At 60.3% G+C, this 230,686-nt stretch carries 210 protein-coding genes, 3 tRNA genes, 1 other RNA gene and 1 pseudogene (2 of these 215 running past the window's edge); 102 read left to right on the top strand and 113 right to left on the bottom strand.

The features are described 5' to 3' along the window. The 4 genes in view from FHS09_RS01665 to FHS09_RS01650 are tightly spaced (at most 17 nt apart) and all read left to right on the top strand, a layout consistent with a single transcriptional unit that may run on beyond the window. Nucleotides 1–67: the end of a GntR family transcriptional regulator gene (locus tag FHS09_RS01665; RefSeq protein ID WP_221191721.1), read on the top strand. Its footprint begins 338 nt before the window's first position; 67 of the gene's 405 nt are visible here — the last part of the coding sequence; its start codon lies beyond the left edge, outside the window; the stop codon is at nt 65–67. After that, entirely contained in the window at nt 60–971 is a 912-nt protein-coding gene (locus tag FHS09_RS01660; protein WP_183456001.1) for an ABC transporter ATP-binding protein, read from the top strand. The genes FHS09_RS01665 and FHS09_RS01660 overlap by 8 nt, the downstream gene beginning before the upstream one ends. Nucleotides 972–988: 17 nt before the next feature. Beyond that, nucleotides 989–2,857, top strand: a complete 1,869-nt coding sequence (locus tag FHS09_RS01655; protein WP_183455999.1) for a hypothetical protein — start codon at nt 989–991, stop codon at nt 2,855–2,857. Then, nucleotides 2,854–4,884 carry a S9 family peptidase gene (locus FHS09_RS01650; protein ID WP_183455997.1) on the top strand — a complete coding sequence of 677 codons (2,031 nt, stop codon included), beginning with the start codon at nt 2,854–2,856 and terminating at the stop codon, nt 4,882–4,884. The genes FHS09_RS01655 and FHS09_RS01650 overlap by 4 nt, the downstream gene beginning before the upstream one ends. 68 nt (nt 4,885–4,952) lie before the next feature. On the opposite strand, the gene truA is transcribed toward FHS09_RS01650, so the two are convergent. The 7 genes from truA to leuC all read right to left on the bottom strand — a co-directional run bounded on the left by truA (nt 4,953) and on the right by leuC (nt 14,619). Beyond that, on the bottom strand, nt 4,953–5,846 hold the full coding sequence (gene truA / locus FHS09_RS01645; RefSeq protein WP_183455995.1) for a tRNA pseudouridine(38-40) synthase TruA: 894 nt from the start codon (nt 5,844–5,846) through the stop codon (nt 4,953–4,955). Between the two features lie 133 nt (nt 5,847–5,979). Next, nucleotides 5,980–8,871 (bottom strand): motility hub landmark protein FimV, encoded by a 2,892-nt coding sequence (locus FHS09_RS01640; RefSeq protein ID WP_183455993.1) that lies wholly within the window; start codon nt 8,869–8,871, stop codon nt 5,980–5,982. Between the two features lie 196 nt (nt 8,872–9,067). Then, nucleotides 9,068–10,066 (bottom strand): Asd/ArgC dimerization domain-containing protein, encoded by a 999-nt coding sequence (locus FHS09_RS01635; RefSeq protein WP_183455991.1) that lies wholly within the window; start codon nt 10,064–10,066, stop codon nt 9,068–9,070. 122 nt (nt 10,067–10,188) lie between these two features. Beyond that, nucleotides 10,189–11,304: an aspartate-semialdehyde dehydrogenase gene (asd, locus tag FHS09_RS01630; protein ID WP_183455990.1), complete on the bottom strand. Its 1,116-nt coding sequence runs from the start codon at nt 11,302–11,304 to the stop codon at nt 10,189–10,191. 97 nt (nt 11,305–11,401) lie between these two features. Further along, nucleotides 11,402–12,475, bottom strand: a complete 1,074-nt coding sequence (leuB, locus tag FHS09_RS01625; protein ID WP_183455988.1) for a 3-isopropylmalate dehydrogenase — start codon at nt 12,473–12,475, stop codon at nt 11,402–11,404. A gap of 63 nt (nt 12,476–12,538) precedes the next feature. Next, nucleotides 12,539–13,186 carry a 3-isopropylmalate dehydratase small subunit gene (gene leuD, locus FHS09_RS01620; RefSeq protein WP_183455986.1) on the bottom strand — a complete coding sequence of 216 codons (648 nt, stop codon included), beginning with the start codon at nt 13,184–13,186 and terminating at the stop codon, nt 12,539–12,541. Continuing rightward, nucleotides 13,183–14,619 (bottom strand): 3-isopropylmalate dehydratase large subunit, encoded by a 1,437-nt coding sequence (gene leuC, locus FHS09_RS01615; RefSeq protein ID WP_183455984.1) that lies wholly within the window; start codon nt 14,617–14,619, stop codon nt 13,183–13,185. The genes leuD and leuC overlap by 4 nt, the downstream gene beginning before the upstream one ends. A gap of 287 nt (nt 14,620–14,906) precedes the next feature. On the opposite strand from leuC, the gene FHS09_RS01610 reads away from it, so the two are divergent. After that, nucleotides 14,907–15,827, top strand: coding sequence for a LysR family transcriptional regulator (locus FHS09_RS01610; protein ID WP_183455982.1), 921 nt, complete (start codon nt 14,907–14,909; stop codon nt 15,825–15,827). Between the two features lie 35 nt (nt 15,828–15,862). Then, on the top strand, nt 15,863–16,618 hold the full coding sequence (locus FHS09_RS01605) for a TIGR04219 family outer membrane beta-barrel protein (RefSeq protein WP_183455980.1): 756 nt from the start codon (nt 15,863–15,865) through the stop codon (nt 16,616–16,618). A gap of 203 nt (nt 16,619–16,821) precedes the next feature. Here FHS09_RS01605 and aroC read toward each other — a convergent pair whose 3' ends face one another. Together aroC and prmB are read right to left on the bottom strand one after the other, a co-directional pair. Further along, nucleotides 16,822–17,913, bottom strand: coding sequence for a chorismate synthase (aroC, locus tag FHS09_RS01600; RefSeq protein WP_183455977.1), 1,092 nt, complete (start codon nt 17,911–17,913; stop codon nt 16,822–16,824). A 187-nt stretch (nt 17,914–18,100) separates the two neighbouring features. Continuing rightward, nucleotides 18,101–19,018: a 50S ribosomal protein L3 N(5)-glutamine methyltransferase gene (gene prmB / locus FHS09_RS01595; RefSeq protein ID WP_183455975.1), complete on the bottom strand. Its 918-nt coding sequence runs from the start codon at nt 19,016–19,018 to the stop codon at nt 18,101–18,103. Between the two features lie 72 nt (nt 19,019–19,090). Between prmB and folE the strand changes: the two genes are divergently transcribed. Continuing rightward, nucleotides 19,091–19,630, top strand: coding sequence for a GTP cyclohydrolase I FolE (folE, locus tag FHS09_RS01590; RefSeq protein ID WP_183455974.1), 540 nt, complete (start codon nt 19,091–19,093; stop codon nt 19,628–19,630). A gap of 125 nt (nt 19,631–19,755) precedes the next feature. Further along, the gene (locus tag FHS09_RS01585) at nt 19,756–20,100 is read left to right on the top strand and encodes a 5-carboxymethyl-2-hydroxymuconate Delta-isomerase (protein ID WP_183455972.1); all 345 of its coding nucleotides are present in this window, start codon (nt 19,756–19,758) and stop codon (nt 20,098–20,100) included. A gap of 391 nt (nt 20,101–20,491) precedes the next feature. Here the strand turns inward: FHS09_RS01585 and FHS09_RS01580 are convergent, their stop codons facing one another. The 7 genes from FHS09_RS01580 to FHS09_RS01550 all read right to left on the bottom strand — a co-directional run bounded on the left by FHS09_RS01580 (nt 20,492) and on the right by FHS09_RS01550 (nt 27,821). Then, entirely contained in the window at nt 20,492–21,358 is an 867-nt protein-coding gene (locus FHS09_RS01580; protein WP_183455970.1) for an alpha/beta fold hydrolase, read from the bottom strand. A gap of 176 nt (nt 21,359–21,534) precedes the next feature. Continuing rightward, on the bottom strand, nt 21,535–21,987 hold the full coding sequence (sixA, locus tag FHS09_RS01575; protein WP_183455968.1) for a phosphohistidine phosphatase SixA: 453 nt from the start codon (nt 21,985–21,987) through the stop codon (nt 21,535–21,537). A gap of 28 nt (nt 21,988–22,015) precedes the next feature. Next, nucleotides 22,016–22,429, bottom strand: coding sequence for a DUF4389 domain-containing protein (locus FHS09_RS01570; protein ID WP_183455966.1), 414 nt, complete (start codon nt 22,427–22,429; stop codon nt 22,016–22,018). 34 nt (nt 22,430–22,463) lie between these two features. Beyond that, nucleotides 22,464–23,504, bottom strand: a complete 1,041-nt coding sequence (locus FHS09_RS01565; RefSeq protein ID WP_183455964.1) for an NAD(P)H-dependent glycerol-3-phosphate dehydrogenase — start codon at nt 23,502–23,504, stop codon at nt 22,464–22,466. Between the two features lie 205 nt (nt 23,505–23,709). Then, nucleotides 23,710–25,626 (bottom strand): molecular chaperone HtpG, encoded by a 1,917-nt coding sequence (htpG, locus tag FHS09_RS01560; RefSeq protein WP_183455962.1) that lies wholly within the window; start codon nt 25,624–25,626, stop codon nt 23,710–23,712. A gap of 107 nt (nt 25,627–25,733) precedes the next feature. Beyond that, nucleotides 25,734–26,927 carry a serine hydrolase domain-containing protein gene (locus tag FHS09_RS01555; RefSeq protein WP_183455960.1) on the bottom strand — a complete coding sequence of 398 codons (1,194 nt, stop codon included), beginning with the start codon at nt 26,925–26,927 and terminating at the stop codon, nt 25,734–25,736. A gap of 291 nt (nt 26,928–27,218) precedes the next feature. Continuing rightward, nucleotides 27,219–27,821: a peroxiredoxin gene (locus FHS09_RS01550; protein ID WP_183455958.1), complete on the bottom strand. Its 603-nt coding sequence runs from the start codon at nt 27,819–27,821 to the stop codon at nt 27,219–27,221. A 346-nt stretch (nt 27,822–28,167) separates the two neighbouring features. On the opposite strand from FHS09_RS01550, the gene FHS09_RS01545 reads away from it, so the two are divergent. The 3 genes from FHS09_RS01545 to bfr all read left to right on the top strand — a co-directional run bounded on the left by FHS09_RS01545 (nt 28,168) and on the right by bfr (nt 30,574). Continuing rightward, on the top strand, nt 28,168–28,380 hold the full coding sequence (locus FHS09_RS01545) for a bacterioferritin-associated ferredoxin (protein WP_183455956.1): 213 nt from the start codon (nt 28,168–28,170) through the stop codon (nt 28,378–28,380). Between the two features lie 111 nt (nt 28,381–28,491). After that, nucleotides 28,492–29,820 carry a DUF2254 domain-containing protein gene (locus tag FHS09_RS01540; protein ID WP_183455954.1) on the top strand — a complete coding sequence of 443 codons (1,329 nt, stop codon included), beginning with the start codon at nt 28,492–28,494 and terminating at the stop codon, nt 29,818–29,820. A 277-nt stretch (nt 29,821–30,097) separates the two neighbouring features. After that, the gene (bfr, locus tag FHS09_RS01535; RefSeq protein ID WP_183455952.1) at nt 30,098–30,574 is read left to right on the top strand and encodes a bacterioferritin; all 477 of its coding nucleotides are present in this window, start codon (nt 30,098–30,100) and stop codon (nt 30,572–30,574) included. A 124-nt stretch (nt 30,575–30,698) separates the two neighbouring features. On the opposite strand, the gene grxD is transcribed toward bfr, so the two are convergent. Both grxD and FHS09_RS01525 read right to left on the bottom strand, forming a co-directional pair. Next, nucleotides 30,699–31,031 (bottom strand): Grx4 family monothiol glutaredoxin, encoded by a 333-nt coding sequence (gene grxD, locus FHS09_RS01530; protein WP_183455950.1) that lies wholly within the window; start codon nt 31,029–31,031, stop codon nt 30,699–30,701. Between the two features lie 117 nt (nt 31,032–31,148). Beyond that, on the bottom strand, nt 31,149–32,522 hold the full coding sequence (locus FHS09_RS01525) for an MBL fold metallo-hydrolase (RefSeq protein WP_183455948.1): 1,374 nt from the start codon (nt 32,520–32,522) through the stop codon (nt 31,149–31,151). A gap of 309 nt (nt 32,523–32,831) precedes the next feature. Here FHS09_RS01525 and FHS09_RS01520 point away from each other — a divergent pair, with 309 nt between their 5' ends. From FHS09_RS01520 to FHS09_RS01490, 7 genes are all read left to right on the top strand, one after another. After that, the gene (locus FHS09_RS01520; protein ID WP_183455946.1) at nt 32,832–34,016 is read left to right on the top strand and encodes an acetylornithine/succinylornithine family transaminase; all 1,185 of its coding nucleotides are present in this window, start codon (nt 32,832–32,834) and stop codon (nt 34,014–34,016) included. Between the two features lie 19 nt (nt 34,017–34,035). Then, nucleotides 34,036–34,947: an ornithine carbamoyltransferase gene (gene argF / locus FHS09_RS01515; protein WP_183455944.1), complete on the top strand. Its 912-nt coding sequence runs from the start codon at nt 34,036–34,038 to the stop codon at nt 34,945–34,947. A 780-nt stretch (nt 34,948–35,727) separates the two neighbouring features. Continuing rightward, nucleotides 35,728–38,628, top strand: a complete 2,901-nt coding sequence (locus tag FHS09_RS01510; protein WP_183455942.1) for a ribonucleoside-diphosphate reductase subunit alpha — start codon at nt 35,728–35,730, stop codon at nt 38,626–38,628. A gap of 380 nt (nt 38,629–39,008) precedes the next feature. Further along, the gene (locus FHS09_RS01505) at nt 39,009–40,310 is read left to right on the top strand and encodes a ribonucleotide-diphosphate reductase subunit beta (protein WP_183455941.1); all 1,302 of its coding nucleotides are present in this window, start codon (nt 39,009–39,011) and stop codon (nt 40,308–40,310) included. 256 nt (nt 40,311–40,566) lie between these two features. Beyond that, nucleotides 40,567–42,348 carry an NACHT domain-containing protein gene (locus FHS09_RS01500; protein ID WP_183455939.1) on the top strand — a complete coding sequence of 594 codons (1,782 nt, stop codon included), beginning with the start codon at nt 40,567–40,569 and terminating at the stop codon, nt 42,346–42,348. Nucleotides 42,349–42,570: 222 nt separating this feature from the next. After that, nucleotides 42,571–43,062 (top strand): hypothetical protein, encoded by a 492-nt coding sequence (locus FHS09_RS01495; RefSeq protein ID WP_183455937.1) that lies wholly within the window; start codon nt 42,571–42,573, stop codon nt 43,060–43,062. After that, nucleotides 43,059–43,355 (top strand): hypothetical protein, encoded by a 297-nt coding sequence (locus tag FHS09_RS01490; RefSeq protein WP_183455935.1) that lies wholly within the window; start codon nt 43,059–43,061, stop codon nt 43,353–43,355. The genes FHS09_RS01495 and FHS09_RS01490 overlap by 4 nt, the downstream gene beginning before the upstream one ends. Before the next feature lie 187 nt (nt 43,356–43,542). Here the strand turns inward: FHS09_RS01490 and FHS09_RS01485 are convergent, their stop codons facing one another. Beyond that, nucleotides 43,543–44,226, bottom strand: coding sequence for a spermine/spermidine synthase domain-containing protein (locus FHS09_RS01485; RefSeq protein WP_183455933.1), 684 nt, complete (start codon nt 44,224–44,226; stop codon nt 43,543–43,545). Between the two features lie 169 nt (nt 44,227–44,395). Between FHS09_RS01485 and FHS09_RS01480 the strand changes: the two genes are divergently transcribed. From FHS09_RS01480 to FHS09_RS01430, 11 genes are all read left to right on the top strand, one after another. Then, complete coding sequence (locus FHS09_RS01480; RefSeq protein ID WP_183455931.1) at nt 44,396–45,151, top strand: NYN domain-containing protein; 756 nt, start codon at nt 44,396–44,398, stop codon at nt 45,149–45,151. A 7-nt stretch (nt 45,152–45,158) separates the two neighbouring features. Beyond that, the gene (locus tag FHS09_RS01475; protein WP_183455929.1) at nt 45,159–45,875 is read left to right on the top strand and encodes an alpha/beta hydrolase family protein; all 717 of its coding nucleotides are present in this window, start codon (nt 45,159–45,161) and stop codon (nt 45,873–45,875) included. A gap of 43 nt (nt 45,876–45,918) precedes the next feature. After that, complete coding sequence (locus tag FHS09_RS01470; protein WP_183455927.1) at nt 45,919–46,416, top strand: DUF429 domain-containing protein; 498 nt, start codon at nt 45,919–45,921, stop codon at nt 46,414–46,416. A 298-nt stretch (nt 46,417–46,714) separates the two neighbouring features. Further along, on the top strand, nt 46,715–46,927 hold the full coding sequence (locus tag FHS09_RS01465; RefSeq protein WP_183455925.1) for a hypothetical protein: 213 nt from the start codon (nt 46,715–46,717) through the stop codon (nt 46,925–46,927). A gap of 43 nt (nt 46,928–46,970) precedes the next feature. After that, nucleotides 46,971–47,738, top strand: coding sequence for an SIMPL domain-containing protein (locus FHS09_RS01460; RefSeq protein WP_183455923.1), 768 nt, complete (start codon nt 46,971–46,973; stop codon nt 47,736–47,738). 30 nt (nt 47,739–47,768) lie between these two features. Further along, nucleotides 47,769–48,308, top strand: coding sequence for a signal peptidase I (gene lepB, locus FHS09_RS01455; protein ID WP_183455921.1), 540 nt, complete (start codon nt 47,769–47,771; stop codon nt 48,306–48,308). Between the two features lie 120 nt (nt 48,309–48,428). After that, on the top strand, nt 48,429–49,511 hold the full coding sequence (locus FHS09_RS01450; protein WP_183455919.1) for an SGNH/GDSL hydrolase family protein: 1,083 nt from the start codon (nt 48,429–48,431) through the stop codon (nt 49,509–49,511). A gap of 690 nt (nt 49,512–50,201) precedes the next feature. Then, nucleotides 50,202–51,068: a hypothetical protein gene (locus FHS09_RS01445; RefSeq protein WP_183455917.1), complete on the top strand. Its 867-nt coding sequence runs from the start codon at nt 50,202–50,204 to the stop codon at nt 51,066–51,068. Nucleotides 51,069–51,077: 9 nt separating this feature from the next. Beyond that, on the top strand, nt 51,078–52,244 hold the full coding sequence (locus FHS09_RS01440) for a DUF4785 domain-containing protein (RefSeq protein ID WP_183455915.1): 1,167 nt from the start codon (nt 51,078–51,080) through the stop codon (nt 52,242–52,244). Nucleotides 52,245–52,601: 357 nt separating this feature from the next. Further along, nucleotides 52,602–53,255, top strand: coding sequence for a signal peptidase I (gene lepB, locus FHS09_RS01435; RefSeq protein WP_183455913.1), 654 nt, complete (start codon nt 52,602–52,604; stop codon nt 53,253–53,255). A 310-nt stretch (nt 53,256–53,565) separates the two neighbouring features. Continuing rightward, on the top strand, nt 53,566–54,147 hold the full coding sequence (locus FHS09_RS01430) for an SLATT domain-containing protein (RefSeq protein ID WP_183455910.1): 582 nt from the start codon (nt 53,566–53,568) through the stop codon (nt 54,145–54,147). Between the two features lie 63 nt (nt 54,148–54,210). Here FHS09_RS01430 and FHS09_RS01425 read toward each other — a convergent pair whose 3' ends face one another. The 4 genes from FHS09_RS01425 to FHS09_RS01410 form a co-directional block, all read right to left on the bottom strand. Then, nucleotides 54,211–54,969 (bottom strand): carbonic anhydrase family protein, encoded by a 759-nt coding sequence (locus FHS09_RS01425; protein WP_183455908.1) that lies wholly within the window; start codon nt 54,967–54,969, stop codon nt 54,211–54,213. Nucleotides 54,970–55,069: 100 nt separating this feature from the next. Then, the gene (locus tag FHS09_RS01420; protein WP_183455906.1) at nt 55,070–55,948 is read right to left on the bottom strand and encodes an aldo/keto reductase; all 879 of its coding nucleotides are present in this window, start codon (nt 55,946–55,948) and stop codon (nt 55,070–55,072) included. 239 nt (nt 55,949–56,187) lie between these two features. Further along, complete coding sequence (locus tag FHS09_RS01415; RefSeq protein WP_183455904.1) at nt 56,188–57,486, bottom strand: type II toxin-antitoxin system HipA family toxin; 1,299 nt, start codon at nt 57,484–57,486, stop codon at nt 56,188–56,190. A gap of 4 nt (nt 57,487–57,490) precedes the next feature. Next, nucleotides 57,491–57,832, bottom strand: coding sequence for a helix-turn-helix domain-containing protein (locus tag FHS09_RS01410; RefSeq protein WP_183455902.1), 342 nt, complete (start codon nt 57,830–57,832; stop codon nt 57,491–57,493). 606 nt (nt 57,833–58,438) lie between these two features. On the opposite strand from FHS09_RS01410, the gene FHS09_RS01405 reads away from it, so the two are divergent. From FHS09_RS01405 to FHS09_RS01380, 7 genes are all read left to right on the top strand, one after another. Beyond that, nucleotides 58,439–59,482 carry an XdhC family protein gene (locus FHS09_RS01405; RefSeq protein ID WP_183455900.1) on the top strand — a complete coding sequence of 348 codons (1,044 nt, stop codon included), beginning with the start codon at nt 58,439–58,441 and terminating at the stop codon, nt 59,480–59,482. A 2-nt stretch (nt 59,483–59,484) separates the two neighbouring features. Beyond that, complete coding sequence (locus tag FHS09_RS01400) at nt 59,485–60,069, top strand: nucleotidyltransferase family protein (protein ID WP_183455898.1); 585 nt, start codon at nt 59,485–59,487, stop codon at nt 60,067–60,069. A 150-nt stretch (nt 60,070–60,219) separates the two neighbouring features. Then, nucleotides 60,220–60,720 (top strand): (2Fe-2S)-binding protein, encoded by a 501-nt coding sequence (locus FHS09_RS01395; protein WP_183455895.1) that lies wholly within the window; start codon nt 60,220–60,222, stop codon nt 60,718–60,720. Further along, nucleotides 60,713–62,974: a xanthine dehydrogenase family protein molybdopterin-binding subunit gene (locus tag FHS09_RS01390; protein WP_183455893.1), complete on the top strand. Its 2,262-nt coding sequence runs from the start codon at nt 60,713–60,715 to the stop codon at nt 62,972–62,974. Before FHS09_RS01395 ends, FHS09_RS01390 begins: the two co-directional genes overlap by 8 nt. A gap of 78 nt (nt 62,975–63,052) precedes the next feature. After that, the gene (locus tag FHS09_RS01385; protein WP_183455891.1) at nt 63,053–64,624 is read left to right on the top strand and encodes a PQQ-dependent sugar dehydrogenase; all 1,572 of its coding nucleotides are present in this window, start codon (nt 63,053–63,055) and stop codon (nt 64,622–64,624) included. A 127-nt stretch (nt 64,625–64,751) separates the two neighbouring features. Further along, complete coding sequence (locus FHS09_RS22645; protein WP_246394200.1) at nt 64,752–65,288, top strand: MFS transporter; 537 nt, start codon at nt 64,752–64,754, stop codon at nt 65,286–65,288. Continuing rightward, the gene (locus FHS09_RS01380; RefSeq protein WP_246394315.1) at nt 65,173–66,090 is read left to right on the top strand and encodes an MFS transporter; all 918 of its coding nucleotides are present in this window, start codon (nt 65,173–65,175) and stop codon (nt 66,088–66,090) included. Before FHS09_RS22645 ends, FHS09_RS01380 begins: the two co-directional genes overlap by 116 nt. 33 nt (nt 66,091–66,123) lie before the next feature. Here FHS09_RS01380 and FHS09_RS01375 read toward each other — a convergent pair whose 3' ends face one another. Together FHS09_RS01375 and purL are read right to left on the bottom strand one after the other, a co-directional pair. Beyond that, nucleotides 66,124–66,447 carry a TfoX/Sxy family protein gene (locus FHS09_RS01375; RefSeq protein ID WP_183455887.1) on the bottom strand — a complete coding sequence of 108 codons (324 nt, stop codon included), beginning with the start codon at nt 66,445–66,447 and terminating at the stop codon, nt 66,124–66,126. Nucleotides 66,448–66,839: 392 nt separating this feature from the next. Then, complete coding sequence (purL, locus tag FHS09_RS01370) at nt 66,840–70,709, bottom strand: phosphoribosylformylglycinamidine synthase (protein ID WP_183455885.1); 3,870 nt, start codon at nt 70,707–70,709, stop codon at nt 66,840–66,842. Nucleotides 70,710–71,068: 359 nt separating this feature from the next. Between purL and mltF the strand changes: the two genes are divergently transcribed. Next, entirely contained in the window at nt 71,069–72,550 is a 1,482-nt protein-coding gene (gene mltF / locus FHS09_RS01365) for a membrane-bound lytic murein transglycosylase MltF (protein ID WP_183455884.1), read from the top strand. Nucleotides 72,551–72,665: 115 nt separating this feature from the next. On the opposite strand, the gene FHS09_RS01360 is transcribed toward mltF, so the two are convergent. The 15 genes from FHS09_RS01360 to sdhC all read right to left on the bottom strand — a co-directional run bounded on the left by FHS09_RS01360 (nt 72,666) and on the right by sdhC (nt 89,779). Next, entirely contained in the window at nt 72,666–73,283 is a 618-nt protein-coding gene (locus FHS09_RS01360) for a TIGR04282 family arsenosugar biosynthesis glycosyltransferase (RefSeq protein WP_183455882.1), read from the bottom strand. Then, nucleotides 73,276–73,950 (bottom strand): TIGR04283 family arsenosugar biosynthesis glycosyltransferase, encoded by a 675-nt coding sequence (locus FHS09_RS01355; RefSeq protein WP_183456114.1) that lies wholly within the window; start codon nt 73,948–73,950, stop codon nt 73,276–73,278. Before FHS09_RS01355 ends, FHS09_RS01360 begins: the two co-directional genes overlap by 8 nt. Continuing rightward, entirely contained in the window at nt 73,950–75,425 is a 1,476-nt protein-coding gene (locus FHS09_RS01350) for a dihydrolipoyl dehydrogenase family protein (protein WP_281383027.1), read from the bottom strand. Before FHS09_RS01350 ends, FHS09_RS01355 begins: the two co-directional genes overlap by 1 nt. After that, nucleotides 75,425–76,108, bottom strand: a complete 684-nt coding sequence (locus FHS09_RS23025; RefSeq protein ID WP_281383026.1) for a TVP38/TMEM64 family protein — start codon at nt 76,106–76,108, stop codon at nt 75,425–75,427. Before FHS09_RS23025 ends, FHS09_RS01350 begins: the two co-directional genes overlap by 1 nt. 83 nt (nt 76,109–76,191) lie before the next feature. Next, a complete protein-coding gene (arsS, locus tag FHS09_RS01345) occupies nt 76,192–77,139 on the bottom strand; it encodes an arsenosugar biosynthesis radical SAM (seleno)protein ArsS (RefSeq protein ID WP_183455880.1) in 948 nt (315 codons plus the stop codon). A 5-nt stretch (nt 77,140–77,144) separates the two neighbouring features. Further along, on the bottom strand, nt 77,145–78,056 hold the full coding sequence (gene mtnP / locus FHS09_RS01340) for an S-methyl-5'-thioadenosine phosphorylase (protein ID WP_183455878.1): 912 nt from the start codon (nt 78,054–78,056) through the stop codon (nt 77,145–77,147). A 272-nt stretch (nt 78,057–78,328) separates the two neighbouring features. Next, the gene (gene sucD / locus FHS09_RS01335) at nt 78,329–79,201 is read right to left on the bottom strand and encodes a succinate--CoA ligase subunit alpha (RefSeq protein WP_183455876.1); all 873 of its coding nucleotides are present in this window, start codon (nt 79,199–79,201) and stop codon (nt 78,329–78,331) included. Between the two features lie 2 nt (nt 79,202–79,203). Continuing rightward, a complete protein-coding gene (gene sucC / locus FHS09_RS01330; RefSeq protein WP_183455874.1) occupies nt 79,204–80,370 on the bottom strand; it encodes an ADP-forming succinate--CoA ligase subunit beta in 1,167 nt (388 codons plus the stop codon). Between the two features lie 128 nt (nt 80,371–80,498). Beyond that, nucleotides 80,499–81,941, bottom strand: a complete 1,443-nt coding sequence (lpdA, locus tag FHS09_RS01325; protein ID WP_183455872.1) for a dihydrolipoyl dehydrogenase — start codon at nt 81,939–81,941, stop codon at nt 80,499–80,501. Nucleotides 81,942–82,225: 284 nt separating this feature from the next. Continuing rightward, the gene (gene odhB, locus FHS09_RS01320; RefSeq protein WP_183455870.1) at nt 82,226–83,431 is read right to left on the bottom strand and encodes a 2-oxoglutarate dehydrogenase complex dihydrolipoyllysine-residue succinyltransferase; all 1,206 of its coding nucleotides are present in this window, start codon (nt 83,429–83,431) and stop codon (nt 82,226–82,228) included. A gap of 45 nt (nt 83,432–83,476) precedes the next feature. After that, nucleotides 83,477–86,305, bottom strand: coding sequence for a 2-oxoglutarate dehydrogenase E1 component (locus tag FHS09_RS01315; protein ID WP_183455868.1), 2,829 nt, complete (start codon nt 86,303–86,305; stop codon nt 83,477–83,479). 205 nt (nt 86,306–86,510) lie between these two features. Then, nucleotides 86,511–87,215, bottom strand: coding sequence for a succinate dehydrogenase iron-sulfur subunit (locus FHS09_RS01310; RefSeq protein WP_281383025.1), 705 nt, complete (start codon nt 87,213–87,215; stop codon nt 86,511–86,513). Nucleotides 87,216–87,266: 51 nt separating this feature from the next. Beyond that, nucleotides 87,267–89,039: a succinate dehydrogenase flavoprotein subunit gene (gene sdhA / locus FHS09_RS01305; protein ID WP_183455864.1), complete on the bottom strand. Its 1,773-nt coding sequence runs from the start codon at nt 89,037–89,039 to the stop codon at nt 87,267–87,269. A gap of 3 nt (nt 89,040–89,042) precedes the next feature. Beyond that, complete coding sequence (gene sdhD, locus FHS09_RS01300; protein WP_183455862.1) at nt 89,043–89,411, bottom strand: succinate dehydrogenase, hydrophobic membrane anchor protein; 369 nt, start codon at nt 89,409–89,411, stop codon at nt 89,043–89,045. Then, nucleotides 89,405–89,779: a succinate dehydrogenase, cytochrome b556 subunit gene (gene sdhC, locus FHS09_RS01295; RefSeq protein ID WP_183455860.1), complete on the bottom strand. Its 375-nt coding sequence runs from the start codon at nt 89,777–89,779 to the stop codon at nt 89,405–89,407. The genes sdhD and sdhC overlap by 7 nt, the downstream gene beginning before the upstream one ends. A gap of 537 nt (nt 89,780–90,316) precedes the next feature. On the opposite strand from sdhC, the gene gltA reads away from it, so the two are divergent. Further along, a complete protein-coding gene (gene gltA / locus FHS09_RS01290; RefSeq protein WP_183455858.1) occupies nt 90,317–91,606 on the top strand; it encodes a citrate synthase in 1,290 nt (429 codons plus the stop codon). 473 nt (nt 91,607–92,079) lie between these two features. On the opposite strand, the gene FHS09_RS01285 is transcribed toward gltA, so the two are convergent. Then, complete coding sequence (locus FHS09_RS01285; protein WP_343057370.1) at nt 92,080–92,298, bottom strand: DUF3820 family protein; 219 nt, start codon at nt 92,296–92,298, stop codon at nt 92,080–92,082. Nucleotides 92,299–92,372: 74 nt separating this feature from the next. Here FHS09_RS01285 and FHS09_RS01280 point away from each other — a divergent pair, with 74 nt between their 5' ends. Beyond that, on the top strand, nt 92,373–92,642 hold the full coding sequence (locus FHS09_RS01280) for a hypothetical protein (protein ID WP_183455854.1): 270 nt from the start codon (nt 92,373–92,375) through the stop codon (nt 92,640–92,642). A gap of 146 nt (nt 92,643–92,788) precedes the next feature. Beyond that, nucleotides 92,789–93,025 (top strand): YMGG-like glycine zipper-containing protein, encoded by a 237-nt coding sequence (locus FHS09_RS01275; RefSeq protein ID WP_183455852.1) that lies wholly within the window; start codon nt 92,789–92,791, stop codon nt 93,023–93,025. Nucleotides 93,026–93,076: 51 nt separating this feature from the next. Here the strand turns inward: FHS09_RS01275 and FHS09_RS01270 are convergent, their stop codons facing one another. Genes FHS09_RS01270 through dcd form a run of 3 tightly spaced genes read right to left on the bottom strand, consistent with a single transcriptional unit; the run spans nt 93,077 to nt 95,048 of the window. Beyond that, complete coding sequence (locus FHS09_RS01270; RefSeq protein ID WP_183455850.1) at nt 93,077–93,262, bottom strand: hypothetical protein; 186 nt, start codon at nt 93,260–93,262, stop codon at nt 93,077–93,079. A 5-nt stretch (nt 93,263–93,267) separates the two neighbouring features. After that, nucleotides 93,268–94,461 carry an aminoacetone oxidase family FAD-binding enzyme gene (locus FHS09_RS01265; protein ID WP_183455849.1) on the bottom strand — a complete coding sequence of 398 codons (1,194 nt, stop codon included), beginning with the start codon at nt 94,459–94,461 and terminating at the stop codon, nt 93,268–93,270. Nucleotides 94,462–94,478: 17 nt separating this feature from the next. Continuing rightward, a complete protein-coding gene (gene dcd / locus FHS09_RS01260) occupies nt 94,479–95,048 on the bottom strand; it encodes a dCTP deaminase (protein ID WP_183455847.1) in 570 nt (189 codons plus the stop codon). 234 nt (nt 95,049–95,282) lie between these two features. Between dcd and imuA the strand changes: the two genes are divergently transcribed. The 6 genes from imuA to FHS09_RS01230 all read left to right on the top strand — a co-directional run bounded on the left by imuA (nt 95,283) and on the right by FHS09_RS01230 (nt 102,057). After that, nucleotides 95,283–95,990, top strand: coding sequence for a translesion DNA synthesis-associated protein ImuA (imuA, locus tag FHS09_RS01255; protein ID WP_343057369.1), 708 nt, complete (start codon nt 95,283–95,285; stop codon nt 95,988–95,990). 196 nt (nt 95,991–96,186) lie between these two features. Continuing rightward, nucleotides 96,187–97,698 carry a Y-family DNA polymerase gene (locus FHS09_RS01250; protein WP_183455845.1) on the top strand — a complete coding sequence of 504 codons (1,512 nt, stop codon included), beginning with the start codon at nt 96,187–96,189 and terminating at the stop codon, nt 97,696–97,698. A 62-nt stretch (nt 97,699–97,760) separates the two neighbouring features. Beyond that, nucleotides 97,761–98,087 (top strand): type II toxin-antitoxin system RelE/ParE family toxin, encoded by a 327-nt coding sequence (locus tag FHS09_RS01245; protein ID WP_183455843.1) that lies wholly within the window; start codon nt 97,761–97,763, stop codon nt 98,085–98,087. Beyond that, nucleotides 98,080–98,358 carry a helix-turn-helix domain-containing protein gene (locus FHS09_RS01240; RefSeq protein ID WP_183455841.1) on the top strand — a complete coding sequence of 93 codons (279 nt, stop codon included), beginning with the start codon at nt 98,080–98,082 and terminating at the stop codon, nt 98,356–98,358. The genes FHS09_RS01245 and FHS09_RS01240 overlap by 8 nt, the downstream gene beginning before the upstream one ends. A 1-nt stretch (nt 98,359) precedes the next feature. Next, a complete protein-coding gene (locus FHS09_RS01235) occupies nt 98,360–98,602 on the top strand; it encodes a helix-turn-helix domain-containing protein (protein ID WP_183455839.1) in 243 nt (80 codons plus the stop codon). Nucleotides 98,603–98,820: 218 nt separating this feature from the next. Further along, nucleotides 98,821–102,057: an error-prone DNA polymerase gene (locus FHS09_RS01230; protein WP_425487755.1), complete on the top strand. Its 3,237-nt coding sequence runs from the start codon at nt 98,821–98,823 to the stop codon at nt 102,055–102,057. A 229-nt stretch (nt 102,058–102,286) separates the two neighbouring features. Here FHS09_RS01230 and FHS09_RS01225 read toward each other — a convergent pair whose 3' ends face one another. From FHS09_RS01225 to FHS09_RS01215, 3 genes are all read right to left on the bottom strand, one after another. Continuing rightward, nucleotides 102,287–103,495, bottom strand: a complete 1,209-nt coding sequence (locus FHS09_RS01225; RefSeq protein WP_221191720.1) for an ATP-binding protein — start codon at nt 103,493–103,495, stop codon at nt 102,287–102,289. A gap of 390 nt (nt 103,496–103,885) precedes the next feature. Continuing rightward, the gene (locus FHS09_RS01220) at nt 103,886–104,275 is read right to left on the bottom strand and encodes a type II toxin-antitoxin system VapC family toxin (protein ID WP_183455835.1); all 390 of its coding nucleotides are present in this window, start codon (nt 104,273–104,275) and stop codon (nt 103,886–103,888) included. Continuing rightward, complete coding sequence (locus tag FHS09_RS01215) at nt 104,275–104,484, bottom strand: AbrB/MazE/SpoVT family DNA-binding domain-containing protein (protein WP_183455833.1); 210 nt, start codon at nt 104,482–104,484, stop codon at nt 104,275–104,277. The genes FHS09_RS01220 and FHS09_RS01215 overlap by 1 nt, the downstream gene beginning before the upstream one ends. 342 nt (nt 104,485–104,826) lie before the next feature. Here FHS09_RS01215 and mntA point away from each other — a divergent pair, with 342 nt between their 5' ends. The 3 genes from mntA to FHS09_RS01200 all read left to right on the top strand — a co-directional run bounded on the left by mntA (nt 104,827) and on the right by FHS09_RS01200 (nt 107,225). Next, nucleotides 104,827–105,246: a type VII toxin-antitoxin system MntA family adenylyltransferase antitoxin gene (gene mntA, locus FHS09_RS01210; protein ID WP_183455831.1), complete on the top strand. Its 420-nt coding sequence runs from the start codon at nt 104,827–104,829 to the stop codon at nt 105,244–105,246. Beyond that, nucleotides 105,243–105,653 carry a type VII toxin-antitoxin system HepT family RNase toxin gene (gene hepT, locus FHS09_RS01205; RefSeq protein ID WP_183455829.1) on the top strand — a complete coding sequence of 137 codons (411 nt, stop codon included), beginning with the start codon at nt 105,243–105,245 and terminating at the stop codon, nt 105,651–105,653. Before mntA ends, hepT begins: the two co-directional genes overlap by 4 nt. Nucleotides 105,654–105,830: 177 nt before the next feature. After that, complete coding sequence (locus FHS09_RS01200; RefSeq protein WP_183455827.1) at nt 105,831–107,225, top strand: ATP-binding protein; 1,395 nt, start codon at nt 105,831–105,833, stop codon at nt 107,223–107,225. 273 nt (nt 107,226–107,498) lie between these two features. On the opposite strand, the gene FHS09_RS01195 is transcribed toward FHS09_RS01200, so the two are convergent. Then, nucleotides 107,499–108,476 (bottom strand): transposase, encoded by a 978-nt coding sequence (locus FHS09_RS01195; protein ID WP_425487754.1) that lies wholly within the window; start codon nt 108,474–108,476, stop codon nt 107,499–107,501. A 231-nt stretch (nt 108,477–108,707) separates the two neighbouring features. Between FHS09_RS01195 and FHS09_RS01190 the strand changes: the two genes are divergently transcribed. Both FHS09_RS01190 and FHS09_RS01185 read left to right on the top strand, forming a co-directional pair. Then, nucleotides 108,708–108,971 carry a type II toxin-antitoxin system ParD family antitoxin gene (locus tag FHS09_RS01190; protein ID WP_183455823.1) on the top strand — a complete coding sequence of 88 codons (264 nt, stop codon included), beginning with the start codon at nt 108,708–108,710 and terminating at the stop codon, nt 108,969–108,971. Beyond that, nucleotides 108,971–109,258, top strand: a complete 288-nt coding sequence (locus tag FHS09_RS01185; protein WP_183455821.1) for a type II toxin-antitoxin system RelE/ParE family toxin — start codon at nt 108,971–108,973, stop codon at nt 109,256–109,258. Before FHS09_RS01190 ends, FHS09_RS01185 begins: the two co-directional genes overlap by 1 nt. Before the next feature lie 330 nt (nt 109,259–109,588). Here FHS09_RS01185 and FHS09_RS01180 read toward each other — a convergent pair whose 3' ends face one another. Beyond that, a complete protein-coding gene (locus tag FHS09_RS01180) occupies nt 109,589–110,227 on the bottom strand; it encodes a transposase (RefSeq protein ID WP_183455820.1) in 639 nt (212 codons plus the stop codon). Nucleotides 110,228–110,566: 339 nt separating this feature from the next. Between FHS09_RS01180 and FHS09_RS01175 the strand changes: the two genes are divergently transcribed. Genes FHS09_RS01175 through FHS09_RS01155 form a run of 5 tightly spaced genes read left to right on the top strand, consistent with a single transcriptional unit; the run spans nt 110,567 to nt 116,120 of the window. Further along, entirely contained in the window at nt 110,567–111,274 is a 708-nt protein-coding gene (locus tag FHS09_RS01175; RefSeq protein ID WP_183455818.1) for a polyphosphate polymerase domain-containing protein, read from the top strand. Beyond that, a complete protein-coding gene (locus FHS09_RS01170; protein ID WP_183455816.1) occupies nt 111,275–111,970 on the top strand; it encodes a DUF4956 domain-containing protein in 696 nt (231 codons plus the stop codon). 12 nt (nt 111,971–111,982) lie between these two features. Further along, the gene (locus FHS09_RS01165; RefSeq protein WP_183455813.1) at nt 111,983–112,954 is read left to right on the top strand and encodes a hypothetical protein; all 972 of its coding nucleotides are present in this window, start codon (nt 111,983–111,985) and stop codon (nt 112,952–112,954) included. Further along, the gene (locus tag FHS09_RS01160; RefSeq protein ID WP_183455811.1) at nt 112,951–115,644 is read left to right on the top strand and encodes a CotH kinase family protein; all 2,694 of its coding nucleotides are present in this window, start codon (nt 112,951–112,953) and stop codon (nt 115,642–115,644) included. The genes FHS09_RS01165 and FHS09_RS01160 overlap by 4 nt, the downstream gene beginning before the upstream one ends. Beyond that, nucleotides 115,641–116,120 (top strand): hypothetical protein, encoded by a 480-nt coding sequence (locus tag FHS09_RS01155; RefSeq protein ID WP_183455810.1) that lies wholly within the window; start codon nt 115,641–115,643, stop codon nt 116,118–116,120. Before FHS09_RS01160 ends, FHS09_RS01155 begins: the two co-directional genes overlap by 4 nt. A 93-nt stretch (nt 116,121–116,213) precedes the next feature. Here the strand turns inward: FHS09_RS01155 and FHS09_RS01150 are convergent, their stop codons facing one another. Beyond that, nucleotides 116,214–116,612 (bottom strand): pilin, encoded by a 399-nt coding sequence (locus FHS09_RS01150; RefSeq protein WP_183455807.1) that lies wholly within the window; start codon nt 116,610–116,612, stop codon nt 116,214–116,216. Between the two features lie 594 nt (nt 116,613–117,206). On the opposite strand from FHS09_RS01150, the gene pilB reads away from it, so the two are divergent. From pilB to FHS09_RS01135, 3 genes are all read left to right on the top strand, one after another. Continuing rightward, on the top strand, nt 117,207–118,919 hold the full coding sequence (gene pilB, locus FHS09_RS01145; protein WP_183455805.1) for a type IV-A pilus assembly ATPase PilB: 1,713 nt from the start codon (nt 117,207–117,209) through the stop codon (nt 118,917–118,919). Nucleotides 118,920–119,173: 254 nt separating this feature from the next. Next, complete coding sequence (locus FHS09_RS01140) at nt 119,174–120,385, top strand: type II secretion system F family protein (protein WP_183455804.1); 1,212 nt, start codon at nt 119,174–119,176, stop codon at nt 120,383–120,385. A 6-nt stretch (nt 120,386–120,391) separates the two neighbouring features. Continuing rightward, entirely contained in the window at nt 120,392–121,276 is an 885-nt protein-coding gene (locus FHS09_RS01135; RefSeq protein ID WP_183455801.1) for a prepilin peptidase, read from the top strand. 100 nt (nt 121,277–121,376) lie between these two features. On the opposite strand, the gene FHS09_RS01130 is transcribed toward FHS09_RS01135, so the two are convergent. Next, a complete protein-coding gene (locus tag FHS09_RS01130; RefSeq protein ID WP_183455799.1) occupies nt 121,377–121,754 on the bottom strand; it encodes a type II toxin-antitoxin system VapC family toxin in 378 nt (125 codons plus the stop codon). Next, nucleotides 121,751–121,951 (bottom strand): type II toxin-antitoxin system VapB family antitoxin, encoded by a 201-nt coding sequence (locus tag FHS09_RS01125; RefSeq protein ID WP_183455797.1) that lies wholly within the window; start codon nt 121,949–121,951, stop codon nt 121,751–121,753. The genes FHS09_RS01130 and FHS09_RS01125 overlap by 4 nt, the downstream gene beginning before the upstream one ends. A 161-nt stretch (nt 121,952–122,112) precedes the next feature. Between FHS09_RS01125 and FHS09_RS01120 the strand changes: the two genes are divergently transcribed. Genes FHS09_RS01120 through yacG form a run of 4 tightly spaced genes read left to right on the top strand, consistent with a single transcriptional unit; the run spans nt 122,113 to nt 123,567 of the window. Next, complete coding sequence (locus FHS09_RS01120; RefSeq protein ID WP_183455795.1) at nt 122,113–122,502, top strand: type II toxin-antitoxin system VapC family toxin; 390 nt, start codon at nt 122,113–122,115, stop codon at nt 122,500–122,502. A gap of 6 nt (nt 122,503–122,508) precedes the next feature. Further along, a complete protein-coding gene (locus tag FHS09_RS01115; protein WP_183455793.1) occupies nt 122,509–122,727 on the top strand; it encodes a type II toxin-antitoxin system Phd/YefM family antitoxin in 219 nt (72 codons plus the stop codon). 16 nt (nt 122,728–122,743) lie between these two features. Next, a complete protein-coding gene (coaE, locus tag FHS09_RS01110; protein WP_183455791.1) occupies nt 122,744–123,346 on the top strand; it encodes a dephospho-CoA kinase in 603 nt (200 codons plus the stop codon). Between the two features lie 8 nt (nt 123,347–123,354). Continuing rightward, entirely contained in the window at nt 123,355–123,567 is a 213-nt protein-coding gene (gene yacG, locus FHS09_RS01105) for a DNA gyrase inhibitor YacG (RefSeq protein WP_183455789.1), read from the top strand. Nucleotides 123,568–123,727: 160 nt separating this feature from the next. Here yacG and FHS09_RS01100 read toward each other — a convergent pair whose 3' ends face one another. From FHS09_RS01100 to rsmI, 28 genes and pseudogenes are all read right to left on the bottom strand, one after another. After that, nucleotides 123,728–123,952, bottom strand: coding sequence for a BrnA antitoxin family protein (locus FHS09_RS01100; RefSeq protein WP_183455787.1), 225 nt, complete (start codon nt 123,950–123,952; stop codon nt 123,728–123,730). Between the two features lies 1 nt (nt 123,953). Then, a pseudogene (locus tag FHS09_RS23330) lies at nt 123,954–124,094 on the bottom strand (BrnT family toxin); the annotation flags it as partial. Beyond that, on the bottom strand, nt 124,088–124,237 hold the full coding sequence (locus FHS09_RS23325; RefSeq protein WP_221191717.1) for a BrnT family toxin: 150 nt from the start codon (nt 124,235–124,237) through the stop codon (nt 124,088–124,090). The gene FHS09_RS23325 and the pseudogene FHS09_RS23330, both read right to left, overlap by 7 nt. A 128-nt stretch (nt 124,238–124,365) precedes the next feature. Next, complete coding sequence (gene mutT / locus FHS09_RS01090; RefSeq protein WP_183455785.1) at nt 124,366–124,770, bottom strand: 8-oxo-dGTP diphosphatase MutT; 405 nt, start codon at nt 124,768–124,770, stop codon at nt 124,366–124,368. A gap of 10 nt (nt 124,771–124,780) precedes the next feature. Beyond that, on the bottom strand, nt 124,781–125,998 hold the full coding sequence (gene argJ / locus FHS09_RS01085) for a bifunctional glutamate N-acetyltransferase/amino-acid acetyltransferase ArgJ (protein WP_183455783.1): 1,218 nt from the start codon (nt 125,996–125,998) through the stop codon (nt 124,781–124,783). A 258-nt stretch (nt 125,999–126,256) separates the two neighbouring features. After that, nucleotides 126,257–129,004, bottom strand: coding sequence for a preprotein translocase subunit SecA (gene secA, locus FHS09_RS01080; protein ID WP_183455781.1), 2,748 nt, complete (start codon nt 129,002–129,004; stop codon nt 126,257–126,259). Between the two features lie 138 nt (nt 129,005–129,142). Next, nucleotides 129,143–130,078: a M23 family metallopeptidase gene (locus tag FHS09_RS01075; RefSeq protein WP_183455779.1), complete on the bottom strand. Its 936-nt coding sequence runs from the start codon at nt 130,076–130,078 to the stop codon at nt 129,143–129,145. Between the two features lie 302 nt (nt 130,079–130,380). Further along, nucleotides 130,381–131,292 (bottom strand): UDP-3-O-acyl-N-acetylglucosamine deacetylase, encoded by a 912-nt coding sequence (gene lpxC / locus FHS09_RS01070; protein ID WP_183455777.1) that lies wholly within the window; start codon nt 131,290–131,292, stop codon nt 130,381–130,383. Nucleotides 131,293–131,715: 423 nt separating this feature from the next. Further along, the gene (ftsZ, locus tag FHS09_RS01065; protein WP_183455775.1) at nt 131,716–132,912 is read right to left on the bottom strand and encodes a cell division protein FtsZ; all 1,197 of its coding nucleotides are present in this window, start codon (nt 132,910–132,912) and stop codon (nt 131,716–131,718) included. A 142-nt stretch (nt 132,913–133,054) separates the two neighbouring features. Further along, nucleotides 133,055–134,293, bottom strand: a complete 1,239-nt coding sequence (gene ftsA / locus FHS09_RS01060; protein ID WP_183455773.1) for a cell division protein FtsA — start codon at nt 134,291–134,293, stop codon at nt 133,055–133,057. Between the two features lie 85 nt (nt 134,294–134,378). Continuing rightward, nucleotides 134,379–135,206, bottom strand: a complete 828-nt coding sequence (locus FHS09_RS01055; protein ID WP_183455771.1) for a cell division protein FtsQ/DivIB — start codon at nt 135,204–135,206, stop codon at nt 134,379–134,381. Between the two features lie 235 nt (nt 135,207–135,441). Beyond that, nucleotides 135,442–136,902 (bottom strand): UDP-N-acetylmuramate--L-alanine ligase, encoded by a 1,461-nt coding sequence (gene murC, locus FHS09_RS01050; RefSeq protein WP_183455769.1) that lies wholly within the window; start codon nt 136,900–136,902, stop codon nt 135,442–135,444. A 1-nt stretch (nt 136,903) separates the two neighbouring features. Next, a complete protein-coding gene (gene murG / locus FHS09_RS01045) occupies nt 136,904–137,995 on the bottom strand; it encodes an undecaprenyldiphospho-muramoylpentapeptide beta-N-acetylglucosaminyltransferase (protein ID WP_183455767.1) in 1,092 nt (363 codons plus the stop codon). Next, nucleotides 137,995–139,203, bottom strand: coding sequence for a putative lipid II flippase FtsW (gene ftsW, locus FHS09_RS01040; protein ID WP_183456109.1), 1,209 nt, complete (start codon nt 139,201–139,203; stop codon nt 137,995–137,997). Before ftsW ends, murG begins: the two co-directional genes overlap by 1 nt. A 5-nt stretch (nt 139,204–139,208) precedes the next feature. After that, on the bottom strand, nt 139,209–140,636 hold the full coding sequence (gene murD, locus FHS09_RS01035) for a UDP-N-acetylmuramoyl-L-alanine--D-glutamate ligase (protein WP_183455765.1): 1,428 nt from the start codon (nt 140,634–140,636) through the stop codon (nt 139,209–139,211). A gap of 9 nt (nt 140,637–140,645) precedes the next feature. Next, the gene (mraY, locus tag FHS09_RS01030) at nt 140,646–141,731 is read right to left on the bottom strand and encodes a phospho-N-acetylmuramoyl-pentapeptide-transferase (protein WP_183455763.1); all 1,086 of its coding nucleotides are present in this window, start codon (nt 141,729–141,731) and stop codon (nt 140,646–140,648) included. Nucleotides 141,732–141,742: 11 nt separating this feature from the next. Further along, nucleotides 141,743–143,116: a UDP-N-acetylmuramoyl-tripeptide--D-alanyl-D-alanine ligase gene (locus FHS09_RS01025; RefSeq protein WP_183455761.1), complete on the bottom strand. Its 1,374-nt coding sequence runs from the start codon at nt 143,114–143,116 to the stop codon at nt 141,743–141,745. Then, nucleotides 143,113–144,615 carry a UDP-N-acetylmuramoyl-L-alanyl-D-glutamate--2,6-diaminopimelate ligase gene (locus tag FHS09_RS01020; protein WP_343057366.1) on the bottom strand — a complete coding sequence of 501 codons (1,503 nt, stop codon included), beginning with the start codon at nt 144,613–144,615 and terminating at the stop codon, nt 143,113–143,115. The genes FHS09_RS01025 and FHS09_RS01020 overlap by 4 nt, the downstream gene beginning before the upstream one ends. Further along, complete coding sequence (locus FHS09_RS01015) at nt 144,612–146,372, bottom strand: peptidoglycan D,D-transpeptidase FtsI family protein (protein ID WP_183455759.1); 1,761 nt, start codon at nt 146,370–146,372, stop codon at nt 144,612–144,614. The genes FHS09_RS01020 and FHS09_RS01015 overlap by 4 nt, the downstream gene beginning before the upstream one ends. A 7-nt stretch (nt 146,373–146,379) precedes the next feature. Then, nucleotides 146,380–146,661 carry a cell division protein FtsL gene (ftsL, locus tag FHS09_RS01010; protein ID WP_183455757.1) on the bottom strand — a complete coding sequence of 94 codons (282 nt, stop codon included), beginning with the start codon at nt 146,659–146,661 and terminating at the stop codon, nt 146,380–146,382. Next, nucleotides 146,658–147,599, bottom strand: a complete 942-nt coding sequence (gene rsmH / locus FHS09_RS01005) for a 16S rRNA (cytosine(1402)-N(4))-methyltransferase RsmH (RefSeq protein WP_183455755.1) — start codon at nt 147,597–147,599, stop codon at nt 146,658–146,660. The genes ftsL and rsmH overlap by 4 nt, the downstream gene beginning before the upstream one ends. Nucleotides 147,600–147,799: 200 nt before the next feature. Beyond that, nucleotides 147,800–148,243, bottom strand: a complete 444-nt coding sequence (mraZ, locus tag FHS09_RS01000; RefSeq protein WP_183455753.1) for a division/cell wall cluster transcriptional repressor MraZ — start codon at nt 148,241–148,243, stop codon at nt 147,800–147,802. A gap of 561 nt (nt 148,244–148,804) precedes the next feature. Then, on the bottom strand, nt 148,805–150,253 hold the full coding sequence (locus tag FHS09_RS00995; RefSeq protein ID WP_246394199.1) for an acetyltransferase domain-containing protein: 1,449 nt from the start codon (nt 150,251–150,253) through the stop codon (nt 148,805–148,807). After that, entirely contained in the window at nt 150,250–150,747 is a 498-nt protein-coding gene (locus FHS09_RS00990; protein WP_221191716.1) for a Plug domain-containing protein, read from the bottom strand. Before FHS09_RS00990 ends, FHS09_RS00995 begins: the two co-directional genes overlap by 4 nt. 182 nt (nt 150,748–150,929) lie before the next feature. Then, an RNA gene (gene rnpB / locus FHS09_RS00985) (RNase P RNA component class A) lies at nt 150,930–151,298 on the bottom strand. A 280-nt stretch (nt 151,299–151,578) separates the two neighbouring features. Then, nucleotides 151,579–153,603, bottom strand: a complete 2,025-nt coding sequence (locus FHS09_RS00980; RefSeq protein ID WP_221191715.1) for a CocE/NonD family hydrolase — start codon at nt 153,601–153,603, stop codon at nt 151,579–151,581. A gap of 28 nt (nt 153,604–153,631) precedes the next feature. Continuing rightward, nucleotides 153,632–154,945, bottom strand: coding sequence for an ATP-grasp domain-containing protein (locus tag FHS09_RS00975; protein WP_221191714.1), 1,314 nt, complete (start codon nt 154,943–154,945; stop codon nt 153,632–153,634). A gap of 330 nt (nt 154,946–155,275) precedes the next feature. Further along, nucleotides 155,276–156,124, bottom strand: coding sequence for a 16S rRNA (cytidine(1402)-2'-O)-methyltransferase (rsmI, locus tag FHS09_RS00970; RefSeq protein WP_183455749.1), 849 nt, complete (start codon nt 156,122–156,124; stop codon nt 155,276–155,278). A gap of 51 nt (nt 156,125–156,175) precedes the next feature. Here rsmI and FHS09_RS00965 point away from each other — a divergent pair, with 51 nt between their 5' ends. The 4 genes from FHS09_RS00965 to FHS09_RS00950 are packed head-to-tail and all read left to right on the top strand — an operon-like array spanning nt 156,176 to nt 159,678. Further along, nucleotides 156,176–158,101, top strand: coding sequence for a penicillin-binding protein activator (locus FHS09_RS00965; protein WP_183455747.1), 1,926 nt, complete (start codon nt 156,176–156,178; stop codon nt 158,099–158,101). Beyond that, the gene (locus FHS09_RS00960) at nt 158,088–158,459 is read left to right on the top strand and encodes a YraN family protein (protein WP_183455745.1); all 372 of its coding nucleotides are present in this window, start codon (nt 158,088–158,090) and stop codon (nt 158,457–158,459) included. The genes FHS09_RS00965 and FHS09_RS00960 overlap by 14 nt, the downstream gene beginning before the upstream one ends. A gap of 34 nt (nt 158,460–158,493) precedes the next feature. Continuing rightward, nucleotides 158,494–159,084 carry an SIS domain-containing protein gene (locus FHS09_RS00955; RefSeq protein ID WP_183455743.1) on the top strand — a complete coding sequence of 197 codons (591 nt, stop codon included), beginning with the start codon at nt 158,494–158,496 and terminating at the stop codon, nt 159,082–159,084. A gap of 3 nt (nt 159,085–159,087) precedes the next feature. Beyond that, a complete protein-coding gene (locus FHS09_RS00950; RefSeq protein ID WP_183455742.1) occupies nt 159,088–159,678 on the top strand; it encodes a BON domain-containing protein in 591 nt (196 codons plus the stop codon). A 280-nt stretch (nt 159,679–159,958) separates the two neighbouring features. Here FHS09_RS00950 and FHS09_RS00945 read toward each other — a convergent pair whose 3' ends face one another. Next, nucleotides 159,959–161,149, bottom strand: a complete 1,191-nt coding sequence (locus FHS09_RS00945) for an acetyl-CoA C-acyltransferase (RefSeq protein ID WP_183455740.1) — start codon at nt 161,147–161,149, stop codon at nt 159,959–159,961. Between the two features lie 224 nt (nt 161,150–161,373). Here FHS09_RS00945 and FHS09_RS00940 point away from each other — a divergent pair, with 224 nt between their 5' ends. Further along, a complete protein-coding gene (locus FHS09_RS00940; RefSeq protein WP_183455738.1) occupies nt 161,374–161,970 on the top strand; it encodes a LemA family protein in 597 nt (198 codons plus the stop codon). A gap of 44 nt (nt 161,971–162,014) precedes the next feature. After that, nucleotides 162,015–163,910: a M48 family metallopeptidase gene (locus FHS09_RS00935; RefSeq protein WP_183455736.1), complete on the top strand. Its 1,896-nt coding sequence runs from the start codon at nt 162,015–162,017 to the stop codon at nt 163,908–163,910. 41 nt (nt 163,911–163,951) lie between these two features. Here FHS09_RS00935 and FHS09_RS00930 read toward each other — a convergent pair whose 3' ends face one another. The 9 genes from FHS09_RS00930 to zapE form a co-directional block, all read right to left on the bottom strand. Beyond that, on the bottom strand, nt 163,952–164,566 hold the full coding sequence (locus FHS09_RS00930) for a YIP1 family protein (protein WP_183455734.1): 615 nt from the start codon (nt 164,564–164,566) through the stop codon (nt 163,952–163,954). A 206-nt stretch (nt 164,567–164,772) separates the two neighbouring features. Next, complete coding sequence (locus FHS09_RS00925) at nt 164,773–165,993, bottom strand: GGDEF domain-containing protein (RefSeq protein WP_183455732.1); 1,221 nt, start codon at nt 165,991–165,993, stop codon at nt 164,773–164,775. A gap of 114 nt (nt 165,994–166,107) precedes the next feature. Next, nucleotides 166,108–166,503: a ClpXP protease specificity-enhancing factor gene (locus tag FHS09_RS00920; RefSeq protein ID WP_183456101.1), complete on the bottom strand. Its 396-nt coding sequence runs from the start codon at nt 166,501–166,503 to the stop codon at nt 166,108–166,110. A 165-nt stretch (nt 166,504–166,668) separates the two neighbouring features. Continuing rightward, nucleotides 166,669–167,295: a glutathione S-transferase N-terminal domain-containing protein gene (locus FHS09_RS00915; protein ID WP_183455730.1), complete on the bottom strand. Its 627-nt coding sequence runs from the start codon at nt 167,293–167,295 to the stop codon at nt 166,669–166,671. 116 nt (nt 167,296–167,411) lie between these two features. Next, entirely contained in the window at nt 167,412–169,613 is a 2,202-nt protein-coding gene (locus tag FHS09_RS00910; protein ID WP_183455728.1) for a ubiquinol-cytochrome c reductase, read from the bottom strand. Further along, nucleotides 169,610–170,209, bottom strand: a complete 600-nt coding sequence (gene petA / locus FHS09_RS00905) for a ubiquinol-cytochrome c reductase iron-sulfur subunit (protein ID WP_183455726.1) — start codon at nt 170,207–170,209, stop codon at nt 169,610–169,612. Before petA ends, FHS09_RS00910 begins: the two co-directional genes overlap by 4 nt. A 304-nt stretch (nt 170,210–170,513) precedes the next feature. Then, nucleotides 170,514–170,906, bottom strand: a complete 393-nt coding sequence (rpsI, locus tag FHS09_RS00900) for a 30S ribosomal protein S9 (RefSeq protein WP_183455724.1) — start codon at nt 170,904–170,906, stop codon at nt 170,514–170,516. Nucleotides 170,907–170,920: 14 nt separating this feature from the next. Next, nucleotides 170,921–171,349, bottom strand: coding sequence for a 50S ribosomal protein L13 (gene rplM / locus FHS09_RS00895; protein WP_183455722.1), 429 nt, complete (start codon nt 171,347–171,349; stop codon nt 170,921–170,923). Nucleotides 171,350–171,627: 278 nt separating this feature from the next. Next, nucleotides 171,628–172,752, bottom strand: coding sequence for a cell division protein ZapE (gene zapE, locus FHS09_RS00890; RefSeq protein WP_183455720.1), 1,125 nt, complete (start codon nt 172,750–172,752; stop codon nt 171,628–171,630). 429 nt (nt 172,753–173,181) lie between these two features. On the opposite strand from zapE, the gene FHS09_RS00885 reads away from it, so the two are divergent. Further along, a complete protein-coding gene (locus FHS09_RS00885; protein WP_183455718.1) occupies nt 173,182–173,640 on the top strand; it encodes a ZapG family protein in 459 nt (152 codons plus the stop codon). Nucleotides 173,641–173,696: 56 nt separating this feature from the next. On the opposite strand, the gene sat is transcribed toward FHS09_RS00885, so the two are convergent. Then, nucleotides 173,697–174,887, bottom strand: coding sequence for a sulfate adenylyltransferase (gene sat / locus FHS09_RS00880; protein ID WP_221191712.1), 1,191 nt, complete (start codon nt 174,885–174,887; stop codon nt 173,697–173,699). A 172-nt stretch (nt 174,888–175,059) separates the two neighbouring features. Between sat and FHS09_RS00875 the strand changes: the two genes are divergently transcribed. After that, nucleotides 175,060–176,208, top strand: a complete 1,149-nt coding sequence (locus FHS09_RS00875) for a trypsin-like peptidase domain-containing protein (RefSeq protein ID WP_183455716.1) — start codon at nt 175,060–175,062, stop codon at nt 176,206–176,208. A gap of 103 nt (nt 176,209–176,311) precedes the next feature. Here the strand turns inward: FHS09_RS00875 and hisD are convergent, their stop codons facing one another. From hisD to FHS09_RS00850, 5 genes are all read right to left on the bottom strand, one after another. Next, nucleotides 176,312–177,613 (bottom strand): histidinol dehydrogenase, encoded by a 1,302-nt coding sequence (hisD, locus tag FHS09_RS00870; protein WP_183455714.1) that lies wholly within the window; start codon nt 177,611–177,613, stop codon nt 176,312–176,314. Nucleotides 177,614–177,623: 10 nt separating this feature from the next. Next, nucleotides 177,624–178,253: an ATP phosphoribosyltransferase gene (gene hisG, locus FHS09_RS00865; protein ID WP_183455712.1), complete on the bottom strand. Its 630-nt coding sequence runs from the start codon at nt 178,251–178,253 to the stop codon at nt 177,624–177,626. Between the two features lie 148 nt (nt 178,254–178,401). Continuing rightward, nucleotides 178,402–179,664, bottom strand: coding sequence for a UDP-N-acetylglucosamine 1-carboxyvinyltransferase (gene murA / locus FHS09_RS00860; protein ID WP_183455710.1), 1,263 nt, complete (start codon nt 179,662–179,664; stop codon nt 178,402–178,404). 106 nt (nt 179,665–179,770) lie between these two features. Continuing rightward, a complete protein-coding gene (locus FHS09_RS00855; protein ID WP_183455708.1) occupies nt 179,771–180,004 on the bottom strand; it encodes a BolA family protein in 234 nt (77 codons plus the stop codon). A 94-nt stretch (nt 180,005–180,098) separates the two neighbouring features. Continuing rightward, on the bottom strand, nt 180,099–180,752 hold the full coding sequence (locus FHS09_RS00850; RefSeq protein ID WP_343057364.1) for an MlaC/ttg2D family ABC transporter substrate-binding protein: 654 nt from the start codon (nt 180,750–180,752) through the stop codon (nt 180,099–180,101). Between the two features lie 245 nt (nt 180,753–180,997). On the opposite strand from FHS09_RS00850, the gene FHS09_RS00845 reads away from it, so the two are divergent. The 13 genes from FHS09_RS00845 to yjgA all read left to right on the top strand — a co-directional run bounded on the left by FHS09_RS00845 (nt 180,998) and on the right by yjgA (nt 191,691). Further along, nucleotides 180,998–181,963 carry a calcium/sodium antiporter gene (locus tag FHS09_RS00845; RefSeq protein ID WP_183455706.1) on the top strand — a complete coding sequence of 322 codons (966 nt, stop codon included), beginning with the start codon at nt 180,998–181,000 and terminating at the stop codon, nt 181,961–181,963. A 55-nt stretch (nt 181,964–182,018) separates the two neighbouring features. Next, nucleotides 182,019–182,993, top strand: a complete 975-nt coding sequence (locus FHS09_RS00840) for a KpsF/GutQ family sugar-phosphate isomerase (RefSeq protein WP_183455704.1) — start codon at nt 182,019–182,021, stop codon at nt 182,991–182,993. A 295-nt stretch (nt 182,994–183,288) separates the two neighbouring features. Continuing rightward, on the top strand, nt 183,289–183,825 hold the full coding sequence (locus tag FHS09_RS00835) for a KdsC family phosphatase (RefSeq protein ID WP_343057376.1): 537 nt from the start codon (nt 183,289–183,291) through the stop codon (nt 183,823–183,825). Beyond that, on the top strand, nt 183,825–184,391 hold the full coding sequence (gene lptC, locus FHS09_RS00830) for an LPS export ABC transporter periplasmic protein LptC (protein ID WP_183455700.1): 567 nt from the start codon (nt 183,825–183,827) through the stop codon (nt 184,389–184,391). Before FHS09_RS00835 ends, lptC begins: the two co-directional genes overlap by 1 nt. Further along, nucleotides 184,378–184,920: a lipopolysaccharide transport periplasmic protein LptA gene (gene lptA / locus FHS09_RS00825; protein ID WP_183455698.1), complete on the top strand. Its 543-nt coding sequence runs from the start codon at nt 184,378–184,380 to the stop codon at nt 184,918–184,920. The genes lptC and lptA overlap by 14 nt, the downstream gene beginning before the upstream one ends. Before the next feature lie 48 nt (nt 184,921–184,968). Continuing rightward, nucleotides 184,969–185,694, top strand: a complete 726-nt coding sequence (gene lptB / locus FHS09_RS00820; protein WP_183455696.1) for an LPS export ABC transporter ATP-binding protein — start codon at nt 184,969–184,971, stop codon at nt 185,692–185,694. 188 nt (nt 185,695–185,882) lie between these two features. Further along, nucleotides 185,883–187,328, top strand: a complete 1,446-nt coding sequence (locus FHS09_RS00815) for an RNA polymerase factor sigma-54 (protein ID WP_183455693.1) — start codon at nt 185,883–185,885, stop codon at nt 187,326–187,328. A 214-nt stretch (nt 187,329–187,542) separates the two neighbouring features. Next, complete coding sequence (gene hpf / locus FHS09_RS00810) at nt 187,543–187,854, top strand: ribosome hibernation-promoting factor, HPF/YfiA family (RefSeq protein ID WP_183455692.1); 312 nt, start codon at nt 187,543–187,545, stop codon at nt 187,852–187,854. A 3-nt stretch (nt 187,855–187,857) separates the two neighbouring features. Next, entirely contained in the window at nt 187,858–188,319 is a 462-nt protein-coding gene (gene ptsN / locus FHS09_RS00805; protein WP_183455690.1) for a PTS IIA-like nitrogen regulatory protein PtsN, read from the top strand. Between the two features lie 81 nt (nt 188,320–188,400). After that, complete coding sequence (gene rapZ, locus FHS09_RS00800; RefSeq protein WP_183455688.1) at nt 188,401–189,261, top strand: RNase adapter RapZ; 861 nt, start codon at nt 188,401–188,403, stop codon at nt 189,259–189,261. 17 nt (nt 189,262–189,278) lie between these two features. Continuing rightward, nucleotides 189,279–189,548, top strand: a complete 270-nt coding sequence (locus FHS09_RS00795) for an HPr family phosphocarrier protein (RefSeq protein ID WP_183455686.1) — start codon at nt 189,279–189,281, stop codon at nt 189,546–189,548. Nucleotides 189,549–189,729: 181 nt separating this feature from the next. Continuing rightward, nucleotides 189,730–191,097, top strand: a complete 1,368-nt coding sequence (gene mgtE / locus FHS09_RS00790; protein ID WP_183455684.1) for a magnesium transporter — start codon at nt 189,730–189,732, stop codon at nt 191,095–191,097. An 81-nt stretch (nt 191,098–191,178) separates the two neighbouring features. Continuing rightward, on the top strand, nt 191,179–191,691 hold the full coding sequence (yjgA, locus tag FHS09_RS00785; protein ID WP_183455682.1) for a ribosome biogenesis factor YjgA: 513 nt from the start codon (nt 191,179–191,181) through the stop codon (nt 191,689–191,691). Between the two features lie 31 nt (nt 191,692–191,722). Here the strand turns inward: yjgA and FHS09_RS00780 are convergent, their stop codons facing one another. The 8 genes from FHS09_RS00780 to FHS09_RS00745 form a co-directional block, all read right to left on the bottom strand. Then, nucleotides 191,723–192,409, bottom strand: coding sequence for a hypothetical protein (locus FHS09_RS00780; protein ID WP_183455680.1), 687 nt, complete (start codon nt 192,407–192,409; stop codon nt 191,723–191,725). A 196-nt stretch (nt 192,410–192,605) separates the two neighbouring features. After that, nucleotides 192,606–193,139 (bottom strand): peptide-methionine (R)-S-oxide reductase MsrB, encoded by a 534-nt coding sequence (msrB, locus tag FHS09_RS00775; protein WP_183455678.1) that lies wholly within the window; start codon nt 193,137–193,139, stop codon nt 192,606–192,608. Between the two features lie 49 nt (nt 193,140–193,188). Then, complete coding sequence (locus FHS09_RS00770; RefSeq protein WP_183455676.1) at nt 193,189–197,361, bottom strand: YhdP family protein; 4,173 nt, start codon at nt 197,359–197,361, stop codon at nt 193,189–193,191. A gap of 183 nt (nt 197,362–197,544) precedes the next feature. After that, a complete protein-coding gene (rng, locus tag FHS09_RS00765; protein ID WP_183455674.1) occupies nt 197,545–199,035 on the bottom strand; it encodes a ribonuclease G in 1,491 nt (496 codons plus the stop codon). 37 nt (nt 199,036–199,072) lie between these two features. Then, complete coding sequence (locus FHS09_RS00760; protein ID WP_183455672.1) at nt 199,073–199,708, bottom strand: Maf family nucleotide pyrophosphatase; 636 nt, start codon at nt 199,706–199,708, stop codon at nt 199,073–199,075. A gap of 137 nt (nt 199,709–199,845) precedes the next feature. Continuing rightward, complete coding sequence (gene mreD / locus FHS09_RS00755; protein WP_183455670.1) at nt 199,846–200,325, bottom strand: rod shape-determining protein MreD; 480 nt, start codon at nt 200,323–200,325, stop codon at nt 199,846–199,848. Then, nucleotides 200,312–201,154: a rod shape-determining protein MreC gene (mreC, locus tag FHS09_RS00750; RefSeq protein ID WP_183456096.1), complete on the bottom strand. Its 843-nt coding sequence runs from the start codon at nt 201,152–201,154 to the stop codon at nt 200,312–200,314. The genes mreD and mreC overlap by 14 nt, the downstream gene beginning before the upstream one ends. A gap of 116 nt (nt 201,155–201,270) precedes the next feature. Continuing rightward, nucleotides 201,271–202,305 carry a rod shape-determining protein gene (locus FHS09_RS00745; protein ID WP_091386284.1) on the bottom strand — a complete coding sequence of 345 codons (1,035 nt, stop codon included), beginning with the start codon at nt 202,303–202,305 and terminating at the stop codon, nt 201,271–201,273. 283 nt (nt 202,306–202,588) lie between these two features. Between FHS09_RS00745 and gatC the strand changes: the two genes are divergently transcribed. The 5 genes from gatC (at nt 202,589) to cysZ (ending at nt 207,178) form a co-directional block, all read left to right on the top strand. Next, the gene (gatC, locus tag FHS09_RS00740; protein ID WP_183455668.1) at nt 202,589–202,876 is read left to right on the top strand and encodes an Asp-tRNA(Asn)/Glu-tRNA(Gln) amidotransferase subunit GatC; all 288 of its coding nucleotides are present in this window, start codon (nt 202,589–202,591) and stop codon (nt 202,874–202,876) included. 29 nt (nt 202,877–202,905) lie between these two features. Beyond that, complete coding sequence (gene gatA / locus FHS09_RS00735; RefSeq protein WP_183455666.1) at nt 202,906–204,351, top strand: Asp-tRNA(Asn)/Glu-tRNA(Gln) amidotransferase subunit GatA; 1,446 nt, start codon at nt 202,906–202,908, stop codon at nt 204,349–204,351. Nucleotides 204,352–204,362: 11 nt separating this feature from the next. After that, the gene (gene gatB, locus FHS09_RS00730) at nt 204,363–205,829 is read left to right on the top strand and encodes an Asp-tRNA(Asn)/Glu-tRNA(Gln) amidotransferase subunit GatB (protein ID WP_343057363.1); all 1,467 of its coding nucleotides are present in this window, start codon (nt 204,363–204,365) and stop codon (nt 205,827–205,829) included. Between the two features lie 215 nt (nt 205,830–206,044). After that, entirely contained in the window at nt 206,045–206,344 is a 300-nt protein-coding gene (locus FHS09_RS00725; protein WP_183455662.1) for a PA4642 family protein, read from the top strand. A gap of 12 nt (nt 206,345–206,356) precedes the next feature. Then, nucleotides 206,357–207,178 (top strand): sulfate transporter CysZ, encoded by an 822-nt coding sequence (cysZ, locus tag FHS09_RS00720; RefSeq protein ID WP_183455660.1) that lies wholly within the window; start codon nt 206,357–206,359, stop codon nt 207,176–207,178. A gap of 90 nt (nt 207,179–207,268) precedes the next feature. On the opposite strand, the gene rhlB is transcribed toward cysZ, so the two are convergent. Together rhlB and FHS09_RS00710 are read right to left on the bottom strand one after the other, a co-directional pair. Next, on the bottom strand, nt 207,269–208,750 hold the full coding sequence (rhlB, locus tag FHS09_RS00715) for an ATP-dependent RNA helicase RhlB (protein WP_246394198.1): 1,482 nt from the start codon (nt 208,748–208,750) through the stop codon (nt 207,269–207,271). Between the two features lie 185 nt (nt 208,751–208,935). After that, nucleotides 208,936–209,571, bottom strand: coding sequence for an HvfX family Cu-binding RiPP maturation protein (locus FHS09_RS00710; RefSeq protein ID WP_183455659.1), 636 nt, complete (start codon nt 209,569–209,571; stop codon nt 208,936–208,938). A gap of 67 nt (nt 209,572–209,638) precedes the next feature. Here FHS09_RS00710 and FHS09_RS00705 point away from each other — a divergent pair, with 67 nt between their 5' ends. Both FHS09_RS00705 and FHS09_RS00700 read left to right on the top strand, forming a co-directional pair. After that, nucleotides 209,639–210,994 (top strand): MATE family efflux transporter, encoded by a 1,356-nt coding sequence (locus FHS09_RS00705; protein WP_183455657.1) that lies wholly within the window; start codon nt 209,639–209,641, stop codon nt 210,992–210,994. A gap of 101 nt (nt 210,995–211,095) precedes the next feature. Next, nucleotides 211,096–212,604: a succinylglutamate desuccinylase/aspartoacylase domain-containing protein gene (locus FHS09_RS00700; protein WP_183455655.1), complete on the top strand. Its 1,509-nt coding sequence runs from the start codon at nt 211,096–211,098 to the stop codon at nt 212,602–212,604. Here FHS09_RS00700 and FHS09_RS00695 read toward each other — a convergent pair. From FHS09_RS00695 to hemA, 4 genes are all read right to left on the bottom strand, one after another. Further along, complete coding sequence (locus tag FHS09_RS00695) at nt 212,601–213,479, bottom strand: cation diffusion facilitator family transporter (protein WP_183455653.1); 879 nt, start codon at nt 213,477–213,479, stop codon at nt 212,601–212,603. The two genes, FHS09_RS00700 and FHS09_RS00695, sit on opposite strands and share 4 nt — an antisense overlap. Before the next feature lie 154 nt (nt 213,480–213,633). Further along, nucleotides 213,634–214,461 (bottom strand): peptide chain release factor N(5)-glutamine methyltransferase, encoded by an 828-nt coding sequence (gene prmC, locus FHS09_RS00690; protein ID WP_183455651.1) that lies wholly within the window; start codon nt 214,459–214,461, stop codon nt 213,634–213,636. Between the two features lie 130 nt (nt 214,462–214,591). Beyond that, nucleotides 214,592–215,674: a peptide chain release factor 1 gene (gene prfA, locus FHS09_RS00685; RefSeq protein ID WP_183455649.1), complete on the bottom strand. Its 1,083-nt coding sequence runs from the start codon at nt 215,672–215,674 to the stop codon at nt 214,592–214,594. Then, nucleotides 215,671–216,951, bottom strand: a complete 1,281-nt coding sequence (hemA, locus tag FHS09_RS00680) for a glutamyl-tRNA reductase (protein ID WP_183455647.1) — start codon at nt 216,949–216,951, stop codon at nt 215,671–215,673. The genes prfA and hemA overlap by 4 nt, the downstream gene beginning before the upstream one ends. A gap of 235 nt (nt 216,952–217,186) precedes the next feature. Between hemA and FHS09_RS00675 the strand changes: the two genes are divergently transcribed. From FHS09_RS00675 to FHS09_RS00625, 11 genes are all read left to right on the top strand, one after another. Continuing rightward, nucleotides 217,187–218,968, top strand: coding sequence for a tetratricopeptide repeat protein (locus FHS09_RS00675; protein ID WP_183455645.1), 1,782 nt, complete (start codon nt 217,187–217,189; stop codon nt 218,966–218,968). After that, nucleotides 218,952–219,617, top strand: coding sequence for a lipoprotein insertase outer membrane protein LolB (lolB, locus tag FHS09_RS00670; RefSeq protein ID WP_183455643.1), 666 nt, complete (start codon nt 218,952–218,954; stop codon nt 219,615–219,617). Before FHS09_RS00675 ends, lolB begins: the two co-directional genes overlap by 17 nt. Before the next feature lie 312 nt (nt 219,618–219,929). Continuing rightward, nucleotides 219,930–220,817, top strand: a complete 888-nt coding sequence (gene ispE, locus FHS09_RS00665) for a 4-(cytidine 5'-diphospho)-2-C-methyl-D-erythritol kinase (protein ID WP_183455641.1) — start codon at nt 219,930–219,932, stop codon at nt 220,815–220,817. Next, a tRNA-Gln gene (locus FHS09_RS00660) sits at nt 220,808–220,882 on the top strand. Before ispE ends, FHS09_RS00660 begins: the two co-directional genes overlap by 10 nt. A gap of 94 nt (nt 220,883–220,976) precedes the next feature. After that, a complete protein-coding gene (locus FHS09_RS00655; protein ID WP_221191731.1) occupies nt 220,977–221,906 on the top strand; it encodes a ribose-phosphate pyrophosphokinase in 930 nt (309 codons plus the stop codon). A gap of 190 nt (nt 221,907–222,096) precedes the next feature. Continuing rightward, nucleotides 222,097–222,729, top strand: a complete 633-nt coding sequence (locus FHS09_RS00650) for a 50S ribosomal protein L25/general stress protein Ctc (protein WP_183455637.1) — start codon at nt 222,097–222,099, stop codon at nt 222,727–222,729. A gap of 11 nt (nt 222,730–222,740) precedes the next feature. Continuing rightward, nucleotides 222,741–223,343: an aminoacyl-tRNA hydrolase gene (pth, locus tag FHS09_RS00645; protein WP_183455635.1), complete on the top strand. Its 603-nt coding sequence runs from the start codon at nt 222,741–222,743 to the stop codon at nt 223,341–223,343. A 39-nt stretch (nt 223,344–223,382) separates the two neighbouring features. Next, a complete protein-coding gene (gene ychF, locus FHS09_RS00640; protein ID WP_183455633.1) occupies nt 223,383–224,474 on the top strand; it encodes a redox-regulated ATPase YchF in 1,092 nt (363 codons plus the stop codon). A 117-nt stretch (nt 224,475–224,591) separates the two neighbouring features. Further along, complete coding sequence (locus tag FHS09_RS00635) at nt 224,592–225,506, top strand: DMT family transporter (protein WP_183455631.1); 915 nt, start codon at nt 224,592–224,594, stop codon at nt 225,504–225,506. A gap of 118 nt (nt 225,507–225,624) precedes the next feature. Next, a tRNA-Met gene (locus FHS09_RS00630) sits at nt 225,625–225,701 on the top strand. A gap of 39 nt (nt 225,702–225,740) precedes the next feature. Next, nucleotides 225,741–225,815 (top strand) — tRNA-Gln (locus FHS09_RS00625). A gap of 31 nt (nt 225,816–225,846) precedes the next feature. Here FHS09_RS00625 and FHS09_RS00620 read toward each other — a convergent pair. The 3 genes from FHS09_RS00620 to FHS09_RS00610 all read right to left on the bottom strand — a co-directional run. Next, on the bottom strand, nt 225,847–226,899 hold the full coding sequence (locus tag FHS09_RS00620) for a sulfite exporter TauE/SafE family protein (RefSeq protein WP_183455629.1): 1,053 nt from the start codon (nt 226,897–226,899) through the stop codon (nt 225,847–225,849). A gap of 277 nt (nt 226,900–227,176) precedes the next feature. After that, nucleotides 227,177–227,893, bottom strand: coding sequence for a SapC family protein (locus FHS09_RS00615; RefSeq protein WP_183455627.1), 717 nt, complete (start codon nt 227,891–227,893; stop codon nt 227,177–227,179). A gap of 246 nt (nt 227,894–228,139) precedes the next feature. Continuing rightward, nucleotides 228,140–230,686 carry the 3' portion of a TonB-dependent receptor gene (locus FHS09_RS00610; RefSeq protein ID WP_183455625.1) on the bottom strand. It continues 27 nt past the right edge of the window, so the window shows 2,547 of its 2,574 coding nt (coding positions 28–2,574); the start codon falls outside the window, past its right edge; it ends in the stop codon at nt 228,140–228,142.

Genomic DNA, 230,686 nt, shown 5'->3' with positions numbered 1-230,686 from the left:
GCAGCGCCTGGAGCGCGACCTGAGGGCACTCGACATACGCAGTGCAAGGAGTGCCGGCAATGAATGATCTTGCAATAGCCACCGACAACCTCAGCAAGCACTACGGGCGCAAGCGGGCGCTGAACCGGCTGACCGTGGAAATTCCCCGCGGTGGCATTCACGCCATCGTCGGCAGCAACGGCGCCGGCAAGTCCACGCTGTTTCGCCTGCTCCTGGGGTTGGCCCAACCCAGTAGCGGCCGCTCGCAGATTCTCGGTCGTGACAGCGGGGCCCTTACCCCGGAACTGCGCGGGCGCATTGGCTTCGTCAACGAAGAGCACACCCTGCCCGACTGGATGCGCGTCGAGGCGGTCAAGGCGATGCAGCAGAGGCTCTACCCGCAGTGGCGGGAAGACATCTATCGGGAAGTGCTCGGCAACTTCGATGTCCACCCGGACCAGCGTGTGGGCGAGTTGTCCCGCGGCGAACGCGCAGGCTTCAACCTCTCCCTGGCACTGGCGCAAAGTCCCGAACTGCTGATTTTGGACGAGCCCACCCTCGGCTTGGACGTGATCGCCAAACGCGCCTTTCTGGAAGCGCTGATGTTTATCGGGGCCGAGCAAGGCGGCACGATTATTTACTGTTCGCACCAGATGGAAGAGATAGAGAGGGTCGCGGACAACCTGCTGATTATGGAGCGGGGCCAGCTGCGCTCCATGTCGCCGCCGGATGAATTCCGCGCACGGGTCGGCTACTGGATAGTGGACCTCCCCGGCAACCGCCCCGCCAACGACGAAATTCCCGGCCTACTGCAGGCCCGTCGCATCGACGATCAACACCACCTGATGGTGATAGACGCCGGCGAGCACCTGCAGCAGTTTTTGCGGGAGCGCGGCGCCAGGGTGCACAGCAGACAGGCGGTCAGCCTGGACCAGGCGATCATCGGCTACCTGGCCAAAAACCACCGGACACCGGATCGCAACGCGCGCTAACCCAGGGAGGAAATACTATGTGGGCTCTGATCAAATGCGAATGCCTGCGCTTTCGCAAATGGGCGCTGGGTATGGCGGCGCTGCACCTGCTGCTGCTCGGCAACTTGTATATCGGCGGCTCCCTGCGCGCATCCGACGTCGCCATCGCCTTCAGCGGGGCCATTCTCTACGCGCTGCTTGGGCTTATCTTCGGCCTGTTGCAGGTCGGCGGCTACCGGCGGGACAGCCAATGGGCATTTCTGGTACACCGCCCGCTGGCCCCCGCGCGCATCTGGCTGTCGCTGGTCGGTGCCGCGGCCCTGCTGGTTCTCGGTGTCATTGCCGCGCCGCTTTACCTGGTAATACTGGGTATGGATCTCGGCAGCGCCCTGACTATGGATCTGCGTTTCTACCTGCTGCCGCTGTACCTGTTCGGGTTGGTATTCGCCTGCTACCTGTGCGGCACTTTTATCCTGCTGAGTTCCTCCCGCGCCGCCCTGTTTGTGCTGGCACTGCCGACGCTGTTTATGACCCGGGAAGCGGGGCTATGGATTTTCCTGCCACAGCTGGCGGTGATCGGCCTGCTGCTGTGGCTGAACCGCTGCGCCTTCAAGCCGGACCGACAGGCCCACCCCAGATCCCTGGCCACACTGCTGCCCACGGCGCTGGCAGTACAGTGGGGTCTCTACTGCGTACTGCATGTCTCTATCTCCCTCGGCTACCAGATGGGCCTGATGGCGATCAATCAGCACCCCAACTACAATCCCGCCCCCGATACGCGAGCCGGCTTCAGATCGATGGCGAGCGCCGCGGCGGCCATGCAATACGCCTTTGCCGACAGCGCCGAGCCGATGTTGAAACGGGAACTCGGGATTGCCGAAATTCACGGGATACGCCCCGCCTGGAACCACCTGCCCTTTGCCCAGCAACTGCCTTTTGCCGACCACGGCAATATTCTGATCGACAGGGAACGCAGCATCGAGTGGCACTTCAGCCACGATCGGATGCTGTTCAAGGGCATCAACAGCCGCAGCGGCGCGGACAGCGGCTGGATGGGAATCAGTGGCGCTGTCTACCCGTCCGCGGCCGGCCTGCCGACAGCGGAATACTTTGGTGAAATTCCCCTGACCGTCGACGATACCAGCCTGGTTACGCGCCGCGCTCTCTATAGCGCCGACTTCGACAACCGGCGCCTGGCGTTGCGCCACTCTCTGCAAGGCGATGAGGAATACCGCAGCGGCCTGCTGCTGGAGGGGAAAACAGCCGCAGTGCTCAGTGATCGCGGGTTGTATTTTTTTGACGCTTACGCGGCGCGCAACGGGCAGGGATTGCTGCAGCCCGAGGCGGTGGTGCCGCTGCCGCGCGGCCTCGACAACCTCCACTGGGTCCATATCGCGGAACTGGCCGATGGATTTGCCCTGACCTTCTTCTACGGCACCTCCCGCCGCGAGGGCTGGGACCCGGCGCTGCTGGTCAGCGGCCTGCTGCCATTGGCGGAAGGAAGCTTCTGCATGGTCGCCCGCCGGGACCTGGACCCGGTTTACCCCACGTGGTTTACCTACAAGCAGTACCTTATCTCGCCCCTGTTCGCCTATCTCGGCAAAGCGACCTGGTCGGCCATCGAGCCCCACGCCGAGGACTCAGTCTCACTGCGCAGACTGCTGTCGCGACCGCTGCCCGGCGGCGTGCGCGGCGCCATGCTGATGACTGCGCTGCTGTGCGCGCTGGCTACCGCCCTGCTCTCCCGGCACACATCACTGTCCAAACGCGGTCGCGCCGGCTGGATACTGTGCAATGCCTTCACCGGACTGCCGGGCCTGCTGAGCTTCCTGTTTTTAACCGACCGGCGCCAGGCCGGGGGTACAGTGTTCAAGGCGGACGCCGCAGGCGAGGCGCAGCCGGCATGATACGCACGGGCATTGTCACCGCCGCCCTCCTCTGGGCCGCAGCCGCCGGGGCCACACGTCCGCCGCTCCCGCAATCACTGCAGGCCGCAGTGGCGAGCAGTGAATCCCAAACCCCGGCCGAACTGCTGCCGCGGGAATTCTTTCTCGCACAGCCAAAAGTCGGGCCCATTCGCCTGTCTCCGGATGAACGCAGTGCGACTTTTATCATTCGCGAGGGAGACGATTTCGCCATACGTGTGCTGGACCTGCAAAGTGGCAAACAGCGGCAGCGCTTTCGCAGCAAAACGGTCCGCGACCTGTATTGGTCCGGAGACAGCCGCCGGCTCTTCCTGGAAACTGAAGACGGGCTGGCCGCAGTGCCCGCCGACAACGGGCGGCCGCACCTGCTGATACGGCTGGACGAAGAAAAAGAAGAGAGTTTTCTCGGCGTGGACCCGAACTCCGCCGCCGCTGTGTTTGTGTCCCTGCCGGACGACGGCGGCGGCTATAACCTGTACCGCCTGAACGAAAACGGCGAGCGCACCCGCCTGCTGCACACGCGGGAGCCGGTGCGCGACCTGCTGACAGATCAATCCGGCATCCGCTTCCTGCGCCTGGCGCAGGGCGACCGGCAGGTTATCTTCGAACTGGAGGGCGATGAAAAGCACGAGGTTTTCCACTGCGACTTTCTCGACGCCTGTGCGCTGCTGGGATTGCGCGGCGACAAACTATTGCTGTTAAGCGACGGCAATGACCAGAACAGGGACCAGTACCGCCGCCTCTTGCAACTGGACAGCAATACCGGAAAAGTGACCGAACTGCACCGGGACCCGCTGGATATCGCCAGTCTCGACGCAGTGCAGATCGCCCGCGATGGGTGGACCCCGCTGATCACCAGTTACCGCAGCAACTACCGGCACAACTACGGTCTCGGCCGGGCCCAGCAGCGGGTGCGCGAGCTGAACCACGCATTGGCCGGCAGCGACCTGGTGATCGAGGCCCATAGTGCCATGGGCAACTGGCTGGTCCGCGAAGAGCGCTCCGACTACCACCACCCGCGCTACTTTTTACTGCGTGCCGGAAGCCATAAACCTGAGCGGATACTCGAAGAATTCCACAGCGAAAATACCATTGAGAATGAACGCCAGCTATCCGCAAAAATTCCCTTCACCTTCACCGCCTCGGACGGCCTTCCCATTCACGCCTACGTCACCCTGCCGCGCGGCCGCGACCTGAGCCGCACACCGATCATCGCCCGCCCCCACGGCGGCCCCTGGAACCGGGTGGATTCCGGGCCGGAGTGTTACACCCAGTTTCTCGCCAACCGCGGCTATATCGTCTACGAACCGAATTTCCGCGCCTCCACCGGCTACAGCCGCGATTTCGCCCTGGCCGGCAGGGGCGAATTCGGCAAAGGGCGGGTGCAGCAGGATATTCTCGACGGGCTCGACACGCTGCTCGCCAACGGCATCGGCGATGCGCAAAAGCAGGCCATCGTCGGCCACTCTTTCGGCGGCTTCTCCGCGTTCACCGGCCTCACTTTCACGCCCGAACGCTTCCGCGCCGGTGTGGCCTCGTCACCGTCGGTGGATCTGGTCAGTAGCCTGCGCGACTACAGCAAACATTTCGACCTGCGCGCCAACGGCCTGCGCTGGTCGCAGTCTCTCGGTGAACTGGCGGGAGACCTGGACGATCCGCACTTCGTCAAAAAAATGCGCGCGCGCATGCCCGCCACCCACGCCGGAGCCATTAAAAGCCCGCTGTTGGTGATCGCCGGCGGCCGCGACCGGCGGGTGGATCAGCGACGGGTGAAGGGATTTGTTGCGCAACTGCAGGGCGACGGGAACGACATCAGTTTTCTGCTGGATGGGAACGAAGGCCACAACTTCCGCAACCCGCTGGCGCGGGAGGCGCATTTTTACCTGACGGAGACCTTTCTCGCGCGGCATCTCGGCGGGCAACGACAGAAGGAAATTTCAGAGGAATTGCAGCGCTACCTGCGGCGCAACCTGTTGATTGCCGGCAGGAGCCTCCCGGCAAACTTGTAGGAGCGGCCGTTGGCCGCGATCGAGGGTCAGAGGAAACCCGAAAGTCCGATCGCGGCCAACGGCCGCTCCTACAGCAGTGGCGTGTCCGTACCCAGTCTGCCTAGGGGCAGGGGCACCAGCAGTGGTCCCGGTTGTGATTCGGGCAGATCGAATTCCTTCGGATATTCCACATCCACCAGATAGAGTCCGAACGGCGGCGCGGTGACGCCGCCGGCGGTGCGGTCGCGGGACTCCAGGACTTCCCTCACCCACTCCGGCTTTCTCTCGCCGCGCCCCACCGCCATCAGCACGCCGGTGATATTGCGCACCATATGGTGGAGAAAGGCGTTGGCGCTCACCTCCAATACGATCAGTTGGCCGACGCGGGCGATATCCAGGCGGGTGAGGTCGCGCACCGGGCTTTTCGCCTGGCACTGGCTGGCGCGGAAGCTGGTGAAGTCGTGCCGCCCCAACAGGTGGGCGGCACCTTTGCGCATGGCCTCGATATCCAGCGGATGCTGGGTCCAAGTCACCTCCGCCGCGGCCTGGGCCGAGCGGGTGGGCGCGCTGTGGATCAGGTAGCGGTAGCTGCGCGCGCGGGCGGAAAAGCGCGCGTGGAATTGCGCCGGCACCTCCCGCGCCCAGCGCACCCGCACTGAATCCGGCAAGTGGGTGTTGACGCCCTGCACCCAGGCGCGCTGCGGCCGCACTGCGCGGGTGTCGAAGTGAATCACCTGGTTGGTGGCGTGCACGCCGGCGTCGGTGCGGCCGGCGCACACCAGGGTCACGGGCTCGTTGGCGATGCTGGATAGGGCCTGCTCCAGGTGGGCCTGCACCGTCTCTGCGGCGGACGCCTGCTTCTGGAAGCCGTGCAGGCGCGCTCCGCAGTACTCGACGCCCAGGGCGAGGCGGCGAAGGTCCTCGGGAAGCTGTTCGCCGGGGGGGACTTCGCCGTTGGGTTTGTAGATATAGTCACGCTGCATTGCGTTTGTTCCACCTCTGATCGCGGCCAACGGCCGCTCCTACAACCGGTAGCGGGCAGCGGGTCTGAATCCCGTCTCCCAAAATAAAAAAACCCCGCAGCCAGTGCGAGGTTTTTGGGGCGGGAAGCGGGCCTTACGCCATCCGCTCCAGCATCTCCTTCGCGCGGCGCTTGTGTTCGTCGCCGCCCTCCTCCACTACCTCGGAGAGAATGTCCTTGGCGCCCTCCCTGTCACCCATGTCCAGGTAGGCCTGTGCCAGTTCCAGTTTGGTGCTGATCTCGTCGCTGCCCTCGAGCAGGTTCAGTTCGGAGTCCAGGTCGCTCTCCAGATTGAAGCTCAGGTCGCCCAGGTCCGCCGATGCGTCCTGCTCTGCGGCGGGCTCCTGGACTGCGGACTGTTTCGGCTGGGGTTGTGGCTGCGGTGGCTTTTCCTCGGCCACGGCGACGTCGGTATCGCTCTCCGCGGCCAGGGACCCATCCAGACCGGCAATATCATCCAGGTCGATGGAGTCCAGGTCCAGGCCACCGTCCAGCTCGCCGCCAAAACTCTCCAGGTCGTCCAGGGAGAGATCTCCGAGGTCGTCCTCCGAAGCAATTTCAGAGGAGGTTGAGAAATCTTCCAGCTCCGCAGCGCCGGCGTCCTCCATGGGAGAGAGATCCAGGTCGAAATCCAACCCGCCGTCGTCGCTCTCCGCAATCTGCTCGGGCTCAGCGCTGTCGGAGCCCCCATCCATGTCGCCGAGGTCCAGCTCTCCACCGGACATCAGGTCGTCCAGGTTGAATTCCTCACCCTCGGATTCGGATTCCCGCTCGTCGGTGGTATCGTCACCCAGATCGGTATCCAGCTCCAGGTCCAGGGTGAATTCCCCGTCGTCATCACCGGCGGTATCGCTGCCGCTGTCGAAGGACAGGTCCATGGTCAGGTCGTCCAGCAGCGAGCTGTCGCCCTCCCCTTCACTTTCGAAATCGGAAGAAGAAGAGCTTTCGAAACCGGAGGAGGAACTCGCGCTGGAGAAATCATCTTCAAAAGAAGCGCTGATGTCGTCCAGTTGCGTGGCCTCCAGGGATTCGCTGGAGAAATCCATCGCCGGCGCCTCGAACGGCGGCGCGCCGGCGATACTCTCGCGCAGGCGCGCGGCGCGGTCCGCTACCGGGCCGTCGCTGACGCTGAGCAATTGGCGATAGTGATCGTCGAACTTGTCGATACTCTGTTGGTGCGCGTACACCTCCAGCAGCATCAGGCGAGCCTCCACGTTGTCCGGCGCAGTTTCCAGGCCGGCCAGCAGCTTGTTCTCCGCGTCGCCGTACTGGCCCAGAGACAGGTGGATTTCCGCTTCCGAAACCGGATCGCCGGTATCCACGTCATCCAACTGGTCCAGGTCGAAATTGTCTTCGACCTGCACGTTTTCCACAGCGCTCAGGTTCTCGTCCGCCGCGCTGAGTTCCGGCGCCGTGGCCAGGGTGCGCTCGGCGGCCATCTCCGCTTCAACCTGGCGTATGGCCTCCTCTTCCTCTTTGCGGCGGCGCCAGGTGAAGAAAGCAAACAGACCGATCAACAGGGCGCCCGCAGCGATCCCTATCAGTTGGATATTGTCCATCAGCCGGTCCACCAGGGTGGGCTCCGGCTGGGTCTGCACCGTTACCATCCGGTTGCGGTTACTGCCCGCTTCCACCTCTTCCTCGGAGGTTTCCTCTTCCACCGGAGCTTCTTCCTCCCCGGTAGCGGTTTCCGCTTCAGCGAACTCCTCGGTTTCCTCCGGAGCGCCATCAACGGCCTCCTCTTCGGAGCCGGACTGTTCGGCGGCGGCCTGCACGGCCTGCATTTCTTCGTTGGAGACCTCTACCAGGCGCTCCATGGTGTCGATCTGTTCATCCAGCTCCGAGATGCGCTCCTGCAGCTCCTCGTTTTCCAGGCGCGACTTGTCCAGTTCCTCCTCGGTAACCGTCAACTCGCCGGCCAGGGCCTCGCTGTCCCCAGTGCCGCTGCCGGAACCGGACAGGACGGACTCGTTGTCCCCCGGCGCGGCCAGGCTCACCCGGCCTTCGACACTCTCGGCGGCGGGAGCATCCTCGGTCGCGGCTCGCGCGTCCAGCGGAGCCCCGGTGGCGGGTTCAGCACCCGAGCGCTGGCGCCAGGATTCGTTCTGCGAGGCCACTTCGGCAATGGCTTCGGTAAGGGTGAGCGCGCGCACGTCCTCGGCACTGGGCAGCCGCAGCACCGCCCCCCGCTTCAGCAGGTTGATATTGTCGTTGATGAATGCGTCGGGATTGAGGCGCTGGATCGCCAGCATGGTCTGCTGTACAGAAAGATCGCCACCGACGCGATTGTCGGCAGCGATTTCCCACAGGGTCTGGTTGGCGGCCACCGGGCCGTACACGCGGCTGCCGCCGTCTTCCTGAACCTGGGCGGTCTGTATCTCACGGCGCAGTTCCAGCGGCTCCTCCGCCACGGGTTGCTGCACTTCCGGCTCCACGGTCGGCGGTTGCTGCTCCCGAGGTTCGGGGGCTTGCTGCGCCTGCACCGGTTCGGTCCGGGTCTGTTCGAGGGGTTTCTGCACCGGCGCCTGGCGGCGGACCTGCTGACGCTCCCGCTCGGCGGCGCGCACCGGCTGTTGCGCGATTTCGCCGGAGAAGGCTGGCAGATCCATCAGCAGGGTGTATTCCCTCAGCAACCGGCCGCTGGGCCAGCGGGTCTCCACCAGGAAGTTCAGAAAGGGTTCGCGAATGGGAACACGGCTGGATATGCGGATCACCGGCTCGCCACCGGAATAGTCCACATCAAATTTCAGTTCGTTGAGCAGGTAGGACCTGTCCACGCCCGCCCGTTCAAAATCCTCGTGGCCGGCAAGGCGCACCTTGATTTCGTTGTCGCCGAGACCGCGTGTTTGCAGCAGTTTGATTTCTGCATCGAGAGGCTGATTGAGGGTCGAGTTCAGCTTGATCTCACCCAGCCCAAGCGCCAGAGCCGCGTTGCCACCCAGTGCGCTGACCAGACCAACCGCTAGTGCCAGCTTTCGCACACGCATATCCGATTCCCTTTATTGTTAGAATCACCGGGCATTTCCGAAATGTGCACCTTCAGAAAACCCCATCACTGTACAGTAAACGTTCAATGGAACGATTGTCGTAACGACAGACTTCCATCCCGGGGCGAATCACTCGCCATCCCCATTTAAACGAAGTTAAGAAGAAACCTTCACTATGGCGGCTAAGTATTAATTATCAGTGGTTTTTTAGCAACAAGTGAACAATCTGTGCGCAGTTCATTGCCACATCTTTACGCAGATTATCTGATGCTGTACAAAAATTAACCTGGTGTTTGCTGAGCAGACTCTGCCGCAAGCGTCCGATCAAGGTCGCCTCACCGCCCACCGCGTCCTGCGCCGAAGGCCGTTCCATCAATTGAAGACGCGCACCGTTGCGCAACAGTGCGCCCAACTTATCCAGGGCCACTTCCTCTTTCAATACAATGCGTAGGTTGGCCAGTTGCCCGTGAAACACCGATGCAGTATTGATACTGGCATCCACCGCAACCCTGTCGCCGAGCAGCCGGCGAAGATCGTGCACCAGCGCCAGTTCGCCGAGACTGTGGCCGCTGGAAAGCAGTGGTTCGCTGGCACTCAGCTGGTTGAATGCCAGGCGCTGGCCAATCTCGGGGTCCACTTCCGGCTCCTGGCCGCTGAACAGGCGCGCAGTCTGCGCGGCCATGGAATCCACCGCGGCTTTGCCCAGCGCAGACACCGGCTGGTTCAGTAATACTTCCACGGCTTGCAACTGCCCGCGCAGTGGAAACAAGGCCTCTGCCACCATCGCCGCGCCCGGCGTGGGCAGCGCCAGCAGTTTGCGCTCTGCGGAGTCGATATCCTGGGGATTCAACAATGGATGAAGCAGAGTCACACTCTCATCGCCGCGGGTGTTATCCGCGCCGTCCAGAACCCAGGCACCGGCGGCCTCCGCCGCGGCGAGCGCCGCCTGCACGGCCTCACCGCCCCTCAACAGCACCACCACCTGCTCCGGGGCAAAGGTGAATTTTTCCAGTGACTGCACTGGGATGCTGCGATTGGCAAACACCTGAGGGTCCGCCATACCCTCCTCTTCTTCTTCCAGCAAGCGAAGCTGGGCCGGCTGCACAGTCTTGCGCTCTTCGAGTATTTCCAGCAGGGGGGCAAAGGCGGCGCTGTCTACGCCGACGATTACCAGTTCGCGGGAGGCTTCCGTCATAACAACTCACTTCGGATGGCTGGCGGGGTAAAAGCGGGGCGATTATACCCGCGGAGAGAGAGGGGGGAAGCCGCCCCGACAATGCGGGGCGGTTTTTTGCGACACCGGCGGGGAATTCCGGGTCAGAGTTTGCCCAGCAAAATCAGCAGCACCCGGCGCAGCGGCTCCGCGGCACCCCAGAGCAACTGGTCGCCCACGGTAAAGGCGGACAGGTACTCGGGACCAATGTTCAGCTTGCGCAGGCGGCCCACCGGGATATCCAGTTTGCCGGTGACCGCGGTGGGGGTCAGCTGCTGAAGACTGGCCTCGCGCTCGTTGGGGACCACTTTTACCCAGTCATTGGCGGCGCCGATCAACTGCTCCACTTCAGACACGGGCACATCTTTTTTCAGCTTGACGGTAAACGCCTGGCTGTGACAGCGCATGGCGCCGATGCGCACGCAGGTGCCGTCCACCGGAATGGTGGAATCGGTGCCGAGAATCTTGTTGGCCTCCACCTGTGCTTTCCACTCCTCGCGGCTCTGGCCGTTTTCCAACTGGGTGTCGATCCAGGGCAGCAGGCTGCCGGCCAGGGGTGCGCCGAATTCCGCGGAGGGGAAATCCCCGCTGCGCATGTTTTCCGCAACCTTGCGGTCGAGTTCCAGAATGGCGCTGGCCGGATCTGCCAGTTCGCCGGCCACGCCGTCGCGGATGGCACCCATCTGCGAGATCAGCTCGCGCATATTCTTTGCACCGGCACCACTCGCGGCCTGGTAGGTCATCGCGGATACCCACTCCACCAAGCCGGCCTTGAACAGCCCACCCAGCCCCATCAGCATCAGGCTGACGGTGCAGTTGCCGCCGATAAAGTTTTTCACCCCGGCGTCGATACCGCGATCGATCACATCGCGGTTGACCGGGTCCAGCACGATAATTGCGTCGTCTTCCATGCGCAGGCTGGAGGCGGCGTCGATCCAGTAGCCCTTCCAGCCCTGTTCGCGCAACGTGGGGAAAATCTCTTTTGTATAGTCGCCACCCTGGCAACTGACGATGGCGTCCAGCTCCGCGAGGGCGTCGATATCGTAAGCGTCGCCCAGGGGCGGTAGCTCGCGGCCGATATCCGGTGCTGCACCACCCGCATTGGAAGTGGAGAAAAACACCGGCTCGGCGATATGGGCGAAATCGTTTTCCGCGCGCATGCGCTCCATCAGTACGGAGCCGACCATACCGCGCCAGCCTATAAAACCTACTTTTTGCATTGCATCTGACCTTTGAAATTCTGTCGTGAGTTTGGGGTGCTCGCGTGTAGGCGGGCCTTCGGCCCGCGTGCCGAGCTGGGGCTCGGCGCTCCCAGCACTAGAAAGCGGCCACCACTGCCGCGCCCATTTCTGCGGTGGATACCTTTTTGCAACCATCGGTGTTGATATCCGCGGTGCGCAGCCCCTCATCCAAAACTTTGCTGACAGCCGCTTCGATCGCATCGGCGGCCTTCCCTCCATTCAGCGAGTAGCGCAGCATCATCGCCGCGGACAGGATGGTCGCCAGCGGATTGGCTATTCCCTGGCCGGCGATATCCGGCGCGGATCCGTGACAGGGCTCGTAGAGGCCGAAACCGCTCTCGTTCAGGGACGCGGACGGCAGCATGCCGATGGAGCCGGTGAGCATGGCGGCGGCGTCGGAGAGAATATCCCCGAACATATTGCCGGTGACCATCACATCGAACTGCTTGGGCTCGCGCACCAGTTGCATGGCCGCGTTGTCCACCAGCATATGAGACAGCTCCACATCCGGGTACTCCGGCGCCAGGCGATCCAGCACTTCGCGCCAGAGCACGGTGACCTCCAGCACGTTGGACTTGTCCACCGAGCACAGCTTGCCGTTTCTCTTGCGCGCGGCCTCAAAGGCGGTGCGCGCGATGCGCTCGATTTCCGACTCTTTGTAGACGTAGGTGTTGAAACCCTGCTTCTCGCCGTTATCCAGGGTTCGGATACCCCGCGGCTCGCCGAAATAGATACCGCCGGTGAGTTCGCGCACGATCAGGATATCCAATCCAGATACCACTTCCGGTTTAAGGCTGGAAGCCTCAGCCAGTTGCGGGTAGAGAATCGCCGGGCGCAGGTTGGCGTAGAGGCCCAGGCCGCTGCGGATTTTCAGCAGGCCTTTTTCCGGACGGATTTTCGGCTCCACTTTGTCCCATTTGGGTCCGCCTACGGCGCCCAGCAGCACCGCATCACACTGGCGCGCCGCCTCCAGGGTGGCATCGGTGAGCGGCTCGCCGTATTCGTCGATAGCGGCGCCGCCGATCAGGCCTTCGCTGAATTCCAGGTCCAGTCCAAATTTACTGTCCGCGGCGCTCAGCACCGCCAGTGCCTGTTCGACGATTTCCGGGCCTATGCCGTCGCCGGGCAGGATCATGATTTTCTTGCTCACATCTGTCCCTTAAATTTAATCGGAGCCTTGTAGGAGCCTGCTTGCAGGCTCCTGCAAGGGCCATTACTTGACCGCGTCAAACAGCCACGGCGACTGCTCGCGGCGCTTGGCTTCATAGGCACGGATCGCATCCGCGTCTTCCAGGGTGAGGCCGATATCGTCGAGGCCGTTCAGCAGGCAGTGCCTGCGGAAGCCGTCCACCTCAAACGCGATAGTGTCCCCGTTCGGCTTCACCACCTGCTGTTTTTCCAGATCGATGGTCAGCTCATAGCCTTCCTGCGCGTACATCTCCTGGAACAGCTGATCCACAACAGCCTCTTCCAGCACGATCGGCAGCAGACCGTTCTTGAAGCAGTTGTTGAAAAAGATATCGGCAAAACTCGGCGCAATTACCGCGCGGAAGCCGTAGTCGTCCAGGGCCCAGGGGGCGTGCTCCCGGCTGGAACCGCAACCGAAATTCTTGCGCGCCAACAGCACCGAGGCGCCTTTGTAGCGCGGAAAGTTCAGCGGAAACTCCGGGTTCAGCGGCCGCTTGGAACAGTCCTGTCCCGGCTGGCCTTCATCCAGGTAGCGCAGTTCGTCAAACAGGTTGGGACCGAAGCCGGTACGCTTGATGGATTTCAAAAACTGCTTGGGAATAATCAGGTCGGTATCCACATTGGCGCGGTCCATCGGCGCCACCAGCCCCGTGTGTTGGGTAAAAGCCTTCATTGGACGGCCTCCTTTTGCATTTCGCGCACATCGACAAAGTGGCCGGCGATCGCCGCGGCCGCCGCCATGCCCGGGCTCACCAGGTGGGTGCGGCCGCCGTAACCCTGGCGCCCCTCGAAATTGCGATTGGAAGTGGAGGCGCAGTGTTCGCCCGCGCCCAGCTTGTCCGCATTCATCGCCAGGCACATGGAACAGGAGGGCTCGCGCCACTCGAAGCCGGCCTCGATAAACACCTTGTCCAGGCCCTCTTTTTCCGCCTGGGCTTTTACCGCCTGGGAACCGGGAACCACCAGTACCTGTTTGACGCTGTCGGCTTTCCTGCGGCCCTTGGCCACCGCCGCCGCTGCGCGCAGATCCTCGATACGGGAGTTGGTGCAGGAGCCGATAAACACCCGGTCCAGCTTGATATCGGTAATCTTCTGGCCCGCGTTCAGGCCCATGTATTCCAGCGCGCGCTGAATACCGGCGCGCCGGGTGGCGTCCGCCTCGGCCGCCGGATCCGGCACCAGCGCATTGACCGGTGCCACCATTTCCGGGGAAGTGCCCCAGCTCACCTGCGGTTCGATTTCTTCCGCGGCCAGCTCCACCACTGCATCGAAGACCGCATCGTCATCGGAATGCAACCGGCTCCAGGCTTCCACCGCTTTATCCCGCTGTTCACCTTTCGGTGCATAGGGCTTGCCTTTCACATAGTCGAGGGTGACCTGGTCCACAGCCACCATGCCGGCGCGGGCGCCCGCCTCGATGGCCATGTTGCACACGGTCATGCGGCCCTCCATCGACAGTTTGCGGATTGCCGAACCGCCGAACTCGATCGCATAGCCGGTGCCGCCGGCGGTACCGATCTTGCCGATGATCGCCAGCACCACGTCTTTCGCGGTGACGCCCGGGCCCAGTTCGCCGTCCACACGCACCAGCATGTTCTTCATCTTCTTCTGGATCAGGCACTGGGTGGCCATCACATGCTCCACCTCGGAGGTGCCGATACCGTGGGCCAGCGCCCCCAGCGCACCGTGGGTGGAGGTGTGGGAATCACCGCACACCACCGTCATACCCGGCAGGGTGGCGCCGGTTTCCGGGCCAATCACATGCACAATGCCCTGCCCCGGCTCGTTGATGCCGAACTGCACCACGCCGAAATCCCGGCAGTTCTCGTCCAGCGTCTGCACCTGCAGGCGGGCGATCTCATCGCGGATGCCGTCCAGGCCCGCAGCGCGCTCCGCCGCGTCCGAGGGCACGTTGTGGTCCGGGGTGGCGACCACCGAGTCGGTGCGCCACGGTTTGCGCCCGGCCAGCCGCAGGCCTTCAAACGCCTGGGGCGAGGTGACCTCGTGGATCAGGTGGCGGTCGATATAGATCAGTGCAGTGCCATCATCGCGGCTCTTTACCAGATGGTCCTGCCAGAGTTTGTCGTAGAGCGTCTGCCCGGCCATGGCCGTGTCCTCTAAATGCGGAATGATGAATGCGGAATGCTGAATTTGAGGCAAGTCTAATACCGGGCATTGAATAACATCAATTTATATTTATTATAGATTTGAGTCCTATTTGGAATACATTGAGGACTCGGGACTGCGAAGGCCCCGATGCCGGGGGCCGTTCGCGAAAAGCGCCTGCGGCTGCGGCTTATAAACAGACCGATAAGGCTGTGAAGCGAACGGCCACCGGCAGCAGGGCCGCCACCTAACCTGCTTAAGGCACCCCCAAGCAAGGGCACCAATCTATGGAAATCCAGTGGCTGAAGGCCTTCCTGGCCACCGCCGAACAGGGCTCGGTCTCCGAGGCCGCCGAGCAGTTGCATCTTACCCAACCAGCTGTCAGCAAGCGCCTGGCCGCCCTGGAACAGCAGTTGGGCACACCGCTGTTCGACCGTATCGGCCGCAAACTGCAGCTCACCGACGCCGGGCGGGCGCTGCTGCCCCGGGCGCGGCACATCCTCAACGAGGTGAGCGAGGCGGAGCGGGAACTGCGCGCCCTGGGGACCGACGTGGGCGGCAGCCTGCGTATCGCCACCAGCCACCACGTGGGCCTGCACCACCTGCCGCCGGTCCTGAAAGAATTCAGCACCCTCTACCCGGAAGTGGCGCTGGACATCAACTTCGTGGACTCGGAGCAGGCTTACGAGGCGCTGATGGCCGGCGAGTACGAACTGGCGGTGGTCACCCTGGCGCTCAAGGAATACCCCAGCCTGGAAGCCCACGTGATCTGGCCCGACCCCTGTGTGGTGGTGGCCGCGCCGGACCACCCGCTGGCCCAGATGCCGACCCTGGACCTCTCCGACCTGGCCTGCTACCCGGCGATACTGCCGGACCTGAACACCTATACCGGGCGGCTGATCAAGCGTGAATTCGACGCACAGGGACTGAAACTCACCGCCAAGCTGGCCACCAACTTCCTGGAGACCATCAAGATGATGGCCGGCGTGGGCCTCGGCTGGAGTGTGCTGCCGCGCACCCTGGTGGACGACAGCCTGGCGATACTACCAGTGGAAAAATTGCACATTGTGCGCAACCTGGGGGTTATCAGTCACCGCGCGCGCACCCTCAGCAACGCCGCCAACGCCTTGCGGCAACTGCTTTTTGCAGCAACTCACACTTCAGCGGAGGAGGTTGGCGCGAATAACCGCACGGCGGGAAAAAAATAGTACACTTCCCCGCAGCCCAATAACGGAGAGAATCCATGAGAAAAGCAACACTAGTCCAGAGTCTGATTGTAAGCGCCGCCCTGGCCAGCGGTACCGCCGGCGCCGATACCATCCTCGGCTTCGACGCCAGTGCCGGCGTCTGGCAGCCCAGCTACAGTGGCAATCTCGGTGTGGACGACTTCGACGTCGACGAGTTTTCCCTGGCGGAAGACAACATCACCTTCATCCAGGCCGCACTGGAGCACCCGGTTCCGCTGGTGCCCAATATCCTGGTGGCCCACAGCAGTGTGGAAACCAACGGTACGGCCATGCTGGGGAGCGAAAATATCATTTTCGACGAGGAGACCTACAGCGCAAACACTGAGGTGAGTGCGAACATCGATCTGTCCCACACCGATGCTACCCTCTATTACGAAATTCTCGACAACTGGGTCAACCTGGACCTGGGCCTGACCGCGCGCCGGTACGACGGCGCCCTGGAAGTGACGAGTGAAGAAGGCCAGACGGAAAATATCGAGCTGGCCGGTGTACTGCCCATGGCCTATGCCATGGCCCGCTTCGACCTGCCGTTCACCGGCTGGTCCATCATCGCCCAGGGTAACGGCACCAGCTACCGGGGCGACTCCCACACCGACTTCACCGCCAAAGTGCGCTGGGACTTTATGCCCGCGGCGGACTTCGCGGTCGAGGCTGGCTACCGGATGATGACCCTGAACCTGAAAGAGCTGGACTCCCTGCAGAGCGACCTGGAGATCAAGGGACCCTACCTGGGGCTGAATCTTCACCTGTAAGGACTCGGGACTCGCATGATTGTAGGAGCGGCCGTTGGCCGCGATCGGGTCGGGATATAAACCACCGCCGATCGCGGCCAACGGCCGCTCCTACAGCATCATACCGGCCCTTTAGTCATCCTCCGCGCCCGGCGCGCGCAGCCAGTTCGCCGATAAAGGTGATTGCGCTCGAAATCCACAGAGATTAACGCGCGTTTTACGTTTTACCCCTTGACGGTCACCACACCCGGTTGCACGTCGCCGTTTTGCGCGCGCTGGCGCAGGGCGTGGTCCACCAGCACCAGGGCCATCATGGCCTCGGCGATGGGCGTCGCGCGGATGCCCACGCAGGGGTCGTGGCGACCCTTGGTAACCACCTCGATGGGATTGCCATGTACATCGATGCTGCGCCCGGGAATGCGCAGGCTGGAAGTGGGTTTGAGGGCGATGTGCGCGATGATGTCCTGGCCGCTGGAGATGCCGCCGAGCACGCCGCCGGCGTTGTTGGAGAGGAACCCTTCAGGGGTTATCTCGTCGCGGTGCTCCGTGCCTTTCTGCTCCACGCTGGCGAAGCCCGCACCAATCTCCACCCCCTTGACCGCATTGATGCTCATCAGCGCGTGGGCCAGGTCCGCATCCAGACGGTCGAAGATCGGCTCGCCCAGGCCCGCGGGCACGCCGCTGGCGTGCACCGAAATGCGCGCGCCGATGGAGTTGCCCTCCTTGATCAGCGCCTGCATGTAGTCCTCCATCTCCGGGACCTTGTCGGCATCGGGGCAGAAAAAGGGGTTCTGCCCCACCTGGTCCCAGTCCAGCTTTTCCACCCGGATGGGCCCCAGCTGCGACAAGTAGCCGCGCACCTCTATACCGTACTGTTGGCGCAGCCACTGCTTGGCGATGGCCCCGGCGGCCACGCGCATGGCGGTCTCCCGCGCCGACGAACGGCCGCCGCCGCGGTAGTCGCGCAGGCCGTATTTCTGCCAGTAGGTGTAGTCCGCGTGGGCCGGGCGCACCTGTTCGGCGATATTGGCGTAGTCCTTGGAGCGCTGGTCGGTGTTTTCGATCAGCAGGCCGATGGGCGTGCCAGTGGTCTTGCCTTCAAACACACCGGAGAGAATCTTCACCTGGTCCGCCTCGCGCCGCTGGGTGGTGTAGCGGGAGGTGCCGGGCTTGCGCCGGTCCAGCTCCAGTTGGATATCCGCCTCGCTGATCTCCAGCCCGGGGGGGCAACCGTCCACGATACAGCCCAGCGCCGGGCCGTGGCTCTCGCCGAAAGTGGTGACGCAAAACAGCTTGCCAAAAGTGTTGCCCGACATAATGTGAAATTCCCTGCCTGCCAATCAGTGATTTATCTAGTTCTGGAATTCAAACTCGAGGCGGCTTAGTGCCACATTGAGCCATTTGAACTCTGAGACCCGGGTATATCCGAGGAAAGCGGCGCATTATAGAGGATTCGGGCGGCGGGTGATTGGATTGAAACGCAACCCGCTGCCGCGAAACCAATCACCGGTCGTTGAAAAACTTCCGGTAGGCCAGCAGTTCCTCGCGGCGGATCACAAAGACCCCGTGACCGCCCTGCTCCAGTTCCGGCCACACGAAGGGCACCAGCGGAAAGGCCTCCTCCAGCGCCTCCCAGCTGTTGCCCACCTCGCACACCAGCAGTCCCTCCGGCTGCAGGTGGTCCACCGCCTCGCGCAGCAGCCTGCGGGTGAAGTCGAGGCCGTCGTCGCCGGAGCCCAGGGCGATCTCCGGTTCCGCACGGTACTCCGCAGGCATCTCCGCCAGGTCGCGGGCGTCCACATAGGGGGGATTGCACAGGATCAGGTCGTAGCTGCAGCCCTCAAGACCGGAGAACATGTCCGACTGCACAGCGCGCACCCGCTGGTTGAGATGGTGGCGGTTGATATTGATCTGCGCCACTTCCAGGGCCTCGGCAGAAATATCGCTCAGGTCCACCCGCGCCTCGGAAAAGGCCATGGCGCTGGCGATACCGATACAACCGCTGCCACAGCAGAGGTCCAGCACCGCCAGCGGCTCCCCCTGCAGCCAGGGCTGGAATTCACCGCGAATCAGCTCGCCGATCGGCGAACGGGGCACCAGCACCCGGCTGTCCACGTAGAAGGGGATATCACAGAACCAGGCCTCGTGGGTGAGATAGGGGGCCGGTAATCGCTCGTCGACCCTCCGCTCCAGCAGCGCGATCACTTCGCGCCGCTCCTCCGTGGTCAGGCGGGCCTGCAGCACCTCCGGCTTACTGTCCAGAGGCAGGTGCAGGGCGTGCATCACCAGCAGCAGGGCCTCGTCCCAGGCGTTGTCGGTGCCGTGGCCGAACCAGAGCCCGGCCTCGTTGAAACGGCTGGTTCCCCAGCGGATATAGTCCAGCACCGTACACAGTTCGCTGGCCTCACGCTTTTCTATCATCAACTCTGTCCTTTACTAAGGGGTGACAAACGCTTAGGGTAGCGCGTCCTTCAATATCGCAAGTCAACCGAGATGAACGAACACTACGCGCGAATTATCGAAGCAATCGGCGAGGACCCGCAACGCCCGGGTCTGCGGGATACCCCGGCGCGCGCCGCCAAGGCCATGGAATACCTGACCCGCGGCTACCGGCAGACGGTGGAGGATGTGGTCAACGGTGCCCTCTTCCCCTCCGACTGCAGCGAGATGGTGCTGGTCAAGGATATCGAACTCTACTCCCTGTGCGAGCACCACCTGCTGCCATTTATCGGCAAGGCCCATGTGGCCTATATCCCCGACGGCAAGGTGGTGGGCCTGTCCAAGGTGGCGCGAATCGTGGATATGTTCGCGCGGCGCCTGCAGATCCAGGAACAGCTGACGGTGGAGATCGCCGAGACCCTGCTGCGGGTCACCGGCGCCGCCGGCGTGGGGGTCATTATCGAGGCCAAGCATATGTGCATGATGATGCGCGGGGTGGAGAAACAGAATTCAGTGATGAAGACCTCCGCCATGCTGGGTACCTTCCGCTCCTCCCAGGCCACCCGCAACGAGTTCCTGTCCCTGATCCGCTGAATCCGGGCAAACCCAAGGTGCGCCAGGCGCACCTTCTCCCCCGGCTGGTATCACACTCCCCCGGACTCCGCTAAGCCTTCTTCCGCTAAGCTTTATAGGGAAGCCGAAGCCGGGAAGAGACATCCATGCCCCATCTGGTCATCGAATATGCCCACAAGCTGGAGGACAAGGTCTCCATCAGCGCGCTGGTGAGCGCGGCCCAGGAAGCCCTGAGCCAGACCGGGCTCTTCGCCCCCCACACCATCAAGACCCGCGCCCTGCCCTACCATCACTTTATCGCCGGGGAAAAGGGCGGCTGCTTCGTTCACGCCGAGGTGCGCCTGCTGGAGGGCCGCAACGAACAGGAGCGCGAGGCAGTGAGTTCCGCGGTGTTCAACTGCCTGTGCCAGTTTGCCGACGGGGTGCCGGCGGTGACGGTGGAGGTGCGGGAGATGGACCCGGGGTGCTATTCGAAGCGGTTGCCTTTTTGAGATTTGGCCGCAGGAAGCTTCGATTTAGAGATTGGCGGCTCTGCTACCGGTGGCTTTTTGCGGGACACGCCGTGAATCCTTCCCTGGAGGCTTGTCCGCGAGGTCCCTCTCGCAGACAGTCCCGCAAAAAGCCACCGGCATCAGGACCTTCGCATCACGATTATTGTTGCTAGACAAATGCCGATCGCGGCCAGCGGCCGCTCCTACAGGCAGGCGCTTAGAGCCTGTTTAGAATCTCGCAAAGAACTCTGCAGGTCGGGAGTGTTGCCTCTTTCCGGGACCGTATGAGGCAGGGATGCCGATTACGAGCGTACAGGGATGTATTCACAGCGTGTCCCGGAAAGAGGCAACTCTCCCGACCCCGCGCTGGGCGTGCAGAGCACCATAGCCCTTAGTCGGTTTCGCCGCACAGGAAGGGGCCGAACCATTCGGCGATGGGTTCGGCGCCCTCCTCCATGTGCAGGTGATGACCGCCGGGCATTTCCCGCACCTCAATATTGCCATAGCGTTCCAGCACCGGGCGCAGGCGCCTGATCATATCGGCGATGCCCTCCTCGGCGAGCACCAGGCGGATGGGCATGGTGGCCCGGTCCAGGAAGGCCTGCACCTGGGCGTTGTTGAGTTTGGCGGTGGAGGTGGACATCAGGCGCGGGTCGCTGCTCCAGGTCACCCCGCCGTCCAGGGGGCGGGTGCCGCGTTCGGTGAGAGCCTGGGCCGCCTCCCTCGAGAGGCGAAACAAGCCGTTGCAGCGAGCCTCCACGGCGGCCTCCAGGCTGTCGAACCGGCGCGGTTTGCGCCCGCCGTAGCGGGCCCGCTGGGCGATGGCCCTGGCGAGAATCTCAGGGGCATCGGCATCCTCCGCCGGTGGTGGCACCAGGCCGTCGATCAGCGCCAGGCGCTCCACCCGGTCCGGGAAGGTTCCGGCGGTGAGCATCGCCGCCACTGCGCCACGGGAGTGGGCCAATAACGAAAACCTGCGCCAGCCCAGAGCGTGGGCCATACCCAGCACATCCTCCACTTCCTCCCAGATGTTGTAGTTGGCATCCCGCGAGCGGTGGTAGCTGCGCCCGTGGCCGGCCATGTCCACCGCCACCAGATCGAGCCCTTCCAGCAGCGGCGCCAGGCGGTCAAAACTGGCGCAGTTGTCCAGCCAGCCATGCAGGACCAGCACGGGATTGCCATCGGGACTGCCCCAGCGACGGGCGGCGATGGTCTTGCCGTCGAATTCGAGATTTATTTCGCGGGAGGATTGGTTCATGGGCGGCGACATCCGGAGAGACTGGCGGCCGATGTTGCCGGTGTCAGGGATTGCTTGCAATGACCAGGGGAATCAGAAGTGGTGGTCTATTGAACTGGCGGGCCTGCGGCCCGCTTGCGGAGCTGGAGTTCCGCGTTCCCGGCGGCGCTTCCAATTCCGCATTCCGCATTCCGCATTTATTCAGGGTGTTGCAGCCACTCCAGCTCGGCGCAACCTGTGGCCCACACCTCCGACTGCAGGCAGGCCAGGCTGGCGGTATCCAGGAAGTGGGCATCGTCGCTGCCACAGAGGCCGTTAACCAGCCTGCCCACCAGCGGCTGGTGGCTCACCAATAGCAGCGGAAAGCTTTTCGCCTGGCCCAGGGCATCGATAACCCGTTGGGGCGGGGTGCCGCCGATCAACAGCGGCTCGGTGATCACCGGCAGCCCCAGCGACTCGGCGACGATTTCCGCGGTCTGCTGGGTGCGCACAAAAGGGCTGGCCCAGATGGCGCGCACCTGCTCCAGCTCCTCTGCGCGCAACTCGCAGATCCGCGACACCTGGGCTCGGCCGCGTTCGGTCAACTGGCGGGAGTCATCCGCCACTACCATGGGTTCGGCTTCACCGTGGCGCAAGATCAGCAGTTGCACGGGTTTTCCTCAGGCCGGTCCGGGAATGTTATTCTTTGCCACCGCCTTTTTCGGTTTCCGCAGCTTCCTCGGAACCCAGCTCTATGACTTCCTCCTCCCCGCCCTCGGGGACCACCTCCGCCTCTACTTCCTCGGCGCTTTCGTAGCCGGACAGGTCCTCCATATCGGACTCCGGCCATTCGGAGAAGGGAAAAGGTTTTTCCTCGGTGTTGTAGATCAGAAACTGCAGCGTCTGGTAAATATAGGAGGCGATCTGGTCGCCGAGTCGGCGCAGGTTGTCGTTGGGGCCGCCGGTAATGATCGAAAACAGGAATTGCAGTACTACCACCGCGAGCATCACAATGCCGGCGATTTCCAGCAGTATTGCGAAGAGCACCATATACAGAAGGCGCAGCCAGTGGTTGCCGGAGGTCAGGTTCCGTTTCAGTTCTTCATTCTTCATGGGTGGATCACCATTAGGGTTTTGCACTTTTTACCTATTTCTCAACCTTGACTGAGTAGGCCACGTCGAAGGTTTGCGCGCCCGACATCAAATCTCGAATTACCTCCGGAATCGGGCGCTCTTCAAATAATATGGCGTGAATCGCGGAAACCAAGGGCATATACACGCCCATTTCGTCCGCCTTGTGTTTAATCAGGCGCACGGTGTTGACCCCTTCCGCCACCTGGCCGATTTCCGCCACCGCCTCTTCCAGTGCGCGCCCCTTGCCCACCAGGTAGCCCACCCGGTAGTTGCGGCTCAGGTCCGAGGAACAGGTCAGGATCAGGTCGCCCACACCCGCAAGGCCGATAAAGGTCATGGGGTCCGCGCCCACGGCCTCGGCAAAGCGCATCATCTCCGCCAGTGCGCGGGTGATCAGCAGGCTGCTGGTGTTTTGCCCGCGCTCCAGTGCCGCGGCCATGCCGGTGACGATGGCGTAGATGTTTTTCAGCGCACCGGCCAATTCGACCCCGAACACATCGCTGCTGGAGTAGATGCGGAAAGTCTCCGAGTGCAACACCTTCTGGATACTGCTGCACAGCTCTTCATCTTCGCTGGCGATCACCGTGGCGGTGTAATGCCCCTCGACAATTTCCTTGGCGAAGTTAGGCCCGCTGAGCACCCCCACGCGCATGCCGCTGGTCTCCTCCCGCAGGATATCGCTCATCAGGTGGAAGTTGTCGTGCTCCACGCCCTTGGTGGTGGAGATCAGCATGGTACCGGCTGCGAGCAGCGGCGCCACCGAGTGCACCACTTCGCGAAAGGATTTGCTGGGGATGGCCACGAACACTATCCGGCAGCCGTGCACCGCCTGCTCCAGGTCGCTGGTGATCTGAAGCTCCGGGTGCAGCGGCACTCCCGGCAGGTAGTACTGGTTTTCGCGCAGTTCGCGGCAGCGCGCGGCGCGCTCCGGGTCGCGCATCCACTGGCGGGTGTCGTGGCCGTTGCCGGCGACAATGTTGGCAATCGCGGTGCCGAAGCTGCCACCGCCCAATACGGCAATGGCAATGGACTCGGTGGTTTCCGTAGAAGTCATAAATCTGATTTGTTTTGAGTTTTGCGGATTATAGAGGGCGGCCCGGGCGAGCCCAATGACGGCGGGAAAAAAATGTGAGTTTCGGTCAGTTCGTGCAAAAATTAGGCGATAGAGGATTTTGTAGGAGCGGCTGTTAGCCGCGATCGGTCTTCCAGTTGTCTAAACGCCGATCGCGGCCAACGGCCGCTCCTACAAGGGGAAGCCGCTAGCTGTTGAGCTCCAGCAGCAGCGCATTGAGCCGACGCACATAGTCCGCCGGATCGGCCAGCTGGTTGCCGGCGGCCAGGTTGGCCTGATCCATGAGGATGTTGGTGAGATCCGCAAAGCGGTCTTCATCGGCCTCTTGATCCAGGCGCTGCACCAGCGGGTGGGAGGGGTTCAGCTCGAATATGGGCTTGGCCTCCGGCAGCGACTGGCCGGCCTGTTCGAGAATGCGGCGCATCTGCGGGCCCATATCCTGTTCGCTCACCACCAGGCAGGCGGGGGAATCCACCAGGCGGGTGGTGGCGCGCACGTCTTCCACGCGGTTTTCCAACACGCCTTTGACCCGCTCCACCAGCGCGCCGGCGTCCTTCTCCACTTTTTCGCGCTCGGCCTTGTCCTCCTCGGTCTCGGCTTCGCCCAGATCCAGTGCGCCCTTGGCCACGTCCTGGAATTGCTTGCCGTCGAATTCATGCATATGCCCCACGAACCACTCGTCCACCTGATCGGTAAGCAGCAGCACTTCGATGCCTTTCTTGCGGAAAACTTCCAGGTAGGGGCTGGATTTTGCGGTGGCGAAGTTGTCGGCACACACATAGTAGATATGCTTCTGGCCGTCTTTCATCCGGCCCACATAATCTTCCAGGGACTGGTCCTGTTTAGGCTCGTCGGTATGAGTGGTGGAAAAGCGCAGCAGCTTGGCCACCTTTTCCCGGTTGGCGAAGTCCTCTGCCGGCCCCTCTTTCATTACATTGCCGAACAGCTCCCAGAATTTTTGATACTGGTCCGCATCCTTCTTCGCCAGTTTTTCCAGCATATCCAGCACGCGCTTGGTGAGCGCGCCCTTGATTGCATCGGTATTGCGATCCTTCTGCAGTATCTCGCGGGAGACGTTCAGCGGCAGGTCGTTGGAGTCCAGCACGCCCTTGACGAAGCGCAGGTAGAGCGGCAGGAACTGCTCGGCGTCATCCATGATAAAGGTGCGCTGCACGTATAGCTTGAGACCGCGGGCGGCGTCGCGCTGGTAGAGGTCGAAGGGGGCTCGGGCGGGGATATACAGCAGGCTGGTGTAATCCTGCTTGCCCTCCACCCGGTTGTGACTCCAGGTGAGCGGCTCGTCGAAATCGTGGGAGATATGCTTGTAGAACTCCTTGTACTCCTCCGCCTTGATATCGCTGCGCGAGCGGGTCCACAGGGCCTGGGCGGCGTTGACCGCCTCGAATTCCGGCGCATTCTTCTCTTCACCCTCTTCCTCACCTTCGGTCGCCGGTGTTTCTTTCAGCATCTCCACGGGGATGGCGATATGGTCGGAGTATTTCTTGATGATGGAGCGCAGGCGCCAGCCGTCGGCGAACTCTTTCGCCTCCTCTTTCAGGTGCAGTACCACACGGGTGCCGCGCTGCGGCCACTCGATGTTTTCCACACTGTACTCGGCCTCGCCGCTGCATTCCCAGTGTACGCCCTGGTCGGCCTCGAGGCCGGCGCGACGAGTGAAGACGTCCACCTTGTCGGCGACGATAAACGCGGAATAGAAGCCCACGCCGAACTGGCCGATCAGGTGCGCATCCTTCTTCTGGTCACCGCTGAGGTTCTGCAGGAAGCTGGCGGTGCCGGAGCGGGCGATGGTGCCCAGGTTCCCGATCACCTCGTCGCGACTCATGCCGATGCCGTTGTCGGTGATGGTGATGGTGCCTTCTTCCCTGTCGAACTCGATGCGGATGCGCAGGTCGGGGTCGTCCTGCAGTAGTTCCGGCTTGGACAGGGCCTCGAAACGCAGCTTGTCGGCGGCGTCGGAGGCATTGGAAACCAGCTCGCGCAGGAATATCTCCTTGTTGGAGTAGAGCGAGTGGATCATCAGGTGCAGCAGTTGCTTGGCTTCAGTCTGGAAGCCATGGCGCTCTTTTTGGGCCTCAACGGTCATGGATAGGTCTCCCCGATCAGATGAATCAGAACGAGGAGGAATATTGGGACAGGGTTCCCGGTTTCAAGGGCGGGCCGGATACGCGGGGGCAAATCCTGCGTTCGCCCCTATCGGGTCATGGCTGTGGAGAGGGCGCCATTGCCGGTGATATCGATCACGAAATTGGCGGTCAGGTCGGCAATCACGCGGGACTCCGCGTTCATCAGGATAGCGATGCCGATCTTCTGCTTCTCCGAGTAGGCCACCGCGGCACGGAAGCCGGCCACCCAGCCGCCGTGGTAGATAATGCGGTCATCCCCCATGGTGTACAGGCGCCAACCCAGGCCGTAGCCGGCGTGGGTGAGGTAGTCGCGCCAGATACGGTGGCGCATATGCCGCTGGGTCTCTACCCGCTCGGTGGTGATGTCCTGAATCACCTCCGGCGACAGCACCCTGGGGTAGTAGCCCATCTGCGCCTTCAGCCACTGCGCCATATCCGAGATGCTGGCGTTGACCCCCGCCGCCGGCGCTGCCAGGTAGTACTCCTTCCTCACGGTTACCGGGCGCCAGCCGCGGCCGGTCTGCACATGGGGGGCGGCGCGGTTGTTGGAGGCCATGAAGCTCTCCCAGCCCAGAGAAGCATCTTTCATCTTCAATGGAACGAAGAAGCGCTCTTTCAACTGGCGCTCGTAGGTGACCCCGGTGGCCTTGTAGATCACGTCCTCGATCAGGCTGAACAGCACATTCTGGTAGCCGTAGCAGTTGCCCGGCTTACAGCGCGGATCGATATTGGCGAACTGGGGTAGGATCTTGGAGAGCGGCTTGTTGTCTTCCAGGTAGTTGTCGTAGGCGTTGGGGGTCAGCCCCGATGAGTGGCTGAGCAGATGCTGCACCTGCAGCTGGCGGGACAGCGCGGGGGTCTTGAAGCTGAGCTCGGGCACGTAGCGCACCACCCGGTCACCCCAGCTGAACTTCTTTTCGTGCTCCAGCACCGCGGCCATGCTGCCGGCGAAGGTCTTGGACACCGAGGCCAGGCGGAACACCGTGTTGCGGTTTATCCGGCCTCTCTTTCCCTTGACCCGCACGCCGTAGGTGTTCATGGCCACCACCCGGTCGCCGTCCACAATCACATAGGCGGCCCCGGGGATATCCTGCTTTTTCACCAATTGATGGAAATAGCGGTCGAAATTCCTGGCACTGGCGTCCACATCGCCCGCAACGCACACCGGCAGCCAGGCACCACAGAGGGCCGCCAGCAGGCAACGTAGCCTATCGCGCCGACGCCGAGGGAGAAAAGAGGACCATAAAGACAGAAATTTCATGCCGTACTTCGAGCCGCCGCGGCAGGGTGTAAATCCAAAAGCTGTGTTTAAGACTAGCAGCCTGCGGAAAAATTCTCTCCCAAGGCCGACTGACCGGACAAAGCGTGGCATTGTAGCTCAATGAACGCGTGCCGGGGACATATCGGCGGATATGTAGATCGGAATGCCTCGGCGGCCGGAGACCAGCAGAGCATAGGGGTGGCGGCAAGGCAGAATGACACCTATTAAAAAGCCGCCCGAAAGGCGGCTTTCTAGCATCAAATCAGCATTAAACGGGATTTCCGTTGATGCTTACAGCTTCTCAGCGTGCTCGCTCAGGTAGGCGGCCACACCTTCCGGAGAGGCGCTCATGCCCTTGTCGCCTTCCTGCCAGCCGGCCGGGCAGACTTCGCCGTGCTCCTGGTGGAAAGTCAATGCGTCGACCATACGCAGCATCTCGTCGACATTGCGGCCCAGCGGCAGGTCGTTGACCACTTGGTGGCGCACCAAGCCCTGCTCGTCGATCAGGAAAGAGCCGCGGAAGGCCACGCCGCCTTCGGACTCGACGTCATAGGCCTGGCAGATCTCGTGCTTGGTATCGGCCACCAGGGTGTATTTCACCGGGCCGATGCCGCCGTCGTTGACGGAAGTGTTGCGCCAGGCATTGTGGGAGAACTGGGAATCGATGGATACGCCGATTACCTCCACACCGCGCTTCTGGAACTCCGAATAGCGGTGATCAAAAGCGATCAACTCGGACGGGCACACGAAAGTGAAGTCCAGCGGGTAGAAGAAAACTACCGCCTTCTTGCCTTTGATGGCTTCGCTCAGGGTAAAGGTGTCGACGATCTCGCCGTTGCCCAGTACTGCTGCAGCTGTGAAATTCGGTGCTGGTTTGCCTACCAGTACAGCCATGAGAACCTCCTCATTATTCCGATGATGGGTTAGTAAATTGAACGACAATGTGGTCAATTTATATGCAATCGCTATAAATTGAATCAGATTTGATAGTGGCCCGCTATGATACACAGGCGCCTCTTTCAGTCCCATTAATTTTTTATATAGCTTCGATAGCGATGGGAATGAAAGAGATTGACCTCACTCCCCTGCCCGGTCACAGCTTCCCCTCCCACCCGGAGCAACCTGGACTAGAATAAAAACTGACCAGACACAGAATCTCATTGACACTCATTCTCACTTGCAATACGATCTTCGCAGATTCAGTTTTTAGAGCGTAATTTACGCCAGGGCTCCATCGACGATGTACGTATGTATCTGTAAAGGCATTACCGACCGCCAGATCAAGGAAGCGGTCTACGACGGCTCCACATCCGTCAAGGCCCTGCGCCGCCAGTTGGGCGTCTCCTCCCAATGCGGCCGCTGCGCGGAACTGACCCAGGAGATCATCGACGAGACCATGAGCGGCGGCATGGTGGCCGCGGGCAACAACGGGTTGTTCTATTCCGCCGGCTGATCCTCCTCTCAAACACTCCCTCCGCAGCCAACCGCAACACAGGCTGCCGCCTGGCGTAACTGCCCGCCTGTTCTATCTTTAGCGGAGCACTTCCCGACTGCCGGCCGCCCCATGAGACAGTATCTGCAGCATCTCGGCGAACGCCTGCGTTCCAGCTTCTGGCTCGTGCCGGCGGTGATGGCGGTCGCCGCCATCGCCCTGTCCCAAGGGATGCAGCTAGTGGACCAGGTCGCGGGACCCGCCGGACTGCCGGGAATGAGCTGGATGCGCCTGCAGGACCCGGACAGCGCCCGCTCACTGCTGGCCATGATCGCCGGCTCCACCATCACAGTGGCCGGCACCGTGTTTTCCATTACCACCGTGGCCCTCACCCTGGCCTCCAACCAATTCGGCCCGAGACTGGTGCGCAACTTTATGCGCGACCGGGGTACCCAATGTGTCCTCGGCATATTTCTCTCCACTTTTGTGTACGCGCTGGTAACCATGCGCGGCATCGATGCCCAGAGTGACGCCGCCACCAATCACGGCCTGGCGGTACACACTGCGGTGCTGCTGGCCGTAGTCAGCATCGCCTTCCTGATCTATTTCATCCACAACGTGGCGCAATCCATCCAGGTGGACAACGTCACCTTTCACATCAACCGCGAGCTCAGCGACGCTATCGACCGCCTCTACCCCAGTGCCCACCACCACTTCGGCGAAGGTGCGGAGCGCTGCGACACCGATCGCCTGCCGCTGGGCGAAGACCGGCTCAGTATCTTCTGTGAAAAGAGCGGCTATATACAGATCATCAACCGGGAAAAGCTGATCCGCTGGGCGAGCGAGCACGACTGCTGTATCCGCCTGGAGTGCCACCCGGGCAGCTACCTCAATTCCTGGACTCCGGTGGCCAGCGTGTTCCAGCCGCCACGGCACCTGGACAGCGAAACCATCAGCAAGAGTGTTGCCGGCGCCATCGGCACCGGCCACCAGCCCACCGCGGAACAGGACATTGTCTTCTCCATTCACCAACTGGCGCAGATTGCGGTGCGCGCTCTGTCTCCGGGTATCAACGACCCCTATACCGCCTACGCCTGTATCAACCGCCTGGTGGATGGTATCGGCAAGGTGCTGCAGAGACCCCAATTGCCCAACTGTTTTCGCGACGACGACGGCAACCTGCGCCTGGTAACCCTCCAACTGGATTTTGCCGATCTGCTGCAGGCGGCTTTCGATGAAATCCGCGAGTACGGCCGCCAAAGTGGCGTGGTCATGCGCCACCTGGTGGATGCCCTGCTCGGCCTCACGGAAGTCTGCACCCGCACAGAAGACAGGCATGCGCTGAGAAGGTATACCGACCGCCTGGAAGAAGACCTCGAAAAATTTATCGACGACCGATTCGATCGGGAAATTATCCAAAAGAAAATCTCTGGAATCCGCCAGTGGATCAACCTTCCCTGAACACCATTGGACAGGTCTTTTTCATCCGCAGGAAACAATCTAAAAGGGAATCATTCTCGTTGTAATTTTCTGCCGAATTCCTCTTAATTTCCCTGTTTTTCCGCACACAAACAAAACTCGCCTTTTTCTTGACTTGCCCCAACGGGAGACGCAAACTCCACCGGCATAGTGGCGGCGACTCTACAATATGCAGGTAACAAAACAGCTGCAGCTTAACCTAACAAACAGGAATATCCTGAACATCCATTCAGTCTCGGCAGGGCCAGGAGCAAAAGCTATGAAAGGCGATCCCAAAGTTATCGAACATTTAAACAAAGCACTGGGCAACGAACTGGTGGCCATCAACCAGTACTTCCTGCATGCCCGCATGTACAAAAACTGGGGACTGAAAGAGCTGGCGGAAAAGGAATACCACGAATCCATCGATGAGATGAAACACGCCGACTGGCTGATCGAGCGGATTCTGTTTCTCGAGGGCATTCCCAATCTGCAGCACCTGGGTAAGCTGCTCATCGGGGAAGACACCGTGGAAATGCTCAAGTGCGACCTGAAGCTGGAGTCCAAGGCCATCCCCGACCTGCGCGACGCCATCGCCCACTGCGAATCGGTGCGCGATTACGGCAGCCGGGAACTGCTGGAAAAAATCCTCGAATCCGAGGAGGAACACGTGGACTGGCTGGAGACCCAGCTGGACCTGGTCGACAAAGTCGGCCTGCGGAACTACCTGCAATCTCAGATGGAAACCGGAGAATAATCCCAAGCACAACCGACGGACGGGATGACGAGCCAGGATTGAAACAGGATGTCCACAGCCATTCCCAAACAAAAAAGCCGCGGCAACCACCGCGGCTTTTTTTGTTTGGGCAAAGAGGAAAAACCTATTCCCCGCCCTCACCCTCGGCAGAGGCCTCTTCCACCAGGGTCTTCAGCTCGCCGTTTTCGTACATCTCCATAATGATGTCACAGCCACCGACCAGCTCTCCCTTGACCCACAGCTGCGGGAAGGTCGGCCAGTTGGCGTATTTCGGCAGCTCGGTGCGGATATCCGGATTGGACAGCACGTCCACATAGGCAAAGCGCTTGCCGCAGGCCATCAGCGCCTGGGAGGCACGCATGGAAAAGCCGCACTGGGGTGCGTTGGGGCTGCCTTTCATATAGAGCAGGATCGCGTTGTCGGCTATCTGCTGCTTGATGTTCTCCAGTGTGTCCATAGGTATGACCAACCTCGATTAGAAAGTGTTTCGGCCCGGCGCCCGGCGCCCGTTCGCTGTTTTGAGGGGCGGGATTGTACCCCACCCAACCCACCGGTGCATCTCGCGACCAGTGCGCTAGTGCCCGCCCTGGTCCATCGGAAAGTCGCAGGCGCCCCAGGCCTTCATCCCCCCGAGCAGGTTGCGCACATCGGTGAACCCCAGGCGCAGCAAAATACTGACTGCAAGCCCTGCACGATGCCCGACCCCGCAGGTCACCACCAGGGTCCGGTCCCTGTCGAGGCCCGTCTCAGAGAGGCGCTCCTCGAGATACCCGACGTATAGATGGACCGCGCCGGGAATATGCCCGCTGTCAAACTCGCCGTCCTCGCGCACATCGAGTACCTGCATTTCATCGAGCCGGTCGATCAGTTCACGGGGGGTGATCACGCGGTTGTGCCGGAACGGGTGCCCACTGTTGCGCCAGCTGCCAAAACCGCCGGCCAGGGCGCCCTCGACCCGGTCGATACCGATGCGGCTGAGATACAGCGCGGCAGTTTCCATATCCTCGCCGCGGTCTCCCACCAAAAGTAGCTCCGTGGTTTCATCGGCCAGCCAACCGCCAAAAACCGGCAAACCCTGCAACCAGATACTGTAGCTGTCGGCAATATGGCCACCCGCAAAGGCTTCGGGTTCCCGCGTGTCGAACACCTGCCGCCGCTTGCGCGCATCGGCAAACTCTTCCGGCCCCAAGAACCTGACCGCACCGAGAACCTCCGGTGGCTCCAGCCCGCCGTGCAGGTTCACCTTTTCCATCAGGCGAAAGTACGGCGGCCGCGGCAGCCGCTCGCCGCCTTTCTTGCGGGCAAATGCATCCCGGTCCAGCGTGAACACATCGTTGAGACGCCGCTCCTCACCGATGGTGGAAAACGGCTTTTCCGACATACCGCTGCCACACACGGACCCCGGCCCATGCGCGGGAAAAACCAACACGGTATCGCCCAACGCCTTCAGCCTGCCGTGCACGGAGTCATACAGTAATGCCGCATTCTCGACCGATTTATCAGCGCCCGGCAGATCACTGCGACCCGTATCGCCAAAAAACAGCGTGTCGCCGGTAAATACGCCCCAGGGGATATCGGCCCCCTTTTCATAGACTGCGTAACACATACTCTCAGGTGTGTGTCCGGGGGTATGAAGGGCGCAAATTTTCAGGCTCCCCAGCGTGAAGCTGTCACCGTCCCCCAGCCGCAGGTCGCCATGGCCGAACAGCTCGTGCTCGCCATTGACTACCCGGGCCCCCGTCAATCTCGCCAGGTAGGCCGATCCCATTACGAAATCCTCCTGGCGGTGGGTTTCGATTACATGGGTGATGCGGCAGCCGAATTCACGGGCTGCGGCCAGGTAGTCGTCCACATCGCGGCGGGGATCCACCACCGCCGCGCAATTGCCGTCGGCAATCACATAAGCGTAGTGAGAAATGGCCGGGGTTTCGATACATTTGAATTTCATGATTTACTCAGCGCAATGGCGCGGACGTGGTTTGGAATTCTCTGCCCATCGGATCAGCGAAAGCAGTGCTCTCAGAATAGTAAACACGGGGCTGGCGACGGTCCGCAGGGGCACCGGAAATGTCACAGGAATAAAGATGGCCACACAGGGCCTTCGGCACCACACCAGCTGACCGCGCCGCGTAGCGCGCCACCACAAGTATGTTAGTATTGCCGGCTTTCCCGGGGAAACTGCGGACGAATGGCGCTCACGCCGAACTTTCTGCGGCTCTCCCGGTTTTTCAGGCCCACCATATGAGGAAACAGCAAAGTGGCCATTCCCGCACTCATGCAAAACTACGGCACCAGAACCCTGACCCTGGTCAGGGGTGAAGGCAACTACGTGTGGGACGACGCCGGCCGACGCTACCTGGACGCTATTTCCGGAATCGCCGTGTGCGGCCTGGGCCACTGCCATCCGGCAGTCACCGAGGCGCTGCAGGACCAGGCGCATACCCTGCTGCACGTATCCAACCTCTACAATATTCCCGCGCAGGAACAACTTGCGGAGAAGCTGGTGACCCTGTCGGACATGGACAATGTGTTCTTTTCCAACTCCGGTGCCGAGGCCAATGAGGCGGCGATCAAGCTGGCGCGCCGGCTCGGCAACGAGCGCGGCCTTGCAGTGCCGCGCATCGTGGTGATGGAGGGGGCCTTCCACGGTCGCACACTCGCCACTCTCACCGCCACCGGCAACGAAAAGATCCAGCAGGGTTTCGCGCCGCTGCCGGAGGGATTCCTGCGCGTGCCCTTCGACGACGTCGCCGCGATCGAAAAGCTCGCCGCCCAGCACAACGACATAGTCGCGGTGCTGGTGGAACCGGTGCAGGGAGAAGGCGGTATCCGCGTGCCGGCACCGGACTACCTGAACAAATTACGCGACCTGTGCGACAGACAGGACTGGCTGCTGATGCTGGACGAGATCCAGAGCGCCAACGGCCGCAGCGGTAAACTGTTCGCCTACCAGCACAACGGCATCCTCCCGGACGTGGTCACCACCGCCAAGGGCCTGGGCAACGGCGTGCCCATCGGCGCCTGCCTGGCGCGGGGCAAAGCGGCGCAGCTGTTTACCGCCGGCAGCCACGGCTCCACCTTTGGCGGTAACCCTCTGGCCTGCCGCGCCGGCCTGGCGGTGCTGGACACCCTGGAAAAGGAATGGCTGATCGAGCGCGCCGCAAAACTGGGGGAACAGCTGCTGCAACAGCTGCGCGAGCAGTTGGCCGACTGTGCCGCGGTCCGTGAGATCCGCGGCCTGGGCCTACTCATCGGCATCGAACTGGACCGCCCCTGTGCCGAACTGGTAGAACAGGCGCGCACCCGCGACCTGCTGATCAACGTCACCGCCGGCAACGTGGTGCGCCTGCTGCCGCCGCTCACCCTGAGCGATGACGAGTGCCGCCAGATCGGCGCCACCGTGAGCACACTGATCGAGAACTTTACCCGGCAAGCGGCCTGAATTTAGGAGGGAACGACTTATGGCCAGACACTTTCTCACCCTGCTGGACCTGTCCGGGGATGAGCTCAACGGCGTTATCGAGCGCGCCATCGAACTGAAAGCCCTGCGCGCCCAAGGCATCGCCACCGAGCCCTTCCGCGATAAGGTACTGGGGATGATCTTCGAGAAATCCTCCACCCGCACCCGGGTGTCCTTCGAGGCAGGCATGGCGCAGATGGGCGGCAGCGCCATCTTCCTGTCCCCCCGCGACACCCAGTTGGGCCGCGGCGAGCCCATCGAGGACAGCGCGCGGGTCATCTCGCGCATGGTGGATATGGTGATGATCCGCACCTTCGGCCACAACGTACTGGAGCGCTTCGCCCAGTACAGCCAGGTACCGGTGATCAACGCCCTGTCCGATAGCTACCACCCCTGCCAACTGCTCGCGGACATCCAGACCTATGTGGAGCACCGCGGCAGCCCCCGGGGCAAGGTGGTGGCCTGGGTGGGCGACGGCAACAACATGTGCCACTCCTACATCAACGCCGCGCGCCGGTGCGACTTCGAGCTGCGTATCGCCTGCCCCGAGGGTTACGAGCCGGACGAGGCCATAGTCGCCGCCGCCGGCGACAGGGTGAGCATTGTGCGCAAACCCGCGGACGCGGTGCGCGGCGCCGACTGGGTGGCCACCGACGTCTGGGCCTCCATGGGCCAGGAAACCGAGCAGCAGGAGCGCAAACGCGCCTTCCAGAGCTTCCTGGTCGACCACGACCTGATGAGTCACGCCAACAACGGCGCCGTATTCATGCACTGCCTGCCCGCCCACCGCGGCGAGGAAGTGAGCGGAGAACTGCTGGAGGACGACGGCATTTCCGTGGTCTGGGACGAGGCGGAGAACCGCCTGCACGCGCAGAAGGCGCTGATGGAGTTCCTGCAGGAACACAGCGGTTGACCCGGGCAGCCCATACCCTCGCCATACCGGCTCGGCCGGTATGGCGAGTCAACAGCTGGTTTGAAGCAGAGCACCTACACGATACTGTAAAACTTCTCCTGTAGGGGTGATCGCCAGCCGCGGTCGGTTGCTGGCTAAACAACGCACAATGATTAAAGAAACGCCAGAAGATTCGCCGGCCGAGTACCACTTTGCTCAAAGACTAAACAAACCGAAACAGTTATTGCCACGGTTAATTTAGCGCGCACTTACTATTAAAAAAAATTCTTAAAACCCTCCCCGGATTAAAAACCGCTGTACAGGCTTTAACCATCCCCAGTAATTGCGGGGGCTGGCACGAAAGTGGCCACTGACAATTACCCCGCTACCCACAAATTATCCACAGCAAACTACGAAGTTATTCGCCTTGAAATAGCCCCTCTATCGCATTATCTTGTTGGTCAGTCGAGACGCAACCCCAATATATTGGGGTGCACCCCAGGTACAGCCCCTAGCCGACGGGGGCCGATTCCGACCCCGGCGCCGCCATTGCGGTGCACCAGTCAGGCACAGTTTTCCAAAAGCAAATCAGAGGTAACCAGGCGGAATGGACTATCCGCCGCAGGCACCCGGAGGCCCCCAACCGGGGGGCGCCCGGCAAAGCGGCCTGTTCCCACCCCGGGGCCCGGAGGGCTGCCGGAAGGGAAAAACGAGGGACCCGTTACCGCCCAATATCCCCCTTCGAGGGTGCTGTCCGAGCGGACAGAAGCGGAAAAACAGTACATACACGCGGAGAAATTCATGCACACAGAGACAGGGCGCTCTCAATCCGTGCCTACGGAAAAAACAGCTACAACCAGAGAGCAGACCGGCGGCAACACCACCCTGGCCGCAACCGCACCGGGACAGATTCGCGTCATCAAGCGCAACGGTACCGTAGTGCCCTACGACGACAGCAAAATTTCCGTTGCGGTCACCAAGGCCTTCCTCGCCGTCGAGGGCGGTACCGCCGCGGCCTCCAGCCGCATCCACGAGCAGGTGGGCGACCTGGTGGCGCAGATCAGCGCCACCTTCCAGCGCCGCATGCCCTCCGGTGGCACCATCCATATCGAGGAGATTCAGGACCAGGTGGAACTGGCGCTGATGCGCTCCGGCGAGCACAAGATCGCCCGCGACTACGTGCTCTACCGCGAGGAACACGCCCGCCTGCGCGCGGAGAAGGGCCAGCACAAAGCCGTCGCGGAGGCCCACCCCAGCATCCGCGTCAAGATGGAAGACGGCACCCTGGTTCCGCTGGACATGGAGCGCCTGCGTACCGTGGTGAGCGAGGCCTGCGAAGGCCTGAAGGACGTGGACGGCGAGGCGATCCTCTCCGAAGCGCTGAAGAACCTCTACGACGGCGTCTCCGAAACCGATATCAACACCGCGCTGGTGATCACCGCGCGCACCATGGTCGAGCAGGAACCCAACTACACCTACGCCACCGCCTGCCTGCTGCTGGACAAGCTCCGCGCCGAGGCATTGCGCTTCCTCGGCGTCGCCGAGCGCGCCACCCAGCACGAGATGGAAACCCTCTACGGCAAAGCCCTGGAAGCCTATGTGCAAAAGGGTATCGAGCTGGAACTGCTGGACCCGGCGCTGGCCACCTTCGATCTGGCGCAACTGGGCGAAGCCCTGAAAGGCGAGCGCGATCACCTGTTCAGCTACCTGGGCCTGCAGACCCTGTACGATCGCTACTTCCTGCACTCAGACGAAATCCGTTTCGAGCTGCCGCAGATCTTCTTTATGCGCGTCGCCATGGGTCTCGCCATCAATGAAGATGACCCCAACGGGCGCGCAATCGAGTTCTACAACCTGCTGAGCTCCTTCGACTACATGAGCTCCACGCCCACCCTGTTCAACGCCGGCACCCTTCGCCCGCAGCTGTCCTCCTGCTACCTCACCACGGTGCCGGACGACCTGGAGGGCATCTACGGCGCCATTCGCGACAACGCCATGCTCTCCAAATGGGCCGGCGGCCTGGGCAACGACTGGACCCCGGTGCGCAGCCTCGGCGCCTACATCAAGGGCACCAACGGCAAATCCCAGGGCGTGGTGCCGTTTTTGAAAGTGGCCAACGACACCGCGGTGGCGGTAAACCAGGGCGGCAAGCGCAAGGGCGCGGTCTGCGCCTACCTGGAGACCTGGCACCTGGATATCGAGGAGTTCCTCGAACTGCGCAAGAACACCGGCGACGACCGCCGCCGCACCCACGACATGAACACCGCCAACTGGGTGCCGGACCTGTTTATGAAGCGCGTCTTCGAAGACAAGGAGTGGACCCTCTTCTCCCCCAGCGACACCCCGGACCTGCACGACCTGTTCGGTACCGCCTTCGAGGAGCGCTACACCCACTACGAGCAACTGGTCGCCGAAGGCAAGCTGAAGCTGCACAAGAAAGTGCGCGCGGTGGACCTGTGGCGCAAGATGCTGGGCATGCTGTTCGAGACCGGCCACCCCTGGATCACTTTCAAGGACGCCTGTAACCTGCGCAGCCCGCAGCAGCACGTGGGCGTGGTGCACTCCTCCAATCTGTGCACCGAGATCACCCTGAACACCCGGGCCAACGACGAAATCGCCGTGTGCAACCTGGGCTCCGTAAACCTGGCCCAGCATATCGAAGACAATAAACTCGATCAGGAAAAGCTGGCGCGCACCGTGAAGACCGCCGTGCGCATGCTGGATAACGTGATCGACATCAACTACTACTCCGTCGAAACCGCGCGCCAGTCCAACATGCGCCACCGCCCGGTGGGCCTGGGCCTGATGGGCTTCCAGGACGCGCTCTACAAGGCCGGCATCTCCTACGCCAGCGACGAAGCTGTAGCCTTCGCCGACACCACCATGGAGGCGATCAGCTACCAGGCCATCTCCGCCTCCAGCGACCTGGCCGCAGAGCGCGGCAAGTACCAGAGCTATGAAGGCTCCCTGTGGAGCAAGGGCATACTGCCGCTGGACTCCATTAAGGTCCTGGCGGAGCAGCGCGGCGAGCAATTTATCGAACAGGACACCAGCGCAAGCCAGGACTGGGACAGCCTGCGCGCAAAAGTGAAAAAACAGGGCATGCGCAACTCCAACGTGATGGCGATCGCGCCCACCGCCACCATCGCCAATATCACCGGAGTCTCCCAGTCCATCGAGCCCACATACCAGAACCTGTATGTAAAATCGAACCTGTCCGGCGAGTTCACCGTGGTTAACCCCTACCTGGTGCACGACCTGAAAGCCCTGGGCCTGTGGGACAAAGTGATGGTCAACGACCTGAAATACTACGAGGGCTCGGTGCAGAAGATCGATCGCGTGCCGGCGGAACTGAAAGCCAAGTACGCCACCGCCTTCGAAGTGGAGCCGCGCTGGATCGTCGATGCCGCCAGCCGCCGCCAGAAGTGGATCGACCAGGCGCAGTCGCTGAACCTGTACATCGCCGGCGCCGACGGCAAAAAGCTGGACCTGACCTATCGCATGGCCTGGTACCGCGGCCTCAAGACCACCTACTACCTGCGCGCCCTGGCCGCCACCAGCACGGAAAAATCCACCGTGAACACCGGCAACCTGAACGCAGTGAGCTCGGGAGCCAGCGCCCCGGTAGCGGCAGCGCCCGCGCCGGCGGAAGTACCCAAGGCCTGCTCCCTGGACGACCCGGACTGCGAGGCCTGCCAGTAAAAGCCTTTCCCTCCCCTCTCCCATTTATGGGAGAGGGGCCGGGGGAGAGCAAAGACCGCGGACCAATACCAATAGGCCCGCAAAAAAGAACTCTCGGGGGAGAGCGTCGCGACCGCGCAAGCGCGGCCAAGACCACTCGCACCCGCCCGGCTCGAGCAGTGACAGAGCCGGAGCGGGCCGCGACCCGGGAGCGCCGAGCCCAACTCGGCAAAAACGGCGGTACAGCCCCCCCTGGGAACGCCGAGCTCCAGCTCGGCAAGCCGGCGAAAGCCGGCCCTGGGAACGCGGAGCTCCAGCTCCGCAAGTCGGCGAACGCCGGCCAAAATCAAAAGACCGAACCAGACACACACCGACAGAAAAGACGGATCAAAAGGCCAACTATGCTGAGCTGGGATGACTTCGACACACAGCCCCAAACTTCCAAGAGAGCCTTCAGCGGCAAACAACAGAAGGCAACCGAACCGCGACCGACGCCGGAGACGCTGCAAAAAGAAGTAACAGAGCCAAGCGCGTCCTACGCATCCAGCGCTCCGGCGTCGCCCGCGGCCCAAAGCAGCAACTCCACAGGGGGCTCCTCCACGCCCCCCTCCTCCGCCGTGGAAGCCGCGCGGGCCGCCGTAGCCAACCTGGACCCGGCCCCGGGCCTGGAAGAGCTGGAAATGGGCGCCGCGCGCATCGAAGTGGATGAGAAACGCATCATCAACTGCCGCGCCGACCTCAACCAGCTGGTGCCCTTCAAGTACGACTGGGCCTGGCAGAAATACCTGGACGGCTGCGCCAACCACTGGATGCCCCAGGAAGTAAACATGAACAAAGACGTCTCCATGTGGAAAGACCCCGAAGGTCTGACCGCGGACGAGCGCCGCATCGTGGAATACTCCCTGGGCTACTTCTCCACCGCCGACTCCCTGGTAGCCAACAACCTGGTGCTGGCCATCTACCGCCATATCACCAACCCGGAGTGTCGCCAGTACATACTGCGCCAGTCCTTCGAGGAAGCCATCCACACCCATGCCTATCAATACTGCGTAGAGTCCCTCGGCATGGACGAGGGCGAGGTGTTCAACATGTATCGCGAAGTCCCCAGCGTGGCCAAGAAAGCCGCCTGGAGTCTCGCGCACACCAGCGGCATCAGCAACCCCAACTTCCAGACCGGCACCACCGAGAAGGACCAGGAGCTGCTGCGCAACCTGATCGCCTTCTACGCGGTCACCGAGGGCATCTTCTTCTACTGCGGCTTCAGCCAGATCCTGTCCATGGGCCGCCGCAACAAGATGACCGGTGTCGCCGAGCAGTTCCAGTACATCCTGCGCGACGAGTCCATGCACCTGAACTTCGGCATCGACGTGATCAACCAGATCAAACTGGAAAACCCCCACCTGTGGACCGCCGAGTTCCAACAGGAAGTGACCCAGATGATCCTGGAAGGCATGGAACTGGAAGTGGCCTACGCCCGCGACACCATGCCCCGCGGCGTACTGGGCATGAACGCGAACATGATGGAGGAATACCTCCACTTTATCGCCAACCGCCGCCTGGTCCAGCTGGGCCTGAAAGAACAATTCCCCGGCGCCCAGAACCCCTTCCCCTGGATGTCGGAGATTATGGACCTGCGCAAGGAGAAGAACTTCTTTGAGACGCGGGTGATTGAATACCAGACAGGTGGTGCACTGCAGTGGTAAGTGCCTACCGGTAGCGAATTACTATATAAGGAAATGTAGTCGCTCACAGGAAGAGAGGTATTTAAAGCGGGCGAGAGCCCGCTTTTTTTGTGATCGAGCATCAGCTCTGGAGCTGGCCGCAACCCGCGATTGCTTTTCGATTATAACGGTGTGAGTATATATGGACACACGTTACTACATATAAACATTCATATTTGCATACGCCTGCGAATAGACTGTTATGACTAAAATTAGATTTCGCATAGGAATTTAGCAAATGGACGAAGGAAAGTTTGTTGCAGATTTTATAGCTAAAAACATTGAAAACATCTGGAATATCGCAAACTCAACGTACGGAAAACTTAATGAGGAAATCAAGCTTAAACTCAAAACAGCCTACTCTGAGTACTTAAAGAAAACAGAGCAAAAATACTCCAAATCAAAATCGTTTTTTATTCGTGATAGGTCAGTTGATCTATACAGCTACTATATTCCAGTGGGACTAGCTAGTAATGGGGATAGAGTAAAGCTTGACACACCATCATTTTCAGATTGTCTAAACCAATCACATCATTTCGTGATTAGTGGCTTAGGTGGAAGCGGAAAATCAGTACTCATGCGGCATTTGTTTCTTGACTGTATTAAACAAAATAGCTATGTGCCAGTGCTAATCGAATTAAGGGATATAAACGCGGAAGGCATAGCCCTCCCAAAACTAATAGATAGCATTCTCGATACCTATGGGTTCAAGTTGTCTGGAGAATTTATCGAAAGAGCAAAGAAAGAAGGTCACTTTTCATTCTTTCTTGACGGCTTCGATGAGGTTGACCATACACAGAGAAAGCAATTAATCAAAGATATCACGGCAATTATCAGGAAATATAATAAATGCCCAGTCTTTATATCCACGAGACCTGAAGATACTTTTAACGGAATAGACGAGCTACTTATACTCAATACAATGCCTTTGGATAAGGCAAAAGCTATTGCTCTCGTCGAGAAGCTTCCTTTTGATGAGTCAACAAAGTCAAAGTTTGTCGAAAACCTGAAATCAGGGCTTTTTGAACAGCACAGTTCATTTCTTTCAAACCCCTTACTCCTTTCAATTATGTTGTTGACATATGGTGAGAACGCAGAGATCCCATCTAAACTTAGCATTTTTTACAATCAAGCATATGAGGCTCTGTTCCAACGACACGACGCAAACAAGGGAGGTTATAAACGAAATAGGCTTACCAGCTTAGACATTCAAGATTTTTCAAGGATATTTTCTCTTTTCTCACTTCAGACATATGAAAAGAGAATTTTCAAAATGCCCAGGACTGACTGTCTCAAATACATAGAAAAAAGTAAAGAGCTACTAAAAATTGAGTTCAATGCTGAAGACTATCTAAATGATCTCTTGAGTGCAGCCTGTCTTTTAATAGAGGATGGCCTAGAAATATCGTATTCTCACAGATCATTTCAAGAGTATTTTGTAGCTTTACATATCTTAGCTTCCCCTCCAGAACTACAAGAAAAGCTTGTTAACAGATACTGGAAGAACTCTTTGTCTGACAATGTAGTCAACCTCCTAATAGAAATGAACTCTGAGTTAGTTGAGCGAGTCCTTATAGTCCCCAAGCTAACAGACTTATTTGAAAAAATTGGGGTTAAGAACTCAGTAGGGATAACTCACACAGCCAAATATATAAAAATTGCGTACGACAAAATCAATATTGAGAACAACTCAATATCTGCCAGTTGGAGCGGATTTAATTCTAACATTTCTCAATTAGTTGGTTTTGCCATTTCCCTATCCGGCATCATAAATAAAATAGACATAAAAAAACACAAAGAATTCATTGAAAGAATCACATCAAAATACGGCGAAAACGGAGAAAAAATAGAATACGAAACTAAGACGCTTACATATCGCTCACCGCTTCTCAAGGAATTATTTGAGTCAGATTCTTTTCTTTCTGGTAGGTATCTGAGTTCCGCATACCAAGGATACAAAATTCTAAAAAATAAACATTCAAATCACACAAAAAGCATTGAAGATTTGCTTGGAATATAGGTCAAAAAAAGAGTCTCAGGGGTCAAGTCTTGACAATAGCAAAGTCTCAGGGGTCAAAAGTCTCAGGGGTCAAGTCTTGACAATAGGGATTGTATTCCATGCCGAACGAACACCAATTATCCAAGCTAGGAACACCTAGCAGATCATCCTTTGCATTATAAAGTCCCGGCCATAAGTGCATAACTGGAAAAATTCTTCAAAACAAGGAGACACAAGGAAGTAATGAGCAATGAAAAATATGCCCATCAATTTAAAACAATGGACGACCTAAGAGCAATAATCAAGGAATTTGAAGGTGCACTGGCAAGACCAACCAGAAACTGGAGCCACCCAACTCTCTACCGAAAACGGGATGTCCAAGAAGGCGACAAGTTAGTCCAAGGCGTTAGAAAAAAGGATTGGCTGCTCTCCGAGGATGAAAAATGGGTTCTCCCTCACAATCAAATGGGGCTCTCTTTCTCATCCCATTGGCAACACCTGAAGGGTGTTTACAAGATGAAGCAAAAACACAACTCGGGGTCCCCTATCCATGTTTACTGGGTTCTGGAACAAGCCGACCTTCCTCCTGGCCTGAAGTTTGAGTCGGACCACCAAAAGAAAGGTCATTATTTGCTCACCGTTACAGAGAAAATTCTGGTTCACCAATTGGTTGCCAAGTTAAGATGGGTCGCCGACAGAATGTCCGTAATCAAGGATGCCGGAGAGAATCTATGATCAAATACAAGCACGACGAAGAGAAAATCGTAGCCCTATTTCTCGCCGAAGAAATCGGCGATTCTTTGGCTAAAGACATTATAAATAAGGGATATGTATCTTCAAAAGAAGAAGCTACACATCTTAGCAAGTTCTTCTGGTTAATGGTCAACAAATCTGCCGAAGGCGATCTCGAATTGCCATGCGAAGGCAGCGCCCAATACTGGACTGAGAAGCTTTATAACTCCATCGGCGGCTATCTTGAACGATCTGGTTACGAGGAACAATGGAATGATGAAATTGATAAAGCATAATACGAAAATAAATGGAGTCCAAAATAAATGTGGTCCACAAATAAATGGGGGCATGATCAACATTATGACACCCCAATCAACCAAGAAAGAATATTAACTCATCGTGATATGGACAGATCAATATCTTGGCATAGAACAAGACAAAAAATCCCCAAAAGTTTAATCCGACTCCATCTATTATTGCGCCTCACATGGTCGTTTTCTTTGCCAGAAATATGGTATGTCGTGCACCCTTGCCGGGGCGCTCGCGCACGGTTTTGACCTCGACGTCAAAGCCGGCTTTCTTCAGCCGCTGAACGTACAGGCTATCGGGCCCGGCCGACCACACCGCCAACACGCCGCCTGGCGTAAGGCAGTTGTAGATACAGCTGGTGCCATCGAGGGAGTACAGCCAGTTATTGTCGTTGTGGGTCAGCCCCTCGGGGCCGTTGTCGACATCCAGCAGCACGGCGTCATAGTCGCCGTCGTGCTTTAACAGTAGCTCAGCTACATCGCCGATATGAACGACGCAGCGGCTGTCGTCCAGTGGCCGGCCGGCGCAGGCCCCCAGGGGCCCACGGTTCCACTCTACTACCTCGGGGATCAGGTCGGCGACAATGACCTCTGCGCAGGGCGGCAGTACCTCGAGGGCGGCGGCGAGCGTGTAACCCATGCCCATGCCGCCCACGACCACACGGGCGCTCTTGTGCTTCTTCAGATGGGCGCAGCCCAGTAGCGATAGCTCCCGCTCACTGTTAAAGCGGCGACTGTTCATTAATTCGCCGCGGGGGCCGCACAGGACGATCGAGAACTCCTGATCGCGCTGGCGGAGCTTGAGTATCCCACCGTCATTAGGAATGTGGGCAGTACCGAGTTCGACCCAGGGTTTCATGGCGTGTGCTCGCTGTGTGGCGGTGGAGATAGGGCGAGTAATGTAACATGAAGCCTCGCCGTATTGGTTAGCGATAAGATAAATGGGTACCGGGGTCAGAGTAGATTTTTGACACCTGAAGCAACAGTCAAATATGCTCGACACATTACAAACTCATAGATAGAACCAAATGAAAGACCTAGACGACCACAAGAAAGTCGCCGTCCTGATCGACGCCGACAACGCCCAGTACTCCAAGGTCAAGGCGATCTTGGATGAAATTTCAGCGCATGGCCATATCGTCATCAAGCGCGCCTACGGAGACTGGTCCAGCGAGAACCTGAAGAACTGGAAAAAGTCGCTGAACGAGCTGGCCATCCAGCCGGTGCAGCAGTTCGCCTATACCACCGGCAAGAACTCCACCGACGCATCGATGATTATCGATGCGATGGATCTGCTCTACTCCGAGCGCTTCGATGCCTTCGCGCTGGTGTCCAGCGACAGCGACTTCACCAAACTGGCCTCCCGCCTGCGCGAATCCGAGATGTTCGTATTCGGCGTCGGCGAGCGCAAAACACCGATTTCCTTCCGTAATTCCTGTGATGACTTTATCTTCACCGAGAACCTGGGCGGCGATGAATCCGCCCCACCCAAGGCCACTGGCAAACCCAAAAAGCCCGAACAGAAGAAACCGCTGAATGATCCTGCCGAGCTGACCCCTCTGCTCACCAAAGCCTGGGAGCAGTACCAGGACGACGACGGCTGGGCCAACGCCTCCGCCGCCGGCAGCTTCGTCAAGCGCTCCATGCCCGACTTCGACCCCAGATCCTACGGCTCCGCCAAGTTTTCACAGATTTTGGATAAGCTGAATGACGCCTTCGAGATCAAAAAAAGCAAGGGAAAAGGCAGCGGCAACCTTATCGTATATCGTATAAAAGAGCGCTAATAATGATGTGGCACAAATCGACATACGCAAAAACTTTCAATCATCATTACCTTTTCAGGAGTATACTTTGAAACTCTGGCTTGCAATCCTGCTTTCCATCTGGTCAATTTCGTTATCCGCAAAAGTTATCGAGTCGATAGACAATATTCCGATATCAACGGAAGCCTCGTACGTATTCTTCTATCACGGCGCTATCGCCGAAGGGAAGAAAAATGATCCTGTATCCGGGCGCCATGGCCTGTATGACTTTACCGGACTGAAGCAGTCTCTGGATTCAGAATCCTACTATCTTGTAACAGAGCATCGTGAAAGAAATGCAATCATCGAAAAGCATGCGAAAGAGCTGGCAAACAAAGTTTCTGATCTACTAAGGAATGGGGTAAACCCAAGTAAAATCAGCATTGTAGGATTCTCCAAGGGAGGCGGTATTGTTGCCACCGCAGCCTCCCTGATAGACAATGAGAATATCCGGTACGTCTTGCTGGCCTCATGTCCCCAGAACAGCCAGGATGTGGATTGGCCGCCCTTCAAAGGCCGACTACTTTCGCTATATGAACGCGAGGACATTTGGGCAGGCTCATGTGCTTTCCTGGCAGACGGATCGCCAAAGGTGAGCGAGTTTAAAGAGGTAGTACTGGAGTCCGGCCTGGGGCATGGGGAGTTCTACCGACCACACAAGCGCTGGCTTGCGCCGGTGCTCGCGTGGATTTCACCGGCAAGCTAAAAACGCTCAGCGCGGGCAACAGTATCGAGGTCATAATCAAACATTGCACCAGCCAAACCTGTTCAGCGGCACAATAATCGGCTACGACCCCGGCGGTAGAAACGCACATGGGGTGGCAGCCTTGTGCTTTACGAGTGGCGAGCTTGCGGATATACAGATAAAAACACTAAATACCGCCGAACAGATCCTGGATTTTTCGGAGAAGTATCCCGATCTGAAAGCCGTCGGCATAGACACGCTTACCTGCTGGTCGACTGGAGAGAGCGGCTGGCGGCCAGCGGACCGCTGGCTCAGGGTGAAGTATAGAGAAGTGATGAACAGCGTCGCCTCCCCCAACAGCCTCTACGGCTCGATGGGTATCAACGGCATGTCTATACTGGTCGCCCTGCGCAGTCAAAATGCCTCATTGGCGGTAACCGAAACCCATCCCAAGGTTCTGTTTCATGCATTGACAGGCAAGAAGTACAACTACGACCAGCTGCATCGGGATAATGGACAAGATGGCATCCGAATGCCTGGGAATACCCCTGGAGACCGATAATGAGCATGAATGGGATGCCGTTATCTCCGCTTATGCCGCCTATGCCGGCCTCTCCGGCCAGTGGACAACGGATCTGCATCAGGGAGAGCGCTCCCAGCAAGAAAGACTTATCATGCCCTGCGGGGAAACCCATTATTGGTGGCCAACAACCGCATAGAACTTTTCCATATGACAGAGGATTGGAGCCTGTGGCAATAACCCACACCGGACGCTTCCCGAAGCATCTACTCCTGCTGCATGAAATGGATATCACAGCGCTATTTGTAGGCGACCTGGCAGAATCCCTCAGGGAAGGAGGTTGGATATCATCTCGCCGGAAGAGGCCTGCACAGACGATATCGCCAGCTACAAAACACAAAAGGTGCTGCGGTACAACCCGGGTAGAGTGGGTGAAATCGCCCTGGATAAAGGGCAGAGTTCCAACCTGTGGTATCGCACTCTGGATGAAAATTACTTGCGTGAACGCTTTAGAACCGAAGTTCTTGGGGGCGAAGCAGGTGAAGATTTTTGAAAGGCGTGTTTTTGCTAGAAATTTATAGTAAAGTAAGATTTTTATGAAAAAATTCCTATTCATCTTTACCGCTTCTCTTTTGTCCAACTTTTGCTTTGCTGTACCCGAAATCAAGGGCACACCACAAGATCTGCGCGGTCTACTTTACCCTTCCGATAATGTGGTAACCATCTCTGGCCACGCCGAAGAAAAGGCCTATTCAGATCAGGCAATAGTCAGCTTGGTCGTCACCACAGAGGAGAAGCAGTTAGCCGATGCAATCGCAAGCAACAGTCTTCTGCGGGATAGGCTAAGAAGTGCGCTCAACTCTGCTGGCATACCGCGGGACGCCATCCAAAATTCAAAGTTCTCCTCTTCACCCCAGTATGGATGGTTCGGGAAGACCCCGAGCAGCTACAAGGTGATTAACCGGATAGCGGTTACCATCGACGAGGAATCTCAGTTGGAGGCAATAGCCCGGCTGGCGGACGAGAACCAGGAGGTGATATTGTCGGATACAACCTTCGAGCACTCCAATAAAGAGATGTATAACAAAAAAGTGAAGTCCATTGCCCTGCAACGAATCATGGAGCAAAAGGCGAACTACGAGCAGACATTGGGCGTCAAACTCACTCCTATCGGCATCCGCAATGCAAAGATGGATTTCCAGGCGACCCGCGGCGCCATGGTTCTGGAAGAAGTAGTTGTAGCCGGGTCCCGAAAGGAGCGGGATGGCTATGTTTCTCAATCCCTGGAGCCCTCATATCAAGCGCCGTCTTTTGATGAAATCCAGTATGAGGCCGAACTCTCGATTGATTTCAAAATTCAATAACTGATAACGACAAATACTAACCAGAATGAAATGAAAAAATTACCAATTTTCCTTATTGGGGCAACAGGGGTTATAGCTCTGACTGTGTACCTCATTAACCCATTCGGCACTGCCACCCTGGATCCACGCGCAAGGATATGGGGTATTATGTACTACCATATTCCATCCGCATCGATGATGCCGACGTTGAATCCTGGGGATTATATCCTGGTCAAAACCTTCGCCTACGCCAATACAATGCCAGAAATCGGGGATATAGTAGTCTACAAGCCACCGCAATTGAATGTTCCTTTTATAGGCAGAGTGATGGCGAGACCTGGAGATAATATATCGGTCCAGGATTCTATTGCCATAGTTAATGGCCAACGACAAGAAGAGAACTATATTTTAAAACCGGAAGGAGTCTGCTATATCCGAGATTTCCCCGAAACGACAGTTCCCGACGAGGCGCTTTTCATAGTCGGTGATAACCGTTGCAACAGCCGAGACTCGCGTATGTTTGGCACTGTTAGCCAGAATAATCTGATTGGCAAAGTATCTTATATTTGGGACTCTAGCGATAAAGATTAAAGAAAAGATATTTAACTTTGACAAGGCGCGTAGAATCAAGAGATAAAGCTTGACATTGGGGTCTCAGTGCGGACACTAGACCAAAACACGGATTACATCCTAAACCAGTATATAAAGCCAATGAAGAAATTGTTTCTCTTGACGTCATCCCTCTGGCTAACCTTGTTATCCGGGGAGCTCCTCGCGGCCGCCAAAATAGAAGCAGATGCCCCAGCCCTGCTCTACACCGGCCGCATAGACTTCACCGACAAGAAAGCCCCCCAGCTCTCCTGGCCGGGCACCAGTATCAAGGCCAACTTTACCGGCACCAGCCTGGGCCTGGTGCTCGATGACCAGAAGGGCCGGAACTACTACAACGTGATCGTCGACGGCAATACCCTCCACCCCTATGTACTGGAGGCCAAGCAGGGCGAACACAGCTACGAGATCTCCCGCGCCCTGGCGCCCGGCAAACACACGCTGGAAATCTACAAGCGCACCGAAGGTGAGGAAGGAGCCACCGCTTTCAAAGGCCTCCTCCTGGATGACAACGGCAAGCTGCTGTCGCCCCCAACGCGACCGAAGCGGCGGATGGAAATCTATGGCGATTCCATCACCTGCGGTATGGGCAACGAGGGTGCGGACAACGGCCGCGACGATCTGGCCTCGGAGAAGAACAACTACTGGGCCTATGGTTCCGTCGCCGCTCGTAAACTGGATGCGGAACTGCATACCATCTGTAAGAGCGGTATTGGCATTATGGTGAGCTGGTTCCCCTTTATCATGCCCCAGTACTACGACCAGCTGAGCGCGGTGGGCGACAATGAAACCCAGTGGAATTTCAGCCGTTGGACACCGGATGTGGTGGTGATCAACCTGTTCCAGAACGACAGCTGGCTGATCGACCGGGAGAAGCGCCTGGAGCCCATCCCTTCCGATAAGGAGCGCATCCAGGCCTACGTGGATTTTGTACGCAGTATCCGCGCAGAGTACCCCGACGCACAGATTATCTCCGCCCTGGGCAGTATGGATGCCACCGCCAACGACAAGTGGCCCAACTATATCCGCGCGGCGGTCAAGCGCATGCAGACGGAATTCAACGACAAGAAGCTGGACACCCTCTTCTTCGATTACACCGGCTACGGCCAGCACCCCCGTGTGGCCCAGCATATCGACAACGGGGAGAAACTCACCGCCTTTATCAAACAAAAGATGGATTGGTAGCGGCCCCCGAAGAGAACTGATGTTGGCGAAAGCGCCAGCAAAAGCAGGAAACGGCCGGGGAATCCGGCCGATCCTGCAGAGCATTCAATGACGCCGTCAGCCTACCTCGCATAATGATCTCCACTCCGATTGCGATTCTGCCGGCAATTGCGTTTCCGGCACGACCCAAACCTGGAATAGCCAGGCCACTCGACCGCCCAGTCAAAATATCAATTTTCCTTCCGGGATATCCTTTCCGCTATCGGTTAACAATTTGAGTCAGAGTGGGATTCTGACAGGTATCTTGCTGGTTGAATTCTGCGTTAAAAACCCACTCCGATCTTGTTCTTTCAACAACAATATACTTGCTATTGGTTAATTCAGATGCCAAGGGAAATGACAAAATACGAATTTACCGATTTTCGGTAACCGCATTGAAGTTTAACTTGAAAAAATAGTATTCAGCTGATATCAAGACCAACACCGGATCCCATTTATTTTTCGAGTTCGATAAGTTTCCGGTGGAGTTAATTTTTACAATACGGCACACGTTTTTGCATTTATGTAGTACCCGGGTACTGAATGCATAATCTTAATTAGTCTTAATCATTCAGAATAAAAATAATACTAAAGTATTAATCCCCTTTCACTCACCGGGCAAAATCCTATTGTTTACCTAACCCCAATAGAGAGAAAGCAGGTGAAACAGTCATGCAAATACGAACAACCTCCCTACTGGTGTCGCTGGTCCTGATGCTTGCCATACCGGCAGCTTCCCAGGCCGCCACAGGCATTGCTCTGGTACACGGTACCGGCCATCAATCAGACGCCTATAACGACTACTGGACCTATGAAATGGTGGAGTCCATCCGCCAGGGCTTACCCAGCGGCGGAAATCTCCTGATCGTCAATTGTAATTTTGAAGAGTATATGTGGGACGACGCCGCTGCGGGGTGTCTGGCGACGCAGCTTTACGACTTTATCACTTCCATGAATATTGATGACCTGGTGGTTACCACCCATTCAAATGGCGGCAATGTGATGCGCTGGATACTATCCAACCCCACCTGGGACAGCCGCTACCCCACCATCATCGAAAATACCCGCTGGGTGAATGGTATAGCGGCCTCCAGTGCGGGTACGCCTCTGGCGGATGCCGTGATGGCGGGCAATGTATTTGAATCATCGGTCGGATGGTTACTCGGCTACCAGAACGATGCCGTGCGTATGCAGCAAACCAGTTGGATGGATTATTACAATGAAAACTGGTTGCTGGGAACTTCCGGGCGTCCGTCACTTCCGGTGGGTTTCTGGAATATTGTAGGCACGGATGTGGAAACCGCGGTCTGGGACTCCGACAGCTACTGCGGGGGGTACACTGAAAATCTCGGCCTGGAAGTAACCCAGGAATGGCTGAGCAGCTGCTCTGATGGTTTTATCAACTGCTCGTCACAGAATGCCGCTGGCAACCTGTGGTTCTACGACCATGACAAAACCCGGGATGGCGAACCCCTCAGCCACAACCAGAGCCGGCGCAAGTGCTTTAATCTCGATGTTATCCTAAGAAACGACATTTGAGGTGACACAATGAAATCATTAATCATAAATTTGGTGACCTTAGCACTCGTATTCACCTCCTCGGTCTTTGCTCAGGATCTGGCCAACAATAAGCGGGAGAAGATTAGCTTCTCACAACATGTGGACAGCAGCATTGCACAGCGCCTTGCTGATGTCGGTGCCATACAAAAAAGTCGGGTATTTTTTCGCAAAATCAGTGGCGCAGAACTGAATAGCGGTGTAGACCTGACCATAGATGCGGATCAGGCAGTTATTCAGATCACTCCGCTCGACAGCGTCAGAAATGGAAAGCGTATTGTCAACCGGGAAGTCCCTCGGGGAATGACCCTGTCCAACGGCGTACAGCGGCGGCGGGTTGACGATGACAGCATCGCTCTGCATCGAAAATCCCAGGGTCTGAGAGAGAATTTCCCAAAGTTTTACAGCCGTGCTCATGCCATGCGGGTGCCAAAGGATATGGGGCGGGGAAAGTTCAGGCTGGAGGCCAACGGAAACGCCAAAGATGATACAGACTATATCGTCTACGTCCTGGACAAAAACAGCGATATAGAACTGGAAGTGCGAACGCCGAAAACCCGTTACTCCCGCTCCGAGAATCTGCTTCTGGACGCCCAACCCAGCCCAAAGTCCAAGGCCAAGATTGAGTTCATCTCATCCACTTTGGTGGCACCCGACGGAGAACGCTACACGGTGAGTGGCCGGATGGAAAACAACCGGTACAGGGTACACTGGCCAATAAAGGTTGACGCTCCATCCGTGCCCGGCGAGCTATGGCAAGTCGAGGTACGCTCTACTATACGCAATGCAAACAACGAGCCTGTCGAACGCGTGGCAGTGGTCTCAGCGAATATCTTCGAAGAAACCGCTGAAGTTTCCTCTGTCTACAGCGATGCTCAAGGTTTGAGATTGTCACTGGACGTGCAACAACCCGGGCGCTATGAAACCCGGGCGTTGGTATATGGCATTGCCCCCAATGGTGAGTACAAACCCACGCTGCTGAGCTATCAGGCCGAATGGTTCGAGCCAGGGCAGCGGGAGATGAAGATACCGATGGATGACAGCACACTGGTATCCTCTGGTCTGGGTGGCCCCTATCGTGTACAAGATATTCAGTTGCTGGACCAGGGCCGCATGGCGGTACTTGAATATCTGCAGGGCAATTGGGAATTAAAGTAGCCAGATTTGGAAGGATCAGGCAGCAATAGAGGGAACCGATTATGTCTGGCCCCGCTGTATATGACTCACGGCAAGAGGGCCGCCACTGCAGTCAAATCTGAAGTCCAGCCTCTCTCTAGAGAGAAGAGGCTGGGATTCTCGAAACTCCGACTGTCGTGCCCTACCGACAAAAGTGCTTCTCGACTCCCAGGCGGATCTAAATCAGCAATAGCCAGCATATGCCTATTCCCATTGCCTAGACGATCGCATTCGACACCGTGACCACCGGCGGCATAACTGCGCAGTTCATGAACTCATTCAACTTTTTTCTGCCTAACTCCATCATTATCGAACTATCTGACTGAAAAGGAGTTAACCATGAGACAGGGCCTTGCACGGGTACTCAGGGAGAATCGCTCTATCCTGCTATTCCTGACACTGATGTTGCTTTTTCGCAGTGCCTGCGCCGACTGGAACCATGTACCCACCGGTTCCATGAAGCCCACCATACTGGAAGGCGATTATATCCTTGTCGATAAAATGGCCTACGATATCCGAGTTCCCTTCACCCATATCTCGCTGGCGCGGCTCGGTGAGCCGGAACACGGCGATATCGTGGTATTCGATTCCGAAGCCAGCGGCAATCGGCTCGTAAAGCGGGTTGTGGGTATTCCCGGGGATGCGGTGGAGCTGCGCAACAACAGGCTGATCATCAATGGCCAACCCCTGTCATATACGCTCGCCAGCGAGTCCCCCCTCTTCCGGGAGGTTCGCGAAGACCTGCTCGGTGTGGAGCACTTGGTGCGGTTGCACAAGCGCGGCTCGGCAATGTCCAGCTTTTCCCCGGTCCGTGTTCCGCAAGACTATTACCTCGCCCTGGGCGACAATCGCGACAACAGTGCCGACTCCCGTGTAATCGGCCTTGTCCCCAGAAAAGAGATAGTCGGACGGGCCCACAAGGTAGTGCTATCCCTCGATTACGATAACCACTATCTCCCGAGGCGGGATCGTTTTCTCCAGCAATTGCTGTAAATGACGGACTAAACACTCAGGCGAGAGACCGTTGAAGAAACGCCGATAGCCACCCCGCTTACCACTGCGACTGCAACGGGTCTCTCTCCTGGTTGCCCCGGCCAATTCAGCCTCCGGCACCATTCGACAGCTTCTGCCAGCCCCTCCCAGGGGAAGGGCAAAACCTCTCTCACCGCCGAAAATATAACCACCGCGTGACAATGGATCGGTGATTCTATTTGACCTTCAATGCCGGCACCCTGAGAATCCCATCGCCAACAGGCACAACGCAGCTCCCGACAACATGATATCCACAAGGAACGGTCCGTTCATGGCTAATATCCCCAACACCGTAGAAGTCCTGGAAAAACTCCGCTGGAACGCCCACCTGTGCAAACACAGCCACTTTCGCGCCTCCATGAGGGGGCGCAATATGCATGTGCTTTGCGGTGTGCCGATTGTGGTGATCAACCTGTTCCTGGGCTCGCTGTTTTTTTCGTTGATCAACGCCGAGCTGCCGGACTGGACCAAGTGGACCGGCGCCGGGCTGGCACTGATCACCGCCCTGCTCGGCGGTGTGCAGACGTTTTTCAATTTCAAGAAGAACTACGAAGGTCACCGCGAGATGGGCAACGAGTATCTGGCCATCGCCCGCGAGTGCGAGCGACTGATCGCCCTCTACTTCGACGGCATCCTCGATCTGAACCATCTATCGCGCAAGATCGAGGAGCTAAACGAGCGATATAGCAATATCAATCAGCGCGCCGAGGAATATATCGTCGCCGACCAGGTCTATCGCCGCGCATTGCAGGTACAGCAGAAAAAGGCCCAACTCGAACCGTCGCTGGTACAGCAGATACGTCAAAAACCCGAGGAACTGAGGGCTGAACCTGTGGCAAACGCCCTGACCTGATTCCACGAAAAGTTACAGGCGACTGCGTTGTGAAGATTTACTCCGGGCCAATCCGGACGGCCCTCAGGTAACAAGCTCGATTCTGCCCCCGGTCAGGTGATACATACTACCGACTATTTTTATCTTGCCCTCTTTTTCCAGATCCGCTAACAGCCGGCTTTTGCGCCGGATTTCATCCACGGCGAGCCGGGCATTGGTGGCCGCCACCGCATCTACGAATCCGGCATTTTTACCACTGCGCTCGCCGTCATATCTGGTAGATTCTACGGCGGGCTTGATGACTTCCAGTAGGCCGGTGAGATGTCCGAGTTCCACATTGTCGATCGCGCCCCGAATCGCGCCGCAGGCGGTGTGACCCATGACTAGGATCAGCTTTGCCCCCGCCAGGGCGCAGCCGAATTCCAGGCTGCCGACAATATCGTCGGTGCAAATATTGCCCGCGATGCGGGCGTTGAAGGTTTCCCCCAGTCCCGCGTCCAGGATAATTTCCGCCGGAGTCCGCGAGTCCATACAACTCAGGATGGCCGCCGCCGGATACTGCCCGGCAGCGCTTGCCCTTTTCTGGGCCAGGTAGTCGTGCTGGAGCATTTTTCCTTCGCGAAACCGCTTGTTGCCCTTCATCAGGAGTTCCAGCACTTGGTCCGGCGTCATCCTGTCGCGTTCTTCCTTGGTCAGTGCCGCGGCATAGGTGATCCCGGGAAAGGAAGCCAGCCCGCCGACCGCCAGTCCCAGTGCGCCCGCGCCAAAGGTGCCCTTTAGCAAGCCTCTGCGGCTGATCCGGGACCAATCGCCGCTCCCTGCCCAATCGGTTTTGTTGTGCATAGTCTGCCTCCAAAGATCATATGGCAAACCAAGTCTAGTCCGGATATTTGGGTTCGGTTCACGAAGGGTATGCGGAGCTGGATCTCCGCGGTCCCGGGGGTCAGTCTGGTACCGGTACTTTTTTGTTGATCTCGTGGGCGACATCCGGATCGGCGCCGAAGCGGTGGTAGCGGTTGAGACTGTCGATCGCCTTAATTTCCTCTTCGCTCAGCTCGAAGTCGTAGAGGAGAAAATTTTTCCGGATGTGATCCAGGCTTTCCGCTTTTGGGATTGCGATGCGGTGCTGTTGGATATTCCACTTGAGAATAATCTGCCCCGCGGTCACGCCGTGCTTCTGTGCCATTTGGATAATCACCGGGTCCACGATGGGTTTTTCCGTGGCCGGCACGCCGCTCCAGCTGCCGGAGCCCAGCGGGGACCAGCAGACAACGGCGAGCTTGTGGAACTGGCAGTAGTCCACCATTTCCCGCTGGGTGAGATAGGGGTGCAGCTCTATCTGGTTACAGGTGGGCCTGACGCGGGCGAAAGTGGCGATCTGCTCGATATCGGACTTGCGGAAATTCGACAGGCCGAGTGCCCGCACTTTCTTCTCGTCGTACAGTTCCTCCATCGCCTCCCAGGTTTCCCGGGTATAGGGCGGCACCGGCCAGTGGATCAGGTACAGGTCCAGGTAATCCAGCTGCAGCCGCTCCAGGCTGCGCTCGAAGGCGGCCGCCGTACCGCGGCCCTGCTCCGTGTCCCACACCTTGCTGGTAATAAACAGCTCCTGGCGCGGAAGTCCGGAATCCCTGATGGCCCGGCCGAGGGCGCGCTCGTTGCCGTAGACGGCGGCGGTATCAAAGTGTCGATAGCCGATGGACATCGCCTTGAGGATGGTGTCGGTGACGTAGCTGTTGTCCTCCTGCCATTCGTCGATGGCGGCGGTGCCGAAACCCAATTGTGGAATTTCGACACCATTGTTCAGCGTTATTGTGGTCATATCGAATCCCGTTTTACGGATCTGCATGGAGCCTGGCGCCAGAGTCGGCGCCGTCGTCAAAGGTAATTGTGAAAGTCAGTGTAGGGCAGCGCCGGGGACAGCGGTAGGCATCCGAGCCGATAGACGCCATGGGATCGGAGAGAGGAACATGCGAGCCTGTGGCCCGCGGGCGGAGCTGGAGCCTTCAGCCCAATAACTGGAGCCTTCAACGCCAATAAACAGTTCCGCGCTCCCGGGGATTACAGTAGCTGACGGTGGTTTTCGGCAATTTGTCGGACAAAACTTTCCTTCACCCCAGCTCTTTCGGCAAATTCCGGCCAACGCGCCACCGCGGCGGCGACTTCCTCAATAATGTCCCGCGGTTTCTTGATACTGATGGACTCAGCCACTGCAACCAGATCCTCCAGGGTGAACTGATCGCGCTTGCCGTTGATGCTCATCTGGTGCTGGTTGGTCCAGCGGCCGCCGGGGTTATGCGCGTAGGTGAGGTCGAAGGCCGGGGACAGGGACCACTCGCCTCCGCGGTCCATCAGGAAAGCAATATTTTTGGTGTGGTCGTCCTGGTTGCGCGCCAGCACGTTGAATACCAGGCGCCGGTACTGCTGGATGGCTTCACTCTTGGGCAGGCCCAGTTCACGCATGACCGCAAAGGCCTGCTCGTAGGAATGGGCGCCGGCCTGATTGAAGTCCAGGTGGGCGATACCGCACAGGGAGAGCATATGCAGCTTGTCCCCATCCACACGGTCAAAGCGCCGGGTCATAAAGTGGGCGCGGCCGTTTTCCTCCAGCAGGCGGGATTCCATCATCCCAACCCCGGCGGCCTGAGCCATTTGATAGTAGGCGTATTCGATGCGGCCGAAACCCTGGGATTCGCCCAGCTCGATATCGTCCACGCCGTCGAATTTCAGCAGCCAGTAGTCGTAGCCCGCCGGTGCCGGCACCTGCCCCGAACGCACATCGCCGGCGGCGTTCATCGCGATCACCGCCTTGGCCCGGGCGCCGCCGGCACTGGTGCCCACGCGCAGGATATCCGCCAGGGCGCCGGCATTCCCGCTGTCGTCCGCGCCCAGGCGCGAGGCCAGGTGCTCCTGCCGGTGGGTGACGGACTGGGCCAGCTTCACCAGCTCGGCGATCTCCACCGGCGCCGACTCGCGAAAGCGGCCGTCCACCGCCGGCTCGAATTCCAGCGCTCCCATACCGCGGTGGCCGGTGTAGCAGAGCCGCTCGATGGGGCTGAAATCCCCCGGCGTGCGGCCCTGCCGCGCCAGCCAAGCGTCGATGATCGCGTTGCCGAATTTGTCCGGCAGGGAGTCCGCCAGCAAGCCCGGCAGCCCGCGATAGGTCTCCCTGCTCAGGCCGGGAAAGGAAAACAGCCGGCTGCCGCTGTAAATGGACATCACTACAGGGGACAGGTCCAGCCCGCGTTGCACGAACTCCGGGTCGTACTCAAATACGCCGTAGCCGTTCGGGTGCCAGGAAACTGCGCCCGCCCGGTCGCCCCAAAGTTTGACGGTTGCCGTTTCGATACGCTCTACCATGGGTTTACCAATCCGATTCAGGTTTCTTTTTACCGCGCGGTGCGACCTGGGAAGTACCGCTGGCGCGCTGTCTCGGCCTGCCCCGCCGCTCCGCCAGTTGCAGCGGGCTGATACCGGGGTCCGGCAGGAAGGACTCCAGCCCGTCCAACTGCCCGAGTTCCCGCAGCACCGCCACCAGGCTGTCCAGCCGCCCGCGACCGGACTCCAGCCCCTTGATGGTGGATACGGAGAGGCCGGCCCGCTCCGCCAGCTGCTCCTGGGTGATATCCCGCCGCAGGCGGTGCCCACGCAGGCGCTCGCCCAGGGTTTGCAGGATTTGGCGGTCGGATTTGCCGTGAAAACTCATAAAAGACTTAAAAGCATCTACTGATACCAGAATCTTAGCATAAAAGTTGCTTTTAGGACTATTAAATAAATAGCTGCAAATTCAACTATAAAAAAGGTTTATCTTTATCTATAGATGCTTTTTCAACCATTAAAAACTTAAACCTCCGCCTACATAGCCCCCTTCCTTCAAACAGAGCGCGGGAAGGCAGTAGAGACATCAGGGACGGGGCCCGCTGCCGGGGGTTCTTTACGGGACACGCTGTGAGTACGTCCCTATAGGCTTGTCCGCGAGGCCCCTCTCGCAAACAAAACGGCAGGACTGTCGTTTTGGATGCCGAAGGCACCCGAAGGGCGAGCGGTTCGGCGCTCCGAGCCATGAATGGCCCGAGTCACAGCCCCGCAAAGCCCCTCCCGGCATCAGGCCCTTCGCATCAAGCTCACGGCTTAACTTAGTGCCATTCACACCAGCCTCTTGTCACACTACAGCCGATACTACTGGCACATTCCGCAAAGCACCCGGCACCCCATCGCATTTTTCCAGCGCAACGCCCCGCCGGCCATGCAGCACCTATCCTGTTGCGATACTATTTTGCCCGCACCAAATAAAAACCACAGAGCGAGCCGTATGGCGAACCAGCTCCAAACACTGCTCGAACTCTGGCATCCCCACAAAACTACCCGCAAATGGGTGCTGGGCACCGTCTACAAAACTTCCGGCCCTTGCTACCGCAAGGCCGGCGCCATGATGCTGTTCGACGACCTGGGCAGGCACTACGGCCTGCTCAGCGGCGGCTGCCTGGAAGCGGATATCCAGCGGCACGCACAGCGGGTGCTCGGGTCCGGCCTATCGAAAACACTCTGCTACGACGGCAGCGACGAAGACGACCTGTCTTTTCAACTGGGTATCGGCTGCGGCGGCACAGTGCATATTCTGTTGCAGCCGCTGTTCGCGGAAAACCAGTATCTGCAGCTTGAGCAATTGCACAGTCACCTGCTCCGGCGCCAGCCCTGCCACTACCGGCAAAAAATTCCCACAGCCGGTGAAACTGTGGCGCAAATTTCTTTTTCATGGGCAATCAATTTCACATCCAGAGCGGAATTGCTCCACCTCGACGACGGCGACTGGCTGCAGACTCCGGTCGCTCCCTTGCCGCACATACTGCTGATGGGAGCCGGCACAGACGCGCGCCCGATGGCACAGCTGTTTCTCACCCAGGGCTGGCAGGTGAGCCTGTGCGATCCCCGCCCCGCCAATGGCCGAACGGCCTATTTTCCCGGGTGCAACAGTTACCACTGTCATCCCGACGAGCTATCCACTCAACTGGACTTACAACAGGTCGATGCCGCCGTCGTGATGAATCACAATCTCGAACTGGATGCGGCGGCTCTGCGGGCAATGTATTTGCAACCGCTGAAATACCTGGGCCTGCTAGGCCCAATTAGCCGCCGGGACAGGGTACTGCAGTTGGCCGGGCTGACCCTGGAGCAGCTGAACGCATCGCTGCCCGTGCCGTTGCGCGCCCCCATCGGCCTGAACCTGGGCGGCGAACTGCCGGAGAGTATCGCACTGGCAACCTGCGCGGAGGTGCACGCGGTGTTGCACGGCGCCGATGGGCGTACGCTGAGCCCCGGCCCCAAATTAACCATAAAAACAGACGCGCCGGCGTAGCCATGGCAAGACCCCAGCCGATTATTCTCGCCGCCGGTGCCTCGAGCCGCTTCGGCCACTGCAAGCTGCTATTGGAACACCGGGGCAAGACACTGTTGCAACACTGTGTCGATACACTGGCGCCGCTGGGTCTCTCGGCGCCGCTGATTGTGACCGGCGCCTGGCACCGGCAACTTGTCGATGCCCACCCGCAGCTGGACCTGCGCGAAAACCGCGACTGGCAGTCGGGCATGGGCGCTTCGCTCGCCTTCGCTATTCGGCAACTGCCGGCGAGCTGTGATGCAGCCCTGGTTTTACTGGCGGACCAGGTGGCGATCGACAGCACGGATATCCGGCGCCTGCTGGAGTGCTGGACAGAATATAAAGCCATCGTTTGCAGTTTCTACGCCGATCGCAGGGGCGTGCCGGCCGTTTTTCCCAGGGAGTATTTTCCGCAGCTGGCGAAGTTGAACAGCGACCGCGGCGCGCGCGACCTGCTGCGCTCGGAACAGTACGCTATCACCCAAGTGCCGGTACCCAACGGCGCCATCGACATCGACACACAACAGGATTGGAAGGCCTGGAGATTGTGCCGAGGGTCGCGATGATCGCGCCGGGATCTGTGCGCTCAGTGCATTTTTGCGGCGTACATACGTGCTCATTGCACGTATTAGCCGCAAAAATGCACTGAGCGTGCAGAGATCAAGCGAGGGCGCGACCATCGGTACAATATCCAGGCCACACTACGGAGAAAGCCCATGCAAATAACAGTCAACGGCTCTGCCCATAAGGTTGAAGTGGAAGAGGATATGCCACTGCTCTGGGTACTCAGGGACGAGCTCAAGCTCACCGGCACCAAGTTCGGTTGCGGTGGCGGCTTCTGCGGCGCCTGCACCATACACCTGGACGGCCAGCCGGTGCGCGCCTGCCTGACCCCGGTCAGCTTCGCCGAGGGCAAACAGATCACTACCGTCGAGGGGCTTTCCATATACGGAGACCACCCGCTGCAACTGGCCTGGATCGAACACAACGTGCCCCAGTGCGGCTACTGCCAGAGCGGCCAGCTGATGTCCGCCGCCGCGCTGCTGCAACAGACCCCCAACCCCGACGACAAACAGATAGACCAGGCCATGACCGGCAACCTCTGTCGCTGCGGCACCTATCCGCGTATCAAGTCCGCGATCAGCGCCGCGGCCAAAATGAAAGCCGCGGCCAAAATAAAAAGAGCCGCCGCCAAGGAGGGGAACGCTGATGCCTGACACCACAGTAAAAAATATCCACCGGCGCCAGTTTCTCAAACTCACCGGGCTCAGCGCCGGCGGCCTGGTGCTCGGCGCCAACCTGCCCGGCTGGCAACCCGCTTGGGCCGCGGGGCTGGAGAAAAACAGCGAGCTGAACTTGTTCGTCAGTATCGACAGCGACGATACCGTATCGGTTGTCTGCCACCGCTCGGAAATGGGCCAGGGTATCCGCACCGGCCTGTCGCAGATAGTCGCCGACGAACTGGAAGCGGACTGGCAAAAAGTCAACGTGGTCCAGGGGCTGGGCGACAAGCGCTACGGCGACCAGAATACCGACGGCTCGCGCAGCGTACGCCGCTTCTACGACACCATGCGCCGCATGGGTGCCAGCGCCCGCACCATGCTGGAAAGGGCCGCGGCACAGCGATGGGAGGTGCCCGCCGGCGAGTGCCGGGCGGAAAATCACTTCATCGTCCACACCCCCAGCGGTCGACGCCTGAGTTTCGGCGAACTGGCCGAGGCCGCCGCCGGACAGCCGGTGCCGGAAGAAAAAGATCTCCGCTTGAAGGACAGCGGCCAGTTCAAATATATCGGCAAACCGGTGAACACTGTCGATACCCCGGATATGGTGGTGGGCCGGGCGCAGTTCGGCCAGGATGTGGCAGTGGACGATATGCTGATCGCCAGTATCGAGCGCGCACCGGTACTGGGCGGGAAAATAATAAAGCTCGACGACAGCGCCGCGCGCAAGGTCAAAGGGGTGGTGGCGGTCGAGCAGCTGGATGGCGGCGCCGAGCCACCGCTGTTCAAGCCGCTGAGCGGCGTGGCGGTGCTGGCGTACAATACCTGGACGGCACAAAAAGGACGCAAACTGCTGGATATTACCTGGAGCGAAACCGGCCACAGCCAGCACGACAGCGACGCCTACCTGAAAGAACTGAAACAGGCGGTACAGGAACCGGGCAAGACCATCATCAATCACGGCGACGTGGACACCGCGCTGGCGGGTGCCAGCCGCAGCCACAGCGCCACCTATACCGTGCCCTACTTGGCCCACGCCGCCATGGAACCGCTTGCCGCCACTGCACAGGTCAGCGAAGGCGCTTGCGAAGTCTGGGCCTGCGTGCAGGACCCGCAGTCGGTGCAGCAGAACGTGGCCAGTGCACTGGGATTGAAGCCGGAGCAGGTAAAAGTCAACGTTACCCTGCTCGGTGGCGCCTTCGGGCGCAAGTCCAAGCCGGATTTTGTCGTCGAGGCAGCATTGCTGGCGAGAAAAATACAGCGGCCGGTAAAAGTGGTGTGGAGCCGCGAGGACGATATGCGCCACGACTACTACCACGCGGCCAGCGCGGCGCACTTCCAAGCCGGCTTCAACGGCGATGGCAAGGTAGAAAGCTGGCTGCAGCGCACCGCCTTCCCCTCCATCAGCGGCACTTTCCAGGCCGGCGTCGACCGCCCCTCCAATTCGGAACTGCGTCTGGGCCTAGCCGATATGCCCTTCGCCATTCCCAACCGCAGGACCGAGACCCAGCGCGCCGATTACCACACCCGTATCGGCTGGTTGAGGTCCGTCTCCAATATCCAGAATGCCTTCGGCGTGTGCAGCTTCGCCGATGAACTGGCCTATTCAGTCGGCCGGCGCCCGGACGAATTCCTGCTGGAACTTATAGGCTCGGACCGGCATATCAACCCCAGCCAGGGGGACTACAAGTACGACAACTACGGCGAGGACCTGAAAAAGTTTCCCGTGGATACCGCGCGCCTGAAACAGGTATTGCGGCGCGTGGCGGCGAAAGCGGATCTGAATATGCGCGGGGATCACGAAAAAAACGCCGGTGAAGGCTGGGGCATCGCCGTGCACCGCAGTTTCCTGTCCTATGTGGGCATCGCCAGCAAAGTGCAGGTGCGCGACGGCCAGCTCAAGATCCTGGAAATGCACTGCGCCGCCGATGTGGGCCTGGTGGTCAACCCGGACCGGGTGCGCTCGCAGATGGAAGGGGCGATGATTTTCGGCATGAGCCTGGCGTTGATGGGCGAGATAAAAATGCAGAACGGCGCGGTGGTGAACAGCAACTTCCACGACTACCCGCTGCTCCGTATGCACCAGTGCCCGCCGCTATCGGTCGAGCTGATCGCCTCCGAAGAGCCTCCCGCGGGCGTCGGCGAACCGGGCGTGCCGCCGGTGGCCCCGAGCATTACCAACGCGATTTTTGCCGCAAGCGGGCAACGGATTAGCGAGCTGCCGATTAACAAACACCTGAAGATCGGTTAACTTGCCGCACTCAATGATCGACCCGGCGCTGTCTATTGCCGGGTCGGCGCCTCCCGTTGTCTGTGAGTTTTCAGCTTTATGGATTTATCCAGTAAATGGATTATCGGCCTGCTGTTCGGCCTCTGCGCAACTGCCAGTACCGCCAACTACCAACCTTTGCCCGAAACCTGCGACGGCCTGCCCAAACTTCCAATCGGCACCGCGCCCGGCACCTGCCTGGGCCTTATGGTCAGCGCGGAAAGCGGCGCCGCCTTTATCAAACCCCGTAAGGCTCTCGAAATTCCAGACGGCAACCGGATTCTGGTTACGGATATGGGCGGCTGGGGTGCCGGCAAGGGGATTCTGTGGCTGCTGGAATTTGAAGACAACCGCTACCGCAACCTGCGCAAAGCCAGCAGGCTCGCCACCGGCCTGAACCTGCCCCACGACATCAAATCCGGCCCGGGAGGTTATTTCTACCTGGGCGAGGCCGACAGGATCGTGCGTTTTCGAATTGCGGGAGACCAGATAACTGCGCAGGAAACGGTGATCGAAGGACTGCCGTTTGCACCCGGTAAGCACCTGCATCCCCTGACCAGCTTCGTATTCCTGCCCGACAACGATCTGCTGGTAAATGCCGGCTCGAAAAGCGACGATTGCGGACTCACCAGAGACCGCCCACAGTGCAATGAAATCGATTCCGTCGGTCTCAGGCGCTACCACTACCTGAGCGAAGAGCAGCGCTGGGACGGCAATTTCGAGCTCTACGCCAGCGGGCTGCGCAATTCCATGGCGCTGGTGGTGCACTCGAGCGGCACCATTTTACAGGCGGAAAACAGCACCGACCGGAAAGATGCCGAGGAGCCGTACGAGGAAATCAATATTATTCGCGAGGGCGGCTTCTACGGCTGGCCCTATTGCTTCAACCGCAAACTGGATACCGGCTTTATTCCCGACGGCTGCTCGCAGGCCGACTATATCGAGCCCTACAGCCTGATGCCGCCCCACGTGGCGCCGCTGGACATGCTCTATTACAGCGGCGATCGACTACCCATTCCCAAGGGCAGCCTGCTGATGAGCTGGCATGGATACCGGGTTATCGGCCACCGGCTGGTCAGCTATCCGACCACCGCGGAGGGTCTCCCAATTTTGGATAAAAATCCTGTTTTCAACCGCGACCCTATTCCGCCGGCCCGGGATTTCACCCGGCATATCTTTTCCCCAAAAGGGGGCTCCGCGGGAGACGCGCAGCACAGGGAGATTGTCAGCCACTGGAACCCGGTCCAGGGACTGAGACCGGAAGGCGCGCCGGTGGGTCTGCTGCAGCTGAAGGACGGCTCCCTGCTCATCGTCGACGACAAAAACAAGGCGCTGCTGCGCCTTTCCAACGGTGAGGCCTATCGGGAGCACGGGCGGAAATACCAAACCGCGGATATCGACGGTATCCGTTTTGAAGGCGGCACCAGGCGCCTGCTGCTGGAGCACTGCTCCGGTTGCCACACGGAGCTGAGCGGCAATCCCGGCGAGCTGCTGAACCGGCAGAACGGCTGGCTGCGGGAGGAGGACGGCAGGACCCTGCTCGAACACCGGCTCACGGCCCCCTCCGGATTTATGCCGCCCACGGGGCGGCTGGCGGAGAGCGAGATAGGAACCATCCTGCAGGCGCTGTAGCCGGTTGTTGAAAAATAACGGTCCAACCCCCCGTTGCTGTCCAATTTACACAAGTCTCCACTGGAAAAGAGGAATAAGCTGTCGGGATAATGGAATCACTCCCGCCCCCTCCGGACAAGAGGTGAATATGGAAGTTCTATCGCCCCGCAACACCGGTGCCACACTGGTAGCGAATATTATCGACAGGGGTTCCATCAGCGCCCAGCAGTTGACCGTTATCGCCCTCTGCCTGCTCTGCAATATGCTCGACGGTTTCGATATCACCGCCATGGCCGTGGCGGTAAACGCGATCGGCGGGGAGATGTCGCTAAGGGAGGACAAGCTGGGGCTGCTATTCAGTTTTGCCCTGGCGGGGATGATGCTGGGAGCCATGTTCCTGGCGTCGGTTTCCGACGTGATCGGGCGCCGTAAGGTGATGATCGCCAGTATGGCGGCGATCGGTATCAGCGTATTGCTGACCGGCTATGCCGACAACCTGTGGCAGCTGATAGGGCTGCGTTTCCTCAGCGGGCTGGGCGCCGGGAGCCATGCTGGCGAGCCAGGCCGCTCTGGCCTCCGAGTACAGTTCGGTAAAATTCCGGGCCCTGTCGGTGGCCGCGGTAACCGCCGGCTATCCACTGGGTGCCATGGCCACCGGACTGGTAGCCGGCCAGCTGCTGCCTGAGTACGGATGGCGAAGTCTCTTTGTGCTCGGCGGTACCATTACCCTGGCGATGGCACTGTTCGTTTACTGGCTGATCCCGGAATCCCTGCAGTTCCTGCTTGAAAAGCGCCCGCATGGGGCGCTGGTACAGATAAATAAAATCCTGCTTCGACTCGGGCGCGAACCTCTCAAGAAACTTCCCCGGATAAATGCCGAACACTGCGACGGGAGCAGCGGTGTCTTTGCCAATATGCTGGCACTGTTGAATCCCGTCAATCGCCGCACGACTCTGAACCTCTGGCTCACCTTTTTTGTGTGCTTTTGCACTCTCTATTTTCTGATGAGTTGGATTCCCAAACTGGTGGTCAACGCCGGCCTGCCGGAACAGACCGGCAACTACGCTTTTTCCCTGTTCAACATGGGCGGCGTACTGGGAATTTTTTTACTGGGGAGTTTGGCCACTCGCTGGAAACTGACCGGCCTGGTGAGCTTCTTTCTAGTCTCCGCCGCCACAGGCATGATCATTTTTGCCTTGGCGCCCAGGGACGAAAGCCTGCTGCTGGTATTGATCTTTTTGATCGGGCTGATGCAACAGGGCGGTTTTTGCGGGCTCTATGCCGTGGCGGCCAAGGTCTACCCCACAGGGATACGCAGTACCGGCGTCGGCTGGGCGGTCGGCCTGGGGCGGTTTGGCGCGGTGATCGGACCGGCGGTTGCCGGGGTGACCATCGCCTCCGGGGTCAGTATGGCGGGGAATTTCTATCTCTTTGCAGTGCCGATGTTGCTGGGCGGAGTCCTCGCCTACAGGTTGCAGGTCGAATAGCCCGGCCGGGACAAATTTTCCTCCTCCCGAAAATTATTTCGGCGGCAGAGAACCGGCAAACTCCACCCCGCGATTGACCCATTCGTCCAGGGCCGCGGCAATCGCATCCTCTTCCACATATACCATGCCTTTAAGCGGCCGGCCGGTGAAGTCCATCGGCCTGGTGTAGCGCTGCTCCAGGGCATCCTGGTAGTTGTCCGGACCCACGCGCACCATCAGTTCCTCACCCACTACGCCGCAGGCCATATTGCCGTTCAACATAAACGCCAGGCCGCCGAACATCTGCTTTTCCGTGAGGCCGTCGTTTCTCTGCAACAGTTCGCGCACTTTTTCTGCCAGGGTTTTGTTGTAAGCCATCGCAATCTCCTTGACTGGTTCTTGTTGGATACGAAATGACCGGGAATGGATACATGCAGCGCTTCAATGCTGTCACTGCAGCCGATGGGAAACGGTTGGATAGGCTAGAAATAGGTAGTAAAACCTGCACCATACGCAAAAAATTATTTTGAATAACTTTTTAAGTGTAGCAGGAAATATGGGAATTGCCGGTTGGGTAGAGCGGTGCAGTCTTCGACGGTTAAATTTGGCAAGCCCGATCGCGGCCAGCGGCCGCTCCTACAGCGACGCAGATGCTTTTGTAGGAGCGGCGGGGCGGCCATCCGCCGCTGGCCGCGATCGGGTTTGGCTCATTGCGGCCCATTGCGGAGCTGGAGCTCCGCGGTCCCGGGGCCGCTCCTGGAAGGTTCGATTTAGTCCACAAAAACCCGCGCATTGCGGAACAGGCGCATCCAGCCGGAATCCTCTTCCCAATCGTCCGGGTGCCAGCTGTTGCTGACCGCGCGGGCGACCCGCTCCGGGTGCGGCATCATGATGGTGACGCGGCCGTCTTCGGAGCACAGCGAGGTGATGCCGTTGACCGAACCGTTGGGATTGGCCGGATAGGTTTCGGTAATCTCGCGATTATTGTTCAGGTAGCGCATGGCGATGGTGCCGGACTCCTCGCAGGTTTCCAACGCCTCCCGATCGGCAAATTCCACCCGGCCTTCCCCGTGGGCAACCGCCACCGGCATGTAAGAGCCGGCCATACCCTTGAACAGCATCGAGGGTGTCTCCTCGATGCCCACCAGCGCGAAGCGCGCCTCGTACTGTTCGGACAGGTTGCGCACAAACCGCGGCCAGTGATCGGCGCCGGGAATCAGCTCCTTGATTACCGAGAACATCTGGCAACCGTTGCACACCCCCAGGCTGAAGGTGTCTCCGCGTTCGAAGAACGCCTGGAACTGGTCCCGCGCGCGGGGGTTGAACAGGATGGTCTTGGCCCAGCCCTCGCCGGCGCCGAGCACGTCGCCGTAGGAGAAGCCTCCGCAGCCCACCAGCCCCTTGAAGTCGTCCAGGGCCACGCGGCCGGCGAGGATATCGCTCATATGCACGTCCACCGCGGCGAAGCCGGCGCGGTGGAAGGCGTGGGCCATCTCCACCTGGCTGTTGACCCCCTGCTCCCGCAGTATCGCCACCTTGGGCCGGGCGCCCTTGCTGATGTAAGGGGCGCTGACGTCCTCGTTGAGGTCGTAGGTCAGGTTCACCGACAGGCCCGGATCTTCCTTGGCAATGGCGGCGAATTCCTGCGCCGCGCAATCGGCGTTGTCGCGCAGCGCCTGGATGCGGTAGCTGGTCTCGGACCAGATCTGCTGCAGCTCAGCGCGGGAGCGGCCGAAGATCTGCACACCTTCGCGGGTGATGCACAGGTGCTCGTTGTCGTTCAGAAAGCCGATCTGGTGCGCGGGTACACCGACAGAACCGAAGCGCTGCACCAGCATCTCCGCGTCGCAGGCGGGCACCTGCAGTACCGCGCCCAGCTCCTCGCTGAACAGCGCGGCGATCGGGTCCTCGCCCAATTCGTAGAGTTCCACATCCATACCCACGCGGCCGGCGAACATCATCTCCGCCAGGGCGACGAAGAGGCCGCCATCGGAGCGGTCGTGGTAAGCGATAATCTGGTCTTCCCGCAGAGCCTCCTGCACCACTTCGAAAAAGCCCTTGAGCAGCCTGGCGTCGTCCAGGTCCGCGGGCTCACTGCCCAGTTGGTTGTACACCTGTGCCAGGCTGGAGCCGCCGAGGCGGTTTTTGCCGGCGCCCAGGTCCACCAGAATGAGTTCGCTTTCCCCTTTCCTGGTACGGCGCAGCTGCGGCGTGGCGGTTCTGCGCACGTCGGTAACCGGCGCGAAGGCGGAGATGATCAGGGACAGAGGCGCGGTGACCGCCTTGTCCTCGCCGCCGTCGTTCCAAGCGGTACGCATGGACATGGAGTCCTTGCCCACCGGAATGGTAATGCCCAATTTCGGGCAGAGTTCCATACCGACCGCCTCCACGGTGCGGTAGAGCTTTTCCTCTTCGCCCGGGTGGCCGGCGGCACACATCCAGTTGGCCGACAGTTTGATATCGGACAGCTGCCCGATCGGGGTACAGGCGATATTGGTGATCGCCTCGCCCACCGCCAGGCGGCCGGAGGCCGGCGCATCCAGCAGCGCCACCGGGGTGCGCTCGCCCATGGCCATGGCCTCGCCGGCGTAGCTGTCGTAGGCCACGGTGGTCACCGCGCAGTCCGCCACCGGTACCTGCCAGGGGCCCACCATTTGGTCGCGGGAAACCATGCCGGTTACGGTGCGGTCGCCGATGGTGATCAGGAAGCTCTTGCTGGCCACCGCCGGCAGGCGCAGCACCCGCTCGACGGCCTCGTTCAGGTCGATGTCTTTGGTCGCAAACTCAGTGGTCTCCACCGCGCGCTTGTCCGCGGTACGGTGCATACGCGGCGGCTTGCCGAACAGCACTGACATGGGCAGGTCCACCGGTTTGGCGTCAAATTCCTTATCATTCAGCCGCAGGTGCTTTTCTTCCGTGGCCTCTCCCACCACCGCGAAGGGGCAGCGCTCCCGCTCGCAGATCTTCTCGAAGCGCGGAAGGCTCTCAGGCATCACCGCCAGCACGTAGCGCTCCTGGGATTCGTTACACCAGATCTCCAGCGGGCTCATGCCCGGCTCGTCGCAGGGCACGTTTCTGATTTCAAAGTTGCCGCCGGTGCCGCCGTCTTTCACCAGTTCCGGGAAGGCGTTGGACAGGCCGCCGGCGCCCACATCGTGGATAAAGGCGATGGGGTTTTTGTCCCCCAACTGCCAGCACTGGTCGATCACCTCCTGGCAGCGTCGCTCGATTTCCGGGTTCTGGCGCTGCACCGAGGCGAAATCCAGGTCCTCGGAGCTGGTGCCACTGGCCATACTGGAGGCGGCGCCGCCGCCGAGGCCGATCAGCATCGCCGGGCCGCCGAGCACCACCAGCTTGGCCCCGGGCTCGAACTCCGGTTTCTCGATATGCTCTTCGCGGATATTGCCGTAGCCGCCGGCAATCATGATCGGCTTGTGGTAGCCGCGGCGCTCGTCACCAAAATCCTCTTCGAAGGTACGGAAGTAGCCGCAGATGTTCGGGCGGCCGAACTCGTTGTTGAAAGCGGCGCCACCGATGGGGCCCTCGATCATGATGTCCAGCGCGGTGACGATACGCCCGGGCTTGCCGTAATCGTACTCCCAAGGCTGCTCGTAGCCGGGAATCTGCAGGTTGGAGACGGTGAATCCGGTCAGGCCCACCTTGGGCTTGGAACCGCGGCCCACGGCGCCCTCGTCGCGGATCTCGCCGCCGGCACCGGTACCCGCGCCGGGGAAAGGCGCGATCGCGGTCGGGTGATTGTGGGTCTCCACCTTCATCAGCAGATGGATCGGCTCCCGGCTGAAACCGTACTCGCGGGTTTCCGGGTCCGGGTAGAAGCGGCCCGCCTCGCTGCCCACCACCACCGCGGCGTTGTCCCCGTAGGCGGACAGCACATTGTCGCCGCCCTTCTGGTAGGTATTCTTGATCATACTGAACAGCGAGCGCTCCTGGTCCTCGCCGTCGATGGTCCAGGTGGCGTTGAATATCTTGTGGCGGCAATGCTCGGAGTTCGCCTGGGCGAACATCATCAGCTCCACGTCGGTGGGGTTGCGCTCCAGCTCCTGGAAGCTGGTGAGCAGGTAGTCGATCTCATCCTCCGCCAGCGCCAGGCCCAGGGTCACGTTGGCGTCTTCCAACCCTTCCCGGCCGCCGTCGAGCAGGTTGACACTGGTCAGCTGGCGCGGCTTTTCCTCGTGGAACAGCTGCCCGGCCGCGTCGAAATCCGTCAGCACCGTCTCCACCATGCGGTCGTGCAGCAGCACGGCCAACTCGGCCCGTTCAGCTTCTGTTAATTCGACGCCGCTAATGTAGTAGGCGATACCACGCTCCAGGCGGTGGATCTGCGTGAGGCCCGCATTGTGGGCAATATCAGTGGCCTTGGAGGACCAGGGCGAGATGGTGCCCGGGCGCGGTACCACTAAAAGCAGTTCGCCCTCGGGCTTGTGCTTTTCCTCGGTGGGGCCGTACTGCAGCAGCCGCTCCAGCAGCGCCTGCTCCTCCCCGCTCAGCTTTTTGCTGTCGGCGAAGTGGACGAACTCAGCGTAAACCTCACCGATCGCCGGTTGCAGGGCGCGCAGTTGGTTGAGCAGTTTTTGATGGCGGAATTTCGACAGTGCGGGAGCACCACGCAGAACTAGCATCGCGGGAGTTTGCCTCTTGTCTGAATTGGGGAAGCCGCGGCAGAAGATTGCACAGCGCCCCGGGGATTGGAGAGGGCGCAATTTTACAGAAGTCGGAGCGCAGAAGACAGACAACCATCCATCCGGATTGGCGCTCGATACCACAAACTTCTGCCGGCGAAGCCCTTTACTACAATTACAGCATTGCCGCAAGTTGGCAGATCACAAAGCAAAAAATGGCGATTGGGCAATTCGTCACCTTATGGGGTAAAATTGTCGGACTTTTGCCGGGCCCAACTCAGGATGAGCGCACCGGCAGTTGGCCCGCGACGCAGGCATAACAGCGAATATAAAAGCTAAGGGAGTAGAGGGACCGCCTTATGATCATGAAAAGCCGCATGTTGCGCTACAGCTGCCGCCTGGCGAAGGTCCTGGCGCTGGCCTGCTGTGCCCCCCTGCTGGTGGCCAGCAAGGCGCCGGACACGCTGGAGCGTATCAAGACCGCCGGCAAACTGGTCGTGCTCTCGCAAAACGGTCCCACCACCTACTACGAAGACGCCAGCGGCGCCCACACCGGTTTCGAGTATGGCATGCTGGAAGCCTTTGCCGACGAACTGGGCGTCAAATTGGTTATCCGCGATGTCCACGACCTGAACCAGATGTTCGCGCGCCTGGAAAACCCGGAAGAAGGCGCCCACCTTGCCGCCGCCGGCCTCACCGTCACTCCCGAGCGCCGCGAGCAGGTACGCTTCACCCCTTCCTATTTCGAGATCCGCCAACAGGTCATCTATCGCCTGGGTGAAGACCGCCCGCGCAAAGTAAGTGATCTGGAGGAGAAAAAAGTCGCAGTCATCGCCGGCAGTGCCCACGCCGAGGAGATGCGTAAACTGTCCCGGCGCTACCCGGGGCTGGTGTGGGAGGAAATCTCCGACGTCGACGCCATGGAGCTGGTGGAGATGGTCAACGAGGGCAAATTTCACTACGCAGTGGTGGATTCCAACGCCTACGCGGTGCACCGCGGCCTCTATCCCAACACGCATGTGGCCTTCAACCTCACCCAATTCCAGCCCGTTGCCTGGGCTTTCCCCAACCGTGACGACGACAGCCTCTACCACGCCGCGCGTCTGTTTATGCTGCGCGCGAACACCAACGGCCTGGTGGCGGAGCTGCGCGAACAGTTCTTCGGCCATGTGAGCAAGCTTAATCCCGGCGGCGCCCAGGCCTTCGCCAAGAGCAGCCGCAAGCGCCTGCCCCGCTGGCGCGAAACCATGCAGGAGGTCGCGGAGAAATACGACCTCGACTGGCACCTGCTGGCGGCACTCAGCTATCAGGAATCCCACTGGAACCCGCGCGCCAAATCCCCCACCGGTGTGCGCGGCCTGATGATGTTGACCCGCGACACCGCCCGCGAACTGGGCGTCAACCGCCTGGACCCGGCGGAGAGCATCGAGGGCGGCGCCCGCTACTTTATCAAGGTACGCGACAAGATCCCCGAGCGCATCCGCGAACCGGACCGCACCTGGATGGCCCTGGCCGCCTACAACGTGGGCTATGGCCACCTGGAGGACGCGCGGATTCTCACGGAAAAAATGGGCGGCAACCCGGACCGCTGGGCCGATGTGCGCGACCAACTGCCGCTGCTGGCCAAGCGCCAGTACTACAAGAACACCAAACACGGCTACGCCCGTGGCTGGGAGCCGGTGACCTATGTGCAGAATATCCGCCATTACCAGGCCCTACTGACCTGGAGCAGCCGCATCGAGGAACAGCGCATCGCCGCGGCCAATGACGAATCCGCGGAGGCACTGGCGGACAGCAATAGCCCGGTGGCCGAGACCGCCGGTGCCGTTCCGGCGCTTTGATGGCGCCCCCTACGAATATCCCCTATCCCTATCCCCTATCATCCCCTGTAGGAGCGGCCGTTGGCCGCGATCGGCCTGGGAAATAACCACCGCCGATCGCGGCCAGCGGCCGCTCCTACAAAGTGCTTTTCCAGCCTTCAGGCAAATAATCCAGGTCCGCCGGCTCATCGATATCCGCCAGCGTCTCCAGCCATTCGCAACGCATATCGCACTGCACCATCCGTTCCCGCGTCTGCCGGGCAACCACCTCCGTACTCCAGGAGATATCCTCAAACAGTGACGGCTCCACCCGGTTCAGGCCCAGTAGCGCGTAACCGCCGTCGCGGGTGGGGTAAATCACCGCATCGGACTTTTCCAGTGCGGACGCCGCCGTTTTCAGGTGTTCGGCGGTCAGCTGCGGGCAGTCAGTGCCCAGCAGCAACACCGACTCGCCGTTGCCGGCGGCGCGGTTTGCGGCGCGCAGCAGCCTCTTTCCCAGGTCGCCATCACCTTGGCTGGAAAGCGTCATATTTTCCGACAGGGAAAAATTTTTCCAGTATGCATCGTCACAATCGGGGGTGACACACAGCTCCACAGGGCCCAGTTGCGCGCGCGCACACAGATTCAGTGTATGCCGCAGCATTTTCCCGGCCAGCTGCGCCGCCCCTTCCGCACCCAGTTCCGGAATCAGGCGGGTCTTCGCCAGCCCCGGCAGCGGCGCCTTGGCGAAAATAATCAATCGCGGTTTATTCATAACGGCGCGCGAGAATTTCCGCGGGCACTCCGCGCCAATAGGCGAAGCGTAGCCGCCACATCAACAATACCGTGCGCAGCACACCGCGGGACTGCCAGCGGCGCCCGGAGGTGGAAACCGGAACGCCGATACAGGCGGGGCGGGAAATTTTCAACAGGCGCCGGCCCAACTCGATATCTTCCATTAATGGCTGTTCGGGAAAACCGCCGAGCTGTTCGAACTCCCGGCGGCGCACGAAGATGGCCTGGTCCCCGGTGGCGATGCCACTGAGCCGCGAGCGCCAGTTGATCAGCGTGGCGATCAACGGAAACCAGAAGCTGCGACCGGCAATACGCACATTGAACCGACCCCAGCAGTATTTTTCCGCGAGCGCGTCCTCGATCAGTTCCTGTGCGCTTGCCGGCAGCTGCGTATCGCCGTGCAGAAACAACAGTATTTCCCCGCGAGCCGCGGCGGCGCCACAATTCATCTGCAGCGCCCTGCCCCGCGACGATACCAGGACGCGCAAACCGGCATCGCGCGCCAGCTGCGCGGTGCCGTCCCCGCTGCCACCGTCCACCAGGATAACCTCGCAGTCGTGGCGCTGTTGCCACGGCTGCAGCTGCTCCGCCAGATCCGCGATCAGGTTTCGTTCGTTGAGCAATGGAACAACAATGCTCAGCCGCATCACCCCCGTCTCCAACGATGAAGGCGCTCAAGCCATTTCAGTATTTTTTCCGGCGCGTGGGCCCGCTTCCAGTTGCCGGCAACGAACTTATTGGCCTCAGCCATAGTGGGGTAGATATGGATAGTGCCGAGCAGCTTATTCAGGCCCAGGCCGTGCTTCATGGCCAATATGAATTCGGCGATCAGCTCGGCGGCGTTTTCGCCGACGATGGTTACGCCGAGAATTTTGTCCCGCCCGGGCACTGTGAGCACTTTTACAAAACCGCGGTCGGCGCCGTCGACAATGGCCCGGTCCAGGTCGTCCAGTCCGTAGCGGGTTACAGTAACGGGAATATTTTTATCTTTGGCGTCCTGTTCAATTAAGCCCACACTGGCCACTTCCGGGTCCACAAAAACCGCGCGGGGCACCAGCGAGTAGTCCACACGGAATTTCTTGATATCGCCAAACAAACCGTTGACCGCCGCGTACCAGGCTTGGTGCGCGGCCATATGGGTAAACTGATAGGGGCCCACCAGATCGCCGGCGACGAGAATATGGGGGTAGCGGGTGCGCAGGTAACCGTCGGTCGGCAGTTTGCCGTCGTCGACGATGCCCAGCTCCTCCAGCCCGTAGTTTTGTAATCGCGGCCTGCGCCCCAGGGCACAGAGCAGCTGGTCGAACTCTAGGGTTTCTTCGCCCGTCCCGTGGTCGAGACGCGCGCACCTTTTATTGCTCACCGCATCCAGTTCACAGGCGACGGCCTTGTGGCCGACCAGTACGCGAACGCCTTCCTCGCGCAGGCATCGTTCCACCACTTCGGAGGCTTCGCGGTCTTCCGGCGGCAACAGGCGCGGAGTCATTTCCACCAGGGTAACCTGAGAGCCCAGCCGCGCAAACGCCTGGGCCAGTTCGCAACCCACGGCGCCGCCACCGAGTACCAGCAGCCTTTGCGGAACTTCCTCCAGCCGGGAAAAGCTGTCCCACAGGGTTTCGCTGGTGACGTATCCCACCTCTTCCAACCCTGGCAGCGGCGGCACAAAGGGCTCGGCACCGGTGGCAAGGATAATGGCGCGGGCCGTCAGGGTCTGCTCGCCGCCTTCGTTCAAAGCAATGCTGACTGTCCAGGGGTCCACAAGCTGTGCGCGCCCCCGCAGCACTTCCACCCCGAGATCGGTGTAGCGCTCCACGCTGTCGTGAGGCTCAATGCGGGCGATCGACTCATGCACCCGCCGCATCACCGCGGGAAAATCGACGTTAGGTTCGACCGTCCGAAGCCCGAACTGGCCCGCCCGACGAATCTGCTGCGCCACCCGCGCACTCATGATCAGTGCTTTGCTGGGCACACAGCCGGTGTTCAGGCAGTCGCCGCCCATCTTGCCGGCCTCGATCAGGGTGACCTTAGCCTTTACCGCCGCGGCGATATAGGCGCTGACCAGCCCCGCTGCGCCGGCGCCGATCACGATCAGGTTGCGGTCGAATTTTCCCGGCTTTTTCATTAGTGACTGGCTCTGTAGCGCTTGATCCAGCTTAGTACCCACTTGGCCAGCAGTGGAAACAGGCCCAGCAGTACAAAGGACAATAGCAGCCCCGGCGACAATATACCGCCAACGCTTTTCACTTTGCCCAACTGGGTGCCCGCATTGACATAGACCACTGTGGCCGGCAGCATACCCAGCTGGCTGACCCAATAGAAAGTCCAGGTTTTGATGCGAGTCAGCCCCATCAGGATATTGATCAGGAAAAACGGAAATACCGGCACCAGGCGCAGCGCGAACAGGTAAAAGGCCCCATCCCGTTCCATACCGCTGTTCACCGTCCGCAGGCGCCGGGCAAAGCGGCTCTGCACCCAGTCGCGCAGCAGAAAGCGGGATACCAGGAAAGCCAGTGTAGCGCCGATACTGGACGCGAAAGAGACGATCAGTATTCCCCACCACAAGCCGAATAGCGCGCCGGCGGCGAGTGTCATGATCGCCGCTCCCGGCAGCGACAGGCCGACGACCAGAATATAAAACAACATGAACAACAGCCCCACCAGGATCGGAGAAGCCCGTCGCCACTGTTCAAATTCCTCCTGCCACGTTTTCAGCTTTTCCAGGGACAACCAGTGATGTAAATCAAAAAGGAAGAAGGCCAGCACCAGGGCAAGCAGAACAGCTATTAATAAAATTTTTTTGTTCATGCAAACTCAGCTATTGGTTGTAGGAGCCCGCTTGCAGACGAATGGCTACGGAGTTTCATTCTTGTTCGCCTGCAAGCAGCGTCCTACAGGGCTCCACCGCAGCTGCTGCCCTGCCCCGCGGTGCAGCCGAAGCAGTGATCGGCCACGCGGATCGGCGTATTGCGCATATTCTGCTGCAGCAAATTCCGCAGGTGTATGCGCCCGGGCACCTCGATGCCCAGCTGCTGGTTGAAATCACAGTCGTACAGGTTGCCCTGCCAATCCACGCTGACCAGGCTGCGGCACATAACGCCATCGAGGTTGTCTGCGCTGTAGTTATCTTTGAGCAGTTGCATATAGTCGGCAAACTGGCCCTTGGATACCAGGGTGGAACCAAAGCGTTTGATAGGCATATTGGCCAGGGCGAACAGCTGATTAAAAATGATGCCGAAGTGCGCGGACAACTCGCGGCGGTAATCCGCTTCCAGTGCCTTCTGGTCCGGTGGCAGGAAGGGTCCAAGGGGGTTGTACACCAGGTTGAGGAACAGTCCGCTGTCCGGCTTGCCATAACCCAGGGTATTGAGTTTTTGCAGCGCGGCGATGCTCTTGTCGAAAACGCCTTTGCCCCGCTGCCTGTCCACGTTGTCCAGCGAATAACACGGTAGCGAGGCCACCACTTCCACTTTGTTTTCTGCGAGAAATTCCGCCAGGTTTTCCTGGCCCGGTTCGAACAGGATGGTCAGGTTGCAGCGGTCCATCACATGTACGTCCAGTGCCCGCGCGGACTGCACCAGATCGCGGAACCCTTCATGCAGCTCCGGCGCGCCGCCGGTGATATCCAGGTTGGAAATTTTGCGGGTACGCAGTACTTCGGGAATCAGCGCCAGGTTCTCCTCGCTCATCATTTCCCTACGCGTAGGCCCGGCGTTGACATGGCAGTGCACGCAGGTCTGGTTGCAGCGGTAGCCGATATTGACCTGTAGCGTGTCGATTTTCTCGCGGCGGATCGGCGGGAAATCAGAAACTTCCAATAGCGGCAGGGTTTCGTGCATATCTTTCAGGGCTCCACTTGTTCCACAGACTCTGTCGTTGCGAGCAGCGGTTTTATTACACGGGCCTTTTCCTCCGGCATGACTTCCAGCGGTGTCACCAGGCCGCTGGCCAGCGCGGTGTGCGCCGGGGACCGGGGTTTCTCCTCCCCCAGCAGGCGAATCGCCTTGGCGGCGATCCGCTGCGCGCGCGCGGCGTTCTGCTGCAGGTTGGCGATGGCCACCTCCGCGGTCACCGCGGCTTCCCGTGGGTGCCAGCAGTCGTAGTCGGTTGCCATGGCCAGGGTGGCGTAGGCGATCTGTGCCTCCCGCGCCAGTTTGGCCTCAGGCATGTTGGTCATGCCGATCACTGAGGCGCCCATACTGCGATACCAGTGGGATTCCGCGCGGGAGGAAAACTGCGGCCCTTCGATACACACGTAGCTGCCGCCGCGGTGCAATGTGATCGGCTGATCGCCTTGGGTGCTCTCCCCCTGAGTAAGACCGAAGGCACGGGCGAGGCAGTCGGCGACTTGCGGGCATATCGGATCGGCCATGGATACATGGGCCACTGCGCCGTCGCCAAAAAAAGTGTTGTCCCGCTTGCGGGTCAGGTCGATAAACTGGTCCGGGAGCAGCATATCCAGCGGTCTCACTTCCTCGCGCAGTGAGCCGACCGCGGACAGAGAGAGGATATAGCGCACGCCCAGCTGGCGCAGTGCGTGGATATTGGCCCGGTACGGGACCTCGGAGGGAATCAGGCGGTGGCCGCGGCCGTGGCGGGCGAGGAAGGCCACCGACACGCCGTGCAACTCGCCGGTGACAATGGCCTCGGAGGGCAGACCGAAGGGGGTTTCAATCCAATGCTCGCTGGTATTGCTCAGCCCCTCCATCTGGTAGAGGCCGCTGCCGCCGATTACGCCGATGAGTGCCCGGGCCATGGTTGCTCCTTATCTGCTTGTTTCCGCGCAGTATAGGAGTGACTTTGGGGGATGTATATTGTTCGACAGATACAGACAAAACGGGAAGGACTGCCGTTTGCACAGCCGAAGCCTGCCCCGCAGGGGTGAGGGCCAGGATGGCCCGAATGAAAAAGGCCGCCTCTCGCGAGGCGGCCTTTTTCATTCCTTGTAGGAGCGGCCGTTGGCCGCCCCGCCGCTCCTACAGCGGGCCTATGGCCCGCATGCCGAGCTAGGGCTCGGCGCTCCGGCAATTACCAACCAGCAGCTTCCTTCAGCGCGTTGCCGATCTCAGCCAGGGAGCGCACGGTTTTCACACCGGCATCTTCCAGCGCGGCGAATTTCTCGTCCGCGGTGCCCTTACCGCCGGAGATGATCGCACCGGCATGGCCCATGCGCTTTCCGGGAGGCGCGGTGACGCCAGCGATGTAGGAAACCACCGGTTTGGTGACGTTTTCCTTGATATAGGCCGCCGCTTCTTCTTCCGCGGTGCCGCCGATTTCACCGATCATCACGATGGCTTCGGTCTGCGGATCCTTCTCGAACATCTCCAGGATGTCGATGAAGTTGGAACCCGGGATGGGGTCGCCGCCGATGCCCACGCAGGTGGACTGGCCGAAGCCGTGGTCAGTGGTCTGCTTCACCGCTTCGTAAGTCAGGGTGCCGGAGCGGGAAACGATGCCCACTTTGCCCGGCTTGTGGATGTGACCCGGCATGATGCCGATCTTGCACTCACCGGGAGTGATCACGCCCGGGCAGTTCGGGCCGATCAGGCGTACGCCCAGCTCGTCGCACTTCACTTTCGCGTCCAGCATGTCCAGGGTCGGGATGCCTTCGGTGATGCACACGATCAGCTTGATGCCGCCGTTGGCCGCTTCCAGGATGGAATCCTTGCAGAAGGGGGCCGGTACATAGATCACGGAGGCTTCCGCACCGGTGGCTTCAACCGCTTCTTTCACGGTGTTGAAAACCGGCAAGCCCAGGTGTTCCTGACCGCCTTTGCCCGGGGTCACGCCGCCGACCATCTTGGTGCCGTAAGCGATCGCCTGCTCGGAGTGGAAGGTGCCCTGGGCGCCGGTGAAGCCCTGGCAGATCACTTTGGTGTCTTTGTTAATCAGTACTGACATGATTATTTATCCTCCGCGGCTTTAACCACCTGCTCGGCGGCATCCGTCAGGCTGGTGGCAGCGATAATGTTCAAACCGCTATCCGCCAGCACTTTTGTGCCCAGCTCTGCGTTGTTACCTTCCAGGCGCACGACCACCGGAATCTTAACGCCCACTTCTTCCACTGCGCCGATCACGCCTTCCGCGATCAGGTCGCAGCGCACGATACCGCCGAAGATATTGATCAGTACCGCTTTGACGTTTTCGTCAGACAAGATGATCTTGAAGGCTTCGACCACGCGCTCTTTGGTCGCGCCGCCGCCAACATCGAGGAAGTTGGCCGGCTTGCCGCCGTGCAGGTTGACGATGTCCATGGTGCCCATGGCCAGGCCGGCGCCGTTCACCATGCAGCCGATATTGCCGTCCAGCGCGACGTAGTTGAGTTCCCACTTGGCCGCGTGCGCTTCGCGCGCGTCTTCCTGGGAGGGATCGTGCATTTCGCGCAGGTCCGGATGGCGGTACAGGGCGTTGCCATCAATCACAACTTTGGCGTCCAGGCAGTGCAGGTTGCCCTGGGGAGTGATGACCAGCGGGTTGATTTCCAGCAGGGCCAGGTCCTTTTCCTTGAACATCTTGGCCAGGCCCAGGAAGATCTTGGTGAACTGCTTGATCTGGTCGCCCTGCAGGCCCAGTTTGAAAGCCAGCTCGCGCGCCTGGTAAGGCTGGGCGCCTACCAGCGGGTCGATGGTGGCCTTGAGAATTTTTTCCGGGGTCTCTTCCGCAACCTTCTCGATTTCCACGCCGCCTTCAGTGGAGGCCATGAAAACGATGCGACGGGTGGAGCGATCCACTACCGCGCCCAGGTACAGCTCCTGGTCGATATCGGTGCAGCTCTCAACGAGGATGCGGGAAACCGGCTGGCCGTTTTCGTCTGTCTGGTAGGTAACCAGGTTGTTGCCCAGCCACTTCTGGGCGAATTCTTCAATTTCCGCCTTGGAGTCCACCAGCTTTACACCGCCGGCCTTGCCGCGGCCACCGGCGTGCACCTGGGCCTTCACCACCCACTTGTCGCCACCGATTTCATCTGCTGCCGCTGCTGCCGCTGCCGGGGTTTCCGCTGCAATGCCTTTGGAAACCGGCAATCCGTATTCCGCAAACAGTTGTTTGCCCTGATACTCATGCAAGTTCATAGTTAATACCAATTCACTTTTGAAAATTTAGAGGTGGGGGATTCCCCCCTCTCCCCCGACCCCTCGCCCCTAGGGGAGAGGGGGGAGTTCTTGCCAGGTCCCGGGGCCCTGGGTCCCGGGTCCCGTTGTTACTTGCGCTTTTTGCGGTTGGCGATATGGATCGCGTGGCCGTTCACTGCCAGCGCGGCTTCCTTGACGCCCTCGGAGAGAGTCGGATGTCCGAACACGGTCATGCCGATATCTTCGGCGCTGGAACCGAACTCCATCGCGATCGCCACCTGCTGCACCAAGTCCGCCGCAGACGGGCCGACGATATGTGCACCCAGCACGCGGTCGGTTTCCGCATGGGCGATGATTTTCACCATGCCGTCCTTTTCGTTGGCAGCCACCGCTCGGCCCAGGGCAACGAACGGGAACACGCCCACGTTGTAGGGCTCGCCATCCGCCTTCACCTGCTCTTCGGTGCGGCCCACAGCGGCGATTTCCGGGTGGGTGTAGATTACATTCGGGATCACGTCGTAGTTCATCATCGGCTTCTGGCCGGCAATGCGCTCGGCGACCACCACGCCCTCTTCAGAGGCTTTGTGGGCGAGCATCGGGCCGCGCACGACGTCGCCGATGGCCCACACGCCCGGCGCGGAAGTCATGCACAGGTCGTTGACGTAGATAAAACCGCGCTCGTCCAGCTTCACGCCGGCGTCTTCAGACAGCAGGCCCTCGGTGTAGGGACGGCGGCCGACGCACACGATCAGCTTGTCGAAGGTTTCCTGGTGCTCCTTGCCGTCTTTGTCCTGGTAGGTGACGACAACCTCCTTGCCCTTTACCTCTGAGCCGGTGACACGGCAGGACAGGCGGATATCCAGGCCCTGCTTTTTCAGGATCTTTTGCGATTCCTTGGCAATCTGCTGGTCCATGATCGCGAGGAAATTATCCAGCGCTTCCAGTACCACCACGTCGCTGCCCAGGCGGCTCCATACGGAACCCAGTTCCAGGCCGATCACGCCGGCACCAATCACGCCCAGGCGTTTCGGAGTTTCGGTGAATTCCAGTGCGCCGGTGGAGTCGACGATAATCTTGTTGTCCACCGGAGCCGGCGGAATGTTCACCGGCACGGAACCGGACGCGAGGATCACATTGTCCGCTTCGTAGACAGTGGTCTTGCCGTCAAAGTCAGTGACTTCCACTTTCTTGTTGGACAGCAGCTTGCCGGTACCGTAAATGGAAGTGACCTTGTTGGCCGTAAACAGACCGGCAATGCCGCCGGTAAACTGTTTGACGATCTGGTCCTTGCGCCCGATCATTTTCTTGACATCGATTTTCACCTTGCCGGTGTCGATGCCGTGCACGTCGAGGGAGTCCTTGGCTTCGTGGTATTTCCAGGAGCTGTCCAGCAGCGCCTTGGAGGGAATACAGCCCACGTTCAGGCAGGTGCCGCCGTTGACACCCTTACCTTCCTTGTTTTTCCACTTCTCGACACAGGCAGTCTTCAGGCCCAGCTGCGCGGCGCGAATGGCAGCGACATAACCTCCGGGACCGGAGCCGATTATGATTACGTCAAATTTTTCCGACATGGTCTGTTCCAGATATTTGTGAATTTAGGTGCGACCTGCGGTCGCTTTGCCGAGCTGGAGCTCGGCGTTCCCAGGGCGGCCTGCGGCCGCTTCGCCTGCAAGCAGGCTCCTACATCAGTTTTGTGGTAGCACCAAGTTCAATGCGAAGGCCCTGATGCCGGGGCCGTTTTGCGAGACTGTCTGCGAGAGGGACCTCGCGGACAAGCCTACAGGGATGTATTCACGGCGTGTCTCGCAAAACGGCACCGGCAGCAGGGCCGCCACGGAGCTAGAAAAAAGTCCCCTTAAACCTCAAGCAGGATACGGGCCGGGTCCTCGATCATTTCCTTGATCGCCACCAGGAAACCCACCGCTTCCTTGCCGTCGATCAGGCGGTGATCGTAGGACAGCGCCAGGTACATCATCGGCAGGATTTCCACCTTGCCGTCCACCGCCATGGGGCGCTCCTGGATCTTGTGCATGCCCAGAATCGCGGTCTGCGGCGGGTTCAGGATCGGTGTGGACAACAGGGAACCGAAAACACCGCCGTTGGTGATGGTGAAGGTACCGCCGGTCATCTCGTCAATGGACAGCTTGCCGTCGCGGGCGCGCAGGCCCAGGTCACGGATGTTGTTTTCGATATCCGCCAGACCCATGTTTTCCGCGTTGCGCAGCACCGGTACCACCAGGCCCTTGGGCGCGGAAACCGCCACGCCGATATCCTGGTAGCCATGGTAGACGATATCGTCGCCGTCGATGGAGGCGTTGACTGCGGAGTAGCGCTTCAGTGCTTCCACCGCCGCTTTCACGAAAAAGCCCATAAAGCCCAGACGGGTGCCGTTGTGCTTCTTCTCGAACAGATCCTTGTAGTTCTTGCGCAAGTCCATGACCGGCTTCATGTTCACTTCGTTGAAGGTGGTGAGCATGGCGGTGGACTGGGAGGCATCCAGCAGACGCTCGGCGATGCGCTTGCGCATGCGGCTCATGGGCACGCGCTTCTCCACGCGCTCGCCCGGGGCCACGACCACTTGCACGGCGGCGGCGGGTGCTGCAGCGGCTGCCGGGGCTGTACCAGCCTTCATCACGTCTTCTTTCAGAACGCGACCACCCTTGCCAGTGCCGCTGACCTGACTCAGGTCGACGCCCTTCTCTTCCGCCAGCTTGCGCGCGGCCGGGTTGACCAGCTGATCACCACCGGCGCCGCTCTCCGCAGCGGGTTTCTCTTCCGCCTTTTTCTCTTCCGCCTTCTCTCCGGCACCCGCTTCACCGCCGGCGCCTTCCTCGAACTTGGCAATTACTTCGTTGGACAGGACGGTATCGCCCTCGTCCTTGATAATTTCGCTGAGGGCGCCATCGGCCGGGGCAACCACTTCCAGCACCACTTTGTCGGTTTCGATATCCACGATCAGTTCATCGCGGGACACGGCTTCGCCGGGCTTTTTATGCCAGGTGGCAACAGTGCCATCCTGGACGGATTCCGGGAAAGTTGGCGCTTTAATCTCGATCGTCATTGTTCCTGTTTCCTGAGATTGACTCTACTAATTACTGCCGCCGATTTATTTGACGGTCAGCGCCTCATTGATGAACTTGTTCTGTTCTTCCAGGTGGGTGGACATATAGCCCGCCGCCGGTGCGGCGGACGGCTCGCGACCCACATATTCCAGTTTCAGCTTCGGATGTGTTTCCGCCAGCAGGCGATACAGGTGGTGCTGGCTGTGATACCAGGCACCCTGGTTCATCGGCTCCTCCTGACACCAGGCCACACTGGTGAGCTTCTTGTACGCAGATACCGCCTTGGTGAACTCACCGTCCGGGAAGGGGTACAGCTGCTCGAGACGCACCAGCGCCACATCCTCCTGCTCCCGCTCCATGCGCGCTTCCAGCAAATGGTAGTAGACCTTGCCGGAGCACAGGATCAGGCGCTTGACCTTGGCCGGGTCCACCCCGTCGTCCTGGATGACGTTGTGGAATCTGCCGTTGGCCAGTTCGTCCAGGCTGGAAGTGGCCAGTTTGTGGCGCAGTATCCACTTGGGACTCATGATCACCAGCGGGCGGCGCATCGGGCGGATAGCCTGGCGGCGCAACAGGTGGAAGATCTGCGCTGGGGTGGTGGCGTTGCACACCTGGATATTGTGCTCGGCACACATTTGCATAAAGCGCTCCAGGCGTGCGGAGGAGTGCTCCGGGCCCTGCCCTTCGTAACCGTGCGGCAGCAGCATCACCAGCCCACACATGCGGCCCCACTTGTGCTCACCGGAGGTGATGAACTGGTCGATCACCACCTGGGCGCCGTTGGCGAAGTCGCCGAACTGGGCCTCCCAGATCACCAGTGATTTGGGTGTGGTGGTCGCGTAGCCATACTCGAACGCCAGCACCGCCTCTTCCGACAGCAGCGAATCGTAGATATCGAACGCCGGCTGGCCCTCGTACATATTCTCCAGCGGCACATAGCAGGAGCCGTCCTTCTGGCTGTGCACCACCGCGTGTCGATGAGAGAAGGTGCCGCGGCGCACATCCTCACCGGTGAGACGGACCATATAGCCCTCTTCCAGCAGGGTGCCATAGGCCAGGGTTTCCGCCATGCCCCAGTTGAGCGGCAGGGCGCCGCCGGCCATCTTGCGGCGGTCTTCGTAGATCTTGGCCACCTGGCGCTGCATCACCACACCATCCGGTACCGTGGTCATGCGGCTGGCCACATCCTTCAACTTGGTGAGCTCCATGCCCGTCTCGCCGTGAGTCTGCCAGTCGTGGTTCAGGTAGGGAGTCCAGTCCACGAACATGGAGGAATCCGGCTCCTTCACCAGGCCTGTGGCCACGTCCTCGCCGCGATCCAGTTTGTCGCGGTAGTCGTTGGCCAGCTTGTCCGCGGCGGCCTTGTCGAGCACGCCCTCGTTGACCAGCTTTTCCGCGTAAAGGGTGCGGGTGGTCTTGTGTTTGCGGATGACGTGGTACATCAGCGGCTGGGTGCCGGAGGGATCATCGGTCTCGTTATGGCCGCGGCGGCGATAGCACACCAGGTCGATTACGATATCCTTCTTGAACTCGTAGCGGTAGTCGACGGCGAGAAGCGCTGCCAGAACCACCATTTCCGGATCGTCGCCGTTCACGTGCAGCACCGGTGCGTCGATCATCTTCGCCACGTCGGTACAGTACTCGGTGGAGCGGGCATCTTCGCGCTTGCTGGTGGTAAAACCCACCTGATTGTTGAGCACGATATGCACGGTGCCGCCGGTGTAGAAGCCGCGGGTCTGGGACATCTGCAGGGTCTCCTGCACCACGCCCTGGCCGGCGAAGGCCGCGTCACCGTGGATATTCACCGGCATCACCTTCTCGCCGGTGCTGTCGCCGCGGCGGTCCTGGCGGGCGCGCACCGAGCCTTCGACCACCGGCGCACAGATTTCCAGGTGCGAGGGGTTGAAAGCCAGTGCCAGGTGCACCTCGCCACCGGGGGTCATCACGTTGGACGAGAAACCCTGGTGGTATTTCACATCGCCGGAGGTATCCAGGGTCTTCTTGCCCTCGAACTCCTCGAACAGGTCGGACGGGTTTTTACCCAGGATGTTGACCAGGGTATTCAGGCGGCCGCGGTGGGCCATACCCATTACGATCTCCTTCACCCCGTAGGTGCCGGAACGGCGGATCAGCGCGTCCATCAGCGGGATCAGGCTCTCGCCGCCCTCCACGCCGAAGCGCTTGGTGCCGGGATATTTGGAGTCCAGGTGGCGCTCCAGACCCTCGGCGGCAGACAGCCGCTGCAGGATTTCGATCTGGACGTCGGTGCCGAAGTTGGGCCTGGCCTGGCTGCGTTCCAGGCGCTGCTGGAACCACTGCTGCTCGTCCAGGTTGGACAGGTGCATGATCTCAGCGCCCAGACTGCCGCAGTAGGTGCGTTCCAGCCCCTGGACGATTTCCCGCAGAGTCGCCTCCTCCTTGCCAAAGAAGAGATCACCGGTCTGGAAAGTGGTGTCGAAGTCGCCTTCGGTGAGGCCGTGGTAGTTGAGCTGCAGGTCGGGGACCTGCTCCCGCGCCATCAGGCCCAGGGGGTCCAGGGTGGCCTTCTTGTGGCCGCGGTGACGGTAGGAGCTGATCAGCTGCAGGACTTTGACCTGCTTGCGTTCGTGTTCGATATTGATGGCCCCGGCCCCGGGAGCGGCCAGCGGGCGGGTGCGATGTTTGGCGAGTAACTCAAAATGTTGCCGCACTGCGGCATGGGAGACGTCGCCGACACCGTTCACCCGCGGGAGGCTGTCGAAGTAACTGCGCCACCCCTCCGGCACGCCGTTGGGGTCGTGCAGATAAGTTTCGTACAGTTCCTCCACATAGGCTGCATTGCCTCCGGAGATATGGGAGCTGCGCCACAGCTGCTCCATGGTACTTTCGTGCATGTTGATGCCTACCTCATTGCGGTGCGCCCCTTTCCCGGTACTTGCACCGCTCTACTTTCCTTATTACTCACAAAAGGGGAGGCGCCAAAAGTCACCTCCCCTTTTTACTTGGAACCGGCTCGAAAGCCGATTTTCTTTAGATAGGCGCCGCCGTTGGCGCCGAACCCATACGGAGGGCTCAACCGGGCTTGTGCCTGCCCCGCCGCTACACGGCGCGGGCCAGCAACATATGGCGGATATGGCCGATCGCCCGGGTGGGGTTCAACCCCTTGGGGCAGACGTTGACGCAGTTCTGGATACCGTGGCAGCGGAAAACGCTGAAGGGGTCATCCAGTTTGGACAAGCGCTCGTCGGTGGCCTCGTCGCGGCTGTCCGCCAGGAAGCGGTAGGCCTGCAGCAGGCCCGCAGGGCCGATAAATTTGTCCGGGTTCCACCAGAAAGACGGACAGGCGGTGGAACAGCAGGCACAGAGGATACACTCGTACAGGCCGTCGAGCTTCTCGCGCTCTTCCGGCGACTGCAGGCGCTCGATGGCCGGCGCCGGAGTGTCGTTCTGCAGGTACGGCTCGATCTTCTTGTACTGCTCGTAGAACTGCTCCATATCCACCACCAGGTCGCGGATCACCGGCAGACCGGGCAGCGGGCGCAGTACCAGCTTACCCTTGCGCGCCGCTTCCGAAAGCGGAGTGGTACAGGCCAGGCCGTTGCGGCCGGAGATGTTCATGCCGTCGGAACCGCACACGCCCTCGCGGCAGGAGCGGCGGAACGACAGGGTCGGGTCCTGCGCCTTCAGCAGCTCCAGCACGTCCAGCACCATCAGGTCCTTGCCCTGGGTGTCCAGCTCGTAGTCCTGCATATAGGGAGCTTTGTCAGTCTCCGGGTTGTAACGGTAAATGCTTACTTTCAACATGTTCCGCATCCAATGTCTTTGTAAGAGCGGTCAACGGCCGCTCTTACAGAATTAATAGGTCCGAGCCTTGGGCTCGAAGGCTTCCACAGTGCTGGGTGCAAAGTTGACCGCGCGCTTGCCGACACGTTTCTCCGCCGGGAAAAACATGGAGTGGCACAGCCAGTTTTCGTCGTCGCGATCCTGGTAGTCCTCGCGGGCGTGGGCGCCGCGGCTCTCGGTGCGCACCTCCGCGGCGATGGCGGTGGCCTCGGCCACTTCCAGCAGGTTCTGCAGTTCCAGCGCCTCGATACGGGCGGTGTTGAAAGCGCGGCTCTTGTCCTCCAGGCGCACATTGTCGATGCGCCCGCGCAGCTCTTCCAGCTTCTTCACCCCCTCGGCCATATAGTCGCCGCGACGGAATACGCCGAAGTGGTTCTGCATCACGTTTTGCAGCTCGGTGCGGAGGCTCGCGGCCGATTCGCCGTCGTTGCTGTTCTCCAGGCGGTTCAGGCGCGCCATCGCAGCTTCGATATCGGACTCGGACGCCTCGCGGTGTTCGATGCCCTCGCGCAGGGACTGCTCGATGAACAGGCCGGAGGCGCGGCCGAACACCACCAGGTCCAGCAGGGAGTTGCCCCCCAGGCGGTTGGCGCCGTGTACCGATACGCAGGCCACCTCACCGCAGGCATAGAAGCCTTCCACCACCTGATCGTTGCCGGAGGCATCCTGGGTCAAGGCCTGGCCGTGCACATTGGTGGGGATACCGCCCATCATATAGTGGCAGGTGGGCACCACCGGGACGGGGTCCTTCACCGGGTCCACATGGGCGAACGTTTTGGCCAGCTCGCAGATGCCCGGCAGGCGGCTGTGCAGTACCTCCTCGCCCAGGTGGTCGAGCTTCAGGAATACGTGATCGCCATTGGGTCCTGCGCCGCGGCCGTCGAGAATCTCCAGTACCATGGAGCGGGCCACCACATCGCGGGAGGCCAGGTCCTTGGCGTTGGGGGCATAGCGCTCCATAAAGCGCTCGCCATCCTTATTAATGAGGTAACCACCCTCACCGCGGCAGCCCTCGGTCACCAGCACGCCGGCACCGGCAATACCCGTCGGGTGGAACTGCCACATCTCGATATCCTGTACCGGCATCCCCGCGCGCAGGGCCATGCCCACGCCGTCGCCGGTGTTGATGTGCGCGTTGGTGGTGGAGGCGAAGATGCGGCCGGCACCGCCGGTGGCGAATACCGTGGCCTTGGATTTGATGAACACCACTTCGCCATCTTCGATGCACAGCGCAATCACGCCCACTACGGCGCCGTCCTGGTTCTTCACCAGGTCCACCGCGAACCACTCGTTGAGGAACACGGTGTCGTGCTTGACGTTGTTCTGGTACAGGGTGTGCAGCAGCGCGTGGCCGGTGCGGTCCGCAGCCGCACAGGTGCGCGCGGCCTGGCCACCGCGGCCGAAGTCCTTGGACTGGCCGCCGAAGGGGCGCTGGTAGATGCGGCCCTCCTCGGTGCGGGAGAAAGGCAGGCCCATATGCTCCAGCTCGAATACCGCCTCCGGACCCACGGAGCACATGTACTCGATGGCATCCTGGTCGCCGATATAGTCGGAACCCTTCACGGTGTCATACATATGCCAGCGCCAGTCGTCCTGCGGATCGGCGCTGGCGATGGCACAGGTGATGCCGCCCTGGGCGGAGACCGTGTGGGAACGTGTGGGGAAAACCTTGGTGATCACCGCAGTCTTGAAGCCGGACTGGGCCATCTGCAGGGCCGCGCGCATACCCGCGCCGCCGCCGCCAATTACGATCCCGTCAAAGGCAATGGTTCGCATATTCGACATAAGTTACAGACCCCACAGAATTTCAATGCCCCACGCCGTGTAGAACACGGCAACCGCGGCCAGCAATAGCTCTATCACAAGGCGCAGAACAGTGGCCTTGGCTCCCATCAGGAGGTTGGTGATATAGTCGGTGATTACGGACCAGAGCCCGATCCAGGCGTGCACGACGGTGGAGAGCAGGGCCAACAGCGTGAACACCCGCATCCAGCGATGAGCAAACAGGGCAGACCAGCTCTCGTAGCCAAAATCCTTACTCAGGAATATGAAACCTACTATAAAGAAGGTATAAATCGTGAGCAGCACCGCGGTGACGCGCTGGTACAACCAGTCGAAAGTGCCGCTGCGACCGAAGCTTGTAATTGTCGTTACCATAACCAGACCCCTGCCAGCAGAATAAGAACTGCGGAAACGGCGAGCACCAGTACGGCGCCGCGTCGTCCGCCCTCAAGGGATTCGCCGATCCCCATATCCATCAGCAGGTGGCGGATACCCGCCGCCAGATGGTAGATAAGCGCCGCCAGCCCGGCCCACAGGACCAGCTTGACGGGAGTGCTGTCGAAGACCGCCGCCACTTTGGCGAAACCCTGCTCGGATTCCAGGCTGACATCGAGCATGTATAACAACAATGCCACCACGGCGAAGAGGACCACGCCGGAGATGCGATGCAAGATGGAAACCAGAGCTGCGGCAGGAAGATTGATAGTGGAAATGTCTAAATTGACAGGTCTGTTTTTGTTCACAGGAAAAACACCTTGTTGCCCTGAACGACTGGGCGCCCGTTAGCTTTTCAAATGGAGGGACGAGCCGCTTGCTGATCACTTCGCATACGACCTGCTGAAGCCTTGTACAAAGTGGCCTTACCATGGCGCAAGCCGCGCGGATTATAGGCATTCGATCCCCAAAACACAACGAGACTGCGCCGCTTACCGGCGGTTTACCACTTTGGCCCCAGGAAGAGAGACGCGCCAGGCCGGCGAAACTTCCGATAACAATCCCCCCCGCCAGCCAGGGAAAAGCTCTGCCACCGGCGCCGGGAACCGAATATCCTGCCGCTGAGGGACTGGCCATCCGCCCGGTTTGGTTTGACAATTTGCGGCGCGCCACTTAAGTTTGGCCCCGCTCGGAAGCCCGCTGGGGCCCTTTGGTACCCAAAGACGAGCCCTACATACAACGGCAGAGGCCGGATGGATACGGGCTGCAAGTGGGATCGATCACGGCCGGAGGCCGCCCCAATCTCTCCCCAAAGCCGGTATAAAGAACAGTTTTAGGAGTCCGCAATGTCCGATAAAAAAGCGCAACTTACGGTCGACGGTATCGACGGCACCATCGAGATGCCCGTCCTCTCCGGCACCGTCGGCCCCGACGTTGTCGATGTCAGCAGCCTGACCGGTAAGGGCTTGTTTACCTACGACCCGGGCTTCGTGTCCACCGCCGCCTGCGAGTCCAAGATCACCTATATCGACGGCGCCAAGGGCGTGCTGCTGCACCGCGGCTACCCCATTGAGCAACTGGCGAAGAGTTCCGACTACCTGGAGACCTGCTACCTGCTGATGAACGGCGAGCTCCCCAATGCCGAACAGAAGAAGGACTACGTCAGCAGCATCATGAACCACACCATGGTGCACGAGTCCCTGGTGAACTTCTTCAAGGGCTTCCGCTACGACGCCCACCCCATGGCGATGATGTGCGGCGTGGTCGGCGCCCTCGCCTCCTTCTATCACGACTCCCTCGACATTACCGATCCCGAGCACCGCAAGGTCTCCGCCGACCGCCTGATTGCCAAAATGCCCACCCTGGCCGCCATGTGCTACAAGCACTCCAAGGGCCAGCCGTTCATGTATCCGGACAACAGCCTGAGCTATGCGGAAAACTTCCTGCATATGATGTTCGGCAACCCCTGCGAGGCCAGCAAGATAGACCCGGTGGTGGCCAAGGCGATGGATATCATCTTCCTGCTGCACGCCGACCACGAGCAGAATGCCTCCACCTCCACCGTGCGCCTGGCCGGCTCCTCCGGCGCCAACCCCTTCGCCTGCATCTCCTCCGGCATCGCCGCCCTCTGGGGACCGGCGCATGGCGGCGCCAACGAAGCGGTACTGGACATGCTGCAGGAGATTGGCGACGAGAGCCGCATCGACGAGTTCGTCAAACGCGCCAAGGACAAGGACGACCCCTTCCGCCTGATGGGCTTCGGCCACCGCGTGTACAAGAACTTCGACCCCCGCTCCCGCGTGATGCAGGGCATCTGCGACGAAGTACTGGGGGCCATGGGCGCGGAGAACGACCCTCTGCTGAAGATCGCCAAGAAGCTGGAAAGAATCGCCCTGGAAGACGAATACTTTGTGGAGAAGAAACTCTACCCCAACGTGGACTTCTACTCCGGCATTATCATGAAGGCCATCGGCATTCCCACCGATATGTTCACCGTGATCTTCGCCACCGGCCGCACCGCCGGCTGGATTGCCCACTGGGACGAGATGATCTCCAACCCCTACAAGATCGGCCGCCCGCGCCAGCTGTACACCGGCTATACCCAGCGCGACTACATGCCGCTGAACCAGCGCTAAGTCAACAGCACCCCGCAAAAACCCGGCATTTGCCGGGTTTTTTTATGGAACAGGAGCGCGGAATCCCAGGGCTTGAACCGGGTACACGCGCAGTCACCTGTAGGAGCGGCCGCTGGCCGCGATCGATAGTCGGAGTGACTGGAAGCCCAATCGCGGCCAGCGGCCGCTCCTACAGAAATCGAATAACAATCATGTTATTTATTGCGTAAGTTGGTATGAACAGGCTTGGGAAAAAAAGTCATACAAACAATTGCGGAGAGCACACAGCAAAAGCGGCCGACCTTATTTCGACCGCTTGCTTCAATATGACTGGAACTCACCGCTGTTTCACTCGCTGAAATCCTTCCAGACCAGTGGTCACCCGCTGTGGGTCTATTTACGGCTGTGTCCAGTCTCGTTACGGACCGCTTATTATTTACTTCCCCCTACCCGGGCATTACTAGTTTAGCGTCGTCACGGCTGTTTCCAAGGAATCAACCCTCTTTCAGTGGCTTGATCAGCCCCTCCAGTCCCTCGATTTTGACTTCCAGGGCCAGCGCCATCAATCGGCCCAGCCGGCCCTCGGGAAAGCCCTTGTTCGCAAACCACAGCAGGTAGGCCTCCGGCAAGTCGATCAGCGGCCGCCCTGCATATTTGCCGAAGGGCATGGGCATGCGCGCGATATCCAGCAGGTCCTGTTTTTCGAAGGTCACTGTATTTTCCATTGGTTGTTCGATCTACCCCACCATACACTGGCTCAGGTCTACTCGCAGTAACAGAGGTGCTTATGAGTATTCAACTCCTCAAACGTCTGGGTCTTACCTTCCTGCTTATCGCCGCCCTGGGAAGTCTTGGCTGTGCCAATATGAATCCCACCGAGCGTCGGGTGGCCACCGGCGCAGGTATTGGTGCGGTAACCGGGGCCCTGATCAGTGGTGGCCGTGTGGGAGGTACAGTGGCCGGGGCTGCACTCGGAGCGGGTGCCGGCTGGATCTATGACTACGAGAGGAAAAGACACTTTTACTATGATCGGTATGGCCGTCGCGTTTACCGTTAAAAGGCAGGGGGGAATCCGTTTCCGGATTCCCCCGCTGTCAGTCTCCATACTTTCATCTTTATTCTTTGCGGTAAGGGTCCTGTAGCCTTTCCGCGCACAATATTTCATTTACGGCGGTTTTTCTGCTCGCAGCAACAGAGGTTCTTATGGGCATTCAACTCCTCAAACGCCTGGGGCTGGCCTTCCTGCTTGTCGCCACCCTGGGAAGCCTCGGCTGTGCCAACATGACGTCCACTGAACGTCGCGTGGCCACCGGTGCCGGCATCGGTGCGGTGACCGGCGCCGCAGTATCCGGCAGTCTGCGCGGCACGGCCGTCGGAACCGCACTCGGCGCCGGTGCCGGCTACCTCTATGACAGGGACAGAAAGAGACGCCGTCGCTAAACGCCCGGCCCCTGACCCGGCAATACCGATTACCGGGTCAGGGGCTTTCGATTACAGCAGCTTGATTTTTGTCTTGCCGCAGCGCTGGCAGCGGTATTCGGTCACCAGTTTGCCCTGCTTCACATCAAACTTTTTCTCGGTGACCACCTGCCACTTGTGAAAACCGTCGCGACACAAACTGCTACCCTTGTGTTTCTGCCAGGCAGTTTTGCGCTTGAAAGGCAGTATATCCCCCATAGCCGTCAGGCGACCTCCCCCGCCGCGTGGCCCGATGCCCAGGCCCATTGAAAATTGTATCCGCCCAGCCAGCCGGTCACGTCCAACACCTCGCCGATAAAATAGAGTCTCGGCTGCTTCTTGCACTCCATGGTACGCGAGGATATCTCATCAGTGTCCACACCGCCCAGGGTGACTTCCGCGGTGCGGTAGCCCTCGGTGCCCGCGGGTACCAGCTGCCAGTGCTGCAGCTGTTCGCCGATATCCTTTAATTCCGCCTGTGTGTACTGCTTTAATGGCAGGCTGGTAATTTTCCGTTGCTGTAAAAAATACTGCACCAGTTTTTTGCTCCACAGCTCCGCCAGCGCACTGTGCAGGTGGGTATTCGGCCTTTCCGCCCGCTGCTCCCCCAACCACTGCGCCAGATCCCGGCCCGGCGCCAGGTCGAAATCCACTGCCTGTCCCTCGCGCCAATGGCTGGAAATCTGCAATACCGCAGGGCCGCTCAGGCCCCGGTGGGTAAACAGCAGCTGCTCGTTAAAACTGCCCGAATCGCAGCTGGCAGTGACCGCCAGCGCACTGCCGGGCAGTTCCCCCTGCTGTTCCAGTTGGCGCTGATGCAGGGTAAAGGGCACCAGCGCCGGGCGGGTGTCGATAATATTGAGGCCGAACTGGCGCGCCACATCATAGCCGAACCCCGTGGCCCCCATGGTGGGGATCGACAGGCCGCCGGTGGCGATTACCAGGGATTCGCAACGTACCTCTCCCAGGCCGGTGTGCACTTGAAAGCCCTTTTCCAGCGGCTCGATGGAGGAAACGCCGCAGCGGGTGCGGATCTGCACTTTGGCTGCGCGGCACTCCGCCAGCAGCAGGTCGACGATGTCTTTGGATTTGTTGTCGCAGAACAGCTGGCCCAGGCTTTTCTCGTGGTAGGGGATTCCGTGTTTTTCCACCAGGGCTATAAAGCCCCACTGGGTGTAGCGGGCCAGGGCCGATTTGCAGAAGTGCGGGTTCCGGCTGTAGAAGTTTTCCGGCGCCGTATACAGGTTGGTGAAATTGCAGCGCCCGCCGCCGGACATCAGGATTTTCTTGCCCACCTTATTGGCGTGGTCCAGCACCAGCACGCTGCGGCCGCGCCGACCGGCCACCGAGGCGCACATCAGCCCGGCGGCGCCGGCGCCGATCACCAGTACGTCGGTTTGTGCGGGAAAGTCGCTCACGGGCGACGGGCTTTCGATCAGGCGCGCGGCAGCGTCACACCGCGCTGGCCCTGGTACTTGCCGCCGCGGTCCGCATAGGACACGTCGCAGATCTCGTCGGACTCGAAGAACAGCATCTGCGCCACGCCTTCATGGGCGTAGATCTTCGCCGGCAGGTTGGTGGTGTTGGAGAATTCCAGGGTGACGTGGCCTTCCCACTCCGGTTCCAGCGGCGTGACATTCACGATAATGCCGCAACGGGCATAGGTGGATTTACCCAGGCAGATGGTCAGCACCGAGCGCGGAATACGGAAGTACTCCACGGTGCGCGCCAGGGCGAAGGAGTTGGGGGGAATAATGCAGGAGTCCCCTTCCACATCGACAAAGCTGTTTTCGTCGAAGGTTTTCGGGTCCACGGTGGCGGAGTGCACATTGGTGAAAATCTTGAATTCGCTGGCGCAGCGCACGTCGTAACCGTAGCTGGAGGTACCGTAGGAGATCAGCCGGTCACCGTTGCCGTTGTGTCGCACCTGCCCCGGCTCGAACGGCTCGATCATGCCCTGCTGCTCGGCCATACGACGAATCCACTTATCGGACTTGATGCTCACTCCGCCCCCTAGTTGCTGTTGATTCTGCTGGTCAGCTCTTTTGGTCTTGTTGTCTCGACCGACAACGAGGCCGAATCATAGCCGGTTTGCGCTGTGCAAAAAAGTGCCAGTCCCGTGCCAGCCCTCTTGCCGGCCCCCACCGACTACTGTATAAATTACCAGTAAATACTGTACACATATACAGACCCAATCCCACTGGGCAACAAATGCGCGCAGAAAGCGAGGGCAGAAACCGTGAACCGTGCCGAAAACTTCTTGCAAAACAACCGCTTAACCACGGAATCGAAACAACAGCGCCTGCAGCAGCTGCTGGCCCGGCCGGATATCTGGCAGGCCGCCAACGAACACAGGCGTCGCCGCCCGGGCATCGCCACCGGCTACAGCGCCCTGGACGCGCTGCTCGCCGGGCGCGGCTGGCCCCGCGGCGCCACCACCGAGCTGCTGGTGGATCGGTCCGGCATCGGCGAAATCTCCCTGCTGCTGCCGGCACTGGCGGAGATCACCCAACGGGAAGAGATGGTAATCCTGGTCAATCCGCCCTATATCCCCTACGCCCCGGCCCTGGCCAGGGCCGGGGTCCAGTTGGAAAAGCTGCTGATCCTGCACCCCCGCGGACACAGGGATGAACTCTGGGCCGTCGAGCAGTCCCTGCAATCCGGCTGCTGCGGCGCCCTGCTCAACTGGCAGGGCCGGGAGACCCCGGCAGACAAGGACCTGCGCCGCCTGCAAGTCGCCGCCCGCGAGGGCGAGGCGCTGCATTTCCACTTCCGCCCCGGCGCCTCCGCCGCCAGCCCCTCCCCCGCCGCCCTGCGCCTGCAGCTGAGCGGAGACGGCGATCAGCTGGCGCTGCAACTGCTCAAACAACTGGGCGGCCAGTCCGGCCAGAAACTGCACCTGGCCCGCAGTCCCGTCCTCACCCGGCGCGACCGCCCATTGCACTGACGCCCCCCGGGACCGCGGAGCTCCAGCTCCGCCAGACGGCGCAGCCGCCCCTGGGAACGCCGAGCCCCAGCTCGGCTTGCGGGCCAAAGGCCCGCCTGTAGGAGCCTGTTGTGACCGCCAGGGATGACGGAAATGCAGATTTTGCGAGGAGCAAAAATCTGCCAGGCGAAAAAGAGGCTAAAACCGGAACCAACCCATGCTCTGGCTCTGCATCCAATTCCCCAAACTCCCCCTGGAAGCCCTCACCCGCGCCCAACGCCACGATTCCAAGGCGGCTCCCAGGGCGGTTATCGAAGGCCAATTGATCGTGGACGCCAACGCCCCCGCCGCCGAACGCGGCGTGGAATGCAGCCTCACCATCGCCACCGCCTGCGCCCTTTGTGCGGACCTGGACCTGCTGCAGCGGGACAGTCAGCGGGAGGAACAGCTGCTGCGCGAACTGGCCCAGTGGGGCTACAGCTTTACCCCCGTGGTCTCCCCCCAGGCGGCGGAATCCATCGAGTCCGGCGACGGCGGCTTCGCCTGCCTCTACCTGGAACTGGCCGGCAGCCTCAAGGCCAGCGGCGGCCTGCAACCACTGTTGCAACAACTGCGCCGCGAGCTGCGCCAGATGCGAATCAGCGCCTTTATGGGCCTGGGCCACAGCCCCAGCGCCGCGCGCCTGCTCAGCCAGCTGCCGGAACACCGCCAGTGGTTGAAGGAAACCCGGACACCGCCCAGCCCCCAACAATGGCGCCAGTGGATCAGCTTTGCCCCCAGCAAGCTGCTTCACTGCAGCAACAAGACCATTGCCAAACTCTACGCCTGCGGCATCAAGCGCGTCAGCCAACTGCTGGCCATCCCCCTGTCCGAAGTGGGCAGCCGCTTCGGCCGCGACTTTATCGACTACCTGGCCCGCCTCAACGGCAGCCACCACGACCCTGTGCCCAGCTACCAGCCACCCCCGGAATTCCACAGCGAACTCTTCTTCCCCAGTCCGCTGGACAATAGCGAACAGCTGCTGTTTCCCGCCGGCCGCCTGGTGCGCGAACTCTGCCGGCAGCTGCAGCGCCGACAGCTCTACAGCCAGCAGTTGCGCTGGAAACTGGATTTCGGCCGCCTCGGCTGCAAGGTGTTCAGCGTGGAGACCTCCCGCCCCCTGCTGGACCCGCAGCGGTTGATCGCGCTCACCAAACTGCAACTGGAAAGGCTCAAACTGGAACATCCCGTGCAGGCCCTGAACCTCACCTGCGACCAGTTATCCCCGCTCAGCCAGGACGATGCGGACGACGACCTGTTTGGAGAAAACAGCAAACTTCAGCGCAGCCACCAATTGCTGGACAAGCTCCGCGCCCGCCTGGGGCACCAGGCCCTGTCCGGCGTCACCCTGAAAGAGAGCCACCTGCCGGAACAGGCCTGGCAGAGCGCCGACACCCTGGTGGTAAAAAGCCGCGCCAGCCGGAAAGGCCAAAGCCTGCACCCGGTCAACGCCCCCAGGCCAACCTGGCTGCTGCCCCGGCCGGACAGACTGCAAAGTCGCGGTCACAAGCTCTTCCACCGCGGCGAACTCAAACTCCTCCAGGGCCCGGAACGTATCGACGGCTACTGGTGGCAACACAACCGCCACGCCCGGGATTACTACATCGCGCGAGGGGAGGAAGGGAGTCTTTACTGGGTGTTTCAGGATCTGACTTCGGAGGATTGGTATCTGCACGGGGTATATGGCTAGCCCTTCCGGATAAAATTTGAACAACTCATAGTTATCAGATAAGATAACATTTGGAGAACACGGTGGCATGGACAGTTGATTTCTACGATGGCGTCGAAAACGCCATCCTGACAATGCCTTCCAAAATACAGGCGCGCATGCTGAGGCTTCTCGAACTGGTAGAGACTTATGGAGCCAACCTTGGCGCTCCCCATACAGCCCCTCTGGGTGATGGGCTGTTTGAAATCAGGGCAAAGGCCAGCGAAGGCATAGCCAGAGCACTATTCTGTTACATGCAAGGCGAGCATATTTATGTATTGCATGCTTTTGTAAAGAAGTCTCAGAGACTTCCCAGGAAGGAATTGCGTTTGGCATTGGCCCGAATGAAAGAGATTAGTCGTGATGAGTAAACTGCAACAACTCAAAAATCGTGCACTTCAGAACCCCGAAGTGCAGCGCGAGTATGATGCTCTTGCAGAAGAATTTGATTTAATCGACAAGCTCCTGAAAATGAGAACAGCTGCGGGTTTAACCCAGGAAGAGCTGGCCCACCGTATGGGCACCAAGAAAAGCAATATTTGCCGCCTGGAGAAAGGCAATACAAACCCCAGCTGGAAGGTTCTCAAGAAATATGCACATGCATGCGGTTTTGAGATTACTGTGGAATTTCACGCGGCATAATATGAAACAAGATAAAGCAGAGCTGATACCAAATGAAATTGTCGGCATGCTTGTCGAACAAAATATGACGCCCATTCGCGCCTGGCGAGGGTACCTGAAACTCACCCAAGCTCAAGTCGCCGAGCGACTCAAAATTACTCAGGCAGCTTACGCCCAACTCGAGGCCAGCCAGCGACCGCGGAAATCCACTTTGCAAAGAGTATCTGCCGCACTGGAAATCACAGTAGAGCAATTAGCAATTTAGCCCTCTATCCGGAGGAATTATGTTTGGCATTGCTCCCAGTGCGCACTCAAGTCGATGGCTGTTGTAGGAGCCTGCTTGCAGGCGAATATTCGCGGGCCTACCGCACCTCCAGCTCGCCTGCAAGCAGGCTCCTACAGCGTAATCCCCTTTAATTCAGTGCCGGGTTAATAACACCAGTAAACTTGATCGATAAAGTCCATTTCCAACACCGGCCCACCATGCAGTACGCCGAACTCTTCTGTCAAAGCAACTTCTCCTTCCTCCAGGGGGCGTCCCACCCACAGGAGCTGGTGCAAACAGCCCACAGGCTGGGCTACAGCGCCCTGGCCATTACCGACGAATGCTCCCTCTCCGGTATAGTGCGCGCCTACAAGGAACTGGAAACACTAAAAGCCAGTGACAGCAATCTCAAGCTGATCTGCGGCAGCTTCTTTCGCCTGCAGGAAGGCGGGCAACTGGTCCTGCTGGCCCCCAACAAATCCGCCTACAGTGAACTCTGCCAGCTGATCTCCACCTCCCGCCTGCGCGCGGAGAAAGGGCAATACCAAACCCACTTGCAGGATCTGCTGGACCTGTGCCGGGAAACCATCGCCATCTGGACTCCACAGGGAGGAAAAGCGCTATTTATTCCCGAAGAGCTAAAGCGGCATTTTGCCAACCGGCTCTACATCGCCCTCAACAACCCACTGGGCGGCCACCAGAACCAGAAAATCCTGGACCTGATGCAGTTTGCACAACAGGAACAGCTGCCACTGGTAGCCACCAACGCAGTGCTGATGCACTGCCGCAGCCGCAAACCCCTCCAGGATGTACTCAATGCGAATTACCACAACTGCACCCTGGAACAGCTGGGCTACCGGCTGGAACAAAATGCCGAACGCTACCTGCGCCCGCTGAGCGATATCGCAGCCCTTTACCCCAGGGGGGCCATAGAGAATACCCTCGCCATCGCCGACCGCTGTCATTTCAGTCTCGGCGAACTGTGCTATCAGTACCCTTCCGAAGTTCTGCCCGCTGGGAAAAATGCCAGCGACTATCTGCGCGAACTGGTACTGGAAGGCGCCGCAAAACGCTGGCCGGAAGGCACCCCGGAGAAAATCGCCAAACAGATAGAAAAAGAGCTCGGAATCATCACCGAACTCCACTACGAACACTACTTTCTCACCATCTACGATATAGTCCAATACGCCCGCAACCAGCATATTCTCCATCAGGGCCGCGGCTCCGCCGCCAACTCCGTGGTCTGCTACTGCCTGTTTATCACCGAGGTGGACCCGGAAAAGATCGAGCTTCTGTTCGAGCGCTTTATCTCCCGCGAGCGCAACGAACCGCCGGATATCGATGTGGACTTCGAGCACGAAAGGCGCGAAGAGGTAATCCAGTACGTCTATGAAAAATACGGCCGACACCGTGCCGGCCTCGCCGCCACCAAGATCAGCTACCGCTTCAAGAGTGCCCTGCGGGATATCGGCAAGGCCCTGGGCATCGGCGCCGCCACCATCGAGCGGCTGCAAGCGGAGCGCGCCTGGTGGGACAAACTGGAAGACTTTCCACAGCAGATACAAAAAGCCGGTATAGACCCCGATAGCACCGCAGGCAAAATGCTGCCGAAACTGCTGCTACAGATTTACGGCTTCCCTCGCCACCTGTCCCAGCATGTCGGCGGCTTCGTGATTACCGAACAGCCGCTGCACACCCTCGTGCCCATCGAAAATGCCGCCATGGAAGACCGCACCATCGTACAGTGGGACAAAGAGGATATCGAAGACCTGAAACTGATGAAGGTGGATATTCTCGCCCTGGGCATGCTCACCGCCCTGCGCAAATCCCTCAGCTATATCGCCCTCTACGGCCTCAAACTCAAGCTGCAGGATATTCCCCGGGAAGACCCCGAAGTCTACGAAATGCTCTGCCAGGCCGACACCGTCGGCGTCTTCCAGGTGGAGTCCCGCGCGCAGATGAGCATGCTGCCCCGGCTGCAGCCGCGCAGGTTCTACGAACTGGTGATCGAAGTCGCCATAGTCCGCCCCGGGCCGATACAGGGCGGCATGGTGCACCCCTACCTGCGCCGCAAGCAGAAGCTGGAACCGGTGGTCTATCCGCACTCAAATCTGGAACCGGTACTCAACCGTACGCTGGGCGTGCCGATTTTCCAGGAGCAGGTAATCCAGCTATCCATGGTCGCCGCCGGCTTCAGCGGCGGCGAGGCCGACGAACTCCGCCGGGCCATGGCCAGCTGGGGCAAAAATGGCAACCTGCACAAATTCAAGGACAAACTGATTCAGGGCATGCTGGCCAACGGCTATGAACAGCGTTTCGCCGAACAGCTGTTCGAACAGATGAAAGGCTTCGGCTCCTACGGCTTCCCCGAGTCCCACTCCGCCAGCTTCGCCCTGCTGGCCTACTTCTCCGCCTGGGTCAAATATCATCATCCCGCAGCCTTCTACTGCGGCCTGCTCAACAGCCAACCCATGGGCTTCTACGCCCCCGCCCAACTGGTCTACGACGCCCAGCGCCACAACGTAAAAGTCCTCCCCATCGACGTCCTCCACAGCCACTGGGACCACCGCCTGGAACTCTACTCCCCTCTCCCACTTGTGGGAGAGGGGTTGGGGGAGAGGGCCCTCCCCTGTAGGAGCGGCGGGGCGGCCATCCGCCCATGGCCGCGATCAACCCAAACCGAATACCTCGAAATACAGGAGCCCTCCCAGGCTCTACCAACTTCTCACCCGTCATTCCGGCGAACGCCGGAATCCAGCCCCCCAGCACTCCGCCTGGGCATGCGCCTGATCAAAGGCCTAGACGAACAAACCGCAATCACCATCTGCAAAATCCGGGCAGATCAGGGCTTCCACTCCCAACCCCAGTTCCGCGAACGCACCCACCTGCCCACCGACCAACTCGCCGCCCTGGCCAGCGCCAACGCCCTCGGCAGCCTCTCGGACAACCGCTACCTGAATACCTGGCAATCCCTGAACTACGAAATAACAGATCAAGCCACCCCCGGCTACCACCCGGGTAACTCCCAGGAAGACAACAGCTACAGCGACTACGCCAGCACCGGCCTCACCCTGCGCGAACACCCCATCGCCCTACTGCGCCGCCGGGACCACTACCGGAACCACCTGACGGCCGCACAACTGAAAGATTGTACCGATGGCCAACAGGTACAGGTTCTCGGCCTGGTGACCTGCCGACAGAGACCCGGCAGTGCCTCCGGGGTTTTATTCCTGACACTGGAAGATGAAACCGGGGTGGTCAATGTAGTGGTGTGGGCTAAAGTGCAGCAGCGTTATCGCCGGGAAATACAGCGGGGAAATATCTTAGAGATTGAGGGGCTGATACAGCTCAATAAAGACCGGGGGGAAAGCCAGTATTCGGTTATCCATTTGATCGGCAAGAAAATCCGTGGCCTGGCCTGGCGGGAAATTCAGAAAGTGAGGAGTTTTCATTGAGGTTTATTGAAGTACTATTTCCAATTGGAACACCTCTAAAAATGACAGACCCGTTCTTTTCCGTAGGGTGCGCCGTGCGCACCATTCAGACCTGACACGGACTTCTGCTCTCTTTGGCTCCCTACAATTGCACCCCGACAGTCCCCTCTCCCCCTTTGGGGGAGAGGGTTAGGGAGAGGGGGAGTGGGGGAGAGTAGTTACGATACAAGGAATCTAATTTGCACATAACTCAAACCAACTGCGCCAGGAAAGTTTTTGCCGGAACTATCACTGGCCGGTGAATTTCAAAACAATCCCTTTCAACAAAATCCAAATCCATCGCCACTTGAAAGGCATGTTGCGCCTGTGTCTGCTGCTGAAAATAGCCCAGCGATTCCGACAGACCCGCACTACCGCTGCTTTTAACCTCAACCAAAAACCAGGGCCGCTGGTCGCGCACGACTAGAAAATCCACCTCACGCTTCTGCTTGTCGCGAATAAAATGCAGGGAAAATTCCCCCAAACCTGTCTCAGTCCACCAATGCGTGGCCTTCAGCAAAGCGCTGGCCACCAGATTTTCCGCTCGCGCACCGGGATCATCCACTTGAGACCAGTCCCACAGAAAATACTTGGGTTCCTTGCGCAGGGCGCGCGCTATATTCCTGTGCCACGGCTTGACCGTGAAGCAGTAAAAAAGTGATTCCAAAGTCGCTACCCAGCGCCGAATGGTATCCACAGATACCCGCACACTGCTCGCCAGGGATGAGTAACTGGTCAATTGACCGACTTGGCTGCGCAGCAGTTCGGCCAGCATCTCAACCTGACCGAGTTCCTGGATACGGGTAAGGTCGCGCAGGTCTTCCCGAAACATCTGCTCAGTGCGCAACCTGCGCCAGCGATTGTAGAAACGCTGACTGGCTTTGACGAAGGGTTCCGGAAATCCTCCAAATCGCCACAGCGCATCCCATTGCCCATCATCAATTCGGGAGGGCTCATGCCTGATCAATTCGGGGGGACTTTCGTCAAATGCCTCGGCGACCGAAATCGGGTGCAGGGTATATGGAAAGTAGCGCCCCATCAGGCTGTCGCCGCCGCGTTTGAAAGTCTCCAACGCCGCACTGCCGGTAACCAGTACGCGAACCCTATCCTCGTACTGATCGAAGAAGCCCTTCAGGAAGTCCCGCCAATGCTGATACTTATGCAGCTCATCAAAAGCGCAAAGGGGCAAATCAGTCTGCAGGCGATCCAGGTCAAGCCCCTGGGCAACAGCCTCAGGACCGCGGAGGATAACCTCCCGATGCGCCTGGTTATCCCAGTTGAGGTATTGGCTTGTATGAAAAGAAGCCTCCATGGCCTTTGCAAGAGTTGTCTTCCCCACCTGCCTCGGACCAGACAGGAACAACATCTGCCGGTGATCATGGCAATGCTGGACAAGCTCTTGCTGTATATAGCGACGCATGACCAATTTCTCATATATCGTAAAATAGTAATGACCATTTTACGACAACGCATCAACTGGTCAACCTTGATTCGATTTCCACATCAGAGCGTTGTAGAACCCAACGATAATATCCGGTCATATCTTCGGGGCCGACCCCGGCGGTCACGCACCTCGTGGTCTTACCCGCAAAACCGCTATACTCCCAAAATCAAAATAAAGGAGTATAACAATGCCTCCGCAACCCCTGGACCAGGCAACGCAAAACGCCTACGCCGATCTGCAAAGCGCCTGCCTCGTTCCAGTCTTTGACGGTACGGATATCCTTCACGTCGAAGAAAAGCCGGGGGCAACGCTACCTCTATGTGTCCACCAAAATCGGCCGGGTTCCAGTGCAGAAATCGTGAGAGCTTACTTGCCGCATTTTTTTCGTTTATCGAAAAAAGTAACACCCTCCAACCCTTCAAAATGGTCATCGGCCGTTATCAACTCCGCACCGTGACGGCGTGCAGAAGCGTAAATAATCGCATCGGCAGAAGAGAGACGGTGTTGAAGAGCCAAATCCGCTGCCAGCAGAGCAATATTACTATCGAGTGCAATCACCTTACCCTGCTCCGTCCAGGCCACAGTTTCCAATGCCGCGATCTCTCCACGCTCTTGCTTAACCCACTTGTAGAGTTCGAACTGAATGGAAGTGGGTACCAACAACTGTTCAGGATCGGCAAGCCAAGGCTTGAAACGCTCCGCCAGAGCACCGTCGGTCAACCACTCTATCCAACCGCAAGTATCTACCACGACCATTAGAACCGGTCCCGGCGGTCGCGCACCTCCAGTGTCGAGGCACCGCGCAGCAGGCCGCGCATCTCATCCATGGATCGTACCGGTACCAGCTCAATCACAGAGCCCTTGACAATAACCGTGAACTTCTGGCCCGATTTCAGCCCGAGCTCGTCGCGCACCGCTTTGGGAATTCCAAGCTGAAACTTGCTGGAAAGTGTAGCTACCGTCATTCTTACAAACCTTAGATCGTTACTAGTTTTGTAAGAATAATGCCTGCACCCACCATACGCCAACCACCTTTCGCAGCAAAAATTTAGTGGGCATCGCATACGCTGCACCGGAACGTGACCATTTAGTCGCGAAGTTGATCCCAAATTGTCACCATTTATTGCAAAACCCGAAGATGGCATTTGGTCACACTTCCAAACTCGCAGGCTCCAGAAAGCTTAAATAAGAACGGTTCGTTAAAAGACGCCAAGGTGAAAGAAGCCATGACAGGGCTCACCCCGACCTCGCATTCAACATCCAGCCGACCATATAATCAGCACTAGTACACTCGGGAAACCGGAATCATGCCAATCAGCAAGCCCGCCGACCAGGACCCCACGCTTGCCCGGATAATTGACCGCCTGGCAAAGCAGGAAAACCTCGCCGCCGTTTGGCTCTACGGCTCCAGGGCCAGAGGAACCCATCGACAGGATAGCGACTACGACATAGCCATCGCCCTCAACAACTTCGACCTGCCTTACGCGGAACGGCGCCTTACGCCCGAGCTGATTGCCATGGATCTCAGCGCTGAACTCGATCACCCGGTGCAAGTCGTGGATATCAATCTCGTTCCCATTCCCCTGGCAGTCAACATTCTCGATGACGGCAAACCAATACTGGTCAGGGACGAACTGCGCTATTGCCGGGAAATAAACCGTATCCATGGCCTCTGGGATGATCACTGTTGGTATCAGAATCAGCTGGAAAAGGAATTGCGCGCATGAACTACAAAGCGTATTGCGATGCACTCACCGAACAGGTTTCGGTGCACGAGGAGCTGCTGAAGCAAATAAGTCAAAAAAGTACACTAGGCCTTCTGGAGCGAACCGCTGCGGAACGGAGCCTGCAAATACTCGCCGAAGCCGCCATAGGCGCCACCAAGCACGCCAACAGAAAACTGCAGCTCCCGGAACGCAGCGATGCCGCCAACAGCGTTGCCCAACTGCTCGAACACTTTCCCTGTCCAGAAGTAGACTCACAGGAAATCCGGGGTGCCATCGGCATGCGCAACGCAATAGTTCACGACTACCTGAACCTGGACTGGAAACTTATTCAGAATGTTATAAGTACACGGCAATACCTGAAGCTGGGCAGGTTCGTCGCGCACTGCTGCAAACTGTTGAGAGAGTAGAGAGCACGAGGCTTTCCAGGAACTGAGCATTGACAACACAACCTTACCCCTGTTTTCAGCCATAGCCTTCCAAAACACACCCCTCTTTTAGACCTTTCTTGTTGAAAATACACCTAATAATTGCCATCATCAGGGCTACTCCACTCGCCCAGAGATCTGAAAATGAATCGCAAGTAATTGATTTTACTGGAAAAATGGTTCAAAAAGGCCAACCGGAAACCCATTGTCCTGCGGGGCGCGAGGCAGGTTGGCAAGTCCACCCTGATCAGACTGTTTGCGAAACAGCAAAACCGGCCCCTGGCGGAAATCAATCTGGAGCGGCACCCGGACCTCTCTTCAGTCTTTGCAACCAAAGATCCAGTCCTACAGGTAAACCTACTGGAAGCCCTCCCCCGCACAGGCGCCATAGCTCCCGACTCCGTGCTGTTTCTGGATGAAATCCAGGCGGTTCCGGAAGCCATACCGGCACTGCGCTATTTCTATGAAGACATGCCTCAGCTGCCCCTGATTGCCGCTGGCTCTTTGCTGGAATTCGTCCTGTCCGACCATCAGTTCTCCATGCCTGTGGGCCGGGTCGAATACCTGCATATGGGGCCCATGACCTTCACGGAATTTCTGGACGCGTTGGAGGAAACCAAGCTGTCCGACACCATCCGCCGCTTCCATCTCGGCGAGGAACTCCACCCCATCATTCACAAACGGATGCTGGAGTTGTTGCGAACCTACTATTTCGTGGGCGGCATGCCCGAAGCCGTGCAGACCTACGCCCACAGCCGGCGGCTGAAAGATGTGAGCGAAGTTCACAACTCCGTCATTGAAACCTATCGCGAGGATTTCCCCAAGTACATCGGCTCAAGGAACCTCTCCCGCATTCAGAGCGTATTCAACTTCGCCGCCCGCAACGTGGGTACAAAGGTCAGGTACAGCCAGTTCTCGAGTCAGGACAAGAGTGCCACCATCAAGGGGGATATCGAACTTCTGTGCATGGCCCGCATCTTATCGAAAGTAGTACACAGCCATTGCAGCGGCCTGCCACTGCAAGCGGACAGCGAGGAGAAAATCTACAAACTGATTTTTCTCGATGTCGGCCTGATGAACGCCATCTGCGGTCTGAACTGGCAGGCAATCACACAAATGACCGACACCCAACTGATCAATGAAGGCGCCATAGCCGAGCAGTTTATCGGCCAACACCTGCAGGACACCCTCTCCTCATCACTCAATCGGGAATTGACCTACTGGTTGCGAGAAGGCCGCGCCACCAACGCTGAAGTCGACTATGTATTGGGATTGAACGGGCAGATACTCCCCATCGAGGTCAAATCCGGCGCAGCCGGCAGCCTGAAATCCCTGCACCAGTTTGCAGGCGAAAAAGGCGTACCGCTGGCAATACGGTTCGATACCGGCCTACCCTCACAACAGACGATCCAAACCCCGGTACGCCGGGCGCAGCAGACCCTCGAAGTCAGCTATCGCCTGCTTTCTCTGCCACTCTACCTGGTAGAGCGGCTGCCGGAATTGGCCCAGGAAGGGGCGGCAAACCTCGACAATCGAACGCATCCCCATCCCTGAAATCGGCATGTGCAACGCAATCGTTCACTACTATTTGAATCTGGACTGCAAACCCATTGAGGTTATAAGCAAGAGCATACCTGGAGCTGGGCAGGTTCGTCACACCGCTGCAAACTACTGAGAAAAGAAAGACCACACGTAACTACCCGCCCATCGGAATCCGTACAGATTAAAGGGAAATCTCCCTGTAGGAGCCTGCTTGCAGGCGAATGGCTACGGAGCTCCGCCCTTTTTCGCCTGCAAGCAGGCTTCTACAGGGGGTGAAGCACCACACTAGGAACTGAACATTGACATCACAACCTTAATCTCCTTCAGGCCATCCTCTCCCTCAGCCAAACGTCCTTTCAAACGCCGGATAGCCTGGCTCACCCCGCTATAGTGAATCCCGCCAAACAGCCGGCCTATCTCCGCCAATGTCATCCCCGCCCTCTCCTGGCAAAGCCACATTGCCAGCGCCCGCGCTGGATTCCAGGCGCCCCGGCCCCGCCCGGGACGGGCATAGATATCAGCGACCGCCAGATCAAAGGCCTCCGCCACCACAGCCACCAAAGAGTCACTGGACTCCGGAACCTGTAACATTCGCTCGCAACGGGGCACTTCACGGCTTATCTCTCCGGCCTCTCCCAAAACGCGCGCACGAAAGGAGTCATCTCCCATAATCGGCGCTTGGCGCTGGCGCTGGTAGAAAGCCCGTATATCTGCGTCCACACCTTGCTCCACATAATCGCGGTACGCCTGGAACTTATTGCGGCGGCCAAGGGCCCCATAGACAAAATCCCGGTATAACCACTCCGGTAACGATACGCGGTTGAGATAGGCCGGATAGCTGGACCAGGGGTAATCCTCCAGCTCGCCGACAAGCGGCTTGCGCGTTTCGATGGGATTGCGGTGAATGTAGCGCGACAGCGACAACAGGTAACTGTCCGCATCCACCAGAATGGCCTTGTAGCGACCGCGAAACAAGGGCCCATCCCGGCGCTGTAGACGGTTGAAACGCTGGGTATAAACGCCATTGATATGCCGCATCCCCCGGCTCAAATTGCCGCGAGGAGTATGCACCAGCAGATGATAGTGATTGCCCATCAGGCAATAGGCATGGATTTGCAAATCGAAACGACTGTGCGCTTCAGCAAGGGCATCGAGAAAGGCCGTGTAGCAATCGCTGTCACGGAATATGGTCTGTCGCGCCGCGCCACGATTCATCACGTGGTACCAGGCACCGGGGAATTCCAGTCTAAGGGGGCGGCTCATATTGAAAGCCTAGACTGGTAAGCTGTTAAGTCAAGACCTGACCCGTACCTCGTGACCCGTACCTCGGTTTGACCCGTACCTCGACCCGTACCTCGTGACCCGTACCCGTACCTTGTTATGACCCGTAACTCGTGACCCGTACCTTGCTGTGCCCCCCAACAACAAGATATAGCAATCTTTGACATAGAGGACTACAATAGCTCCTGCTATCCGGTTAACTGAGGTGCCGCCATGAATGTCTCTCTGACAACCGAGCTGGAGAACTATGTGAAGGCCAAGGTCGCCACTGGCATGTATAACTCTGCCAGCGAGGTATTGCGGGAAGCGTTGCGCCTGATGGAAGAGCGGGACACCATACAGGCCATGAAACTCGAAGCGCTACGGCAAGAGATCAACCAGGGCCTGACATCTATCGAGCAGGGTCAACACAAGCCCTTGGATATCGAGGAAATCAAAGCCAAGGGGCGCTCGCACCAAAAAGGAAAAGCGGGGTAATGCTGACTCTGGAAACCTCACCAGAAGCGGAAGCCGATTTACTGGATATCTGGCTGTACATTGCCAAAGACCAACCCACCAACGCCGACCGTTTTCTGGACCGGTTGCAGGAAAAAGCACTAAAACTGGCGGAGTTTCCTGATATGGGGCGGGACAGGCCCGAACTCGCCAAAGGGCTGAAAAGCTTCCCTGTAGACCGCTACAACATCTATTATTGTGTGATTGGTTCGGCGCTGGTTCTGGTCAGAATTTTGCCCGGGTCGCGCGATATCGACGCGCTCTTCTGAAATGTCTGAGTCCTATTGATCCAGGAGAAACTTGATCAACACCAGCGCCTCTGCGGTGATGGGCAACGAAGGTCAGCGACTGTTCGCGCCGATTTTCTAAATGGGTCGCGGTGTCCAGTTCTTTCAGCTGGTTTATACGCTGCCTGAACGGGCCCATGCCGTATAGCAATCGCTATCACGGAATATGGCCTGTCGCGCCACGCCACGATTCATCACGTGGTACAGGCACCGGGGAATTCCAGTCTAAGGGGGCGACTCATAGATAAAAGCCTAGACGTTAAAGTTGTTATGTCAAGACTTGACCCCTATTTCTGTGTCAAGACTTGACCCCTATTTCTGACCCCTATTTTGACCCCGAAAGGAATCATCTCCCATAATCGGCGCCTGGCGCTGACGCTGGTAGAAAGCCTGCATATCTGCGTCCACACCTTGCTCCACATAATCGCGGTACGCCTGGAACTTATTGCGGCGGCCAAGGGCCCCATAGACAAAATCCCGGTATAACCACTCCGGTAACGATGCACGGTTGAGATAGGCCGGATAGCTGGACCAGGGGTAATCCTCCAGCGCGTCGACAAGCGGCCTGCGCGTTTCGATGGGGTTGCGGTGAATGTAGCGCGACAGCGACAACAGGTAACTGTCCGCATCCACCAGAATGGCCTTGTAGCGACCGCGAAACAAAGGCCCGTCCCGGCACTGCAACCGGTTGAAACGCTGGGTATAAACGCCGTTGATATGCCGCATCCCCCGGCTCAAATTGCCGCGAGGGGTATGCACCAGCAGATGATAGTGATTGCCCATCAGGCAATAGGCATGGATTTGAAAATCAAAACGCCTGTGCGCTTCAGCAAGGGTATCGAGAAAGGCCGTGTAGCAATCGCTATCACGGAATATGGTCTGTCGCGCCACACCACGATTCATCACGTGGTACCAGGCACCGGGGAATTCCAGTCTAAGGGGGCGGCTCATAGATAAAAGCCTAGACACTAAAGCTGTTATGTCAAGACTTGACCCCTATTTTATGACTTGACCCCTATTTATGACCGTTATGTCAAGACTTGACCCCTATTTATTTTGACCCCTATTTATTCTATTTAATCTTTTGACCCCTATTTAATCCGCATCCACCAAAATGGCCTTGTAGCGACCGCAAAACAAGGGGCCGTCCCGGCGCTGCAGCCGGCCCCACTTTAAGTCCCAGATGCTTTACTCTTCCCTCTTGAACCATTACTCTCCCGCTTCTGGAACGCAGCCAGCCGCACCCATAGCTGGCAATGCCAAACACAAAAAAGACACGCTGTCCACCCCATGGAATTCAAGAGAAACGAGCTCAAGTACTACCTGAACAATGTTCAGGTGGACACTGCTATGCACCAGGTTTCCAAACTCTTGAAAATGGACAAACACTGCCTGGACTTTGCCGGGTACCACGTCCGCAGCCTGTACTTCGATTCCTACGATGACGAGTGTCTATTCCAGAAACAGTCCGGCAACTTCGCTCGCCAGAAGATACGATTGCGTACCTACGCCGGAACTGATCAAAAAATCGCCAAATTCGAAATCAAGCGCAAGAAGGGCCAACTGGTACACAAACATTCGGCCATGCTCGACTGGGAAGATGCCAAGGCGATTTACAAAGGAGACTACAAGCGTCTACTACGCTACGACAACCCCACACTCAACGAGATCTACACCACCTTTGTCACCAGAGTATACAAGCCGAAAGTGATCGTAGAATACAAGCGCGTAGCCTTCGTTATGCCGGTATCCAATGTACGGATCACCTTTGACCTGGATCTGAAGACAGATATCAATCACCTCGATATCTTCTCCAATACCCGTAACCTGATGCCGGTGGTACTCGAAGGAAAACAAATACTAGAAGTGAAGTTCGACCAATTTCTGCCCGGGCACCTGCGGCAGGTACTTTCCAGCTACCAAACAGAGCGCATGGCCATCAGCAAATATACCCTGGCCCGACGCTACCACAAAGTCCAAAAGTGGGAGGATAACTAAGTGGATCAGACTACCTTTGCAGACGTTCTGCAAAAAAGCTTCGTCGCCATGTCCATGGGTGGTGCAGAGCGCATCACAACACTGAATATAGTGCTGAACAGCACCATGTCCTTCCTGGTGGGTATATTTATCTTCTATATCTACCGCAAGACCTATCAGGGCGTACTCTTCCAGCGTGGGTTCGCCATTTCCCTGGTACTGGCAGCCACCGTTACTGCCATGGTGATCATGACGATTAGCGGCAACTTGATCCTATCGCTAGGCATGGTTGGCGCACTCTCCATAGTCCGCTTTCGCACCCCGGTCAAGGACAGCATGGACCTGATCTTCCTGTTTTGGGCCATCTCAACGGGTATCGCCAATGGCGTTGGCTATTACAATATCGCCATCGTCGGTTCCATCATGATTTCCATCTTTCTATTTATTCTCACCGGCCGCCAACAAAAGACCAATGGCGCTTTCCTTTTGATACTGCATTTTAATTCCGATACTGATGAAACGATGCTACTGAAACACATTGAAGAAAATTCCCAAAGCTACGCAGTGAAATCCAAGACGATTTCCACTGATGGAATAGAGCTCACTCTAGAAGTGCGCACCACTTCTAACACTACATTCATTAACCGCATGCAGAGCGAAAAATTGGTCAATCAGGCGACCGTCGTAGCCTTCGATCAGGATATGGCGACAGTCTAATCAGATGGAAAAATGGTAAATATAATCGAAACAGCCAAAGCGGTTGCGCTCTATCTAATCGTTTCGGCAGCCGTCACACAAGCGCAGGCTCAATCATCAGCTATCGAATGCGCCTATGATCACAGCACTCGTTACGTGCTCGACTACAGCCAGATACTACCGGTGTCCGCCTTTTTCAACTCATTGCCCGAGCAAACCCAGAAAGATCCGTCTAAAAAAATAACCAGTGAACTCGGCCGCATCAAACTCACTACACGCTATTTCGACACACCCGATCTAAGGTTATTAGAAAATGGCTCTGAAATTTCCTTCAGAACCAACCATAACCTTCCAGTCTATCGGCAAGAAAAGGAAGTTATCACTATTGCGCAGGGAGGAGTATTTCAATCCTTTAATCCTAAAAACTACAAACAAAAAGTAACAAGCGAAGATAGCCATCCGCTTATCGGACGGATCCAAAGAAAGTACCGACCGGAAGTCCTCGCCAGAATTACCCAACTTGGAATAGATAACCCTCTTCAGCTGCAGGAAGTCTTGCTGGTGGACACTGAAGTTGTTACCCACCAACTCCGATTCTTTGGAAACCCCATTACAGCTATATCCATAAAGAGCCACGCTATAAGCAACTTCGGCGTACCTACACGACTGACAATATTCGAAATTGAAAGAATCAATCAACGTAGTCAACTGGAGGAAGCCGAACGAAAACAGCTCGCAAACCTACTGTGCACCATTGAGCAACAACTGAAAGACACCGTCCCGGGACTTGACAGATCCACAGCCAGTGAATTACAGATATTCATACAGGCCGCGCTGCATAAACTACCTTTGTACAACCACTTCCGTGTAAACCCTTTGTATTTCAAGCTCGGACAGATTGCAATCCTTGCAACTATTGGATTCCTCCTACTTTACCTGATCCAAGAGCGCCACCATCCAATTCGCCAGCACTGGCAGTGCCTAACAAGTCGACCGCGGTTATGAATAGAAAACGCAAAACATATTCCACTTGGCCAGTACTAATGTCGGTGCTCCTGATAGCCGGTATTTTTATTGTCACTTTTGATGGGATAGAGAGCTTATTTAAATACAAAAAGAGCGTCGAACCGGACATTCAACTCACCCCGTCCACACTGCACTATTTCATTAAAGAAGAAATTGTGAGGAAAATACAAGCGATAACCGCAAAAAGTCCAACACAGCCGTCACAATTTTCTTCCATTTACTTGTTTACTGCGGAAGAAAATCTAGCGTCATTGGATTCTGATCTACCTTCCAGTGGCAAAACTCAAACAGTTCCCGGACACATAAAAGATGATCGGGGGCAACTATCATCTGAAGCGACTTTTCGCTATCGTGGCGGCCTGCCGATTCACTGGCTGCATAAGAAAAAATCGTTCCGGGTCAACCTGCCACCCTACACCACATATCGCGAAGCTAGAAAATTCAACCTAGTTGTACCCACCACCATTGAAACCATAACAGATTGGGTCAGCAACCGTATATCCAGCGAAATTGGACTTATCACGCCGGAGATTGAACCGGTGCGGTTGTATGTGAATAACGAGTATCAAGGATTACACTTTTACTTGGATCAGGTGGACGAATCCCTGTTGAGAAAACATCATAGAATGCCGGGCAGCATTTATTCCGGGGATACCCTGTATATTCCAAATCCTTTTGGCCCGGACAAAGATGGCAACAGCGAAACGACCTTTCTCGACGCCAAGAATATGCCTATGTTATGGCAGGATCAACGCCTATGGCAGAAGGATGCGGCACGTAATGCAGAAAAAGAAAATGATCGAAGCGATATAATCAAGTACATAGAGACCATTAACAAAGAGGATTTAGGTGATTTTCAAGACAGCTTTGAGCTATATTTCGATAAGGAAAAATTTTTTCAGTACTGGGCGCTCGACTCACTGATTGGAGCCTACCACCACGATTACTTCCATAATCACAAACTGTACTTTGATCCCTACAAGGGGAAATTCGAGCCAATTCAATGGGACATTCGCTTTTGGATATCGGCCTTCAAATCCAAAGATATCGTGCTTTATCCTCTGCTAATGAAGGCCAAGCAGATTCCACAATACGAATACCAGAAGGATCTAGCAATTTGGGCACTAATGGAACAATACCCCCCCCATCTTGTCCGCATGCGAATCAATGAGGCCGCCCGACAAATTCGAAAGGAATTGGAAGCTGACCCCTATCGTCAGTATATGGGGCCAAATTTCGGAATATTTGCTCTAAACAAAGAAATACCTTTCTCAATTGATCTTTTTGATGAAGCTATTGAGCGCTTAAAAAACACTTATAGTGAACGACAACAACTCCTAAAGGCAGCTCTGCGCACTTCGGAAGCATCCTTTACCATCAAACAGCTCTCTCGTCGCGAGCTGGAACTTAATATTGCAGTATCCGGCAATAGCCCCATTGAGCTTGACTTACACACACAATTCGGAATTGATGCAGTCATTGAAAAATCCTATCAAGGACAAATCACTAGAATTAAGCCTGGAAAATCTATCTTGCTCTACCCCGGAAAACGCATACAGCCCGGTAATATTTCTGGAATCAATGGCCGACTCTCCAACATTACTTTTGGGAATAAAATGCTTACTGCCTCACCACTACATTATAGATTTATAGTCACTACTCCAGAAGCATTTCCTAAAGAATTTGACCTAACGGGGAAAAATGCCATTACGGGCGAAGTCGCGAGACTGCGAACGGTTTCAAAGTTACCAGACGACGGAGAGACCAGCTCCCTGCACCCATGGCAAACACCAGATCCGACCCCTCAAAAATTGATCCTTTCCGGCAACGTAGACATCCTTGAAGACCGCATCTACCAGCCACATCAACAGGTAGAAATCCTGCCGGGCACCAGAATTAAACTGGCAGGTGGTGCGTCGTTGATATTTTATGGACTGGTCACGGCCGCAGGTGAAGAAGAAGCTCCTATCTTCTTCGAACGCCTGGATTCCAATCAACCTTGGGGTGCGCTTGTCATTCAGGGGCAAGGGGCTAGTGAAAGTATACTGAGCCATATAGTCGTCAGCGGCGGTTCCGTGTCCCACCAGCGACTGATCGACTATCCGGGACAGATAAACATTCATGATGTCGGGCAATTCTCCATCGATAACTGTCGCGTTTCAGCCAACTCTATTGGCGATGATGCTCTTCATGTGGCCTACAGCAAGGGAATCATCTCCAATTGCGATTTCGAGGATACAGCCTTTGATGCAATCGACATCGATATTGCCGACATCGAAGTTCGTAATAGCCGCTTTTCAAATATCGGTAATGATGCTCTGGACCTCATGACATCGAAAGTCTACGTGAACAGCATTACAGTAAGCGGTGCCGGGGATAAGTGTATTTCCGTCGGCGAGGCAAGCAAGGCAGAAATTCTCTACAGCAATCTCACTGGATGCCTGATTGGGGTAGCCACCAAGGACAGGTCCGAAGTCCACGTCCGCAATAGCCATATCACTGGCAACCGAGAGGCACCGATTGCACTCTACCGGAAAAACCCCCGTTATAGTGAAGGCGGAAAAATCGTACTCGACAACGTGACTGGTATGCAAGAAACAGACATTCAAGCGGACCCCTATTCTCGCCATGAGATTAGTTTCGCCGAACACCCCAAGGCTAGACCATGAATTCCAATAAGCCTTCTTACACCGCGCACCTGCTTCTGGGAGCCAGTATCTCCCTTACCGGCGCCTTCGCACTATGGATCTATAGCGATAGTAGTATCGAACGGGCCAACCAAGTTGTTCAGACTTATGACCAGCTGTACTATGAGGGCAAAAAGGAGCAAGCCGCTGCACTGCTCCGCACGACCTTGAACACTTCAGATAAGGGCCCGCTCGGACCGGAGTGGATCGCCGTGGTCCGGCGTATGGACAATGGCTACGAACAACTGCAACAGCTCCTGCGTATTGTAGCGGCGGCCCCCCGCCGCGAAACCACCTACCGGGAGATCGCCGAACTGCTTGCCTCCGCACCAGAGAACTTCAATATCGAACAGCGTCACCGCTATCTGGCTGCACTAAATGGTATTGATGGTGTGGAGCAGCGACTGCTGGACAGGTATGCATTGCAACTAGACTTCAGCGAAGATTCGGTAAAATAGCACAGAGGGTTTCGAGGCACAAAAAAACCGCCTAGTGGCGGTTTTTTTTGTCAAGCACGCCGAACCGAAAGAGTCAGGCGCGCTGGGCAAATATCAACGGCATTCAGACGGAACGTATTTCGTATCAGTAGAAGTAGCACAATCCCAGTTAACTGGGCCATTGGCAGAAATAGTCGGGGTCAGCGTCAGAACCGCGGTAGCGGCTGTGGAATCCATAGTGACAGTAACAACACCGGAGGCACACACCAAGCTACCCACAGCGCCGGCTACACCAGTGTTCACTCCGTTACACGCAGTCGCGTCGATGGCATTTACATTGGCAATATTTTCGGAAATGGTGGCCTTCGCACCAGAGGCCAGAGTCAGACCTTCAGTAACACGGGCGCGGATGGTGTAATCCTGGTAAGCAGGCAGCGCTACAGCAGCCAGAATACCGATAATTGCCACCACGATCATTAATTCAATAAGAGTAAAACCCTGTTGCTTTTTCATTGTAACCGTCTCCATACAGACTTTTGGTTGGTGAATCCCAGAAGGGAGAGCATCCCGTGAGGAAGTCGCTGAACAAGATACAAGCTTTGTGCCAAGTGTGGCAAGCGCGTAAATTGCCCTGAGCGGCATAAGTGGGAGGTGAGTCACATTCAAATTGTCTGTTTCTTGGTCGCATTTTTTTAGGGTAGACGCGTCAAATCCATTGTTGACGAAAAGTGTCAGTTTGTGTCGAGCTGAGACTCTGCTTGATTTCCCCCACTCAATGACTCGCCACATCTCTATGGATTTCTCTGGACTCCGGCCTTCGCCGGAGTGACGAAACAGTCTTATTCAGGTTCCCCTGATCTGAAGTAACCGAATCTCAGCAAGTCGGGCTGATGGATACGCTGCACGCTGCCCGACTTAGGGGGTTTTGTCCAATAAGCAGTAGCAAGGAGGGCAGATGTTGTTTGGCGACGGGAACTGATTTCGTTATATTGGCGGGAGTGTTGCAGGCCTTGATTCGCCTGCAAGCAGGCTCCTGTAACGGTAAAGGGGCCGCATTGAGAAGATCAAAAAACAAGCAGTCACTATCATGCAGCGGTTCCATTCCCTATGAGCGTTACCCAACTCTCCGGCCTGGCCAAGCGGCTGGTGGCCGACCAGGTTCTTGACGAGGCCACTGCCGTCTCCGCCACCAAAGCGGCGCGGCGGGAGAACCAGACCTTTGCCCAGCATGCGGTGGAAGCCAAGCTGGTAAAGAGCCGCGAGCTGGCCAAGGTGGCTTCCATGGCCTTCGGCTCGCCACTATTCGACCTGGGCGCCTATAACTTCGACCTGATACCCAAAAATCTGGTCGATGAAAAATTGATCAGCAAGCACTTTGCCCTCCCCCTGTATAAGCGCGGCAACCGCCTGTTTGTGGCGGTGGCGGATCCCACCAACCTCTCGGGGCTGGACGAAATCAACTTCAATACCGGGCTGAATACCGATGCGGTGCTGGTGGAGGCGGACAAGCTGGCCAAGGCCATTGAGAGCTTCCTCTCCAACAGCGATATCGGCGGTGGCCTGGCGGGCATGGATGACGATGAGCTGGATGCCCTGGATGTGGGCGACGGCGCGGACTCGGAACCGAAGGACGATGGCGACCCCGGTGGTGACGAAGCACCGGTAGTACGTTTCGTAAACAAGGTCCTGCTGGACGCTATCCGTACCGGCGCCTCGGATATTCACTTCGAACCATATGAAAAAAGCTATCGGGTACGTCTGCGTACCGATGGGGTGCTGCACGAAGTGGCCAAGCCCCCAATCCAGTTGGCCACGCGTATTTCCGCGCGCCTGAAAGTAATGTCCAAAATGGATATCTCCGAGCGGCGCGTTCCCCAGGATGGCCGTATCAAGATGAAGCTATCCAAGACCAAGGCCATCGATTTCCGGGTCAACAGTCTGCCTACCCTGTGGGGTGAGAAGATTGTGCTGCGGATTCTCGACCCTTCCTCTGCGAAACTGGGTATCGACGCCCTGGGTTATGAGGACGCGCAGAAGAAGATCTATATGGACGCCTTGGCCCAACCCCAAGGCATGATCCTAGTAACCGGGCCCACCGGTTCGGGTAAGACAGTCTCACTGTATACAGGCCTGAATATCCTTAATACCCCTGAGCGCAATATTTCTACCGCGGAGGACCCGGTGGAGATCAACCTGGAGGGGATCAACCAGGTGAATGTACACCCGAAGGTGGGGCTGGACTTTGCCGAAGCGCTGCGCTCCTTCCTGCGCCAGGACCCGGATATCGTGATGGTGGGGGAGATTCGCGACCTGACGACCGCCGAGATTGCCATCAAGGCGGCACAAACCGGCCACTTGGTGCTTTCCACCCTGCATACTAACTCCGCCCCGGAGACCCTGACCCGCCTGATGAATATGGGGGTTCCCACCTTTAATATCGCCACCTCGGTAAGCGTGATTATCGCTCAGCGCCTGGCACGGCGGTTGTGCAACGAGTGCAAAAAGCCTGTTACGCTGCCGCCGGAAGTACTCAAGGAGGAGGGATTTCATACGGTCAAAATCCCGGAGAATGAGTGGAAGCTGTTTCAGCCCGTTGGCTGTGAGCACTGCTCCAAAGGCTACAAAGGCCGTGTGGGCGTGTATGAAGTGGTTCGCATCACCGATGGTATCTCCAGAATTATAATGGAGGGCGGCAACTCGATTCAGATTGCGGACCAGGCGCGCAAAGAGGGCTTCAATAACCTGCGTACCTCGGCTTTGCGCAAGGTGGTTATGGGTGTAACCAGCCTGGAGGAGGCGAACCGGGTTACCAAGGACTAGAGGGTCCTGGAGCGCAGTTTGAAATTTGTACCTGCCCCTGTAGGAGCGGCCATTGGCCGCGATCGCGGGCCTACGGCCCAAGCCGAGCTGGAGCTCGGCGTTCCCAGGGGGCATACCCACAAATGCATGGACAGATTGTAGGATGGGCAAAGCGCAGCGTGCCCATCAATCTATGGTGATGGGCACGCTGCGCTTCGCCCATCCTACGGTTCGACAAGCGGTCGAAGTAATAACAAAAGACGGGAACAACAATCATGGCCAATGCCGCTGCAATCGCTTATGTCTACAAGGGCGTGGACACCAAGGGCAATAAGGTCGAGGGAGAGATCAACGGTACCAGTCCGGCGCTGATAAAGGCGCAGTTGCGCCGCCAGGGAATTATCGCCAACCGGGTGCAGAAAAAACCCAAGCCACTATTCGGTGGCAACAAGAAAGTCAAGCCTGCGGATATCGCTCTGTTTACCCGTCAGATGGCCACTATGATGAAGGCCGGGGTGCCGCTGGTACAGAGCTTTGAAATCGTGGCCGACGGCCTGGACAACCAGGGCGTAAAGGAACTGATCCTGAAGATCCGAGACGACGTAGCCTCAGGCACCGCCTTTGCTGATGCGTTGCGCAAGCATCCGTTGTACTTTGACAACCTGTTTTGCAACTTGGTGGCTTCCGGTGAGCAATCCGGTGCGCTGGAAACCATGCTGGATCGCATCGCCACCTATAAGGAGAAGACCGAAGCCCTCAAAGCTAAAATCAAGAAAGCCATGACCTATCCTATCGCTGTATTCGTGGTAGCCATAGTGGTTACCTCTATTCTGCTGATCAAGGTGGTGCCCCAGTTTGCAGAGACCTTTTCCAGTTTTGGCGCCGATCTGCCCGCATTCACCCAGATGGTAGTGGGAATGTCAGAGTGGATGCAGGCTAATTGGTTCTATGCCCTGCTGGTAGTAGTTATCGGTATCGGCGGTACTATTGAATTAAAAAAACGCAACAAGAAGGTGGCTGAATTTTTTGATCGCCTGATACTGAAACTGCCAATCTTGGGGATTATTACCTACAATTCTATTGCTGCTCGCTTCGCGCGCACTCTGTCTACCACCTTTGCCGCCGGTGTACCGCTAATTGATGCACTGAAGTCCGTTGCTGGTGCTACCGGCAATAGTCTCTACGAACAAGCCACCTTAAAAATCCGCGATTCTGTGGCCACCGGCATCCCACTCAATGGCGCTATGCGCGCTTCCGGTCTCTACCCAACTATGCTGGTACAGATGGCGGCAATCGGCGAGGAATCTGGCGCGCTAGACGAAATGCTGGCCAAAGCCGCCGACTTTTACGAAGAGGCGGTGGACAATATGGTGGACAACCTCACCACCCTGTTGGAACCAATGATTATGGCCGTGTTGGGCATTCTGGTCGGCGGTTTGATGATTGCCATGTACCTGCCAATCTTCCAACTGGGCCAGGTTGTGTAATCCGATATGCTGGAAACTCTGCTTTCGTATCAGGCGCTGCTTCTAGGCAGCGCTTTTATTTTGGGCCTGCTGATGGGCAGCTTCCTCAATGTGGTGATCTACCGCCTACCCATTATGATGGAGCGGGAATACAAGCGGGACTTCTACAGCTACTTTGAGGCAACACCCGACGCCGGCGAGCAAAAAGAGCTGGCCGAACGCTTCAACCTGATACTGCCCCACTCCCACTGCCCCAACTGCGATGCGGAGATCAAGCCCTGGCACAATGTGCCGCTGGTCAGCTACCTGATGCTGGGGGGCAAGTGCGCTTTCTGCGGGACACCGATTTCCAAGCGCTATCCGCTGATTGAGCTGGTTACCGGAATCCTGACCGCGATTGTGGTCTGGCAGTTGGGCTTTACCTGGCAAGCGCTGGCGGGCTGTGGGTTTACCTGGGCGTTGATTGCGCTGACCGGTATCGATTTCGACAAGCAGTTGCTGCCGGACAATATCACCCTGCCGTTGCTGTGGGCGGGGCTGCTGATCAACATTTGGCAGGTGTTTGTGCCGCTGCAGGACGCGGTGATCGGCGCTATTGCCGGTTACCTGGCGCTCTGGTCGGTTTTTCATCTGTTCAGGCTGGCCACGGGCAAGGAGGGTATGGGCGCGGGGGATTTCAAGATTCTCGCGGCGATCGGTGCCTGGTTTGGCTGGCAGATGTTGCCGATGGTGATTCTGCTCTCCGCGGCGGTGGGAGCTGTGGCGGGGTTGAGCTGGAGTTTGCTGATGGGGCGGGACCGGAATCTGCCGATTGCATTTGGGCCCTATCTGGCCGGGGCTGGGTGGATTGCTATGCTTTGGGGGGATCAGATCGTAGGCTGGTATCTGAACTTTTCCGGTTTGGGTAATTAACCTTTCAATACTGCCGAGTATTGTGGGATGGTATCTCAGTTATTTTGAGGCCCCGCGGCTCATCGCCTGCAGGGCAGGCTCCCACAGGGCCTGGAGAGGATCAGTGATGCGGGCTGTACGCTACGGCAAACCGCTCCGCCAGGTCGGCCAGGCGCTTGTCCAGCGTCCATAGCCTGGCACCGGGGGTTATCAGGGTGGATGCGAGCAGCGCCATGTCCACCAGACCACAGCCCTGCCCGTACAGCTTTTCGCGCTCTATGAATTCGACCAGTTCGGTCAGACTTATCTGATTGGCGGCCCGCAAAAGCCCTATGTAGCCGAGCGTTTGCTGGCGCGGCTCTGGCGGCGTGCCGCAGGCAAGTTCGACGGAGACCATCGGGTGCGTAAGTGCCAGGTCGCTCTCAAGTAGAGTTATCAGGGTATCGTCACGGCGCCTGAAGTGATTCACCCACACCGAGGTGTCAACGAGTACGCTCACGCCGCCGTCCCTCGGCGGCGTGGCACATCTTTCATTTCCGGGGCGGCACCGCCCAGAGCCGCCAGGCGTTTGGCCGCTTGTATCCTTATGTAGGTCTTGATGGCCTCCCTGAACAATTCTGACTTGTCCATGTCTTGATCGGCCATCTCCAGCGCTTTCTGGTACAACGCATCGTCGATAGTGACTGTGGTTCTCATGGCAGTAACTCTCCCGCTTCTGGATTGATGCCATCATACATCATTTTAGTCATCAAGCCTCTTGATGAATAGGCGCCAGATTGTTCTGCTACGGTACTCTTCATAACCAAATGGTCATAAAATCCAGTTGCTCAGTCACCCACCAATTGTACAATTGTCTAATGAATATCATCGTAGATACCAGTATTGTGCTGGCAGTAGCTCTGGAAGAGCCTGAGAAAACAGCCATTGTAGAGCACACGTCTGGAGCTGATATCTCTGCTCCAGAAGTGCTGACGTTTGAAATCGGCAATGCCCTGTCTGCGATGTGCAGGCGCAGGCAGCTCTCTCCAGAGCAAGTTCTTGCTGTTCACACTGTTACGCAGCAAATTCCCATCAGGCTATTGAGCATCGATATCACTGGCGCGCTGAATATTGCGCTAAAATTCAACATCTACGCCTATGATGCGTATTTTCTGGAGTGTGCCCACACTCATGGACATCCTTTGATGACCCTGGATCGTCGAATGCGGGAGGTCGCTGCTGAAATGGGTATTGAGGTATTGGAGTAACATCACATGAGAGTTTTCACCTACTCCGAGGCTCGGCAAAATCTTTCCAAGCTGCTGACTCTGGCCCAAACAGAGGATGTCTGTATTCGCCGCAAAGATGGCTCGGTTTTTCTGCTGAGGAAGCAGCAGAAACCGAAAGGCTCCCCCTTTGATATCAAAGGAGTAAAAACCGGGGTGACCACCAAGGACATTTTGCAGGCCGTGCGGGAGTCCCGCGAACGCTGACGGAGAACATCCCTGTATGTATACGGTTGGACTGACCGGCGGTATCGGCAGCGGCAAGTCCGCGGCGGCAGCCTGTTTTACTGAGCTGGGCATCGATGTGGTGGATGCGGACTGGGCCGCGCGGGTGGTGGTGCAGCCGGGGCAGCCGGCGCTGGCACAGATCGCGGCGCATTTCGGTGCCGGGATTTTGCTGGAGAGCGGCGAGCTGGATCGCGCCCAGCTGCGCGCTATCGTGTTCGAAAACACTGCAGAACGAGAGTGGTTGGAGCAGTTGCTGCACCCGCTGATTCGTGAGGAGATAGTGCGGGCGCTGGAGGCCAGCCGCAGCGCCTACGGGATTCTGGAGTCGCCACTGCTGATCGAGTCCGGGCAGTTTAAACTGGTGGACAGGATCTGTGTGGTGGATCTGCCGGAGGCGCTGCAGGTCGAGCGCGCCAGCGGGCGGGACCGCAGTGATCCGGAGCAGATACGCAAGATTATGGGAGCGCAGCTGTCGCGGTCTGAGCGGCTGGTCAGGGCGGACGATGTGCTGGACAATGCCGGCGACCTGGCAAGCCTGAAGGCGCAGGTCGAGTCGCTGCACCAGAAGTACCTGCGAATGGCAGAAGAAAGTATTTGAAGAGTTTTATGGCTAAAGAAACACCTACCCTTAACTGCCCCACCTGCAAAAAGCCCATCGAGTGGAGCCACAAATTTCCCTACCGGCCTTTTTGCAGTGAGCGCTGCAAGTTGATCGATTTAGGGGAGTGGGCCAGTGAGGGGCACAAGATTCCGGGAGAGTCGGTGTACGACGATCTGCTGAGTGATGAGTTGGATTCTTCCAAGAATACCAGGCATTGAGGGGCCCCTCTCCCCGACCCTCTCCCCAAGGGGAGAGGGAGCGTTATCGGGTAGTGCGCCGCTTAAACCGGAACCAAGTGGAATTCGGATAGTTTGATCGCGGCCATGGGCCGCTCCTACATGGTTTTTTTCTACCGCATGTGTGGAAGCTGATGTTCAGTCAGCGGGACTCCCGCCATTTAAGGTCGACTTTCCGATGATGTGCCACGCAGTCCCTGAGGTACAGGTTGATCAGGCTTTGGTAGGGAATGCCTGTTTCTTCGGACATGTTTTTAAAGTAGTCGATAACATCCTCGCCCATGCGAATGGTCACGGACTTTTTGAGCTTGCTCGCGTAGGGATTTTTGCGGCTTTTCATCGATGCGAGATCGTATTCTTTCTTCATGCTAATTACCTCCGGGATAAAATTTCCGCTCAGACCGGGTAGCTTTACGGGCAGAAATAATACGAATGACATTACCTCTGTCTCGCTCACAGTGACAAACCAGGAGTAACCTGGCCTCGCTGCTCATGCCGAGCATCAGGAAACGATCTTCTTCGCAGAGCTCTCTTCATCAAAGAACTGTAGAGCAAATTCGTCATAGAAGACAGACTGGGCCTCTTCAAACGAAACGTCGTGCTTCTTTAGGTTTGACGCGGCTTTCTTTGAGTCCCATTCGAAGTCAATCATACATACAGTGTATGTACGCAGCAGGATATGTCAATGGCCTGCTTGGGGATGGGTATAAGGAGAGCGGGCCTGCGGCCCGTTGCCGAGCTGGAGCTCGGCGTTCCCAGGGTTCGCCTGCAAGCAGGCTCCTACCGGCGGGATTTAGCCAGTTGGATGGCTTCGATAATGGCTTCGTTGGCTTCGGGGAACTGATAGTCGTTTAGTTCGCCGGCAGTTACCCAGGCTGTTTCCTGGCCCTCCAGGCCGTGGGCTTCGCCGGTAAACTCTGTGACCCACCAGGTGTCCAGCAGCACGGTTTTTTCCGGGTAGTCGTGGCGGATTTCCGTCAGTGGCGCCAGGGTCTGGATCTCGATGGCCACTTCCTCGCGCAGTTCCCGGGCGAGCGCTTCCTGTACCTTTTCACCCGCTTCCACCTTGCCGCCGGGAAATTCCCAGCGGCCGCCCATATGCAAGTGCTCCGGACGGCGGGCGATCAGGATTTTGCCGTCCTCGCGCAGGACTACGCCTACGGCGACGTGAACAACCTTTCCCATCGGATGCACCTTAGGTCCGGTATTCGGCATTGATGGTGACATATTCGTGGGAGAAGTCGCAGGTCCAGATATGCTCGCGGCAATCACCGCGGCCCAGGTCGACGGTGATGGTGAATTCCGGCAGGCTGAAAACCTTCTGTCCGGCTTCTTCCGTGTAATCGGTTGCGCGGCCGCCGGCCTCTACCACCTGCACCTCGTCCAAGTAGATATTGACCTTCTCTGTATCCAACTGATCCAGGCCCGCATTGCCGATGGCCATTACCAGGCGGCCCCAGTTGGGGTCCGAGGCGTAAAGGGCGGTTTTGACCAGTGGAGATTCACCCACCTCAAAGGCGACCTTCAACGCCTCTTCGCTGGAGGCCGCTCCGGTTACCTCGACGGTGACAAACTTGGTGGCGCCCTCGCCGTCGCGCACTACAGCCTGGGCCAGTTCGATATGCACTTCGACAATTGCGGCCTTCAGCTGTTGGTACTCCGCGCTCCTGACATCGCCGATCTGCGGGCCTGTGGTGCCACTGGCGATCAATACGCAGGCGTCATTGGTGGAGGTGTCGCCGTCGATGCTGATGCGGTTGAAGGAGGCTGCCACCGCTTCCTTCACCAGTTCATCCACCAGCGGTTGCGGCACGGCCGCGTCCGTCGCCACATAGGCGAGCATGGTGGCCATATTGGGCTGGATCATGCCAGCGCCCTTGGCGATGCCCACAACCCGGATTTGCTCTCCCGCAATTTCCACGGTGCGACTGGCAGCCTTGGCGACTGTGTCCGTGGTCATAATGGCTTTGGCGGCCTGCTGCCAGTTATCCACCTGCAGCTTTGCCGCGGCGCCGGGAATGGCATCCAGGATTTTTTGCAGCGGCAGGTGTTCGCCGATAACGCCGGTGCTGAATGGCAGTACCTGTTCCGCATCGATATTCATTGAGTCGGCCACTGCCGCGCAGCAGGCGCGAGCATCGCGCAGGCCGCGTTCGCCGGTGGCGGCGTTGGCGTTACCGGCGTTGATCAGCAATGCGCGGATATTGCCCTTGCGCAGATGCTCTTTGGCCACGGTGACTGGTGCCGCGCAGAAGGCGTTTTGGGTGAAGGTGGCGGAGACCGCGGCGCCTTCGTTGATTTCGATCAGCAGCAGGTCGTCCCGTTGCCAGTTTTTGATTTTGGCGGGGACGGCGGCCAGGCGGATGCCGGCCACTTGATAAAGGTCGAGGGGGGGGAGTTTGTTTTGGGGCATTTTTTACCGCGGTCCAATGCCGCTCCTGAAGAATTTCCTTGTGTCGTCATTCCGGCGCAAGGCGGAATCCAGATCGCGCTCGGGGAATTCTGGATACCGGCATTCGCCGGTATGACGGAGTTTAAATAAACCTTCGGGCCTGCGGCCCGTTGCCGAGCTGGGGCTCGGCGTTCCCGGGGATTGGCGGGCCTTTGGCCCGCTTGCGGAGCTGGAGCCTTCAGCGCTTCGAGGTAAATAGCTCCGCGGTCCCAGGAGCCTCTATCGAGAGGTGGTGGAGGAGGCGAGCTTGCCGTGGCACTGTTTGTATTTTTTGCCGGAGCCACAGGGGCAAGGGTCGTTGCGGCCCACCTTGGGGCCGCGGCGCGTCGGCGGCGGAGCGGCTATGTCCGCTTCTTCCGCTTCGGGCATGGCCGAGGCCTGGGCATGTTGCAGTTCCAGTTGCTGGCGGCGCTGCTGTTCCAGGCGGCGCTGTTCCATTTCTTCCATCTGCTCGCGGGTCATGGGCTCGACATGGGCGAGGATGCGGATCACCTCGTGCTTGAGATTGTCGAGCATGCTCTGGAACAGGTGGAAGGACTCGCGCTTGAACTCCTGTTTGGGATTCTTGTTGGCGTAGGCCCGCAGGCCGATGCCGGCGCGCAGGTGGTCCTGGCTCGCGAGGTGTTCCTTCCACAGTTGGTCCAACACCTGCAGCATGATCTGCCGCTCGATGGTGGGCATCAGGTTGGCGTCGCCGGAGGACTCGGCTATTCGCTCTACCTTGGTCGCGTAGGCCTTCTGGGCCTCTTGGATAATTTTTTCGCGCAGGCTCTCCTCGTGCAGGGTGCGGTCTTCGTCCAGCCACTGCTGAACCGGTAGCTCCAGGCCCAGTTCGCCGGCGAGCTGTTTTTCCAGGCCGGGAATATCCCACTGTTCTTCCACACTCTGCGGTGGCATGAAACCGGAGATCAGTTCGTTGACCACGTCCTCGCGAATCGCGGCAATGGTGTCGCTGATGGTTTCCGCTTCCAGCAGTTCGTTGCGCTGACCGTAGATCACCCGGCGCTGGTCGTTGGCCACGTCGTCGTATTCCAGCAACTGCTTGCGGATATCGAAGTTACGGCCCTCCACGCGGCGCTGGGCCTTCTCGATGGCGTTGGAAACCATGCGGTGCTCGATGGCCTCGCCTTTCTCCATACCCAGCATCTGCATAAAGTTCTTCACCCGGTCGGAGGCGAAGATGCGCATCAGGTTGTCTTCCAGGGACAGGTAGAAACGGGTCACCCCGGGGTCGCCCTGGCGGCCGGCGCGGCCGCGCAGCTGGTTGTCGATGCGGCGGGATTCGTGGCGCTCGGTGCCGATAATATGCAGGCCGCCGGCCTCGATCACCGTGTCGTGGCGCTTCTGCCACTCGGCTTTGACCGCCTCGATTTCCGCTTCTGTGGGCTCGCGCTGTTCTTTCTCGCGCAGCTCCTCGACCTCCGCCTCCCAGTTGCCGCCGAGCACGATATCGGTACCGCGACCGGCCATATTGGTGGCGATGGTGACTGTGCCCGGGCGGCCCGCCTGGGCGATGATCTGCGCCTCGCGCTCGTGGTATTTCGCGTTGAGCACCTGGTGCTTGATACCGGCCTTGGTCAGGCGCTGGGACATCGCCTCGGAAGTTTCGATGGAAGCGGTGCCCACGAGGATCGGCGCCTGCTTGTCACGGCAGTACTTGATGTCCTCGATAATGGCCTCCATCTTTTCGTCCGTGCTCAGATAGACCAGATCGTTGAGGTCGTCCCGCTGCGTGGGTTTGTTGGTGGGAATCACCACCACGTCCAGGCCGTAGATCTGGCGGAATTCGAACGCCTCGGTATCCGCGGTACCGGTCATGCCCGACAGCTTGGGGTAGAAGCGGAACAGGTTTTGGAAGGTGGTGGAGGCCAGGGTCTGGCTCTCGCTCTGTATCTGGACGTTTTCCTTCGCCTCCAGCGCCTGGTGCAATCCCTCGGACAACCGACGGCCGGGCATGGTACGGCCGGTGTGCTCGTCGATCAGTACCACTTGGCCATTCTGCACTATGTAATCCACATCTTTATGGAACAGCACATGGGCGCGCAGCGCCGCGTGCACATGGTGCAGCAGGCCCAGGTTGCCCGGGGAGTAGAGGGACTCTTCTTCCTTCAGTAGGCCGCTGCGTGCGAGCAGGTCCTCGATCAACTGGTGGCCCTCCTCGGTGAGTTCCACCTGGCGGGTCTTCTCGTCCACTGTGTAGTGGCCTTCGCCGCCCTCTTCCGCCCTCTGCAGCTGTGGCACCAGTTTGTTCATGGCCAGGTAGAGGTGTGAGGAATCCTCGGCGGCGCCGGAAATAATCAGCGGCGTACGCGCTTCGTCGATCAGAATGGAGTCCACCTCGTCGACGATGGCGAAGTTCTGCGGGCGCTGGGTGCGGTCTTCTCTGCGCAGCACCATGTTGTCGCGCAGGTAGTCGAAACCGAATTCGTTGTTAGTGCCGTAGGTAATATCCGCCTGGTATGCCGCTTTTTTCTCCTCCGGGGGCTGCTGGGAGACGATCACGCCCACAGTGAGGCCGAGAAATTCGTACACCGGGCGCATCCAGTTGGCGTCGCGGCTGGCCAGGTAATCGTTCACGGTGACGATATGTACACCCTTGTCCTCCAGCGCGTTCAGGTAGGCGGGCAGCGTGGCCACCAGGGTCTTGCCCTCGCCGGTGCGCATCTCTGCGATGTGGCCCTCGTGCAGGGTCATGCCGCCGATCAGCTGGACGTCGAAATGGCGCAGGCCCAGGGTACGGCTGCTGGCCTCGCGCACCGCGGCGAAGGCCTCCGGCAGCAGTTGATCCAGGGTCTCGCCATCGGCGAGGCGCTGCTTGAATTCCGCTGTCTTGGCTTTCAGCGCATCGTCGTCGAGCTGCTGGTATTCCTCCTCCAGCGCGTTCACCTGTGTCACCACGCGGCGCATGCGTTTCAGTTCGCGATCATTTTTGGTGCCGAAGACTGCTTTTATCAGTGTGCCAATCATTATGTAGAAACCACTTGAATCTGGATTGCGGCGTGGGCCGCGGGAATCACCCGTAAAGGGGTGCAAGTAAACAGGAAGGCGCAACGACTCGCAACTCCCCGCGGGAGCTGCCGGTGCGCGATACGGAGAGATTAGCTGTTATCTGCCGGTGCGGCGAATGTAGCTGGCGGGGTCTACCGGGCGGTCGTTCTTGTAGACCTCGAAGTGCACGTGGGGACCGGTGGAGCGGCCGCTGGAGCCCATCAGGGCAATCACCTGCCCCTTCTTCACCACGTCGCCCACTTTGACCTTGACGTCGCTATTGTGACCGTAGCGGGTCTTGTAGCCATTGCCGTGGTTGATTTCCACCAGCTTGCCGTAACCGTGGCGGTCCTCCGCCCAGGTCACTACCCCGGCGGCCACTGAGACCACGTCGGAGCCTTTCTTGCCGGCAAAATCCACCCCTTTGTGCCAGGAGCGGCGGCCGCTGAAGGGGTCGGTGCGATAACCGTAGCGGGAGGACATCCAGCCGCGGCTGATGGGCCGGCCGGCGATAAACTGCTCGTCCTGCAACTGGCGCCTGGCCATTAGCGATTCCAGGGTGGCCAGTTGCATCTGGCGGTCTTCGATTTGATCGGACAGGTCGTCGATAACCTCGAGGAACTCCGGCGGCTGGTAGGGCAGCTCAGAGGCGCCGGCGATACCCGGGTCTTCCGGCCCCCCCACGGCGGGGGCGTTGCCGAATTGGAATTCGCCCTGGTCCAACTTGGCGACAGTGGTGAGGCGTTCACCGAGAGCATCGAGGCGGGTAAGGCGGGCCTGCATTTCCGCCAGTTTTACGGTAAATGCCGTGAGCTGCTCGTGGGCCTGACGGTCGGCCTCTTCGATCTGCTGCTGCTGCTTGCGCAGAGCCTTGTTCCAGGCTTTGGCGGTGCGGGAATCGAAGGCATCCGTCTCCGCCACCGGCAGGTTGATGCCGATCCAGAAGGCTCCCACCGGTAAACCCAGCAGACACAGCCCCAGCAGCGCCCTACTCAGGCCGCCAAAGTTAAAGCTGCGCGTACCGCCGCGCTCATTGACCAGGATTACTTTCATAACAGGACAGGCGTGTGTGAATTACGACAATTTGTTGTTTTCGTATTGCTCTGTGCCGAAGCCCGACTACCCACTTCCATGCTTCGTCTCACGCCGTCCAGATGGCTGTTCAGCTGACTGACGTGCCCAATGTAACACTTGTCAGCTGACAAAAATTGTTACAAGCGCACAAAATGGCAGGAACCGCTTCATACGCTTGTAGCGGCGGACCTAATGTCCGCCCAAATAGATGCACTCTCAACACTAGAGATATGTCTCACAAAAAAACCGGCAATTTTCGTGCCGGTTTTTGTGCTCTCAGGCTATACCGCCAGTATCGGTTTGACGTAGGAGATAGGCGCTTCCTCTTCGTCTTCGAAGGTCACCATCTCCCAGGCGTCCTCCTGCGCCATCAAGGTGCGCAGGGATTTGTTATTGAGGGCGTGTCCGGACTTGTGCGCCCTGAACTCGCCGATCAGGCTGGTGCCCAGCAGATAGAGGTCGCCGATGGCGTCCAGAATCTTGTGTTTAACAAATTCGTCTTCGTAGCGTAACCCGCCCTCATTCAGAATGCGGTACTGGTCGATCACAATGGCGTTGTCCACGCTGCCACCCTGTACCAGACCCTTGGAGCGCAGATACTCGATCTCATGCATAAAACCGAAGGTGCGCGCACGGCTCACTTCCTTCACGAAGGAGGTGCTGGAAAAGTCCACCGAGGAAGTCAGGTTGCGCCCCTGGAATACCGGGTGATCGAAATCGATGGTGAAAGACACTTTAAAGCCGTTGAACGGCAGAAAGCTGGCCACCTTGTCGCCCTCTTCCACGGTTACCGGCCTCTTGATGCGCAGGAATTTCTTCGGAGCCGATTGCTCCTGGATGCCCGCGGACTGGATCAGGAACACGAAGGGGCCGGCACTGCCGTCCATAATCGGCACTTCCTGGGCGGAGAGCTCGACGACAGCGTTGTCGATACCCAGGCCGGCCATCGCGGACAGCAGGTGCTCCACTGTGGCGATGCGCACATCGTCTTTGACCAGGGTGGTGGACAGCAGCGTGTCACCGACATTCTCCGCGCGAGCCTCAATTTCCACCACCGGGTCCAGGTCGACCCGGCGGAACACTATGCCGGTATCCACAGGCGCCGGCTTCAGAGTCAGGACGACCTTCTTGCCGGTGTGTAGCCCCACGCCGGTGGCGCGAATAGCATTCTTGAGTGTGCGCTGTTTGATCATAGATGTCGTGTTCTCTGGTAAAGAGGCGGCACAAAGACCGCGGCAAGCCGGCGACTATAGCAGAAAACAAACGCCAAAACCATAACTGGCATAACGGTCATTCCGTACTGTTCATCGCTCCCTCGCCTCAGTATAGCTCAGCGCGAGGACTTCAGCGCCAATTCCAGGCTGTAAACATCATTGTACGGCCTGTACCTGTCACACCGCTGTAAAAAATTGTTAACCCGCGTCGACCCGGGGCGGAGCCCCGGCCCTCCCGGGGGAGGGCCGGGTGACATGAGCAGGGTTTCCGCCCCGGAGCCGGCGCAGCCTACCGAGTCCCGAGTCCCGAAGCTTCAATTCCGCAGGGTGGATAAACGAAGCGCATCCACCACCGGCGGGCCTGCGGCCCGCGTGCGGAGCTGGAGCTCCGCGGTCCCGGGGCTAATCCGCCTGCCGGCGCAGGAACGCGGGAATATCCAGGTATTCCATATCCGCGTCCGCCGGATTCAGCGTCGGGGCCGGGCGCTTGGGACGCTCGCTTTCCACCCGCGCGCGGTTATCCGTGCTCTCGCGACCACCCAGGGCCGAGGAATCGCGGGTATCGCGCATCTCCGCGCGGCGACTGGTGTTGTCCACCACCTTGGTGGGGCGCGCCTGCTGGGCGCCCTCACCCAAACCCGCGGCCACCACGGTGACCCGCATCTCGTCACCCAGCTTGTCGTCCACCGCGGTACCGATCACCACGGTAGCGTCATCGGAGGCGATCTCCTGGACGATTTCGCCCACTTCGGAGTACTCGCCCAGGGTCAGCTCCTGGCAGCCGCCCTCTTCGCTGCCGGTGATGATATTCACCAGGATGCCGCGGGCGCCCTGCAGGTTGACGTTGTCCAGCAGCGGGCTGCGCACCGCTTTCTCCGCCGCCTCGCGGGCACGGTTCTCGCCCACCGCCGAGCCGGAGCCCATCATCGCCATGCCCATCTCGGACATAACGGTGCGCACGTCGGCAAAGTCCACATTCATGATGCCGGGGCGGATCATCAGGTCGGCGATACCCTGGACTGCGCCCAGCAACACATTGTCAGCCTCTTTGTAGGCGCCCTTCATGGTCACCTTGCTGCCCAGCACCTCCAGCAGGCGGTCGTTGGGGATACTGATCAGCGAGTCCACCTTGTCGCGCAGCTCGAGGATGCCCTCTTCGGCCACCTGTGCCCGCTTGCGCCCCTCGATCTTGAACGGGCGGGTTACCACCGCCACGGTGAGAATACCCAGGTCCTTGGCGATCTCCGCCACGATCGGCGCGCCGCCGGTGCCGGTACCGCCACCCATGCCCGCGGTGATAAACACCATGTCCGCGCCCTGCAGCACCTCGGCGATACGCTCGCGGTCCTCCAGAGCCGACTGGCGACCCACCTCCGGATTGGCACCGGCACCCAGGCCGCGGGTGATGTTGTTGCCCAACTGCAGGATGGTGCGCGCGTGGATATCCTTCAGCGCCTGGGCGTCGGTGTTGGCGCAGATGAAATCCACACCTTCCACTTCGCTGACGATCATATGCTTCACCGCATTGCCGCCGCCGCCGCCAACGCCGATCACTTTGATGACAGGCTTGTCCTGTACGCTATCGACTAGTTCGAACATCTCTGTTCCCCTTTTTTTGCTCATGCCAAAATTTTTTAATTCGATCCTTAAAAGAATGCTTTTCCGTGGGAGCCTGCCCCGCAGGCGATATTTGCCAGGGCTTGGGGCAATTCGCCTGCAGGGCAGGCTTCCACAGTGCCGTTTACAGGTTTCCGCGGAACCAGTGTTTGACCTTGTCCCACCACTGGTTTTCATTGCGTACCGGGCGGGGCCTGGTGGCATCGCTGCTCTCCTCCCGCTGCATGGCGTACATCAGCAGGCCCACGCCGGTGGAATAAATCGGGTTGCTCACGATATCGGTGAGGCCGGCAATGCCCTGGGGCACCGCTAGGCGCACCGGCATGTGGAAAATTTCCTCTGCCAGTTCCACCGCGCCCTCCATCTTCGATGAGCCTCCGGTGAGCACCACGCCCGCCGCGCACAGATCCTCGAAGCCGCTGCGGCGCAGTTCCGCCTGCACCAGCGTAAACAGCTCGTCGTAGCGCGGTTCAACCACTTCGGCCAGCGCCTGCCTCGACAGATCCCGCGGCGCACGGTCGCCGACGCTGGGCACCTTGATTGTCTCGCTCTCCCGCGCCAGCTTGGCCAGGGCGCAGGCGTATTTGATTTTCAGCTCCTCCGCGTGGGGCGTGGGCGTGCGCAGGGCCATGGCGATATCGTTGGTCACCTGGTCGCCGGCGATGGGAATCACCCCCGTGTGGCGAATGGCACCGCCGGTGAACACGGCGATATCCGTGGTACCGCCGCCGATATCCACCATGCACACGCCCAACTCCTTTTCATCCTCGGTGAGCACCGAGTAGCTGGAGGCCAACTGCTCCAGAATGACGTCCTCCACCTCCAGGCCACAGCGACGAATGCACTTCTCGATATTCTGTGCCGCGTTCACCGCGCCGCTGACCAGGTGCACCTTCGCCTCCAGGCGCACGCCGGACATCCCCAGCGGTTCCTTGACCCCTTCCTGGCTGTCGATCAGGAATTCCTGCGGCAGCGTGTGCAGGATTTTCTGGTCCGCGGGAATGGCCACCGCGCGCGCGGCGTCTATAACCCGGTCCAGGTCCTGCTGGGTCACCTCGCGATCCTTGATCGCCACTATGCCGTGGGAATTCAGGCTGCGGATATGGCTGCCGGCAATGCCCGCGTAGACCGAGTGAATCTCACAACCGGCCATCAGCTCCGCCTCTTCCACCGCGCGCTGAATCGACTGCACCGTGGATTCGATATTCACCACCACACCTTTTTTCATCCCGGTGGATCTGTGCGAGCCGATACCGACGATATTCAACTCGCCACTGTCGGAGACCTCGCCGACGATGGCGACCACCTTGGATGTGCCGATATCCAGACCCACGATCATGCGGTGATCGGATGCTTGTGTCATTTTTTACCAACCTCGGTTTCAGAAGTCAGAGGACGGATGACAGAAGTCAGAATATGTGCAGTGCAGCCCCTAATTCTCTTCTTCATTATTCCTCTGCCTTCGGTTTTTTGGCCTCTGTCTTCTGTTCTCTGAAACGCACCGCAACAGCATTGCTGTATCGCGTGTCCACCCGCGCGATCTTTTCCAGGTGCGGCGCCAGTACTCCCCGGCTCAGGCTCAGGAAACGGTTTACCCGCTCCAGCAGTTCATCGTGCCCCAGGTGCAGCTCCACACCGGAAACCAGTTCCAGGTGCCAGCCGGCCAGATCGTCGAAGGACAACCGCTTCACCTCCATATCCCGCGTGGTCAGCAGCCCCGCCAGCGCCCGATACTGCGACATGATGCGCTCCACCAGCTCCTCATCGCCCGCCAGTTCCGGCAGGCGCCCGGTGTGCATGCCCGGCGGTCGCGGCAGCAGTTCGCCGCTGGCTACCAGCAATTTATCCTTTCCCCAGACCGCCAGCGGGCGCGCCTCTTCCACCTGGACCTCGACGCCCCGGGGCCAGCGCCGGCTGACCGAAGCGCCGACGATCCATGGGTGCTGCAACAGCGCTTCGCGTATCGCACCTATGTCCAGAGAGAAAAAACCCCGCTGTAAAAACGGCAGCAGGATTTCCTCCACCTCGCGCTGATTCACCGCGCGAAACGGGCCCTTGACCCGCACATGCTCCAGCGCATCCACCCGGCTCAGTTCCGCAACCGGTGCCCGCTGCCACAGCCACAGACCCGTATAACTCAGGCCCGCCAGCAGGGCGATGGCCGCTATCGCAAGCAGCAGCGGAAGGAGTCTGCTGCGGCTTTCTCCTTCACGATTGTCCGCAATGCGCCGGGCGCCGCGCTGCGCGATTTGATGGGCACGCTGCGCTTTGCCCATCCTATGGTGTCTCCCCTGTAGGAGCCTGCTTGCAGGGCCAAGTCGCGCGCTTACAAAGCATCGCTTTGTGCGCGGCTTGGCGACCCGCCATGGATGGCGGGGCCGGGGCCGGAACGAAAGCGAAGGTGTTGCGCCAGGGATGGCATGCCCGGAGCCTCTTGCCACTGCCCTTCGCCTGCAAGCAGGCTCCTACATGGTTCTGCACAAACGGGCAATTCCGCCGATCCATCCACATTTATTGCCCCCTATCACCCAGACGCCAAGCCGCCAGCTGCTGCGCCAGTGTGCCCACATTGCCGGCCCCCTGGGTCAGCACGATATCGCCCGGCTCCAGCAGGTCCGCGAGCACCGGGGGTACCTGCTCCACTTCCTCGATAAAAATCGGGTCCACCTGGCCGCGATTGCGCAGGCTCCTCGCCAGGGTACGGCCATCCGCACCGGGAATGGGCGACTCGCCTGCGCTGTACACGTCCAACAGGATCAACTTATCCACCTGCGACAACACCTGCACAAAATCCTCGAACAGGTCCCGCGTGCGGGTATAGCGGTGCGGCTGGTAGACCATGACCAAACGCCGCTCCGGCCAGCCGTCGCGCACTGTCTGAATCGTCGCCGCCACTTCCCGCGGATGGTGACCGTAATCGTCCACCAGCATGACCTTTTCCGCATCGCCGTCGTCGGTCACGGAATACTGGCCGTAGATCTGGAAACGCCGGCCCACGCCCTGGAACCCCCGCAGGCCCTCGCGAATGGCATCGTCCCCGATCCCCTCGTCAGTGGCCACGGCAATCGCCGCAGTGGCATTCAGCACATTGTGAATACCGGGAGTGTTCACACACACATCCAGCAGGCTGCCGTCCGGACGCTGCACACTGAAATGGCTGCGCAGCGACTCCTGCTTCACCTCGCGTATGCGGTAATCATTGCCCTCTTCGAAACCGTAAGTGGACACTGGCCGCGACAGCTTCGGTATCACCTCGCGGACATTGGGGTCGTCGCCGCACACCACCGCCAGGCCGTAGAACGGCAGGTTGTGCACGAAATCGATAAATATCTGTTTGACCTTTCCGAAGTCGCCGCCGTAAGTCTCCATATGGTCGGCATCGATATTGGTCACCACCGTCACCATCGGCTGCAGGTGGATAAAAGAGGCATCGCTCTCGTCCGCCTCGGCGATCAGGTAGCGGCTTTCTCCCAGTGACGCATTGGCGCCGGCGCTGTTCACCAGACCGCCGATCACGAATGTCGGGTCTTTCTTGTCCGCGGCGAAAATCGACGCGATCAAACTGGTGGTAGTGGTCTTGCCGTGAGTGCCAGCCACCGCGATGCCGTAGCGGTAGCGCATCAACTCGCCCAGCATCTCCGCACGGCGTACCACGGGTATGCGCTTCTTCCGTGCCGCCGCCAGTTCCGGATTGTCGCCGTGAATTGCAGAGGAATTCACCACTACATCCACCCCGCGAATATTGTCCTCGCTGTGGCCGATCTGAACTTTTACGCCCAGCTCGCGAAGCCGCCCCGTCGCCGGGGATTCGCGCAGGTCGGAACCGGAAACCTCGTAGCCCTGATTCTGCAGCACTTCGGCGATACCGCTCATGCCGGCACCGCCGACACCGATAAAATGGATGCGGCGAATGCGACGCATCGCGGGTACGCTGTAGCGGTTTTGTTGCACTGTGGGTTCTACCAGAGACATATCAACACCCTATCTCTTCGCGACAGGCGGCAAGCACCTGCTCCGTCGCATCAATTTTCGCTACCCGGCGGGCCGCCTGGGCCATCGCCAATAATTTTTCCGGCTGCGTCAAAAATTCTTTCAGCAGCTCGGCCAGCTTCTCCGCGCTCAGCGTGTCCTGCTGTATCACCTCTGCCGCTCCCGCCTTTTGCAACCACTCGCCGTTCTTGGTCTGGTGGTCGTCGATGGCGAACGGGAAAGGCACCATAATCGCGCCCACACCCGCCGCGGCGATTTCCGAAACAGTCAATGCGCCGGACCGACAAATAATCAGATCCGCATCTGCATAGGCTGCGGCCATATCCGCGATAAACGGCACCACTTCCGCCGGCACATCCGACTGCAGGTAGGCCTCCCGCGCCACGTCCAGATGGCGCTGGCCCGCCTGGTGCACAATCCTCGGACGCAATGATTCGTCCAGCAGCGATACTGCCTGCGGTACCAGTTCGTTGATGGCCACCGCACCCAGGCTGCCGCCCAGTATCAGCAGCCGCAACGGCCGTTCCCGGCCGATGCGCGCAGCCGGTTCCGACAGCTGCGCGATCTCAGCGCGCACCGGGTTGCCCACTTGGTGGCCGCCGGGAAGCCCGCTGGGAAAGGCCTCCAGCACACGGCTGGCAATGTGTGCCAGCAGACGATTGGTGGTACCCGCCACCGCATTCTGTTCGTGAATAATCAGCGGTACGCGGCACAATCGCGCCGCCACGCCGCCGGGGCCGGTGGCAAAACCGCCAAAACCCAGCACCGCATCCGGCTTCATCTCTTTTACGATCCCCCACGCCTGCCAGACTGCGCGGGAAATTTGCAGCGGCGCCTTCAACAGGGCCAGCTTGCCCTTGCCGCGCACGCCCTTCACAGTGATAAAGTGCAGTGGAATCCCCATCTCAGGAATCAGCTGCGCCTCGATACCGCGTTCGGTACCCAGCCACTCCACTTCTGCGCCGTGCTCGATCAGCGCGCGCGCCACCGCCAGCGCGGGAAATACATGGCCACCGGTGCCGCCGGCCATGACCAGGAATTTTTTCCCGGAGAACGGCGCTGCATTTTCGCCCATCAGGCCGCCTCCCCTTTGATACTGCGGTCGCCTAGCTGCAACGGGTTGAATATCGGCAGATGGCGCACCTTGTCTTCACCGGACATCTCGCTGTCCACGACACTGCTCAGTTCCCACTGCACCCTCAGCGCCAGCGCGAACAGCGCGCAGCAGACCACCAGGCTGCTGCCGCCGGAACTGACGAACGGCAGGGTCAGCCCTTTCGTGGGCAGCAGGCCCGAAGCCACACCCATATTTACAAACGCCTGCCCTGCCAACAGCACTGCAATACCGAAAGCGAGCAGCGCGGCAAAAAACTTCTGCTGCGCCAGAGCCTGCCGCACCAGACGCAGCAGCGACCAGGTGAGCGCAACGAACAGGCCAATCATTACCAAGCCGCCAGCCATGCCCCACTCCTCGGACAGGATCGCGAAAATAAAATCCGTGTGCGCCTCGGGCAGGTAAAACAATTTCTGCACACTGTTGCCCAGGCCCACTCCGAACCATTCGCCGCGACCGAATGCGATCAGCGACTGGGTGAGCTGGTAGCCGCTGGCAAACTGGTCCCGCCAGGGATCCAGGAAAGTGGTCAAACGCTGCAACCGGTAGGGGCTCACCAGTGCCATCAGCGCCAGCGCGCAGGCCGCCAGGCCCACCAATAAAAATGTGTGTGGCAGGCGCGCGCCGGCGAGAAAGACCATCGCCAGCACCGTGCCGGAAATCACCACCACGGAACCGAAATCCGGCTGCAGCAGCAACTGCACCGCCACCACTCCGAGAATCACCACCGGTACCATAAAGCTGCTCCAGTGGCGCAGCTGCTGATTGCGGCGGGTCAGAAAGCTGGCGAAAAACACCAGCAGGCAGAACTTGGCAACCTCCGCCGGCTGTACGGTGATCGCACCCAGCGCCAACCAACGCCGGCTGCCGTTGACCTCACGGCCGATACCGGGGACCAGCACCGCCAGCAGCAGCAGGCAGGCGAACAACAGCAGCGGCCAGGACAGCCGCGACCATACCGACAGCGGCACCTGGCTCACCACCAGCGCAACCGCGATTCCGACGCCGAGAAATAACAGGTGGCGCTTCAGGAAAAACCAGGGGTCCTGATAAATATCCGCGGCGAAAGCGATGGATGCGGAGGCCACCATCACGATACCGATACTCGCCAACGCCAATACGCAAAATGGCAGCAGCCAGTCGTAGCGGGTATCCACTGTCTTTTCCATCTGGCTCACGCGGCACCTCCCCTCGGAGCGCCGGCACCGGCCAGTTCGACCACGGCGCGGCGGAAATCGTCGCCGCGCGCCTCAAAATTCCGGTACATATCGAAGCTGGCGCAGGCGGGGGACAGCAGCACATAGTCGCCGGGCTGCGCCAGCGCGCACGCACGGGCTACCGCATCTTCCATGGATACGGCGCGGTGATTTTCCAACTGCCCGGCAAATGCATCGGCGACCTCGTCGCCGTCCACACCGATGGTCACCAGAGCGCGCAGCGCCGTGGCGGATTCCGCCAGCGGCGCAAAGTCCGCACCCTTGCCATCGCCGCCGGCGATCAATACGATTTTTGCGCTGCCGGTGGCCAGGCCGTCCAACGCCGCGCGGGTCGCACCCACATTGGTACCCTTGGAGTCGTTGACGTAGGTAACGCCCTCCAGGTCCAGAACCCGCTCACAGCGGTGGGGCAATCCTTTAAAGATGCGCAGGGTGGACAGCATCGCCGCCATGGGCAATTCCACCGCGCTGCCCAGCGCCAGGGCCGCGAGCGCATTGGCCACATTGTGCCTGCCCACCATCGCCAACTCGCCCACCGGCAGCAGTTTCTCCACGCCCCGGGCCAGCCACTCTTCACCTTCGCTTTGCAACAGGCCGAACTGCTGCAGGTCGGGCCTGTCCAGGCCGAAACTCCACTCACGGCTGTCCTTCGACAGGGGCCCGCGGGTCAGCGGATCAGCGCGGTTGACCACCAGCTGCCGCGCACCCCGGTAGATCCGCTGCTTGGCCCGGTGGTAATCGGCGAGGCTCTCGTAGCGGTCCATATGGTCCGCGCTCAAATTCAATATGGTGGCGACGGTGGGAGTCAGGGAGCCGGTGGTCTCCAGTTGGAAGCTGGACAGCTCCAGCACAAACAGTTGCGGCGACGACTCTTCTTGCTCCGCTGAGGGCTCTTCTTGTTTCGCCGAGGGCTCCAGCAGATCCAGTACCGGTACGCCGATATTGCCGCCCACGCGCACATCCACACCCACCCGCTCGGCCATCAGGCCCAACAATGTGGTCACGGTGCTCTTGCCGTTGGAACCGGTAATGGCGACAACCTCCGGCTGCTGCGACAGTTTTCTGAGTTCGCGGGCAAACAGCTCGATATCACCAATAACCGGGATACCTTCGGCCACGGCTTTTTGCAGGGCGGACTCGCTCAGGGCGACGCCGGGACTGGCAATAATTTCGCTGGCATCGAGCAGTGTCCCTTCTTTCAGCGGTCCGCATTCCACTGGGACCAGGGGAAACTCCCGCTGAAACTGCTCCAGCCCCGGCGGCTGGCTGCGGCTGTCCACAACCACCGGAGAAAAGCCGGCGCGCAGCAGGAAGCGCACCACCGACTGGCCGGTAGCACCCAATCCGATTACGACTTTTTTCTCCGAGGTTGCAATCAATGTCATCGGTTTTGTTTAACGTAGTTTCAAAGTTGCCAAACCGGCCAGCACCAATATCACGGTGATAATCCAGAAGCGCACGATCACCCGGGGTTCCGGCCAGCCTTTCAGTTCAAAGTGGTGGTGCAGCGGCGCCATGCGGAAAATGCGTTTGCCGGTCAGCTTGAACGACGCCACCTGCAGGATCACCGACACCGTCTCCATCACGAAGACGCCGCCCATGATGAACAGCACGATTTCGTGACGGGTGATCACCGCGATAATCCCCAGCGCCGCGCCCAGCGCCAGCGCGCCCACATCTCCCATAAACACCTGGGCCGGATAAGTGTTGAACCAGAGGAAACCCAGACCGGCGCCTCCCAGCGCCGCGCAGAAGACCGCGAGTTCGCCGGCGCCGGTAATCGAGGGGATATGCAGATAATTGGCAAATTCCACGTGACCCGCGAGATAGGCGATGACGCCCAGGGCACCGCCCACCATCACCGTGGGCATGATCGCCAGGCCGTCCAGGCCGTCGGTCAGGTTGACGGCGTTGCTCGAACCCACCACCACGAAATAGGTGAGCAGGATAAAAGACACCGGCCCCAAGTTGATTGCCACGTCCTTGAAGAAAGGGAAAAAAAACTGGGTTTCCGCTGGGCTGGTGGCGCTCATATAGAGATATACCGCCGCGCCAAGACCGGCGATGGACTGCCAGAAATACTTCCAGCGTGCGATCAGCCCGCGGGGATTTTTCTCCACGACTTTTTTATAGTCATCCACGAAACCTACAGCGCCGAAAACAAAAGTGACCAGCAGCACCACCCACACATAGCGGTTACCCAGGTCGGACCACAGCAGCGCGGAGGAAAAAATCGCCGCGAGAATCAGGGCGCCACCCATGGTCGGGGTGCCGGATTTGCTCAGGTGCGTCTGCGGGCCGTCGTCGCGCACCGCCTGTCCCACCTGCAGCCGATTCAGCCAGGTGATCATGCGCGGGCCCACCACCAGGGAAATCCCCAGCGCGGTAAGCGCGCCAAAAATCGCGCGCACCGTAAGATAGTTGAACACCGAAAAGGCGCTCACATATTGTTGTAGAATTTCTGCCAGCCAGAGCAGCATTTCTTATCCTCTCAATCGTTCCCGGGCTCGGTCAGCGCCTGCACTACCAGCTCCATACGGGCACTGCGGGAACCTTTCACCAGCACCGTGGTGTCGTTATTCAGTTCATGGGAAAGCGCGGCGATCAGCGGTGCTCTATCCCGGTAGTTGTGCAGCGGCCTCTGCCGCCCGGCACAGAAAGTGACGCTGGCCGCCGCGCTCAGCGACCCGAGGGTAAACAGGGTATCGATACCGCGCTCCCGCGCCAGCTCTCCGACCTGCCTGTGCATGGCGTCCGCTTCCGGGCCCAGTTCCGCCATGTCGCCGAGCACCAGGATTTTTTTTCCGGGGCGCTGGGCCAGCAGTTCGATGGCCGCGGTCACGGAACCGGGATTGGCGTTATAGCTGTCGTCGATCACCGTCGCGCCCTGGAGCCCTTCGTGGGTCTGCATGCGGCCGGCCACGCCGCCCAGTTGGCTGAGACCGCTGGCAATTTCCGCGGCGGGCACTCCGGCGGCAAAGGCGCAGCCGGCGGCCACCAGGGCGTTGTGCACGTTGTGCTCGCCGAGCAGCTGCAACCGCACCGGGTGCGCCAGGCCCTCTACCACCAGATCGAAAGCGGCGCAGCCGCAGGCGTCCAGTTCGATATTGTCGGCGTGAATCGTACAGTCGTGACCCAGGCCCACATTCAGGGTCTGGATGCCCTCGGGCATCTGGCCGCGCCAGTAATCCGCATAGCTATCGTCGTCGTTGACCACTGCGGTGCCGCCGCTTTCCAGGCCGGTGTAGATCTGCCCCTTGGCCGCGGCGATGGCGTCCACCGAACCGAAGCCCTCCACATGTGCGGGCTTTACGTTGTTCACCGCGCTGACCTGGGGTTTGCCGATACCGCACAGATAGCCGATTTCGTCCGGACCGCTGGCACCCATCTCGAGGATCAGCACATCGTGGTCGGGGCGCAGGCCGAACAGGGTCATCGGCAGGCCGAACTGATTGTTCAGGTTGCCGCGGGTCACACAGGCGTTGTGGCGCTGGGCAAAAATCGCCGCGAGCATTTCCTTGACCGTGGTCTTGCCGCAGGAGCCTGTGATCGCGATTACACGTCCGTTGAACTGCTCCCGGCATAGCCGGCCTATCCAGCCCAGGGCGACGGTGGTATCCTCCACTATCCACTGGGGGAGCGCGCTGCCGGGAATCTCCCGTTCCACCACCAGGCCCAGCACTCGCTCTTCCAGGTCGCCGACAAAGTCGTGGGCGTCGAAATTCTCTCCCTTCAGGGCCACGAACAGCGCCCGCTCATCCAGCTCGCGCGTATCTGTGCACACGCGATCGAACTGCACCGAACCGTTGACCAGTTCGCCACCGAAACGGTCTTGCAGCTGTTGCAGGGTGAGTGGGTTGATCACTCTGTGGCTCCTATCTGGCCGGCGGTGCGCTCACGCAGTACCGCAGCGGCCTGTTCGCGGTCGCAGAAATGAATTTTTTCCCCGCCGATAATCTGGTAGTCCTCGTGTCCCTTGCCGGCGATCAGCACTATGTCCCCGGGCTGCGCCTCGCGCACGGCGCGGGCAATGGCCGCGGCGCGGTCGATTTCCACTTCCATATTGCTGGCCGCACCCTCGAGAATATCGTCGATGATTTTTTGCGGGTCCTCGCTGCGCGGGTTGTCGCTGGTGGCGATGGCGCGATCGGCCATTTCCGAGGCGATGCGGCCCATGGGTGCGCGCTTGCCGGTGTCGCGGTCACCGCCGCAGCCGAATACGCACCAGAGCCTGCCGCGGCAGTAGGGGCGCGCCGCCGCCAGGGCCGCGCGCAGGGCCTCCGGGGTATGGGCATAGTCCACCAGCACGGTAACCTCGTCCGCACTCTCCACCTGTACCCGCTCCATGCGCCCGGGCACTGCGTGAATATGGGGAAAGGCCGAGAGAATATCGTCGAACGGCATTCCCCCGGCGGCCGCGGCGGCCACTACCGCCAGCGCATTATGAATATTGAAATCTCCGATCAGCGGCGCCACCAGTTCACCGTTGCCCCAAGGGCTGGCGAGCTGTACGGAAAAACCGCTGTCCAGGCGGCGCAGGTCGGTGGCGTGCAGGTCACCCGCCTGCAGGCCGTAAGTCACCACTTTCAGATTGCGCAGCCTGCAGCGCTCCGCCAGCTGCGCGCCGAAGGGATCGTCCATGTTGATGATCCCGCGCTTGAGCTTGGGCAGGCCGAACAGTTTTTCCTTGGCGGCGCCGTAGGCGGCCATGGTGCCGTGGTAGTCCAGGTGATCCCGGGACAGGTTGGTGAAAATCGCAGTGTCGAAAGTGAGCCCGTGTACCCGGCCTTGGGCCAGTGAGTGGGAGGACACTTCCATGGCCGCGGCGCGCACGCCGCGATCGCGAAATTCCGCATATTCCGCCTGCAGGTGTACCGGGTCCGGGGTGGTGAGGCCGGTTTCCTGCAGCTCTATATCGCCGTCTTTCCACACGCCGTTGCCGATGGTGCCCATCACTGCGGCGCTGCCGAAATGCCGCGCCAGCAGTTGGGAAGTGAGGTAGGCGCAGGTGGATTTGCCGTTGGTACCGGTCACCCCCACCAAGTGGATGGACTCCGTGGGGTGATCGTAAAAACGCGCGGCGATTTCCCCCACGCGCTTGGCCAGGCCCGGCACGCAGACCACTACCACCCCGTTGCGGGTTTCGCTGCCCAGATTGTCGCCGTCCGCCAGCACCGCGCCGGCGCCGGCCGCTATTGCTGCATCGATATAGTCGCGACCGTCCACCAGGGTGCCGCGCAGGGCCATAAACAGGTCGCCGGCGCGCATCTTGCGGCTGTCCAGCGCCACTCCGGTCACCGGGATATCGGGAATGCCCGCGTAGCCGGGCACGAGTTGCAACAGGGAAACCTTGTGCTGACTCACGATTTTGTACCTCTCAATTCCAATCGCCTGGCCAATTGCTGTTCCGGCGACGCCACTTCGGTGGGCGGCACCTGCAGCAGGCGCATCGCACCGGCCATCACCGCGCCGAACACCGGGGCGGCCACTTCGCCGCCGTAGTACTTGGCGTGCTTCGGATCGTCGATCACCACCACTGCGGCCAGGCGCGGCCTGTCCGCGGGGATAAAGCCGGCAAATACCGAGCGGTAACGGTTGTCCACATAACCCTGGCTGCCCACCTTATGCACCGTGCCGGTCTTTCCCGCCACCCGGTAGCCCTCGACAGCCGCGTGCTTGCCGGTGCCCCGGGGGCCGATCACGGTTTCCAGCATGGCGGTCACCTGCCGCGCCAGCGGCGCTTCGACCACCCGCTCAGCCTCTTCGTTTTTTCCGCCCCCGGATAAAACCAGCGAAACCGGGCGCTTGAGCCCGGCGTTGGCCACCACGCTGTAGGCGTGGGCCAGTTGCACAGCGTTCACCGTCATGCCGTAGCCGAAGGCGAAATTGGCCCGCTCGATCGGGTGCCATTGGCTGCGGCTGGGCAGTATGCCCGCCACCTCCCCGGGGAAACCGCTGCCCACTGCCTCCCCCAGGCCCAGGCGGTAAAAGAGTTCGCGCAGTACGTTTGGTTCCAGATCCATGGCAACTTTGGTGATACCCACCTGGCTGGACTTGGTGATCACACCGGTCAGGTCCAGTTGGCCGTAGTTCACCGGGTCCACCAGGGTCTTGCCCGGCAGACGGATATAGCCGGGGCTGGTGTCGATCGGCGTGTGCGGCTGGTAGCGCCCGCTCTCCAGCGCCGCCAGCGCGGTGAGCGGCTTGATGGTGGAGCCCGGCTCGAACTGGTCGATCAGCGCGCGGTTGCGCATGGCCGCCGCCGCGGCGCCCTCGCGGTTGTTGGGGTTGAAGGAGGGCTGGCTGGCCATGGCCAGCACGTCCCCGCTGCGAGTGTCCAGAATCACCATAAGGCCGGAGCTGGCCTCGTTTTCGGCCACTGTGCGCTTGAGTTCGCGGTAGGCCAGGTACTGCAGGCGCATGTCGATGGACAGGCGCAGGTCGCGCCCCGGGCGCGCCTCCCGCTCGGTGGCCAGGTCCTGCACCGTGCGGCCTTTCAGGTCCTTTACCACCTGCTGGCGGCCGGGTTCGCCGGAGAGCCATTGGTCGTAGGCCAGTTCCAACCCCTCCTGGCCGCGGTCGTCGATATTGGTAAAGCCAAGCAGTTGGGCCACCACCTCGCCGGCCGGGTAGAAGCGGCGATATTCCTTTTTGCTGTAGACGCCGGCGATATCCAGGGACAGGGCCCTGCCCGCCTGCTCCGGGGACAGGTGACGGCGCAGGTACATGAACTCCTTGTTGCGGTATTTTTCCAGGCGTTTGGCCAGGTCCGCCGGTTTCATCTCAAGGGCTGCGGCGAGGCGGCGCAGTTCGTCGGCGCCGGCTTCGCGCAGCAGTTCGGGGTTGGCCCAGAGGCTCTGCACGGGGGTGCTCACTGCGAGCAGTTCGCCATTGCGGTCGACGATGGCGCCGCGGTAGGCGGCGATCTCTTCGCTGCGAATGGTGCGCGCGCGCCCCTGGTCCTGCAGGAAGCGGTAGCCTCGCTCCTCCTCCGGCAACACCTGCAGGCGCGCGAGGTGCAGTACCAGGGCCAGGGCGAGCAGGCACAGCAGGACCGCCACCAGCGCAAAGCGCCAGCGGGCGATACCCGGTTGTGGTTGCTGCTTTTTCACCGCGCCCATTTGCTCTCTAGTCCTCGGTCTTTCTAATCAATACCCGCTCTTCGGGAGCCGGCACGTGCATATCCAGTTTTTCCCTCGCCACCTGTTCGATACGGTTGTAGGCAGACCAGGCGCCGCGCTCCAGCAGCAGGCGCTCCTGTTCATAGCGAAGCTCATCGCGGGTGTGCTGCGCTTCCACCAGCTCCGCAGTGAGTGCACGGCTACGGTGGGTGCTGTAAACCACCGCCAGCGAGGAGGTGATGGCGGCCAGCCATAGCGCGGTCACCACCAGTATCCTCTTCCCGCTCACGGCAGTTTCTCTCCACCCAACCTTTCGGCCACCCGCATTACCGCACTGCGTGAGCGCAGGTTTTCATCCACTTCACCGGCTTCGGCGCGGACCGCTTTGCCCATGGAGCGCAGTTTCCTTGCGATCTGGCTGTCCATCACCGGCAGGCCGCGGGGCAATTTCGGCCCGCGCTCCTGGTCGCGGATAAAGCGCTTTACCAGCCGGTCTTCCAGCGAGTGGAAGCTGATCACTACCAGCCGCCCGCCGGGGGCGAGCAGTTGCAGGGATTTTTCCAGCGCCTGCTCCAGGTCTTCCAGCTCTCCATTTATATGGATACGGATCGCCTGGAACACCCGCGTCGCCGGGTGCTTGCCCTTTTCCCAGGCGGGATTGGCCACCTTGACCACTTCCGCCAGGTCCAGGGTGCGCCGGAAGGGCTTTTCTGCCCGGCGCCGCACTATGGCTGCGGCCATACGCCGGGCGAAGCGCTCTTCGCCGTATTCCCTGAAGACCCGCGCCAACTCCGCTTCCGACTCGCTGTTGACCCATTCGGCAGCGCTGATGCCGCGGCTGGTGTCCATGCGCATATCCAGCGGGCCGTCCTGCATAAAGCTGAAGCCCCGCTCGGCCTGGTCCAGCTGGGGGGAGGACACGCCCAGGTCGAGCAGGATGCCGCTGACTTCTCCGCGATGTTCTTCCGCGGCCTCGTCCATTGTGGCGAAGGAGCCGTGCCAGATGGTGAAGCGCCTGTCATCGGCAAAGCGTTCGCCGGCATAGGCCACCGCCTGGGGGTCCTTGTCGATACCCAGCAGACGCCCCTCGCTGTTCAGCCGCTGCAGGATCGCCGCGCTGTGTCCGCCGCGACCGAAAGTGCCGTCTATATAAAAGCCGCCCGGGTCGGTGACCAGGGCGTCCACGGCTTCGCGCAATAGCACGCTGCGGTGCAGTTCTTGCGACAAACAGCTTTTCTCCTCTATTTTTAGGCCCGGACGATTGGGCTCTGGGGCGGCCCTGCTACCGGTAGCTGTTTGCGAGGCACGCCGTATACCCATCCCTGGGGGCTTGTCGGCGAGGTCCCTCTCGCCAACAGTCTCGCAAACAGCTACCGGCATCAGGGCCTTCGCATCACGCTTGCCGACTCACTTTGAGTCTCCAAAAATCATAAAGAGAGCGAAGCCATCTCTTCCGGCATCTCGCCCTCTCCCTCACTGCTGTCGAGCCAGTCCATCCAGCGGTCCTCACTCCACAGCTCCAGTTTCTTACCCTGCCCCACCAGCATCAGTTTCTTTTCCAGGCCGGCGTATTCGCGCAGGGTCGGCGGAATCAGTACGCGGCCGTTGCCGTCCACCTGCAGCTCGCAGGCGTAGCCGATCAGCAATCGCTGGGCGCGGCGCGCCACTTTGTTGAAGCTGGACAGGGCCTCGATCTTGGGCAGGATTTCCTGCCACTGGGGCTCCGGGTACACCAGCAGGCAGCGCTCTTCGGTATGGGCGGTGACCACCAGGCGGCCGGCACAATCTTCCAGCAGCGAGTCGCGGACCCGCGCCGGAATGGCCAGACGCCCTTTGGCGTCCATATTGATTGCGTGGCTGCCCAGATACACTTTTTGTCCAAGCCTGCTGTTCAAATACCCGTGGGTGCATTGTTGTGTAGTCGTGGGTTTGCGCGTTTTTCATCCACACACTGGTGAATACCCACTTACAAACTCAAATAAACCACCAAACTCCACAAATTTCCACTTTTTTCCACTTGCGACACTATAAATCTGGTCTGCACAAAGTCAAGGAAATCAACGGCAAAATGCCGCGAAATCCCAGTAATTTCGCGGCCTGCAGGGGGTAACCGGTGAGTTGACAGAGGGTTTTCGGCACCGCAAATGCGCCGTGAAGCAAGCACTTACTTATTCAAGATGAGATATTACTTTAACTTCGGCCTCGATGGGATTGAATCCACATCTGTTAGCGAACACTAACAGAGTATTGACCGAATGGCGGGAAATTTAACGGAGCGGAAGGAAGGGCGCGGCGGGAATGCTTTTCCCGCCAGGTTCATTTCGGCAGCGGAACGGAGGGAAAGGAACCGCCCGCCGGTCATATATGATGCAAAGTTGATGGACAGGCTCCGAAGGCTGACCGTTGCCCCAACCGGGGCGCGGCCGCACCCGTCAGAGGTATTTGGCCCAGGCGCGGTTGGTGCCGTGCTTGAACCGGGCGAAGGCCTGAGCGGGGAAATAGAGCAGCACCGACAGCAGTCCCGCGATCAGCCAGATCCACCAGAGGTGGTCAACACCGAAGCGTTCGCCATGGTTGGGACCGAAAATCACCAGCAGGATCTCGTAGCCGACCAGCAGGACGTAGAGGTGCAGGATGTAGAAAAACATCGGCACGGAACCGAAGGTCTCCAATATATCGGGCATTCTGCCGCCGCGGTTTTCGAACCACGCCAGCAGCAAAAACATCACGCCGAGCGTCATCAACAGGAATGACAGCGACGGCGGGTATTTGGTGAAATTGACAAAGGACATCAACGTCTGCAGCGCAGTCTGCCCATCAACCCAGGGAAGCGTTTCACCATAGAGATTAAAACCGCGTAACACCAGCAACAGTGCCAGACAGCCAAGTCCCAATGCCAACAGCATTTTCCGGCGGTGCACAGAGTCCACTGCACGCGCGTAGAGTGGACCGGCAAAATATCCCAGCAGAATGACGCCGATCCAGGGCAGCACCGGATAGCTGATCTTGATGCGCAGGGTTTCGCTGTCCAGCAGGAAGCCGCGGTCGTGGAGTATGGTCCAGAGGCTGTAGCCGAATTCGCCGGGAGAAAAACTGATCGGGGTCAACAGGTTGTGGCCGAAAACGATCAGGAAACCCAGCGCGCCGATTATCCAGTAGCGCAGTTTTACCAGCAGGGAGAGCGCGATCATGCTCAGGCCAATGGCCCAGATAACCTGCAGCCACAGGGTTTGATAGCTGCCAAGCCAGGAAAAATTGATCAGCGCCATCTCGAGGAACAACAGAAAAATTCCGCGCTTGAACAGAAAAGTACTCGGCGAGCGGAGCCCTCCTCTCGCCGGATGGGCGTACAGCCAAGCGGACAGGCCGGTCAGAAATATAAAAGTGGGCGCGCAGAAGTGGGCCGACCAGCGGGTAAAAAACAGGCCGGGCGAGGTGCTGGTCACATCCATCGGATCGGAAACCTGCATATGCAGGTAGAGCCTTTCCCGCACGTGGTCGACCAGCATCAGCAGGATCACCAACCCACGCATAATATCGATCGACGCGATACGCGACCTGGTGACAGCTTCTCCCGAAGCCGTAGCGGCTGAAGAAAAAACTGGTACGGTTGTTGAAGTGCTATTCATAGAATTGACGCTCCCTATCGCATTACAGACTGTAACGCATGCCCAGGGTATAAGTAAGCGGGGCGCCGGGCATGGTCCACCATTTGTGGGTCCGTTCTGCGGGTCGCCGAGAAACCGGCTCACCGGCAGCACCTCCGGGTCGCCGTCGATGGCGACGATGCCGCGGTCGAACAGGGCCTCCTGCTCCACCAGCTCCAGCTCGTACGACAGGGAGGTGCCGTCGGAGAGGTTGAACAGCAGGGAGGGGTTCAACGCGTACTTCTGCGGTTCGGTATGGTTCCGCCCGGCTCGCTGCGCCCGTATAGCGCCGAACCGGGTCCTTTCATCACCTCGATGCGCTCGATATTGGAGATATCCCGGAGGCCGCTAAAGCCCCGGCCGGCATTGAAGCCATTGATCAGGTATCCGGAGGGTACATTTTCGTCACCGGCAAAGCCGCGGACGGCGAAACTGTCCCAGAGCCCGCCGAAATTATTCTGGCGCGCCACGCCGCTGGCGAAATCCAGCGCACCCTGAAACTCCACGACGCCCATTTCGGCGAGCGAATCGCCGGAGAGAACCCGTATCGCCTGCGGCAGGGATTCCAGCGGCGTATCGCCGCGGTACGGCTGCTTCTTGGAGACCACGACCACCTCTTCCAATTCCTGCTGGGAATAATCACCAGCCAGGAGGGAAGGGCTTCCCAATAGAAAAATGACGCCTGCGAAGGCCAGATGGCGGGAAGGCAGTTTCGGTTTTGTTTTCATAATCAAGTCTTAGTTATGATGCATCATATCATTCTATGATCCGCAGAGACTTCGATCAACAGTTGGGTCGCAGGGCAAAGAAAAGAAAGATTTCAGCCTTTCCAGAGGGCGGAGATAAAACAAAGGGGTAAACAGCGAAAAGCGATCCCCTCCGCGACTGACTCGCGGAGGGGAAGCTGAAATTGTCGAGCTGGCCTGTAAGCCGGGTTCTGTCGAGGACAATCATTCATCTGGGATGTGTGTCGCCACACACCTCAAGCGACCTACCCGCCCCCAGTGCGGGTCACACCTGTAGGGGGCCTATTTGGTCTTGCTCCGGACGGGGTTTACCATCGCCGCAGACTGTTGCCAGCTGCGCGGTGCGCTCTTACCGCACCGTTTCACCCTTACCTGTGCCCGCTTTCGCGGGCCATCGGCGGTCTACCTTTCTGCTGCACTTTCCGTAGGCTCGCGCCTCCCAGGCGTTACCTGGCGTCCCACCCTATGGAGCCCGGACTTTCCTCCACCGCCCCACCCGAAAGCAGAGCGACAGCGATTGTCCGGCCAGCTCGCGGCGAAGGGTAATGTGGCGGGAAGGGGGATGCAAGGGATATTGACTCGGGACTCGGGACTCGGGACTCGGGACTCGGGACTCCAAAAGTATCGCGGAGTTTGAATCGAAGGCCCTGATGCCGGGGGCTGTTTGCCGGACCTTACGCGGCCAGGGACGGCCGCGTAGAGCGTACAGGGATGTATTTACGGGGGGGGCGCCTAGCCCGTTTCCGGCAAACAGCCCCCGGCATCAGGGCCGCCACTGAACTGGCTACAGAGTCCAGAGCCCTTCGAATGCTTTCAGATCAGGTCCCTGGGTATTTTTACGTCCCAGTTGTCGGAATAGACCCGCTTCTTTCCCTCGTAGGCGTCCAAGGCGGCGTGAATGCAGAAATGGGAGGGGGTGGAATCGAGCACCGTGTGGGTTACCGTGCGGATTTCCCAGTCTCCCCGCCGGTAACCCCACTCCCAAAGCGTCTCCCCCCGCGGGGAGGTGTAATCGTATCCCCGGTAGCTGTACCACTCCAGGGCCTTTCGCTGCATCTCCAGGTCCACCGATTCGATGTGAACGACACCGTCATCGTTAATCACCTCCAGGGTGGAGATGTCGGTTTCCAGATCCCGGATCACGCGCCACTTGTGCTGGCCCGCCTGGACCCTCCGGGTGGCCAGGGGCCGGGCACCTTCCGGCGGGGGAAAGGCGATGGCCTGATCCTCGGCGTCCCGGCGGGGGCGCTCGGGCAGCACCAGGCGGCTGACTCCGGTAAAGATGGTCAGCCGAACCGGCTCCGGGGCCGGCCAGGCCAAAGGGAAGTAGGAGGTGGAGATCGACAGCCGCAGACGGTTGCCCGAGGGAAAGGAGTGACCGATGTTGTTGAGCTCCATCCGGATGCGGTAGCGCTTGCCCGGCTCCAGGGGCCGGGGCGCCTCCGACCCTTCGCGGTGGGTGAGGTTGAGCAGTCCGTAGGTCACCCGGGTCGCCTTGTCGTCGGGAGCAACGTCGGACAGGCGGACGGCCAGCATCGCCACCGGCCGGTCGGCGGCGAGTTCCAACTCCAGCCGGGGGGCCCCGAGGATCTCCAGGGATTCCCCCAGTTGAGCGGAATCGAAGACCAAAGCGCCACCATCCTCTTCGCGCTGGTCGTGGGGCAGGTCCGGGGTGGCGGCGTAGGAACACCATTTGCCGGCGAAAAGCCCCACCGAAAGGGGAGACTGTATGGTCATTATTTTCTCTGCCACTTCCGCCCCGGGCCATTCCAGGGTCCCGGGGCTGGCCAGAGTCAGGGGATACTCCCGGTTGTTCGGCGAGGGCCACTCGGGTTCTCCAACCCAGCGGCCGGGGCGCTCCTCATAGAAGGTAGTGGGGGGCTCGTGATCCTGCATCCAGGCCCGGAGCATGGGCTCGTCCATGATCCCGGTCTCCTTCCCCTTTAACCAGTGATCCCACCAGCGCAGGCATTCCTGGAGGAACCCGATGGCGGGCCCGGGGATTCCCTGGTGGGGATACTTATGGCTCCAGGGCCCCACCAGGCCCAGGCGGGGCACTTGCAGCTTGGCCAGCAGCCGGAATACCGCGTTGGTGTAGCCGTCCGCCCAACCGGAGACGGCCATTACCGGACACTGGATGGCACTCCACTCCTCGCAGACCGAGCCGTGCTTCCAGTATTCGTCCCTTCGCTGATGGCGCAGCCACTTCTCCAGCCAGAAACCACTGCCCCGGAGTCGCTGAAACCACAGTTCCCGCCATCGCTCCCCCACGATCTGCGGATCCGGCGGCAGGGAGTTGAAGGCGAACATGGTGGAGGCCCAGGAGAGGTTGTCCCCCAGCAGGCAACCGCCCATATGGTGGACGTCGTCCGCGTAGCGGTCGTCGGTGGAGGCCACACTCACCACGGCCTTGAGTTCCGGGGGCCTGAGGGCGGCGATCTGCAGTCCATTGAAGCCGCCCCAGGAGATCCCGATCATGCCCACCTTACCGTCACACCAGGGCTGTCGGGCGATCCAGCGGAGGATCTCCACCCCGTCGTCGAGTTCCTGCTGCAGATACTCATCTTCCAGCACGCCTTCCGAATCCCCGCTTCCGCGAATGTCCACCCGAACGCAGGCGTAGCCGTGGGCAGCGAACCATGGGTGCATGATGTCGTCCCGGGCCCGTGTGTTATCCCGTCGACGGTAGGGAATGTACTCCAGGATGGCGGGAACCGGGTCGGCTTCGACGTTCTCCGGCATCCAGATCCGCGCCGCCAGCCGGGTTCCGTCGCTCATGGGAATCCACGCGTGCTCGATATCGCGGATCGGTCGCGGCAGGGGATCGATGATCTTCAAGGTGCGACTCCTTCAAAGACGTCTGTCGTCATCCGGCCTGAGCCGGCCTCTCGCCGGGCAGAGACTGGAACTCCAGGGGCAGCCTCTTTGCCAGTTCGCGGTAGCGGGCCTCGAGTTCGCGATGGTCCCGGCCGCCCATGAAGATCACGGCTACCTCGTAGCTGTAGACCTCCTGGCCGCGGAGTTCAGACAGACGATCCCCCTCTTTCACTTCGACCTGGATCCGCGCGCCGGGGAATTCCGACTCCAGAGCAGTGAGTTCAGCCGCGGTGGGAACCCGGGTGACGATCCCGTCCTCGAAGCGGCGCAGCATGAATTTTGTAGAGACGCTGTGTTCGCCCTCCCAGCGGGGAAAATCCGGCTTACGCCCCAGCGCCACGTCCACCGCCACCTCGTGATGGGAGGCTCCGGCCACGTCGGCGAACAGGGGGGAGTGGGACTTGGATATCCGGGTATTGACCTCCAGCAGCCGGATCCGGTCGCTCTCCCGATCCCAGTAAAACTCTACGTTGAAGGGGGTGTCGTCCAGGTCCAGGGCAGGCACGGCCCGTTCGGTGACGGCCACCATCCGTTCCCTGACCTCCCGCGGCAGTTGGGAGGGAAATTCGTAGCGGGCGAAGGAAGAGCGCAGCGCCCCTTCGCGAATGGAGTCCACCGTGCCGTAGACCACCACCTTGCCATGCTGGATATACCCCTCGAGGGTGCACTGCCAGCCGTCGATGGGCTTCTCCAGCACGCAGTGGTTGGCGTCGATTTCCCGGGGAATGTTGGCCGGGAGACCGGCGCGCTCCATCAGGCGAGCGAAGGGGTCGCCAAAGCGGCCGATCCCCTCCCGAATTCCCGACAAGGCCTGGCGCAGCTCCCGGGGATCCGCCACCCGATAGACCATCTGGGAGGAGAATCCGATCACCGGCTTGATCCAAAAGGGGAAATCCAGCTCGATCTGATCCTCCGCCTCCGGGTCGAAGGGGTTCAGGCTCTGGAAATCAGGAATGTGCCCGGGGATCACCTCGCGCTGGCGAAGTCGGCTCCAGTACTTGTGATCGGCGATCAGGGTGGCGGCGAGGCTGGCCCCGGGAAGCCCGTGATCCCGGCGGAAGACGGCCAGAAGTGCCGTGGTGGGAAAGTCCCAGTGACCGATGATGGCATCCACCGGGACGCCAGCCCCCGCGAGTTCCCGCCTCCCATGCTCGATCATGTCCTCGATGGGATAGGTCTCGGGATTGACCACCATGTCATAGGGCAGAAGGCCGTGGAAGGCATAGGCGTCGGCATTGCGAATGGTCTGCAGTTGCCGGAGATGGAATTCATCCAGGCCGATGACAAAGACGTGGGTCGTCATGCCAGGCTCCCGCATTGATTGGTTCCGCTGCCCGGAACGGGCCCTCTAGGGAGATTAGTCGCTAACCGGGCATCGGCCATTGTCACGGCCCTTGATTCGGTTCCACTCGATTCGGTGGTCACTCTGTTTCCAATCAAGCTCTCACTGATTCGTCATACCGGCGCAGGCCGGTATCCAGTCCAGTGGCATCTGGGTTCCGGTACCGGATCAAGTCCGGCATGACGTTCCTGCGCCGGAACGACGACAGCGCGTCGTAGGGGCGAGATGCGAAAGTCCCGATGCCGGTGGCCTTTTGCGAGACAGTGACTCGGGCCATCCATGACCCCCGCCCTACGGGGACTTCTGCTCCAGGCTCCAGTTATACAGGACCTTCTTGTTCACACCGGTGATCTCCGCACCCAGAGCGGCGGCGCGTTTGGGTGGAAGCTCCGCGAGCAGCAGTTTCATTATCCGCTCGGCCTCGCTGTCCAGCGCTTCGCCCTGGCGCAGCTCCGCGCCGCGCACCAGCAGCACGATTTCGCCGCGCTGCTGGTCGCTGTCCGCGCGCACCCAGGCGACCAGCTCCGCCAGCGGGGCCAGGCGAATGGTTTCGAACGCCTTGCTCAGCTCCCGCGCGATCACTGCCTCGCGCTCGCCGCCAAAGGCTTCCGCCATCGCCTCCAGGGTGTCCACCACCCGGTGTGGGGCCTCGTAAAACACCAGGGTCCGCTCCTCCCCGGCCAGTTGCTCAAACAGCTTCGACCGGGCCTGTGTTTTGGCCGGCGGGAAACCCTCAAAGCTGAAACGGTCGCTGGGCAGGCCGGCGGCGCTGAGCGCGGCGACGAAGGCGCAGGGGCCGGGAACCGGCACCACGCGAATACCCCGCGCGTGCGCCTCCCGCACCAGGCGGTAGCCCGGGTCGGAAATCAGCGGCGTGCCCGCATCGGAAATCAACGCAACTGTCTGGCCCTGCTCCAGCCTCTGCAGGATCTGGCCAGTGCGCCTGTCGTCCGAGTGGTCATGGTAGGCGACCAACGGCGTATCGATATTGAAGTGGGAAAAAAGTCTCCGACTGTGACGTGTGTCCTCCGCAGCAACCAGATCGGCGCATTGTAGAACTTCGACAGCTCGCGGTACCATATCGGCCAAATTACCAATAGGCGTAGCGACGATATAAAGCAGCGCCTGATCCGGCCCCATAGTTCACGACCCCATAGTTCAAACAAGAGTTAAGTTTTGCGGGAGAAAAATATGTCCGCCCCGTCCCGGCGTCCCCTTTACCGGTGCACGCCCCCGATTATTGCCGGCCTGCTGGCCCTGGCTCTCGCCGCCTGCCAGACACAGGCGCCGAGGCCGGGTATACAGATTCCAGTAGGTTCCGACAGCGCCAGCCGCAGCAGTGCCGTACAGCTGCTGCACAGCGCCCGGGGCCTGCCCTCGCCGGAGCGCGACCGCCAGCGCCTGCAGGCGGCGGCCATTCTATACAAGCTGGGCGATAACACGACCGCCAAACAGGCTGTTACCGGCATCGAAGCGAAACAGCTAAACGATGTGCAGTACGCCCAGTACGCGCAAGTGTACGGCAGTTTGCTGGCCGCCGAAGACGAATTCTTCCGCGCCCTGGACCTGGCCGCCGCGCCGCGCCTGGAAAATGCCTGGTTGCAGCTGCCGCCGGAAACCGCCCTGCCCCTGCGCGACCTGCGCGCCGATTTATGGGGCCTGCTCGGTGACCTGGACAGCGCCATCGCCGAGCGCCGGCAGATTGCCGCCCTGGCCCGCGATGAGCGGGACATTGCCGCCAACAACGACGGCTTCTGGCAACTGCTGACCCAGTTGCCCTCCAGCGAACTGCAACTGCGCGCCGCAGAGAGCACCGATTCCATCATGCGCGGCTGGTACCAGTTGGCCCTGCTCGGCCGCGACACCCAGACCGATATCAGCTCCCAACTCGCCGCCCTCAGCCGCTGGCGCCAGCAGTGGCCGCTCCACAGCGCCAGCCGCCAGCCGCCCCAGGCGCTGCAACTGCTCGAACAACTGGCCACCCAAAGTGCCGATCGCATCGCCCTGTTGCTGCCGCTTTCCGGGCCGCTGGGAAGCGCCGGGCGCGCAATTCGCGACGGCTTCATGGCTGCCTACTACACAGCCCTCGATTCCGGCGCCCCCACCCCCAATATCCAGGTGTACGACACCGGTACCCAACAGCCGTTTGAAGAGATCTACCAGAGTGCGGTGGACAACGGCGCTCAGGTGATTGTCGGCCCCCTGGACAAAAGCAAGGTCGCCAACCTACTGGCCACGGAGAAACTGCCGGTGCCAACCCTGGCACTGAACTATGCCGGGAATTGGGGCGACAGCGGCCGCCTCACCGACGACCTGGTGCAGTTCGGCCTCGCCATCGAGGACGAAGCCCGCCAGGTGGCCCAGCACGCCTATCGCCAGGGCCACCGCCAGGCGATGATCCTGGCTTCCGATGCCGGCTGGGGCCAGCGCGGCGCCGAAGCCTTTACCGAGGAGTGGCTGCTCCTGGGCGGCACAGTCAGCATCAGCAGGAACCACCGCGACAACAGCAACTTCTCCCAGCTGATCAGCGACGCCCTGTTGATCCCCGACAGCAAGGCGCGGGAGAGCGCCCTACGCAGCAAGCTGGCGGCACCGCTGAAGTTCACTCCGCGCCGGCGCGGCGACGTGGACATGGTATTCGTGCTCGCGCAGCCGCAGCAGGCCCGGCAGATCAAACCCATGCTGACCTACTTCTACGCCGGCGACCTGCCCGTATACGCCACGTCCCAAGTGTACTCGGGCGAGGTAAACCCCAACCGCGACCGGGATATCAACGGTGTGCGCTTTACCGCGCTGCCCTGGCTGTTCGAGAGCGACAACCGCACCAAGCAGAATATCGAGAGACAGGCGGCCCCGGCCCCGGCCTTCGCGCGCCTCTACGCCCTGGGCGCCGACGCCTTCCGCCTGTTCCCGCGCCTGCCCATGCTGCGCCAGTTCCCGCAGCAGCGGGTACACGGCCTCACCGGCGCACTGAGCCTGTCCGCGGATGGCCGCATAGTGCGCGAACAGATATGGGCCCGTATCGAAAAAGGCGCACCGGTGCCGGTAACCACTGCGTCCGAGCCGGCGCCCGGCGACGAACCCATGGAACTCAGCGGCTACAGTGAAACTTTTTGACCGCCCCACGGCCACAGGCAATGTGGGTGCACAGATGGAGGAGGCCGCGGCGCGTCACCTGCAACGCGCCGGACTCAAACTGGAAGCGCGCAACTACCGCTGCCGCCGGGGCGAAATCGACTTGATCGCCCGCGACGGCGACACCCTGGTGTTCGTGGAAGTGCGCTATCGCCGCAACAGTCACTACGGCTCCGCCGGAGCATCGGTGGACCATCGCAAGCAGCGCAAACTGCTGGCCGCCGCGGATAATTATTTGCAACAGCACAAGCTGGATTGCCCCTGTCGCTTCGATGTCGTCGCCATCGAAGGCGAGGCTGGAAACATCCAGTGGATAACCAACGCCTTCGGGGCCCCGTAGGGGCGAACCTTCTGTTCGCTCGATAAAGGAAACAATGGAACAGCGAGTTGTAACCCTCTTCCACCGCAGCCTGGAAGCCACCATGAACGCCGGCGAATTGCTCGCCCCACTGATCGCCGAGGCCAGCGATATGGTGGTGCACACGCTGCTGGCGGAAAATAAACTGCTGCTCTGCGGCAACGGCGTGAGCGGTGCCCTGGCGCAGAGTTTCTGTTCACAACTGGTGGGCGGTTTCCAGCGCGAGCGCCCCGGACTGCCCGCCATCGCACTGAACAGCGATGCCGTCTCCATCGGCACGGTGGCGCGCAATCACGGCCGCGCGGAATCCTTTGCGCGGCCGGTGCGCGCGCTGGGACAGCCCGGCGACCTGCTGGTAATCGTCAGCGGGGACGGCCGCGACTCCAACCTGGTTCAGGCCGTGCGCGCCGCGCGCGACCGGGATATGGGCATACTCGCCCTCACCGGCGGCGACGGCGGCGACTGTGCAGCCCTGTTGGATACCCACGATATCGAGCTGCGTGTACCCTCCGAAACTGCGGCCGAGGTGCACCAGGTACACCTGTTAACCATTTTCTGCCTGTGCGATCTGATCGACAGCAGCCTGTTCGGTGGCTACGAGGACTGAACCATGCATAAAATCCACACAACTCGCAAAACTACCCTTTTCACCGCCTTTGCACTTGCCGCGACACTGGCCGGCTGCACCACAGTGTTAGAGGCCACCCACGACGGCCCCATCCAGCAGGACCCAGGCAAACGCTCCCTGGGCACCTATATGGATGACCAGAAAATGGAGACCGTCACCACGGTCAATATCAACAAGGCGCACCCGGACCTGAAGGCATCCAATATCAATGTCAATGCCTTCAATGGTGTCGTGCTGCTCACCGGCCAGGTCCCGGACAATGAGCTGCGCCTGCTGGCCGGACGCACTGCGCAACAGGTGCAGAATGTGCGCCAGGTGTACAACGAGATCCAGGTGCGCGGCAACGTGTCCCTGCTGGCCAGTTCCAGCGACGCCTGGCTGACCACCAAAGTCAAAAGCGTGCTGTTGGCCAACGACGAGATAGACAGCGGCCGTATCAAGGTAATCACCGAAAACGGTGTGGTCTATCTGATGGGACTGCTGACTCGCGCCGAAGCGGAACGGGCGGCGGATGTGACCCGCGGTATCGGCGGGGTACAGAAGGTGGTCAAAGCCGTGGAGTACATCGACTGACGCCCACCCACTTCGCCGGCTCGATTTCCTCTGTAGGAGCGGCCCATGGCCGCGATCGGGCTCTCTGACTGAACCCCACCATCGATCGCGGCCATGGACAGATTTTTGCCCCGGCCGCTCCACGCATTCGCGGCGCCTTCGGCCCTGCAAAATCTGCATTTCCGCTGGGCGGCATTCCGCTGGGCGGCACCCGGCCATCCCTGGCGGTCGCCGCTCCTACAAAGTGCTAAATAAAAAACGGAGGTAGCTACCTCCGTTTTTTATTCAGATTGAGTGGAAGTCAAACGCGCTCAATGGCCACCGCCGTGGCCTCGCCGCCGCCGATGCACAGGCTGGCAACGCCCTTCTTCGCGCCACGCTTTTCCATCGCCGCCAGCAGGGTGACGATAATTCGCGCACCGCTGGCGCCCAGCGGGTGGCCCAGGGCACAGGCACCGCCGTTGACGTTCACCTTTTCGTGGGGCAGGTTCAGCTCGCGCATGGCGGACATGGTGACCACTGCGAAGGCCTCGTTGATCTCGAACAGGTCCACCTCGTCCGGGGACCAGCCGGTGTTGCCCAGCAGTCTCTGCATCGCCGCCACAGGCGCGGTGGTGAACCACTCCGGCTGCTGCGCGTGCTGGGCCTGGCCGCGCAGTACCGCGAGCACTTTCAGGCCGCGGGTCTCGGCCTCGCTCTGGCGCATCAGCACCAGCGCCGCGGCGCCGTCGGAAATGGAGCTGGAATTGGCGGCAGTGACGGTACCGTCCTTGCGGAAGGCGGGCTTCAGCTGGGGGATCTTATCCGGGCGGGCGCTGCCGGGGCCCTCGTCCACTTTCACCTCCAGGTCGCCGCGGCGGGAGTGCACGGTGACCGGGGCGATTTCCCGCTCGAAGGCACCGTTCTCGATGGCCGCCTGGGCGCGGGCCAAAGACTCCAGGGCAAAGTTGTCCTGCTCCTCGCGGGTAAATCCGTACTTGTCCGCGGTGGCCTCGGCGAAGCTGCCCATCAGCTTGCCGTCGTAGGCGTTTTCCAGGCCGTCGAGAAACATGTGATCCAGCACTTCGCCATGCCCCAGACGCATGCCGCCGCGGGCCTTGGGCAGCAGGTAGGGGGCGTTGCTCATGCTCTCCATGCCGCCGGCCACGATCACCTTGCCCTCGCCCAGCAATAGCGCGTCCCGGGCCATCATCACGGTCTTCATGCCCGAGCCGCACACCTTATTCACGGTGCTGCAGGGAACCCCTTCCGGAATGCCCGCACCCAGCGCCGCCTGGCGCGCCGGCGCCTGGCCCAGCCCCGCGGGCAGCACGCAGCCCATCATGACCTCATCCACGTCCGCGAGCGCCATGCCCGCGTCTTCCAGGGCCCCGCGAATGGCCGCGGCGCCCAGTTCCGGCGCGCTGGCTCCCGCCAGGGCACCCTGCATGGCGCCCAAGGGCGTGCGCGCCATTCCGACTATCACTACGGGATCTGAAGTTACATCGCTCATACCGGCCTCTCCCAAATCTGTTGGCGGCCCAGCCGCCTGTCGTTATTGCGGTCAGCATTATAACCGAAGGAGGCTCCTCCCCCGATATCCGCCTTTGGCAGTAGGGATGGCCCAAGTTTCTACGCCCCGATGTGACATAGAGCCACATTTCTCAATTTCCCGCTGAACTCAAAACTTGAGTTAATATCGGCACCGGACACACAATCATTTTTTTGGGAAGCACTATGGAAATCTCCACCATTGTCTGGCTGGTGGCCATCGCCGCGCTGATGTTCTACGTGGTGGGCATCTACAACAAACTGGTTTCGCTGAAAAACCGCTATAAAAACGCCTTTGCGCAGATAGAAGTGCAATTGAAGCGCCGCTACGACCTGATTCCCAATCTGGTGGAAACCGCCAGGGGTTACCTGAAGCACGAGCGCGAAACCCTGGAGGCGGTCACCAGTGCGCGCAACACCGCGCTCGCCGGCCTCAAGGCCGCCGCCGCCCATCCCGACAGTCCCGGAGCCATCACCGAGCTGGGCCACGCCGAGGGCGCACTGGCCGGCGCACTGGGGCGCCTGAACGTGGTGATGGAGGCCTACCCGGACCTGAAGGCCAACCAGAACATGATGCAGCTCACCGAAGAGCTGACCAGCACGGAGAACAAGGTGGCCTTTGCCCGCCAGGCGTTCAACGATGCGGTGATGTCCTACAACATCTACAAACAGAGCTTCCCGCCGGTATTTTTTGCCGGCTTCTTCGGCCACCGGGAGGACGCAAGGCTGCTGGAATTCGCCGATTCCGAGAGCTTCCAGGCCGCGCCGAAAGTGGAGTTTTGAATTCCCTTGACTCGCAACCAACAAATCTGATCGGTTCAGCCTGAATGAATTTTTTCGAATACCAGGACCGCGCGCGGCGCAACAGCGCCCTGCTCGTCGCGCTTTTCTCCCTGGCGGTGGTATCGCTGATCGCCATCACCACCCTGCTGGCGGCGGCGCTGGTGGCCTGGTCCCGCGGCCAGACCTTTTCCCCGGTAGACGGCCAGTTGCTGGGCTGGGATACGGTCGCCGCCATCGCCCTGACAATCGCCGCGGTGATTGCCCTGGGCAGCCTCTACAAGCTGCGCCAACTGGCCGCAGGTGGACGGGCGGTGGCCGAGTCCCTCGGTGGGCGCAAGATCAATATCGCCCCGCACGGCGCTGCGGAGAAGCGCGCGCTCAATGTGGTGGAGGAGATGGCCATCGCCTCGGGTACTCCGGTGCCGGATGTGTATATCCTCGACGACGACGCCATCAATGCCTTTGCCGCCGGCTACAAGCCCGCGGATGCGGTGATCGGCCTGACCCGCGGCAGTATCGAAAAACTCAGCCGCGATGAACTGCAGGGCGTGGTGGCCCACGAATTCAGCCATATTTTCAACGGCGACATGCGCCTGAATATCCGCATCGTCGGCCTGCTCAACGGCATACTGATTATCGGCCTGCTGGGCTATTGGCTGTTGCGCGGCAGCTACTTCGGCTCGGGCCGCAGCCGCAGTCGCGCCGCATTGCTGGGGCTCGGTGCCGGGCTGGCGGTGATCGGCTATACGGGAACTTTTTTCGGCAATTTAATCAAGTCGGCGGTGAGCCGCCAGAGGGAATTTCTCGCCGACGCCTCGGCAGTCCAGTTTACCCGAGACAACAGCGGCATCGCCGGCGCGTTGAAAAAGATCGGCGGTTACAGCGGCGGCTCGCAACTCTCCGCGAGCAATGCCGCCGAATTCAGCCATATGTATTTTGCCAGCGGATTGAAACGATCCTTCGCCAATCTGTTTGCCACCCACCCGCCACTGGATGAACGCATCGTTCGGCTGGACCCGCAGTGGAACGGGCATTTCCCCCGGGTGGAAGAGGCGGCCGCGGGGCTCGCCGTGTCTGCGGAGCGGGATGCCCAGGTAATGGGTATCACCGCGGCCACGCCCTTCGATACAGTGGCCGATGCCGTGGACAACAGTATCGGCAACCCCGACGAGCGGCAGATGCAATACAGCCGGCAACTGTTGCAATCGGTGCCCGAGGCGCTGCAGCAGGCCGCCCGCGATCCCTTCGCGGCCCGCGCACTGGTCTACCACCTGTTGCAACACCGGGACGAGGCACTGCGGCAGACGCAACAGCAACTGCTGCAAAAAATTGCCCACCCTGCGGTGGTGCGGGAGATCCACAAACTGCAACCGCAACTCCAATCGCTGCCCGCCACCGCGCGCCTGCCGTTACTGGATCTCTGCGTGCCGGCGCTCAAGGCGCTGGCGCCGCAGCAGTACCAGGTGTTCAAGCGCAACCTGATCAAGCTGCTGCGCAGCGACAACCGGGTGGAATTGTGGGAGTGGTCCCTCTACCGGGTATTGATGCACGCACTCGAAGGCGCTCCGGATCGCCATAGGCACTCGACGAAGCCCGCTGCCACCGGCGATGCCATGCGCTTTATCCTCGCCGCTGTGGCCCACGCCGGAAACGATGCCTACCTGCCGGCCAAACGCGCCTACGAGGCCGGGCTAAGGGCGTTGCAACTGGACATTACACCGCTGCCCGCCGCAGGTGATATCACCCTGCCGCGGCTGGACAAGGCCATCGCCATCGCCGGCACCATCAAACCACTGAAAAAACCCGCACTACTGAAAGCCATGGCTGTAACCATGACCCACGACGGTGTGATAGCGGCAGAGGAAATCGAATTATTGCGCGCGGTGGCGGACAGCCTGGACTGCCCTATGCCACCAGTGATCGGGGACAACCGTCAGTGATCGATGGCCAAGGAAGTAACATGTTGCTTATTGACCGTTGATCAACTCTGATAAACCGGCCCCATGCCCAGGCCCCACAGAATCACTGCCCCGACGCGCACTATTACCAGCAGCACCAGGCCGACGGTGATTACTGAGTAGGCGTACAAAAAAGCCCGCTCCTTGCTCATGTTCATCAGGATCGGGATGCCTTCGAAGATCAGGTAGATGGAGTAGACTCCGGCCAGGCCGGTGACTGCGGCATTCAGCCACAGGTGCGGGTAGAGACCGACAATACCGGAGAGAAAGATCGGTGTGGTCACGAACACCGCCAGTGCGGTGCCCTCGTAGTGGCGCGTGGGTTCGTCGCCCTTGACGCCGTAGGATCTGGACATCCAGTTGATGAATTCACCGAACAGGTAGACTCCAATCAACAGGGAGAAATAAGTCACTACCGCCAGGGCAGCGGCACTGCCGGGAGTCAGCCTCGCCACGTGATCGCCCACCCGGAAACCCACCAGGGTCACGCCGAAATAGCCTGCGACGCAGGGAATCAACGCCAGTATCGGCACATGACTGAGGAATACCTGGGCAAAGGAGTGGCGTTCGTTGCGAATGGCCTCCCACTCTTTGCCGGGGTGGATAAAGATACCGAGGGTATGGTTGAGGAATCGCACGCCCTATCTCCCTTTACTGCCCTGCCTTGCAGTATGGTGGGCGGTGGCGGATTAACCAATAACGAGCGGGAATAGGACGCCAGTTTGTGCCGGAGCTTTATTCCCCTGTAGGAGCGGCCGTTGGCCGCGATCGGCTTGTGCCAACAACCACCATTGATCGCGGCCAACGGCCGCTCCTACAGGGGACTCGAGGCTCCGGGCTCCGATCACTTATGCACACAAACCCTGTTGCGTCCGCCGCGCTTGGCCCGATACAGGGCGCGGTCTGCGGCGCCGAGGACGTCCTCGGGGGATCTCATCTCCCGGCTGCTGCTGGCCAGCCCCACACTGACAGTGGTCTTGATCACCTTGCCGCCACCCTGCCCGCGCTTGCTGAGCGCACGGCTATCGCCCTTGCGGGGACGGGAGGCACCGCGCAGGCGCAGGGGGTAACCGGCGATTTTCTCCCGCATACGCTCCAGGGAACGACTGGCGCGCTCGTTATCTCCTCCCCGCAGAACCACTACAAACTCCTCACCGCCGTAGCGAAAGGCTCGGCCGCCACCGTAGCGGGCGATCTGCCCGGCCACCATGCGCAGCGCCTGGTCTCCCACCTGGTGGCCATAGCGATCGTTGAGCTTCTTGAAATGATCGATATCCACCACCGCGATGCTGTAGCGCCGCCCCAATGTAAGCAGGTAGCGACTGTAGGCGCGGCGAGAGGGAATGCCGGTAAGTTCATCGCGAAAGGCCAACTCGTAGGCCGAGCGCAATGCCAGCAGCGTCAGCAGCAGACCGACGGAGACAGCCACCAGCACCAGTGTGCCCTCCTCCGCGCCCGCGTAATAGGCCCCAAGCAGCAACAGCACGCAGGCGAACAGGCCCACCCCGATATGTTCCGGTCGCCAGAAAGCTCTCAGGCCGGCGAACGCGGCTGCCGATATCAACAGCAAGTCCTCCGATTGCACCCGCTTCAGGATATCCGGCAGCCAAGGGGGCAACATCGATCCCACGGGGAAATGCAGCCAGCCGCCCAGTTGTGCTGAGCAGCATCGCTGCAGTTCGGCCAGCGCCATCCCCTGGGCGGTTATAACCGCCAGCAGCAGAACACCGAAGCCATTTAGCGGGCTGCGGTCCTCGCTGATGGAAACCAGGGAAATATTGACCGCCGCCAATGCCAGGGCGAGCCCCACAACCGTCTCACCGACAGGGACCACCTGAAAGAAATTCACCGCCGTGTAACCCGCAAGCAGCAGTACCGCGACAAAAGCCACCCGGCTCGACTTAAAGAAAACCCCCAGCGACAGGGCAATTCCCAACAGTACATAGGGCAGCTTTGGCAGCAGCAGCCCCCGGAAACTGAGCAGATTGAAATATTGCGCCGCAACCGCGGCCAACAACAGGCCGGGCAGCCAGCAGTAGCGGAGCCAGTGCAGTAGTAAAGGCATGACGGGTAATAAAAGATGAAATTTGCCGGCAATTATACCGGGATGAAAGGGGTGCCGAGGGCACTGAGTCCCAGATCAATGACCAATTATCAAGAATTGATCATTGGTCATTGACTACTTCACCACTCGCAACGAGGGCTTCTTCGCAGACTTGCGTCCAAGGCTGGTGGGCGGGGTGGGCTCGGGCGGCTCCGGGGTCTCCTCCGCCTCGAACACCATACCCTGGCCATTCTCGCGCGCGTAGATACCCACTACGGCACCCACCGGAACCTGGATATCCGTGGGCACACCGCCAAAGCGGGCGTTGAAGCGGATGGCGTAATTGTCCATGGCCAAGCCCGCCACCGCGCTCTCGGAAATGTTGAGCACTATCTGGCCGTCTTCATTGACGTGCTGCTGGGGCACCAGCACGCCGGGCAGATGGGTGTCCACCAGGATGTAGGGAGTACACCGGTTATCGGTTATCCACTCGTAGAATGCCCGCAGGATGTACGGGCGGTTGGACGTCATATCCGGCTTACTCAAGTCGCTCTCCGCTAATATTGCCAACGAGGGGTCAGTGCTTGCCATACATGGCGCGAGTTCATCGAGTTCGATCCACCCCCTGCCCCGCCATCCTGCCGGAGCGCCAATCCGCGCACAAAGCGGTGCTTTGTCTACGCGCGGCTTGGCCCCTCAACGCATTTCCCGTTCGTACTCGGTCAGGCTCTGCTGGAAAGCCTCACGGGAGAACAGGCGATCCATATAGTCCAGCAGTGGTTTCGCCTGTTTGGTTTTCGGCAGGCTGACCTCAAACTGCTCCAGACGCCACAGCAATGGTGCCATACAACAGTCCACCAGGGAGAATTCCTCGTTAAAGAAATAAGGCAGGTCCGTGAATAGTGGCGCTATACCCGCGAAACTGTCTCGCAGGTCTTTGCGGGCGGCGGCGACGTCTTTGCCACCGGCGAGAATCTTCTCCACCAACGGGCACCAGTCGCGCTCGATGCGGTACATGATCTGACGACTCTGCGCGCGAGCCACCGGATAGACCGGCAGCAGTGGCGGGTGCGGGAAACGCTCGTCCAGGTACTCCATCATCACCTTGGTTTCGAACAGCACCAGGTCGCGATCCACCAGGGTGGGCAGGGAGTTATAGGGGTTGAGGTCAGCCAGTTCCGCAGGTTTGTCATCGGGGTCCACATCTATAATATCGACGGATACTCCCTTTTCCGCGAGCACAATGCGCACGCGATGGCTGTAGTGGCTGCGACCATCGGAAAAGAAGGTCATGGAGGAGCGCTTGTTGGTCGGCACACCCATGTTCTAACTACCTCAAATTGATTGGCGGGCACGGTGGCCGGCCTTCTGTCCATAAAAGCAAACAAGGGCGGCAGGCAGGCCCACCACCCTGTGAAAATATAAAGTCTACAGCTGCCTCAGTGGTGAACGTCCTTCCAGTATTCACGGTTCAGCAGCCAGGCGAAGACAAAGAATACCAGGATAAATGCCAGCACGAAGAAGCCGGTGCGCTTGCGCTCCCCCGCCATCGGCTCGGCGACATACGCCAGGAAATTAACCAGGTCATAGACCGTCTGGTCGAACTGAGCCTGGTCCATGGAGCCCTTGATATCCTTCACCTGCAGGCTGCCGCACTCGGCGTCCATAATTGGGTTGCCCAGTTCATCACGCACCACATGGCCGTGCTCGCGCTTGGGTCCGGGGGCGCACTCCGGCAGACCTTGCAGCTCCATCAGCACATGGGGCATACCCACATTGGGGAACACCTTGTTATTCACTCCGACGGGGCGGCTGTCATCCCTGTAGAAACTGCGCAGGTAAGTGTAGAGCCATTCCGGCGAGCGGGCGCGGGCCACCAGAGTGAGGTCCGGTGGCGCGGCGCCAAACCACACCTTGGAGTCTTCCGGGCGCATGGAAACCTGCATCAGGCCCCCGATCTTGCCATCGCCCAGCACCAGGTTCTGCATCATCAGCTCTTTGGGGATTCCAAGGTCCGTGGACACCCTTTCCCAGCGAGAGAAGTTAGCGCTGTGACAGCCCATGCAGTAGTTGACGAAATACTTGGCGCCCCGCTGCAGCGAGGGTTTGTTCTGCGGGTCGATATGGATGTAGTCCAGTTCAACCTCGCTTTCGGCGCCCACCGCCTTGATGGGCAGGAAGGCCAGCAGCGCCACCACGATCAGGCCGCCGAACAACACACCGAAGGTCTTGCCGCCGGAGGGGCTGGTGACCCGTTCAGGCTCCGAATGCACCGCGTCGCGGCCGGTGAGCCAGGGCAGTGTCACAAAGAGCGCGGCAAGCAACAGGCTGGCAATACCCACAAAGAGGCTGGCCTTCCAGTTACTGACCGCCATCCACAGGAAGAGCACGCCGAAGACACCGCTCACTACCCAGGACGGGATGCCCTTGCGCTCCACCGGGTTGCTCCAGATGGGCATGGTGACGAAATAGGCGAAGTAAAACAGAGTCGCCACCTGCGCCAGGAAATTGCGTCCCGGAGTCGGGGACTGGACACCCAGGTAGCCGAGTACGATAAACACCGCGGCGAACACCAGCAGCAGCGCCTTGGGCAGGATTCCCTTGTAGCGGATCGAACGCACGGGGCTCTTGTCCAGCCACGGCAGCACAAACAGGATCGCGATCGCCGCACCCATGGCCACCAGGCCGAGGAACTTGGCGGTCAGCGGGCCGATGTCGATGGTGACCGCACGCAGGATGGCGTAGAAAGGCGTAAAGTACCATACCGGCGCAATATGCGGCGGGGTCTTCAGCGGGTTAGCCTCCTCAAAGTTGGCGTGCTCAAGGAAGAAGCCGCCCATCTCCGGGAAGAAGAACACCACCACGCAGAAGATGAACAGGAACACCGCCACACCCACCAGGTCGTGCACCGAGTAGTAGGGATGGAAGGGCACACCGTCTCTGGGCACGCCGTTCTCGTCCTTGTTCTTCTTGATCTCCACGCCGTCCGGGTTGTTGGAGCCCACTTCGTGCAGTGCCAGGATATGCAGCACCACCAACAGAACCAGCACCAGCGGCAGCGCGATCACGTGCAGGGAGAAGAAGCGTGTGAGGGTGATACCGGAGATCAGGTAGTCACCGCGTATCCACTGCACCAAGTCCTCGCCGATGCCGGGAACGGCGCCGAACAAAGACACGATCACCTGCGCGCCCCAGTAGGACATCTGGCCCCACGGCAATACATAGCCCATAAAGGCTTCGGCCATCAGCACCAGATAGATGCACATGCCGAAGATCCACACCAGCTCCCGCGGCGGCTTGTAGGAACCGTACATCAGGCCGCGGAACATATGCAGGTAAACCACCACAAAAAAGGCGGAGGCGCCGGTGGAGTGCAGATAGCGGATCAGCCAACCCCACTCCACGTCGCGCATGATGTACTCGACCGAGGCAAAGGCGCCATCGGCGGTGGGGTTGTAGCTCATCACCAGCCAGATGCCGGTTAGCAGTTGGTTGACCAGTACTAAAAGCGAAAATACGCCAAAGAAGTACCAGACGTTGAAATTCTTGGGCGCGTAGTACTTGCCCATATGCCTGTCCCAGGCTTCATAGATGGGCAGTCGCTGATCGACCCAATCTCCCAGTGCGGTTAGCCAGTTCATGCGCTGCCCTCCTGATCCACGCCAATCACGATTACGTCGTCGCTCTCATAGGAATAAGGCGGCACATCCAGGTTGGTGGGCGCGGGCACGCCTTTGTATACACGGCCGGCCAAGTCGTACTTGGAGCCGTGACAGGGACAGAAGAAGCCGCCCATCCATTCGTCGCCACCCAGGTCCGCAGCGCCCACTTCCGGGCGGTACATAGGGGCGCAACCCAGATGGGTGCAGAGGCCCACCAATACCAGCAAGTGCGGCTTGATGGAGCGGTTTTCGGGGTCCACATAGGGAGGCTGGATGGACTCCTCGGAATCCGGATCCCGCAGCAAGGGTTCCACCTTGACCAGATTTTCCAGCACCTGCTCGGTGCGGCGCACGACATATACCGGCTTGCCGCGCCACTCGACGGTGACCATCTGGCCCGGCTCCAGTTTGCTGACGTTGTATTTGACCGGCGCGCCGGCGGCCTTGGCCTTAGCGCTCGGATTCCAGGACTTCACAAAAGGCACGGCGATACCGACTGCTCCGGCACCACCGACTACCGAGGTGGCGGCGGTCAGGAAACGACGCCGCCCCGCGTTTACACCGTCATCACTCATGACGTATTTCTCCCATCACAGCGCCCCTTACTTCTGACGAAGAGGTCTGACCCAAACCCAAAAACCTTCCGCACCGCTTTTTCGCGCGAATAAACCCCATAAATCAAGCGGATACAAATCCGCGCAATGTTAAAGAAAATGCCAAACTGATACAAGGCAAGCCGGCGGGAACGTCGGGAAACCCGCAGCGAACTGGCGAGAAAATAAGCAAAAATGACAAGAAGTGCTCAGTACCGAAAAACTCTCCCGGCACTGGCCCGGAACAAAAAAACCCGGCTGTAGCCGGGTTTTCCGTAGGAGAAGCTTAACGCTTGGAGAACTGCGGTCTCTTGCGCGCCTTGCGCAGGCCCACTTTCTTCCGCTCCACAGCACGAGCGTCGCGGGTTACATAGCCCGCGGCGCGCAGCGGCTGGCGCAGCGCTTCGTCGTACTGCATCAGGGCGCGGGTCAGGCCGTGACGGATAGCGCCCGCCTGACCGAAGGAGCCACCGCCCTTAACAGTGACGTTGATGTCGAACTTTTCAGTCATTTCGACCATTTCCAGCGGCTGACGCACGATCATGCGCGCCACTTCGCGGCCGAAGTATTCGTCCAGGGCGCGACCGTTCACGGTGATCTTGCCCTCGCCCTGCTCGATGAAAACACGGGCGGTGGAGGTCTTGCGGCGGCCGGTACCGTAGTATTGAGTAGTTGCCATAAAAGTATTTCCGTTTAGATCGCCAGTTCAATCGGCTGTTGCGCCGCGTGAGGATGTTCGCTGCCTTTGTACACCTTCAACTTCTTGAACATGGCGCGACCCAACGGACCCTTCGGCAGCATACCTTTTACGGCGCTTTGAATGGTGCGCTCGGGCGCTTTCTCAACCAGCTTTTCAAAGCTGATGGACTTGAGACCACCGGGGTAGCCGGAGTGGCTGTGGTAGATCTTGTCCTTGGCTTTGTTGCCAGTTACACGCACTTTTTCCGCGTTGATCACAACGATGTAATCACCAGTGTCAACGTGGGGCGTGTACTCAGGCTTGTGCTTGCCGCGCAGACGGGTAGCGATCTCGGCGGAAATACGGCCGAGAGTCTTGTCCGCAGCGTCAACAATATACCAGTCGCGTGTTACCGCTTCCGGCTTGGCACTGTATGTCTTCATGTTATAAAACCTGCAATATGGCCCCAAAACAAAAGGGCCGTCCCACAAAAGAGCGCGGATAGTACACAAGAGGTGTACGCTTTTCAAGCGGGTTTTGGGGCGAGACCGCGCGCTTAGCGAGCACTGCTCGCTGCGCGGTATCGCGCCCGGTCAAGGATGACCGGGCCGGAGGTCGCTCCAAGGACGGCTGCTTGCTACAAGCTCGGGACAGAAGCGAGATGCGATGGTCCTGCCGGCGGAAGCGCCACAGAGCCTGGGCCTCCCGCGCCCATCCCAACTCAATCCGGCCTATGGGGCCGCGCCAGGTACTCCCGGGACTGCATCTCCAGCAACCGGCTGACCGTCCGCTCGAACTCAAATTTCAGGTGGCGCCCACCGTACAGCTGCTCCGCCGGTACCTCGGCGGAGATTACCAGCTTGACGCAGCGGTCGTAGAACTCGTCCACCAGGTTGATAAAGCGCCGCGCCTGAGCCTCCATACGCTCGTCGAAGCGCAGCACATTGGCCAGCAGCACGGTGTGATACTCCCGGGCCAGCTCGATATAGTCATTCTGGGAGCGCGGTCCGTCACACAGATCACTGAAGTCGAACCAGGCCACGTCATCCGCCACTTTGAGCGCGCGGATGTGCCGGCCCTCTATATCCAGGTCCACCTGCTCCTGCACCTCGCAGCTCTCCACCATCAGCCCGGCGAAACTCCGGGCCAGGCTGACGTCCGCCGAATCGTCCAGCGGCCAGTGATAGAGCTCGGCCATCTCCAGGGCGCGCAGGCGATAGTCTGTACCGCCATCCACATTGACCACTCGGGTGTGCCGCTCCAGCAAAGCGATGGCGGGAAGGAAGCGAGCCCGCTGCAAGCCGTCCCTGTACAGCCCCGCCGGCTCGATATTGGAGGTAGCCACGAGAGTGACGCCGCGCCGGAACAGCGCGTCGAGCAGGTTGGCGAGAATCATCGCATCGGTGATATCGGAGACAAAGAATTCGTCGAAGCAGAGCACCCGCACCCGCCCGGCAATTCGCTCCGCTACCTTTTCGAGCGGATTCCTCTCCCCCGCCAGGGTCTTCAGTTCCCGATGCACCTCGCGCATAAAGCGGTGGAAGTGGGTGCGCTGCTTCTGCTCAAACGGAAGCGACTCGTAAAAGGCGTCCATCAGGTACGTCTTGCCGCGACCCACGCCACCCCAGAGATAGAGCCCCCGCTCCGGCCCCCCCTGCCCCCGCCACATGGCGCGCAGGCGCTCCCGCCAGCCGCCCGCCTCCCCCTGCGTCAGCAGGCGCCGGTACAAATCCTGCAGTTGCTCGACTGCAGCCTGCTGGGCCGGATCGGCAATGAAGTCCGGGCGCTGTAAATCGCGCCGATAACGCTCCAGGGGCGAAAGCAACGGGCTGTTGGATGGGGACATCTACGGAAATAACCGACTGACTGGTTGCGAAGGGCGCCACTCTACCAAATTCTCCCAGTGCGCGCCCAGTGTGGTGTAAGGCACTAAATGCGGATATCAGCGGGCCGCTAAGCGGCCAGATGCAAGGCGCATTTGCGCTGGCGTAGTGTTCTACGTCAAGTAAATGCAACGCCGCAGATGGCTGCTTAGCGGCCCGCCCGAAGGGAGCCCCCCAAAATGACCCACAGCCGTGTTGCCGCTCTTGAAAAGGGCGAGCCATTCCCTGCGAGCGGCGCCTTGCTGTGAACATTTTGGGGGGCTCTGATAACCGCATTTAGTGCCTTACACCACACTAGCCACTCAAAACCGACGCCGGGCTCTGAATTGCGTATAATGACGGCACCGTCACGGACTGTCGGTGTCATTGTCAAAGTTGAGGAGAAAGTTTTCGTGCACTCTACATCGGTATTGATTCTGGCCGCTGCTCTCGGCCTGGCGCTGGGCGCCCTATTGGCCTTTCTGGCCGTCCGCAGCCGCAACGGCGTTGATCGAACCCAGGAACTGGAGCTCCGCCTGCGCGAAGCCAACAGCAAACTGGAGGACTTCCAACTGCAGGTCAATGAACATTTTGACCAGACTGCCCAGCTAGTTCACAACCTGACCGAGAGCTATCGGGAAGTGCACGAATACCTGGCCAACAGCGCGGTGCGCCTGTCCAGCCAGGATATCGGCAGGCAGATGCTGGAGGCCGGCAGCGGCAAGCTGAGTGACAATGACGAGAATTTGACAGTAGCTCCACCACGGGACTGGGCGCCCAAGGAGCCGGGTGCCAAAGGCACCCTGGCGGAGGATTTCGGCCTGGAAAAAGACCGGACGGAAGAAGAAGCCGAGGGCACCGCGAGCCGCTGATGCCACATCACAATGACCAGTGTCCCCCAAAGGCGCCACTGGTCATTGTTCACCCATCACTGCTTCTGGTAGTAATTCATCAGAATCTGAGCCACCTCCGGACGGGAGAACTCCGGGGGCGGCGCAATACCGTCACCCAGCATTTCACGCACCTTGGTGCCGGACAGCAGGATAAAGTCCTCCTTGGTGTGGTCCGGAACGTCGCGCATCATCACCACCCTATTCAATTTTTTTGAGTAGGCCGTGTGATCGGCGCGGAAGATCTCGATTTCCAGCGCTCCCTCCGGGACCTTCTCGTCGAAGATGGTCTGCGCATCGAAGGCGCCGTAGTAATCCCCCACTCCCGCGTGGTCGCGGCCGACGATCAGGTGGCTGCAGCCGCAGTTCTGGCGGAACACCGCGTGCAGCACCGCTTCCCGCGGGCCCGCGTAGAGCATGTCAAAACCGTAGCCGGTCACCATCACCGTGTTGGCCGGGAAATACAGCTCAACCATCTTGCGAATCGAGGCGTCGCGTACCGGCGCGGGAATATCCCCCGGCTTCAGTTTGCCCAGCAGCATATGGATCAGCACGCCGTCGGCATCCACCGTCTCCAGAGCCATTTTGCACAGCTCCTCGTGGGCGCGGTGCATGGGGTTGCGGGTCTGAAAGGCCACCACCCGGCTCCAGCCGTGCTCGGTGAATTCGTTGCGGATTTCCACTGCGGTGCGGAAGGTATCCGGGAAATCGCTCTGGAAATAACTGAAGTTCAGCACTTCGATGGGGCCGGAAATCAGCTGGCGGCCAGCGGATTTGAAAGTGTTCACGCCGGGGTGCCTGTCGTCCAGGGTGCCGAAAACATGCTCCGCTATGGTATCCACCTGCTCATCGGACACGGTCTCGACGGCCTGTACATCCATAATCGCCAGCACCGGATTGCCCTCCACATTGGGGTCGCGCAGTGCGATACGGGAGCAGCCTTCGATCGCGCTGGTATCTTCCACCATATTCACCACCGGCACGGGCCAGAAGAGACCGTCGACGGTGCGCAGGGACTCCGCCACACTCAGGGCATCGGCCAGATTCATGTAGCCGTGCAGAGGATTGAAGTAACCCGCCCCCAGCATAACCGCATTGGCCGCCGCCGCGGAGCTGACCACAATCGACGGCAGTGACTCTGCCTCGTGCATCAGTTGGTGATGCCTTTCGCTGTCGTACACAAACCGGGGCTGCAGCTCGACGCTGCCGTGGGGACGAACCAGGGACATAGAGTTCTCCGAGAATAGATTCAGGGCGTGTTGGGAATTTCGAGGCGCCCATTATACGGATCGGGCGCGAATGACCAATGGTTGGTGGTGGCCCGCAGCCCCTCTTCCGCAAGTGGAGAGGGGAGCACCCACTCCTCACCATGTATAATGGCGTCAAATCGAGGAGTCGAGAGTGTCCCTACAACGTTTTCTGCAAGACTGGATCGCGCCCGTCGGTATTGGCCTGGTAATCGCCGCGGCGCTGTTATTGCTGTTTCCGCAGTTTCGCGACGCGCCGGCGGGCCCCTCCGGCAGCGCGGCCGAAGGACCGGTGTCCTACGCCGACGCGGTCAACCGCGCCGGCCCGGCAGTGGTCAACATCTACACCCGCAAGGCGGTGCCCCAGCGGCGTCACCCGCTGTTCGACGATCCGCTGTTCCGGCGCCTGTTCAACAGCATGAACCTGCCCCAGCAGGAGCGCATGCAGTCCAACCTGGGGTCCGGGGTCATCATCAGCGACGACGGCTATATCCTCACCAACCACCACGTGGTCGACGGCGCCGACGCCATCGTGGTTCTGCTGGCTGACGGCCGCGAGGCCCAGGCCCAGGTGGTGGGCAGCGACTCAAATTTCGACCTGGCAGTGCTGAAGATCACCCTGCCCAGCCTCACCGTGATCGAGGTGGGCGAGCCGGAGAAGGCCCAGGTGGGTGACGTAGTACTGGCCATCGGCAACCCCTTCGGCGTGGGCCAGACGGTGACCCAGGGCATCATCAGTGCCACCGGCCGCTACCTGGAAAATAGCGGCACCGGCAGCTACCTGCAGAATTTCCTGCAGACCGACGCCGCGGTCAACCCGGGCAACTCCGGGGGCGCACTGGTGGATGCCCACGGTCGCCTGCTGGGTATCAATACTTCCATCCTCAACCAGTCCGGCTACTCCGGCGGCATCAGCTTCGCGATACCGTCCAACATTGCCCTCAAGGTCATGCAGGACATTATCGAGTTCGGTCAGGTGGTTCCCGGCTGGCTGGGCATCGAAGCCCAGCCTATGAATCCACAGCTGGCGCGCTCCTTCGGCCTCAGTTCCAGCAACGGCGTGGTCGTCACCGCCATCTATAACCAAGGGCCGGCGCACAAAGCGGGGCTCAAGCCGGGCGACGTGATCACCCATATCGACGGCATTCCCATCAACGACGGCCGGCGCGCCGTGGCCCCTATGGCCACCATGGCCACCCTGCGCCCCGGCGATACCGTGTCGATCACTTTTATCCGCAACGGCGAAGAAAACACCGTGAACGCCACTGTGTCGGAAAAACCCAAAGCCCAGCGGCGCAGCTGAGCAAAACAACACCGGCACCTTTGTGAAACGCAACGGCGAATGGCGGGCCCTGGCCTGGCAGGCGACCAAAATCCCCGATAGCGAATAACTCCGCAGCCGGCTTTTATTCCTTGACCCGGTACTCCGCCGAACGCGCGTGCGCCTCAAGCCCCTCGCCCCGGGCGAGAGTGGCGGCCACACGGCCGAGCTGGTCGGCTCCCCGTGGCGAGCAATAGATCACCGAGCTGCGTTTCTGGAAATCGTACACCCCCAGTGGCGACGAGAAGCGCGCGGTGCCGCTGGTGGGCAGCACGTGGTTGGGGCCGGCACAGTAGTCACCCAGGGCTTCGGCGGTGTGACGCCCCAGGAAGATGGCGCCGGCGTGACGGATCTGCGGCAGGTAGCGCTCGGGGTTTTCCACCGAAACCTCCAAGTGCTCCGGCGCTATGCGGTTGGCCAGGACGATCGCCTCATCGAGATTCTCCACCGCGATCAGTGCGCCGCGCCCGGCCAGGGACTCAGCGGCGATATCCCGGCGCGGCAGTTCCGCCAATTGCCTCTGCAACGAATCCGCCACCGCCTTAAGGAAGTCTTTGTCCGGGCTGACCAGAATTGACTGGGCCTGCTGGTCGTGCTCCGCCTGGGACAGCAGATCCATGGCGACCCAGTCCGGATCGGTCTTGCCGTCGCAGATCACCAGAATTTCCGAGGGGCCGGCAATCATATCGATCGCCACCTGGCCGAACACCGCACGCTTGGCGGCGGCGACAAAGATGTTGCCGGGGCCGACGATTTTATCCACCCGCGCAACGGACCCGGTGCCATAGGCGAGCGCCGCCACTGCCTGGGCACCGCCGATGGTGTAGAGCCGGTCCACTCCGGCGATGGCGGCGGCGGCCAGTACCAGGTCGTTCAACTGGTTGTCCGGCGCCGGCACCACCATGGTCACACAGTCGACACCGGCAACCACGGCCGGAATCGCATTCATTAAAACAGACGAGGGGTAACTGGCTTTTCCGCCGGGCACATAGATACCCACCCGCTCCATGGGGGTAATCTGCTGGCCGAGCACAGTGCCATCGGCCTCTGTGTACTGCCAGGACTGCTGCAACTGGCGCTGGTGGTATTCGCGCACCCGCACGGCGGCCGCTTCCAGGGCCTCGCGCTCCGTGGAGGAAATTCGCTCCAATGCAGCAGCCAGTACTTCCGACGGCAGGCAAAAATCCTGCGCGCTTTGCAATTCGCGACGGTCGAAACGGTTGGTGTATTCGATCACCGCGGCGTCGCCGCGCTCGCGCACCTGCTGCAGGATTTCCGCAACGGTCGTCTCTACTCCGGTATCGGCGACGGACTCCCAGGCCAGCAGCCGCTCCAGTTGCGCGTCGAAGTCTTTATCCCGGCTGTGTAACTGGCGAATATTGGTCATCGCTTACTGGTCATTGTTTATTGACGGCGGCGCTGAGCTTTTCAATCAGCGCGTTGATGGGCTGGTATTTCATTTTCATCGACGCCTTGTTCACAATCAGCCGGCTGCTGATCTGGGCGATGGTATCCCGGGCCTCCAGGCCGTTGGCCTTGAGGGTGTTGCCGGTATCCACGATATCCACGATCTCGTCCGCCAGCTCCATCAGCGGCGCCAGTTCCATGGCACCATAGAGTTTGATGATATCCGCCTGGCGCCCCTGGGCGGCGTAATAGCGCTTGGCGCTCTGCACAAATTTGGTGGCCACCTTGATGCGCCCGCGGGGCAGTTCCGCTCCCTTGATCCCGGCAGTCATCAGCCGGCAACGGGCAATACCCAGGTCCAGCGGCTCATAGACACCGTCCCCCACGTGTTCCAGCAGTGTGTCCTTGCCGGCCACGCCCATATCCGCGGCACCGTGCTGCACATAAGTGGGCACGTCCACGCCGCGTAGAATCAGCAGGCGCACGCCTTGCTGGTTGGTCGGAAAAATCAGCTTGCGACTCTTGGAGATATTCTCCAGCGGTTCCAGCCCCGCAGCTGCGAGCAGCGGCAGGGTTTCCTGCAAGATTCTACCCTTGGTGAGGGCGATGGTAATTTGCATAGCGGTTATCGTTTTTTAGCGTTAACGACCGGGGCGCACTGTTCGAGATCGGGGCGGCCCTGTTACCGGTTATGGAGGGCGGATAGGCGCAGCGCATCCACCGCGGGCCTGCGGCCCGCAAGCGGAGCTGGAGCTCCGCGCGCCCAGGCTATCCCGGCACCCGCCGAATATTCGCCCCCAACTGCCGGAGCTTCTCCTCGATACACTCGTAGCCGCGGTCGATATGGTAAATGCGATCCACGATAGTGGTGCCCTCGGCGATCATTCCGGCGATCACCAGGCTGGCGGAGGCGCGCAGGTCCGAAGCCATCACCGGGGCGCCCTTCAGTTTTTCCACGCCGGTGACTATCGCGGTATTGCCCTCCAGCAGGATATTGGCGCCCATGCGGTTGAGTTCATGGACCTGGATCAGGCGGTTCTCAAATATGGTCTCCACCACCGCGCCCTTGCCCTCGGCCACCGCGTTCATGGCGGTGAACTGGGACTGCATATCGGTGGGAAAGGCCGGATAGGGGGCGGTGCGGAAGCTCACCGCCTTGGGGCGGTTGCCCTTCATGTCCAGCTCGATCCAGTCGTCACCGCAGGAAATATACGCACCGGCCTCCTCGAACTTGGCCAGCACCGCGTCGAGAATGCCGGCGCGGGTGTGGGTCAGGCGCACCTTACCGCGGGCGGCGGCGGCGGCGGCGAGGAAGGTGCCGGTCTCGATCCGATCCGGCATCACGGTAAAAGTGCAGGGGTTAAGGCGGGACACGCCGTGCACCCGCAGGGTGTCGGTACCTACACCCTCAATCTGCGCGCCCATGGCGATCAGGAATTCCGCCAGGTCGACGATCTCCGGCTCCCGCGCGGCGTTGTGCAGCACCGTGGTGCCCTCGGCCAGTACCGCGGCCATCAGCAGGTTTTCGGTGCCGCCCACGGTGACTTTTTCCATCACGATATTGGCGCCTTTCAGACGGCCGTTGGTGCGTGCACGGATAAAGCCTTCGTCGATGGTGATTTCCGCCCCCATGGCCTCCAGGCCCTTGAGGTGGATGTCCACCGGGCGGCTGCCGATGGCGCAGCCGCCGGGGAAAGACACGTTGGCCACCCCGTGACGGGCCAGCAGCGGCCCCAACACCAGGATGGAGGCGCGCATGGTTTTCACCAGTTCGTAGGGCGCGGTGAGGTCGTTGACCGAGCGGGGGTCGATCTCCACCCCCAGCTTTTCATCGATTGTGATATCGCAGCCCATGCACCGCAACAGGGTGATCATGGTGGTGATATCGTTGAGATGCGGCAGGTTGTGGATGTGCACGGGGCCATCCGCCAACAGGGCCGCGGCGAGTATCGGCAGCGCTGCATTCTTGGCCCCGGAAATTTTCAGGGTGCCGGAGATGGGACTGCCGCCCTCGATAATTAATTTGTCCATTCAATCTCGCGTCTTTTTAACTTGGCCGGTCTGACTTGACCGGCCTGCGGCCAGCGGCGGCACATCCCTGTGCCGCCTTATTGACCTTTTCAATTCTGATGCCGGCTTACTGACCGGCTTCTTCCGGGGTAAGAGTCTGCATCTGCACCGCGTGCAGGGTACCGTCGGCGATCTTGTCACCCAGGGCCGCGTATACCAGCTGCTGTTTTTTTAACCGGCTGAGGCCAGCAAAGGCGCTACTCACAACGGTGACTATCAGGTGGCTGCCCTCGAAGGAGACATCCGCATGGCTCTCGGGGATATGCCCCTCGATCAGGGCTTTGATTTCTTCAGGTTGCATAGGCGGGGATTGGTCGGTTTGAAAACGGCGTGCAGTGTAGCGGAATTGAGCGGACAGCGCAGCCGTCACTGCGCTGTCCGGCACCGACTGCAGGTCAGCCGACCTGGTCGGCAACCTTGTCCGCCGCAGACCAGTTGGCGATCACCTTGTCGATATCACCGTGGGTCTGCATCGCCTGGGCGAACTGGCTGCGGAAAGTCTTGCCCAGGTTGACCCCGTTGAGGATCACATTGATCAGCTTCCACTGCCCGGAGCGATTCTGCACCAGGGTGTAGGAGACCTTGGTAACCCCCTCGCTGCTGCGCACCTCCTGCAACACATTGACCCGTTTGCCGCCGGGGGCGGAACCGGGATTGACCACCTTGACCTCCATCTCACCGAAGCTGGCCACGCCGCGGGCAAAGGTGGCCACCAGGTCCTTGCGGAACGCGCTGGCAAAACGCGAGCGCTGTGCGGCGGTGGCCTGCTTGGCGTAGCGCCCCATCACCCCGCGGGCGATGAAGTCGAAATCCACCACCGGCTCCAATACATTGTCCACTGCGCCGTAATAGCGCTGGGGATCCGAGCTCATGTACTGGGCATTGGCGCGAATCACTCCCAGCAGATTCTGGGAGACCCCTTCGATCATGACATACGGGTTCTGCGCGGCACTGGCAAAAGGCGCCCAACAGGCCAACAGCAACACCCAGGCCATCGCTTTCACCCGCGGCAGGAAACCCACTCGGCTGTAGATATTCGATACGGTCACAAAAATTCTCCCATTGGCAAATCGTTCCTTGGATACATACGGCGCACAAAAGTGCCCTCGCGCGCCGTCAGCTTCCCGCCTACACCCGCTGCCCGGCAAAGCCCACAGGGCAAGGCTGACAGCGGCGGCGGCAAACTATACCATGGCGGCGCCCGGCGGTGTGGCGATGCGTCACACCGGTGCAGTGATCTACCGCGCCGTTGCTACAAGGCACCGCATTTCACATCATTCATTATGAGGTTAGCATGTCGGAAGTCTGGCTGGCGGCACCGGCGATCCTGGGAGGGCTCGTCGGGCTGGTGTGGAGCGCCGACCGCTTTGTCGCCGGCAGCGCCGCACTGGCGCTGCAGCTGGGACTGTCGAAACTGGTGATCGGCCTCACCATTGTCTCCCTGGGCACCTCGGCCCCCGAAATCATGGTGGCGATCAGCGCGGGACTGAAAGGGGCCGGCGACCTGGCCGTGGGCAACGCCCTGGGCTCCAATCTGGCCAATATCGGCCTGGTGCTGGGCATCACCGCCCTGGTGGCGCCACTGCCGACTCAACGCCACCTGCTCAGCCAGGAAATCCCCGCGCTACTGGCGGTGACAGCCCTGGCGGGCTTCATGCTCTACGACGCGCGCCTGACATTCGCAGAAGGACTCACCCTGGTCGCTCTGCTGGTACCGCTGCTGTGGCTTACCGTGCGCTCTAAAAAATCGCACCACGGCCCGGAAGAAGAGGACGTGGAAATCCGCGACTACACCACCCTGCGTGCCGCCATCTGGTTCTCCATCGGCCTGGCTGCACTGCTGGTCAGCTCGGAAATACTCGTCTGGGGCGCACGACGCCTGGCCCTGGCGGCGGGGGTCAGCCCACTGGTGATCGGACTCACCGTAGTGGCAGTAGGTACCAGTCTGCCGGAGCTGGCGGCCTCGATCATCAGTGTTCTGCGCGGGCACTTCGACCTGGCCCTGGGCAATATCATCGGCTCCAATGTCTTCAATATCCTCGCCGTGATGTCCGTGCCGGGGATTATCGCCACCACGCAAATGGAAGATGCGGTATTCTCCCGCGATTACCTGGCCATGCTGACGATCACCCTGATGTTGGTGGCGGCGATTGCCGCCAGCCTGTGGCGCCATCCCATCGGGGCGCGCCTCGGCCGGCGCCTGGGCCTCCTGCTGCTGGCCAGCTACACCGCCTATTACTGGCTACTGTTTCATCATTGAAACGGCAGCTCGCAGGTATTCTCTACACTCACAAAATTCACAACAGTAATAGCCCATGACCCAACAAGACCCCATATTGATAGCCGGGCGCCGCACGGTGCTGATGGAAACCGAAGCGGTGGCGGAGCTGGAAAAGCGCATCGACGACGATTTCAAGCGCGCCTGCGAACTCATCCTCCAGTGCCGCGGGCGCGCCATCGTCACCGGCATGGGCAAGTCCGGACATATCGGCCGCAAGATCGCCGCCACTCTGGCCAGCACCGGCACCCCGAGCTTCTTCGTGCATCCGGGTGAAGCCAGCCACGGCGACCTGGGCATGATCACCCGCGACGACCTGGTGATCGCCATCTCAAACTCAGGCTCCTCGGCGGAGGTGCTCACCCTGCTGCCACTGCTCAAGCGCCTGGGTATCCCCATGATCAGCATGAGCGGCAAATCGGACTCGCCGCTGGCACAAGCGGCGGACGCGAACCTGGATATATCCGTGGAAACCGAGGCCTGCCCTCTGGGCCTGGCCCCCACCTCCTCCACCACCGTCACCCTGGTGATGGGCGACGCCCTCGCGGTGGCTCTGTTGGAGGCCCGAGGCTTCACCGCCGAGGACTTCGCCTTCTCCCACCCCGGCGGCGCCCTCGGCCGGCGCCTGTTGTTAAAGGTGGAAGACGTGATGCACGCCGGCGACGAACTGCCCCGGGTGACCCCGGAAACCCTGCTATCCAAGGCCCTTCTGGAAATGACCAGCAAGGGCTTCGGCATGACCACCGTGGTGGACAGCGAGGGGGCCCTGCTCGGCGTCTTCACCGACGGCGACCTGCGCCGGGTAATCGATCACAAAGTGGAACTGGACAGCGCTACCATGGACGAAGTGATGAGCCGCCGCCCCAAGACCGTCTCCGCGAATATCCTGGCCGCCGAAGCCCTGCGTATTATGGAGGACAACAAGATCACCGCACTGGTAGTGGAGGACGAGGCACACCGCCCCAGCGGCTTGCTGCATATGCACGATATACTGCGCGCCGGAGTTATCTAGGCCGGTGGATGCGCTTCGCTTATCCACCCTACGGGACTCGGAATACTGGAATTTTAAGTGAAGGCGCTGATGCCGGGGGCTTTTTGCGGGACGTTGACTCGGGCCATCCATGGCCCTCGCCCTTCGGGCGCCTTCGACGTCCAAAACGGCTGTCCTGCCGTTTTGTCTGCGGCCATGGATGGCCGCGGAGAGCGTACAGGGATGTATTAAAGGGGGGCGCCCAGCCCGTGTCCCGCAAAAAGCCACCGGTAGCAGCGCCGCCCGAAAGCTATTTAAGGACCGCGAATCCGTGACAATCTCTGAAGAAAAACTCAACAGCGCCCTGGCGCGCGTGCGCCATTTGGTACTGGACGTGGACGGCGTGCTCACCGACGGCAGACTCAGCTTCGACAACAACGGCAACGAACTCAAGAGCTTCCACACCCTGGACGGCCACGGTATCAAGATGCTGCAGAAGACCGGCGTGCAGGTGGCCATCATCACCGGCCGGCGCAGCGCCGTGGTGGAGCGCCGCGCCCACGAACTGGGCGTGGGCAAGCTGATCCAGGGGCGCGAAGACAAGTTCACCGCACTGCAGGAGCTCTTTGCCGGTGAGAGCTACCGCCTGGAAGACATGGCCTACGTGGGCGACGACTACCCGGACCTGCAGGTAATGACACGGGTCGGCTGTCCCATCTCGGTCCCCAACGCCGCGCCGGCGGTGCGCGAGCGCGCGCTGTGGACCACCGGGAAACGTGGCGGCGAAGGTGCCGTGCGCGAAGTCTGTGACCGCATCATGCAGGCGCAGGGCACTTTCGAAGCCGCGCTGGCCCCCTATCTCGGAGAAGGCTGATGCGCACTTGGCTGCCACTGGTAATCGTCGTCGCACTCATCAGCCTGGGGCTCTGGTTTGCCGAGAGCCCGCCAGAAGAACTGCTCGGCAAGCGTCCCACACCGCAGCAGCACACCCAGGCCGCAGATCTGGTGATTCGCGACGCGCGCACCCGCCACTTCAATCAGGAGGGCACCCTCGCCTACCGGGTGGACGCCGAGCGCATCACCTACTTCCAGTTCGCCCGCCGCGACCGCGCCGATCTCACCGAGCCACGTATACTCTTCTACCAGGACAAACAGCCCACATGGCATACCGAATCGAAAACCGGAGTGGCTCACAACAACGGCCAACGGGTGGTATTGCGCGGCGATGTAAAAATCGATGAATTGCCGAAGCCCGGCGGTGTCCAATTGCGCACCCAGAGCATCACCATTGAGCCCCGCAAGGAATACGCCGAAACGGACAAAGTTGTTACCATTACCTCCGGTCCCAACCGCACCCAAGGCAAAGGCCTGCGCGCCTATCTGAATGAAGACCGGGTGGAAATCCTCTCCGAGGTAGAAAGTATCTATGAAACCAAATAAGTTCCTGCGGCCGCTCGCCGCCATCTCCGCACTGATCCTGATCGCGCAGGCCATCGCCCTGCCCGGCGATCGCGACCAGCCGATCAAAGTGGACGCAAAACACTTCGAAGGCGATCGCAGCAAAAACCTGTTTGTATACAGCGGCAACGTCGTGATAACCCAAGGCTCATTGCAGATTCGCGCCGACCGGGTGGAAGTCCACGGCAACGCCGAGGGGGAAATCAACCGCGTGATCGCCACCGGCAAACCAGCCCACTTCCAGCAACAGGTCCAGCAGAGCCAGAACCCGGTCAAGGCTCGCGCCGCGCGCATCGAGTACACCGTCAGCTCCGACGAACTGCACCTCTCCGGCGATGCCCACGTGGACCGCGACGGCAACACCCTCACCGCCGAGCGCATCGACTACGACCTGACCAGCGAGCAGATGCAGGCCCGGGGCCAGTCCGGCGACGGGCGGGTGGAAATGATCTGGAAACCGGAAAAGAAAAAGACCGAACAGCAGCCGGGAACCGGCGACGAAAATCAATAGCCAGCAGCCTGTCGGACTCAAGGCTGTCAGATCAACCGGAATTAAAATATGCCAACGCTGAAAGCGTTACACCTCGCCAAGCAGTACAAGAAGCGCAAAGTTGTCCAGGATGTCTCCGTCAGCGTCAGCAGCGGCCAGGTGGTCGGCCTGCTCGGCCCCAACGGCGCCGGCAAAACCACCTGCTTCTACATGATTGCCGGCTTGGTCCAGGCGGATGCCGGCCAGGTGCTGATCGACGACGAGGACATCACTTGCCTGTCCATGCACGGCCGCGCGCGCAAGGGTATCGGCTACCTGCCCCAGGAGGCCTCGGTATTCCGCCGGCTCACCGTGCGCGACAATATCCTCGCCATTCTGGAGACCCGCAAGGACCTGTCCCGCGCCGAACGCCTGCAACAGGCCCAGGAACTGCTGAAGGAATTCAACATCACCCACATCGAGGGCAGTCTCGGCATGGCGCTGTCCGGCGGCGAGCGCCGCCGGGTGGAGATAGCCCGCGCCCTGGCCACAGACCCGGACTTTGTACTGCTGGACGAGCCCTTCGCCGGCGTGGACCCGATTTCGGTCAACGATATCAAGCAGATCATCCGCCACCTGCGGGACAGGGGCATCGGCGTGCTGATCACCGATCACAATGTGCGCGAGACCCTGGATATCTGCGAGACCGCCTATATCGTCAGCGAGGGACACATCATCGCCGCCGGCACCCCGGCGGAAGTGCTCGCCAACCAGCAAGTTCGGGAAGTCTACCTGGGCCACGAGTTCACCATCTAGCCCGTGGCGCGATATCCGGGCTAGCGCCCGCCGGGCGAATTCAGGATTCGCCCTTGCAACTCCACCATTCATCGTCTGACCGAAAAACTCGGCACAGTTTTTGCTTGCAAGCCGTGCCGCAGAGGGTTAGTCTGCAACATCCTGAATTTTCAGATGATTCATCCGCCGGATGCCTTGCAGTTTCTTCTATGAAGCAGTCTCTTCAAATAAAACTTGGCACTCAGCTGACCATGACGCCCCAGCTGCAGCAGGCTATCCGCCTGCTACAGCTCTCCACCCTGGACCTGCAACAGGAAATCCAGTCGGCGCTGGACAGCAACCCACTGCTGGAGACTGAGGGCGAGGAGCCCGCAGAGACAGCCAGGGAGCAGAACACCCAGGAGCAACAGGCCGACAGCGGCGCCGCCAACGGCACAGAGGAGGCTGTCGACAGCGACTGGAACCACGACATTCCCGACGACCTGCCGGTGGATACCCGCTGGGACGACATCTACAGCGGCGGCAGCTATAACGGAGGTGAGGGCGACGAGCTGGCCCTGGAACAGCGCAATTCGGTGCCGGACAGCCTGCACAGCCATCTGCTGTGGCAACTCAACCTCACCCCCCTGTCCGAACAGGACAAACTGATCGGTGAGACCCTGATCGATGCCATCGCCCCAAGCGGCTTTCTCGAGTCCCTCCCGGCGGAACTGGCCCCGGCCCTGAACGCTGAGGAAGACGAAGTCGTCGCAGTACTCAAGATCATCCAGCAGTTCGAACCCGCCGGCTGCGGTGCCCGCGACCTCCGCGAATGCCTGTTGTTACAGTTGCAGCAGCTGCCTGCTAACACCCCCTGGCTGGAGCAGGCGCAGATCGTGGTAGGCAGCTACCTGGACCTGCTGGGCAAGCGCGACTTTCGTCAGTTGAGTCGCCGCACACGTCTGAGCGAAGCACAGCTGGGCGAGGTGGTGCGCCTGATCCAGACCCTGAATCCCCATCCCGGGGAGGCTTTCGGTGGCGAGGAGACCCAGTATGTGGTGCCGGATATCATCGTCAGCCGCAAACAGCAGCGCTGGCTGGTGGAACTGAACCCGGAGACCACCCCAAAACTGCGCATCAACGGCGACTACGCGGCACTGATCAAACGCGCCGACAGCTCCAGTGACAACAACTTTCTGCGCGACCACCTGCAGGAAGCGCGCTGGTTCCTGAAGAGCCTGCAGAGCCGCAACGAGACACTGCTCAAAGTGGCCTCGAGCATCGTGGACAAGCAGCAGGGCTTCTTCGAGCTGGGACCCGAGGCCATGAAACCCATGGTGCTGGCGGATATCGCCGAAACCATCGGCATGCACGAATCCACTATATCCCGGGTCACCACCCAGAAATACATGCTCACGCCCCGCGGCGTATTCGAACTCAAGTATTTCTTCTCCAGCCATGTGAGCACCGACTCCGGTGAAGACGCCTCCTCCACCGCCATCCGCGCCATGATCCGCAAGCTGATCGACTCCGAGGAAGCCCGCAAACCCCTATCCGACAACAAGATCACCCAGGAACTGGACCGCCAGGGCATCAAGGTGGCCCGGCGCACCGTGGCCAAATACCGGGAATCCATGGGCATCCCCTCCTCCAGCGAGCGCAAGCGCCTGGTCTGAGAGACCACTCGCAATAGACCGATGAAACTCCTCTGGTCACAAATTCTCGACCAATATCAGCACCCTGGTCAGTCTTTGCAGGCACCCAATTCCACCCAGCCCGCAACCAACGCCCGAACTTTGAGTGTATCCTTCCATTCTGGCTAACTTCCTAGTAGGGTTGCGGCCCAGACGGGAGCGGCCGGCTAGCGACGCACTCGATGAGGAGAAGTCCATGCAGATCAACATCAGTGGCCACCACGTGAAATTGACCGACCCCATCCGCGACTACTGCCATAGCAAACTGGAAAAGCTCTCCCGGCACTACGACAACATTACCAATGCCCAGGTAATCCTATCGGTTGAAAAACTGACCCAGAAGGCCGAGGCCAGGGTGCAAAGGGCCGAGGCCAGGGTGCACATGAATGGACACGACCTCTGTGCCACCTCTGAAGACAAGGACCTGTACGCGGCCATCGACGCCCTCTCCGACAAGCTGGATCGCCAGCTCAAGAAACACAAAGAGAAGCTGCAGAACCACCGATAAACTATGACATTGGAAGCCCTACTCTCTCCCCGCCTGAGTCTTTGCCACCTGGCGGGGAGCAGCAAAAAGAAATTGCTGCTAAATATTGCCCAGGCCATCGCCGAAGAGAATCCACAACTGGATGCCGACACTATTTTCAACCAGCTCCTCGCCCGCGAGCGCCTCGGCTCCACCGGCATCGGCGAGGGGGTAGCCATCCCCCATTGCCGCCTGCCCGGCTGTGAGCGCCCCATCGGCGTGCTCTGCACCACCGAGCCGGCGATTGATTTCGATGCCGTCGACCGCCAGCCGGTAGACCTGCTGTTCGCGCTGCTGGTACCGGAGGACGCCGAGCAGGAACACCTGGAAACCCTGGCGGAAATCGCCGCCCTGTTCTCCGACAGCCGGGTACGGGAAAAGCTGCGCCAGGCCCAGACCAGCGATGAGCTCTACGCCCTGGCCATCGACAGCGCCGCTGCGGCCTGAATCAGTGACCAATTAACAATGAACGCCTGGCATTGAGCATCAGATACAATCACAGATCATTGATAATTGGTAATCGAAAAAATGCGCTTAGTGATTATCAGCGGCCGTTCCGGCTCCGGTAAAAGCTCCGCCCTGCAACTGCTGGAAGACGTCGGCTTCAACTGCATCGACAACCTGCCAGCCAGCCTGCTGCCAGAACTGGTGCGGCGGGTGCGCGAGCAGCCCCCGGTGGATAACCCCAGACTGGCACTGGGCATCGATGCGCGCAACCTGTGGCAGGATGTACAGCAGGCACCGCGGGTCATCGAGGAATTACGCGAAAGCGGCGTGCAGTGCGATGTCATCTACCTGGACGCCCGCTCACCGGTGCTGGTGCAACGCTTCAGCGAAACCCGACGCAAACATCCCCTCAGCGACAACCGCACCCACCTGGTGGAAGCCCTCAACCGGGAAAAGGAACTGCTCGCCCCGCTGGCGGCCATAGCGGACCTGGTAATCGATACCAGCAGCCTCAGCCTGCACCAGCTGCGCGACCTGGTGAAAACCAGGGTGGTGGGCGAGGAATCGCCGGGCATGGCGATCCTGTTCCAGTCCTTCGGCTACAAGCACGGCGTGCCGGTGGACGCAGACCTGGTGTTCGACCTGCGCTGCCTGCCAAACCCCTACTGGATCGCGGAGTTGCGCCACAAAACCGGCCGCGATCCGGAAGTAATCGAATTCCTGCGCGCACAGCCGGAAACCGGGGATATGGAGCGGGATATCGGCCAGTTCCTGCAACGCTGGTTGCCCTCCTACCAGCAGAGCAACCGCAGCTACACCTGTATCGCCGTGGGCTGCACCGGCGGTCGCCATCGCTCCGTGTATATGGTGGAACAGCTGGCGAAGGCCTTCTCCAGCCAGTTCGATAATGTGCAGGTCCGCCACCGCGAACAATCGCAGTAACCACGTCGAAACAACCCATGCAGAAAAGCCAGATCACCATCATCAACAAGTTGGGCCTGCACGCCCGCGCCGCCAGCAAGTTCGCGCAGACCGCCGCGCGTTTCTCCTCCGATATAAAAGTGCACTGTCGGGGCAAGTGCGTGGACGGCAAGAGCGTGATGGCGCTGATGCTGTTGGCCGCCGGAAAGGACTCTGAACTGGAACTGGAGGTCGACGGCCGCGATGAGGAGGCCGCGCTCAGCGCCATCAGCGAGCTGGTGGCAAACCGTTTCGACGAAGCGGAGTGAAAGTTAATGCGGAATGATGAATGCGGAATGCGGAATAGAGGCCAGCTCCCCGCTGTAGAAACGGCCGTTGACGGCGATCACGCGTTCAGCGCCCATCGATCCCGGCCGCCGGCCGCTCTTACAGCGGCACGGACCACCATTCCGCATTCCGCATTCATCATTCCGCATTGAAGGAGCCTCCGTGCCCAACCCGCCACCGGCTGAAATTCAATTCCGCGCACAGAACCAGTTGAGCGAGCTGTTCGCTGCCCTCGACAGCGGCACCGGACGCGAAGTCCGGCGCATGCTGGGCACTCTCACGCCGCAGAGCATCGCCCAGTTGCTGGAGAGTTCACCGCCGCGGATCCGCCAGGTGATCTGGGAACTGATCGACAAGGAGGTCGAGGGCGAGGTCCTGCAAGAACTCAGCGACGAGGTGCAGAGCCAGATCCTCGCCACCCTGGACACCGAGGAAATGGTGGCGCTGATGGAAGGCCTGCACGCCGACGATATCGCCGACATACTGCAGCAGCTTCCAGAGCGGGTAATGGCGGAAGTGCTCTCCGCCATGAGCGAACGCGACCGCCAGCGAGTGGAGCGGGTACTCCCCTACGACGAGGAGACCGCCGGCGGCCTGATGGACACGGACACCATCTCCGTGCGCCCCAACCTCACCCTCGACGTGGTGCTGCGCTACCTGCGCCGCCACGAGCAGCTGCCGGAATCCACCGACAACCTGTTCGTGGTCAACCGCAAGGACCAGTACATCGGCCTGCTGCCGCTTTCCAAACTGCTCACCACCGACCCCTCGGTCACGGTGCGCGAGGTGATGAACACCGACGTGGAGCCGATACCGGCGGACCTCGCCGACAGCGAGGTCGCGCGTCTGTTCGAGAAGTACGACTGGATTACCGCGCCGGTGGTAGACCAAGACAACCGTCTACTGGGTCGCATCACCATCGACGACGTGGTGGACGTGATCCGTGAGGATGCCGACCACTCCTTGATGAGCCTTGCCGGCCTGGACGAGGAGGAGGACACCTTCGCGCCTATAAGACGCACCGCGCGACGCCGCGCGGTCTGGCTGGGCATCAACCTGCTCACCGCCCTGCTCGCGTCCTGGGTGATCAGCCTGTTCCAGGGGACACTCGACAAGGTGGTGGCGCTGGCAGTGCTGATGCCTATCGTCGCCAGCATGGGCGGCGTGGCTGGCAGCCAGACCCTCACCGTGGTGATTCGCGGCATGGCCCTCGGGCAGATAGGCCGCAGCAACCTGAACTGGCTGCTCTCCCGGGAGCTGGGTTCCGGCGCCCTCAACGCCCTGCTCTGGTCGATGGTGATGGGCCTGGTGGCCGGCCTGTGGTTCGGCGATGCCAGAATTGCCCTGATCATCCTCGCGGCGATGATCATCAACCTGATTACCGCGGCCCTGGCCGGCGCCATACTGCCGGTAGTGCTGCGCGCCATGCGCATAGACCCGGCCCTGGCCGGCGGCGTGGCGCTCACCACTGTCACCGATGTCGTAGGCTTTATGTCCTTTCTCGGTCTGGCGGCCTGGTACTACGGTTAACTGAAGAATGACGAATGACGCAGGGTGCGCCGCGCGCGTACCCGAGACAAACGGTGCGCGGCGCACCTACGGGAAAACAGAATGCACGAATACGACGATTTCGAAGAAGAACAGCCGAAAAGCAAAACCCGGGTAAAAAAGGAAATGCACCAGTTGCAGGACCTGGGCAAACAGCTCACCGAGCTGGGGGCGGCACAGCTGGCGGAGGTGCCGCTGGACCAGGATCTGCGCGAGGCGATCAATACCCTCCACCGCATCAAATCCAACGAGGCCCGCCGGCGTCAGCTGCAGTATATCGGCAAACTGATGCGCGGCGCCGACAGCGAGGCGATCGAGGCGGTGCTGGCCAGGTTCAGGGAGCGGGACCAACAGTATGTCCGTTTCGACAAGATGGCCGAAGACTGGCGCAAGCGCCTTCTGGACGGGGACAAGGCGGCGCAAAGCGAGTTTTTCGATCGCTATCCGCAGGCGGACCACCAACAGCTGCGCCAGTTGATCCGCGACTCGAACAGGGAAATCAAAACCGGCAAACCGCCGGCCAACCAGCGCAAGTTGTTTCGCTTCCTGCGCGACTTATTTATGCAGGAGTCGTAGGGGCGAATTCCGTTCGTCCCTACGTCGTCGATCACTCGCCACTGGTCTCCGCCTGCCACTCGAACAGATTCATCTCGATAAAGAAGAAGGCCACCAGCCATAGAAAGGCGTCCCAGAAATCCAGGACGCTGCCGTTTACCCCCCAGTAGACGGCGCACAGCAGCAGGGTGAAATACAACAGACCTTTCACCACCTGTGAATAACGCATCGCTGCGCCGGACAGTTGGTGGCGCAACTGCAGCCGCACGTCGAAGGCCAGGATCGCCACCACCAGAAGCCAGGCACCGGCGTTGATCACATCGGTCCAGGCCAGCCGCTTGGTCTCCCGCCACACGGCCACCTCCCCCAGCACCCGCGCATCCGCCAGGCGCAGCAACCGGACATCCGCCAGCGCCGCGCAGTTATCCCCAGTGAGGGGGACATAATCGTCCTGCCCCCGCGCCAGCGACCAGTTCCCCTGCGCCGCCAGCTCGCAGACCGGCTGCGCCGTCGGCAGCAGGTGGGTGAGCGAGGACATCTCGGCCACATAGCCATAGAAGGAGTAGACGATAAACAGGTAACAGAAGGCGGACACGGCATTGAGGGACCATTTCACCCAGCCCCGCAGCTTTTCGTCCGCGAGGACGAAGGTCTCCAGCTCGAAGACCATCAGCAGCAGCACCCAGGCCAGGGTATCTATGGCATCGTTGTAGGCTTCGATCACCCTGCCCGTCGGCAAATACGGCACCGGCGGCGGCGTGATTTTCAATAAAGAAGGCGTAGACGTTGTAGGCGAGCAGCAGGTAGACGGTGTACTTGAACACCCGGAACAGGGCATAGCGGTTGACCGGAAACCCGGTCGAAGTGGCAACCTCGGTCATAGCAGCCTCTTTCGTTTTATTTATTGTGCTGAGGGCGCCCACAATATCGAATAATCATTCGGTTTTTGCAACAGTTGGTACGAAATCCAATGCCAGGGAATTGAGGCAGTAGCGCAGACCGGTGGGTTCGGGGCCGTCCTTGAACACATGGCCCAGGTGCTCACCGCAGGCGGACAGCACCTCGGTGCGCTTTATCCCCCAACTGTAATCCTCGCGCAGTACAACATTTCCCGGATAGGCGATGTCCCAGAAACTGGGCCAGCCGGTTCCGGAATCGTACTTGTGCTCGGAACTGAACACGGGCAGGCGACAACCGGCGGTCACATAGATTCCCTTCGCCTCATTGTGCAGCCACTTGCCGCTGAAGGCGCGCTCGGTGTCCTTCTCCCAGAGTATTTCGTACTGGTCTTCCGGCAGCAGCTGGCGCCACACGGATTTGGGAATTTGCGACAGCTCGGTGCCCGCGGCGATATGCGCCTTCGCTTCTTCCACGGTCATGGACTGATCGCGCCCCTCATCCGCCTCGGTGCAGGCGGGCAGCGCGGTGGCGCCCAGGATGAGCGCAAACAGCAGAGTGAACCTGTTCATATTCGAAGCCTCTCTACCACTGGTTCAGAGTCCTTCCCGGCGACCCAGCTCACCCGGCGGGGGGCGGGGACAATTGGCTGGCCTTCGCCGCCGGTTCCCCATCCGGCTGGCCCCGCGCCCGGACGGCTTCGTTGATCTGTTGCTCGGCGACGCTGCCCTGGCGTCGCGCGCCCTCATCGTCGAACAGCCTGTCGAAGCGCACCTGGGGATCGGACCAGTCCCCGCTGATGCGGTAACTGACACTGGCCATTTTATTCATTTGCTTCTTGAACGCCTTGCTGATCAGGTAGACCCCCGCCGCCGCCGGCAGGCCACCCGCCAACGCCGCCACCAGGGCCAGGTTGTTGCTCACCGGCAGGGTGGCCACCAGCGTCAGGTTAAGGTCCTCCCGTTTCAGGTTGACCCGCCCGGCCATCTGCAGCTCGCTGGTGGGTCCCTCCACTTGGATGGGCACGGCGATCAGCAACTGGCCGTCGCCCTCGAATAACACCTCGCCGCGCACCCGGTCGAAGGCCATGCCACTCTGATAGAGATCGGAAAAGTCCAGGCGCAGGCGCCGTGCCCAGGTATCGAAGTTGAACAGCGACAACAGCCGCAGCACCGCGGAGCCGGCGTTGTCTGAGGCGCGCAGGAAGCGCCCCTTGCGGATATCGATTTTCAGGTCGCCGGACAGCAGGTTGCCAGCCACTCGCGCCGGCGAACCGTCCCAGCGCAACGCAGTATCGAAGGTGGCGGATTCGCTCTCGATCGCCGGCTCCTGGCCCCATTGTCGCTGCACATACGCCAGGTCGCCCGCGCGCAGGCGACCGATAAACTGCGACGACTCGCTGCCGTCCTCCGCACGCATCCACATCAATTGGGCACCCAGCCGGTTTGCGCCCTCACCGCGGCCCTCGACGAGCACTCCGCGCAGGGCGCCGCGGATATCGCTCACCACAAGGCGATCGGGGGACGGGCGCAGATGGAATGACCAGCGGCCGAAATCCTCCTCTCCCAGGCGCAGGCTCTCGGTACTGAAATCCACCTGCGGCAGGTCGGCGAAATCGTAGCCCGCCAAGGGGTCCGCCGCCGGCCCGCTCTCTCCATCGGCATCGGCACCTTCCGCTTTCCTCTTTTCCAGTGCCGGCAGGCGCAGGTGGCTCAGTTTCAGCTGTAGCGGCGCCTCCCCGCCGAGCACCCCGCTCAGCCGGCCTGCGGCGGCCTCGCTGTCGAACTGCAGCTGCCAGTCCGCTCCCAGGCCGCGGCCCTGCAAGTGGATATGGTCTATCCCAGCGGCACCCAGCTGCAGCCGATCGGTACTCAGGTCCAGAGTCACCGGCAGGGGCGCCGGTTCCGGCGCTGTCGTCTCCCCGGTGGTCCTTCCGTCTCCATCGTAGACAGCCAGCAGCTGACGCCAGCGCGACAGATCCACCCGGGGCAGATCCCCGGTAATCGCCAGGCTGCGCTCTCCAGGGAGGCGGGCCTCGGCGTTGAGTGCGATGGCGGCGCGCTCTAGTTGGCCGTCCACCTTCCAGAAACGCCCCTGAAGGTGTTCACCGTAATCCAGGTGATAGAGGCTGCCCTCGGCGCCCACGGGCACCCGCAGTACGAAGTGAGTCTTGTCTTCCGCGAGCTTGCCCAGCGGCGCGGGCAGCTTCACCGACACCCCGGCCAGGTCGGACGTCAGTTCCAGCACCGCCGAATAGGGTTTGTCCTTGGCCTGCGCGGGTATGGTCACCAGGGCGCGGTAGTCGAAATCACCCTCAAGCCAATCCATCTCGGGCCGGCCGCTCCACTCCCCCACCGCCGCAGCGCTGTTGCGCCCGGTCACCACCACCTGGGTATCGCGCATCTCTCCCGCTCCCAGGTGCTGCACCCTGGCCTCCAACTGGCGACCCCAGAGGTCACCGCTCAGGCGGGTACCCTCGAGACCGGCGTCGCTGTCGTAGTGCACCCGCCCTCCCAGGCCGGTGATATCCAGCCTGAGATCCTGGAGGCTCAGGGCACCGCCCTGCAACTCCAGTTCCACATTCTGCCGCGCCGGCAACGGGGCGCCGCCCAAGGGCTGGGACAGAGTCAGCTCACCGCTGATCCCCCCGTCCAGTTTCCAATCGTCGAAGGCGGTGCCCAATCGTTCGCGCAGGGGTGACTGCCGCAGCAGCTTCAGGCCGTCGGCGGCGGGCCCGGACAGCTGTGCACGCACCCCCAGCAACGAGCCCTCGCCCACGGCGCTGGGGGTCACTCCCACCTCGATCTGCCGTGCATCGATGTTCCAGAGCTTGGCTTTACTGGCGTTGACCACCACCCGGTCGTCGTCGACCAGCAGCCGCGCATCCACCTCCCGAGCCGCGGGCCAGCCGCGGGCGTAGTCCAGCTCGCCGCCGGCCAGGTTCGCCGCCAGTTGTACCGTCTGCCGCTCCGGGTGGCGGCCCAGTTGCAGCAGCGCCTCCCTGTCGCCCTCGCGATAGGACGAGCCCCGGTAGACAAAGCCTGCGCTGGTTACCCGGCCGGGATTGCTCTCTCCCAAACCGCGATTCAGCCAGTCGCGCAGGTCGTCGCTCAGGGTGTAGGGCACCAGTGCTTCCTGCGCAGTAACCGGCGCATCGCGCAGGCCCAGAGCCAGGGTTAATTCGACGGCGCGGCTGTGGGGAACGAAAGGCAGCTCCAGCAAAAACTGGCCGGCGATTTCGCCCTCGTCACTGTGCAATTGCAGCCGGCCTGAATTGACCGTCACCGCATTGCCCTCGCGGTCCACGTTCCAGGCCACAGTGCCGCGGGCGCTGTGAAAACGGAAAGGCTCTTTGTAGAGCTGCGGGAAATACGCGCTGAAACCCTCGCCGCTGTTCAGTTCCACCCGGCCGTTGGCGCCATTCAGTTGCAGATAGCCATCCAGCCCTTCCACGGCTGGGGCACCGCGATGGGCCCCCGCGGCGATATCGTGCAACTGGGCGCCGAGGGTTATCTGCCCATCCGCACTGCGGGCGAGTTGGATGTTGTTCAATTGGCCGCTGGGCTCGAGCGCCTCGAGCCATTCCGCGGCATGTTCCGGGAGACACTCCAAGCGCTGCAATATCTGGCTCCAGGCGGCCAGCTCGAGACTGTCCAGGGACAGTTGCAAACCCGTCTGCTCACTGCCGCGGGCCTGAAGATTGAGAGGGGGCATTTCCAGGTCGCGCCAGTCGACGCGAATACTCTGCAACGCCAGCTGCCAGCTACCTTCCGGCTGCCAGTTGCCGGATATATCACCGGAGAGGGATTGCAGCGGCTCCATCAGCGCCGGTTTACTGGGAGTTTCATCGCCCTCCGGCACGTCGCCCCCTGCCCGGGCCAGGTCCATGCGGCCCAGGAGGCGGTAGCCCTGCTTGCCGCCACCCTTCAGCCACAACCGCCCCTGCGCCAGCTTGCGCCCGTTCCAGTGGTATTTTTCCGGCAGGGGAGTCAGCTGATGCAGCAGAGCGACGATGTCCTCGTCCACCAGCAGTTCGTTCAGTTGGAGATAGCCATTGAGGGAAAAGCGGGACTTACTCCGGGGATTACCGCGCCCCTCCAGTACCAGGCGCAAGGTCTCGCCGTGGGCCTGTTCGGCATGAGGGACCGTCGCAATACTGCCCGGCTCGCCGGCGGCGCGGGAAATAAACGCGCGCGCGCTCAGTCGGTGGAAGGAGCCGCTGTTCTCCAGCAGTACTTGGGGCAGCTCGATCTGGGCCGCCTGGCCTTCGGGCAGACGCAGGGTGAAACTGGCGTTGCGCACCTGCACTTTGGGACCCAACAGGAAGATGCGGGCCGGGTCTCCCAGGTGCAGTTGCCCGGCTTCTCCCCGCGGGGTTTCTCCCGGGGCGGCGGGCGGAAAGCCGTCTATATGCCAGCCGCCGTCGGCTGTGCGACTGAGTTGGGCGCTGAAGTCATCCACCTGCAGATTCTTCCACACCAACTCGCGGTTCCACAGGCTGGCCAGCAGGTCCAGGTGGAAGAGGCCGTAGCCCATGTGCACCTCGCCCTTCTCCCCCAGGCGCAGGCCATCCACCTGCAGGGCCACTTCCAGGGCCTGCCAACGCAGGGATAGGCCCTGCATCTCCACCGGGGCGCCGAGGCGCTGGGACAACCAGTCGCTGATCTGCGGTCGATACTCCTCCACCTGGGGCGAGAGGATTCGCCCGGTCTGCACCAGGATGGCGAGCCCGATCACCAGCGCCACCGCCAGCAGCCAGACCTTGCGCGCGAAAAGGCGGAGCCAGCAGATCATTTGGGGGCTCCGGATTCGAGGCTCGGGACCGCGAACCATCGGGACCCTGGAGCGCCTGCAAGCCGGCGTCGATGGAGCAGATTGACGGGCGCAGCGGAGTCGGGGGGCGGACAATGGTCTGCGCCCCGACACAAATTCCTTACGCGTTCCCGGGTTCCGGGTCCCAGGTCCCGGGCCCCTGACCTATACCAGAACAATGTCATACTGCTCCTGGTTGTAGATAGGCTCCACCTGAAACTGTATCGGCCGTTCGATAAATTCTTCCAGATCCGCCACATTGGCCGATTCTTCGTCGAGCAGCAAATCGATCACCACCTGGCTGGCCAGTACCATGATCTTTTCGCTGTCGTAAGCCCGCGCCTCGCGGATAATTTCGCGGAAGATTTCATAACACACCGATTCCGCGCTCTTCAGGGTGCCGCGGCCCTCGCACACCGGGCAGGGTTCGCAGAGTATCTGCCCCAGGCTTTCTCGGGTGCGCTTGCGGGTCATCTCCACCAGCCCCAGCTCGGATACGCCGGTGATACTGGTCTTGGCGTGGTCCCGCTCCAGCGTTTTCTCCAGGGTGCGCAGCACCTGGCGCTGGTGCTCCGGGTCCCTCATATCGATGAAGTCGATAATGATGATGCCACCCAGGTTGCGCAGGCGCAGCTGGCGGGCAATGGCCGTGGCCGCTTCCAGGTTGGTCTTGAAGATAGTCTCTTCCAGGTTGCGATGGCCCACGAAGGCGCCGGTATTGACATCGATAGTGGTCATCGCTTCGGTCTGTTCGACGATCAGGTAGCCGCCGGATTTGAGCGTGACCTTGTTGTGCAGCGCCTTGCGGATCTCCTCCTCCACACCGTAGAGGTCGAACAGCGGCCGCTCCCCGGGATAGTGCTCCAGGCGCCCGGCGATTTCCGGCGCGTACTTGCCGGCAAATTCCACCGCGCGGCCGTGAGCCTCGCGGGAGTCGATGCGGATTTTCTCCGTGCAGGGGCGCGCCAGGTCGCGCAGGGCGCGCATAAACAGGGGCAGGTCCTCATAGATCCCCGAGGGCAGCGGGCGGGTGTCGATGCGCTGCTCCAGATCCGCCCACAGTTTGTAGAGGAAGGGAATATCCCGCAGAAGTTCGCCCTCGCTGACCCCCTCGGCCACGGTACGCAGAATAAAGCCGCCGTCCCCGGACTGCCCGGATTCCGCCAGCTTGGCGGAGGCCTGCTCCACCAGTCCGCGCAACCGCTCGCGCTCGCCCTCGTCCTCGATACGGTTGGAGATACCGATATGGCGGGTCTGTGGCATGTACACCAGATAGCGGGCCGACACCGACAGGTGGGTGGTGAGGCGCGCGCCCTTGCTGCCAATGGGGTCCTTGACCACCTGCACCACCAGCGGCTGGCCCTCGCGCACCAAAGCGCGGATATCCGCCACCTCCGCCGGCTCGCGGGACTCCATGCCCTCCTCGTCCAGGGGCGCGATATCCGAGGCGTGGATAAAGCCGGCCCGCTCCAGGCCGATATCCACGAACGCCGCCTGCATGCCGGGCAATACCCGCACCACCTTGCCCTTGTAAATGTTGCCGACGATGCCGCGACGCGCGCTGCGCTCCAGGTAGACCTCCTGCAGCACACCGTTCTCCACCAGCGCCACACGGGTCTCCGTGGGCGCCACATTGATCAACAGCTCTTCGCTCACGTCCTGTCCTTCCCGCTCAAGCCTGTCTCCTCCTCGCTCAAGGCTGTCTCCCCCCGCTCAAGGCTGTCTCCTCACACCAGTAGGGAATGGCAGCCTTTTCCAGCATCGGCACCAGCGCCTCCAGGGGCAGACCCACCACATTGCTGTAACTACCGCTGATGGACTCGACCAGCGCCGCACCCAGGCCTTGAATGCCGTAGCCACCGGCCTTGTCCAGCGGCTCGCCGGTATCCCAGTAGGCCCGGATCTGTTCATGGTTCAGATGTCGAAAGCGCACCCGGGTTTCCACCAGGCGGCTGAACTGACGCTCACTGCCGCGCAGGCAGACAGCGGTCAACACTGAGTGCTCGACGCCTGACAGGGCCAGCATGGTGGATTCGAAATCGGCGAAATCCCGGGGTTTTTCCAGTACCCGATCGCCCGCCAGCACCAGGGTATCGGCACCCAGAGCCCAGAGGGAGGCATCCGGCGCCCCGGCCGCTTCCAGGCCGGCGGCGGCCTTCTCCCGCGCCAGACGCTGCACATAGTCCTGCGGAGTCTCGCCTTCGGCGCGGATCTCGACCACAGAGGGGGCTACGCGGGTGAAGGGCACGGCGATCTGCGCCAGCAGCTGCGCGCGGCGCGGGGAACTGGAGGCGAGGAGAAGTCGGCTGTCGGCGGGAGAATTACGCACTGATCACTACTTATGGTTATTTCCGTTGATGGCCCAGCGACATTATAACGATATTGTTCGAAAAATAACCGCCTCTTTACCCGCGTTTACTCAGAGACTGTTCACAGTCCGGCGTTTCCGGGCGTGATCCGGGCCGTTTACCGGACCTGCAGGCGCCCCGCCGTCAGTTCCAGCCAGGGAGCCATCCAGGGCCACAGCAGGGCACTGGTCACCGCCGGCCAGAGGAAAGTCAGGCCGGGCACCGGCTTGCCCGCGAGGCTGTGTACCCAGTTGCCCGCCACCTGGTTGATCCCCACCAGTACGAACACCCACAGCAGTTGCTGGGCCGGGTTGAAAGCGCGGGTGCGGCGGTAGGTGAGCAAACTGAAATAGGCCAGTACCGCCAGCGCCAGCGCGTGGGTACCCAGGGTGGCGCCGGTGACCAGGTCCTCCAGCAGCCCCACCACCCAGGCGAAGCCCACCCCCAGGCTCTGCGGCATCCGCGAGACCCAGAAAATCACCAGCAGCGCCGTGAAGGCCGGGCGGAACCACAGCCAGTTCTGCGGCAGCGGCATCACCGCCAGTAGCAGCGCCATTAGTACGGTGACGGCGATAAACCAGCGGTTATTCGCCTCCACCGGACGGCTCCCCTTCGCTGATCACCGCCAGCACGAAGCGACTGCGGTTCATGCGCCCTCGGGGCAGTACTTCCACCTCGGCGAAGGCCCGGCCCGGGTCCCGTTTCACCGAGATCACCTCGCCCACCGGGTAGCCGGCGGGGAAGCGCCCGCCGAGGCCGGAACTGAGCAGCAGGTCGCCCTCGCGGATATCGCTGGTATTGGCCAAGTGGCGCAGTTTCAGCCGGTACAGATCGCCGGTGCCCTCGGCCACCGCGCGCACACTGTTGCGCAGCACCTGCACCGGCAGCGCGTGGCTGGCATCGGTGATCAGCAGGACCCGGCTCACGGAGTCCCCCGCCTCGATCACCTGCCCCAACAGGCCGCTGGCGTCCATGATCGGCGTGCCCTGCTGCACGCCGTCGTCGCGGCCTTTGTCGATCATCAACACATGCTGCAGCGGGTCCGGGGACACACCGATTACCTGCGCCACCAGCACCCGTTCGTCGACGGATTCCGCGGAGTTCATCAATTCTTTCAGCTGGGTGTTTTCCGCCTTCACCGCCGCCAGCAGTTGGCTGCGCTGTTCCAGCAGCAGTATCTGGCGCTTGAGGCGGCTGTTCTCCTCCAACAGCTCCTCACGGGTGCGCAGTTGCTCGCCCGCCCAGTCGCCGACACGCTCGGGAGCACCGGTGATCCAGTAGAAAGGGGCGGCCAGGTCTGCGGCGCGCTCGCGCAGCGGCTGTAGCCAGTCGGTGTAGAGACCGATAACAATCAGTGCGGCCGCCACCAGGCCCAGCACGAGGATGCGGGACTCCGGCGATGGGCCGCGGGTAAATAGCGGTTTAATATCCAGACTCCGTTCAGATGACAGAGGATCGAAGACAGATTGTTATTGTACTTTGCAGGAGCGGCGGGGCGGCCAGCGGCAATGGCCGCCCCGCCGCTCCTACAGGGAAGAGCCGATTAGTTGGATACCAGATATAGACGGCTCTTGTCCATCATATCCAGCGCCTTGCCGCCGCCGCGGGCGACACAGGTGAGCGGGTCGTCGGCGACGATCACCGGCAGGCCGGACTCCTCCATCAGCAGGCGGTCCAGGTCGCGCAGCAGCGCGCCGCCGCCGGTGAGCACCATGCCGCGCTCGGCAATGTCCGAGGCGAGTTCCGGCGGCGACTGCTCCAGCGCGCTCTTCACCGCCTGCACTATGCCGGTGAGAGGCTCCTGCAGAGCCTCGAGGATTTCGTCGGAATTCAGGGTAAAGCTGCGCGGCACCCCCTCCGCCAGGTTGCGCCCGCGCACGTCGATCTCGCGCACCTCGCTGCCGGCGTAGGCACAGCCGATCTCCTCTTTGATACGCTCGGCGGTGGCATCGCCGATCACACTGCCGTAGTTACGGCGAACGTAGTTGACGATGGCCTCGTCGAAGCGGTCGCCGCCGATACGCACGGAATCGGAATAGACCACCCCGTTCAGGGAGATGATGGCAATCTCGGTGGTGCCGCCGCCGATATCCACCACCATGGAGCCGCTGGCTTCCTCCACCTTCAGCCCGGCGCCGATAGCCGCCGCCATGGGCTCCTCAATCAGCCACACCTCGCGGGCGCCGGCGCCCATGGCTGATTCCCGGATGGCCCGGCGCTCCACCTCTGTGGACTGGCAGGGCACACAGACCAGCACCCGCGGGCTGGGGCGCATCCAGCTGTTCTCGTGCACTTTCTTGATAAAGTGCTGCAGCATCTTCTCGGTCACCTGGAAATCGGCGATCACCCCGTCCTTCAGCGGCCGGATAGCGGTGATATTGCCGGGAGTCCGGCCGAGCATGCGCTTGGCTTCCACCCCCACGGCCTCGACGATCTTCTGGCCGTTGTAGTGACGGATGGCGACGACTGAGGGTTCATCCAGGACCACGCCGCGATCGCGGACGTAGATCAGCGTGTTGGCGGTCCCCAGGTCGATAGACAGATCACTGGAGAACATGCCCCGCAAACGTTTAAACATGGAATTCGGTTACCTTGTTCTAATTACAGCGCCCGGGGCGGGCGAAGTAGACGCGGATTCAGGCGTCGTTAAAGCCTAGTTAGTCCGCGCGGAAAATTCTGAGTTCCGGGCCGCATTTTCAAGGCTCCGGGGCCGGCGGTGCACAGACCCCGGCCAGAATCGGCAAACTCTAACAACGGCGGGGATTCAGGGCAAGGCGCGAATATGCTAAATTTGCCGACCCCCAGCCTCGCCCCCGACCGAGGCAACTTTGGATTCGCCACCCGAGCTGGAGCCCGACCCCATGGCCGTAGACACGCAAACTGTAGAAAAACTGGCAGAGCTGGCCCGTATCGCCATCTCTGAGGAAACCATCGACGAAGTCGGCAACCGGCTCGGGGAGGTACTGCAGCTGGTGGACCAGCTTCAGGCGGTAAGCACCGAAGGCGTGGCGCCCATGGCCCACCCTCTTGACGAAGTCCAGGTATTGCGCGCCGACGAGATCACCGAGTCCAACCGTCGCGAGGAATTCCTCGCTCTGGCACCGCAGTCCGAAGGCGGGCTGTACCTGGTCCCCAAAGTGATCGACTGAAACGCCCCACAGAATAATCAGGGAATTCCATGCATCAGCTAACCATCGCAGAAATTATTCGCGGGCTGCGCGACAGGCAGTTTTCCAGCGTCGAGATCACCGGCCACCTGCTGGGCCGTATCGAACAACTGGACGGCAACTACAACAGCTTTATCACCGTGACCCCGGAGCAGGCCCTGCAACAGGCCGCAGCGGCGGACGAGCGCCTCACCGCGGGCGGCGCGCCGGCCCTGTGCGGCGTGCCCCTGGCCCACAAGGATATCTTCTGTACCGAGGGGGTGCGCACCAGCTGCGGCTCGAAAATGCTCGACAATTTCACCCCGCCCTACGACGCCACCGTGGTGGAGAATTTCAACAATGCCGGCGCTGTGACCCTCGGCAAGACCAATATGGATGAGTTCGCCATGGGCTCCTCCAACGAGACCAGTTACTACGGCCCGGTAAAAAACCCCTGGAACACCAACTGCGTGCCCGGCGGTTCCTCCGGCGGCTCCGCGGCGGCAGTGGCTGCACAGCTGGCGCCCGGCGCCACCGCCACCGATACCGGCGGTTCCATCCGCCAGCCGGCGGCACTGACCAACACCACCGGGCTCAAGCCCACCTACGGGCGCGTATCCCGCTGGGGCATGATCGCCTTCGCCTCCAGCCTGGACCAGGGCGGCCCCATCGCCCGCAACGCGGAGGATGCCGCCTACCTGCTGTCGGCAATGGCGGGCCACGACCCGAAGGACTCCACCAGCCTGTACCGGCCGGTGCCGGACTACACCGCCGGACTGAACGGCGATATCGCCGGTCTCAGGATCGGTGTCCCCGCGGAGTACTTCAGCGACGACCTCAATCCGCAGGTGGCCGCGCGGGTGCAGGATGCATTGAAAGAATATGAAAAACTGGGCGCGCAGCTGGTGGAAGTCAGCCTGCCCCACACCCACTTGGCGGTGCCCGCCTACTACGTGATCGCACCGGCGGAGGCCTCCGCCAACCTGTCCCGTTTCGACGGCGTGCGCTACGGCCACCGCTGTGAAGACCCCAGGGATTTGCGCGATCTGTACATGCGCTCCCGCGGCGAGGGCTTCGGCGAAGAGGTGCAGCGGCGCATTCTCGTGGGCACCTACGCCCTGTCCGCCGGCTACTACGACGCCTACTACAACAAGGCCCAGCAGGTGCGCCGCCTGATCAAGCAGGACTTCGTGCAGGCGTTCGAAAAGGTGGACGTGATCATGGGCCCCACCACCCCTTCACCGGCCTTTGCGCTGGGGGAGAAAAAGGCCGACCCGGTGGCCATGTACCTGGAGGATATCTACACCATCGCCGCCAATCTCGCGGGACTGCCCGGCATGTCCCTGCCCTGCGGCCTGGTGAACAACCTGCCCGTGGGTCTGCAGATTATCGGCAACTACCTGGATGAGGCGCGCATGCTCAACGTCGCGCACCGGTATCAACAGGTAACCGACTGGCACAAAGCCAGCGCCGCCTAAGGAGAATGCTTGTGGAATGGGAAATCGTGATCGGGCTGGAGGTACACGTCCAGCTCGCTACCAAATCAAAACTCTTCTCCGGCGCCAGCACCCGCTTCGGCGCGGCGCCCAATACCCAGGCCTGCGCCGTCGACCTGGCCATGCCGGGGACTCTGCCGGTGCCCAACGAGGAGGCCTTCCGGCACGCGGTGATGTTCGGCCTGGCGATGAACGCGGAAATCGGCCGGCGCTCGGTGTTCGAGCGCAAAAACTATTTCTACCCGGACCTACCCAAGGGGTACCAGACCACCCAGCTCGCACAACCCATCGTCGGTCCCGGGGAAATCGAGATTCACCTGGAGGACGGCTCCAGCAAGAAAGTGCGTCTACACCACGCGCACCTGGAAGAGGACGCCGGCAAATCCCTGCACGAAACCATTTTTGAAACACACGGCCACGGCATGTCCGGCATCGACCTGAACCGGGCCGGCACACCGCTGATCGAGATAGTGTCCGAACCGGATATGCGCAGCGCCGCGGAAGCCGTCGCCTACCTGAAAAAGATTCACAGCATCGTCACCTACCTGGGCATTTCCGACGGCGATATGTCCCAGGGCTCCATGCGCTGCGACGCCAACGTCTCCGTGCGCTTGAAAGGCGAGGAAAAACTCGGCACCCGCGCCGAGATCAAAAACATCAACTCCTTCCGCTTCGTGGAAAAAGCCATTGTGGTGGAGGCCCAGCGCCAGATCGACCTGATCGAGGACGGCGGCAGCGTGGTGCAGGAAACCCGTCTCTACGACTCGGACAAAAACGAAACCCGCTCCATGCGCAGCAAGGAAGTGGCCAACGATTACCGCTACTTTCCCTGTCCGGACCTGCTGCCGGTGGAACTGTCTGAAGACTATGTGGAAACGGTGCGCAGCCGGCTGCCGGAGCTACCGGATGCCAAATACGCGCGCTTCCAGAGCGAGTACAGCCTCTCCGCCTATGACGCCGACCAGTTGACCCAGGAGCGCGCGGTCGCCGACTACTTTGAAACCGTGGCGAAAGAATCCGGCGAACCCAAACTGGCCGCCAACTGGGTCATGGGCGAGTTGGCCGCGCTGCTGAACCGCGAGGAACTCCCCATCGAGCGCTCGCCGGTTTCCGCCGAACAGCTGGCGGGGCTGATTGCGCGTATCACCGACAACACCATTTCCAGCAAGATCGCCAAGCAGGTGTTCGAGGCCATGGCTGCCGGTGAGGGCGATGCCGACGCGGTGATCGAAAAACGCGGCCTGAAACAGGTCAGCGACACCGGCGCCATCGAAAAAATGGTCGACGAGGTGATCGCCGCGAGCCCCGCGCAGGTGGAAAACTACCGCAAGGCCGAGGAGGCCAAGCGACCGAAGATGATGGGCTATTTTGTCGGCCAGATCATGAAAGCCTCGAAGGGCCAGGCCAATCCGCAGATGATCAACAAGATCCTGAAGGAAAAGCTCGACGCCCTCCTGTAAACGAAATGAATCTTGAACCGTAACTGCTCACCCCCTGTAGGAGCGGGCCATGCCCGCGATCGGGCTCTGTTCGCGGGCATGGCCCGCTCCTACAGGGTGGCTCGCTTAAGCCAATGCAGGTGCCCTATGAGTGAGTAGTTACCTTGAACCTTTGTAGGAGCGGCGGATGGCCGCCCCGCCGCTCCTACAGGGAAGAATGAATTAAGGAAAAAATTGTGAGCCTGAAGAAAGACAAACAAAAAGTCCTCGGCGAAGTCTTCGACGACGAGCGCATTGCCGGCTTCCTGATCGGCGAACCACCCGAGGGCGTGACCCGTGACTACTACCTGCTGGAGCGCGCCTACCGCAGTATGAAAGCGGAAAATTTCGAAACCTTCGTGCGCCTGTTCCGGGAACAGAACCTGGACCTCAACAGCCCGGGGCCGGACGGCAAGACCCTGCTCGCACGTATGGAGGAGCACCGCCAGGGCAGCGACTACGCGGCCATCCTGCGGGCCGCCGGGGCCAAGCTTTAAGGAGCGGGCGCCATGACCTCCAACCCGGTGCACGGCGTGAACGCGCTGATCTACGGCGCAAAGCTGCTGGCCCGGCGCGAACTGCGCCCGTTCATCATAGTCCCGCTGCTGATCAACCTGGTGCTGTTTATCGCGCTGACCGCAGTGATGCTCTCGCAGCTGGGTGGTCTCGCGGACTACCTCGGCAGCCTGCTCTCACACACGCCGGTGGATACCGGGAATATGTCCTGGTGGGAGGCCACCATGGCCAAGGGCGCCGCCTGGGCCGCCAATGTGTTCCGGTGGCTGGCCTGGGTGATCGCCCTCGCAGTGCTGTTGCTGTTCTTTTTTGTCTACGGCTACGTCTTCGCCATTATCACCAATATTATCGCCGCGCCGTTTAACGGCTTCCTGGCGGAGAAGGTCGAGGAGCTTCTCACCGGCCGCCCGCCACCCTCGGAGCCCCTGGGCCGCATGATATGGCGCACCCTGGGGCGCGAACTGCGCAAACTGAGATACTTTATCGGCTGGGGCCTGGTGATCCTGGTGGTGGCCCTGTTTACCAGCTGGACGGTGTTTATCCCCGCGGTGATGGGTGCCCTCTGGGGCGCCTGGTGCATGGCGATCCAATATGTCGACTACCCGCTGGACAACCACCAGCGCCCCTTCGATGAACTGAAAAACATACTGCTGCGCAAAAAGCTCACCACCCTGAGCTTCGGCGGCGCTGTGATGCTGGCGAAAATGGTGCCCGTACTGAATATTTTCGTTATGCCGGCGGCGGTGGCGGGCGGTACTGCGCTGTGGATTCAGAGGCTGCGGCAGGAGGGAGATCCGGGAGCAGCCCTCCGGTAATTGGTGGATGCGCTGCGCTTATCCACCCTACAGGTCAACTACCACTCTTAATCGTAGGGTGGATAAGCGTAAGCGCATCCACCTCTAAGGTCAGCGGCGCGGACGGCGACCACCACCAGCACCACCGCCACCGCGGCGCCCACCGCGACTGTCACCGCCAGGTCCGCTACTGCGTTTTACTTTTACCTTGGGCGGCTCCACCAGCAGTTCCTCGGGCGGCTGTTCGCACTTGAGCTTTTGTCCCAGCAATTGCTGGATCGGCTCCAGGCGCATGGCATCGTCCTCGCAGGCGAAGCTGATGGAGGTGCCGGTCTTTCCGGCACGGCCAGTGCGGCCTATGCGGTGGACGTAGTCCTCCGGTTCCTCTGGCAGGGTGAAATTCACCACGTGACTGATGCCCGCGATATGGATGCCGCGGCCGGCCACGTCGGTGGCCACCAGCACCTTGGTCACGCCCGCCTTGAAATCTTCCAGGGTACGCACGCGTTTGTTCTGGGGAATATCGCCAGACAGAATGCCGGCGCTGAAGCCGTGCGCCTCCAGGTTTTCGTGCAGGCGTCGGCACTGGTCGCGGCGGTTGGCGAAGACGATCAGGCTGTCCACCTCGTCGCTCTGCAGGATGTTGTACAGCAGGGTGTACTTCTCGTCGCTGGATGCCAGATAGACCCGCTGGTCCACGCTGTCGGTGGCCACCCGCTCCGGCTCGATCTCCACGATCACCGGGTCCTGGGTCCACTGCTCCACCAGGGAGTCCACTTCCGGGGTGAAGGTGGCGGAGAAGAACATGGTCTGGCGGTGGGTCTTGCGCGGAGTCTGGCGCACGATGCGCCGCACCTGGGGGATAAAGCCCATATCCAGCATGCGGTCGGCTTCGTCGATCACCAGCACTTCCACCTGGTCCAGGTAGCAGTCGCGGTTGCTGGCGAAGTCCAGCAGGCGGCCGGGAGTGGCGACCAGTATGTCCACTAGGCGCTCATTCAGGTTGCGCTGCTGCTTTTGGTAGTCCATGCCGCCCACCAGGGTGTGGATCTCCAGGTCCGTGTATTTGCACAGGGCCTTGGCGTCGTCGGCGATCTGCATCACCAGCTCGCGGGTGGGTGCGATGATCAGCGAGCGCGCCTCGCCGGCGTAGCGCTCGCCCTCAAACGGGTTCTTGAGCAGGTCATCGATAATGGTGATCAGGAAGGCGGCGGTCTTGCCGGTACCTGTCTGGGCCTTGCCCACCAGGTCGTGGCCGTTGAGAGTGTGGGGCAGCGAGCGGCCCTGGATCGGCGAGCAGTACTGGAAACCCTGGTCGTAAATGGCGTGCATCAGGTCCAGGGGCAGATCCAGGTCGTGGAAGCGCACCTTGCCTTCCTGTTCCGGCACCTGGAACTGGTCCAGGGACCAGGGAGTCTTGGCTTTCTGGCCCCCGCCACCGCGCTGCCCCCCCCTGCCGCGGCGGGAATTGCCCCTGTCCGGGCCGGCCGGCTCGGATTGGGAGCTCTTTTCCCCCTTGGGCCGAGGACCCTGCTCGGGCTGAGTGTCCTGTTCATCTTTGGACGCGGAACGGCGGAACAACTTTCCTATCAAGTGAAATACTCGCTCAAATGCTTACAAATTCGCCGGGAGCGAATTTGAACGCCGTCGGTGACCGCCAGATGGTGGGAATGCAGATTTTGTAGGAGCAAAATCTGCCACCCGCAGGACGGACGCCGTGAACGGCGTGGGTTAAATAATCGGCGAGTATAACATCTATATGGGCCGGAGCCCGAACTCTATCTATGCGGGGGCGACTGTTTGGCACAGTGGCGGCAGATCCAGTCATCCAGGCTGACAAAGCGCCCCGCCCCGCTGAACAGCAGTGCGAGCAGCATGACGAAGTAGGTAGCGGCAAACTCTATACCGTTTTTCAGCACCGTGAAGCTGCCCGCCTCGGTGAGCCAGCCGTAGTTGCCGTGCTCCTTGAGCAGGGTAATCGCCCGGCCCTTGCGCGCCGCCGCCTCGGCGATCAGGTCCTGGCGCCACTCCCAGGGCATGACCAGGGTCTGGTCCGGCAGCGCGGACCAGCCGTATTGCCAGTGGACGGTCACCGCAGCCACCGCCATCACCATCATCAACGGTATCGCCGCCAGTCGCACCCCCAGCCCCAGCAGCAGTGCCACACCGCCGACCAGTTCGGTCAGTATCGCCAGCCAGGCCATCAGCAGCGGCGCCGGCAGGCCCAGTCCCCAGTCGGGATTGCCAAACCAGGCCGCCACATCGTCGATACTGCCGATTTTATTCATTCCCGAGAGGATAAAAATCGGAGCCAGGTATAGGCGCAATGCCAGCGGGCCCAGCCAGTCCAGCGAGCGTACGCCGCGCAAAAAAATCCCGTAAAGCCGATTGAACCCGCCCAGTGCGCCATCCATAATCCCGCCCTCTTTATTGCAGTTGATTTTTCCTTTAGTCGGCGCGCCGCTCCACCTGTTACACACCATGCCCAAACTCTACCGCCGCGCCGCCGCCACCGAACTCTCGCACCTGACCACCCTCGGTGGTCCGCTGGTGGTGAGCAACCTGGCGGTGGTCAGCATGGGTGTGACCGACACCATCGTCGCCGGCCGCGCCAGCGAAGTGGATCTCGCCGGCCTCGCCCTGGGTTCCAGTATCTGGGCGGTCTGCGCAGTGACCCTGATCGGCCTGCTGGCCGCGGTCTCGCCGGTGGTGGCGCACCTGCGCGGCGCGCGGGACGAACCCGGCTGCGCCCGGCAATTGCAACAGGCGCAGTGGATTGCCCTGATCGGTGGCTTGGTGGTGGTGGGTGCATTGCTCACGGTGCCCTGGTGGAGCCAGTGGATCGATACCGAGGAACCGGTGCGCCGGGTGATGCAGCAGTACCTGCTGGCACTGGCCACCGGTACCCTGCCCTTCGCCATGGGCACGGCCTTGCGCGGTTATTGCGAAGGAATGGGGCGGGTGCGGCCGGTGATGCGCATCTATCTCGCAGCCGCGGTACTGAATATTCCGCTGGATATCCTGATGGTGTTCGGCGCGGGGCCGGTTCCGGCCATGGGCGGCGCCGGTTGCGGCTGGGCCACCAGCCTGGTGAGCTGGTCTATCGCCGCCGCGCTCTTCTGGCACGCCGGCAGCGATCCGGCCTATCGCTCCCTGAAACTCAGCTTGCGGCCCCCCAGGCCCCACTGGCCCACCCAGCGACACCTGCTGGCTGTGGGCCTGCCCGTTTGCATCGGCGCCGCCAGCGAAGTGACCTTCTTCGCCAGCCTGACGATACTGCTGGCCCCCTACGGCGCCACCATAGTGGCGGCCCACCAGATAGGCCTGAGTATCGGCTCCATCTTCTACCTGGTGGCCCTGGCGCTGGCCCAGGCGCTGAGTATCCGCACCGCGCAGTTGCTGGGCCAGAACCGCCCCAAACGCGCGCGCTTTACCAGTGCGGTCGGGGTCGGCAGCGGGCTGCTGTATGCCCTCGCCACCGGCGTGCTGCTGATCGCCCTGCGGTACCCCTTCGTGCTCGCCTACACCGCCAACACGGATATCATCGCCGTGGCCACCAACCTGCTGTTGCTGTGCGCCGCCTTCCAACTGGTGGACGTGGCCCAGGCCATGTCCTGGGGCGCACTGCGCGGCTACCGGGACACCCGCGTGCCCATGGTCCTGCAGATGTTCTCCTACTGGCTGGTGGGACTCAGCAGCGCCTATTGGCTGGGGGAGAATCTCTGGGGCGTGTACGGCTACTGGACCGGTCTCTGTATCGGCCTCGGGGTGGCTTCCGTTCTGCTCGGCCTGCGCCTCCGGCGTACAAGCCACCGGGCGGTACTTGGGAATCGCTGACAACCTTATACGCGTTTTCGCCGACCGCCGCGCAATTCGTCGGGAACGCTTTCGCTATACTGCCCGTCCAAGTCGCCTATGAATCCAAACGGAGTTATTGCATGTTTCAGCGCCCGCCTTTGCGTCGGCCTCTGCTGTGTTCAGTCCTGCTATTGATGTCCGTCTCCACATTCGCACTGACCGAGCAGGAGGACGACCCGGAAGGCCGCGTGCCCCAGGCGGAAAATATCGAGTTGGACAGGCCCATCGACGAAGAGGTCGTTATTCCAGCCCCGCAACCGGAAACAAAACAGCCGGAGTCAAAACAGCCGGAACCGGAGCTGCCGGAATCAGAGCAGCCCGAAACGCAAGCCCCCGAAACCGCTGCCGGCAGCGACGAAGCGCAAAGCCCCGCGCGGGAGAAGAGCGGCGAAGATAAAGCGGCAGCCGGAGATACCGCCGTCCCGGAAGAACAGCCGGTCGCAGAGGAAGTCGCCAAACCCCTGCGCCTGCTCGGCTCCGAAGTACCGCCGGCCACCTCGACCCGCCTGGCCTGGTCGCCCAGCCAGCACTTCGAGGGCGTCTACAGTGCCACCCCGGTACTGGTGGTCAACGGCGCCAAGCCGGGGCCGTCCCTGTGCCTTACCGCGGCGATCCACGGCGACGAACTCAATGGCATCGAGACGGTGCGCCGGGTGATGTACAACCTGGACCCGGCCAACCTGAGCGGCGCGGTGATCGGCGTGCCCATCGTCAACCTGCAGGGCTTTCACCGCGGCTCCCGCTATCTCACCGACCGCCGCGACCTCAATCGCCACTTTCCCGGGGACCCCAACGGTTCCTCCGCTTCCCGTATCGCCCATTCGTTTTTCCACGAGGTGATCGTCCATTGCAACGCGGTGGTGGACCTGCACACCGGTTCCTTCTATCGCACCAACCTGCCGCAGTTGCGCGGCGACCTCACCAACCCCAAGGTGGTAAAGATGACCAAGGGCTTCGGCTCCACCGTGGTGCTGCACAGTGACGGCGCCAAGGGCACCCTGCGCCGCGCGGCGGTGAACGCCGGCATTCCCACAGTGACCCTGGAAGCGGGCGCGCCCATGGTGCTCGACGAGGTGTCGGTGAGCCACAGCGTCAAGGGCATCCGCACCCTGCTGAACCAGTTGGCCATGGTGAGCAAGTTCCGCCTCTGGGGCGACCCGGAGCCGGTCTATTACAATTCCACCTGGCAGCGCGCCACCACCGGCGGGATCATCTTCAGCGAAGTGAAACTCGGCGAGTCCGTGCGCAAGGGAGACCTGCTCGGTACCGTCACCAACCCGATCACCAACGTGCGCAAGGAAATCCGCTCCGAGTACAACGGCCGGGTGCTGGGCATGGCCATGAACCAGGTGGTGCAGCCGGGCTTCGCCGCCTACCATATCGGCATCCAGGCGCCCCAGGAGCAGATCAGCCCACCGGAGGAGGTGACCGCGGAGAGCCCGCCAGCAAAGGAAGAAAAAACCGAAGGTGCAACAGAAGATACGGCTGAAGGTGCTGCGACCACCGACGAGCCGGCCTCGGAAAAACCCGCCGGGGAGCCGGTGGAGAGATCGCAGGAACCGGAGACTGTGGAGAGCGACGAGGACTAACCGATCACCACCAGTTGAATGGGTTCCGGCTGCAGGGTGATATGTTCAATGGCGAAGCGTTTGATCAGAGCCTCCCGCAGCCGCTCCAGCACCCCCGGCCAGGCCTGCAGGTCGTCCACCACGATATGCGCGGAGAGCGAAATGGTGCTGGAGTCCAGGCGCCAGATATGCAGGTCGTGCACCGAGCGCACACCCTCCACCGCCGCCATGGTCTCGCCCACCACCGGCAAGCTCAGCTCCCGCGGCACCCGCTCCATCAGCACATCCACCGCGTCGCGCAGCAGGCGCAGGCTGGAAATCAGAATCAGAATGCAGATCAGCAGTGACAGTAGCGGATCTATCGGCGTCCACCCGGTAAAATAGATCACCGCACCGGCGGCCAGCGCGGCCACCGAGCCCAGCAGATCGCCCATCACATGCAGTAGCGCGCCGCGGATATTCAGCGTCTGCTCACCGCGATGCAGTGTCCAGGCCACCAGCACATTCACCAGCAGGCCGATGGCAGCAATCACCATCACTGTGCCGCCCTGCACCGGCTGCGGATCGCGCAGGCGGTTTATCGCCGCATAGGTGATACCGGCGATAATCAATAGCATAAACACCGCATTGACGATCGCCGCCAGCACCTCCGCGCGACCCCAGCCGAAAGACAGCTCCCGATCTGCCGGCCTCTGCGCCAGCAGCGCGGCCACCGCGCCCAGCGCCAGTGCCAGGGAATCGGTGGCCATATGTCCCGCGTCGCCGAGCAGCGCCAGGGAACCGGACAGCCAGCCGCCCACCGCCTCAACCATGGCGAAGGCGAAGGTGATTACAAGGCCCCAGACCAGCGGGCGCAGGTGGCCGCTGCCGCGGCGGTGGTGGACGTGGTCGTGCACGGATTCCTCTCTACTAACTCGATCTCTTGTAGGAGCGGGGACCGCCAAGGATGGCGGAATGCCGCCCAGCGGAAATGCAGATTTTGCAGGAGCAAAAATCTGCCCATGCCCGCGATCTGAGCCTGATCGCGAGCATGGCCCGCTCCCACAGGTATTATTTCCGGCCAATCGTCAGCCGTTCCCAGCCGGAGTAGTCTTTGCGGCTCTCGATACTATTTAAACCGGCAGCGGCAAATATTTCGCGCACCGCCTCCGCCTGCTGCCAGCCGTGCTCGACGATCAGCCAGCCGGCGGGCCGCAGGTATTCAATACTTTTCTGCGCAATCCATTCGATATCCGCCAGACCCTCGCGCGCGGCCACCAGCGCCAAGCGGGGCTCGAAGCGCACATCGCCCTCCTCCAGGTGCGGATCGGCGGCGTCGATATAGGGCGGGTTGCTGAGGATCAGGTCGAATTGCTGCGGCGGTATCTGCGCAAACCAGTCGCTCCGCAGAATCTGCACCTTGTCCAGTTTAAGAGCGCGGCGGTTTTCCTCCGCCAGCGCCACTGCCTCCGCGGATTTTTCCGCAGCGACTATCCGCCAGCCGGGTTTTTCCGAAGCCAGCGCCAGGGCGATGGCACCCGTGCCCGTACCCAGGTCCAGCGCGCGCAGGGTTTCCTGCGGACAGAGTTCCAGCGCGGTCTCTACTAGCAGTTCGGTTTCCGGGCGGGGGATCAGGGTGGAGGGATCGACCTTGAGCGGCAGCGACCAGAATTCCCGCGTACCGGTGAGGTGGGCCACCGGTTCGCCGTTATTGCGACGCTCAAACAGCGCATCGAACTCTACCTGCTCGGCTTCACTCAACTCGTATTCCGGCCAAGTGTAGAGCCAGGTCCGCGGACGGCCGAGGATATGGCCGAGCAGAATTTCGGTATCGAGGCGGGCGGTGTCGCTGTCGGCGAGTCCGGCGCTACGGGCGAGATTTTGTTTGACGGTAGTCATAGGGTAGAACACTACTTTGTAGGAGCGGCGGGGCGGCCATCCGCCGTTGGCCGCGAACTGACTGTGGCCAGGGCCACCTCCGATCGCGGCCAACGGCCGCTCCTACAAGAGCAATCCATAGGGGCATCCATCACTGCCCGAGGGCGGCCAGCTGATCCGCCTGGTGCTCGGTGCGCAGTGGCTCGATCACTTCGTCCAGCGCGCCCTGCATGATTTCGTCCAGCTTGTACAGGGTGAGGCCGATGCGGTGATCGGTGACCCGGCCCTGGGGGAAATTGTAGGTGCGGATGCGCTCGGAGCGGTCGCCGCTGCCCACCAGGTTGCGGCGCGCGTCGGAAATCTCCTGCGCGGCGGCGGACTCCTGCTCGCTCTGCAGCCTGGCCTGCAGCAGCGCCATGGCCTTGGCGCGGTTCTTGTGCTGGGAGCGCTCGTCCTGGCACTCCACCACGATGCCGGTGGGCAGATGGGTGAGGCGCACCGCGGAGTCGGTTTTGTTCACGTGCTGGCCGCCCGCACCGGAGGCGCGGTAAGTGTCCACGCGCAGGTCCGCCTTGTTGATCTCAATCGCGTCGCGCTCGTCCGGTTCCGGCATCACCGCCACCGTGCAGGCGGAGGTGTGGATGCGGCCCTGGGATTCGGTTTCCGGCACCCGCTGCACCCGGTGGGCGCCGGATTCGAATTTCAGTTTTGCGTAGACCTCCTCGCCGGCCACGCGGGTGATAATTTCCTTATAGCCGCCGTGTTCGCCGGGGTTTTCGCTGATGATCTCGATGCGCCAACCCTGTTTTTCCGCGTAGCGGGAATACATGCGGAACAGGTCGCCGGAAAAAATCGCCGCCTCGTCGCCACCGGTGCCGGCGCGGACTTCCAGGAAGACGTTCTTGCGATCGTTGGGGTCTTTCGGCAGCAGCAGCGTCTGCAGTTCGCGCTCCAGCGGCTCCAGTTGCGTCTCCGCTTCGCGCAGCTCCTCCTGGGCCATCTCGCGCATCTCTGCATCGCTCTCACCCAGCATCTCCCGCGCCGCGGCCATGTCGTCCTGCAGGCGCTTGTAACGGCCGTAGCATTTCACCACCTCCTCCAGCTCGGAGTACTCGCGGGACAGATCGCGGAACTTGCCCTGGTCGCCGATGATGTCCGCATCCCCGAGCAGCGCGGACACCTCCTCGTGGCGCTCCACCAGGTTTTCCAGCTTGTTCAGTACCGAATCTTTCATTCGTCTTTTTTACTCTCTGCTTCTGTTTCCGCGAAGGGGTCCAGGCCGACGATTTCCCGCGCCAGGCGCAGCCGCTGCAGGTCCCCTTCGGCGGTGGCGCGCCTGAGGTTGACCGTGGGGGCGTGTATCAGTTTGTTGGTGAGGGAGCGGGCCAGCTGCTCCAGCAGCCGCCGCGGGTCCTCGCCCTTGTCCAGCTGCAGCAACACTTTTTCCAGCTCCGTGTCGCCGATCTGCTGCGCGCGCATGCGGTAACTGCGGATGGTGTCCACCGCACCCAGGGCGCGGTGTTCGCGCATAAACGCACTGGCTGCGGCGTCGACAATGGTGTGGGCGGCCTCGGCGGCCTTTTCCCGCGAGCGCTTGCCCTCGTCGATCACCCCGCGCAGGTCGTCGACGGTATAGAGGTAGACGTCGTCCAACTGGCCCACTTGCGGTTCGATATCCCGGGGCACGGCGATATCCACCATAAACACGGGCCGGTGGCGGCGCTGCCTGAGGGCCGATTCCACCGCGCCCTTGCCGAGGATCGGCAGTTGGCTGGCGGTGGAGCTGATCACGATATCCGCCCGCGACAGGTGCTCGGGGATATCCGCCAGCAATATGGCCTCTGCGCCGAAATTATCCGCCAACTGTTCCGCGCGGTTCAGGGTGCGGTTGGCGACGATCAGCTGCGCAACCCCCTGGTCCAGCAGGTGCCGCGCCACCAGTTCGATGGTCTCGCCGGCGCCGATCAGCAGCGCCGTCTGCTGTCCCAGGTCGGTGAAGATGCGCGACGCCAGGGATACCGCGGCGTAGGCCACGGACACCGGGTTCTCGCCGATGGCGGTCTCGGTGCGCACCTTCTTGGCCACCGCGAATACCTGCTGGAAGACACTGTGCAGCAGGCTGCCGACACTGCCGCTCTCGCGCGCAACCGCGTAGGCGGACTTGATCTGGCCCAGGATTTGCGGCTCGCCCAGCACCAGGGAATCGAGGCCACAGGCCACCTGCATCATATGGCGCACCGCATCCTCGCCGCGGTAGCTGTAGTGGCTGGCGGCCAGTTGCTCCCGGGGTACCTGGTGGTAATCCGCCAGCCACTCCAGCAGCCGCTCTTCCGACACCTCGCCGTAAATCTCGGTGCGGTTGCAGGTGGAGAGTATCGCCAGTTCCGCACAGCCCAGGGCTTTGCGCGCATCCGCCAGGGCGCCAGGCATCACCTCCGGGGCAAAAGCCACCCGCTCGCGCACCTCGATCGGGGCGCTATCGTGGTTGATACCCAGGGCGAGGATTGGCATAGGCTCCTGTCGGCGTTAAATCTGGTGGTGGCAGCGGACTGCGGGAGCGCATTTTCCCGGGCGGCCGCGCCGCTTGCAAGCGAGCCGGCCGTTAAATTGAGGGTTAAAATAGACGCAGACTTTGCTTTTGCGAACCCTGAGCACGGTCCGGGGGTCCAATCACGACTAGAATTATACGGCGATAACCGCTCAAAAGACGCCATCTGATGTCCCCGTAACGTACGGATACGCCCTTATGCCTCCAGCAATCCCGGCCCGCTTCTCCCGCCTGCTTTCCCACAAGTCGCTGCTCGCCGCGGCCATCTGCGCGCTGCTCGGCGCCTGCGCCCAGCAATCTGCCCGGGAAGAGACTCTCCCGGAGCCGCAGCCCCAGCCCGTGGCGCCCGCAGAGGAGAAAGCCGACGCCCGCCCCTTCCCCATCGAGACCTTCTACACCCTGCTGGTGGCGGAGGTGGCCGGCAACCGCGAGCAGTATGACGTGGCCCTGGCCAACTACTACTACCAGGCCGAGCGCACCAAGGACCCCGGGGTGGCGGCCCGAGCCACCCACATAGCGCGCTTCCTCAACGCCCGTCGCGCGGCGCTGCGCTCGGCGCAGCTGTGGGTGGAACTGGAGCCGGAGGAGGTAGAGGCGCAGCTGGCCGCCACCGCCGAACTCGCTCTGGCGGGGGAGCTGGACACAGCGCTGGCCCACGCGGAAAAAGCCCTGGACCTGGGCGGCGACGCCCCGCTGCAATCCCTCGCCGCCGCCGCGGTGGCGGATGAAAAAGTGGAAGAGCGGACCCTGGCGGAATTTCGCCGGCTGGCGGAGAAGTATCCGCAAAACGGCGAGGCGGCCCTGGCCCACGCGATGATGCTGCGCGCCCAGGAGCAATACCCACAGGCTCTGTCCATCGTCCACCGGGTGCAGGAACAGCACCCGGAAATGCTCGACGCGCCGCTGCTGGAAACCCACCTGCTGGTGGACCAGAACAGGCGCGAAGAGGCCCTGCAACTGCTGGAGAACCTGGTGCGCACCTACCCCCAGGAGAGCCGCCTGCGCCTGCAGTATGCGCGCCTGCTGATCCGCAAGGACCTGGACCTGGCGCAACAGCAGTTCGCCGAGCTGGTGGCCCAGCGCCCCTACGACGGCAACATGATCCTGTCGCTGGCGCTGATCCGCTTTGAAACCGACAGCCTTACCCAGGCCAAACCCCTGTTCGAGCGCCTGCTCAAGCTGGATCAGCACCAGTCCGCGGCGCATTTCTACCTGGGCAGCATCGCCGAGCGGGAAAAAGACGTCGACGGCGCTATCGCCCACTACCGCGCAGTGGAACCCGGCGGCGATTATGTGGAGGCGATTACCCGCGGCACCCAACTGCTGGCCACCGCCGGCCTGGCGGGGAACAACCGCGACTGGTTTGCCGAACTGCGCCGGCGGCACCCGGAGCAGGCGGAACACTTTTACCTGCTGGAGGCGGAGCTGCTGAACAAGCATAAGCGTCACCAACAGGCCCTGGAATTGCTCGACAAGGCCCTGGAGCAGCATCGGGAGAGCGGCCGCCTGATCTACGCCCACGCCGTCACCAGCAGCCACCTGGGAAATTCCGCCGCCTACGAGAGCGGCCTGCGCAAACTGCTGGAACGCGATCCGGACAACCCCACTCTGCTCAACGCCCTGGGTTACAAACTGACCGAGGACGACACGCGCCTCGACGAGGCGCAGCAGTTGATCGCCCGGGCACTGCAATTGCGCCCGGAGGATCCGGCTATTATCGACAGCATGGGCTGGGTGCAGTACCGTCTGGGCAATCACAGCGATGCGGTAAAGTATCTGCGGGAAGCCATGGAAAAACTGCCGGACCACGAAATCGCCGCGCATCTGGGCGAAGTACTCTGGGTGCAGGGCGATCGCGAACAGGCTGTGCAAGTCTGGCAGCGCGGCCTGGAAATCAATCCGCAGAGCAAAGTCATCCCGGCGGCCATGAAGCGGCTGCGCGACAAAGGGGGAGTGGAGCAGCATGTTTCTGAATCTTGAAAAAACGGGTCTCTGGAAAATCGCGGCACACAGTGAGCGCAGGGCGCTGCAGCGCCTGCTTCTCGGCTGGGTCGCCTTAACACTCGCAGCCTGTGCCGGCCAGCAGTCGCAACCGCAGCCGCGGCCCCCGATTGCGGCGGAATCGCCGGCGGCACAGCTCCAGCACTGGACCATCAACGGCAAACTGGGTGTGCGCTCGCCGGGGGAGAACGGCAGCGCCAATCTGCAGTGGTGGCAGCGCACCGCACAAAACTACCGCATCCATCTCAGTGGCCCGCTGGGCGCCGGCACCACGGTGATTACCGGCACGCCCGCCGGCGTGACCCTGCAAAAAGGCGGCGAGGTGCCGCTGCAGGCCGCCACCCCGGCGGAGCTCACCGCAGAGATTCTCGGCTGGCCGTTACCGGTGGCGGAAATGTACTACTGGGTGCGCGGCATGGCCGCGCCCGACGCGCCGGTGGAGGGCCAGCAGAAGGGCGGCCAGGGGCAACTGCAAAGTCTGCAGCAGGCCGGCTGGAACCTGAACTTCAGCGGCTACCAGAACGTCGGGGCCTACGTCTTACCCACCCGCATCGTGGCGGAAACCCGCCAGGCGGCGGGGCCGGTCAAAGTGACGCTGGTGATCAAGGAGTGGTTGCCGCAAAATTAGTGTCCTGTATGGTACTAAATAGTGACACCAGCGGGCCGCTAAGCGGCCAGATGCAAGCCGCACTTGCGCCGGCGTAGTCATTCTACGTCAAGCAAGTGCAACGCCGCAGATGGCTGCTTAGCGGCCCGCCCGAAGGGAGCCCCCCTCTTCACCTGGTAGAGAGGGCCCACAGCCGCGTTGCAGCTCTTGAAAATGGAATGACCATTCCCTGCGAGCTGCGCCTAACTGTGAACAATCTGGGGGGCTCTGGTATCACTATTTAGTACCATACAGGACACTAGCACCCGTTTTTTTTGCCGCAACCACAAATTTATGCCCGACCTGCAACTGCCGGCACCGGCCAAGCTGAACCTGTTCCTGCGTATCCTCGGCCGTCGCGAAGACGGCTACCACCGGTTGCAGACCCTGTTTCAACTGCTCGATTTCGGCGATCAGCTGGACTTCGAGCTGCGCGCCAACAGCGAAATCAGTGTCGACGCCGGCAGCCTGCAAATCCCGCTGCAGGAGAACCTGATCTATCGCGCCGCGCATTTGCTGCAACAGAGAACCGGCTGCACCGGCGGTGCATATATTCGCCTGCACAAAAACCTGCCCCTGGGCGGCGGCATTGGTGGTGGCAGCAGCGACGCCGCCACCACACTGCTGGGGCTCAACCAACTGTGGCAATGCCACCTCACCCTCAACGAGCTCGCGCAACTGGGCCGGCAGCTCGGTGCAGATGTGCCGGTATTCGTACGCGGCCGCACCGCCTGGGCGGAGGGCATCGGTGAAGTGTTGACTCCAGTGGTTACCGAGACCCGGCACTACCTGGTGCTGGTGCCGGACTGCCAGGTGAGCACCGCGGCGGTGTTCGGCGATCCGCGTTTGACAAGAGATTCTGCCCCAATTACATTAGCGCACCTTCGCGACCGGTGGTTGGACAGCGAATGGCTGGAAGAGTATTCCGGCAACGATTGCCAGCCCCTGGTCGAGAGCCTCTATCCAGCGGTACGCGCGGCCAAAGATTGGCTGCAGCAGTTTGCCAGAGCGCATCTGACCGGTACCGGGGCCTGCGTTTTCGCGGCTTTCGATTCGGCGCAAACGGCGGAAAGTATTCTCGCCAAAGCGCCGGCCGGGTGGCGGGGCCTTGTCGCCGCGGGGGTACAGGAATCCCCCGCGCACCGACAACTGAAAGCTGTTTCAAAAATTACTGGGGCGTAGCCAAGCGGTAAGGCAGCGGGTTTTGATCCCGTCATGCGTAGGTTCGAATCCTACCGCCCCAGCCATTCAAAGGTCAGAGGACAGAAGTCAGAAGACAGTCGCCTCACAATCCATCCCTCCTCCTCAATCGAAACACAAGGTACTCCCGTGGCTGACTTAATGGTGTTTACCGGCAACGCAAACCCGGAACTGGCACAGAAAGTTGTCGACCATATGGCGATCCCCCTGGGCGAAGCGGTGGTAAAACGCTTCTCCGACGGCGAGATTGCGGTTGAGATCACCGATAACGTGCGCGGCCGCGATGTGTTTGTAGTGCAGTCCACCTGCCAGCCCACCAACCGCAACCTGATGGAGCTGATCCTGTTGGTGGACGCCCTGCGCCGCGCCTCCGCCGGCCGCATCACCGCGGTGGTCCCCTACTTCGGCTATGCGCGCCAGGATCGCCGGGTGCGCTCCCAGCGGGTGCCGATTTCCGCGAAAGTGGTGGCGGATATGATGGTGAGCGTGGGTATCGACCGGGTGCTGACCGTGGATCTTCATGCGGAGCAGATCCAGGGGTTTTTCGACGTGCCGGTGGACAACGTCTACGGCTCCTCGGTACTGCTGGACGATATCGAGCGCCAGAGCTACGAGGACCTGGTGGTGGTCTCCCCGGATATCGGTGGCGTGGTGCGCGCCCGCGCGGTGGCCAAGAGCCTGGACTGCGAACTGGCGATTATCGACAAGCGCCGCCCGGCAGCCAATGTGGCCGAGGTAATGAATATCATCGGCGAGATCGACGGCCGCACCTGCTTGCTGGTGGACGATATGGTGGACACCGCCGGCACCCTGTGCAATGCCGCCAATGCCCTCAAGCAGCACGGCGCCAAGAAAGTGGTGGCCTACTGCACCCACCCGGTGCTGTCCGGCAAGGCGATCGAGAACCTGAACAACTCAGTGCTGGACGAACTGGTGGTCACGGACTCCATCCCTCTGGGCGACAAGATGCAGCGGGCCCCGAAGATCCGCCAGTTGACCCTGTCCGCCATGCTCGCCGAGTCCATGCGCCGAATCAGTAACGAGGAATCCCTGTCGGCCATGTTCAGATAACAGGAGACAGAAGCCTGAGGACAGATTTCGCTGCCTGTCCTCTGTCCTCCGTCCCCTGCCCTCTGTATAATACGCGCCCGCCCGGCCCCGCCGGGCGTTTACTATTGGGCCCGATTGGCCCGATTTACTTCAACGCCAGAGCGATCCGGTCGCAGGTCGCCCTGGGCAGACAACCCGAGGTTTTAATCCCATGTCTGATATCACATTGAACGCCAACGTCCGCAGCGACGAAGGGAAAGGTGCGAGCCGCCGCCTGCGTCGCCAGGAAGGTCGTGTCCCCGGCATCGTGTACGGTGGCAAGGCCGAACCGCAATCCATCTCCGTTCTGCAGAAGGAACTGTTCAAGGCCCTGGAAAACGAAGCCTTTTTCTCCTCCGTCGTGTCCCTGGACGTGGATGGCAAGGCAGAGAAGGTGATCCTGCGGGATCTGCAGCGCCACCCGGCGAAGCAGCAACTGCTGCACGTGGACTTCCAGCGCGTATCCGGCAACACCAAGGTCCATATCAAGGCGCCCCTGCACTTCCTCAATGAAGAAACCTGCAAAGGCGTCAAGGCCGGCGGCATTGTGTCCCATACCCTGACCGAACTGGAAATCAGCGCCCCCGCCGCCAAGCTGCCGGAGTTTATCGAAGTGGACCTGGCCGACCTGGAAATGGACGACACTATCCACATCTCCGACCTGAAACTGCCCGCCGGCGTCGAGTCTGTTGCCCTCTCCCACGGCCCGGACCACGACCTGGTTGTCGCTTCAGTACATAAGCCCCGCGGCGCTATCGAAGCGGCAGCCGAGGGTGAAGCTGAAGGCGAGAGCGGCGAAGGCTAAGAGTAAGCACATTGTCGAAAGGACCGGATACGCCAATCCAGTTGATCGTGGGCCTGGGCAACCCCGGCCCCGAGTACGACCGGACACGCCACAATGCCGGTGCCGATTTCGTCGCCGAGCTGGCGCGCCGCCATGGCGCCCAGCTCGTGCCGGACAGCAAATACCGCGGCCTCAGCGGCCGGGTGCGGATCGGCGGCGAAGATATTCGCCTGCTGATTCCCACCACCTATATGAATCGCAGCGGCCAGTCGGTGGGCCCGCTGGCACACTTCTTCAAGATACCCGTCCAGGCAATACTGGTGGCCCACGATGAACTGGACCTGCCACCAGGCACCGCGCGCCTCAAATCCGGCGGCGGCCACGGCGGCCACAACGGCTTGAGGGATATCATCTCCGCACTGGGCAACAATCGCGATTTTATGCGCCTGCGCCTCGGTATCGGCCACCCGGGCAGTGCCCGCGATGTGGTCAACTATGTGCTCCAGCGCGCCCCGGGCGCGGAACAGGAGCAGCTGGCAGACGCCATCGACCGCGCTGTCGACGTGATGCCCATCGCCGCTTCCGGCGACTGGGGTGCGGCCATGAAAGAACTCCACACCAACAGCAAAACGTAGAGTGCGCGGCGCGCCGCCCTACGCAACCGGAAAAACACCATGGGTTTTACTTGCGGTATCGTCGGACTGCCCAACGTGGGCAAATCCACTTTGTTCAACGCCCTCACCAAGGCGGGTATCGACGCGGAAAATTTCCCCTTCTGCACCATCGAGCCCAACGCCGGCGTGGTGCCGGTACCGGACCCGCGCCTGGATAAGCTGGCAGAGATCGTCAAGCCCCAGCGGGTGATCCCCACCACCATGGAATTCACCGACATCGCCGGTCTGGTGGCGGGCGCCTCCAAGGGCGAGGGCCTCGGTAACAAGTTCCTCGCCAATATCCGCGAGACCGACGCCATCGCCCATGTGGTGCGCTGCTTTGAAGACGACAACGTCATCCACGTGGCCAATCAGGTGCACCCGGTATCGGACATCGAGGTGATCAACACCGAGCTGGCGCTGGCGGACCTGGAAACCGTGGAAAAGGCCCTGCAGCGCTTTACCCGCGCCGCCAAGGGCCAGGACAAGCACGCAATCCGGATGAAGGCGCTGCTGGAAAAGATCCAGCCACACCTGAACGAGGCCAGACCGCTGCGCTCCATGGGCCTGGGGGAAGACGAATTGGCGGATCTCCGCGAACTGAGCCTGCTCACTGTCAAGCCCACCATGTATATCGCCAACGTGGATGAGGACGGCTTCGAGAACAATCCGCACCTGGATGCGGTGGCCGCCATCGCCGCGGAGGAAAATGCGGTACTGGTGCCCATCTGCAACAAACTGGAAGCGGAAATCGCCGAATTGGACGACGACGAAAAACAGGAATTCCTGGAAGAACTGGGCATGGAGGAGCCGGGCCTCAACCGCGTGATCCGCGCCGGCTATCAACTGCTGGGCCTGCACACCTACTTCACCGCGGGGGTCAAGGAAGTGCGCGCCTGGACCATTCCCGTGGGTGCCACCGCACCCCAGGCCGCGGGCAGGATCCACACGGATTTCGAGAAAGGTTTTATTCGCGCGGAGGTGGTGAGCTACAGCGATTTCGTCACCCACAAAGGCGAGGCTGGCGCCAAGGAAGCGGGAAAATGGCGCCTGGAAGGCAAGGACTATATCGTCGCGGACGGCGACGTGATCCATTTCCGCTTTAACGTCTAACGACGAACAACTCCTTTTTTAGTAGGAGCGGCCGTTGGCCGTGATAGATAGCCAGCCCGACTCCGCGCCAGCTATTCCATCGCAACCAACGGCCGCCCCTACCGGCCCCCACACCACATGACCCAATCCAACTGGAAAATCGGCCTGCCCCTGGCACTGATCACCGTATTTATGTGGGCCCTGCTCCCCATTGCTCTCAAGGGTCTGCTGGACACCATCAGTGCCACCACCGCCACCTGGTACCGTTTCGTGGGCGCCGCGGTGCTCGCCGGTGGCTACTACAGCTGGTCGCACCAGCTCAACCTGCGCCAACTGTTCCAGCGCGCCCTGCTGCCTTTCACCCTGTGCGCGATGATCGGCCTGCTCACCAACTACCTGACCTACGCCTCCGGCCTCAAGTTCATCACCGCCGGCGCCGCCCAGATCGTCATTCAGTTGGCGCCACTGATACTGTTGATCGCCAGTGTATTTTGGCTGGGGGAACGCTTTTCGCCGCGCCAATGGCTCGGAGTCGCACTGGTGGCGGCGGGACTGCCGCTGTTCTTCAACCAGCGCCTGCCGGAACTGGTGAGTGGCGCGGACAGCGAATACCTGATGGGGCTGGGGCTTATCGTGGTGGCGGCGATCGGCTGGTCAGCGTACGGCTTCTTCCAGAAGAAAATCCTGGCCCGCGCCACGCCACAGGACCTGCTGGTGCTGATCTACTTCGCCGGCACCGTCAGCTTCCTGCCTCTGGCGGAGCCCACCAGCGTCATACAACTGGACTGGCTCGGCTGGCTGCTGTTGCTGTTCCTCACCGCCAACACCCTGATCGCCTACGGTGCCTTCGCCAAGGCCCTGGCCAACTGGGAAGCCTCCCGCGTCAGCGCCACCCTGGCCCTGGTGCCGCTGACCACCTTAGCCCTGAGCGCCGTCATAGGCGCCCTCTGGCCCGGCTACATCGAAGCGGAACCGCTCAACTGGATCAGCTGGCTGGGCGCCCTGAGCGTGGTTTGCGGCTCCCTTCTGGCCGCCGTGGGAAAAGGCCGCTGACTGCGCTAACTTACTGAAAAGACAGCGAAAACAGGGGTTGACAGTCCCGCTTCAGGGCCCGATAATGCGCGCCCTCGGTTGGCCCGGAAATCACACCGGACCTGAGCCGGGTCAAAGTGGCAAGGTAGCTCAGCCGGTTAGAGCGCAGCACTCATAATGCTGAGGTCGGGAGTTCAAGTCTCCCCCTTGCTACCACTTTCAATCGGCGAAATATATTTTTCGCCGTCCCGATACTGGGGCGTAGCCAAGCGGTAAGGCAGCGGGTTTTGATCCCGTCATGCGTAGGTTCGAATCCTACCGCCCCAGCCATTTTTCAAATCGTAAAAACTTCCCTAGCGGCTCACAGTCCGGTCGAGACGGGCACCTGCGAACCCGGGTGTATAGTGCGACCGGCGTCCACCCCGGCCAACCGCATTCCGATACGTCTTACCCACTCAAAACCGAGAATGCAAACTCCAAGCGACATTGCGGCGAGGGCCAACCCCCGAGGACCGAGCACGGCGCTCTCCTCGAAACAGGTCCATACAAACTGCCCCACGCAGAGCATCGCCACCACCAGCAGTGTAGGCCGGCGGCCGATACGGCTCACAACAAATACTCCCAGCGGCGCGCCCAGCGCCACCACCGGCGCCGCGGCGAGCCAGTTGCCGAACACGCCCGGCTGCCAGTCACCACTGAGGCTTTTCCCCACCACACCGACGACGGAGGTAAACGCCATAATCACTACCGAAGTGGGAATCGCGATCTTCAGATCCACCCGGCACAGTACTACCAGCGCCGCGTAGATCACCATATCGATACCCACGCCGGTCACCGCCGCGGCGAAGCCGCCCGCCAGTAAACCCAGCACCAGGCCCAAACTGAAATCCTGGCGCTCCCGCCCGCGGGCATCGCCGGTGAAAGAAGTGATTTCCCCCAGACGGTACAGGTGCAGAACGCCAAAGCTGCCCCAGAGAACTGCAAAGGTCAGCTTTATCCACAGATCCGCCACAAAGGGGGCAATCAGAAATATGCCCAGGGATGTGCCGACCAGACTCCCCAGCATAGCGCCGCGCAACATCGACCAGGCGAGCGGCTGCCGCCGGCACAGGATAAAGATACTGGCGCTGACCATACCGATGGATTGCACTGCAAAACTGAAATCCCGTCCCAGACTCGCCGGCATATCGAACAGCAGCACCAGCACCGGAAAGCCCACGGTGCCGCCCCCCATGGGAGTGGAACCGGCTGCGTAGCTGCCCAGCGCCATGGCGAGAGCCATCGGCCAGTGATCCTCAGCGGTTTGCCAGTGGCCAAACACCGCTACCAGAATAAGCCAGCCGCCATAAAAAACCGCCAGCCACAGCCCCCAAAGCCAAAGTCTACTTCTTCCGGTACTAGCGTGGTGTCTCATACTAAATGGTCCTATCAGCCCCCCCAAAATGCTCACAGTTAGGCGCAGCTCGCAGGGAATGGTCATTCCATTTTCAAGAGCTGCAACGCAGCTGTGGGTATTTTGGGGGGCTCCCTCCGGGCGGGCCGCTAAGCAGCCATCTGCGGCGTTGCATTTGCTTGACGTAGCCGGCTACGCCTGCGCAAATGCCCCTTGCATCTGACCGCTTAGCGGCCCGCTGATATGACCATTATTCTTATCCATGAGCCCAATCGCATCTGGCGGTTACATCACATCATCAGGCACTTGCCTGCATCTTGGCCAATTTGGACAGCTGATGCAGGGATCCCAGTTGGGCGTAAATAGGCGGCAGGAAACCCCGCTTGCGGAAGTCCTCAAACTGCTCTTCGCTCAGCTCGTTGAGCTTCTTCTCATCGACGATATAGAGTCCGTTGAGGTTGATCTTTTCCTCTCCGGCGTTGACTGAAACCGATTGGGCCGTCAGCAATTCCATATCGACCAAAACCTTTACAAAAGCTTTGGTCATCTGGTCGCTCTCCAGGAAACTGACCAGAGTCTGCTTTTTGGTCTTCAGGTAGTCCGTCTCCTCGCCCGATTCGGTAAACAGGGCATTCCCCTCCTCCTCGGTCACCAGCGGACTGTTCTCGATCAGAGCGACCATCAACTGCTCCTGCTCCTGGCCATTCGGCGCCAGCACAAAGGGATGGTTGCGGATACAGCCCGGCACAAATACGCCCTGCCATTGGCCGTCCTCTACAAACAGGTTCTCCCCCACCTTCAGGCTCAACAGAGCCACCGACTGGAACTGCCCGGTATCGGAATTCTTGACAAAAACAATCGGGTATTCGGCCCCGAGGCGGCTGAACTCGTGCGCAGTCACCGGAACCATATGGCTGTTCTTCACATGCTCAAAGCTGCCCAGCTCGCTCACCTTCAGGTTGCGGTGAACGTCGCTGCGCAGGGGAACGATTTTGGGGGCTTGGTTAGTCGTCATACAACACCATTGGATTGATCTGGTTATTCTGATTGAAGCCGGAGAGTATATTTTTTATACGGCCAGATTTCCATAAGCAATTTGGGCCAACCCGGCTGGCCAGGGGCCCCTTCTCAGGGTGCGCCGACGGCAAAACCGCTGTCTTGCACGACCTATGGCCGCCCCCAGAGAGCCGTGGATGGCCCGAATAAAAAGGGGAAGCAGAGACTCCCCTTTTCCATACCTACCTCCAATCGGCATTCTGGCTCAGAACCTGGCGGAAATCCCCAGATCAATCCGACGAGCGTATTCGTACTCGTACAACGGGAATCCAGAAGTGAACCCCGATCCCGGAGTAATTTCAGCATTATTGCCGTACTGAGTCGCATCCTCCTCCAGAAGATTCGTAGCATTCAACTTAACATCTATATTGTCGGTAACCTGCCACAATGCGCTCAGATCAAGAGTGCCGAAATCATCATGCAAGCGGTTGCCATAGGAACCGGTCTCGCGAATCATATATTCGCTTCGCCAGTTGTACGCCAAGCGAACGGAGAAGAGGTCATTTTCATAATAACCCATCAGGTTATAAACATGCTCTGAACTGTCGCTCAGTACTGTTCGGCCATCCGTATAAGTGTCGGGATTCGTTTCGGTATCAGTATTGGTGTAGTTCAAAATGGTACCAAAACCATTACCGAAATCCTGTTGGTAGCTCAGTTCAAAGCCCTGAATAGTTGCGTCATTGTTGTTGTCTTTGACCTGAACCGTCCAACCAGCCGCTTCCTCCTTTGGACGGAGAACTCCGGCAAACGGAATTTCAGCGGCAGTCGCGTCAGTGTTGGTATAGGTAACGAAGTTCCTCACATCCTTGTAGAAGATAGCACCAGACAAGAGCGAACCTTCAGTGAAGTACCATTCAAGACCGATATCGAACTGATTGGCAATAAATGGATCCAGATCCACGTTACCGATAACCCAGAACTGATTGTCGGCAAGATCATCGTCTGCACCAGACACCTGTGGATTGACATACATATCTACATATTGAGGACGCGCCATAACACGGGCGGCCGAGGTGCGAAGGATGACATCATCACTCAGATCCATAGCCAAGTTAAAGCTCGGCAGGAATTCGGAGTAATCACCGTCTATGTCCTCTTGCAAATAATTGCCATCGGCATCCTGCAGATAGTAAGTAGAAGAGGCATCAGTAGTAACGTAACGCACACCAAAATTACCGCGCACATTATCGCTACCGAAAGTTGCCATCACGTAGACCGCGCTATTGGTTTCATCAACCTCACTGTAGGAACCCAGATCCTCCTCTTTGCCAATAGTAGCGGATCTGGCCCAGTCCTTAGCCGCATCAGCATCGATTTTTGGTATCTCGTAGCTGCCGGCGTCTATGGTTCCATCCAGAACCTCAGCAGTGGGGATCACCGGATCGAACGAGGAACTCAGTAAGTAAGTGTATTTACGGCTGCTGGTATTGTGGTCGGACCACTTCAGGCCTGCTTTAATCGCATTGATCGCACCAAATTCCACATCGAATTCCAGATCCGATTGAAAATAAGTCTCATCGTCTGTCTTGGGTGTGGCATTGTAGTTAGCGCCTGTTCCCATAGCCAGTGAGCCGGGATCATAGCTGCTCATGTCGAAGCTACCGAGGTCCCAGGATTGCCGTCCGAAGAAGTCGTAAGTGCCGTCTACAGGGGTACCACCAGATCCATCATCCAAAACCATTTCAAAATCAGTACCACCGGAGGAAGTGGTTCTTCCCGCCTGGAAACTGAGAATATAGCCGTCACCGGAATAATCGACACTCAGATCGTAAACGTCCGAGCTCATGGTGGCTTCGCGAGGTCGTGCCTGATAATAAGCGACCGCTATCGGCCCGCGAGCCGTAGTGCCATTGATTTTATCCTCGGGATCAACAGTGATCGGATCGCCATTTTCGTCTGCACACCAGCCGCAGTTACCCTGGGTAAGCCACAGAGCATAGTTAGTGTTATCCGCCTCCATTTTCATATCGATAGCGTTAAATACGATATCCAGGCGGTCGTTGGGCTGATACTGAAAAGTGGCGGTAACCGCTGAACGTTTGCGCTCTTGTTCGAAAGCCACGGGACCGGCGCCCCACTCCCAGAAAGCTTCATTTCCCTGGCGCTGCAGGCTGCGTTCCTGGGAAACAGCGGAGACCAGCACACCGAAAGTTTCAGAGTCGTTTTTCCAGCTGGCAAGCCCCGACGCCTGCGGGTCTACTTCATTGGAATCCGATTGGTAGGAGCCTTCCAACGACCCGTGCAAAGTCATGGAATCCAAATCCAGCGGTTTGCGGGTATTGATTTCGACGGTACCGCCCACACCACCTTCCGCCAGGTCGGCCTGTGCACTCTTGTACACCTTGATATCGCCAACCAGTTCAGACGGCAGCAACTCGTAGTTGAAGCTGCGCTTGGCCGGCTCCAGTACAAACCAACCGGTGGAGGCGACGTTCTGGCCATTCAAGGTGGTCAGGGTCAAGTCGTTGCCGGCGCCGCGAATAGAAACGGCGGCACCTTCATCAAATTGCCGCTGAATAGTTACGCCGGGTACACGCTGCAGGGATTCGGCGACGTTTTTGTCCGGGAATTTGCCGATATCTTCGGCAGAGATTGCATCTACAATCGCATGGGAATCGCGTTTGGTGCTGAGAGCGTCCTGGAGTGAACCGCGGATACCGGTTACGGTAACCTCTTCCAGGTTTTCACCACTTTGGGCCTGGGCCAACGGCGCCACCAGACCGCCACTGAGCATGGCCGCACTGATGGA

The sequence above is a fragment of the Microbulbifer rhizosphaerae genome, from assembly GCF_014191725.1.
GTDB lineage: Bacteria > Pseudomonadota > Gammaproteobacteria > Pseudomonadales > Cellvibrionaceae > Microbulbifer > Microbulbifer rhizosphaerae.
The sequence above is the reverse complement of the archived record's forward strand: the minus strand, read 5'-3'. Positions and strand labels throughout refer to the sequence as shown.

Excerpts from the sequence above, each read along its gene's own strand:
- FHS09_RS01660 (WP_183456001.1), top strand. The coding sequence starts at position 60 with ATGAATGATCTTGCAATAGCCACCGACAACCTCAGCAAGCACTACGGG.
- FHS09_RS01655 (WP_183455999.1), top strand. The coding sequence starts at position 989 with ATGTGGGCTCTGATCAAATGCGAATGCCTGCGCTTTCGCAAATGGGCG.
- FHS09_RS01650 (WP_183455997.1), top strand. The coding sequence starts at position 2,854 with ATGATACGCACGGGCATTGTCACCGCCGCCCTCCTCTGGGCCGCAGCC.
- truA (WP_183455995.1), bottom strand. The coding sequence starts at position 5,846 with ATGCAGCGTGACTATATCTACAAACCCAACGGCGAAGTCCCCCCCGGC.
- FHS09_RS01640 (WP_183455993.1), bottom strand. The coding sequence starts at position 8,871 with ATGCGTGTGCGAAAGCTGGCACTAGCGGTTGGTCTGGTCAGCGCACTG.
- FHS09_RS01635 (WP_183455991.1), bottom strand. The coding sequence starts at position 10,066 with ATGACGGAAGCCTCCCGCGAACTGGTAATCGTCGGCGTAGACAGCGCC.
- asd (WP_183455990.1), bottom strand. The coding sequence starts at position 11,304 with ATGCAAAAAGTAGGTTTTATAGGCTGGCGCGGTATGGTCGGCTCCGTA.
- leuD (WP_183455986.1), bottom strand. The coding sequence starts at position 13,186 with ATGAAGGCTTTTACCCAACACACGGGGCTGGTGGCGCCGATGGACCGC.
- leuC (WP_183455984.1), bottom strand. The coding sequence starts at position 14,619 with ATGGCCGGGCAGACGCTCTACGACAAACTCTGGCAGGACCATCTGGTA.
- FHS09_RS01610 (WP_183455982.1), top strand. The coding sequence starts at position 14,907 with ATGGAAATCCAGTGGCTGAAGGCCTTCCTGGCCACCGCCGAACAGGGC.
- FHS09_RS01605 (WP_183455980.1), top strand. The coding sequence starts at position 15,863 with ATGAGAAAAGCAACACTAGTCCAGAGTCTGATTGTAAGCGCCGCCCTG.
- aroC (WP_183455977.1), bottom strand. The coding sequence starts at position 17,913 with ATGTCGGGCAACACTTTTGGCAAGCTGTTTTGCGTCACCACTTTCGGC.
- prmB (WP_183455975.1), bottom strand. The coding sequence starts at position 19,018 with ATGATAGAAAAGCGTGAGGCCAGCGAACTGTGTACGGTGCTGGACTAT.
- folE (WP_183455974.1), top strand. The coding sequence starts at position 19,091 with ATGAACGAACACTACGCGCGAATTATCGAAGCAATCGGCGAGGACCCG.
- FHS09_RS01585 (WP_183455972.1), top strand. The coding sequence starts at position 19,756 with ATGCCCCATCTGGTCATCGAATATGCCCACAAGCTGGAGGACAAGGTC.
- FHS09_RS01580 (WP_183455970.1), bottom strand. The coding sequence starts at position 21,358 with ATGAACCAATCCTCCCGCGAAATAAATCTCGAATTCGACGGCAAGACC.
- FHS09_RS01570 (WP_183455966.1), bottom strand. The coding sequence starts at position 22,429 with ATGAAGAATGAAGAACTGAAACGGAACCTGACCTCCGGCAACCACTGG.
- FHS09_RS01565 (WP_183455964.1), bottom strand. The coding sequence starts at position 23,504 with ATGACTTCTACGGAAACCACCGAGTCCATTGCCATTGCCGTATTGGGC.
- htpG (WP_183455962.1), bottom strand. The coding sequence starts at position 25,626 with ATGACCGTTGAGGCCCAAAAAGAGCGCCATGGCTTCCAGACTGAAGCC.
- FHS09_RS01555 (WP_183455960.1), bottom strand. The coding sequence starts at position 26,927 with ATGAAATTTCTGTCTTTATGGTCCTCTTTTCTCCCTCGGCGTCGGCGC.
- FHS09_RS01550 (WP_183455958.1), bottom strand. The coding sequence starts at position 27,821 with ATGGCTGTACTGGTAGGCAAACCAGCACCGAATTTCACAGCTGCAGCA.
- FHS09_RS01545 (WP_183455956.1), top strand. The coding sequence starts at position 28,168 with ATGTACGTATGTATCTGTAAAGGCATTACCGACCGCCAGATCAAGGAA.
- FHS09_RS01540 (WP_183455954.1), top strand. The coding sequence starts at position 28,492 with ATGAGACAGTATCTGCAGCATCTCGGCGAACGCCTGCGTTCCAGCTTC.
- bfr (WP_183455952.1), top strand. The coding sequence starts at position 30,098 with ATGAAAGGCGATCCCAAAGTTATCGAACATTTAAACAAAGCACTGGGC.
- grxD (WP_183455950.1), bottom strand. The coding sequence starts at position 31,031 with ATGGACACACTGGAGAACATCAAGCAGCAGATAGCCGACAACGCGATC.
- FHS09_RS01525 (WP_183455948.1), bottom strand. The coding sequence starts at position 32,522 with ATGAAATTCAAATGTATCGAAACCCCGGCCATTTCTCACTACGCTTAT.
- argF (WP_183455944.1), top strand. The coding sequence starts at position 34,036 with ATGGCCAGACACTTTCTCACCCTGCTGGACCTGTCCGGGGATGAGCTC.
- FHS09_RS01510 (WP_183455942.1), top strand. The coding sequence starts at position 35,728 with ATGCACACAGAGACAGGGCGCTCTCAATCCGTGCCTACGGAAAAAACA.
- FHS09_RS01505 (WP_183455941.1), top strand. The coding sequence starts at position 39,009 with ATGCTGAGCTGGGATGACTTCGACACACAGCCCCAAACTTCCAAGAGA.
- FHS09_RS01500 (WP_183455939.1), top strand. The coding sequence starts at position 40,567 with ATGGACGAAGGAAAGTTTGTTGCAGATTTTATAGCTAAAAACATTGAA.
- FHS09_RS01495 (WP_183455937.1), top strand. The coding sequence starts at position 42,571 with ATGAGCAATGAAAAATATGCCCATCAATTTAAAACAATGGACGACCTA.
- FHS09_RS01490 (WP_183455935.1), top strand. The coding sequence starts at position 43,059 with ATGATCAAATACAAGCACGACGAAGAGAAAATCGTAGCCCTATTTCTC.
- FHS09_RS01485 (WP_183455933.1), bottom strand. The coding sequence starts at position 44,226 with ATGAAACCCTGGGTCGAACTCGGTACTGCCCACATTCCTAATGACGGT.
- FHS09_RS01480 (WP_183455931.1), top strand. The coding sequence starts at position 44,396 with ATGAAAGACCTAGACGACCACAAGAAAGTCGCCGTCCTGATCGACGCC.
- FHS09_RS01460 (WP_183455923.1), top strand. The coding sequence starts at position 46,971 with ATGAAAAAATTCCTATTCATCTTTACCGCTTCTCTTTTGTCCAACTTT.
- lepB (WP_183455921.1), top strand. The coding sequence starts at position 47,769 with ATGAAAAAATTACCAATTTTCCTTATTGGGGCAACAGGGGTTATAGCT.
- FHS09_RS01450 (WP_183455919.1), top strand. The coding sequence starts at position 48,429 with ATGAAGAAATTGTTTCTCTTGACGTCATCCCTCTGGCTAACCTTGTTA.
- FHS09_RS01445 (WP_183455917.1), top strand. The coding sequence starts at position 50,202 with ATGCAAATACGAACAACCTCCCTACTGGTGTCGCTGGTCCTGATGCTT.
- FHS09_RS01440 (WP_183455915.1), top strand. The coding sequence starts at position 51,078 with ATGAAATCATTAATCATAAATTTGGTGACCTTAGCACTCGTATTCACC.
- lepB (WP_183455913.1), top strand. The coding sequence starts at position 52,602 with ATGAGACAGGGCCTTGCACGGGTACTCAGGGAGAATCGCTCTATCCTG.
- FHS09_RS01430 (WP_183455910.1), top strand. The coding sequence starts at position 53,566 with ATGGCTAATATCCCCAACACCGTAGAAGTCCTGGAAAAACTCCGCTGG.
- FHS09_RS01425 (WP_183455908.1), bottom strand. The coding sequence starts at position 54,969 with ATGCACAACAAAACCGATTGGGCAGGGAGCGGCGATTGGTCCCGGATC.
- FHS09_RS01420 (WP_183455906.1), bottom strand. The coding sequence starts at position 55,948 with ATGACCACAATAACGCTGAACAATGGTGTCGAAATTCCACAATTGGGT.
- FHS09_RS01415 (WP_183455904.1), bottom strand. The coding sequence starts at position 57,486 with ATGGTAGAGCGTATCGAAACGGCAACCGTCAAACTTTGGGGCGACCGG.
- FHS09_RS01410 (WP_183455902.1), bottom strand. The coding sequence starts at position 57,832 with ATGAGTTTTCACGGCAAATCCGACCGCCAAATCCTGCAAACCCTGGGC.
- FHS09_RS01405 (WP_183455900.1), top strand. The coding sequence starts at position 58,439 with ATGGCGAACCAGCTCCAAACACTGCTCGAACTCTGGCATCCCCACAAA.
- FHS09_RS01400 (WP_183455898.1), top strand. The coding sequence starts at position 59,485 with ATGGCAAGACCCCAGCCGATTATTCTCGCCGCCGGTGCCTCGAGCCGC.
- FHS09_RS01395 (WP_183455895.1), top strand. The coding sequence starts at position 60,220 with ATGCAAATAACAGTCAACGGCTCTGCCCATAAGGTTGAAGTGGAAGAG.
- FHS09_RS01390 (WP_183455893.1), top strand. The coding sequence starts at position 60,713 with ATGCCTGACACCACAGTAAAAAATATCCACCGGCGCCAGTTTCTCAAA.
- FHS09_RS01385 (WP_183455891.1), top strand. The coding sequence starts at position 63,053 with ATGGATTTATCCAGTAAATGGATTATCGGCCTGCTGTTCGGCCTCTGC.
- FHS09_RS22645 (WP_246394200.1), top strand. The coding sequence starts at position 64,752 with ATGGAAGTTCTATCGCCCCGCAACACCGGTGCCACACTGGTAGCGAAT.
- FHS09_RS01375 (WP_183455887.1), bottom strand. The coding sequence starts at position 66,447 with ATGGCTTACAACAAAACCCTGGCAGAAAAAGTGCGCGAACTGTTGCAG.
- purL (WP_183455885.1), bottom strand. The coding sequence starts at position 70,709 with ATGCTAGTTCTGCGTGGTGCTCCCGCACTGTCGAAATTCCGCCATCAA.
- mltF (WP_183455884.1), top strand. The coding sequence starts at position 71,069 with ATGATCATGAAAAGCCGCATGTTGCGCTACAGCTGCCGCCTGGCGAAG.
- FHS09_RS01360 (WP_183455882.1), bottom strand. The coding sequence starts at position 73,283 with ATGAATAAACCGCGATTGATTATTTTCGCCAAGGCGCCGCTGCCGGGG.
- FHS09_RS01355 (WP_183456114.1), bottom strand. The coding sequence starts at position 73,950 with ATGCGGCTGAGCATTGTTGTTCCATTGCTCAACGAACGAAACCTGATC.
- FHS09_RS01350 (WP_281383027.1), bottom strand. The coding sequence starts at position 75,425 with ATGAAAAAGCCGGGAAAATTCGACCGCAACCTGATCGTGATCGGCGCC.
- FHS09_RS23025 (WP_281383026.1), bottom strand. The coding sequence starts at position 76,108 with ATGAACAAAAAAATTTTATTAATAGCTGTTCTGCTTGCCCTGGTGCTG.
- arsS (WP_183455880.1), bottom strand. The coding sequence starts at position 77,139 with ATGCACGAAACCCTGCCGCTATTGGAAGTTTCTGATTTCCCGCCGATC.
- mtnP (WP_183455878.1), bottom strand. The coding sequence starts at position 78,056 with ATGGCCCGGGCACTCATCGGCGTAATCGGCGGCAGCGGCCTCTACCAG.
- sucD (WP_183455876.1), bottom strand. The coding sequence starts at position 79,201 with ATGTCAGTACTGATTAACAAAGACACCAAAGTGATCTGCCAGGGCTTC.
- sucC (WP_183455874.1), bottom strand. The coding sequence starts at position 80,370 with ATGAACTTGCATGAGTATCAGGGCAAACAACTGTTTGCGGAATACGGA.
- lpdA (WP_183455872.1), bottom strand. The coding sequence starts at position 81,941 with ATGTCGGAAAAATTTGACGTAATCATAATCGGCTCCGGTCCCGGAGGT.
- odhB (WP_183455870.1), bottom strand. The coding sequence starts at position 83,431 with ATGACGATCGAGATTAAAGCGCCAACTTTCCCGGAATCCGTCCAGGAT.
- FHS09_RS01315 (WP_183455868.1), bottom strand. The coding sequence starts at position 86,305 with ATGCACGAAAGTACCATGGAGCAGCTGTGGCGCAGCTCCCATATCTCC.
- FHS09_RS01310 (WP_281383025.1), bottom strand. The coding sequence starts at position 87,215 with ATGTTGAAAGTAAGCATTTACCGTTACAACCCGGAGACTGACAAAGCT.
- sdhA (WP_183455864.1), bottom strand. The coding sequence starts at position 89,039 with ATGTCGAATATGCGAACCATTGCCTTTGACGGGATCGTAATTGGCGGC.
- sdhD (WP_183455862.1), bottom strand. The coding sequence starts at position 89,411 with ATGGTAACGACAATTACAAGCTTCGGTCGCAGCGGCACTTTCGACTGG.
- gltA (WP_183455858.1), top strand. The coding sequence starts at position 90,317 with ATGTCCGATAAAAAAGCGCAACTTACGGTCGACGGTATCGACGGCACC.
- FHS09_RS01280 (WP_183455854.1), top strand. The coding sequence starts at position 92,373 with ATGAGTATTCAACTCCTCAAACGTCTGGGTCTTACCTTCCTGCTTATC.
- FHS09_RS01275 (WP_183455852.1), top strand. The coding sequence starts at position 92,789 with ATGGGCATTCAACTCCTCAAACGCCTGGGGCTGGCCTTCCTGCTTGTC.
- FHS09_RS01270 (WP_183455850.1), bottom strand. The coding sequence starts at position 93,262 with ATGGGGGATATACTGCCTTTCAAGCGCAAAACTGCCTGGCAGAAACAC.
- FHS09_RS01250 (WP_183455845.1), top strand. The coding sequence starts at position 96,187 with ATGCTCTGGCTCTGCATCCAATTCCCCAAACTCCCCCTGGAAGCCCTC.
- FHS09_RS01240 (WP_183455841.1), top strand. The coding sequence starts at position 98,080 with ATGAGTAAACTGCAACAACTCAAAAATCGTGCACTTCAGAACCCCGAA.
- FHS09_RS01235 (WP_183455839.1), top strand. The coding sequence starts at position 98,360 with ATGAAACAAGATAAAGCAGAGCTGATACCAAATGAAATTGTCGGCATG.
- FHS09_RS01230 (WP_425487755.1), top strand. The coding sequence starts at position 98,821 with ATGCAGTACGCCGAACTCTTCTGTCAAAGCAACTTCTCCTTCCTCCAG.
- FHS09_RS01225 (WP_221191720.1), bottom strand. The coding sequence starts at position 103,495 with ATGCGTCGCTATATACAGCAAGAGCTTGTCCAGCATTGCCATGATCAC.
- FHS09_RS01220 (WP_183455835.1), bottom strand. The coding sequence starts at position 104,275 with ATGGTCGTGGTAGATACTTGCGGTTGGATAGAGTGGTTGACCGACGGT.
- FHS09_RS01215 (WP_183455833.1), bottom strand. The coding sequence starts at position 104,484 with ATGACGGTAGCTACACTTTCCAGCAAGTTTCAGCTTGGAATTCCCAAA.
- mntA (WP_183455831.1), top strand. The coding sequence starts at position 104,827 with ATGCCAATCAGCAAGCCCGCCGACCAGGACCCCACGCTTGCCCGGATA.
- hepT (WP_183455829.1), top strand. The coding sequence starts at position 105,243 with ATGAACTACAAAGCGTATTGCGATGCACTCACCGAACAGGTTTCGGTG.
- FHS09_RS01195 (WP_425487754.1), bottom strand. The coding sequence starts at position 108,476 with ATGAGCCGCCCCCTTAGACTGGAATTCCCCGGTGCCTGGTACCACGTG.
- FHS09_RS01190 (WP_183455823.1), top strand. The coding sequence starts at position 108,708 with ATGAATGTCTCTCTGACAACCGAGCTGGAGAACTATGTGAAGGCCAAG.
- FHS09_RS01185 (WP_183455821.1), top strand. The coding sequence starts at position 108,971 with ATGCTGACTCTGGAAACCTCACCAGAAGCGGAAGCCGATTTACTGGAT.
- FHS09_RS01180 (WP_183455820.1), bottom strand. The coding sequence starts at position 110,227 with ATGAGCCGCCCCCTTAGACTGGAATTCCCCGGTGCCTGGTACCACGTG.
- FHS09_RS01175 (WP_183455818.1), top strand. The coding sequence starts at position 110,567 with ATGGAATTCAAGAGAAACGAGCTCAAGTACTACCTGAACAATGTTCAG.
- FHS09_RS01165 (WP_183455813.1), top strand. The coding sequence starts at position 111,983 with ATGGTAAATATAATCGAAACAGCCAAAGCGGTTGCGCTCTATCTAATC.
- FHS09_RS01160 (WP_183455811.1), top strand. The coding sequence starts at position 112,951 with ATGAATAGAAAACGCAAAACATATTCCACTTGGCCAGTACTAATGTCG.
- FHS09_RS01155 (WP_183455810.1), top strand. The coding sequence starts at position 115,641 with ATGAATTCCAATAAGCCTTCTTACACCGCGCACCTGCTTCTGGGAGCC.
- FHS09_RS01150 (WP_183455807.1), bottom strand. The coding sequence starts at position 116,612 with ATGAAAAAGCAACAGGGTTTTACTCTTATTGAATTAATGATCGTGGTG.
- pilB (WP_183455805.1), top strand. The coding sequence starts at position 117,207 with ATGAGCGTTACCCAACTCTCCGGCCTGGCCAAGCGGCTGGTGGCCGAC.
- FHS09_RS01140 (WP_183455804.1), top strand. The coding sequence starts at position 119,174 with ATGGCCAATGCCGCTGCAATCGCTTATGTCTACAAGGGCGTGGACACC.
- FHS09_RS01135 (WP_183455801.1), top strand. The coding sequence starts at position 120,392 with ATGCTGGAAACTCTGCTTTCGTATCAGGCGCTGCTTCTAGGCAGCGCT.
- FHS09_RS01125 (WP_183455797.1), bottom strand. The coding sequence starts at position 121,951 with ATGAGAACCACAGTCACTATCGACGATGCGTTGTACCAGAAAGCGCTG.
- FHS09_RS01120 (WP_183455795.1), top strand. The coding sequence starts at position 122,113 with ATGAATATCATCGTAGATACCAGTATTGTGCTGGCAGTAGCTCTGGAA.
- FHS09_RS01115 (WP_183455793.1), top strand. The coding sequence starts at position 122,509 with ATGAGAGTTTTCACCTACTCCGAGGCTCGGCAAAATCTTTCCAAGCTG.
- coaE (WP_183455791.1), top strand. The coding sequence starts at position 122,744 with ATGTATACGGTTGGACTGACCGGCGGTATCGGCAGCGGCAAGTCCGCG.
- yacG (WP_183455789.1), top strand. The coding sequence starts at position 123,355 with ATGGCTAAAGAAACACCTACCCTTAACTGCCCCACCTGCAAAAAGCCC.
- FHS09_RS01100 (WP_183455787.1), bottom strand. The coding sequence starts at position 123,952 with ATGAAGAAAGAATACGATCTCGCATCGATGAAAAGCCGCAAAAATCCC.
- FHS09_RS23325 (WP_221191717.1), bottom strand. The coding sequence starts at position 124,237 with ATGATTGACTTCGAATGGGACTCAAAGAAAGCCGCGTCAAACCTAAAG.
- mutT (WP_183455785.1), bottom strand. The coding sequence starts at position 124,770 with ATGGGAAAGGTTGTTCACGTCGCCGTAGGCGTAGTCCTGCGCGAGGAC.
- argJ (WP_183455783.1), bottom strand. The coding sequence starts at position 125,998 with ATGCCCCAAAACAAACTCCCCCCCCTCGACCTTTATCAAGTGGCCGGC.
- secA (WP_183455781.1), bottom strand. The coding sequence starts at position 129,004 with ATGATTGGCACACTGATAAAAGCAGTCTTCGGCACCAAAAATGATCGC.
- FHS09_RS01075 (WP_183455779.1), bottom strand. The coding sequence starts at position 130,078 with ATGAAAGTAATCCTGGTCAATGAGCGCGGCGGTACGCGCAGCTTTAAC.
- lpxC (WP_183455777.1), bottom strand. The coding sequence starts at position 131,292 with ATGATCAAACAGCGCACACTCAAGAATGCTATTCGCGCCACCGGCGTG.
- ftsZ (WP_183455775.1), bottom strand. The coding sequence starts at position 132,912 with ATGTTCGAACTAGTCGATAGCGTACAGGACAAGCCTGTCATCAAAGTG.
- ftsA (WP_183455773.1), bottom strand. The coding sequence starts at position 134,293 with ATGACACAAGCATCCGATCACCGCATGATCGTGGGTCTGGATATCGGC.
- FHS09_RS01055 (WP_183455771.1), bottom strand. The coding sequence starts at position 135,206 with ATGGGCAAAGCGCAGCGTGCCCATCAAATCGCGCAGCGCGGCGCCCGG.
- murC (WP_183455769.1), bottom strand. The coding sequence starts at position 136,902 with ATGTCTCTGGTAGAACCCACAGTGCAACAAAACCGCTACAGCGTACCC.
- murG (WP_183455767.1), bottom strand. The coding sequence starts at position 137,995 with ATGGGCGAAAATGCAGCGCCGTTCTCCGGGAAAAAATTCCTGGTCATG.
- ftsW (WP_183456109.1), bottom strand. The coding sequence starts at position 139,203 with ATGGAAAAGACAGTGGATACCCGCTACGACTGGCTGCTGCCATTTTGC.
- murD (WP_183455765.1), bottom strand. The coding sequence starts at position 140,636 with ATGACATTGATTGCAACCTCGGAGAAAAAAGTCGTAATCGGATTGGGT.
- mraY (WP_183455763.1), bottom strand. The coding sequence starts at position 141,731 with ATGCTGCTCTGGCTGGCAGAAATTCTACAACAATATGTGAGCGCCTTT.
- FHS09_RS01015 (WP_183455759.1), bottom strand. The coding sequence starts at position 146,372 with ATGGGCGCGGTGAAAAAGCAGCAACCACAACCGGGTATCGCCCGCTGG.
- FHS09_RS00990 (WP_221191716.1), bottom strand. The coding sequence starts at position 150,747 with ATGAAAACAAAACCGAAACTGCCTTCCCGCCATCTGGCCTTCGCAGGC.
- FHS09_RS00975 (WP_221191714.1), bottom strand. The coding sequence starts at position 154,945 with ATGACGACCCACGTCTTTGTCATCGGCCTGGATGAATTCCATCTCCGG.
- rsmI (WP_183455749.1), bottom strand. The coding sequence starts at position 156,124 with ATGGGGCCGGATCAGGCGCTGCTTTATATCGTCGCTACGCCTATTGGT.
- FHS09_RS00965 (WP_183455747.1), top strand. The coding sequence starts at position 156,176 with ATGTCCGCCCCGTCCCGGCGTCCCCTTTACCGGTGCACGCCCCCGATT.
- FHS09_RS00955 (WP_183455743.1), top strand. The coding sequence starts at position 158,494 with ATGGAACAGCGAGTTGTAACCCTCTTCCACCGCAGCCTGGAAGCCACC.
- FHS09_RS00950 (WP_183455742.1), top strand. The coding sequence starts at position 159,088 with ATGCATAAAATCCACACAACTCGCAAAACTACCCTTTTCACCGCCTTT.
- FHS09_RS00945 (WP_183455740.1), bottom strand. The coding sequence starts at position 161,149 with ATGAGCGATGTAACTTCAGATCCCGTAGTGATAGTCGGAATGGCGCGC.
- FHS09_RS00940 (WP_183455738.1), top strand. The coding sequence starts at position 161,374 with ATGGAAATCTCCACCATTGTCTGGCTGGTGGCCATCGCCGCGCTGATG.
- FHS09_RS00935 (WP_183455736.1), top strand. The coding sequence starts at position 162,015 with ATGAATTTTTTCGAATACCAGGACCGCGCGCGGCGCAACAGCGCCCTG.
- FHS09_RS00925 (WP_183455732.1), bottom strand. The coding sequence starts at position 165,993 with ATGCCTTTACTACTGCACTGGCTCCGCTACTGCTGGCTGCCCGGCCTG.
- FHS09_RS00920 (WP_183456101.1), bottom strand. The coding sequence starts at position 166,503 with ATGACGTCCAACCGCCCGTACATCCTGCGGGCATTCTACGAGTGGATA.
- FHS09_RS00915 (WP_183455730.1), bottom strand. The coding sequence starts at position 167,295 with ATGGGTGTGCCGACCAACAAGCGCTCCTCCATGACCTTCTTTTCCGAT.
- FHS09_RS00910 (WP_183455728.1), bottom strand. The coding sequence starts at position 169,613 with ATGAACTGGCTAACCGCACTGGGAGATTGGGTCGATCAGCGACTGCCC.
- petA (WP_183455726.1), bottom strand. The coding sequence starts at position 170,209 with ATGAGTGATGACGGTGTAAACGCGGGGCGGCGTCGTTTCCTGACCGCC.
- rpsI (WP_183455724.1), bottom strand. The coding sequence starts at position 170,906 with ATGGCAACTACTCAATACTACGGTACCGGCCGCCGCAAGACCTCCACC.
- rplM (WP_183455722.1), bottom strand. The coding sequence starts at position 171,349 with ATGAAGACATACAGTGCCAAGCCGGAAGCGGTAACACGCGACTGGTAT.
- zapE (WP_183455720.1), bottom strand. The coding sequence starts at position 172,752 with ATGTCCCCATCCAACAGCCCGTTGCTTTCGCCCCTGGAGCGTTATCGG.
- sat (WP_221191712.1), bottom strand. The coding sequence starts at position 174,887 with ATGTCCCTGGTTCGTCCCCACGGCAGCGTCGAGCTGCAGCCCCGGTTT.
- hisD (WP_183455714.1), bottom strand. The coding sequence starts at position 177,613 with ATGACCAATATTCGCCAGTTACACAGCCGGGATAAAGACTTCGACGCG.
- hisG (WP_183455712.1), bottom strand. The coding sequence starts at position 178,253 with ATGCAAATTACCATCGCCCTCACCAAGGGTAGAATCTTGCAGGAAACC.
- murA (WP_183455710.1), bottom strand. The coding sequence starts at position 179,664 with ATGGACAAATTAATTATCGAGGGCGGCAGTCCCATCTCCGGCACCCTG.
- FHS09_RS00855 (WP_183455708.1), bottom strand. The coding sequence starts at position 180,004 with ATGCAACCTGAAGAAATCAAAGCCCTGATCGAGGGGCATATCCCCGAG.
- FHS09_RS00845 (WP_183455706.1), top strand. The coding sequence starts at position 180,998 with ATGTCGGAAGTCTGGCTGGCGGCACCGGCGATCCTGGGAGGGCTCGTC.
- FHS09_RS00840 (WP_183455704.1), top strand. The coding sequence starts at position 182,019 with ATGACCCAACAAGACCCCATATTGATAGCCGGGCGCCGCACGGTGCTG.
- lptC (WP_183455700.1), top strand. The coding sequence starts at position 183,825 with ATGCGCACTTGGCTGCCACTGGTAATCGTCGTCGCACTCATCAGCCTG.
- lptA (WP_183455698.1), top strand. The coding sequence starts at position 184,378 with ATGAAACCAAATAAGTTCCTGCGGCCGCTCGCCGCCATCTCCGCACTG.
- lptB (WP_183455696.1), top strand. The coding sequence starts at position 184,969 with ATGCCAACGCTGAAAGCGTTACACCTCGCCAAGCAGTACAAGAAGCGC.
- FHS09_RS00815 (WP_183455693.1), top strand. The coding sequence starts at position 185,883 with ATGAAGCAGTCTCTTCAAATAAAACTTGGCACTCAGCTGACCATGACG.
- hpf (WP_183455692.1), top strand. The coding sequence starts at position 187,543 with ATGCAGATCAACATCAGTGGCCACCACGTGAAATTGACCGACCCCATC.
- ptsN (WP_183455690.1), top strand. The coding sequence starts at position 187,858 with ATGACATTGGAAGCCCTACTCTCTCCCCGCCTGAGTCTTTGCCACCTG.
- rapZ (WP_183455688.1), top strand. The coding sequence starts at position 188,401 with ATGCGCTTAGTGATTATCAGCGGCCGTTCCGGCTCCGGTAAAAGCTCC.
- FHS09_RS00795 (WP_183455686.1), top strand. The coding sequence starts at position 189,279 with ATGCAGAAAAGCCAGATCACCATCATCAACAAGTTGGGCCTGCACGCC.
- yjgA (WP_183455682.1), top strand. The coding sequence starts at position 191,179 with ATGCACGAATACGACGATTTCGAAGAAGAACAGCCGAAAAGCAAAACC.
- msrB (WP_183455678.1), bottom strand. The coding sequence starts at position 193,139 with ATGAACAGGTTCACTCTGCTGTTTGCGCTCATCCTGGGCGCCACCGCG.
- FHS09_RS00770 (WP_183455676.1), bottom strand. The coding sequence starts at position 197,361 with ATGATCTGCTGGCTCCGCCTTTTCGCGCGCAAGGTCTGGCTGCTGGCG.
- FHS09_RS00745 (WP_091386284.1), bottom strand. The coding sequence starts at position 202,305 with ATGTTTAAACGTTTGCGGGGCATGTTCTCCAGTGATCTGTCTATCGAC.
- gatC (WP_183455668.1), top strand. The coding sequence starts at position 202,589 with ATGGCCGTAGACACGCAAACTGTAGAAAAACTGGCAGAGCTGGCCCGT.
- gatA (WP_183455666.1), top strand. The coding sequence starts at position 202,906 with ATGCATCAGCTAACCATCGCAGAAATTATTCGCGGGCTGCGCGACAGG.
- cysZ (WP_183455660.1), top strand. The coding sequence starts at position 206,357 with ATGACCTCCAACCCGGTGCACGGCGTGAACGCGCTGATCTACGGCGCA.
- FHS09_RS00710 (WP_183455659.1), bottom strand. The coding sequence starts at position 209,571 with ATGGATGGCGCACTGGGCGGGTTCAATCGGCTTTACGGGATTTTTTTG.
- FHS09_RS00705 (WP_183455657.1), top strand. The coding sequence starts at position 209,639 with ATGCCCAAACTCTACCGCCGCGCCGCCGCCACCGAACTCTCGCACCTG.
- FHS09_RS00700 (WP_183455655.1), top strand. The coding sequence starts at position 211,096 with ATGTTTCAGCGCCCGCCTTTGCGTCGGCCTCTGCTGTGTTCAGTCCTG.
- prmC (WP_183455651.1), bottom strand. The coding sequence starts at position 214,461 with ATGACTACCGTCAAACAAAATCTCGCCCGTAGCGCCGGACTCGCCGAC.
- prfA (WP_183455649.1), bottom strand. The coding sequence starts at position 215,674 with ATGAAAGATTCGGTACTGAACAAGCTGGAAAACCTGGTGGAGCGCCAC.
- hemA (WP_183455647.1), bottom strand. The coding sequence starts at position 216,951 with ATGCCAATCCTCGCCCTGGGTATCAACCACGATAGCGCCCCGATCGAG.
- FHS09_RS00675 (WP_183455645.1), top strand. The coding sequence starts at position 217,187 with ATGCCTCCAGCAATCCCGGCCCGCTTCTCCCGCCTGCTTTCCCACAAG.
- lolB (WP_183455643.1), top strand. The coding sequence starts at position 218,952 with ATGTTTCTGAATCTTGAAAAAACGGGTCTCTGGAAAATCGCGGCACAC.
- ispE (WP_183455641.1), top strand. The coding sequence starts at position 219,930 with ATGCCCGACCTGCAACTGCCGGCACCGGCCAAGCTGAACCTGTTCCTG.
- FHS09_RS00655 (WP_221191731.1), top strand. The coding sequence starts at position 220,977 with ATGGTGTTTACCGGCAACGCAAACCCGGAACTGGCACAGAAAGTTGTC.
- FHS09_RS00650 (WP_183455637.1), top strand. The coding sequence starts at position 222,097 with ATGTCTGATATCACATTGAACGCCAACGTCCGCAGCGACGAAGGGAAA.
- ychF (WP_183455633.1), top strand. The coding sequence starts at position 223,383 with ATGGGTTTTACTTGCGGTATCGTCGGACTGCCCAACGTGGGCAAATCC.
- FHS09_RS00635 (WP_183455631.1), top strand. The coding sequence starts at position 224,592 with ATGACCCAATCCAACTGGAAAATCGGCCTGCCCCTGGCACTGATCACC.
- FHS09_RS00620 (WP_183455629.1), bottom strand. The coding sequence starts at position 226,899 with ATGAGACACCACGCTAGTACCGGAAGAAGTAGACTTTGGCTTTGGGGG.
- FHS09_RS00615 (WP_183455627.1), bottom strand. The coding sequence starts at position 227,893 with ATGACGACTAACCAAGCCCCCAAAATCGTTCCCCTGCGCAGCGACGTT.